Source organism: Streptomyces sp. NPDC051064, from assembly GCF_044455985.1.
Lineage (GTDB): Bacteria > Actinomycetota > Actinomycetes > Streptomycetales > Streptomycetaceae > Streptomyces.
The window spans coordinates 57,672-285,036 of the sequence record NZ_JBITFK010000008.1 but is presented as its reverse complement, the minus strand read 5'-3'; the positions used below and the strand labels follow the sequence as shown (position 1 = coordinate 285,036).

208 protein-coding genes, 8 tRNA genes and 6 pseudogenes (2 of these 222 only partly in view) are annotated in these 227,365 nt (G+C 71.0%); 158 read left to right on the top strand and 64 right to left on the bottom strand.

Annotated features, from left to right (window positions below):
* Both ACIBCU_RS28135 and ACIBCU_RS28130 read right to left on the bottom strand, forming a co-directional pair.
* Positions 1-736, bottom strand: partial view of an RluA family pseudouridine synthase gene (locus ACIBCU_RS28135; protein ID WP_399234817.1) — the 5' portion only. 203 nt of this gene lie to the left of the window's left edge; only the first 736 of its 939 coding nucleotides appear in the window; it begins with the start codon at positions 734-736; its stop codon lies beyond the left edge, outside the window.
* 139 nt (positions 737-875) lie between these two features.
* Positions 876-2,954 carry an alpha-galactosidase gene (locus ACIBCU_RS28130; protein WP_399234815.1) on the bottom strand — a complete coding sequence of 693 codons (2,079 nt, stop codon included), beginning with the start codon at positions 2,952-2,954 and terminating at the stop codon, positions 876-878.
* Positions 2,955-3,057: 103 nt separating this feature from the next.
* Here ACIBCU_RS28130 and ACIBCU_RS28125 point away from each other — a divergent pair, with 103 nt between their 5' ends.
* The 5 genes from ACIBCU_RS28125 (at position 3,058) to ACIBCU_RS28105 (ending at position 9,844) form a co-directional block, all read left to right on the top strand.
* Positions 3,058-4,101: a LacI family DNA-binding transcriptional regulator gene (locus ACIBCU_RS28125; protein WP_362937704.1), complete on the top strand. Its 1,044-nt coding sequence runs from the start codon at positions 3,058-3,060 to the stop codon at positions 4,099-4,101.
* Between the two features lie 59 nt (positions 4,102-4,160).
* A complete protein-coding gene (locus tag ACIBCU_RS28120; RefSeq protein ID WP_399234813.1) occupies positions 4,161-5,480 on the top strand; it encodes an ABC transporter substrate-binding protein in 1,320 nt (439 codons plus the stop codon).
* A gap of 35 nt (positions 5,481-5,515) precedes the next feature.
* Entirely contained in the window at positions 5,516-6,442 is a 927-nt protein-coding gene (locus tag ACIBCU_RS28115; RefSeq protein ID WP_399234811.1) for a carbohydrate ABC transporter permease, read from the top strand.
* Positions 6,439-7,269 carry a carbohydrate ABC transporter permease gene (locus ACIBCU_RS28110; protein WP_399234809.1) on the top strand — a complete coding sequence of 277 codons (831 nt, stop codon included), beginning with the start codon at positions 6,439-6,441 and terminating at the stop codon, positions 7,267-7,269. Before ACIBCU_RS28115 ends, ACIBCU_RS28110 begins: the two co-directional genes overlap by 4 nt.
* A gap of 112 nt (positions 7,270-7,381) precedes the next feature.
* Complete coding sequence (locus ACIBCU_RS28105; protein WP_399234988.1) at positions 7,382-9,844, top strand: CBM35 domain-containing protein; 2,463 nt, start codon at positions 7,382-7,384, stop codon at positions 9,842-9,844.
* A 107-nt stretch (positions 9,845-9,951) separates the two neighbouring features.
* On the opposite strand, the pseudogene ACIBCU_RS28100 reads toward ACIBCU_RS28105, so the two are convergent.
* Positions 9,952-11,163 (bottom strand): annotated as a pseudogene (locus ACIBCU_RS28100) (immunoglobulin-like domain-containing protein); the annotation flags it as partial.
* A 294-nt stretch (positions 11,164-11,457) separates the two neighbouring features.
* On the opposite strand from ACIBCU_RS28100, the gene ACIBCU_RS28095 reads away from it, so the two are divergent.
* The 3 genes from ACIBCU_RS28095 to ACIBCU_RS28085 all read left to right on the top strand — a co-directional run bounded on the left by ACIBCU_RS28095 (position 11,458) and on the right by ACIBCU_RS28085 (position 16,283).
* Positions 11,458-12,510: a rhamnogalacturonan acetylesterase gene (locus tag ACIBCU_RS28095; RefSeq protein WP_399234807.1), complete on the top strand. Its 1,053-nt coding sequence runs from the start codon at positions 11,458-11,460 to the stop codon at positions 12,508-12,510.
* A gap of 67 nt (positions 12,511-12,577) precedes the next feature.
* The gene (locus ACIBCU_RS28090) at positions 12,578-13,615 is read left to right on the top strand and encodes a glycoside hydrolase family 43 protein (protein WP_362937719.1); all 1,038 of its coding nucleotides are present in this window, start codon (positions 12,578-12,580) and stop codon (positions 13,613-13,615) included.
* Between the two features lie 115 nt (positions 13,616-13,730).
* Positions 13,731-16,283, top strand: a complete 2,553-nt coding sequence (locus ACIBCU_RS28085; RefSeq protein WP_399234805.1) for an alpha-L-arabinofuranosidase C-terminal domain-containing protein — start codon at positions 13,731-13,733, stop codon at positions 16,281-16,283.
* A gap of 45 nt (positions 16,284-16,328) precedes the next feature.
* Here ACIBCU_RS28085 and ACIBCU_RS28080 read toward each other — a convergent pair.
* Positions 16,329-16,416, bottom strand: a tRNA-Leu gene (locus ACIBCU_RS28080).
* Between the two features lie 184 nt (positions 16,417-16,600).
* Between ACIBCU_RS28080 and ACIBCU_RS28075 the strand changes: the two genes are divergently transcribed.
* The 3 genes from ACIBCU_RS28075 to ACIBCU_RS28065 all read left to right on the top strand — a co-directional run bounded on the left by ACIBCU_RS28075 (position 16,601) and on the right by ACIBCU_RS28065 (position 19,207).
* Positions 16,601-17,935 carry a M20/M25/M40 family metallo-hydrolase gene (locus ACIBCU_RS28075; protein ID WP_362937725.1) on the top strand — a complete coding sequence of 445 codons (1,335 nt, stop codon included), beginning with the start codon at positions 16,601-16,603 and terminating at the stop codon, positions 17,933-17,935.
* A gap of 146 nt (positions 17,936-18,081) precedes the next feature.
* On the top strand, positions 18,082-18,315 hold the full coding sequence (gene chpH / locus ACIBCU_RS28070) for a chaplin ChpH (RefSeq protein ID WP_362937728.1): 234 nt from the start codon (positions 18,082-18,084) through the stop codon (positions 18,313-18,315).
* Positions 18,316-18,454: 139 nt separating this feature from the next.
* Complete coding sequence (locus ACIBCU_RS28065; RefSeq protein ID WP_362937731.1) at positions 18,455-19,207, top strand: chaplin; 753 nt, start codon at positions 18,455-18,457, stop codon at positions 19,205-19,207.
* 51 nt (positions 19,208-19,258) lie between these two features.
* Here ACIBCU_RS28065 and ACIBCU_RS28060 read toward each other — a convergent pair whose 3' ends face one another.
* Positions 19,259-19,447, bottom strand: a complete 189-nt coding sequence (locus tag ACIBCU_RS28060) for a DUF5703 family protein (RefSeq protein WP_053930948.1) — start codon at positions 19,445-19,447, stop codon at positions 19,259-19,261.
* 47 nt (positions 19,448-19,494) lie between these two features.
* On the opposite strand from ACIBCU_RS28060, the gene ACIBCU_RS28055 reads away from it, so the two are divergent.
* Positions 19,495-20,163 carry a hypothetical protein gene (locus tag ACIBCU_RS28055; protein WP_362937734.1) on the top strand — a complete coding sequence of 223 codons (669 nt, stop codon included), beginning with the start codon at positions 19,495-19,497 and terminating at the stop codon, positions 20,161-20,163.
* Positions 20,164-20,247: 84 nt separating this feature from the next.
* Here the strand turns inward: ACIBCU_RS28055 and ACIBCU_RS28050 are convergent, their stop codons facing one another.
* The gene (locus ACIBCU_RS28050) at positions 20,248-22,488 is read right to left on the bottom strand and encodes a helix-hairpin-helix domain-containing protein (RefSeq protein WP_399234801.1); all 2,241 of its coding nucleotides are present in this window, start codon (positions 22,486-22,488) and stop codon (positions 20,248-20,250) included.
* On the bottom strand, positions 22,485-23,468 hold the full coding sequence (locus ACIBCU_RS28045) for an aldo/keto reductase (RefSeq protein WP_399234798.1): 984 nt from the start codon (positions 23,466-23,468) through the stop codon (positions 22,485-22,487). Before ACIBCU_RS28045 ends, ACIBCU_RS28050 begins: the two co-directional genes overlap by 4 nt.
* 142 nt (positions 23,469-23,610) lie before the next feature.
* Between ACIBCU_RS28045 and ACIBCU_RS28040 the strand changes: the two genes are divergently transcribed.
* Positions 23,611-24,663 (top strand): LLM class F420-dependent oxidoreductase, encoded by a 1,053-nt coding sequence (locus ACIBCU_RS28040; RefSeq protein ID WP_362937742.1) that lies wholly within the window; start codon positions 23,611-23,613, stop codon positions 24,661-24,663.
* A 240-nt stretch (positions 24,664-24,903) separates the two neighbouring features.
* Positions 24,904-25,692: a ferritin-like domain-containing protein gene (locus ACIBCU_RS28035; protein ID WP_362937744.1), complete on the top strand. Its 789-nt coding sequence runs from the start codon at positions 24,904-24,906 to the stop codon at positions 25,690-25,692.
* A 6-nt stretch (positions 25,693-25,698) separates the two neighbouring features.
* On the opposite strand, the gene corA is transcribed toward ACIBCU_RS28035, so the two are convergent.
* Positions 25,699-26,685 (bottom strand): magnesium/cobalt transporter CorA, encoded by a 987-nt coding sequence (corA, locus tag ACIBCU_RS28030; RefSeq protein ID WP_362937747.1) that lies wholly within the window; start codon positions 26,683-26,685, stop codon positions 25,699-25,701.
* A 52-nt stretch (positions 26,686-26,737) separates the two neighbouring features.
* On the opposite strand from corA, the gene ACIBCU_RS28025 reads away from it, so the two are divergent.
* The 4 genes from ACIBCU_RS28025 to mshC all read left to right on the top strand — a co-directional run bounded on the left by ACIBCU_RS28025 (position 26,738) and on the right by mshC (position 30,340).
* Positions 26,738-27,448 (top strand): histidine phosphatase family protein, encoded by a 711-nt coding sequence (locus ACIBCU_RS28025; protein ID WP_362937750.1) that lies wholly within the window; start codon positions 26,738-26,740, stop codon positions 27,446-27,448.
* 105 nt (positions 27,449-27,553) lie between these two features.
* Positions 27,554-28,144: a DUF3090 domain-containing protein gene (locus ACIBCU_RS28020; protein WP_362937753.1), complete on the top strand. Its 591-nt coding sequence runs from the start codon at positions 27,554-27,556 to the stop codon at positions 28,142-28,144.
* Positions 28,108-28,968 (top strand): SCO1664 family protein, encoded by an 861-nt coding sequence (locus ACIBCU_RS28015; RefSeq protein WP_362937756.1) that lies wholly within the window; start codon positions 28,108-28,110, stop codon positions 28,966-28,968. The genes ACIBCU_RS28020 and ACIBCU_RS28015 overlap by 37 nt, the downstream gene beginning before the upstream one ends.
* Positions 28,969-29,110: 142 nt before the next feature.
* On the top strand, positions 29,111-30,340 hold the full coding sequence (gene mshC, locus ACIBCU_RS28010; protein ID WP_399234794.1) for a cysteine--1-D-myo-inosityl 2-amino-2-deoxy-alpha-D-glucopyranoside ligase: 1,230 nt from the start codon (positions 29,111-29,113) through the stop codon (positions 30,338-30,340).
* An 85-nt stretch (positions 30,341-30,425) separates the two neighbouring features.
* Here mshC and ACIBCU_RS28005 read toward each other — a convergent pair whose 3' ends face one another.
* Complete coding sequence (locus ACIBCU_RS28005; RefSeq protein ID WP_362937762.1) at positions 30,426-31,469, bottom strand: PAC2 family protein; 1,044 nt, start codon at positions 31,467-31,469, stop codon at positions 30,426-30,428.
* 229 nt (positions 31,470-31,698) lie between these two features.
* On the opposite strand from ACIBCU_RS28005, the gene ACIBCU_RS28000 reads away from it, so the two are divergent.
* Complete coding sequence (locus tag ACIBCU_RS28000) at positions 31,699-33,021, top strand: L-fuconate dehydratase (RefSeq protein WP_399234792.1); 1,323 nt, start codon at positions 31,699-31,701, stop codon at positions 33,019-33,021.
* On the top strand, positions 33,018-33,806 hold the full coding sequence (locus tag ACIBCU_RS27995; RefSeq protein WP_362937768.1) for an SDR family oxidoreductase: 789 nt from the start codon (positions 33,018-33,020) through the stop codon (positions 33,804-33,806). The genes ACIBCU_RS28000 and ACIBCU_RS27995 overlap by 4 nt, the downstream gene beginning before the upstream one ends.
* Here the strand turns inward: ACIBCU_RS27995 and ACIBCU_RS27990 are convergent.
* From ACIBCU_RS27990 to ACIBCU_RS27970, 5 genes are all read right to left on the bottom strand, one after another.
* A complete protein-coding gene (locus tag ACIBCU_RS27990; RefSeq protein WP_362937771.1) occupies positions 33,795-34,466 on the bottom strand; it encodes a FadR/GntR family transcriptional regulator in 672 nt (223 codons plus the stop codon). The genes ACIBCU_RS27995 and ACIBCU_RS27990 overlap by 12 nt on opposite strands.
* A gap of 165 nt (positions 34,467-34,631) precedes the next feature.
* Positions 34,632-36,242, bottom strand: a complete 1,611-nt coding sequence (locus ACIBCU_RS27985; protein ID WP_362943037.1) for a glycerol-3-phosphate dehydrogenase/oxidase — start codon at positions 36,240-36,242, stop codon at positions 34,632-34,634.
* A 12-nt stretch (positions 36,243-36,254) separates the two neighbouring features.
* Positions 36,255-37,784: a glycerol kinase GlpK gene (gene glpK / locus ACIBCU_RS27980; RefSeq protein ID WP_362943040.1), complete on the bottom strand. Its 1,530-nt coding sequence runs from the start codon at positions 37,782-37,784 to the stop codon at positions 36,255-36,257.
* A 40-nt stretch (positions 37,785-37,824) separates the two neighbouring features.
* Positions 37,825-38,616 carry an MIP/aquaporin family protein gene (locus ACIBCU_RS27975; RefSeq protein WP_362943043.1) on the bottom strand — a complete coding sequence of 264 codons (792 nt, stop codon included), beginning with the start codon at positions 38,614-38,616 and terminating at the stop codon, positions 37,825-37,827.
* Between the two features lie 262 nt (positions 38,617-38,878).
* A complete protein-coding gene (locus tag ACIBCU_RS27970) occupies positions 38,879-39,643 on the bottom strand; it encodes an IclR family transcriptional regulator (protein ID WP_362943046.1) in 765 nt (254 codons plus the stop codon).
* Positions 39,644-39,882: 239 nt separating this feature from the next.
* Between ACIBCU_RS27970 and metH the strand changes: the two genes are divergently transcribed.
* From metH to ACIBCU_RS27955, 3 genes are all read left to right on the top strand, one after another.
* Complete coding sequence (metH, locus tag ACIBCU_RS27965) at positions 39,883-43,395, top strand: methionine synthase (RefSeq protein ID WP_362943049.1); 3,513 nt, start codon at positions 39,883-39,885, stop codon at positions 43,393-43,395.
* A 140-nt stretch (positions 43,396-43,535) separates the two neighbouring features.
* Positions 43,536-44,234: an HAD family phosphatase gene (locus tag ACIBCU_RS27960; protein WP_362943051.1), complete on the top strand. Its 699-nt coding sequence runs from the start codon at positions 43,536-43,538 to the stop codon at positions 44,232-44,234.
* Positions 44,235-44,600: 366 nt separating this feature from the next.
* The gene (locus tag ACIBCU_RS27955) at positions 44,601-46,193 is read left to right on the top strand and encodes an ABC transporter substrate-binding protein (protein ID WP_399234787.1); all 1,593 of its coding nucleotides are present in this window, start codon (positions 44,601-44,603) and stop codon (positions 46,191-46,193) included.
* Between the two features lie 80 nt (positions 46,194-46,273).
* On the opposite strand, the gene ACIBCU_RS27950 is transcribed toward ACIBCU_RS27955, so the two are convergent.
* Positions 46,274-46,945: a response regulator transcription factor gene (locus ACIBCU_RS27950; protein ID WP_362943598.1), complete on the bottom strand. Its 672-nt coding sequence runs from the start codon at positions 46,943-46,945 to the stop codon at positions 46,274-46,276.
* A gap of 24 nt (positions 46,946-46,969) precedes the next feature.
* Complete coding sequence (locus tag ACIBCU_RS27945) at positions 46,970-47,815, bottom strand: PD-(D/E)XK nuclease family protein (RefSeq protein WP_362943604.1); 846 nt, start codon at positions 47,813-47,815, stop codon at positions 46,970-46,972.
* Between the two features lie 170 nt (positions 47,816-47,985).
* On the opposite strand from ACIBCU_RS27945, the gene ACIBCU_RS27940 reads away from it, so the two are divergent.
* The 3 genes from ACIBCU_RS27940 (at position 47,986) to ACIBCU_RS27930 (ending at position 50,981) form a co-directional block, all read left to right on the top strand.
* A complete protein-coding gene (locus ACIBCU_RS27940; RefSeq protein WP_362943601.1) occupies positions 47,986-49,236 on the top strand; it encodes a site-2 protease family protein in 1,251 nt (416 codons plus the stop codon).
* A gap of 41 nt (positions 49,237-49,277) precedes the next feature.
* Positions 49,278-50,186 carry a tRNA (adenine-N1)-methyltransferase gene (locus tag ACIBCU_RS27935; RefSeq protein WP_362943595.1) on the top strand — a complete coding sequence of 303 codons (909 nt, stop codon included), beginning with the start codon at positions 49,278-49,280 and terminating at the stop codon, positions 50,184-50,186.
* Positions 50,187-50,384: 198 nt separating this feature from the next.
* Positions 50,385-50,981, top strand: a complete 597-nt coding sequence (locus tag ACIBCU_RS27930) for a hypothetical protein (protein ID WP_362939728.1) — start codon at positions 50,385-50,387, stop codon at positions 50,979-50,981.
* A 4-nt stretch (positions 50,982-50,985) separates the two neighbouring features.
* On the opposite strand, the gene ACIBCU_RS27925 is transcribed toward ACIBCU_RS27930, so the two are convergent.
* The gene (locus tag ACIBCU_RS27925) at positions 50,986-51,297 is read right to left on the bottom strand and encodes a ferredoxin (RefSeq protein WP_104790263.1); all 312 of its coding nucleotides are present in this window, start codon (positions 51,295-51,297) and stop codon (positions 50,986-50,988) included.
* 241 nt (positions 51,298-51,538) lie between these two features.
* Between ACIBCU_RS27925 and arc the strand changes: the two genes are divergently transcribed.
* The 6 genes and pseudogenes from arc (at position 51,539) to prcA (ending at position 57,402) form a co-directional block, all read left to right on the top strand.
* Positions 51,539-53,305: a proteasome ATPase gene (gene arc / locus ACIBCU_RS27920; protein ID WP_362939732.1), complete on the top strand. Its 1,767-nt coding sequence runs from the start codon at positions 51,539-51,541 to the stop codon at positions 53,303-53,305.
* 227 nt (positions 53,306-53,532) lie between these two features.
* Complete coding sequence (gene dop, locus ACIBCU_RS27915) at positions 53,533-55,044, top strand: depupylase/deamidase Dop (protein ID WP_104790265.1); 1,512 nt, start codon at positions 53,533-53,535, stop codon at positions 55,042-55,044.
* A 120-nt stretch (positions 55,045-55,164) separates the two neighbouring features.
* Positions 55,165-55,383 (top strand): ubiquitin-like protein Pup, encoded by a 219-nt coding sequence (locus ACIBCU_RS27910; protein WP_104791959.1) that lies wholly within the window; start codon positions 55,165-55,167, stop codon positions 55,381-55,383.
* A 125-nt stretch (positions 55,384-55,508) separates the two neighbouring features.
* Positions 55,509-55,686: pseudogene (locus tag ACIBCU_RS27905) on the top strand (endonuclease domain-containing protein); the annotation flags it as partial.
* A complete protein-coding gene (gene prcB / locus ACIBCU_RS27900) occupies positions 55,638-56,483 on the top strand; it encodes a proteasome subunit beta (RefSeq protein WP_362939737.1) in 846 nt (281 codons plus the stop codon). The pseudogene ACIBCU_RS27905 and the gene prcB, both read left to right, overlap by 49 nt.
* A 55-nt stretch (positions 56,484-56,538) precedes the next feature.
* On the top strand, positions 56,539-57,402 hold the full coding sequence (prcA, locus tag ACIBCU_RS27895; RefSeq protein WP_399234782.1) for a proteasome subunit alpha: 864 nt from the start codon (positions 56,539-56,541) through the stop codon (positions 57,400-57,402).
* A 64-nt stretch (positions 57,403-57,466) separates the two neighbouring features.
* Here the strand turns inward: prcA and ACIBCU_RS27890 are convergent, their stop codons facing one another.
* The gene (locus ACIBCU_RS27890) at positions 57,467-58,495 is read right to left on the bottom strand and encodes a LacI family DNA-binding transcriptional regulator (RefSeq protein ID WP_399234780.1); all 1,029 of its coding nucleotides are present in this window, start codon (positions 58,493-58,495) and stop codon (positions 57,467-57,469) included.
* 129 nt (positions 58,496-58,624) lie between these two features.
* Here ACIBCU_RS27890 and ACIBCU_RS27885 point away from each other — a divergent pair, with 129 nt between their 5' ends.
* The 12 genes from ACIBCU_RS27885 to ACIBCU_RS27830 all read left to right on the top strand — a co-directional run bounded on the left by ACIBCU_RS27885 (position 58,625) and on the right by ACIBCU_RS27830 (position 70,623).
* A complete protein-coding gene (locus tag ACIBCU_RS27885) occupies positions 58,625-59,884 on the top strand; it encodes an MFS transporter (RefSeq protein ID WP_362939746.1) in 1,260 nt (419 codons plus the stop codon).
* 9 nt (positions 59,885-59,893) lie between these two features.
* Positions 59,894-61,255 carry a Pup--protein ligase gene (gene pafA / locus ACIBCU_RS27880; protein ID WP_362939749.1) on the top strand — a complete coding sequence of 454 codons (1,362 nt, stop codon included), beginning with the start codon at positions 59,894-59,896 and terminating at the stop codon, positions 61,253-61,255.
* 121 nt (positions 61,256-61,376) lie between these two features.
* Positions 61,377-62,312, top strand: a complete 936-nt coding sequence (locus ACIBCU_RS27875; protein ID WP_362939752.1) for an FKBP-type peptidyl-prolyl cis-trans isomerase — start codon at positions 61,377-61,379, stop codon at positions 62,310-62,312.
* 43 nt (positions 62,313-62,355) lie between these two features.
* Complete coding sequence (locus ACIBCU_RS27870; RefSeq protein ID WP_124279619.1) at positions 62,356-62,730, top strand: FKBP-type peptidyl-prolyl cis-trans isomerase; 375 nt, start codon at positions 62,356-62,358, stop codon at positions 62,728-62,730.
* Between the two features lie 115 nt (positions 62,731-62,845).
* Positions 62,846-63,799, top strand: coding sequence for a YafY family protein (locus tag ACIBCU_RS27865; RefSeq protein WP_104790273.1), 954 nt, complete (start codon positions 62,846-62,848; stop codon positions 63,797-63,799).
* A gap of 15 nt (positions 63,800-63,814) precedes the next feature.
* A complete protein-coding gene (locus tag ACIBCU_RS27860) occupies positions 63,815-64,771 on the top strand; it encodes a YafY family protein (RefSeq protein WP_104790274.1) in 957 nt (318 codons plus the stop codon).
* Positions 64,772-64,808: 37 nt separating this feature from the next.
* Positions 64,809-65,084 carry a hypothetical protein gene (locus ACIBCU_RS27855; RefSeq protein WP_362939756.1) on the top strand — a complete coding sequence of 92 codons (276 nt, stop codon included), beginning with the start codon at positions 64,809-64,811 and terminating at the stop codon, positions 65,082-65,084.
* Between the two features lie 23 nt (positions 65,085-65,107).
* Positions 65,108-65,305, top strand: a complete 198-nt coding sequence (locus ACIBCU_RS27850) for a hypothetical protein (protein WP_129261536.1) — start codon at positions 65,108-65,110, stop codon at positions 65,303-65,305.
* A gap of 214 nt (positions 65,306-65,519) precedes the next feature.
* The gene (gene tatA, locus ACIBCU_RS27845) at positions 65,520-65,813 is read left to right on the top strand and encodes a Sec-independent protein translocase subunit TatA (protein ID WP_356716962.1); all 294 of its coding nucleotides are present in this window, start codon (positions 65,520-65,522) and stop codon (positions 65,811-65,813) included.
* Positions 65,814-65,862: 49 nt separating this feature from the next.
* Complete coding sequence (gene tatC / locus ACIBCU_RS27840) at positions 65,863-66,825, top strand: twin-arginine translocase subunit TatC (RefSeq protein ID WP_399234775.1); 963 nt, start codon at positions 65,863-65,865, stop codon at positions 66,823-66,825.
* An 18-nt stretch (positions 66,826-66,843) separates the two neighbouring features.
* Entirely contained in the window at positions 66,844-67,734 is an 891-nt protein-coding gene (locus ACIBCU_RS27835; protein ID WP_362939765.1) for a diacylglycerol kinase, read from the top strand.
* 60 nt (positions 67,735-67,794) lie between these two features.
* Positions 67,795-70,623 carry a DEAD/DEAH box helicase gene (locus ACIBCU_RS27830; RefSeq protein WP_399234772.1) on the top strand — a complete coding sequence of 943 codons (2,829 nt, stop codon included), beginning with the start codon at positions 67,795-67,797 and terminating at the stop codon, positions 70,621-70,623.
* Positions 70,624-70,710: 87 nt separating this feature from the next.
* Here ACIBCU_RS27830 and ACIBCU_RS27825 read toward each other — a convergent pair whose 3' ends face one another.
* From ACIBCU_RS27825 to ACIBCU_RS27815, 3 genes and pseudogenes are all read right to left on the bottom strand, one after another.
* Positions 70,711-71,199 carry an SPW repeat protein gene (locus tag ACIBCU_RS27825; protein WP_399234770.1) on the bottom strand — a complete coding sequence of 163 codons (489 nt, stop codon included), beginning with the start codon at positions 71,197-71,199 and terminating at the stop codon, positions 70,711-70,713.
* An 89-nt stretch (positions 71,200-71,288) separates the two neighbouring features.
* Positions 71,289-72,100 (bottom strand): annotated as a pseudogene (locus tag ACIBCU_RS27820) (ADP-ribosylglycohydrolase family protein).
* 28 nt (positions 72,101-72,128) lie between these two features.
* Positions 72,129-72,206 (bottom strand): annotated as a pseudogene (locus ACIBCU_RS27815) (fasciclin domain-containing protein); the annotation flags it as partial.
* A gap of 152 nt (positions 72,207-72,358) precedes the next feature.
* On the opposite strand from ACIBCU_RS27815, the gene ACIBCU_RS27810 reads away from it, so the two are divergent.
* Positions 72,359-72,979, top strand: a complete 621-nt coding sequence (locus tag ACIBCU_RS27810) for a MerR family transcriptional regulator (protein ID WP_399234768.1) — start codon at positions 72,359-72,361, stop codon at positions 72,977-72,979.
* A gap of 64 nt (positions 72,980-73,043) precedes the next feature.
* Here ACIBCU_RS27810 and ACIBCU_RS27805 read toward each other — a convergent pair whose 3' ends face one another.
* Positions 73,044-73,886, bottom strand: coding sequence for a siderophore-interacting protein (locus tag ACIBCU_RS27805; RefSeq protein ID WP_362939777.1), 843 nt, complete (start codon positions 73,884-73,886; stop codon positions 73,044-73,046).
* Between the two features lie 83 nt (positions 73,887-73,969).
* The gene (locus ACIBCU_RS27800) at positions 73,970-74,878 is read right to left on the bottom strand and encodes a 5'-3' exonuclease (RefSeq protein WP_362939819.1); all 909 of its coding nucleotides are present in this window, start codon (positions 74,876-74,878) and stop codon (positions 73,970-73,972) included.
* A 265-nt stretch (positions 74,879-75,143) separates the two neighbouring features.
* Between ACIBCU_RS27800 and ACIBCU_RS27795 the strand changes: the two genes are divergently transcribed.
* The 4 genes from ACIBCU_RS27795 (at position 75,144) to ACIBCU_RS27780 (ending at position 80,319) form a co-directional block, all read left to right on the top strand.
* Positions 75,144-76,247 carry a glycine betaine/L-proline ABC transporter ATP-binding protein gene (locus ACIBCU_RS27795; RefSeq protein ID WP_362939780.1) on the top strand — a complete coding sequence of 368 codons (1,104 nt, stop codon included), beginning with the start codon at positions 75,144-75,146 and terminating at the stop codon, positions 76,245-76,247.
* Positions 76,240-78,867 (top strand): ABC transporter permease/substrate binding protein, encoded by a 2,628-nt coding sequence (locus ACIBCU_RS27790; protein WP_362939783.1) that lies wholly within the window; start codon positions 76,240-76,242, stop codon positions 78,865-78,867. Before ACIBCU_RS27795 ends, ACIBCU_RS27790 begins: the two co-directional genes overlap by 8 nt.
* Positions 78,868-79,054: 187 nt before the next feature.
* Complete coding sequence (locus ACIBCU_RS27785; RefSeq protein WP_399234765.1) at positions 79,055-79,600, top strand: helix-turn-helix domain-containing protein; 546 nt, start codon at positions 79,055-79,057, stop codon at positions 79,598-79,600.
* Positions 79,601-79,614: 14 nt separating this feature from the next.
* Entirely contained in the window at positions 79,615-80,319 is a 705-nt protein-coding gene (locus ACIBCU_RS27780; protein ID WP_399234763.1) for a helical backbone metal receptor, read from the top strand.
* Here the strand turns inward: ACIBCU_RS27780 and ACIBCU_RS27775 are convergent.
* A complete protein-coding gene (locus ACIBCU_RS27775) occupies positions 80,258-81,412 on the bottom strand; it encodes a TDT family transporter (RefSeq protein WP_399234761.1) in 1,155 nt (384 codons plus the stop codon). The genes ACIBCU_RS27780 and ACIBCU_RS27775 overlap by 62 nt on opposite strands.
* A gap of 70 nt (positions 81,413-81,482) precedes the next feature.
* On the opposite strand from ACIBCU_RS27775, the gene ACIBCU_RS27770 reads away from it, so the two are divergent.
* Positions 81,483-82,424, top strand: coding sequence for a LysR family transcriptional regulator (locus ACIBCU_RS27770; protein ID WP_399234758.1), 942 nt, complete (start codon positions 81,483-81,485; stop codon positions 82,422-82,424).
* Positions 82,425-82,666: 242 nt separating this feature from the next.
* Here ACIBCU_RS27770 and ACIBCU_RS27765 read toward each other — a convergent pair whose 3' ends face one another.
* Positions 82,667-83,389, bottom strand: a complete 723-nt coding sequence (locus ACIBCU_RS27765) for a gamma-glutamyl-gamma-aminobutyrate hydrolase family protein (protein ID WP_399234756.1) — start codon at positions 83,387-83,389, stop codon at positions 82,667-82,669.
* A gap of 112 nt (positions 83,390-83,501) precedes the next feature.
* Complete coding sequence (locus tag ACIBCU_RS27760; protein ID WP_399234754.1) at positions 83,502-84,275, bottom strand: FadR/GntR family transcriptional regulator; 774 nt, start codon at positions 84,273-84,275, stop codon at positions 83,502-83,504.
* Positions 84,276-84,313: 38 nt separating this feature from the next.
* Here ACIBCU_RS27760 and ACIBCU_RS27755 point away from each other — a divergent pair, with 38 nt between their 5' ends.
* The 4 genes from ACIBCU_RS27755 to ACIBCU_RS27740 are packed head-to-tail and all read left to right on the top strand — an operon-like array spanning position 84,314 to position 88,773.
* Positions 84,314-85,675, top strand: coding sequence for a glutamine synthetase family protein (locus ACIBCU_RS27755; RefSeq protein ID WP_362939804.1), 1,362 nt, complete (start codon positions 84,314-84,316; stop codon positions 85,673-85,675).
* A gap of 8 nt (positions 85,676-85,683) precedes the next feature.
* Positions 85,684-87,048, top strand: coding sequence for an aldehyde dehydrogenase family protein (locus ACIBCU_RS27750; RefSeq protein WP_399234752.1), 1,365 nt, complete (start codon positions 85,684-85,686; stop codon positions 87,046-87,048).
* Positions 87,049-87,054: 6 nt separating this feature from the next.
* Positions 87,055-87,846: a 3-oxoacyl-ACP reductase gene (locus tag ACIBCU_RS27745; protein WP_362939810.1), complete on the top strand. Its 792-nt coding sequence runs from the start codon at positions 87,055-87,057 to the stop codon at positions 87,844-87,846.
* Positions 87,847-87,864: 18 nt separating this feature from the next.
* The gene (locus ACIBCU_RS27740) at positions 87,865-88,773 is read left to right on the top strand and encodes a DUF2510 domain-containing protein (RefSeq protein ID WP_399234750.1); all 909 of its coding nucleotides are present in this window, start codon (positions 87,865-87,867) and stop codon (positions 88,771-88,773) included.
* Between the two features lie 8 nt (positions 88,774-88,781).
* On the opposite strand, the gene ACIBCU_RS27735 is transcribed toward ACIBCU_RS27740, so the two are convergent.
* The gene (locus tag ACIBCU_RS27735) at positions 88,782-89,984 is read right to left on the bottom strand and encodes an amino acid deaminase/aldolase (protein WP_399234748.1); all 1,203 of its coding nucleotides are present in this window, start codon (positions 89,982-89,984) and stop codon (positions 88,782-88,784) included.
* 513 nt (positions 89,985-90,497) lie between these two features.
* Between ACIBCU_RS27735 and ACIBCU_RS27730 the strand changes: the two genes are divergently transcribed.
* Together ACIBCU_RS27730 and mycP are read left to right on the top strand one after the other, a co-directional pair.
* Positions 90,498-91,361 carry a hypothetical protein gene (locus ACIBCU_RS27730; RefSeq protein ID WP_362929460.1) on the top strand — a complete coding sequence of 288 codons (864 nt, stop codon included), beginning with the start codon at positions 90,498-90,500 and terminating at the stop codon, positions 91,359-91,361.
* The gene (gene mycP / locus ACIBCU_RS27725) at positions 91,358-92,584 is read left to right on the top strand and encodes a type VII secretion-associated serine protease mycosin (protein WP_362929444.1); all 1,227 of its coding nucleotides are present in this window, start codon (positions 91,358-91,360) and stop codon (positions 92,582-92,584) included. The genes ACIBCU_RS27730 and mycP overlap by 4 nt, the downstream gene beginning before the upstream one ends.
* Positions 92,585-92,602: 18 nt before the next feature.
* Here mycP and ACIBCU_RS27720 read toward each other — a convergent pair whose 3' ends face one another.
* Positions 92,603-93,508 (bottom strand): serine hydrolase, encoded by a 906-nt coding sequence (locus tag ACIBCU_RS27720; protein WP_399234745.1) that lies wholly within the window; start codon positions 93,506-93,508, stop codon positions 92,603-92,605.
* Between the two features lie 86 nt (positions 93,509-93,594).
* Here ACIBCU_RS27720 and ACIBCU_RS27715 point away from each other — a divergent pair, with 86 nt between their 5' ends.
* On the top strand, positions 93,595-94,323 hold the full coding sequence (locus tag ACIBCU_RS27715; RefSeq protein ID WP_399234742.1) for an SseB family protein: 729 nt from the start codon (positions 93,595-93,597) through the stop codon (positions 94,321-94,323).
* Positions 94,324-94,378: 55 nt separating this feature from the next.
* Here ACIBCU_RS27715 and ACIBCU_RS27710 read toward each other — a convergent pair whose 3' ends face one another.
* The gene (locus ACIBCU_RS27710; protein WP_362889221.1) at positions 94,379-94,744 is read right to left on the bottom strand and encodes a DUF1844 domain-containing protein; all 366 of its coding nucleotides are present in this window, start codon (positions 94,742-94,744) and stop codon (positions 94,379-94,381) included.
* A gap of 328 nt (positions 94,745-95,072) precedes the next feature.
* Here ACIBCU_RS27710 and infC point away from each other — a divergent pair, with 328 nt between their 5' ends.
* The 12 genes from infC to ACIBCU_RS27650 all read left to right on the top strand — a co-directional run bounded on the left by infC (position 95,073) and on the right by ACIBCU_RS27650 (position 107,883).
* Positions 95,073-95,792, top strand: coding sequence for a translation initiation factor IF-3 (gene infC, locus ACIBCU_RS27705; RefSeq protein WP_362929458.1), 720 nt, complete (start codon positions 95,073-95,075; stop codon positions 95,790-95,792).
* 120 nt (positions 95,793-95,912) lie between these two features.
* Positions 95,913-96,107: a 50S ribosomal protein L35 gene (rpmI, locus tag ACIBCU_RS27700; RefSeq protein WP_099176763.1), complete on the top strand. Its 195-nt coding sequence runs from the start codon at positions 95,913-95,915 to the stop codon at positions 96,105-96,107.
* A 115-nt stretch (positions 96,108-96,222) separates the two neighbouring features.
* Positions 96,223-96,606, top strand: coding sequence for a 50S ribosomal protein L20 (rplT, locus tag ACIBCU_RS27695; protein WP_003970214.1), 384 nt, complete (start codon positions 96,223-96,225; stop codon positions 96,604-96,606).
* 162 nt (positions 96,607-96,768) lie between these two features.
* Positions 96,769-97,605: an RNA methyltransferase gene (locus ACIBCU_RS27690; protein WP_362929438.1), complete on the top strand. Its 837-nt coding sequence runs from the start codon at positions 96,769-96,771 to the stop codon at positions 97,603-97,605.
* A gap of 136 nt (positions 97,606-97,741) precedes the next feature.
* A complete protein-coding gene (locus tag ACIBCU_RS27685) occupies positions 97,742-98,896 on the top strand; it encodes a PAS domain-containing sensor histidine kinase (protein ID WP_362929436.1) in 1,155 nt (384 codons plus the stop codon).
* A gap of 114 nt (positions 98,897-99,010) precedes the next feature.
* Positions 99,011-100,138, top strand: a complete 1,128-nt coding sequence (pheS, locus tag ACIBCU_RS27680; protein ID WP_362929434.1) for a phenylalanine--tRNA ligase subunit alpha — start codon at positions 99,011-99,013, stop codon at positions 100,136-100,138.
* Positions 100,138-102,648, top strand: a complete 2,511-nt coding sequence (pheT, locus tag ACIBCU_RS27675) for a phenylalanine--tRNA ligase subunit beta (protein WP_399234737.1) — start codon at positions 100,138-100,140, stop codon at positions 102,646-102,648. Before pheS ends, pheT begins: the two co-directional genes overlap by 1 nt.
* A 361-nt stretch (positions 102,649-103,009) precedes the next feature.
* A complete protein-coding gene (locus tag ACIBCU_RS27670; RefSeq protein WP_362929430.1) occupies positions 103,010-104,350 on the top strand; it encodes a transcriptional regulator in 1,341 nt (446 codons plus the stop codon).
* 87 nt (positions 104,351-104,437) lie between these two features.
* Positions 104,438-104,968: an NUDIX domain-containing protein gene (locus ACIBCU_RS27665; RefSeq protein ID WP_399234735.1), complete on the top strand. Its 531-nt coding sequence runs from the start codon at positions 104,438-104,440 to the stop codon at positions 104,966-104,968.
* A gap of 233 nt (positions 104,969-105,201) precedes the next feature.
* Positions 105,202-106,434, top strand: a complete 1,233-nt coding sequence (locus ACIBCU_RS27660) for a hypothetical protein (protein ID WP_399234733.1) — start codon at positions 105,202-105,204, stop codon at positions 106,432-106,434.
* A gap of 305 nt (positions 106,435-106,739) precedes the next feature.
* A complete protein-coding gene (locus ACIBCU_RS27655; protein WP_362929424.1) occupies positions 106,740-107,135 on the top strand; it encodes a DUF6153 family protein in 396 nt (131 codons plus the stop codon).
* Positions 107,136-107,253: 118 nt separating this feature from the next.
* Complete coding sequence (locus ACIBCU_RS27650; RefSeq protein ID WP_362929422.1) at positions 107,254-107,883, top strand: DUF305 domain-containing protein; 630 nt, start codon at positions 107,254-107,256, stop codon at positions 107,881-107,883.
* Positions 107,884-108,181: 298 nt separating this feature from the next.
* On the opposite strand, the gene ACIBCU_RS27645 is transcribed toward ACIBCU_RS27650, so the two are convergent.
* Together ACIBCU_RS27645 and ACIBCU_RS27640 are read right to left on the bottom strand one after the other, a co-directional pair.
* Complete coding sequence (locus ACIBCU_RS27645) at positions 108,182-108,676, bottom strand: DUF1772 domain-containing protein (protein ID WP_362929420.1); 495 nt, start codon at positions 108,674-108,676, stop codon at positions 108,182-108,184.
* Complete coding sequence (locus ACIBCU_RS27640) at positions 108,673-109,068, bottom strand: nuclear transport factor 2 family protein (RefSeq protein ID WP_362929418.1); 396 nt, start codon at positions 109,066-109,068, stop codon at positions 108,673-108,675. The genes ACIBCU_RS27645 and ACIBCU_RS27640 overlap by 4 nt, the downstream gene beginning before the upstream one ends.
* Positions 109,069-109,106: 38 nt before the next feature.
* Here ACIBCU_RS27640 and ACIBCU_RS27635 point away from each other — a divergent pair, with 38 nt between their 5' ends.
* The 4 genes from ACIBCU_RS27635 (at position 109,107) to ACIBCU_RS27620 (ending at position 111,647) form a co-directional block, all read left to right on the top strand.
* A complete protein-coding gene (locus tag ACIBCU_RS27635; protein WP_362929416.1) occupies positions 109,107-109,697 on the top strand; it encodes a helix-turn-helix domain-containing protein in 591 nt (196 codons plus the stop codon).
* Positions 109,698-109,909: 212 nt separating this feature from the next.
* Positions 109,910-110,422 (top strand): DUF4396 domain-containing protein, encoded by a 513-nt coding sequence (locus ACIBCU_RS27630; protein ID WP_399234730.1) that lies wholly within the window; start codon positions 109,910-109,912, stop codon positions 110,420-110,422.
* Between the two features lie 170 nt (positions 110,423-110,592).
* The gene (locus ACIBCU_RS27625) at positions 110,593-111,000 is read left to right on the top strand and encodes a four-helix bundle copper-binding protein (protein WP_362929412.1); all 408 of its coding nucleotides are present in this window, start codon (positions 110,593-110,595) and stop codon (positions 110,998-111,000) included.
* Between the two features lie 161 nt (positions 111,001-111,161).
* Complete coding sequence (locus ACIBCU_RS27620; RefSeq protein ID WP_362929410.1) at positions 111,162-111,647, top strand: MarR family winged helix-turn-helix transcriptional regulator; 486 nt, start codon at positions 111,162-111,164, stop codon at positions 111,645-111,647.
* A 396-nt stretch (positions 111,648-112,043) separates the two neighbouring features.
* Here the strand turns inward: ACIBCU_RS27620 and ACIBCU_RS27615 are convergent, their stop codons facing one another.
* On the bottom strand, positions 112,044-112,694 hold the full coding sequence (locus ACIBCU_RS27615) for an NAD(P)H-dependent oxidoreductase (protein WP_362929408.1): 651 nt from the start codon (positions 112,692-112,694) through the stop codon (positions 112,044-112,046).
* 142 nt (positions 112,695-112,836) lie between these two features.
* Here ACIBCU_RS27615 and ACIBCU_RS27610 point away from each other — a divergent pair, with 142 nt between their 5' ends.
* Together ACIBCU_RS27610 and ACIBCU_RS27605 are read left to right on the top strand one after the other, a co-directional pair.
* Positions 112,837-113,505, top strand: a complete 669-nt coding sequence (locus tag ACIBCU_RS27610; protein WP_399234727.1) for a nitroreductase — start codon at positions 112,837-112,839, stop codon at positions 113,503-113,505.
* A gap of 98 nt (positions 113,506-113,603) precedes the next feature.
* The gene (locus ACIBCU_RS27605) at positions 113,604-114,332 is read left to right on the top strand and encodes an SDR family oxidoreductase (protein ID WP_399234725.1); all 729 of its coding nucleotides are present in this window, start codon (positions 113,604-113,606) and stop codon (positions 114,330-114,332) included.
* Between the two features lie 614 nt (positions 114,333-114,946).
* On the opposite strand, the gene ACIBCU_RS27600 is transcribed toward ACIBCU_RS27605, so the two are convergent.
* Positions 114,947-115,807, bottom strand: a complete 861-nt coding sequence (locus ACIBCU_RS27600) for a 3-hydroxybutyryl-CoA dehydrogenase (RefSeq protein ID WP_356716362.1) — start codon at positions 115,805-115,807, stop codon at positions 114,947-114,949.
* Between the two features lie 196 nt (positions 115,808-116,003).
* Here ACIBCU_RS27600 and ACIBCU_RS27595 point away from each other — a divergent pair, with 196 nt between their 5' ends.
* Positions 116,004-117,266, top strand: a complete 1,263-nt coding sequence (locus tag ACIBCU_RS27595; protein WP_399234723.1) for a glycoside hydrolase family 10 protein — start codon at positions 116,004-116,006, stop codon at positions 117,264-117,266.
* 80 nt (positions 117,267-117,346) lie between these two features.
* Here the strand turns inward: ACIBCU_RS27595 and ACIBCU_RS27590 are convergent, their stop codons facing one another.
* Together ACIBCU_RS27590 and ACIBCU_RS27585 are read right to left on the bottom strand one after the other, a co-directional pair.
* A complete protein-coding gene (locus ACIBCU_RS27590) occupies positions 117,347-117,550 on the bottom strand; it encodes a DUF1918 domain-containing protein (RefSeq protein WP_205022047.1) in 204 nt (67 codons plus the stop codon).
* 42 nt (positions 117,551-117,592) lie between these two features.
* The gene (locus ACIBCU_RS27585; protein ID WP_399234721.1) at positions 117,593-118,564 is read right to left on the bottom strand and encodes a DMT family transporter; all 972 of its coding nucleotides are present in this window, start codon (positions 118,562-118,564) and stop codon (positions 117,593-117,595) included.
* Here ACIBCU_RS27585 and ACIBCU_RS27580 point away from each other — a divergent pair.
* The 4 genes from ACIBCU_RS27580 to ACIBCU_RS27565 all read left to right on the top strand — a co-directional run bounded on the left by ACIBCU_RS27580 (position 118,563) and on the right by ACIBCU_RS27565 (position 122,349).
* Positions 118,563-120,023 (top strand): PLP-dependent aminotransferase family protein, encoded by a 1,461-nt coding sequence (locus tag ACIBCU_RS27580; RefSeq protein WP_362929404.1) that lies wholly within the window; start codon positions 118,563-118,565, stop codon positions 120,021-120,023. The genes ACIBCU_RS27585 and ACIBCU_RS27580 overlap by 2 nt on opposite strands.
* Entirely contained in the window at positions 120,020-120,457 is a 438-nt protein-coding gene (locus ACIBCU_RS27575) for a GNAT family N-acetyltransferase (protein WP_362929403.1), read from the top strand. Before ACIBCU_RS27580 ends, ACIBCU_RS27575 begins: the two co-directional genes overlap by 4 nt.
* Before the next feature lie 70 nt (positions 120,458-120,527).
* Positions 120,528-121,103: a histidine phosphatase family protein gene (locus ACIBCU_RS27570; RefSeq protein ID WP_399234718.1), complete on the top strand. Its 576-nt coding sequence runs from the start codon at positions 120,528-120,530 to the stop codon at positions 121,101-121,103.
* 94 nt (positions 121,104-121,197) lie between these two features.
* Entirely contained in the window at positions 121,198-122,349 is a 1,152-nt protein-coding gene (locus tag ACIBCU_RS27565; protein ID WP_399234716.1) for a serine hydrolase domain-containing protein, read from the top strand.
* 58 nt (positions 122,350-122,407) lie between these two features.
* Here ACIBCU_RS27565 and ACIBCU_RS27560 read toward each other — a convergent pair.
* From ACIBCU_RS27560 to ACIBCU_RS27550, 3 genes and pseudogenes are all read right to left on the bottom strand, one after another.
* Positions 122,408-122,584: pseudogene (locus tag ACIBCU_RS27560) on the bottom strand (histidine kinase dimerization/phosphoacceptor domain-containing protein); the annotation flags it as partial.
* Between the two features lies 1 nt (position 122,585).
* Positions 122,586-122,792: pseudogene (locus ACIBCU_RS27555) on the bottom strand (acyltransferase); the annotation flags it as partial.
* A 75-nt stretch (positions 122,793-122,867) separates the two neighbouring features.
* Entirely contained in the window at positions 122,868-123,647 is a 780-nt protein-coding gene (locus tag ACIBCU_RS27550) for a LysR family substrate-binding domain-containing protein (protein WP_399234714.1), read from the bottom strand.
* Positions 123,648-123,705: 58 nt separating this feature from the next.
* Between ACIBCU_RS27550 and ACIBCU_RS27545 the strand changes: the two genes are divergently transcribed.
* Positions 123,706-124,104 carry a DUF5997 family protein gene (locus ACIBCU_RS27545; protein ID WP_399234712.1) on the top strand — a complete coding sequence of 133 codons (399 nt, stop codon included), beginning with the start codon at positions 123,706-123,708 and terminating at the stop codon, positions 124,102-124,104.
* A gap of 1 nt (position 124,105) precedes the next feature.
* On the top strand, positions 124,106-125,077 hold the full coding sequence (locus ACIBCU_RS27540; RefSeq protein WP_399234710.1) for a HEAT repeat domain-containing protein: 972 nt from the start codon (positions 124,106-124,108) through the stop codon (positions 125,075-125,077).
* Here ACIBCU_RS27540 and ACIBCU_RS27535 read toward each other — a convergent pair.
* Positions 125,065-125,694 (bottom strand): SRPBCC family protein, encoded by a 630-nt coding sequence (locus ACIBCU_RS27535; protein WP_399234708.1) that lies wholly within the window; start codon positions 125,692-125,694, stop codon positions 125,065-125,067. The genes ACIBCU_RS27540 and ACIBCU_RS27535 overlap by 13 nt on opposite strands.
* Before the next feature lie 153 nt (positions 125,695-125,847).
* On the opposite strand from ACIBCU_RS27535, the gene argC reads away from it, so the two are divergent.
* The 5 genes from argC to ACIBCU_RS27510 are packed head-to-tail and all read left to right on the top strand — an operon-like array spanning position 125,848 to position 130,717.
* Positions 125,848-126,876: an N-acetyl-gamma-glutamyl-phosphate reductase gene (argC, locus tag ACIBCU_RS27530; protein WP_362929388.1), complete on the top strand. Its 1,029-nt coding sequence runs from the start codon at positions 125,848-125,850 to the stop codon at positions 126,874-126,876.
* Complete coding sequence (gene argJ, locus ACIBCU_RS27525) at positions 126,873-128,027, top strand: bifunctional glutamate N-acetyltransferase/amino-acid acetyltransferase ArgJ (protein WP_362929386.1); 1,155 nt, start codon at positions 126,873-126,875, stop codon at positions 128,025-128,027. The genes argC and argJ overlap by 4 nt, the downstream gene beginning before the upstream one ends.
* The gene (gene argB, locus ACIBCU_RS27520) at positions 128,024-128,950 is read left to right on the top strand and encodes an acetylglutamate kinase (protein ID WP_362929384.1); all 927 of its coding nucleotides are present in this window, start codon (positions 128,024-128,026) and stop codon (positions 128,948-128,950) included. The genes argJ and argB overlap by 4 nt, the downstream gene beginning before the upstream one ends.
* Positions 128,947-130,146, top strand: coding sequence for an acetylornithine transaminase (locus ACIBCU_RS27515; RefSeq protein WP_399234703.1), 1,200 nt, complete (start codon positions 128,947-128,949; stop codon positions 130,144-130,146). Before argB ends, ACIBCU_RS27515 begins: the two co-directional genes overlap by 4 nt.
* Positions 130,147-130,171: 25 nt before the next feature.
* A complete protein-coding gene (locus tag ACIBCU_RS27510) occupies positions 130,172-130,717 on the top strand; it encodes an arginine repressor (protein ID WP_362929380.1) in 546 nt (181 codons plus the stop codon).
* On the opposite strand, the gene ACIBCU_RS27505 is transcribed toward ACIBCU_RS27510, so the two are convergent.
* The 3 genes from ACIBCU_RS27505 to ACIBCU_RS27495 all read right to left on the bottom strand — a co-directional run bounded on the left by ACIBCU_RS27505 (position 130,711) and on the right by ACIBCU_RS27495 (position 133,341).
* Positions 130,711-131,412 carry a L,D-transpeptidase family protein gene (locus tag ACIBCU_RS27505; protein WP_362929378.1) on the bottom strand — a complete coding sequence of 234 codons (702 nt, stop codon included), beginning with the start codon at positions 131,410-131,412 and terminating at the stop codon, positions 130,711-130,713. The two genes, ACIBCU_RS27510 and ACIBCU_RS27505, sit on opposite strands and share 7 nt — an antisense overlap.
* Before the next feature lie 64 nt (positions 131,413-131,476).
* Positions 131,477-132,076 carry a pyridoxamine 5'-phosphate oxidase family protein gene (locus tag ACIBCU_RS27500; protein WP_362929376.1) on the bottom strand — a complete coding sequence of 200 codons (600 nt, stop codon included), beginning with the start codon at positions 132,074-132,076 and terminating at the stop codon, positions 131,477-131,479.
* Positions 132,077-132,117: 41 nt separating this feature from the next.
* A complete protein-coding gene (locus tag ACIBCU_RS27495) occupies positions 132,118-133,341 on the bottom strand; it encodes a hypothetical protein (protein WP_399234700.1) in 1,224 nt (407 codons plus the stop codon).
* 208 nt (positions 133,342-133,549) lie between these two features.
* Between ACIBCU_RS27495 and argH the strand changes: the two genes are divergently transcribed.
* Together argH and ACIBCU_RS27485 are read left to right on the top strand one after the other, a co-directional pair.
* Positions 133,550-134,983, top strand: coding sequence for an argininosuccinate lyase (argH, locus tag ACIBCU_RS27490; RefSeq protein ID WP_362929372.1), 1,434 nt, complete (start codon positions 133,550-133,552; stop codon positions 134,981-134,983).
* 63 nt (positions 134,984-135,046) lie between these two features.
* On the top strand, positions 135,047-136,018 hold the full coding sequence (locus ACIBCU_RS27485) for an aldo/keto reductase (protein ID WP_362929370.1): 972 nt from the start codon (positions 135,047-135,049) through the stop codon (positions 136,016-136,018).
* A 50-nt stretch (positions 136,019-136,068) separates the two neighbouring features.
* Here the strand turns inward: ACIBCU_RS27485 and ACIBCU_RS27480 are convergent, their stop codons facing one another.
* Positions 136,069-136,569, bottom strand: a complete 501-nt coding sequence (locus ACIBCU_RS27480; protein WP_362929368.1) for a hypothetical protein — start codon at positions 136,567-136,569, stop codon at positions 136,069-136,071.
* Positions 136,570-136,677: 108 nt separating this feature from the next.
* Between ACIBCU_RS27480 and ACIBCU_RS27475 the strand changes: the two genes are divergently transcribed.
* Positions 136,678-137,229 (top strand): TetR/AcrR family transcriptional regulator, encoded by a 552-nt coding sequence (locus tag ACIBCU_RS27475; protein WP_362929366.1) that lies wholly within the window; start codon positions 136,678-136,680, stop codon positions 137,227-137,229.
* The gene (locus ACIBCU_RS27470; RefSeq protein ID WP_362929364.1) at positions 137,226-138,773 is read left to right on the top strand and encodes an MFS transporter; all 1,548 of its coding nucleotides are present in this window, start codon (positions 137,226-137,228) and stop codon (positions 138,771-138,773) included. The genes ACIBCU_RS27475 and ACIBCU_RS27470 overlap by 4 nt, the downstream gene beginning before the upstream one ends.
* Positions 138,774-138,820: 47 nt before the next feature.
* Here the strand turns inward: ACIBCU_RS27470 and ACIBCU_RS27465 are convergent, their stop codons facing one another.
* A complete protein-coding gene (locus tag ACIBCU_RS27465; protein WP_362929362.1) occupies positions 138,821-139,492 on the bottom strand; it encodes a lysophospholipid acyltransferase family protein in 672 nt (223 codons plus the stop codon).
* 233 nt (positions 139,493-139,725) lie between these two features.
* On the opposite strand from ACIBCU_RS27465, the gene ACIBCU_RS27460 reads away from it, so the two are divergent.
* The 3 genes from ACIBCU_RS27460 (at position 139,726) to ACIBCU_RS27450 (ending at position 142,102) form a co-directional block, all read left to right on the top strand.
* Entirely contained in the window at positions 139,726-140,889 is a 1,164-nt protein-coding gene (locus tag ACIBCU_RS27460) for a glycerophosphodiester phosphodiesterase (RefSeq protein WP_362929360.1), read from the top strand.
* Positions 140,890-140,992: 103 nt separating this feature from the next.
* On the top strand, positions 140,993-141,562 hold the full coding sequence (locus tag ACIBCU_RS27455) for a sigma-70 family RNA polymerase sigma factor (protein ID WP_399234696.1): 570 nt from the start codon (positions 140,993-140,995) through the stop codon (positions 141,560-141,562).
* Positions 141,563-141,598: 36 nt separating this feature from the next.
* Entirely contained in the window at positions 141,599-142,102 is a 504-nt protein-coding gene (locus ACIBCU_RS27450; protein WP_362929356.1) for a GNAT family N-acetyltransferase, read from the top strand.
* A 33-nt stretch (positions 142,103-142,135) separates the two neighbouring features.
* Here ACIBCU_RS27450 and ACIBCU_RS27445 read toward each other — a convergent pair whose 3' ends face one another.
* Both ACIBCU_RS27445 and ACIBCU_RS27440 read right to left on the bottom strand, forming a co-directional pair.
* Entirely contained in the window at positions 142,136-142,591 is a 456-nt protein-coding gene (locus ACIBCU_RS27445) for a hypothetical protein (RefSeq protein WP_362929354.1), read from the bottom strand.
* Positions 142,592-142,593: 2 nt separating this feature from the next.
* The gene (locus tag ACIBCU_RS27440) at positions 142,594-142,953 is read right to left on the bottom strand and encodes a hypothetical protein (protein ID WP_362929352.1); all 360 of its coding nucleotides are present in this window, start codon (positions 142,951-142,953) and stop codon (positions 142,594-142,596) included.
* Between the two features lie 576 nt (positions 142,954-143,529).
* Here ACIBCU_RS27440 and ACIBCU_RS27435 point away from each other — a divergent pair.
* The 8 genes from ACIBCU_RS27435 (at position 143,530) to ACIBCU_RS27400 (ending at position 154,285) form a co-directional block, all read left to right on the top strand.
* Positions 143,530-144,600 (top strand): ATP-binding cassette domain-containing protein, encoded by a 1,071-nt coding sequence (locus tag ACIBCU_RS27435; RefSeq protein ID WP_362929350.1) that lies wholly within the window; start codon positions 143,530-143,532, stop codon positions 144,598-144,600.
* Positions 144,597-145,268, top strand: a complete 672-nt coding sequence (locus tag ACIBCU_RS27430; protein ID WP_362929348.1) for a methionine ABC transporter permease — start codon at positions 144,597-144,599, stop codon at positions 145,266-145,268. Before ACIBCU_RS27435 ends, ACIBCU_RS27430 begins: the two co-directional genes overlap by 4 nt.
* Positions 145,269-145,334: 66 nt before the next feature.
* Positions 145,335-146,201 (top strand): MetQ/NlpA family ABC transporter substrate-binding protein, encoded by an 867-nt coding sequence (locus ACIBCU_RS27425; RefSeq protein WP_362929346.1) that lies wholly within the window; start codon positions 145,335-145,337, stop codon positions 146,199-146,201.
* 142 nt (positions 146,202-146,343) lie between these two features.
* On the top strand, positions 146,344-146,982 hold the full coding sequence (locus ACIBCU_RS27420) for a GNAT family N-acetyltransferase (protein ID WP_362929344.1): 639 nt from the start codon (positions 146,344-146,346) through the stop codon (positions 146,980-146,982).
* 145 nt (positions 146,983-147,127) lie between these two features.
* Positions 147,128-148,342, top strand: a complete 1,215-nt coding sequence (gene cbiE, locus ACIBCU_RS27415; RefSeq protein WP_399234691.1) for a precorrin-6y C5,15-methyltransferase (decarboxylating) subunit CbiE — start codon at positions 147,128-147,130, stop codon at positions 148,340-148,342.
* Between the two features lie 332 nt (positions 148,343-148,674).
* Complete coding sequence (cobT, locus tag ACIBCU_RS27410; protein ID WP_399234689.1) at positions 148,675-151,902, top strand: nicotinate-nucleotide--dimethylbenzimidazole phosphoribosyltransferase; 3,228 nt, start codon at positions 148,675-148,677, stop codon at positions 151,900-151,902.
* Between the two features lie 242 nt (positions 151,903-152,144).
* The gene (gene cobA, locus ACIBCU_RS27405; protein WP_362929340.1) at positions 152,145-153,398 is read left to right on the top strand and encodes a uroporphyrinogen-III C-methyltransferase; all 1,254 of its coding nucleotides are present in this window, start codon (positions 152,145-152,147) and stop codon (positions 153,396-153,398) included.
* A 62-nt stretch (positions 153,399-153,460) separates the two neighbouring features.
* Positions 153,461-154,285, top strand: a complete 825-nt coding sequence (locus ACIBCU_RS27400) for an RNA methyltransferase (RefSeq protein WP_362929338.1) — start codon at positions 153,461-153,463, stop codon at positions 154,283-154,285.
* On the opposite strand, the gene ACIBCU_RS27395 is transcribed toward ACIBCU_RS27400, so the two are convergent.
* Positions 154,258-155,613 carry a protein kinase gene (locus ACIBCU_RS27395; protein ID WP_399234686.1) on the bottom strand — a complete coding sequence of 452 codons (1,356 nt, stop codon included), beginning with the start codon at positions 155,611-155,613 and terminating at the stop codon, positions 154,258-154,260. The two genes, ACIBCU_RS27400 and ACIBCU_RS27395, sit on opposite strands and share 28 nt — an antisense overlap.
* 205 nt (positions 155,614-155,818) lie before the next feature.
* Here ACIBCU_RS27395 and ACIBCU_RS27390 point away from each other — a divergent pair, with 205 nt between their 5' ends.
* From ACIBCU_RS27390 to ACIBCU_RS27370, 5 genes are all read left to right on the top strand, one after another.
* Positions 155,819-156,070, top strand: coding sequence for a hypothetical protein (locus tag ACIBCU_RS27390; protein ID WP_362929334.1), 252 nt, complete (start codon positions 155,819-155,821; stop codon positions 156,068-156,070).
* 233 nt (positions 156,071-156,303) lie between these two features.
* Positions 156,304-156,510 carry a hypothetical protein gene (locus ACIBCU_RS27385; RefSeq protein WP_362929332.1) on the top strand — a complete coding sequence of 69 codons (207 nt, stop codon included), beginning with the start codon at positions 156,304-156,306 and terminating at the stop codon, positions 156,508-156,510.
* A gap of 241 nt (positions 156,511-156,751) precedes the next feature.
* Complete coding sequence (locus ACIBCU_RS27380; RefSeq protein WP_362929330.1) at positions 156,752-157,714, top strand: aminoglycoside phosphotransferase family protein; 963 nt, start codon at positions 156,752-156,754, stop codon at positions 157,712-157,714.
* Positions 157,715-157,777: 63 nt separating this feature from the next.
* Positions 157,778-158,086: a zf-TFIIB domain-containing protein gene (locus ACIBCU_RS27375; protein ID WP_362929328.1), complete on the top strand. Its 309-nt coding sequence runs from the start codon at positions 157,778-157,780 to the stop codon at positions 158,084-158,086.
* A gap of 129 nt (positions 158,087-158,215) precedes the next feature.
* Positions 158,216-159,565 carry an OFA family MFS transporter gene (locus tag ACIBCU_RS27370; protein ID WP_399234683.1) on the top strand — a complete coding sequence of 450 codons (1,350 nt, stop codon included), beginning with the start codon at positions 158,216-158,218 and terminating at the stop codon, positions 159,563-159,565.
* 150 nt (positions 159,566-159,715) lie between these two features.
* Here the strand turns inward: ACIBCU_RS27370 and ACIBCU_RS27365 are convergent.
* The 5 genes from ACIBCU_RS27365 to ACIBCU_RS27345 form a co-directional block, all read right to left on the bottom strand.
* A tRNA-Val gene (locus ACIBCU_RS27365) sits at positions 159,716-159,790 on the bottom strand.
* A 23-nt stretch (positions 159,791-159,813) separates the two neighbouring features.
* Positions 159,814-159,885: transfer RNA gene (locus tag ACIBCU_RS27360), tRNA-Val, on the bottom strand.
* Between the two features lie 19 nt (positions 159,886-159,904).
* Positions 159,905-159,976, bottom strand: a tRNA-Val gene (locus ACIBCU_RS27355).
* 1 nt (position 159,977) lies between these two features.
* Positions 159,978-160,051, bottom strand: a tRNA-Cys gene (locus tag ACIBCU_RS27350).
* Positions 160,052-160,088: 37 nt separating this feature from the next.
* Positions 160,089-160,161, bottom strand: a tRNA-Gly gene (locus ACIBCU_RS27345).
* 144 nt (positions 160,162-160,305) lie between these two features.
* Between ACIBCU_RS27345 and ACIBCU_RS27340 the strand changes: the two genes are divergently transcribed.
* The 3 genes from ACIBCU_RS27340 (at position 160,306) to ACIBCU_RS27330 (ending at position 163,085) form a co-directional block, all read left to right on the top strand.
* Complete coding sequence (locus ACIBCU_RS27340; protein WP_399234681.1) at positions 160,306-161,358, top strand: chorismate-binding protein; 1,053 nt, start codon at positions 160,306-160,308, stop codon at positions 161,356-161,358.
* Positions 161,355-162,176, top strand: coding sequence for an aminotransferase class IV (locus ACIBCU_RS27335; protein ID WP_399234679.1), 822 nt, complete (start codon positions 161,355-161,357; stop codon positions 162,174-162,176). Before ACIBCU_RS27340 ends, ACIBCU_RS27335 begins: the two co-directional genes overlap by 4 nt.
* Positions 162,177-162,248: 72 nt before the next feature.
* Entirely contained in the window at positions 162,249-163,085 is an 837-nt protein-coding gene (locus ACIBCU_RS27330; RefSeq protein ID WP_399234678.1) for a GNAT family N-acetyltransferase, read from the top strand.
* Positions 163,086-163,122: 37 nt separating this feature from the next.
* Here the strand turns inward: ACIBCU_RS27330 and ACIBCU_RS27325 are convergent, their stop codons facing one another.
* Complete coding sequence (locus ACIBCU_RS27325) at positions 163,123-163,638, bottom strand: DsbA family protein (protein WP_362929318.1); 516 nt, start codon at positions 163,636-163,638, stop codon at positions 163,123-163,125.
* A 154-nt stretch (positions 163,639-163,792) separates the two neighbouring features.
* On the opposite strand from ACIBCU_RS27325, the gene ACIBCU_RS27320 reads away from it, so the two are divergent.
* The 3 genes from ACIBCU_RS27320 to ACIBCU_RS27310 all read left to right on the top strand — a co-directional run bounded on the left by ACIBCU_RS27320 (position 163,793) and on the right by ACIBCU_RS27310 (position 165,914).
* Positions 163,793-164,254 (top strand): hypothetical protein, encoded by a 462-nt coding sequence (locus ACIBCU_RS27320; RefSeq protein ID WP_362929316.1) that lies wholly within the window; start codon positions 163,793-163,795, stop codon positions 164,252-164,254.
* A gap of 318 nt (positions 164,255-164,572) precedes the next feature.
* The gene (locus ACIBCU_RS27315; RefSeq protein ID WP_362929314.1) at positions 164,573-165,592 is read left to right on the top strand and encodes a LacI family DNA-binding transcriptional regulator; all 1,020 of its coding nucleotides are present in this window, start codon (positions 164,573-164,575) and stop codon (positions 165,590-165,592) included.
* Positions 165,593-165,758: 166 nt separating this feature from the next.
* Positions 165,759-165,914: a hypothetical protein gene (locus ACIBCU_RS27310; protein ID WP_356712427.1), complete on the top strand. Its 156-nt coding sequence runs from the start codon at positions 165,759-165,761 to the stop codon at positions 165,912-165,914.
* 109 nt (positions 165,915-166,023) lie between these two features.
* On the opposite strand, the gene ACIBCU_RS27305 is transcribed toward ACIBCU_RS27310, so the two are convergent.
* The gene (locus ACIBCU_RS27305; RefSeq protein ID WP_362929312.1) at positions 166,024-166,581 is read right to left on the bottom strand and encodes a CGNR zinc finger domain-containing protein; all 558 of its coding nucleotides are present in this window, start codon (positions 166,579-166,581) and stop codon (positions 166,024-166,026) included.
* A gap of 432 nt (positions 166,582-167,013) precedes the next feature.
* Positions 167,014-167,427, bottom strand: a complete 414-nt coding sequence (locus ACIBCU_RS27300; RefSeq protein WP_003959770.1) for an SsgA family sporulation/cell division regulator — start codon at positions 167,425-167,427, stop codon at positions 167,014-167,016.
* Between the two features lie 190 nt (positions 167,428-167,617).
* Here ACIBCU_RS27300 and ACIBCU_RS27295 point away from each other — a divergent pair, with 190 nt between their 5' ends.
* From ACIBCU_RS27295 to ACIBCU_RS27265, 7 genes are all read left to right on the top strand, one after another.
* Positions 167,618-168,073, top strand: coding sequence for a TIGR02611 family protein (locus ACIBCU_RS27295; RefSeq protein WP_399234675.1), 456 nt, complete (start codon positions 167,618-167,620; stop codon positions 168,071-168,073).
* A 55-nt stretch (positions 168,074-168,128) separates the two neighbouring features.
* Positions 168,129-168,200: transfer RNA gene (locus tag ACIBCU_RS27290), tRNA-Val, on the top strand.
* A gap of 209 nt (positions 168,201-168,409) precedes the next feature.
* A complete protein-coding gene (locus ACIBCU_RS27285) occupies positions 168,410-169,696 on the top strand; it encodes an ABC transporter substrate-binding protein (protein ID WP_399234672.1) in 1,287 nt (428 codons plus the stop codon).
* A gap of 10 nt (positions 169,697-169,706) precedes the next feature.
* A complete protein-coding gene (locus ACIBCU_RS27280; RefSeq protein WP_362929306.1) occupies positions 169,707-170,699 on the top strand; it encodes a sugar ABC transporter permease in 993 nt (330 codons plus the stop codon).
* The gene (locus ACIBCU_RS27275; RefSeq protein ID WP_399234670.1) at positions 170,696-171,556 is read left to right on the top strand and encodes a carbohydrate ABC transporter permease; all 861 of its coding nucleotides are present in this window, start codon (positions 170,696-170,698) and stop codon (positions 171,554-171,556) included. Before ACIBCU_RS27280 ends, ACIBCU_RS27275 begins: the two co-directional genes overlap by 4 nt.
* 6 nt (positions 171,557-171,562) lie before the next feature.
* Positions 171,563-172,153 carry a hypothetical protein gene (locus ACIBCU_RS27270; protein ID WP_399234668.1) on the top strand — a complete coding sequence of 197 codons (591 nt, stop codon included), beginning with the start codon at positions 171,563-171,565 and terminating at the stop codon, positions 172,151-172,153.
* 55 nt (positions 172,154-172,208) lie between these two features.
* Entirely contained in the window at positions 172,209-174,950 is a 2,742-nt protein-coding gene (locus tag ACIBCU_RS27265) for a Tat pathway signal sequence domain protein (protein ID WP_399234666.1), read from the top strand.
* Here ACIBCU_RS27265 and ACIBCU_RS27260 read toward each other — a convergent pair.
* On the bottom strand, positions 174,947-177,367 hold the full coding sequence (locus ACIBCU_RS27260; protein ID WP_399234664.1) for an SCO7613 C-terminal domain-containing membrane protein: 2,421 nt from the start codon (positions 177,365-177,367) through the stop codon (positions 174,947-174,949). The genes ACIBCU_RS27265 and ACIBCU_RS27260 overlap by 4 nt on opposite strands.
* A gap of 91 nt (positions 177,368-177,458) precedes the next feature.
* Between ACIBCU_RS27260 and ACIBCU_RS27255 the strand changes: the two genes are divergently transcribed.
* Both ACIBCU_RS27255 and ACIBCU_RS27250 read left to right on the top strand, forming a co-directional pair.
* Entirely contained in the window at positions 177,459-177,905 is a 447-nt protein-coding gene (locus ACIBCU_RS27255; protein ID WP_362929298.1) for an SRPBCC family protein, read from the top strand.
* 39 nt (positions 177,906-177,944) lie between these two features.
* A tRNA-Val gene (locus tag ACIBCU_RS27250) sits at positions 177,945-178,016 on the top strand.
* A 61-nt stretch (positions 178,017-178,077) separates the two neighbouring features.
* Here ACIBCU_RS27250 and ACIBCU_RS27245 read toward each other — a convergent pair.
* Positions 178,078-178,803, bottom strand: coding sequence for a 3'-5' exonuclease (locus tag ACIBCU_RS27245; RefSeq protein WP_399234662.1), 726 nt, complete (start codon positions 178,801-178,803; stop codon positions 178,078-178,080).
* Between the two features lie 194 nt (positions 178,804-178,997).
* Between ACIBCU_RS27245 and ACIBCU_RS27240 the strand changes: the two genes are divergently transcribed.
* The 3 genes from ACIBCU_RS27240 to thrS all read left to right on the top strand — a co-directional run bounded on the left by ACIBCU_RS27240 (position 178,998) and on the right by thrS (position 182,917).
* On the top strand, positions 178,998-179,597 hold the full coding sequence (locus tag ACIBCU_RS27240) for a DUF4365 domain-containing protein (RefSeq protein WP_362929294.1): 600 nt from the start codon (positions 178,998-179,000) through the stop codon (positions 179,595-179,597).
* On the top strand, positions 179,597-180,838 hold the full coding sequence (locus ACIBCU_RS27235; RefSeq protein ID WP_399234659.1) for a hypothetical protein: 1,242 nt from the start codon (positions 179,597-179,599) through the stop codon (positions 180,836-180,838). The genes ACIBCU_RS27240 and ACIBCU_RS27235 overlap by 1 nt, the downstream gene beginning before the upstream one ends.
* Before the next feature lie 102 nt (positions 180,839-180,940).
* Positions 180,941-182,917: a threonine--tRNA ligase gene (thrS, locus tag ACIBCU_RS27230; protein WP_362929290.1), complete on the top strand. Its 1,977-nt coding sequence runs from the start codon at positions 180,941-180,943 to the stop codon at positions 182,915-182,917.
* 24 nt (positions 182,918-182,941) lie between these two features.
* On the opposite strand, the gene ACIBCU_RS27225 is transcribed toward thrS, so the two are convergent.
* The gene (locus ACIBCU_RS27225; protein ID WP_399234657.1) at positions 182,942-183,619 is read right to left on the bottom strand and encodes a potassium channel family protein; all 678 of its coding nucleotides are present in this window, start codon (positions 183,617-183,619) and stop codon (positions 182,942-182,944) included.
* A 66-nt stretch (positions 183,620-183,685) separates the two neighbouring features.
* On the opposite strand from ACIBCU_RS27225, the gene ACIBCU_RS27220 reads away from it, so the two are divergent.
* The gene (locus ACIBCU_RS27220; RefSeq protein ID WP_399234654.1) at positions 183,686-184,258 is read left to right on the top strand and encodes an HIT family protein; all 573 of its coding nucleotides are present in this window, start codon (positions 183,686-183,688) and stop codon (positions 184,256-184,258) included.
* A gap of 27 nt (positions 184,259-184,285) precedes the next feature.
* Here the strand turns inward: ACIBCU_RS27220 and ACIBCU_RS27215 are convergent, their stop codons facing one another.
* Positions 184,286-185,956, bottom strand: a complete 1,671-nt coding sequence (locus tag ACIBCU_RS27215; RefSeq protein ID WP_362929450.1) for a hypothetical protein — start codon at positions 185,954-185,956, stop codon at positions 184,286-184,288.
* 156 nt (positions 185,957-186,112) lie between these two features.
* Positions 186,113-188,338, bottom strand: coding sequence for an elongation factor G-like protein EF-G2 (locus tag ACIBCU_RS27210; RefSeq protein ID WP_399234651.1), 2,226 nt, complete (start codon positions 188,336-188,338; stop codon positions 186,113-186,115).
* A gap of 276 nt (positions 188,339-188,614) precedes the next feature.
* Here ACIBCU_RS27210 and pgsA point away from each other — a divergent pair, with 276 nt between their 5' ends.
* The 15 genes from pgsA (at position 188,615) to ACIBCU_RS27135 (ending at position 204,007) form a co-directional block, all read left to right on the top strand.
* Positions 188,615-189,301: a phosphatidylinositol phosphate synthase gene (pgsA, locus tag ACIBCU_RS27205; RefSeq protein WP_362929282.1), complete on the top strand. Its 687-nt coding sequence runs from the start codon at positions 188,615-188,617 to the stop codon at positions 189,299-189,301.
* On the top strand, positions 189,298-190,221 hold the full coding sequence (locus tag ACIBCU_RS27200; protein ID WP_362929280.1) for a phosphatidylinositol mannoside acyltransferase: 924 nt from the start codon (positions 189,298-189,300) through the stop codon (positions 190,219-190,221). Before pgsA ends, ACIBCU_RS27200 begins: the two co-directional genes overlap by 4 nt.
* Positions 190,218-191,378, top strand: coding sequence for a glycosyltransferase family 4 protein (locus ACIBCU_RS27195; RefSeq protein ID WP_362929278.1), 1,161 nt, complete (start codon positions 190,218-190,220; stop codon positions 191,376-191,378). Before ACIBCU_RS27200 ends, ACIBCU_RS27195 begins: the two co-directional genes overlap by 4 nt.
* 59 nt (positions 191,379-191,437) lie before the next feature.
* Positions 191,438-191,983, top strand: coding sequence for a hypothetical protein (locus ACIBCU_RS27190; protein WP_104790384.1), 546 nt, complete (start codon positions 191,438-191,440; stop codon positions 191,981-191,983).
* 162 nt (positions 191,984-192,145) lie between these two features.
* Positions 192,146-193,066 carry a pyridoxal 5'-phosphate synthase lyase subunit PdxS gene (gene pdxS, locus ACIBCU_RS27185; RefSeq protein WP_104790385.1) on the top strand — a complete coding sequence of 307 codons (921 nt, stop codon included), beginning with the start codon at positions 192,146-192,148 and terminating at the stop codon, positions 193,064-193,066.
* A 6-nt stretch (positions 193,067-193,072) separates the two neighbouring features.
* Positions 193,073-193,666 (top strand): pyridoxal 5'-phosphate synthase glutaminase subunit PdxT, encoded by a 594-nt coding sequence (gene pdxT / locus ACIBCU_RS27180; protein ID WP_362929274.1) that lies wholly within the window; start codon positions 193,073-193,075, stop codon positions 193,664-193,666.
* Positions 193,667-193,727: 61 nt separating this feature from the next.
* The gene (locus ACIBCU_RS27175) at positions 193,728-194,480 is read left to right on the top strand and encodes a YebC/PmpR family DNA-binding transcriptional regulator (protein WP_099176837.1); all 753 of its coding nucleotides are present in this window, start codon (positions 193,728-193,730) and stop codon (positions 194,478-194,480) included.
* Positions 194,481-194,592: 112 nt separating this feature from the next.
* The gene (gene ruvC, locus ACIBCU_RS27170) at positions 194,593-195,126 is read left to right on the top strand and encodes a crossover junction endodeoxyribonuclease RuvC (RefSeq protein ID WP_033304357.1); all 534 of its coding nucleotides are present in this window, start codon (positions 194,593-194,595) and stop codon (positions 195,124-195,126) included.
* Complete coding sequence (gene ruvA, locus ACIBCU_RS27165; protein ID WP_362929271.1) at positions 195,123-195,749, top strand: Holliday junction branch migration protein RuvA; 627 nt, start codon at positions 195,123-195,125, stop codon at positions 195,747-195,749. The genes ruvC and ruvA overlap by 4 nt, the downstream gene beginning before the upstream one ends.
* A gap of 83 nt (positions 195,750-195,832) precedes the next feature.
* Positions 195,833-196,918 carry a Holliday junction branch migration DNA helicase RuvB gene (gene ruvB, locus ACIBCU_RS27160; RefSeq protein ID WP_104790388.1) on the top strand — a complete coding sequence of 362 codons (1,086 nt, stop codon included), beginning with the start codon at positions 195,833-195,835 and terminating at the stop codon, positions 196,916-196,918.
* Positions 196,919-197,086: 168 nt separating this feature from the next.
* Positions 197,087-197,590, top strand: coding sequence for a preprotein translocase subunit YajC (gene yajC, locus ACIBCU_RS27155; protein WP_362929268.1), 504 nt, complete (start codon positions 197,087-197,089; stop codon positions 197,588-197,590).
* Positions 197,591-197,737: 147 nt separating this feature from the next.
* Positions 197,738-199,492: a protein translocase subunit SecD gene (gene secD, locus ACIBCU_RS27150; RefSeq protein ID WP_362929266.1), complete on the top strand. Its 1,755-nt coding sequence runs from the start codon at positions 197,738-197,740 to the stop codon at positions 199,490-199,492.
* Position 199,493: 1 nt separating this feature from the next.
* Positions 199,494-200,615: a protein translocase subunit SecF gene (secF, locus tag ACIBCU_RS27145; protein ID WP_362929264.1), complete on the top strand. Its 1,122-nt coding sequence runs from the start codon at positions 199,494-199,496 to the stop codon at positions 200,613-200,615.
* The gene (locus tag ACIBCU_RS27140) at positions 200,612-201,166 is read left to right on the top strand and encodes an adenine phosphoribosyltransferase (RefSeq protein WP_362929262.1); all 555 of its coding nucleotides are present in this window, start codon (positions 200,612-200,614) and stop codon (positions 201,164-201,166) included. Before secF ends, ACIBCU_RS27140 begins: the two co-directional genes overlap by 4 nt.
* A 168-nt stretch (positions 201,167-201,334) precedes the next feature.
* Positions 201,335-204,007 (top strand): RelA/SpoT family protein, encoded by a 2,673-nt coding sequence (locus ACIBCU_RS27135; protein ID WP_399234644.1) that lies wholly within the window; start codon positions 201,335-201,337, stop codon positions 204,005-204,007.
* A 171-nt stretch (positions 204,008-204,178) separates the two neighbouring features.
* Here the strand turns inward: ACIBCU_RS27135 and ACIBCU_RS27130 are convergent, their stop codons facing one another.
* Both ACIBCU_RS27130 and ACIBCU_RS27125 read right to left on the bottom strand, forming a co-directional pair.
* Positions 204,179-205,408: a DUF349 domain-containing protein gene (locus ACIBCU_RS27130; protein ID WP_362929258.1), complete on the bottom strand. Its 1,230-nt coding sequence runs from the start codon at positions 205,406-205,408 to the stop codon at positions 204,179-204,181.
* 189 nt (positions 205,409-205,597) lie between these two features.
* Entirely contained in the window at positions 205,598-206,386 is a 789-nt protein-coding gene (locus tag ACIBCU_RS27125) for a peptidylprolyl isomerase (RefSeq protein ID WP_362929254.1), read from the bottom strand.
* A 147-nt stretch (positions 206,387-206,533) separates the two neighbouring features.
* Here ACIBCU_RS27125 and ACIBCU_RS27120 point away from each other — a divergent pair, with 147 nt between their 5' ends.
* The 4 genes from ACIBCU_RS27120 to ACIBCU_RS27105 all read left to right on the top strand — a co-directional run bounded on the left by ACIBCU_RS27120 (position 206,534) and on the right by ACIBCU_RS27105 (position 210,858).
* Positions 206,534-207,220 carry an MBL fold metallo-hydrolase gene (locus ACIBCU_RS27120; RefSeq protein WP_362929252.1) on the top strand — a complete coding sequence of 229 codons (687 nt, stop codon included), beginning with the start codon at positions 206,534-206,536 and terminating at the stop codon, positions 207,218-207,220.
* A 15-nt stretch (positions 207,221-207,235) separates the two neighbouring features.
* Positions 207,236-208,498: a histidine--tRNA ligase gene (hisS, locus tag ACIBCU_RS27115; protein ID WP_399234641.1), complete on the top strand. Its 1,263-nt coding sequence runs from the start codon at positions 207,236-207,238 to the stop codon at positions 208,496-208,498.
* A gap of 306 nt (positions 208,499-208,804) precedes the next feature.
* On the top strand, positions 208,805-209,440 hold the full coding sequence (locus ACIBCU_RS27110; protein WP_104790401.1) for a vitamin K epoxide reductase family protein: 636 nt from the start codon (positions 208,805-208,807) through the stop codon (positions 209,438-209,440).
* Between the two features lie 44 nt (positions 209,441-209,484).
* The gene (locus ACIBCU_RS27105) at positions 209,485-210,858 is read left to right on the top strand and encodes a replication-associated recombination protein A (protein WP_393765799.1); all 1,374 of its coding nucleotides are present in this window, start codon (positions 209,485-209,487) and stop codon (positions 210,856-210,858) included.
* 10 nt (positions 210,859-210,868) lie between these two features.
* Here ACIBCU_RS27105 and ACIBCU_RS27100 read toward each other — a convergent pair whose 3' ends face one another.
* Positions 210,869-211,570 (bottom strand): DUF2470 domain-containing protein, encoded by a 702-nt coding sequence (locus tag ACIBCU_RS27100; protein WP_399234638.1) that lies wholly within the window; start codon positions 211,568-211,570, stop codon positions 210,869-210,871.
* Positions 211,571-211,758: 188 nt separating this feature from the next.
* On the opposite strand from ACIBCU_RS27100, the gene rpsD reads away from it, so the two are divergent.
* Positions 211,759-212,373 carry a 30S ribosomal protein S4 gene (gene rpsD / locus ACIBCU_RS27095; protein WP_031097728.1) on the top strand — a complete coding sequence of 205 codons (615 nt, stop codon included), beginning with the start codon at positions 211,759-211,761 and terminating at the stop codon, positions 212,371-212,373.
* 14 nt (positions 212,374-212,387) lie between these two features.
* Here the strand turns inward: rpsD and ACIBCU_RS27090 are convergent, their stop codons facing one another.
* Positions 212,388-214,649 carry an ATP-binding protein gene (locus tag ACIBCU_RS27090; protein WP_399234635.1) on the bottom strand — a complete coding sequence of 754 codons (2,262 nt, stop codon included), beginning with the start codon at positions 214,647-214,649 and terminating at the stop codon, positions 212,388-212,390.
* Between the two features lie 240 nt (positions 214,650-214,889).
* On the opposite strand from ACIBCU_RS27090, the gene ACIBCU_RS27085 reads away from it, so the two are divergent.
* The 12 genes from ACIBCU_RS27085 to efp all read left to right on the top strand — a co-directional run.
* Positions 214,890-215,339 (top strand): DUF948 domain-containing protein, encoded by a 450-nt coding sequence (locus ACIBCU_RS27085; protein ID WP_399234983.1) that lies wholly within the window; start codon positions 214,890-214,892, stop codon positions 215,337-215,339.
* 7 nt (positions 215,340-215,346) lie between these two features.
* Positions 215,347-215,643 carry a DUF6167 family protein gene (locus ACIBCU_RS27080; protein WP_362929244.1) on the top strand — a complete coding sequence of 99 codons (297 nt, stop codon included), beginning with the start codon at positions 215,347-215,349 and terminating at the stop codon, positions 215,641-215,643.
* Positions 215,643-218,312, top strand: a complete 2,670-nt coding sequence (alaS, locus tag ACIBCU_RS27075) for an alanine--tRNA ligase (protein ID WP_399234632.1) — start codon at positions 215,643-215,645, stop codon at positions 218,310-218,312. The genes ACIBCU_RS27080 and alaS overlap by 1 nt, the downstream gene beginning before the upstream one ends.
* 8 nt (positions 218,313-218,320) lie before the next feature.
* Positions 218,321-218,794, top strand: coding sequence for a Holliday junction resolvase RuvX (gene ruvX, locus ACIBCU_RS27070; RefSeq protein WP_399234981.1), 474 nt, complete (start codon positions 218,321-218,323; stop codon positions 218,792-218,794).
* Positions 218,795-218,894: 100 nt separating this feature from the next.
* On the top strand, positions 218,895-220,616 hold the full coding sequence (mltG, locus tag ACIBCU_RS27065; protein WP_399234630.1) for an endolytic transglycosylase MltG: 1,722 nt from the start codon (positions 218,895-218,897) through the stop codon (positions 220,614-220,616).
* Positions 220,613-221,470: a shikimate dehydrogenase gene (locus ACIBCU_RS27060; protein WP_399234628.1), complete on the top strand. Its 858-nt coding sequence runs from the start codon at positions 220,613-220,615 to the stop codon at positions 221,468-221,470. The genes mltG and ACIBCU_RS27060 overlap by 4 nt, the downstream gene beginning before the upstream one ends.
* Before the next feature lie 125 nt (positions 221,471-221,595).
* Positions 221,596-222,780 (top strand): chorismate synthase, encoded by a 1,185-nt coding sequence (gene aroC / locus ACIBCU_RS27055; protein WP_362929236.1) that lies wholly within the window; start codon positions 221,596-221,598, stop codon positions 222,778-222,780.
* Complete coding sequence (gene aroB / locus ACIBCU_RS27050) at positions 222,777-224,423, top strand: 3-dehydroquinate synthase (RefSeq protein ID WP_362929234.1); 1,647 nt, start codon at positions 222,777-222,779, stop codon at positions 224,421-224,423. Before aroC ends, aroB begins: the two co-directional genes overlap by 4 nt.
* On the top strand, positions 224,420-224,863 hold the full coding sequence (gene aroQ, locus ACIBCU_RS27045) for a type II 3-dehydroquinate dehydratase (protein ID WP_362929232.1): 444 nt from the start codon (positions 224,420-224,422) through the stop codon (positions 224,861-224,863). The genes aroB and aroQ overlap by 4 nt, the downstream gene beginning before the upstream one ends.
* A gap of 108 nt (positions 224,864-224,971) precedes the next feature.
* Positions 224,972-225,787: a Pro-rich N-terminal domain-containing protein gene (locus tag ACIBCU_RS27040; RefSeq protein WP_362929230.1), complete on the top strand. Its 816-nt coding sequence runs from the start codon at positions 224,972-224,974 to the stop codon at positions 225,785-225,787.
* 69 nt (positions 225,788-225,856) lie between these two features.
* On the top strand, positions 225,857-226,963 hold the full coding sequence (locus ACIBCU_RS27035; protein ID WP_362929228.1) for a M24 family metallopeptidase: 1,107 nt from the start codon (positions 225,857-225,859) through the stop codon (positions 226,961-226,963).
* A gap of 76 nt (positions 226,964-227,039) precedes the next feature.
* Positions 227,040-227,365 carry the 5' portion of an elongation factor P gene (gene efp / locus ACIBCU_RS27030; RefSeq protein WP_014044814.1) on the top strand. The gene runs 241 nt beyond the window's last position, so only the first 326 of its 567 coding nucleotides appear in the window; its start codon is at positions 227,040-227,042; its stop codon lies off the right edge, out of view.

The window sequence follows — 227,365 nt, the reverse complement described above, 5'->3', positions numbered from 1 at the left end:
GATGGGTGCGGCCGGTCGCCGGCACCAGCCGGTAGCGGCCGAAGGTGCCCCGGTGCTCGACGAGTCCGATCCGGCTCTCGCTGTTCACGGTCCCCGGCTCCTCGCGCGCGGCGATGACCCCGCGCTCCTTCACGATCCGGCTCCGCACGGTGCGCGGCAGCGTGAGCTCCGGATCGTACGGAGCCACCGCCTCGTACTCCTTGTGCACCAGCCTGTCCCGGAACAGCGTCTGGTACGCGCCCCGGTCCCCGGCCCGTACGACACAGAGCACCAGGCCCGCCGTCAGCCGGTCCAGCCGGTGCGCGGGCTGCAGCTCCGGCAGGTCCAGCTCCCTGCGCAGCCGGGCTATCAGGGTCTCGGTGACATGCCGCCCGCGCGGGGTCGTCGCGAGGAAGTGCGGCTTGTCCGCGATCACGAGGTGCTCGTCCCGGTACACCACACCGACCGGGAACGGCACCGGCTCCTCAGGTGCGAAATCCCGGTGGAACCAGAGGAACCGGCCCGCCCTGTACGGCTCGTCACCCTCCACCGCACCGCCGTCCGCCCCGACGAACCGCCCTTCGGCGAGCATCGCGTCCACCCGCTGCGCACCGATCGCCCCCGCGAACCGGTCCAGCAGGTGGTCCCGGACGCATCCCCAGAGCCCGTCGGGATCCTCCGGCATCCTCACCCGCACCGGACCGATCCCGTCCCGCTGGGGGAGCGGGGCTGCGGGGGGCTTCCCGCGTCCCCTCATCGGCCGCTACGGGGGCTTCGGAGGCGCGCGGGCATGTCGGGGGCGATGCTGATCGACACGATGGTCACTGTTGGATCCTTCTCGATGGCGGAGCTCTCCGGGGGGCGTCCGCTCCTGCCCCCCAACCATCATCGTGCACTCAGCCTCCGGTGAGACGGACGAGCAGGCACACGGGACGGTCGCCGTCCACCTCCACCAGCAGTTCCGTGCTGCCGGGCCGCCAGCTGACCCTGCCCGCCGGAGCCGAGGGGTGCAGGATCTCCGCCGTCACGGCCCGGCCGGCCAGATGCGGGACGGGGAGCAGGCGTTCCCTCTCGCCGGCCCTGCGCCACACCGACAGATACGTCACCCCCCGGCCCCGCATCCCCAGTGCCAGCCACTCGTCCGTCCACGCGGGCAGACCCAGCGGCCACCACGGAACGGCGCGGGGCAGCTCGTGGCGGAGCCCCTTGTAGGTGTCCAGTGCATCGCGTACGAGCGCGAGCTGCCGTGCGGACATGTGGTCCAGATGCCCGGAGAGATGGATCCTGCCGAGCAGTGCGCCCCCCAGGGTGAACGCGATCTCGTCATCCGTGTAACCCGGCTGCGGGTAGGCCCAGACCGCGCCCTGCTCCGGTGGGACGGCTGTGGGCGCGGCAGCGGCGATCGGCGGATAGCGCAGCGGGTCCTGCTGGTCACTGGTGGACTGCAGCTGGGCCAGGGCGAGCGAGGCGCCGTCCATCCGCATACCGCCCGAGGCGCAGTTCTCGATCACGAGGCCGGGATACCGGTCGAGCACCGACCGCAGCCATCCGAGCCACGCGCGGGCATGACCGAGCAGGGGGCCGCCGGGGGAGACGGTGATGTTGTAGTCGAGCTTGAGATAGCCCACTCCCCACTCGCCCACGATGCGGCCGACGGCCGCGTCCAGGTGCGCGCGGGCCGCCGGATGACGCAGATCCAGCTGGTGGCGGCCGTGCTCGGTGATCCGTATGCCGTCCCGGCGTACGAACGCCTCATCGGGCAGGGCGGCGGCCACCGGGCTCCGCACGCCCACGACCTCGGGCTCCAGCCAGAGCCCCGCCACCATGCCGCGCCCGCGGATGTGGTCGATGACGCGGCGGAGCCCGCCGTCCGGGAAACGTCGGGCCGACGGGAGCCAGGCGCCCACACTGTCCCACCAGCCCTCCGCGTCGTCGTCGTACCAGCCGGAGTCGATGCAGAAGTACTCGGCTCCCACCTCTGCGGCGGCGTCGATCAGAGGCAGCAGCTTCGCCGTGGTCGGGTCACCCATCAGCGTGTTCATGTAGTCGTTGAACACGACGGGCAGGGCGGTGAGATCGGGATGCGGCCGACGGGCCGCCCGGCGGTACGCGGTCAACGCGGCCAGCGCTTCCTCGAAACCGCCGCCGAGGGCAAGCGCCACCGGTTCGGTACTGAACTCCGCGCCCGGCAGCAGGTGCTCGCGCCACTGATGGTCCGCGTCGGTCGGCCCGCCGATCGCCAGCCAGGAGCCGCCACGCCACTCGCCCGTGTCCCAGCGCCAGGCGGCGGCCGACTCGATCTGCCACAGCCAGGTCCTGCCGTCCGTGCGGTCCCGCAGAGCGCCCATCGCCAGATGGCCGTCGGTCGGCCAGCTCCCCCTGCTGCTCACCGCCAGGCAGGCGCGGCTGTCGTGCTCATGGGCTCCGCGGCCGATGTCGGCGAGACGGACGCGCAGCGGCTCCACCGACCAGCGGCACTCGGCGAGCCAGTCGTTGCGCGCGCGGTGGACGTCGAGGACGTCGGGGGACGGCAGGCCACCGAGGAGGAGACTCGACACCGACTGGACGACCAGGGGCTCGGGTCCGTCGTTGCGCAGACGGACGAGGGAACGCACCACGGGAACGCCGTCCGGTGAGGAGTAACCGACCTCGGCGGTCAATCCGCTCGCCGGGTCGTGGAGTTCGACGTGCAGCCGGTGCTCGTCGCCCTCGCGGCCGGCCCGGTGCGAGCGGTAGCGCAGCCGTCCGCCCAGCGCCGAGTCGATGAACCGGGGGCCGGACCAGCCGCTGCCGTGCCCGAGTGCCGTGATCTCCACGAGAGGGAGCGGCGGGCCGGCCGGCCCGCCGCTCGTGTCCGGGCCGGCCAGACGCGTGATCCTCACCGTTCCGTCGGCCGCGGTGGCGAAGTGGACCGAAAGGTCCGAATGTCCCCAAGTGAATTGCTCCACGGCGCTGTCGGCTGCCTCACCGGTCACCATGCACTCCTCCCGGATCCGCCTGGCGGCGGTCTGCGTCCCCTGGGTGAATCTGTCGTTACGGTCTCTTGACGAGCCTTGTGTGACCGGTCACAATCCTGGCATGAATGTGACCGGTCACACAAGGAGAACGGCGAGCATCAGAGATGTCGCCGCTGCGGCGAACGTCTCGTACCAGACCGTTTCCCGCGTGATCAACGAGCACCCCAGCGTCAAGCAGGCCACCCGGGAGCGTGTGCTCACGGTCATCGAGGAACTGGGTTTCCGGCGCAGCGCCACCGCGCACGCGCTGGCCAGCGGCCGTGCCAGGTCGGTCACCGTGCTCACCGCCAACACCACCGAATACGGCTACGCGAAGATCCTGCAGGGCGTCGAGGAAGCGGCCCGCTCGGCCACGTACGCCGTGGGCATCGGCGTGCTGGAGGCCTCGGACGAGGCAGCCGTGCGCGCCCAGGTGCAGCAGGCCGCCGACGCCGGCGGCGGACTCATCGTCATCGCGTACGATCCGGCCGGAGTCCTGGCCCTGGGCTCGGTGCCCGCCGGGCTCCCGTTCGTCGGCGTGGTCGAGACACCCGGGCGCCCGCCCGCCGCCGAGAGCCCGTGGGTATGGACCGACGACCGGGCGGCGGCCCACGAAGCCACCTCCCATCTGCTCTCGCTCGGCCACCGGACGGTGCACTACGTCGCCATCCCGTCGAGCACCAGCCGCACCGCCCCCCGGACAGCCGGCTGGCGGGCCGCACTGCGCGAGGCGGGCGCTCCCCAGCCGCGCCCGATGCAGGGCAACTGGGGTCCGGCGGGGGGCTATGCGGCGGGGCGGAAACTGGCCGCCGACCCCTCGGTCACGGCGATCCTCTGCGGCAACGACGACCTCGCGACCGGGGTCATCCGCGCCCTGCACGAGGAGGGCCGGGACATCCCCGGCGAGGTGAGCGTCGCCGGCTTCGACGACGCGCCCCACTCCGCCTACCTCACCCCGTCACTCACCTCGGTACGGCTCGACTTCACCGGTCTCGGACGTGCCGCCTTCGGGCTCCTGCACCGGGCGGTCGAGGAATCCGCTCCGGTGGCGCCGCGCCCCGTCGCCGTACCGGAGCTGCTGGTCAGGGAGAGCTCAGGACCCCCGCCGGCCACCAGGCACCAGTGACCCGCCCACGACCCACTCCTTCGACGTAGTGAGGCAGAGCCCTGATGAGCGCAGCGCCCATGAAGAGAGTTCTCCCGGCCCTGGTGCTGATATGCGCCACCGCCCTGACCGCGACGGCGTGCAGTGATCCGAGTGTGAACGGCGGGACGGACGCCGCTCCAGGCGCAGCGGTCGACCCCACGGCGAGGCTCGACGGGGTGAAGCTGACCATGTGGACCGCCCAGAACACCGTCAACGCCCCCAAGCAGGTCGTCGACGCCTTCGAGAAGGCCACCGGCGCCGAGATCGAGACGCAGGCCATTCCCGACCTGTACGAACAGAACGTGCCGACGAAGCTCGCCTCGGGAGACAAGCCGGACCTGATGTTCTGGCAGCCGTCCATCTCCACGCTGCCGTTCGTGCAGCCCCGGCAGAATCTGCTGCCCCTCGACGGCGAACCCTGGGTGGACAAGCTCGGTGACACCGAGAAGACCCTCGGCGTCGTCGGCGGCAAGCGCTACGCGGCGATCGTCACCAGCCCGGCCATGCTCGGCGTCTACTACAACAAGGACGTCTTCAGGAAGGCCGGCATCAGCGAGGACCATCTCCCGCAGAGCTACGCCGACCTGCTCGCGCTCGGCCACCGGATCAAGGACCGGACGGAGGCGGCCGCCTTCTACGAGTCCGGCGGCGACAAGTGGCCGCTGCAGTGGCAGATGCAGGTCCAGCTCACCGACCTCGGCCCGCAGTGGTGGGCCGATCTCAACCGGAACAAGGAGAAGTGGACCGACCCCGCCGTCGTCGAGGCGGTCACCACGTACAAGGAGAAGTTGCTCGACGCCGGACTGGCCCAGAAGAACTACCGGACGGGAACCTTCACCGGCTCTGCCGATGCCCTGTGGAAGGGCGAGGCCGGCATGGTCCTCAACGTCACCTCCTTCCAGTCGCAACTTCAGGCGAAGTACAGCACCGAGGAGATCAACAGGACGCTGGGCTGGTTCCCGGTCTCCCGCTCCAGCGGGGAAGGGATGTACTCGCCGGACCAGACGAACGGCGTCGTCGCCTTCAAGACCGGTGACCAGAAGCGTCAGAACGCCTCCCGGCAGTTCCTGGCCTTCTGGCTCGACACGGACTACGCCTCCTACATCAAGGCGATGAAGATCCCCTCCGTGCAGCCCTCGGTGCCCTCGCCCGAAGGGCTCCCGGACACCTCGAAGGCCCAGATCGAGGCGCTGCCCACGGCGAACGGCGTCTTCCAGGCCAAGGCGATCGTCGCTCCGGACACACACCTGTACCTCGCCGACATGATCTACGGCAAGAAGACCCCGCGGCAGGTGGCCCAGGCGATCCAGGAGCAGTTCGCGCAGGTGGCCAAGGCCCAGGGCGCGCCCGGCTTCTGATCCCCGCGCCGCCGAGAGCGAAGGAATCCGCAGCCGTGGCCGACACAGCCGTACGCAGCACCCGGGCGGCGCAGACCGCCCGCAACAGTCACAAGAAGGCGGGACGACTGCCGCGCGCCGCCGTCCACCACCCCTGGTGGTTCGCGCTGCCGGCCGTCGTGGTCTTCGCCGTCTTCTTCCTGGTGCCGAACCTGCTCAACTTCTACTACCCGTTCACCGACTGGTCCTCGTACCACGCGAACATCTCCTTCACGGGGCTCGACAACTTCCGGACCATCGCCGGCGACGGGTCCCTGGTCCGGGCGATCAGGACGACTCTCCTGTACGCGGCGCTGGCCGCCCTGTTCCAGAACGGCCTCGGGCTGGGCCTGGCGCTGCTCCTCGAAGAGGACACCCGGTTCAACCGGTGCTTCCGCGCCGTCTTCTTCCTGCCCGTGCTCATCTCGGCCCTCGCCGTCGGGTACGTGTTCCAGGCCCTGCTGGACCAGGACGGTGCCCTCAACTCCGTACTGGGCACGGACATCCCCTGGCTCGGATCCACCGACTGGACCCTCGTCCTGGTCTCCCTCATCCACGGCTGGAAGTGGATGGGCCTGTCGATGCTGATCTATCTGGCCGGGCTCAAGGGGATCCCGGGCGAGATGCTCGAAGCCGCGAAGATCGACGGCGCCGGCCCCTGGCGGACCTTCCGGTCCGTGCGCTGGCCGATGCTCGCGCCCGCCGTCACCTTCAACGCGACCACTGCGCTCATCGGTTCGATGAACACCTTCGACATCGTGCAGGCCACCACGGGCGGCGGCCCTGCCGCGTCCACCGAGGTCTTCAACATCTACATGTTCCGGGTCTTCGGACAGGGCCTGTACGCACAGGCGTCCGCGATGAGCCTCGTCCTCTTCCTGATCGTCGTCGCCGTCGCGATCCCGCTGATCGTCGGACTGCGCCGAAGGGAGCAGCTGCTGTGAATCTCTCCCTCCTGTGGAGACTGGGCCGCCCCGCCCTCGTCGTGACGCTCGCCGCTCTCGCCGTCGGCGTACCGCTGTGGCTGGTCCTGGTCACCTCGGCCAAACCGCAGGGCGAGGCCGTCACCCCCAACCTCCGTCCCCCCGGTCACTGGCAGCCGACCGACAACTACGCGGACGCGGTCGGCCAGGGGGAGATGCTCCGTGGCCTGCTGAACTCCCTCCTGGTGGTCGCCCCCTCGGTGGTCCTCGTGCTGATCCTCGGCGCGGGAGCCGCATGGGTCTTCGCCCGCCGCACATCCCGGCTGGTGTCGGCGGCGTACGCGCTGACCATCAGCGGTCTGCTGCTGCCGCCCGCGGTCATCACCGTCGTCATGGAACTCCGGCAGTTCGGGCTGGCCAACACCCGGCCCGGAATGATCGCCGTCTACACCGGGATGTATCTGTCCACGTCGATCTTCTTCATGACCGGGTTTATCCGCACCATCCCGGCCGAGCTGGAGGAAGCGGCCCGGGTGGACGGTGCCAAGCCGCTGCGGATCTTCCTTCGAATCGTCCTGCCGCTGCTCAGGCCCGTCATCGCCACGGCGACGATCATGGTGATGCTCTACGCCTGGAGCGACGTCTTCTACGCCTTCTTCGTCCTCGGCGGCGGAGACGTGGCGACCCTGCCCATCAACCTCTACCAGGTCGCGAGCGCCCAGCTCTACCTCGACAACTGGCATCTCGTCTTCGCCTACGTGGTGCTGATGAGCCTGCCCATGGTCGCCGTGTTCCTGGTGGCCCAGCGAAAGATCGTGTCCGGCATCACCAGCGGAGCCGTCAAGTGACGCCCACCGACCGGAGGTCCACATGAGCAGCGCCCGCCCACCCCGTACACCCGGCAGGAACCGAGTCCGGGTCACCGTCGCCGCCGCAGCGGCCCTCCTGGGAGCGACCGCCATGATCACCGGACCGCCCGCCACCACACCCGCTGCTGCGGCGGCGGCCGTCGCACAGACCCTCTCCGTCGACCTCGCCGCCTCCGAGGGGCCGGTCATGCACGGGGCCAACGGCGCCCTGTACGGGCTGAGCGACGACGGAGTGCCGAGTGACGCCGTCCTCGAACCGCTGAAGATATCCACCGTCTCGCAGAAGGCTCAGGGCGGCGCCCAGCACCCCAACGGCGACGCGATCACGGTCTCCAAATCCTTCTTCCGCAACGGCGGCGGCGACGTCCTCGTCATGATGCAGGACATCTACGCCAAGTGGCCTTACGAGGACCTGGGCATCGACGACTACCTCACCAAGGTCGACGGCATCGCCGAGGACATCGAGGCCGCCCCGAACAGCGAGCACTTCGTCTACGTCCCGTTCAACGAACCCGACTGGATCTGGTACGGGCTGGGCGTCGAGGACCAGGCGACGTACGAGGACAACCGGGACCGGTTCTTCAAGGACTGGAAGACGGTGTACGAGCGCATCCGCGCCGTCGACCCGGACGCACGGATCGCCGGTCCCAACGAGGCGTCCTACCACTCCCGGCTGCTGACGGACTTCCTGGCCTTCGCCAAGGAGGAGAACGTCCTGCCCGAGGTCATGACCTGGCACGAACTCGGCTCCGGGTCGCTGCGGGACTTCCAGGGCCATTACGACACCTACCGGGCGACCGAGAAGCGGCTCGGCATCGAGCCGCTCGCCGTCAACATCAACGAGTACGCCAACCGCCGCGACCTCTCCGTCCCCGGCCAGCTGGTCCAGTGGGTCTCGATGTTCGAGCGCAACAAGGTCCATGCCGATCAGGCCTACTGGGACGCCGCGGGCAACCTCGACGGCAACGTCGTACACACCAACATCCCCAACGGCGGCTGGTGGTTCTTCCGCTGGTACGCGGGCCTCTCCGGCAGCACCGTGAAGGTCACGCCTCCCCGGCCCGACACCGTCGACACCCTCCAGGGCCTCGCGTCCCTCGACCGCTCCCGCAGGCAGGCGCAGGTCCTGCTCGGCGGAGCATCGGGTGACGCGGACGTGGCCGTGCGCCACGTCGACCCGGCCGTCTTCGGCCGCACGGTCACCGCGACCGTGGCCGAGGCCGCGTGGTCCGGGTACGAGGGCGGACACGCCACGCCGCGTGTCCTGTCACGGACCAAGCTGGACGTCGCCCGCGACGGCAGCGTCACCGTGCCCGTCACGGGCATGGACAGGATGTCCGCGTACCGGGTGGTGCTCACCCCGGCCGGCTCGGGCACGCCGGCGGCCGCCACCGTGCCGTTCACCGCCTCGTACGAGGCCGAGGACGCCGTGATCACGGCGGGTCAGGTACGGACCCAGGGAACGGTGTCCGACCCCAACGGCTACGCGGCCTCAGGCACGAAGGACGTCGGCTCCCTCGACTCGGCGTCGAGCAAGGCCGAGTTCCGCGTCTCGGTCCCGGAGACGGGTGCCTACGACCTCTCCGTCCTGTACGGCAACCAGAGCGGCGCGCCGTCCACGCAACTCCTGTCCGTGGACGGCGGTACACCGGCCGTGGTGACCTACCCGTCGACCGAGAACTGGCTGTACCGGGCGAAGAAGGAGCTCACGGTCGAGCTCACCGCCGGCTCCCACACCCTCACCCTCACCCACGACACCGGGGAGGCGACGCTCGACCGCATCGACCTGACGGCGCACACCACCCCGTCCACCGTGTACGAGGCCACACTCGCCGATGTATCGGGCCGGGTGTCGTACGACTACCGGAGCTCGGCCGGCACCGGTACGGGCGCGCTGGTCCTCGGGCGCGGTGCACAAGCGGTCTTCGACGTGTACGCGCCGCAGGACGGTTACTACACGCTGGTCCCGCACGCCTCGGCCGCCGTGAAGCTCGCCCTGCACGGCGAGACGGTCACCGCGCGCCCGGGCAGGGCGCTGAAGCTCTACCTCGTCGCGGGCAACAACCGCGTCACCGCGACCGGGCACGCAGCCCTGCGCTCCCTCGACGTGACGGGCTCCGGTTCGGATTCCGGCGTCCTGACCTACGAGGGCGCGGAGGCCGAGCTGTCGGGTGGCGCGCGCCTGGTGGCCGGTGCGCATGCCTCCGACGGCAGTTACATCGGGTGGCTGGGGAACAGCGACGCGAACAAGGCGGTGTTCACCGTCGACGCGCCGCAGGACGGTGCCTACGTCCTGGTCATGCGGTACGGGCACAACGACCGGCGCGACAACGGACACGCGTACAACACCGACATCATGTCCCGCACGGCGGACGTCACCGTCGGGGGCCGGACCCAGAAGGTCACCTTCAAGAACACCTGGAGCTGGGACGACTTCTGGACCCTGGGCGTGCCGGTCGAACTGAAGAAGGGCGCCAACACCGTCACCTTCGGCAACGCGTCGGCCTGGGCTCCGAACCTCGACCGTATCCAGCTCGCACCGGTCCGCGGCTGACCCGGTGAAACCCTCCGTGTGCCGCGCCGGGCCGCCGTGGCGCGGCACACGGAGGCGGAAGGACCGGCGGAGAGACGACGATCTGTGCCGTCTCGCCGTCAGGAGCCGAGCAGCCGCTCGTACTCCTCCTGCGTGACCGGGAGCACCGTGCCGTGCCGGGCGCCTGCCGGGAGGGCGTAATCGGTGGACATCGTCCACTTCCCGGAGTCGAGGTCGTCGGTCTCGAACGGTACGTAGCCCCGGCCGCCGAACTCGTCGATGAGGAGATACCACTTCTCCTCGGTGTTGGACCGGAAGACCGCCGGGCCCTCGCCACGGTCGACCGAGCCCTTGCCGACGCAGTCGGCGACGAACCCGTAGGCGCCGGAGGTCAGTTCCCGGGACTTCTCCACGGTGATGAACTTGGAACAGGGGGTGTCCGACGACGGGTTCCGCTCGTCCTTGGTGAAGCGGTAGTAGCTGCCGTCGTGGCGGACCACCGTCGAGTCGATCACCGAGTAGCCGGGATCGTGCCACACGGCCGGTTCGCTGAAGGTGCGGAAGTCGCGCGTGGTCGCGTACAGCATCTTGTTGTACGTGCTGCCGATGTGCTCCGGGTCGTCCGCCGCGTAGATCTTGGAGGCCCAGAAGACGACGTACGAGCCGAGCTCCTCGTCGTAATAGGCCTCGGGGGCCCAGGTGTTGCCCGCGGTCTCCGGCGCCACCTCGACCAGCCGCCGGTCCGTCCAGTGCACCAGGTCCTTGGACTCCCACACCATGACCGACCTGCTGCCGGTGCGCTGCACCTGGTCCCAGCTGCCGCCGCTGCCCCCGTACATCCGGAGGTCGGTGGCGATCTGGTAGAACGTGTCGCCCTCCGGGGAGCGGATGATGAACGGATCGCGGAGCCCCTCGGTGCCGAGATCCGAGGTGAGGACCGGCTCGCCGCCGTTCAGCTCCTGCCAGTGCAGGGCGTCGTCGCCCCGGCTGAGCGACATGCGTATCTGCTCGCCGTCGGCGGTGCCCTCACCGGTGAAGTAGCTCATGGCATAGCCGGTGTACGCCTGCTTCCGGGGCAGTTCGGGCACGGATGCGGAGAACGTGCGGCGCGTGGCGGCCCTCCCGCGTGTGACGACCGCGGTGAGCTTCACCCGCTCCGGCCCCGCTCCGGGCTCCGGGCGGTGCACGATGCCCGTCGCGTCGATGACGCGGGGCTTGCGGGACCTCCAGGTGACGGAGGTGCCGTGGGCGCCGGCGACGGGCAGCGTCAGATTGCCGCGTACGTCGCCGAGTCCGTGGACCGTGAGCGAGGCGGCGGCCCGCGCGGTGGCGGCCCGGTCGCCTGTCGGGACGGGCCCTGCCTGAGCCGTTCCGCCGGGGAACGCGAGCAGGCCGACGACGAGGGACAGCAGGGGCAGCAGAGAGCCGACGGCTCTTCCGGTGAGGTGCGGACGCATGACTCTCCCGACGACTCGTTCGGAATATCGGACAGCGTTCGTGAAATCGGACCGACGTTAGGGCCGCCGGTGACCCCCGTCAAGGGGTGCGGAGAAAGCCGTCCGGGACGTAGAAAGCGCTTGCGGTACCGCGTAGGGTCTGGCTCCGCTGAATCCATTCAACCCAGGAGACCCGCCATGCGCCGAGCTGGATCAGTACTGCTGGCCGCCTGCACCGCCGCTGCGGCCCTGACCACCCTGGCGGCCGCTCCCGCCGGAGCCGAGGACCGCGTCGCGGCCGGGCGGGACCGCTGCACCGGTACAGCCCCCGTCGTCTGCCACTTCGACGTCGCCCCCGGCACCTACCGTGTCCGGGCCGTCCTCGGGGGTGGTGCGGGGGCCGGCTCCACGGCGGTCACCGCGGAGTCCCGCCGATCCGTGCTCGCGGAGACCCCGAACGCCCCCGGTGAGACCGTCCGCCGCACCTTCACCGTGGATGTGCGCGACCCCGAGGGCGAACCCACCGGCGCCACCGGCAGCCCGGGGCTCGACCTCACCTTCGGCGGCACCTCCCCGCAGCTCGCCTCGCTGCATGTCGAGCGCGCCCGGGTGCCCCAGATCCTGCTCGCCGGCGACTCCACCGTCTGCGACCAGCCGGCTGACCCCTACTCGGGCTGGGGCCAGCAGCTCCCGCAGTACCTCACCGACCGGCTGTCCGTCGCCAACTACGCCGACTCCGGCGAGAGCTCACAGTCCTTCCGGGATGACCCCGCGCTCTTTCCCGCCCTCCGGGCCCGTATCCACCACGGCGACCTCGTGCTCATCCAGCTCGCCCACAACGACAAGCGGACCGACCGCGACACGTACCGCGTCAACCTCACCGCGATGATCGAGGGCGTACGGGCCGAGGGCGGGCGCCCCGTGCTCGTCACGCCGATCGTCCGCCGCTGGTTCAACGCCGACGGCACCCTCGACAACGGCACCGCGCTGCTGGTCAACGGTCTGGGCGTCGACCTGCCCGCGGAGGTGCGCGCGCTCGCCGCCGAGCAGGACACCCCGCTCGTCGACCTCACCGCCCTCACCAGGGCCCGGGTCGAGGAGCTCGGCCCCGAGGGGTCCAAGGCGCTCTACCTCTACGACGAGAAGCGCGACAACACCCACACCTCGGCGCGCGGTGCCACCGAGTACGCCGCGCTCGTCGTCGGCGAACTGCGGGCACAGAGGCTGGTCCCGGCGCGCACGGTCCGGTGAATGCCGCTCCAGGCCGAGTCCCCACGCGAAGTATCCGAGTGAGATCCCCACGCGAGAGGCGATACCCATGAGCCGAGCCGAAGTGCCCAGCCGCAGGACCATGCTGAGAGGAGCCCTGGCGGCGGGGGCCCTCGCCGCCGCACCCGGCGTGGCCCAGGCCGCGGAGGCGCGGGCCCCGTACCGCAATCCACTGGTCGAGCAGCGCGCCGACCCGCACATCACGCGGCACACCGACGGCCGCTACTACTTCACCGCCAGCGCCCCCGAGTACGACCGGATCATCCTGCGTTCCTCCCGCACCCTGCGCGGCCTGAGCACCGCCAGGGAAGCGGTGATCTGGACCAGGCACACCACCGGGGACATGGCCGCCCACATCTGGGCGCCGGAACTCCACCGCATCCGCGGCAGGTGGTACGTCTACTTCGCCGCGGCCCCGGCCGACGACGTGTGGAAGATACGGATCTGGGTGCTGGAGAACGCGAACCCCGACCCGTCTCGCGGCACATGGACCGAGAAGGGTCAGCTCACCACCGCCTGGGACACCTTCTCCCTCGACGCCCACACCTTCACCCATCGCGGCGACCGCTACCTCGCCTGGGCGCAGTACGAGCCCGGACTCGACAACAACACCGGGCTCTTCCTCTCGCGGATGGCCGGCCCCCTCACGCTGACCGGACCTCAGATCCGGCTCAGCACACCCGAGTACGACTGGGAATGCGTCGGCTTCAAGGTCAACGAGGGGCCGGCGGTCATCAAGCGGAACGGCCGTGTCTTCATGACGTACTCCGCGAGCGCGACCGACGCCAACTACTGCATGGGCCTGCTCACCGCCGACGCGCGCGGTGACCTGATGGACCCGCGGTCCTGGACCAAGTCCCCGCAGCCCGTCTTCGCGAGCAGCGAGGAATCGGGCCAGTACGGCCCCGGCCACAACTCCTTCACCGTCGCCGAGGACGGCCGCACGGACGTGCTCGTCTACCACGCCCGGCCGTACAAGGAGATCACCGGCGATCCGCTGCACGACCCCAACCGCCACACCCGTGTCCAGCCGTTCGGCTGGCGTGCGGACGGCACTCCCGACTTCGGGGTCCCCGTGCGCTCGTGAGGGTGTGTCCCGGCCAGTTCAGGCGGGGGCGTTGACCCACTGCCGCGCCCTGCCTACTTGCGTTCGAAGTTCTGGGCAATGTCCGATATCTCGAACAATACTCCCTGGAGCGTCCATGCCGCACCCGCACCTGTGGCCGAGACTCACCGTCCCGGTCATCGCCCTCCTGCTCGGCACGCTGGTGGCAGCACCCACCCGCGCCGACGACGGTCCGTCCCCGGCGGAGGCGACCGACTACTCCCTCACCGTCCACCCCGACCGCACGGGCCCCGCCATCAGCGAGTCGATGTACGGCGTCTTCTACGAGGACATCAACCACGCGGCGGACGGCGGTCTCTACGCCGAACTCGTCCAGAACCGGTCCTTCGAGTACGACCGCGCCGACAACGCCGCGTACTCACCCATGACCGCGTGGAGCGAGACCTCGGTCGCCGGCGGCACGGGAACCGCCACGACCGTGGACGACAGCCGGCGGCTCGACGAACGCAACCGGCGCTATCTCCGTCTCGACCTGGACGGCGCGGGAGGCCGCGGAGCAGGCTTCGGAGTCACCAACTCCGGCTACAACCAGGGCCTGACCCTGCGCAAGGGGGAGCGTTACGACTTCTCCGTCTGGGCCCGCACCGAACGCCCCGAGGGCACCTCCCTGACCGTCGGGGCGACCACGGCGGACGGCACCGCCCTCGCCGCGCCCCTGCGCATCACGGCGCGCGGCGACCGCTGGACCAAGTACACCGGAACCCTCGCCGCCCGCACCTCCGCGGCGGACGGCCGGCTCACCGTCACGGCGGGCGGGAGCGGCACCGTACGGCTCGACATGATCTCCCTCTTCCCCCACGACACCTACAAGGGCCGGGTGAACGGCCTGCGCAAGGACCTTGCGGAGAAGACCGCCGCGCTGGACCCCGGCTTCCTGCGCTTCCCCGGAGGCTGCCTCGTCAACACCGGCAGCCACGAGGCCTACGAGGCGCCGGGCTGGGAGCGCAAGCGCTCCTACCAGTGGAAGGAGACCATCGGCCCGGTCGAGCAGCGCCCCGTCAACGCCAACTTCTGGGGCTACAACCAGACCTACGGCCTGGGGTACTACGAGTACTTCCAGTTCGCCGAGGACATCGGGGCGATGGCCCTGCCCGTCGTGCCCGCCCTCGTCACCGGCTGCGGCCAGAACAAGGCGACCGACGACCCCGAACTGCTGGAACGGCACATCCAGGACACCCTCGACCTGATCGAGTTCGCCAACGGCCCGGCCGGCTCCACCTGGGGCGCCAAGCGTGCCGCGATGGGCCATCGGGCGCCGTTCGGCCTCACGCACCTGGAGGTGGGCAACGAGGAGAACCTCCCCGACGAGTTCTTCGCCCGCTTCACCGAGTTCCGCGAGGCGATCGAGGCCGAATACCCCGACATCACCATCATCAGCAACTCCGGCCCCGACGACAGCGGTGCCACCTTCGACCGGGCCTGGCAGCTCAACCGGAACGCGGACGTCGCCATGGTCGACGAGCACTACTACAACAGCCCGCAGTGGTTCCTCGAGAACAACGCGCGTTACGACGCCTACGACCGCCAGGGCCCGAAGGTGTTCCTCGGCGAGTACGCCTCCCTCGACAACCGCTTCTCCAACGCCCTCGCCGAGGCGGCCTACATGACAGGCCTGGAACGCAATGCCGACGTCGTGGAGCTCGCCTCCTACGCCCCGCTGTTCGCGGACACGAACGACTCCCAGTGGCGGCCCGACATGATCTGGTTCGACAACGAGAAGTCATGGGGGTCGGCCAACTACGAGGTGCAGAAGCTCTTCATGAACAACGTCGGTGACCGCGTCGTACCCAGCACCGCCTCCTCGACACCCGGCACCACGGAACCCATCACCGGCGCCGTCGGCCTGTCGACCTGGGCCACCAGCGCCGCGTACGACGACGTCGAGGTCACGGCGGAGGACGGCACCCGGCTGATGGGCGACGACTTCTCCGGCGGCGACGCGCAGTGGACGAAGGCCGCCGGACGCGGCTCCTGGGCCGTCCAGGACGGGGCGTACGTCCAGTCCGACGAGAGCGCCGAGAACACCCTGGTCACGGCGGGGGACACCGGCTGGCAGAACTACGACCTGAAGGTCGAGGCCACCAAGAAGTCCGGCAAGGAGGGCTTCCTCGTCGCCTTCGGGGTCAAGGACACCGGGAACACCTACTGGTGGAACCTCGGCGGCTGGGGCAACACCCGCTCCGCCGTGGAGAAGGCGGTCGACGGCGCCAAACAGACGATGACCGAGGACACCACCACGATCGAGACGGGGCGCGCGTACGACATCCGCATCCAGGTGCGCGGCCGGCAGGTCACCCTCTTCCTCGACGGCGAGCAGTGGGGCACCTTCACCGACGACAAGCCCGCCGAACCCTTCCGGCAGGTGGTCACCCGCGACGACGCCACCGGCGAGCTCGTGGTCAAGGTGGTCAACGCCCAGGCATCGGATGCCAGGACCCGGATCGACCTGGGGGCGGAGCCGGCCTCACGGACCGCCCGGCTCACCACGCTCCAGGCCGCCCCGGACGCGGTGAACACCGCCGACGACCGGCAGGTGGCTCCACGGACATCGACCCTGCGGGTCGACGGACGCGTACTCACCCACACCTTCCCGGCACATTCCGTGACCTTCCTGCGCATCAGGGAGTAGGGCGGGAAAAGCGAAAACCCCCAGGATGACCTGGGGGTTTTCTGCTGGTGTCCGAGGGGGGACTTGAACCCCCACGCCCGATAAAGGGCACTAGCACCTCAAGCTAGCGCGTCTGCCATTCCGCCACCCGGACAAGGTGTCTGTCTCGCGGGCCCTGGCCCGTTCCGACGTGGAAAACCATAGCAAACATTCGAGGGTGCTCGATCACGCCCCTGCCGTGTGAAAGGCGCATGACGGAGGCCGGGCGGTCTTGGGCAGGCGGGGTCGGGCGCGCGAGGATGAGGGGGAGCACCACCGCGACAGTGGAAGGAAGCAGCGTGAGCGAGACCAACACGGCCCGGGCCGGCATCGGCGAGACCGCCGAGAATGAGGTCGTGGACCTCTGTCGTGACCTGATCCGGATCGACACGAGCAATTACGGCGACCACTCCGGCCCCGGAGAACGGGCCGCCGCCGAGTACGTCGCCGAGAAGCTCGCCGAGGTCGGGCTGGAGCCGAAGATCTTCGAGTCCCACAAGGGCCGTGCCTCCACCGTGGCCCGGATCGAGGGCGAGGACCCCTCCAAGCCGGCGCTGCTGATCCACGGACACACCGACGTCGTGCCGGCCAACGCGGCGGACTGGACGCACGACCCGTTCTCCGGCGAGATCGCGGACGGCTGTGTGTGGGGACGCGGCGCGGTCGACATGAAGGACATGGACGCCATGACCCTCGCGGTCGTCCGCGACCGCATGCGCAGCGGCCGCAAGCCCCCGCGCGACATCGTGCTGGCCTTCCTGGCCGACGAGGAGGCGGGCGGCACGTACGGGGCGCGCCACCTCGTCGACAACCACCGGGACCTCTTCGACGGCGTCACCGAGGCGATCGGTGAGGTCGGAGGCTTCTCCTTCACCGTCAACGAGAACCTGCGCCTCTATCTGGTGGAGACGGCGCAGAAGGGCATGCACTGGATGCGGCTCACCGTGGACGGCACCGCCGGTCACGGCTCCATGACCAACAACGACAACGCCATCACCGAGCTCTGCGAGGCCGTCGGCCGACTGGGCCGGCACAAGTGGCCGGTCCGGGTGACCAAGACCGTACGGTCCTTCCTCGACGAGCTGTCCGACGCTCTGGGCACCCCGCTCGACCCGGAGGACATGGAGGCGACGCTCGCCAAGCTCGGCGGGATCGCCAAGATGGTCGGCGCCACCCTGCGGAACTCCGCCGCCCCCACCATGCTCGGCGCCGGCTACAAGGTGAACGTGATCCCCGGCCAGGCAACCGCTCACGTGGACGGGCGCTTCCTGCCCGGTTACGAGGAGGAGTTCCTGGCCGACCTCGACCGGATCCTCGGGCCGCGGGTCAGGCGCGAGGACGTGCACGGCGACAAGGCGCTGGAGACGAGTTTCGACGGGTCCCTGGTGGACGCGATCCAGCTCGCCCTCAAGGCCGAGGACCCGATCGCCCGTGCCGTGCCCTACATGCTGTCCGGCGGCACCGACGCGAAGTCCTTCGACGACCTCGGCATCCGCTGCTTCGGCTTCGCCCCCCTGAAGCTGCCGCCGGAGCTGGACTTCGCGGGCATGTTCCACGGTGTGGACGAGCGGGTGCCGGTGGACGGCCTGAAGTTCGGCGCGCGGGTGCTCGACCGGTTCATCGACCACTCCTGAGCCCGTCGGACGACCGAATTCGCCTGCCTGTACGCACCTCACCGGAAAGGGTGAAAGGCATCCTGCGCTCGTAGCCCCCTCACCCCCTCCTCGTTACAAGTGGTGCGGTCCGCGGCTGGGACCGCCCTTGTCAATCAGGAGGAATAATGATCAAGAAGGTCGTCGCAATCGCGGCTGCTACCGGTGGTCTCGTGCTCGCGGGTGCGGGTATGGCTTCCGCCGACGCCGGCGCCCAGGGTGCCGCCATCGGCAGCCCCGGCGTGCTCTCGGGCAACGTCGTTCAGGTGCCGATCCACGTTCCGGTGAACGTGTGCGGCAACACGATCTCCGCGGCCGGGCTGCTGAACCCCGCCTTCGGCAACACCTGCGTCAACGCGTGACGATGCGCGTCAACCCGTAAGGGTTTGAGTCCGGTCGGCCTCGGGGTGCGCGCCATGCACCCCGAGGCCGCTGGGCATTCGGCCCCCAGCACGGCTGTGCCCGGGGCATTTCGGTAGGCAGAAGGCAGGAAGACATCCTATGCGACAGGTCACACGTAAAGGCCTGATCACCATGGCAGCGGCGGGCGGAGTGCTCGCGCTCGGCGGCGGTTACGCGCACGCCGACGCGGGAGCGGCCGGCGCCGCGTCGGGTTCACCGGGAGTGCTCTCGGGGAACTCGATCCAGGTCCCGATCGATGTACCCGTCAACGTGTGCGGAAACTCCGTGGACGTCGGCGGTCTGCTCAACCCCACGAGCGGAAACGACTGCGGAAACGGAACTTCGGAGTCCGGCCACGCGCACACCTCCGACGGCGGTGCGTCGTCCGGTCACGGCTCCGGGAGCCGGGCGTCCGGGCACGAAGAGGCGGGGGACAGCGGGGCGGGGACGGGCAGGCACCGCGCCTCCGGCACCTCGGCCCAGGCGGAGACGAAGGGGTCCCCCGGGATCCTCTCCGGCAACCAGGTGCAGGCACCGGTGGAGATCCCGCTGAACGTCTGCGGCAACAGCGTCACCGTCGGCGGACTGCTCAACCCGGTCTTCGGCAACGGCTGCGAGAACGACACGGAGACGGCCCCGCCTCCCGTCGTGCCGCAGACGCCGCACACCCCGGAGAAGCCGGTCACGCCGGACGCCCCTCCGGCCCCCGAGACCCAGCTGGTGACGGGCGAGCAGCTCGCGCAGACCGGCGGGGGCGGGCTCGACCTGCTCATTCCGGCGAGCGCGGGCATGCTGCTCGCGGGTGCGGGCACGGTCCTGTACCGGCGTTCGCGCGGCGCCGCACAGCGGTAGCGCGACAGCGGTCCGACGAGCGGGTTCCGCGCACGCGGGACCCGCTCCGTCCTACCAGGTGGGCCGGAGCTGGCGGATGATGCGGCGGCGCAGCCGCACCCGGCGGCTGCCGTCACGGCGCAGCGTCAGCCGGTCCAACTCCCAGTGCCCGTACTCGGCATGGTCGGTCAGCAGGCGGGCCGCCTCCTTGCGGGACACCCCGCGCGGCACGTACACGTCGATGAATTCGTATTCCGGCATCGCATCTATTGTGCGGGCAGACCCCCGGTACGGATAGCGTCTGTCCTATGTCTGATGCTGCGCAGCCCACCGCTGCCGAGGTACGCGCCGCCGCCGATGCCGTCAAAACCGCGCTCGACCGCCACCTCCAGGCAGTCGAACGCCGTACCGGGGACGACGATCCCGCCGTCTACGACGCGTTCAACGCACTGGCCGCTGCGGCCGAGGTCTACGACGAACTGCTCTACGACCGCTACGACGAGGTCACCCCCTTCGAGATCCCGGCCGCGGAGGACTCCCTCCCGCCCTATGCGGGCCCGGAGGAGCCGCACGCCGTCAGCGTGCTGGTCAGGCGCGACTACGCGGTGGCGGAGCCCGCGCGGCTGCTCGCCCAGGCCCAGCGGCTCGCCGACCTCGATCCGGACGGACAGGACGGGGGCGCCGGCGCCGTGGCGGCCGCCGGTGCCGGCGTGCATGCCGCGCTGGGAGTGGTCTTCGGCGAGTACGAGGCGGACGAAATCGCATCCCGGCACAAGGAGTTCGGCCTGGAGGAGGGCGACTCCACCCTCTGGGTCTCCGCCGTGGAGGAGCTTCCCGAGCCGGGGGAGTGGCTCGGGGCGCCGTTCGACGAGGCGGATCCCGCGATGGTGGTCTGCCGCTTCGACGTCAGTTCCGTCTTCGACGAGGAGGACGAGCCGGACGAGGACCTGGACGACATCGTCCCGGACCGCGCCTGATCCGACCGTCCGCCGGCCCCGGGCGCGCAGCGCGCCGGGGCCGGCGTCCGACGTCCTGCGAGGTGTCGGAGCCCAGGGACGGGCCTACGAGGCGTCCGGAGTGGGCAGCGCCTCCAGCAGGGGCCGCAGCCGGGTCGTCCGCTCCTGGGCGGGCACCTCGGCCACCGCGCGCGGCAGGGCCTGGTCCACGCCGTGCACCACGGACAGGTGCCGCTCCCCACGGCTGAACGCCGTGTACACCCAGGGCCTGCTGAGCCCCTGCGCGGCGTCGCCGGGCAGGACGACGACAGCGGCGGGCCAGCGCATCCCGGCCGCCTGGTGGGCGCTGAGCGCCCAGCCGTGGCGTACCGAGGTCTCCACCCGGTCCTGCGGAACGACGACGGGCGTGCCCGCGCAGTCCAGGTGCAGGCCCTCGGCGTCGGCCGAGACGACCGAGCCGGGCACCGCCCTGCCGGGCGAGGGGACGTGGACCACGCGGTCGCCGGGATCGAAGCCGCCGAACCGGCCCGGCCCCGGATTGAGCCGCTGCTTGAGCGCGGCGTTCAGCGCCGTCGTGCCCGCCGAGCCGCCGTGCCCTACCGTGATCACCTGGGTGTCGGAGGAGGGTACGCCGATGGCGCGCGGCACCGAGTCGGCCACCAGCTGCACCGTGCGGTGGACCGCCTCACCCGCGTCCCGCACGGGCACGATCACCACTTCCTTGCCGGGCGCCTCGACCTGGGCGAGCTCCCCGGCCCCGATGCCGGAGACCAGCTCGCCGATCGGCCCGGGGTCGGGCGTGCGCGAGACCACGTGCGGACAGGCCCGAGCCGCGATCACATCGGCGAAGACCCGGCCCGCACCGGCCGACCCGAGCACTCCCGGGTCGCCGCTCAGGATCAGCCGCGTCCCGTCGGCGAGGGACTCCACCAGCATCGCGGCCGTCTCCACGTCGAGCTGCGGGGCGTCCAGCACCACCAGCACGTCGAGGGCGAACGCGCCGTCCGCGTCCCGGCCGGGCCCGCCGTCGCCGGAGAGCAGGGCGGAGAGCGTGACGGCGGAGCCCGGGTCACCGACCGCGGCCGCCAGCCTGCGCCGCCCGTCCTCGCTGTGGGTGGTGCCCAGGGCCCGCAGCCCGAGGCCGTGCGCGGCGGCGACGAGGGCGGCGGGCTCGGCCCGGGCGGTCTCGCCCCCGCTGTGGGCGACCAGGCCCCCCGTCGCGGCAGCCCGGATCAGCTCGCCCGCCGAAGGGGACGGAGCGCCGGCAGCGGCCTCCGCCCAGTCGGCGCCCTTCTCGCAGGTGTTGACGAGGCGTGCCAGCCCGTCGGCGAGGCTCTCCTCGGCCAGGGCGTACCGGTCGAGGCCCAGCAGCACCCTGACCGGCTCCTCGTCCCCCCGCGTGCCGTCCTCGGGCGTCTCCCCGGCCTCCTCGTCGCCCTCCGGCTCCGTGACGCCGTCGTCGGCTTCGTCGTCCTGGAAGACCAGCACGACGCCCTCGGCGGCGGCCTGCTGGACGGCCTCCCCGGGATCGGTCACCGCGAATCCGGCGAGCGCCGTCCGCACCTCGTCGGCGTCCATCGCCGTGTGGCCGCGCAGCGCCGCCCGCTCCAGCAGCCAGCCCACCAGGGCCGCCGTGCGCCGCTCGTCGTCGGGCCCGCACCCGGCGCCCAGCAGCGCCCGCGCGAAGCCGTCCGCCTGCTCGGGCCGCACGCCGGGCACGCCCAGCAGCTGCCACGGATCCTCCCGGAGGACACCCGCGGCCCCTTCGCCGAGTCTGGCGGCGGCAGGGCCTGCCAGGGCCGCGGGGGCCCCGCCCTCGGCGAGCACCTCCGCGACCGAGGCGGCGGCCTCGGGGGACGCGGCCCGGTGAGCCTGCCGCTCCGGGGCAGGGGAGGGACGCACGGGCGCGGCCGGGGCGGCGGGGGCCACCCGGCGGGGTGCGGGCGCCGAGGCGGGTGAGTCGAAGAAGGCGGTGCCCGGCTTCTCGCCGCTCTCCACCGCGCGCACCGCCGCGAGCAGATCCGCCGCCGGCCCGCTCAGTTTCGTACCCGCCGCGATCGGCGCTTCCTTCTCGGCCTTGCGCTGCTCGATCCGCTCGCGCAGCTCGCGCTGCGCGGCCAGCTCCGCCTCGGCCTCCGAGAGAGCGGGCGCGGGGGAAGCGGGCGCCCCGGGAGCCTGCTCCAGGTCCTGTGCGCCCTCCGCGCCGTCGTCCGCCCCCTCCGCGCTCCCCGCGCCGCCCTCGTCGGGCGTGCCGGGCGTGTCGACGGCCTGGGTAACGGCGTCCTCGACGGCCTCGTGGTCCTCGGCCGCGGGATCCGGGGATTCTCCCCGGGGATGCGCAGTCACAGCGTGCTCCAGTCCTGGTCGGGATAGCGGTGCACGGGCGCCGACACATCGTCGAGCGCCTGGCAGATCTCGTCAGGAAGACTAAGCGCCTCCACTGACAACGCCTCGGTCAGCTGCTGCGCGTTGCGCGCGCCGACGACCGGAGCCACCACTCCCGGCCGGTCCCGCACCCAGGCCAGCGCGACCTGGAGGGGTGTCGTGGCGAGGCCGTCGGCGGCCGTGGCCACCGCGTCCACGATCCTGCCCGCCGCCTCGTCGAGGTACGGCTCGACGAAGGGGGCCAGATGCTCGGAGGCCCCGCGCGAGTCGGACGGCGTGCCGGTGCGGTACTTGCCGGTCAGCACACCGCGGCCCAGCGGGGACGACGGCAGCAGCCCCACCCCGAGGTCCAGCGCCGCCGGCAGCACCTCCCGCTCGACGCCCCGCTGGAGCAGCGAGTACTCCATCTGCGTACACGCCAGCCGGGTGCGCAGCCCGGGCGCGGCGAGCTGCCAGGTCGCCGCCTTGGCCAGCTGCCAGCCGCTGAAGTTGGACACTCCGGCGTACCGGACGCGCCCCGAGGACACCGCCAGGTCCAGTGCCTGCAGGGTCTCCTCCAGCGGCGTCACGGGGTCGAAGGCGTGGATCTGCCACAGGTCGACGTAGTCCGTCCCGAGCCGCCGGAGGGACGCGTCGAGCGCGGCGAGGAGATGCCCCCGCGATCCGTCGAAGCGGCGGTGGGGGTCGGGCACGCTGCCCGCCTTGGTCGCGACGACCAGGTCCTGCCGTGGTACCAGAGTGTCCAGAAGGCGCCCCAGCAGGTATTCGGCCTCCCCGCCGCCGTAGACGTCGGCGGTGTCGACGAGGGTGCCGCCCGCGTCCCAGAAGGCCTTGAGCTGGTCCGCTGCGTCGTGTTCGTCGGTGTCCCGGCCCCATGTGAGGGTGCCCAGCCCGATCCGGGACACGCGAAGGCCGGTACGGCCGAGATGCCTCTGCTCCATGGGCGCTGAGATTACTGGCCAAGGCACCACGGGGTGGAGGCCTGTGGACAACCGTCGTCGCCGGCGAGCCTGCCGGATTCCGGCGCCCCGCGCTAGAGTCCGGGACACAGGAACGTTACTGATCAGTAGAGGGAGCGTGGGTATGCGGCTCGGCATCAATCTCGGTTACTGGGGTGCGGGGATGGACGGCGACAACCTCGCCGTCGCCCAGGAGGCCGACCGGCTCGGCTACGACGTCTGCTGGGCGGCCGAGGCGTACGGCTCCGACGTGCCGACGGTGCTCGCCTGGGTCGCCGCCCGGACCGAGTCGATCGACGTGGGCTCCGCCATCATGCAGATCCCGGCCCGCCAGCCCGCCATGACGGCCATGACCGCGGCCACCCTCGACTCGCTCTCCGGGGGCCGTTTCCGTCTCGGTCTCGGCGTCTCCGGACCGCAGGTCTCCGAGGGCTGGTACGGGGTCAAGTTCGACAAGCCGCTGGCCCGCACCCGCGAGTACGTCGAGATCGTGCGTAAGGCGATGTCCCGGGAGCGCCTGTCCTACGAGGGCGAGCACTGGACGCTGCCGCTGCCCGACGGCCCGGGCAAGCCCATCAAGCTGACCGTCCACCCGCAGCGCGAGCACATCCCGCTCTACATCGCAGCGATCGGCCCGAAGAACCTGGAGCAGACCGGTGAGATCGCCGACGGGGCCCTGCTGATCTTCCCCTCCGCCGACCACCTGGAGGAGACCGCGGTGAAGCACCTGCGGGCCGGGCGGGAGAAGGCCGGGAAGACGATGGACGGCTTCGACGTCTGTCCCACCGTGCCGCTCGCCGTCGGCGACGACATCAACGGTCTCGCCGACATGTTCCGCCCGTACACCGCGCTCTACGTCGGCGGCATGGGCAGCCGCAAGCAGAACTTCTACAACCAGCTCGCCCAGCGCATGGGCTACGAGAAGGAAGCCGCCGAGATCCAGGACAAGTACCTGTCCGGCGACAAGGCCGGCGCGGCGGCCGCCGTACCGCACCAGTTGATCGACCAGACCACGCTGCTCGGCTCGGTGGACCGGATCGCCGACCGGATGCAGGCGTACGCGGCCGCCGGCGTCACGACGCTGACCCTCGCCCCGGCGGGCTTCACGCTCGACGAGCGGCTCGCGGCCCTGCGCGCCGGAACCGACGCCCTGGAGCGTTCCGGCCTCGCCGCGTAAGCACCGGCGCCGCACTACGGCCGTGGTGGGGGCTCGGGGGTCCTCCCCGCCACGGCCGTCACACGGAACAACGCCCCGCACGGCTCCCGCGTTACGCCCCGTACTCCTCCCGGGACGCCCGGGCAGGTCCGGCCGCCGCCGGGCGCCCGTTCGGCCCTGCCGGGCCCGTCCCGTGTTGCCTACCGACGCGTACCGAATTTGACTGTGCCTCTGCGGACACCGGTGCGAAAGGTGGCAGTGATGCTCTCGGCTAAGAGTCTGTTCCAGGAGATCCTCGACAACGACGAGTCGTTCCGGTTGTTCTGCTCGATCGCCGCCGGCGGGGAGACGCAGGGCGGCTGGGAGAACGGTCGCATCGCCGCGCTCGTCCCCCCGGGACTGCGCGAGCTGGCGCCCAAGGTCGCCCGGCACGGTGCCGACGAGGACAAGCACGGCCGGATCTTCAACGCCCTGCTGAAGCAGCGCGGGCTCCAGCCGGTGACGGTGCCGTACGAGACCGACTACACCCTCCTGCTGGAGCGCAACGGCATCGGCCTGGCACACGACCGGCTCAGCCGTGAGGAGCCGCTCACCGAACGGGACATCATCGTCTACCTGGCCCACAGCAGGGTCACCGAACAGCGGGCGTCCGAGCAGATGCGGCTCCTGCTCAAGCACTTCGCCGGACACCCCGTCCTCGGCCGCGCCGTGAAGATGATCTCCCAGGACGAGGACAACCACCTCGCGTACTGCCACGAGGAACTCCTGCGCTTCGCCGGGGCCGGGCACGGACGGACGATCCAGTCCGTCCTGCGGGAGTGCGCGCAGGCCGAGATCCGCGTGTACCGCGACGTCAGCATCGCCGTGATGAGGCACATGGGCGCCGTGCTGGGCTGGCCCCGCGCCAAGTCCGCCGTACTCGTCGCGGGCATCCACGCGATGCACGCCTACGAGCGGCTGGTGGGATGGCGGCGCATGGTGAGCCTCGAACAGCCCGCCCTGCGCGACGCGCTCGGCGGCCCGGCCCTGCCCGAGAACGAGTACGCCTGAGACGCTCTACAGCCAGCCCCGGCGCTTGAACAGGCGGTACAGCCCGGCCACGGCGACACCCATCAGCGCGATCACCGCCGGGTAGGTCCAGGGCCAGCCGAGTTCGGGCATGTGCTCGAAGTTCATGCCGTAGATCCCCGCCACCATGGTGGGTACGGCGGCCATGGCGGCCCACGCCGAGATCTTCCGCATGTCGTCGTTCTGCCGGACGCCCACCTGCGCCAGATGCGCCGACAGAATGTCCGAGAGCAGCCGGTCGAGCCCCTCCACATGCTCGACGGCACGTGTCAGATGGTCGTTCACGTCCCGGAAGAACGGCTGCGAACCGGCGTCGACGAACGGCACCCCCGCGCTCGACAGCCGCGCCATCGGCGCGCTCAGCGGATTGGTCGCCCGGCGGAATTCCAGCACCTGCCGCTTGAAGGTGTAGATGCTCGCCGCCGTGTTCGAGGAGTCCCTGGAGCCGGTCGGGGCGAAGACCTGGGCCTCCAGCTCCTCCAGGTCGACCTGGAGCTCCGCCGCGACCTCGATGTAGTGGTCCACCACCGCGTCGCTGACCGCGTAGAGCACCGACGTGGGCCCGTGCTTCAGGACCTCGGGCTCGGCCTCCAGCCGGGTCCGTACGGCCGCGAGCGGGGCGCCCTCGCCGTGGCGCACCGTCACCACGAAGGAGTCGCCTATGAACAGCATCAGCTCACCGGCGCTCACGGTGTCGCTCTCCTGCTCGTAGACCACCGGCTTGATGACGACGAACAGGGAGTCGTCGTAGATCTCCAGCTTCGGCCGCTGATGGGCGCGCAGGGCGTCCTCCACCGCCAGCGGATGCAGTGCGAACTCGCTGCTGACCAGGTCGAACTCCTTCTCCGTCGGCTCGTGCAGCCCGATCCAGACGAAGGCGTCCCCGGTGGCGCGTGCCTCGTCGAGGGCATCGGAGAAGTCGGCGGGACCTTCGGTCCGGCGCCCGTCCCGGTAAATTCCGCAGTCGACGATCACCCGCGCATTCTTCCCTGCCGCGAAGCATTCACGCACCTCTACGCTGGCAGGTATGCCCACGCTCATCCTTGTACGCCACGGACGCTCGACCGCCAACACCTCCGGAGTGCTCGCCGGCCGGACCCCTGGCGTCTCCCTCGACGAACGCGGTGGGGAACAGGCCGCCGCGCTGCCCGGCCGCCTGGCCGCCCTCACGCTCGTGGCGGCCGTCAGCAGCCCGCTGCAGCGCTGCCGCGAGACGCTCCAGCCGCTGCTCGACGCCCGCCCGGACCTCCCGCTCCACACCGAGGACCGGATCAGCGAGTGCGACTACGGGGACTGGTCGGGGCGCAAGCTCGCCGAACTCTCCGACGAACCGCTGATGAGGGTCGTCCAGCAGCACCCCTCGGCCGCCGCCTTCCCCGGCGGTGAGTCCATGCGGGCCATGCAGGCCCGGGCCGTCGACGCCGTGCGGGACTGGAACTCCCGTGTGGAGGCGGAGCACGGCGAGGACGCCACGTATGTGATGTGCTCGCACGGCGACATCATCAAGGCACTCGTCGCCGACGCGCTCGGCATGCACCTCGACCTCTTCCAGCGCCTGCACGCCGACCCGTGTTCCGTCACCGCGATCCGCTACACCTCGCTGCGCCCGTTCCTCCTCCGCCTCGGCGACACCGGCGACTTCGCGTCCCTGGCACCACGTGAACAGGCCATCGGGGCCGACGCGGCAGGGGAGAGGGCAACGGATGCGGCCGTCGGGGGCGGCGCTGGGGCACCGTGATCGCTCCGCGCAGTAGGGTGGACGCGCCGTAGAGGCCTTGCGGGACATCTCGCAGGGCCCCGGGGCCGCCCCCATCCGCCATCACATTCTCAAGGGAGACAGGACGTGTCCCGTCAGGTGTTCCTCTACGACCCTCCGGACCGTTTCGTGGCCGGTACGGTCGGGCTGCCTGGCCGCCGTACGTTTTTCCTGCAGGCATCCTCGCGCGGACGGGTCACCAGCGTGGCCCTGGAGAAGACGCAGGTCGCCGCGTTGGCCGAACGGATCGACGAACTCCTCGACGAGGTCGTGCGGCGGACCGGCGGCAACTCACCGGTGCCCGCAGTGGCACCCATGGACGTCACCGACAGCGCTCCGCTCGACGCCCCCGTCGAGGAGGAGTTCAGGGTCGGCACGATGGCACTCGCCTGGGACGGCGAGGAGCAGCGCATGATCGTCGAGGCGCAGGCCCTCGTCGAACTGGACGCCGACTCCGAGGACGACCTCGCCGAGGCCGAGGAAAAGCTTCTGCAGGACGAGGAGAACGGCCCGCCGATGCTGCGCGTCCGGCTGAGCGGTGCTCAGGCGCGGGCGTTCGCCAAGCGCGCGCTGGACGTCGTGAACGCGGGCCGCCCGCCCTGCCCGCTCTGCAGCCTCCCCCTCGACCCGGAAGGACACGTATGCCCGCGCCAGAACGGATACCGTCGCGGGGCCTGACGGAGGCGGGGCTGCGCACCCTGCTCGCCGAGGGGGAGCTCACGGTCCTCGGCCGGGTCAGGGGCGCGTCGAACGCGGTGCTCCACTGCACCGTCGCGCACGAGGGCGAGGAACGCCTCTGCGTCTACAAGCCGGTCGCCGGCGAGCAGCCGCTCTGGGACTTCCCCGACGGCACGCTCGCCCGGCGTGAGGTCGCCGCGTACGAGATCTCCGAGGCCACCGGCTGGGGACTCGTGCCGCCCACGGTGCTGCGGGAGGGCCCCTACGGCGAGGGGATGTGCCAGCTGTGGATCGAGGCGGAGGCCGGCGACGAGGACGCCGCGGCGTCCGCCCACGGCCTGCCGCCCCTGCTCGCGCTCGTCGAGGCCGAGGAGCCCGGGGACGGCTGGAAGGCGGTCGGCTTCGCCGAGGTGGGGGAGGGGAGGACCGCCCTGCTGGTGCACGCCGACGATCCCCGGCTGCGCCGGCTCGCGGTCCTGGACGCGGTGATCAACAACGGTGACCGCAAGGGAGGGCACCTGCTGTCCGCCCCCGGCGGGCGGCTTTACGGCATCGACCACGGCGTCACCTTCAACGCCGACGACAAGCTGCGCACGCTCCTCTGGGGGTGGGCGGGCGAGCCGCTGACGGCGGAGGCGGCCGAGGTGCTCGACCGGCTCTCCGCCGGCCTGGAACCGGGCGCCGCGCTCGCCACCCGGTTGGGGGACCTGATCACCGCGGCGGAGATCGAGGCCCTGCGCGGCCGGGTGGAGAGCCTCCGCAAGTCCGGCCGCCACCCCCTGCCGAGCGGTGACTGGCCGCCGATCCCGTGGCCGCCCGTGTGACACCGGCCCACCGGGCCCGGAGCGGTGGGCCGCTCCGGGCCCGGTGCGTAGGCGAAAACCGCCCGGCCCGCAAGACCGCCTCTTCGGCCACGATCTGCCATCCGGTTCGTATCCGGAAGCATCGTCCGGTTACGCTCATGACATGCATGCCTGGCCCGCTTCTGAGGTCCCCGCCCTGCCTGGCAAGGGCCGCGACCTTCGGATCCACGACACCGCGACCGGCGGACGGATCACCCTTGACCCCGGTCCCGTCGCCCGCATCTATGTCTGCGGCATCACGCCGTACGACGCGACCCATATGGGTCATGCGGCGACCTACAACGCGTTCGACCTCGTTCAGCGCGTGTGGCTCGACACCAAGCGGCAGGTTCACTACGTCCAGAACGTGACCGACGTGGATGATCCGCTGCTGGAGCGGGCCGTGCGCGACGGCGAGGACTGGACCGAGCTCGCGGAGCGCGAGACGGCCCTCTTCCGGGAGGACATGACCGCCCTGCGCATGCTCCCCCCGAAGCACTACATCGGGGCCGTCGAGGCGATACCCGGCATCGTGCCGCTCGTGGAGCGCCTCCGCGACGCGGGCGCCGCCTACGAACTCGACGGCGACGTGTACTTCTCCGTCGAGTGCGACCGGCACTTCGGCGAGGTCTCCGGCCTCGACGCCGAGGCCATGCGGCTGCTCTCCGCCGAGCGCGGCGGTGACCCGGAGCGCCCCGGCAAGAAGAACCCGCTCGACCCGATGCTCTGGATGGCCGCCCGTGAGGGCGAGCCGAGCTGGGACGGCGGCTCCCTCGGCCGTGGCCGGCCCGGCTGGCACATCGAGTGCGTCGCCATCGCGCTCGACCACCTCGGGATGAGCTTCGACGTGCAGGGGGGCGGCTCCGACCTCGCCTTCCCGCACCACGAGATGGGCGCCTCGCACGCTCAGGTGCTGACGGGTGAGCACCCCTTCGCCCGCGCCTACGTACACGCCGGCATGGTGGCCCTGAACGGCGAGAAGATGTCCAAGTCCAAGGGCAACCTCGTCTTCGTGTCGGCGCTGCGCCGGGACGACGTGGACCCCGCGGCGATCAGGCTCGCCCTGCTCGCCCACCACTACAGGGCCGACTGGGAGTGGACCGACCAGGTACTCGCCGACGCCGTCGAGCGTCTCGCCAAGTGGCGTGCCGCCGTCTCCCGTCCCGACGGACTCCCCGCCGACGCGCTCGTCGAGGAGGTGCGGGAGGCCCTGGCCGACGACCTGGACGCCCCGGCCGCCCTCGCCGCCGTGGACCGCTGGGCCGCGGAGCAGAACTCCGGCGGAGGCACGGACGAGGGTGCGCCCGGGCTCGTCTCACGTACCGTCGACGCCCTGCTGGGCGTCGCGCTCTGACCCTGCCCACAGACCGCCGAACGGCCCCGGACTTCGCGAGAGATCGACGAAGTCCGGGGCCGTTCCCCGTGCGGGGGGCGGGTGGTCAGTCGTCCGAGGCGTCCTCGTCCGGCCCTGCGGGCGGCGGGTCCTCGGGCGTCGTGCCCCCGTCGGCGTCCTTCGGCCGGCCCTTGTCCTTCTCCGGGCGCTGCGGCTTCGGCGGTCTCGTACGACCGCTGGAGGTGTCCCGCAGGTAGGGCACGTCACCGCTCTCCGTGGCGTGACCGCCCGGTGCCTGGCCCGGGCCGCCGATGTCCCTGCGCCGCAGATAGCGCTCGAACTCGCGGGCGATGGCCTCTCCCGACGCCTCGGGCAGCTCGGCGGTGTCCCGCGCCTCCTCCAGCGTCTGCACGTACTCCGCGACCTCGCTGTCCTCGGCGGCCAGCTGATCGACCCCGAGCTGCCAGGCGCGGGCGTCCTCGGGGAGCTCGCCCAGCGGGATCCGCAGTCCGAGCAGATCCTCCAGGCGGTTCAGGAGCGCCAGTGTCGCCTTCGGGTTCGGCGGCTGCGACACATAGTGCGGCACCGCCGCCCACAGGCTCACCGCGGGCACCCCCGCATGCGTGCAGGCCTCCTGGAGGATGCCCACGATGCCGGTCGGCCCCTCGTACCGGGTCTCCTCCAGGTCCATGGTCCTCGCCAGGTCCGGATCCGAGGTGACCCCGCTGACGGGTACCGGCCTGGTGTGCGGGGTGTCGCCGAGCAGCGCCCCCAGGATGACGACCATCTCGACGCCCAGCTCATGGGCGAAGCCCAGGATCTCGTTGCAGTACGAACGCCAGCGCATGGACGGTTCGATGCCGCGGATCAGCACCAGATCACGGGGCTTCTCGCCGCCGACCCGCACCACGGAGAGCCGGGTGGTGGGCCAGGTGATCTTGCGTGTCCCACCGTCCAGCCACACCGTGGGCCGGTTGACCTGGAAGTCGTAGTAGTCCTCGGCGTCGAGCGCCGCGAAGACCTCGCCCTTCCACTCCCGGTCCAGATGCGCGACCGCTGTGGAGGCGGCGTCACCCGCGTCGTTCCAGCCCTCGAACGCGGCCACCATGACCGGGTCGATCAGCTCGGGTACCCCCTCGAGCTCGATCACCCAGGCCTCCTTCCGAAGTTCCCTTGTGTACAGACCAACCTTACGGCTTCCGCACTCCTCCGACGCAGCCGTTTGCGCGCGGAAGTGAAGCGTGCCACCTCTTGATTCATCCGAGCTGTACCGACGGAAAATGATCAAACTTGGTCCGGACCCTGGACTGGGAGGTCCGCAGGAGGTTATACATCGGATGACCACTGAGAGATCCGATGTTATTCCCCTGGGGGCGCACATGAGTCTGACCGTCATGGATTTCGAGGTCGACGACATCCGCTTTCCCACCTCGGAACAGCTGGACGGCTCGGACGCCATGAACCCGGACCCCGACTACTCCGCCGCCTATGTCGTCCTGCGCACGGACGGCGAGGGTGCGGAGGGGCACGGCTTCTGCTTCACCATCGGCCGCGGCAACGATGTCATGGCCGCGGCCATCGAGGCACTCCGCTCCTATGTGGTGGGACGTCCCGCCCCGCGTACGGCCGCGGACCTCGCCGCCCTGTACCGCGATCTCACGCACGACTCCCAGCTGCGCTGGCTCGGCCCCGAGAAGGGCGTGATGCACATGGCGGCCGGAGCCGTCGTCAACGCGGCCTGGGACCTCGCGGCGAAGCTGGCCGGGAAGCCCGTCTGGCAGTTCCTCGCGGAGATGACCCCGGAGGAGCTCGTCTCCCTCGTCGACTTCCGCTACCTCAGCGACGCCCTCACCCCGCAGGAGGCGCTCGCCATCCTCCGCGCCGCGGAGCCGGGCCGCGCCGAGCGCACCGAGCGGCTGCTGGCCGAGGGCTATCCGGCGTACACGACCTCGCCCGGCTGGCTGGGATACGACGACGACAAGCTCGTGCGCCTGGCCGAGGAGGCCGTCGCGGACGGTTTCACCCAGATCAAGCTGAAGGTCGGCGCCGATCTGGACGACGACATCCGCAGACTCACGCTCGCCCGCCGGGCCGTCGGCCCCGGCATCCGGATCGCCGTCGACGCCAACCAGCGCTGGGACGTCGCCGAGGCGTTGGAGTGGATGAACGCGCTCGCCCCGTACGACCCGTACTGGATCGAGGAGCCGACCAGCCCCGACGACGTGCTCGGCCACGCCGCCGTCCGCGCCGGGCAGCCCGTCAAGGTCGCCACCGGCGAACACATCGCCAACCGGGTCGTGTTCAAGCAGCTGCTCCAGGCGGGCGCGGTCGACTTCGTCCAGATCGACGCCGCACGCGTGGCCGGGGTCAGCGAGAACCTCGCGGTCCTGCTGCTCGCAGCCAAGTTCGGCGTCCCGGTCTGCCCCCACGCCGGAGGCGTCGGACTGTGTGAACTCGTCCAGCACCTCTCGATGTTCGACTACGTCGCGGTCTCGGGCAGCCTGGAGGACCGCGTGATCGAGTACGTCGACCATCTCCACGAACACTTCGCCGACCCGGCCGTCGTCGAGAACGGCCGCTACGCCACCCCGCGTGAACCGGGCTTCTCGGCCCGGATGCTCCCCGCCTCCATCGCCGCACACCGCTATCCGCAGGGCCTTGCGTGGCAGGCCCCCCGCACACCCGAGGAGACCGACCGATGACCGGTACGCAGGATTTCGACGGACTGTCCGCCCTGGTGACGGGCGGCGCGTCCGGGATCGGGGCCGCCGTGGCCACCCTGCTGCTCGCCCGTGGGGCGCGAGTCGCGGTCCTCGACCTCGATCCCAAGGGTGCTCCCGAGGGGGCACTCGCCCTGGAGGCCGACGTCTCGGACGACGACGCCGTACGGAACGCCGTCGACCGGGCCGCCGCGGAGCTGGGCGGCCTGCACACCCTGGTGTCCAACGCGGGGATCGGCTCGATCGGCACCGTCGAGGACAACACGGACGCGGAATGGACCCGCGTCATGGACATCAACGTGCTGGGCATGGTCCGCACGGCCCGCCACGCGCTGCCCCATCTGCGCCGGGCCGCCGCCGGGCGGCCCGGGGCCGTGTCGATCACCCAGACCTGCTCCATCGCCGCGACCGCCGGTCTGCCGCAGCGCGCGCTCTACAGCGCCAGCAAGGGGGCCGTGCTCTCCCTCACCCTCGCGATGGCCGCCGACCACGTCCGCGAGGGGATCAGGGTCAACTGCGTCAATCCGGGGACCGCGGACACCCCCTGGATCGGCCGGCTGCTCGGTCAGGCCGAGGACCCGGCAGCCGAGCGCGCCGCGCTCGACGCCCGCCAGCCACTGGGACGCCTGGTCTCCGCCGACGAGGTGGCCGCGGCCGTCGTCTACCTGGCGAGCCCGGCGGCGGCGTCCGTCACCGGCACGGCGCTCGCCGTCGACGGCGGGATGCAGGGCCTGCGGCTGCGTCCCGCCGCCCCCTCACAGGGTTGACCGAAGCCACTGCTCCACGCTCGCCACGTGCACCGTCGCCCAGGACCGGGCCGCCTCGGCGTCCCGGTCCCGCAGCGCGGCCAGAATCGCCCGGTGCTCGCGCAGGGTGCGGCCGACCGCGTCCTCCTGGGTCAGCCCGCGCCACACCCTGGCCCGGGTGGTCGGGCCGGACAGGCCGTCCAGCAGGGAGCACAGCACCGAATTGCCCGAGTGCTGGACGATGCTGCGGTGGAACTCCAGGTCGCCGGCGACCAGCGCCTCCACCGAGGGCTCCGGGCCCAGTGCGTCCAACTGGGCACTCAGCGCGTCCAGCTGTTCCTCGGTCATGCGCAGGGCCGCCATCGCCGTGGCCGCCGGCTCCAGGATCCGGCGGACCGCGAAGAACTCCAGCACCGTGTCGTCGCGGTGGAAGTCCACCACGAAGCTGAGTGCCTCCAGGAGCAGCTGCGGGTCCAGGCTGGTGACGTAGGTGCCGTCGCCCTGACGGACGTCGAGGATCCGCATCAGCGACAGCGCGCGCACCGCCTCCCGCAGGGAGTTGCGCGACAGGCCCAGTTCGGCCGCGAGTTCGGTCTCCTTGGGGAGACGGTCTCCAGGGGCCAGCGCACCTGAGACGATCATTCCCTTGATCTTCTCGATCGCTTCGTCGGTGACGGCCATGCAGGCCTCCTCGCGCGCAAGACATCCGATGTATGGACCTCATTATGCGGTCCCGGGCCGGTACCGTGCGCCCGGGCCGCAGCCCCGCGCGTGGCCCCGAAGGCCCAGGCCGCACAGGAAGGGGCGGCTCTCCTCCGGGAGAGCCGCCCCTTCCTGTGCGGACCGTCAGCGTCCGTCGGCCAGCATGTCCTCGACCCTGGCCCGGATGCCGTCCGTCGCCAGGCCCCGGATCGTCAGCGTCGTCCGGCGGCGCAGCACGTCGTCCGCCGTCTCGGCCCACTCGCGGTCGCGCGCGTACGCCACCTGCGCCCAGATCTCCGGGGCGTCGGGGTGGATGCGCTCGGCCAGTGCGGGGTTCTCGTTCGCCAGCCGTGCGATGTCGAAGGAGAGCGAGCCGTAGTGGGTCGCCAGGTGCCGGGCCGTGTCGGCGGGCATCCGCGGACCCGGCGTACCGCCGTCGACCAGCAGCCGGTGCGCGACCGCGTTCGGGTTGGCGATACCGGGCAGCGGCACCTTCTTCGGCAGCCGTGCCATCGGCTCCATGTCCTCGCCGAGGGGGTGCCCGGGCAGTTCGGCCAGCTTGTTCATCACCGTACGGCCGATGTGGCGGAACGTCGTCCACTTGCCGCCCGCGACCGACAGCATCCCGCCGCGGCCCTCCGTCACGACCGTCTCGCGCTTTGCCTTGGACGTGTCGCCCGGACCGCCGGGCAGCACCCGCAGCCCCGCGAAGGAGTACGTGATCAGATCGCGGGACAGCTGCTGGTCCCGGACGGAGAACGCCGCCTCGTCGAGGATCTGCGCCGTGTCCTTCTCGGTGACCGCGACATCGGCCGGGTCGCCCTCGTACTCCTCGTCGGTCGTGCCGAGCAGCAGCATGTCCTCCCAGGGCAGGGCGAACGTGATCCGGTACTTGTCGATCGGCGTCGCCAGCGCGGCCTTCCACGGGCGGGTGCGCTTGAGGACGAGGTGGGCGCCCTTGGACAGACGTATGGAAGGCGCGGAGGCAGGGTCCTCCAGCTTCCGCAGGTGGTCGACCCACGGGCCGGTGGCGTTCAGCACGAGCCGGGCGTTGACGCCGAACTCCGAGCCGTCCTGGCGGTCCTCCAGCTCGGCCCCCGTGACGCGGCCCTTGGTGAACCGCAGCCCGGTCACCGCGGCGTGGTTGAGGACGACGGCGCCCGCGTCGACGGCCGCGCGGACCGTCATCAGCGCCATCCGGGCGTCGTTCATCTGGTCGTCGCCGTAGACCGCGACGGCCTTCAGGTTGTCCGTACGCAGCTCGGGCACGTCGCGCGCGGCCCGGGACGGGCTGATCACATGGCCGACCCCGTCACCGAACGCGGACAGCGCCGAGTAGGCGAAGACACCCGCGCCGAGCTTGGCGGCGCCGTGCGGCCCGCCCTTGTAGACGGGCAGGTAGAAGGTGAGCGGGTTGGCCAGGTGCGGGGCGACCTGACGGGACACCGCGCGCCGCTCGAAGTGGTTCTCGGCGACCAGCTTCACCGCGCCGGTCTGGAGGTAGCGCAGACCGCCGTGGAGCAGCTTGGAGGAGGCCGAGGAGGTGGCGCCGGCGAAGTCGCCGGCGTCCACCAGGGCCACCCGCAGTCCGGACTGCGCGGCATGCCAGGCGGTGGAGATGCCCAGGATGCCGCCGCCGATCACCAGGAGGTCGTACGTCGCCTTGGAAAGCTGCTCCCGGGTCTCGGCACGGCTCGGGAGGGAGCCGGAGGCCGGATGCGTCCCGAGGGCGGGGACGCTCTGCAGGGTGGTCATGTCGATTGCTCCTCAGATCTCTTCGTCCTCGATCCAGCCCATGGTCCGTTCGACGGCCTTGAGCCAGCTCTTGTACTCGCGGTCACGGGTGGCCGCGTCCATGCGGGGTGTCCACTCGGCGGCACGGCGCCAGTTGGCGCGCAGTGCGTCGGTGTCCGGCCAGAAGCCGACGGCGAGGCCGGCGGCATAGGCGGCGCCGAGGCAGGTGGTCTCGGCGACCATGGGACGCACCACGGGTGCGTCCAGGAAGTCGGAGAGCGTCTGCATCAGCAGGTTGTTGGAGGTCATGCCGCCGTCGACCTTGAGCGCGGTCAGCTCGACGCCGGAGTCCTTGGTCATGGCGTCGCTGATCTCGCGGGTCTGCCAGGCGGTGGCCTCGAGCACCGCCCGGGCGATGTGCGCCTTGGTCACGTAACGGGTGAGACCCGCGATGACACCTCGGGCGTCGGGCCGCCAGTACGGGGCGAACAGACCGGAGAACGCGGGCACGAAGTACGCGCCGCCGTTGTCCTCGACGGAGGAGGCCAGCGTCTCGATCTCGGCCGCGGACTTGATCAGGCCCATCTGGTCGCGCATCCACTGCACCAGCGAACCGGTGACGGCGATGGACCCCTCGAGGGCGTAGACCGGCTTCTGGTCGCCGATGCGGTACCCGACGGTCGTCAGCAGACCGTTGTACGAGTTCACCGGGGTGTGGCCGGTGTTCATCAGCATGAAGGTGCCGGTGCCGTACGTGGACTTGGCCTCGCCCTGGGCGAAACACGTCTGGCCGAACAGTGCGGCCTGCTGGTCGCCCAGCGCGGAGGCCACCGGGACGCCGTCGAGGACGCCGCCCTTGGCGTGGCCGTACACCTCGGCGGAGGAACGGATCTCCGGCAGTACGGAGGCGGGGATCTCCAGCGACGTGACGATCTTGTCGTCCCACTGCATCGTATGGAGGTTCATCAGGAGGGTGCGCGAGGCGTTGGTGACGTCGGTGACGTGGACGCCGCCCTCCGTACCTCCGGTCAGATTCCAGATGACCCAGGAGTCCATCGTCCCGAAGAGGATGTCGCCCCGCTCGGCGCGCTCGCGCAGCCCCTCGACGTTGTCGAGCAGCCAGCGCACCTTCGGGCCGGCGAAGTACGACGCGAGCGGCAGGCCCGTCTCGCGGCGGAAGCGGTCCTGGCCCACGTTGCGGCCGAGCTCCTTGCAGAGCGCGTCGGTGCGGGTGTCCTGCCAGACGAGGGCGTTGTGGACGGGCTCACCGGTGTTCTTGTCCCAGAGCAGGGTGGTCTCGCGCTGGTTGGTGATGCCGATCGCCTTGACGTCGGCGGAGGTGATGCCCGCCTTGACGATCGCCCCGGCGACGACTTCCTGGACGTTCTCCCAGATCTCTTTGGCGTCGTGTTCGACCCAGCCCGGCTTGGGGAAGATCTGCTCGTGCTCCTTCTGGTCGACGGAGACGATCCGGCCGTCCTTGTCGAAGACGATGCAGCGGCTGGACGTGGTGCCCTGGTCGATGGCCGCGATGAACGGGCCGGTGGTGTGTGCGTCGGTCACGGTTGGCTCCCGGAAGTCTGTGCGGTGCGGAGATGAGGGCTCAGGCGAAGGCGAGGTTGTAGAGCCCGCCGGCGAGTGCGCCCCCGATGAGCGGTCCTACCACCGGTACCCAGGCGTAGCCCCAGTCCGACCCGCCCTTGTTGGGCAGAGGCAGCAGCGCGTGCACGATGCGCGGACCGAGGTCGCGCACCGGGTTGATCGCGTAGCCGGTCGGGCCGCCGAGCGACAGACCGATGCCGACGACCACCAGTGCGGTGATCAGGGCACCCAGCGCGCCGAGGCCGTTGCCCTCGTCGTTGAGGCCCTGGGTGAGGATCGCCAGGATCAGTACGAAGGTGGCGATGATCTCCGTGACCACGTTCTGCACCGCGTTCCGGATCTCCGGACCCGTGGAGAAGATGCCGAGCACGGGGCCCGCTTTCGGGGCCGACGTCTGGTCGACCATGCCCTCCTCGGCCGGCTGGTCCTTCACGATCTCGGGATCCGTGAGGTGCGCGTGGAACTGGCCGTAGTACACGGCCCAGACGAGCACGGCGCCGATGATCGCGCCGAGCAGCTCGGAGGCGAGATACAGCGGCACGTCGCTCCACGCGGTGCCACCCTGGATCGCGAGGGCGATCGTGACCGCCGGGTTGAGGTGGGCCCCTGACACGCCGGAGGCTATGTAGGCGCCGGTCAGTACGGCGAAGCCCCACCCGAAGGTGATGGCCAGCCAGCCGGCGTTGTGCGCCTTGGAGCGCTTGAGCGTGACGGCGGCACAGACACCGCCGCCGAGCAGTACGAGTACGGCGGTACCGATGGTCTCGCCGATGAAGATGTCGGAGCTGGACACCCGTGACTCCTTTGTCCTTCGTCCAGGGGAAGGCGAAACACCGGGTCCCTCCGGTGGATCGCACCCCAAGGTGGGTACTCGTTCGGAACGGGCACTTCACCTGTAGGGCTTGACCGGCCCTCGGCACTGTCACACCCTAACGCGTATTGCCGTTAAGCGTTCGACAATGCCGACCGGTGAACGGCAATGTTTCTCCCCGATGGGGGGTGCGTCAAGAGGTGTGTGACGCGCGACTCGATCGTTACCGACGCCGCGGGTGTGCTCAGAAGCGCCCGGCGCCCAGATCCCGGGACACGGCACGGGCGCAGTCCCGTACGGCCGCGACGAGCTCGGGCCGCAGCTCGCCGCCGGCGCAGACGCGCTCCACCGCGCCGGTCACGGCCACGGCGCCGACCGGCATCCTGCGGCGGTCGTGGATGGGGGCGGCCGCGGCCGCCACGCCCTCCCAGGTCTCCTCGACGTCGGCCGCCCAGCCCTGCGCCCGGATCAGGTCGAGCAGCGACTCGAACTCCTCGTCGCCCGTGACGGTGCGCGGCGTGAAGGACCGCCGCTCCACCTCGGTGGCCTCGCTGTGCGCGACCGGGTCGTAGGCGGCCAGGACCTTGCCCAGCGCGGTGGAGTGCAGCGGCTGCATGGCGCCGACCTCGAGCACCTGGCGGCTGTCGTCGGGCCGGAAGACGTGGTGGACGATCAGCACCCCGTGCTGGTGCAGCACGCCCAGGTGGACGCTCTCGCCGCTGGAGCGGGCCAGGTCGTCGGTCCACACCAGCGCGCGGGCCCGCAGCTCGTGCACGTCGAGATAGCTGTTGCCCAGGCGCAGCAGCTCGGCGCCCAGCTGGTAGCGCCCGGACGCGGCGTCCTGCTCGACGAAGCCCTCGTGCTGGAGGGTGCGCAGGATGCCGTGCGCGGTGCCTTTGGCCAGACCCAGGGACGACGAGATGTCGGACAGGCCGAGCCGACGCTCGCCGCCTGCCAGCAGACGCAGCATCGCGGCTGCCCGCTCGAGCGACTGGATGTTCTTCGCCATCGCGCCGTACTCCTCCACCTCGGTTCGACAATGCTGAACACTATCGGTCGATGCCGACCTCTGTCCGGTGGCGCGAAGATTATGCGTCACCCCGTGCGAGGGTCCGTTCACGGGACAGCATGCAGTCCGCCCCGTGGGACGCGATGCCCGCCCCGGGCGCCTCCCCGCTACGCTGGCCGCGTGCCCCTTCCGCAGAAGGACGCAAAGCCGACAGCCGTCGCATCCCAGGGAGAACATCCATGGCCTCGTTGCCGACCCCCTCAGCTGACAGCCGGACCCGAGCCGCAGCGCTCCGTGAGGCGCTCGCCACCCGGGTCGTGGTGGCCGACGGTGCCATGGGCACCATGCTCCAGGCCCAGGACCCCACCCTCGAGGACTTCGAGGACCTCGAAGGCTGCAACGAGATCCTGAACGTCACGCGCCCCGACATCGTCCGCTCGGTGCACGAGGAGTACTTCTCGGTCGGCGTGGACTGCGTCGAGACGAACACCTTCGGGGCCAACGCCTCCGCCCTGGGTGAGTACGACATCCCCGGCAGGATCCAGGAGCTCTCCGAGGCCGGCGCGCGCATCGCCCGCGAGGTCGCCGACCGGTTCACCGAGTCCACCGGGCAGCAGCGCTGGGTGCTCGGCTCCATCGGCCCCGGCACCAAGCTGCCGACCCTGGGCCACGCGCCCTACACGGTCCTGCGCGACGGCTTCCAGCAGAACGCCGAGGGCCTCATCGCCGGCGGCGCCGACGCGCTCATCATCGAGACCACGCAGGACCTCCTGCAGACCAAGGCCGCCGTGCTGGGCGCCCGGCGCGCCCTGGAGGCGATGGGCAGCGACCTCCTCGTGCTCTGCTCACTGGCCTTCGAGACCACCGGCACCATGCTGCTCGGGTCCGAGATCGGTGCCGCGCTGACCGCGCTCGAACCGCTCGGTGTCGACATGATCGGCCTGAACTGCTCGACCGGCCCCGCGGAGATGAGCGAGCACCTGCGCTACCTCACCCGCCACTCCCGCATCCCGCTGCTCTGCATGCCGAACGCCGGGCTGCCGGTGCTCACCAAGGACGGGGCGCACTTCCCGCTCGACGCCGAGGGCCTGGCCGACGCCCAGGAGACCTTCGTCCAGGAGTACGGCCTCTCGCTCGTCGGCGGCTGCTGCGGTACGACGCCGGAGCACCTGCGCCGGCTCGTGGACCGCGTCCGCGGCTCCGAGCTCACCGCCCGTGCCCCGCGCCCCGAGCCCGGTGCGGCCTCGCTCTACCAGACCGTCCCGTTCCGCCAGGACACCTCGTACCTCGCGATCGGCGAGCGTACGAACGCCAACGGATCCAAGAAGTTCCGTGAGGCCATGCTCGACGCGCGCTGGGACGACTGCGTCGAGATGGCCCGCGACCAGATCCGCGAAGGCGCCCACATGCTCGACCTCTGCGTCGACTACGTGGGGCGCGACGGGGTCGCCGACATGGAGGAGCTGGCCGGCCGGTTCGCCACCGCCTCCACCCTGCCGATCGTGCTCGACTCCACCGAGGTGCCCGTCCTGCGCGCCGGACTCGAGAAGCTGGGCGGCCGGGCCGTACTGAACTCCGTCAACTACGAGGACGGCGACGGCCCCGAGTCCCGCTTCGCCAAGGTCAGCGCGCTGGCCGCCGAGCACGGCGCCGCGCTGATCGCGCTGACCATCGACGAGGAGGGCCAGGCCCGCACCGTCGAGCACAAGGTCGCCATCGCCGAACGGCTCATCGAGGACCTCACCACCAACTGGGGCATCCACGAGTCGGACATCCTCATCGACTGCCTGACCTTCACCATCTGCACGGGCCAGGAGGAGTCCCGCAAGGACGGGATCGCCACGATCGGCGCCATCCGCGAGCTGAAGCGCCGCCACCCCGACGTGCAGACCACACTGGGCCTGTCCAACATCTCCTTCGGCCTGAACCCCGCCGCACGCGTCGTCCTGAACTCCGTCTTCCTGGACGAGTGCGTGAAGGCGGGTCTGGACTCCGCGATCGTGCACGCCTCCAAGATCCTGCCGATCGCCCGGCTGGAGGAAGAGCAGGTCAAGGTCGCCCTCGACCTGATCCACGACCGCCGGGAGGAGGGCTACGACCCGCTGCAACGGCTCATGGAGCTCTTCGAGGGCGTCAACATGAAGTCGATGAAGCAGGGCAAGGCCGAGGAACTCCTCGCCCTGCCACTGGACGAGCGGCTCCAGCGCCGCATCATCGACGGCGAGAAGAACGGCCTGGAGGCCGACCTCGACGAGGCGCTGCGGACCCGGCCCGCGCTCGAGATCGTCAACGACACCCTGCTGGCGGGCATGAAGGTCGTGGGCGAGCTCTTCGGCTCCGGCCAGATGCAGCTGCCGTTCGTGCTCCAGTCCGCCGAGGTCATGAAGAGCGCGGTCGCCTACCTCGAACCGCACATGGAGAAGACCGACGACGACGGCAAGGGCACCATCGTGCTGGCCACCGTCCGGGGCGACGTCCACGACATCGGCAAGAACCTCGTCGACATCATCCTGTCCAACAACGGCTTCAACGTGGTCAACCTGGGCATCAAGCAGCCCGTCTCCGCGATCCTGGACGCCGCCGAGGAGCACCGCGCCGACGTCATCGGCATGTCGGGCCTGCTGGTGAAGTCCACCGTGATCATGAAGGAGAACCTGGAGGAGCTGAACCAGCGCAAGATGGCGGCCGACTACCCGGTCATCCTCGGTGGCGCCGCCCTGACCAGGGCCTACGTCGAACAGGACCTGCACGAGATCTACGAGGGCGAGGTCCGCTACGCCCGCGACGCCTTCGAGGGCCTGCGCCTCATGGACGCCCTCATCGCGGTCAAGCGCGGTGTCCCCGGCGCCAGCCTCCCCGAGCTGAAGCAGCGCAGGGTGCCCAAGCGGGACACCCCCGTGGCCGAGGTCGTGGAGCCCGAGGACGGTGTGCGGTCCGACGTGTCCGTCACCAACCCGGTCCCCGAGCCGCCGTTCTGGGGCACCAGGGTCGTCAAGGGCATCCAGCTCAAGGAGTACGCCTCCTGGCTGGACGAGGGCGCGCTCTTCAAGGGCCAGTGGGGCCTCAAGCAGGCCCGCGCCGGTGACGGGCCGACGTACGAGGAGCTCGTGGAGCGCGAGGGGCGGCCGCACCTGCGCGGCTGGCTCGACAAGCTGCACACCGAGAACCTGCTGGAAGCCGCCGTCGTCTACGGCTACTTCCCCTGTGTCTCCAAGGGCGACGACCTGATCCTGCTGCACGAGGACGGCTCGGAGCGCACCCGCTTCACCTTCCCGCGCCAGCGCCGCGGCCGCCGCCTCTGCCTGGCCGACTTCTTCCGCCCCGAGGAGTCGGGGGAGACGGACGTGATCGGCCTCCAGGTCGTCACGGTCGGCTCGAAGATCGGCGGGGCCACCGCCGAGCTCTTCGAGTCGAACTCCTACCGCGACTACCTGGAGCTCCACGGGCTGTCCGTGCAGCTGGCCGAGGCGCTCGCCGAGTACTGGCACGCACGGGTCCGCAGCGAGCTCGGCTTCGCCGGCGAGGACCCCTCCGACGTCGAGGACATGTTCGCGCTGAAGTACCGCGGCGCGCGCTTCTCCCTGGGCTACGGGGCCTGCCCCGACCTGGAGGACCGGGCGAAGATCGCCGAGCTCCTGGAGCCCGAGCGGATCGGTGTGAAGCTCTCCGAGGAGTTCCAGCTCCACCCCGAGCAGTCCACGGACGCGATCGTCATCCACCACCCGGAGGCGAAGTACTTCAACGCACGGTAGAGCACCGTTCGACGCGCGGTAAGGCGCTGCTCCGCGCGCAGGGCGTGCATGAGTCGTAGACTGGTCGGTCCAGTGCAGGCCGGTCGCCGTTCCCACCGGGAAGGCGGCCGGCCTTCTCGTCCCTCTTGGAGGTGTGCCGGATGACCAGTACGGTCCCCGCGTCCCTGACCCGTACGGCCGAAGGTTCGGCGCTGCAAGCCGTCCTGCTCGACATGGACGGCACACTGGTCGACACCGAAGGATTCTGGTGGGACGTGGAGGTCGAGGTCTTCGCCGACCTCGGTCACCGGCTCGAGCCGGCCTGGCGGGAGGTGGTCGTCGGGGGGCCCATGACCCGCAGCGCCGGCTACCTCATCGAGGTCACCGGGGCCGACATCGCCATCGAGGAACTCACCGTGCTGCTCAACGACCGCTTCGAGAAGCGCATCGGACGCGGTGCGCCGCTGATGCCGGGCGCCGCACGGCTGCTCGCCGAGCTCGCCGCGCACGAGGTGCCCACCGCCCTGGTCTCCGCCTCGCACCGGCGCATCATCGACCGGGTCCTGGACTCGGTGGGCCGTCACCACTTCGCGCTCACGGTCGCGGGGGACGAGGTGTCCCGTACGAAGCCCCACCCCGACCCCTACCTCGCGGCGGCGGCGGGTTTCGGGGCGGATCCCTGGCGCTGCGCTGTCATCGAGGACACCGCCACCGGGGTCGCCGCGGCCGAGGCGGCGGGCTGCCGGGTCGTCGCCGTGCCGTCCGTGGCGCCGATCGCCCCCGCCCCCGGGCGGGTGGTCGTGCCCTCCCTGGAGCAGGTGGATCTCGCCTTCCTGCGGGACCTGATCGCCGACGAGTGAGAGCCGGTCCATCGAGAGTGTTTCGTGGACAGGCGACAAGAATTCAGCCGTGAAATCTGTTCGTTCCCCGCTTTCGCGCACCGCCTGAATCAGGTCCATGTCAATACGACCGACGGCGCGGGGGCGTGATGTTCGTCACGCGGCGTAATGTTCGTGGGGCCTGCGGATCGGCCAGGCTGTCCGATTCGGGGCCCCCATACGTCCGTATTGATGAAGTCGTGTACGAAACATTCCCGAGCGCGACATGGACAACCCGTCATCGGTGATCACCGAGTGAATACGCGGCCGATCCGCACCGGTCAAGTCCCCCTGCGGCGCCTACTAATCTCGGTTTTCTCACATGCCGGAATGAGGGAGAACGTCCAGATGAACCGCAAGACGCTGGTGCTGCCGGCCGTAGTGGGCCTGCTCGCACCCGTGCTCGCCGCCTGCGGCGGGTCGGACGACGGGGGCGATGCCATCGTTGTCGGGACAACGGACCAGTTCATCGTCTCGAAGGACAACCCGGCCCCCCTCGACCCCGCCATCGGCTACGAGGCGGGCGTGTGGAACGTCCTGCGCCAGACCGTGCAGACCCTGACCCACATACCCCGCGGCGGCGGCGAGCCGGTGCCCGAGGCGGCGAAGAGCTGCACCTTCACCGACACCGAGAACGAGAGCTACCGCTGCACGCTGCGTGACGGGCTCACCTTCGCGGACGGCACCCCGGTCACGCCGGAGGACGTGAAGTACTCCATCCAGCGCGTGATGGATATCAAGGACGAAAGCGGCCCGGTCGGCCTGCTCGCCAACATCGACACGGTCGAGACCAAGGGCGAGAACCAGGTCATCTTCCACCTGAAGACTCCGGACGCCACCTTTCCCTACAAGCTCGCCACGCCGCCCGCCGGCATCGTCCAGAAGGACAAGTACCCGGCGAAGACTCCCCGTGAGGGCCTCCAGGTCGACGGATCCGGCCCCTACACGATGAAGCCCGAGGTCAAGGGCGGCCAAATCGTCAAGGTGGTCTTCACCAAGAACCCCAAGTACAAGGGGGATCTGAAGGTCAGGAACGAGAAGGTCGAACTGGACCTGTTCCCCGACGCGGCGGCGATGGGGAAGGCGCTCGACGACAAGAAGATCGACATGATGACGCGCACCATGTCGCCCGAGCAGTCCCAGAAGATGCTGGAGGACCCGGAAGACGGCGTGAAGCTCACGGAGATGCCGGGCCTCGCCATCAGCTATCTCGGGTTCAACACCGAGGACCCCGTGGTGAAGAACAAGGCCGTACGCCAGGCCATGGCCCAGGTCATCGACCGCGGGTCCATCGCCAGTCAGGTGTACGGCAGCACCGCCGAGCCGCTCTACTCGCTGATCCCGTCCGGCATCACCAGCCACACCAACTCGTTCTACACCAAGTACGGTGAGCCCGACGTGGCCACGGCCGCCGGGATTCTGGACAAGGCCGGCATCAGCACGCCGGTGAAGTTCACTCTGCACTACACGACGGACCACTACGGTCCCGCCACCAAGGCGGAATTCGAGGCGCTGGCGAAGCAGCTCAACGACACGAAGCTCTTCGAGGTCGACGTCAAGGGCGCCCCCTGGGACAAGTACCGTCCCGCCCAGAAGAAGGGCGAGTACGCCGTGTACGGGATGGGCTGGTTCCCCGACTTCCCCGACCCGGACACCTACATCGCCCCGTTCCTCGACGAGAACAACTTCCTCAACTCCCCGTACACGTCGACCGAGGCGCAGGGCACGCTCATCCCGCAGTCCCGCCGCGAGGCCGACCGAAGTGCCGCGACGCCGACCTTCGAGAAGCTCCAGGACATCGTTGCCAACGACGTCCCCGTGCTCCCGGTCTGGCAGGGCAAGCAGTACGTCGCCTCGCTCGACGAGCTGACCGGGGTGGAGTGGGCCGTCAACTCCTCGGCCGACCTCCAGCTCTGGGAGCTGGCGCGCGGCGAGTCCTGACGCGGCGACCCCTCACACGGACGGGCGCGGTCCGGGGCCTCTGGCCCCGGACGGCGCCCGTTCCCGCGTCCGTGCCCGTCTCACTGGGCGCCGGGCCGCACCAGACCGCTCTCGTAGGCGTAGACGGCGGCCTGCACACGGTCGCGCAGGCCCAGCTTCGTCAGCACATGGCCCACATGCGTCTTGACCGTGGTCTCACTCACGAACAGGTCCGCCGCGATCTCCGCGTTGGACAGCCCGCGTGCCACCAGCTTCAGCACCTCGACCTCGCGCTCGGTCAGGGTGTGCAGGGCGTCCGGGACGGGGTCCTCGCCCGACGGCAGATGGTCGGCGTACTTGTCGAGCAGCCGGCGCGTGATGCTCGGCGCCAGCAGCGCCTCGCCCGCGGCCACCACCCTGATGGCCTGCACCAGCTCGTTGGCCGGCGCGTCCTTCAGCAGGAAGCCGCTGGCGCCGGCGCGCAGCGCCTCCACCACGTACTCGTCGAGGTCGAACGTCGTCAGCACCAGGACCTTCGCCGGGCCGTCCCGCCCGGGGCCCGTGATCTGGCGGGTCGCCTCGACCCCGTCCATCCGCGGCATCCGGATGTCCATGAGCACGACATCGGGCTGCAGCGCCCGCACCTGATCGATGGCCTGCAGGCCGTCGCCGGCCTCACCGACCACAGCCAGATCGCCCTCCGCCTCCAGGATCATCCGGAAACCGGTGCGCAGCAGTGGTTGATCATCGACGAGCAGGACGCGGATAGCCACGTAATCTCCTTAAGGGCCTTCGAGTCAAGGGCCTTCGAGGGCCGCGGGCTGACCGGTCTCGGGCCGGACCGGCTCCATTCTGCCCTGCACAGCCTCCACCGATTCGGCCGGGCGCACGGACAACGGATAGACCGGGGGAGTCCCGCCGAATTCCGGGCAGACCGCCCGGTGGTCGCACCAGCCGCACAGCTTCGTCGGCCTCGGCCGCCACTCGCCCGTCTCGGTGGCGAGCCGGATCGCCTCCCACAGCGCGAGCAGCTTGCGCTCCACCCGCTCGAGGTCCGCCGGAACGGGGTCGTACGTCAGCACGTCACCGCTGCCGAGATAGACCAGCTGGAGCCGGCGCGGGACCACGTTCTTCAGGCGCCACACCACCAGGGCGTAGAACTTCATCTGGAACAGCGCGCCCTCCGCGTACTCCGGCCGGGGAGCCTTGCCCGTCTTGTAGTCGACGATGCGGACGTCACCCGTCGGGGTCACGTCCACGCGGTCGATCACGCCGCGTAGCCTCAGCCCCGAATCCAGCTCCGTCTCGACGAACAGCTCCCGCTCGGCCGGCTCCAGGCGGGTGGGGTCCTCCAGCGAGAACCACCGCTCCACGAGCCGCTCCGCCTCGCCGAGCCACCCCGCGAGCCGCTCTCCCTCCGGATCCCCCTCGAAGAGCTCCGTCAGCTCGGGCTTCGACTCCAGCAGCCGGTCCCACTGGCCCGGGATCAGCGCCTTGGCCCTCGGCGCCGTACGGTCCGCCGCCGGGGCGTCGAACAGACGCTCAAGCACCGCATGCACCAGCGTGCCCCGGGTAGCAGCCTCACTGGGCTTCTCCGGGAGCTTGTCGATGACCCGGAAGCGGTACAGCAGGGGGCACTGCATGAAATCGCTCGCGCGCGACGGCGACAGGGACGAGGGTGGCTGAGGCGGGCGCGGTACGGACGTCATGTCGCAGACCCTACGGCCCGCCACTGACACCCAGCGGCATACCATCGACGACAGAGCTCGCACACAGCATGATCGTGGCAGAAGCCACCGACCGAAGGGACCCCGTGGACGAGAGCGGCGACAGCGGGCGCCCGCAGCCCGGCGCAGGGGACAAGGACCCCGGCACCGGACCTGACAAGGGCAAACCGCGGCGCCCGGCAGACCCGGGAGGCGGCCTCCTGATGGGGCGCCCCTTCGGCGTGCCCGTGTACGTCGCACCCAGCTGGTTCGTCGTCGCGGCGCTGATCACATGGGTCTTCGGAGGACAGCTCGACCGCGTCCTGCCGGAACTCGGCGGGGTCCGCTACCTGGTCGCGCTCTTCTTCGCGATCGCCTTCTACGCGTCCGTGCTCGTCCACGAGCTCGCCCACACCGTCGCCGCCCTGCGCTACAAGCTGCCGGTGCGCCGCATCCAGCTCCAGTTCTTCGGCGGCGTCTCCGAGATCGAGAAGGAGACCGAGACCCCCGGCCGCGAGTTCGTCCTCGCCTTCGTGGGCCCCCTCCTCTCCCTCGTCCTCGGCGCTGTCTTCTACATCCCGCTCCAGTTCGTCGAAGCGGGCACCGTCCCCGGCGTGCTCCTCGCCGGGCTGATGGTCTCCAACCTCATCGTCGCCGCCTTCAACCTGCTGCCCGGCCTGCCCCTGGACGGCGGACGCATGCTCCGCGCCGTCGTCTGGAAGATCACGGGCAAGCCGATGAGCGGCACCATCGCCGCCGCGTGGGTCGGCCGGGGCCTGGCCATCACCGTCTTCGTCGGCCTCCCGCTGCTCACCCACACCGGCGCCCTCGGCAACGCCACCGGTGAGATCAGCGGGTTCGAGACCGTCACCGACGCCCTCCTCGCGGCGATCCTCGCGGCGATCATCTGGACCGGCGCCGGGAACAGCCTGCGGACGGCCCGGCTCCGTGAGCACCTCCCCGAACTCCGCGCCCGTACCCTCACCCGGCGTGCCGTGCCCGTGGAGTCCGCCACCCCGCTCTCCGAGGCACTCCGCCGCGCCAACGAGGCGGGCGCCCGCGCCCTCGTCGTCGTCGACGGCCAGGGCAGCCCCAAGGGCGTCGTCCGGGAGGCGGCCATCGCCGGCGTCCCCGAACACCGCCGGCCCTGGGTGGCCGTCAGCGGCCTCGCCCAGGACCTCACCGACGGTATGAAGGTCCCGGCCGAACTCGCGGGCGAGGCCCTGCTGGACCGGCTGAAGGCCACCCCGGCCACCGAGTACCTGGTGGTCGAGGAGACCGGCGAGATCTACGGCGTCCTCTCCACCGCCGACGTCGAGCGCGCCTTCATCAAGGCCATGGCCCGTCCCTCGGCCTGACGTCCGGAAAGCGGCCACCGAAATACCGGTAGGCTGGTCACATGTCCGAACCGACCGGTGCCGCCCGCCGTCGCGGCCCATTCAAAGTCGGGGACCAGGTCCAGCTCACCGACCCCAAGGGACGCCACTACACCTTCACGCTCGAGGCCGGAAAGAATTTTCACACCCACAAGGGTTCTTTCCCGCACGACGAGCTGATCGGTGCTCCCGAGGGCAGTGTTGTCCGAACCACGGGAAACGTCGCCTATCTCGCGCTGCGTCCCCTGCTCCCCGACTACGTCCTGTCCATGCCCCGCGGTGCCGCCGTGGTCTACCCGAAGGACGCGGGCCAGATCCTCGCCTTCGGTGACATCTTCCCCGGTGCGCGCGTCGTCGAAGCCGGCGTCGGCTCGGGTGCGCTGAGCACCTTCCTGCTGCGCGCCATCGGCGAGCAGGGCATGCTGCACTCCTACGAGCGCCGCGAGGACTTCGCCGAGATCGCCCAGCAGAACGTCGAGCGCTACTTCGGCTCGCCGCACCCGGCCTGGCAGCTCACCGTCGGCGACCTCCAGGACAACCTCTCGGACACCGACGTCGACCGTGTCGTCCTCGACATGCTCGCCCCGTGGGAGTGCCTCGAGGCCGTCTCCAAGGCCCTGGTGCCCGGTGGCATCCTCTGCGCGTACGTCGCGACCACGACCCAGCTCTCGCGGACCGTCGAGTCCATCCGTGAGATCGGCTGCTTCGCGGAACCGCAGCCGTGGGAGTCGATGGTCCGCAACTGGCACGTCGAAGGCCTGGCCGTCCGCCCCGACCACCGGATGATCGGCCACACCGGTTTCCTCGTCACCGCCCGCCGTCTCGCGGACGGCGTCGAGCCGCCGCTGCGCCGCCGCCGCCCGTCCAAGGGCGCCTACGGCGACGACTACGACGGTCCCGGCAGCCGGAGCGGCTCCGCCACCCGCGACTGACCCGTACCACGCGAAGGCGCCGCCGCCGAGTTCCCGGACCGACCCGGGAGCCCGGCGGCGGCGCCTTTTCCGTCGGCCGTGACGACCCCGCCGTTCCCCTCGGGTGTGAGGTGTGGCACGATGCTGGCCACCCCCCGCCCGCCGACATCCGTTCGGCACCGCCTATCCAGGCACCAGGAACCACAGGAGACATACCGCGTGCAGACCTCCGCGCTCCCGGACCTCGCGCACACCGACGCCAAGCCGGTGCACTGGCTCGCCACGGCGACGGCGATGGCCGCGGTCGTCGCCGCCGCGGGCCTGCTCCAGCCGGAGGCGGCCACCGCGACGGCCTCCGCGTCCGAGCACCGCGTCACCACGCAGCACGGGAGTGCGCCCGCCGCGAAGGCGCCCGACCCGGCCCAGGTCACCTTCCCACTCGACTGCGGCGCCGCCGGACACACCGTGGCCGAAAGCGCACCCGGGGACCTCGACGGGGACGGCGGGCCCGAGACCGTGGCCGTCGTGCGCTGCGCCGCGGGGTCGGGCACCCCGCCCAGCGGCATCTACGTCGTGACACAGCCGAACGGGGCCGCACCCCGGGTCGTGGCGACCCTGGTGGACCCCGCTCAGAAACTCAACGTCACCGACTTCACCGTCCGTGACGGCCGGGTGTCGGCGACCCTGCTCGGCTACTCCTCGGCCGACGTGCCCCGCTGCTGCCCCGACGAACTGGAGAGCGCCTCCTGGCAGTGGAAGGGCAACGCGTTCATCAAGTCCGCCGGCCCTGCGGGCTCCACCGCGCGAGGCGTCTGAGCCGTTACTCCGCGTCGGGCCCGAAGACCTCTACATTGTCCGAAACGCGACGTACATGAATACAGTCGCCCGGGCATTCCTTGGCCGAGTCCACGACGTCCTGGAGCAGAGGCAGCGGCACCGGTGTGGTGGCGCCCTTGTCCTGGAGGAGCTCGTCCTCGTCGCTCTTGACGTACGCCAGACCGTCGATGTCCAGCTCGAACACCTCAGGTGCGTACTGCACGCAGATGCCGTCGCCCGTACAGAGATCCTGGTCGATCCAGACCTCGAGGTCCTGTGTGTCGCTGTCGCCCGGAGCGTCCTGCTGCACGGTCATGTGTCCTGCCGTTCCCTGCGTATCTGCACCAATTGAAGCCAGCCCTGACGGGTGTTGAACGCTTCGACGATACAACCGGCTGCTTTCCGGTGCCGAAGGGTGGGTATTCCCTTGGCGTGAGGGAGAGCGCAAGGGTGAAGATCGGACAGACTCCCGGGTCTTTGTGATCTAGGGGTTTCAATCATCACCCACCCAGGTAGGGTCAGGAAGCGTCCAGCTCCCCTTGGAGGAGGTGAGGACCGTGGCAGCCCACGACGACGACATCAACCGCGGCAACCGGCCCGGGCGAGGGTCAGAGGACCCAGCCGGCCAGGTCGCCTATCTCGAGCAGGAAATCGCCGTCCTGCGACGTAAGCTCGCCGACTCTCCGCGTCACTCGAGGATTCTCGAAGAGCGGATCGTCGAGTTGCAGACAAACCTGGCAGGCGTGTCCGCGCAGAACGAGCGGCTCGCCAACACGCTCCGGGAGGCCCGCGACCAGATCGTGGCCCTCAAGGAGGAGGTCGACCGGCTCGCGCAGCCGCCGGCCGGCTTCGGTGTCTTCCTGCAGGCCAACGAGGACGACACCTGCGACATCTTCACCGGGGGCCGCAAGCTCCGGGTGAACGTCAGCCCGAGCGTCGAGCTCGAGGGCCTCCGGCGAGGCCAGGAAGTCATGCTCAACGAGGCGCTCAACGTGGTCGAGGCCATGGAATTCGAGCGGGCCGGGGACATCGTCACCCTCAAGGAGATCCTCGAGGACGGCGAGCGCGCCCTGGTCATCGGGCACACCGACGAGGAACGGGTGGTGAGGCTCGCCGAGCCTCTGCTGGACATCACCATCCGCCCCGGCGACGCCCTCCTGCTCGAACCCAGGTCCGGCTACGTCTACGAAGTGGTCCCCAAGAGCGAGGTCGAGGAGCTCGTTCTCGAAGAGGTCCCGGACATCGACTACAACAAGATCGGCGGTCTGGGCGACCAGATCGAACTGATCCGCGACGCGGTCGAGCTCCCGTACCTCCACCCGGACCTCTTCAAGGAGCACGAACTCCGCCCGCCGAAGGGCATCCTGCTCTACGGCCCCCCTGGCTGCGGCAAGACACTCATCGCCAAGGCCGTCGCCAACTCGCTGGCCAAGAAGGTCGCCGAGGTCACGGGACAGCCCGCGGGGAAGAGCTACTTCCTCAATATCAAGGGCCCCGAGCTCCTCAACAAGTACGTCGGTGAGACCGAGCGGCACATCCGCCTCGTCTTCCAGCGTGCCCGGGAGAAGGCGAGCGAGGGCACCCCCGTCATCGTCTTCTTCGACGAGATGGAATCCCTCTTCCGCACCCGTGGTTCCGGTGTCAGCTCGGACGTGGAGAACACCATCGTCCCCCAGCTGCTCGCCGAGATCGACGGTGTGGAGGGCCTGGAGAACGTCATCGTCATCGGTGCCTCCAACCGTGAGGACATGATCGACCCCGCGATCCTGCGGCCCGGCCGTCTCGATGTGAAGATCAAGATCGAGCGTCCGGACGCGGAGGCGGCGAAGGACATCTTCGCGAAGTACCTCACCCCCTCGCTGCCGCTGCACTCGGACGACCTGTCCGAGCACACCGGGTCGAGGGAGGCCGCCGCCCACGCGATGATCCAGTCCGTCGTGGAGCGGATGTACACGGAATCCGAGGAGAACCGCTTCCTCGAGGTCACCTACGCGAACGGTGACAAGGAAGTCCTGTACTTCAAGGACTTCAACTCCGGAGCGATGATTCAGAACATCGTGGACCGGGCAAAGAAAATGGCCATCAAGGCATTCCTCGAGCAGGGCCAGAAGGGCCTGCGCGTCTCCCACCTCCTCCAGGCATGCGTGGACGAGTTCAAGGAGAACGAGGACCTGCCCAACACGACCAACCCGGACGACTGGGCCAGGATTTCCGGAAAGAAGGGCGAGCGGATCGTGTTCATCCGCACACTGGTCACCGGAAAGCAGGGCGCGGACACCGGTCGTTCCATCGACACGGTGGCAAATACCGGACAGTACCTGTAAAACGCAGACCGGCTGCGGATGCCCGGCAGGGTATCCGCAGCCGGCCGTTTTCCCGGCAGCTCCGGCCACACCCGAACAATGACGTAATTGATCTCCCCACCGGCGCAGAGGCGCTCTAGGCTCTGCCGTACCGCCGAGTCGCGCAGTGCGGGGACGGGCACCGCGGACCAGCAGCGGTACTTGAGCGCCGCTCCCGGACGGGAGCGACGCCGGGCAAGGAGGGCCGCATGACCGTACGGCGAGTGATGGGCATCGAGACGGAGTACGGGATCTCCGTCCCCGGTCAACCCAACGCCAATGCCATGCTCACCTCGTCCCAGATCGTCAACGCCTACGCGGCGGCGATGCACCGGGCGCGCCGCGCCCGCTGGGACTTCGAGGAGGAGAACCCGCTGCGCGACGCGCGAGGCTTCGACCTCGCCCGTGAGACCGCGGACTCCAGCCAGCTCACCGACGAGGACATCGGCCTCGCCAATGTCATCCTCACCAACGGTGCGCGGCTGTACGTCGACCACGCGCACCCCGAATACAGCTCACCGGAGATCACCAATCCGCTGGACGCGGTGCTCTGGGACAAGGCCGGCGAGCGGGTGATGGCGGAGGCGGCCGAACGGGCGGCCGCGATCCCGGGCGCCCAGCCGATCCATCTGTACAAGAACAACACCGACAACAAGGGCGCGTCCTACGGCACGCACGAGAACTACCTGATGAAGCGGGAGACCCCCTTCTCGGACATCGTGCGCCATCTGACCCCGTTCTTCGTCTCCCGCCAGGTCGTCACCGGTGCGGGCCGGGTCGGCATCGGCCAGGACGGCCACGAGCACGGATTCCAGATCAGTCAGCGCGCCGACTACTTCGAGGTCGAGGTCGGCCTGGAGACGACCCTCAAGCGCCCCATCATCAACACCCGCGACGAGCCGCACTCCGACGCCGAGAAGTACCGCAGGCTGCATGTGATCATCGGCGACGCGAACCTTTCCGAGATCTCGACCTATCTGAAGCTCGGTACCACCTCGCTGGTCCTGGCCATGATCGAGGACGGCTTCATCAATGTCGACCTGGCGGTGGACCAGCCGGTCCGCACGCTGCACCAGGTCTCGCACGACCCGACACTGAAGCAGCTGGTCACGCTCCGTAGTGGCCGGACACTCACCGCGGTGCAGCTGCAGATGGAGTACTTCGAGCTGGGCCGCAAGTACGTCGAGGAGCGGTACGGGGCGGACGCGGACGAGCAGACCAAGGATGTCCTGGCCCGCTGGGAGGACACCCTGAACCGCCTGGAGAACGACCCGATGAGCCTCTCGGGCGAGCTGGACTGGATCGCCAAGCGGGAGCTCATGGAGGGCTACCGGCGCCGTGACGGCCTGGACTGGGACGCGCCGCGGCTGCACCTGGTGGACCTCCAGTACGCCGACGTACGGGCTGACAAGGGCCTGTACAACCGTCTGGCGGCCCGGGGGAAGATCAAGCGGCTCCTCGACGAGAACGACGTCGAGAGGGCCCGTACGAAGCCTCCCGAGGACACCAGGGCCTATTTCCGGGGCCGCTGCCTGGAGCAGTACGCGGACGACGTCGCCGCGGCCTCCTGGGACTCGGTCATCTTCGATCTGCCCGATCGTGACTCGCTGCAACGGGTTCCCACGATGGAACCGTTGCGGGGTACACGCGCCCACGTCAAGGACCTCCTGGACCGCTGCCGCACGGCGGAAGAGCTGGTCCGGACGCTGACGGGGGGCTGAAAGGCGTCCCGGCTGGGAATCAATCAGATGACCTCCGGACGTTGAGGAAAGTACCGGGCCAATGTCGGACCCCGTAGGTAGGGTCTGATCAAGTGCTTCGAACCGAGCGGGGTGAGCTACATGGCGACCAAGGACACCGGCGGCGGACAGCAGAAGGCGACGCGTTCCACCGAGGAGACCGAGGAGCAGGCGCAGGACGCGCAGGCATCCGAGGACCTCGCGGAGCGGCAGGAGAAGCTCAGCGAGGACGTGGACGACGTCCTCGACGAGATCGACGACGTACTCGAGTCCAATGCCGAGGACTTCGTTCGATCGTTCGTCCAAAAGGGCGGCGAGTAAAAGCCGGATATCCGGCCGGACCGTTCGCCGGCGGGCTCGCGCCGCCGGCAGGCGATTTCCGTGGGATGCCCTGGCCCGCACCGGGCATCACGGGGCATCCCACGGAAGTGCTCCGCACCCGGGATCATGTTGATCACCGTCACAGGACGGGTAGGGTCCGTGGCGTACTGCTTCAACTGCAATTCGGCCACCGGCAAGTTGGGGGATGATCCTGACACCTTGCGCAGGGCCATCGCATACCTGGAGGGAAACGCGTGGAAGCCAACACTCGTAGCACCGGGCGTCTACCAGCTGCCTTCCTGACGCCGGGTTCGTCCTCGTTCATGGACTTCCTGTCCAACCACTCACCCGAGATCCTTCCCGGCAACCGCAGCCTGCCGCCGCTCCAGGGCGCCGTCGAGGCGCCGCACGGCACGACCATCGTGGCGGCCTCGTTCCCCGGCGGAGTGGTGCTGGCAGGTGACCGGCGGGCGACCATGGGGAACATGATCGCGCAGCGCGACATCGAGAAGGTGTTCCCGGCCGACGAGTACTCGGCGGTGGGGATCGCCGGCACGGCGGGTCTCGCCGTGGAGATGGTCAAGCTGTTCCAGCTGGAGCTGGAGCACTTCGAGAAGGTCGAGGGCGCCACGCTCTCCCTGGAGGGCAAGGCCAACCGGCTCTCCACGATGATCCGCAGCAACCTGGCGATGGCCATGCAGGGCCTGGCGGTCGTCCCGCTGTTCGCCGGATACGACGTCGACCGCGAGAAGGGCCGGATCTTCTCCTACGACGTCACCGGCGGCCGTTCCGAGGAGCGCGGCTACGCGGCCACCGGCTCCGGCTCGGTCTTCGCGCGCGGGTCGATGAAGAAGCTGTTCCGCGACGACCTGACGGAGGAGCAGACACTCACGCTGGTCGTGCAGGCGCTGTACGACGCGGCCGACGACGACTCGGCGACCGGCGGCCCGGACGTGGCCCGCCGGATCTATCCGATCGTCACCGTCATCACCGACGAGGGCTTCCGCAGGCTGGACGACGCGGAATCCTCGGAGATCGCGCGCGCGATCCTGGAGCGCCGGCTCGAGCAGCCCGACGGCCCCCGCGCCGCGCTGCTCTGACCGGCCCGATGCTTCTCCGATGCACTCGTCACTGACAGAAAGGGACGGATAGCCGGTGTCGACGCCGTTCTATGTCTCACCTCAGCAGGCCATGGCCGACCGGGCGGAATACGCCCGGAAGGGCATCGCCCGTGGTCGCAGCCTGGTTGTGCTGCAGTACGCCGACGGCATTGTGTTCGTCGGCGAGAACCCGTCCCGCGCGCTGCACAAGTTCAGCGAGATCTACGACCGGATCGGCTTCGCCGCCGCCGGCAAGTACAACGAGTACGAGAACCTCCGCATCGGCGGAGTGCGCTACGCCGATCTGCGGGGATACACCTACGACCGCGACGACGTGACGGCCCGTGGGCTGGCCAACGTCTACGCGCAGACGCTGGGCACCATCTTCTCCAGCGCCGCCGAGAAGCCGTACGAGGTGGAGCTGGTGGTCGCCGAGGTCGGCGCCGGGCCCGAGGGCGACCAGATCTACCGGCTGCCGCACGACGGCTCGATCGTGGACGAGCACGGTTCCGTCGCGGTCGGCGGGAACGCCGAGCAGATCAGCAGCTTCCTGGACCAGCGCCACCGCGACGGGATGTCGCTCGCCGAGGCGCTGAAGCTGGCCGTGCAGGCGCTGTCCCGCGAGGCCAACGGCAACGAGCGGGAGATCCCCGCCGAGCGGCTCGAGGTCGCGGTCCTGGACCGCACGAGGCCGCAGCAGCGCAAGTTCAAGCGGATCGTCGGCCGGCAGCTGACCAGGCTGCTGGACGCGGACGGCGCGGGGGCGACCCCGACGGACGCCCCGTCCGACACGGAGGAGCCCGAGGGCGGCTCCACGCCGGCCGCCGGGACCGACGGCACCCCCGAGAAGGGCGCCGACACCCCTGGGAAGGGCACCGACGGGCCCGAGAAGGGCACGGGCGAGGCCCCGAAGGAGTAACCGGTACCGGAAGATCTCCGGACGGAGCCCTCCGGCCGTCGTACGCGGCGGCCGGAGGGCTCCGTCATGCGGTGGCCGGGGGTGCGGTGGAGCCCCGTACCACCAGGCGGACGGGGAGGTCGTGGTGGACCGCGGGGCGGCCCTCCAGGACGGCCAGCAGAGCCGTCATGCCGCGCTCACCCACCTGCTCGGCCGGGAGGCGCACGGTGGTGAGCTCCGGCTCCACCGCCGTGGCGAGCGCAAGGTCGTCGAAACCGGTCACGGAGATGTCGTCGGGCACCCGCAGCCCTCGTCTGCGGACCGCCTTGCAGGCACCGGCGGCCAGGATGTCGTCGTCACAGACGATGGCCGTCGGCAGGGGGCCGGGGGAGGCCAGGACCGTCTCGGTGGCCTCGCGCCCGGACCGTACGTCCAGCGGGGCGGTGACGGTGCGCAGGACGGCGCCGGGGACGTCACGCACGGCCTCCCGCAGCGCCCGGGCACGCACCGCGAAGGTCCAGGTGTCCACGGCGGAGGCGAGGTGCGTGATCCGGCGGTGGCCGAGGCCGAGCAGATGGTCCGTCACCTGGCGCATGCCGTCCACGATGTCGAGGTTCACGCGGGCCGCGGCACCCTGGTCCTCGGGGTCGCTGTCCAGCATCACCAGCGGCAGGTCCGCGCCCCTCAGCGCCCCCAGGGCGTCCGCCGCCATCGACGAGGCGATCACCCCGTCGAGCGCCGCGCGAGCCGAGGCGAACGGATCCCTGGCGGGACCGGTGCCGTCGGGGGACGGGTAGAGGACCACGCCGAAGTCGTGCTCGGCGGCGACTGCGGCGGCCCCCGTGTACACCCGGGCGAAGAACTCGTTGGTGAGCGCCGGGACGACGAGGAGGGCGGTACGGGTGCGGCCCAGCCGGAGACTGCGGGCCGCGAGATTCGGCCGGTAGCCGAGGGCCCTGGCGCTGTCGCGGACCCGTTCGGCGGTCGCCGTGGAGACCCGGCCCCGCCATTTGTCACCGAGTACGAGCGAGACCGTCGCCTGCGAGACGCCCGCCGCCCGGGCCACATCACGGCTGGTGGGCCGTGGTGGGGAGGGCTGCTGGGTGCTGCTCACTCGTGCCTCCGTGCTGGGCCGGTCGGATCGTGGCGGGATGGACTCCCGGGCTGCCCACATGGTACGTATGAGCATCGAGGTTATACGTAAAACCCCAGGGTGTGGCACCGCTGGGGGAGAGGGGTGGACATGGCTGCGGGGTATATGGACATCCTCCGGACGCGGCACGCCGCCCGGCTGCTCGCGGGAACGCTGGTCGGGCGGCTGCCGAACGGCACCGCCCACATCGCGATCGTCCTGTTCACCCGCGCGGAGGGGGGCAGCTACACGCTGGCCGGCGCCCTCGCGGCGGCGTACGGACTCGCCACAGCGGTGGGGCAGCCCCTGCTGGGCCGGGCCGTGGACCTGTACGGCCAGCCGCGTGTCCAGCTCCCCGCGGCGGTCGTCTCCGCGCTCGGCATGGCCGTGCTCGCCCTGATCGGCCTGGCCTCGCTCCCGGCCGCCTACGCGGCGGTCGTCGTGGCCGGCGTGTTCACGCCCCCGCTGGAGGGCGGCCTGCGCGCCCTGTGGCCGACGGTCCTGGACCGGGAGGACCGGGTGCACCGCGCGTACGCCATGGACGCGGTGGCCCAGGAGATCATGTTCACCGTGGGGCCGCTCCTCGTGACGGTCCTGGTGTCGCTCTGGTCGCCCGCCGCCGCACTCCTGGTCATCAACGCCATCGGCGTACTGGGCGCGCTGTCCGTCGTCCTGTCCGAGCCCTCCAGGGTGTGGCGCTCGGGGCCCCGCGAGGCGCACTGGCTGGGCGCCCTGCGCTCGCCGGGGCTGCTCGCCCTGCTCGGCGCCTTCTTCTTCGTCGGGCTCGCGCTCGGCTCCATCACGGTGGCCGGTGTCGCCTACGCCGACGACCAGGGCCGGGAGTCCGTGTACGGCTGGCTGATGGCCGCTCTCGGCCTCGGCGCGCTGATCGGCGGAGCGGTCTACGGGGCGCGGCAGTGGGCCGGGGCGCCCGAGCGCAGGCTGCGGATCATCGTCGCGCTGCTGGCGCTGGGCTATCTGCCGCTGATGCTGACGCCCGGCGTGCCCGCCATGACCGCACTGGCGGCCCTCGCCGGAGTGTTCCTCGCCCCGGCGATCGCGTGCTCGTTCATCGTCGTGGACCGGCACGCGCCGCAGGGCACGGTGACCGAGGCGTTCTCCTGGCTCGTGACGACCTTCGGGGTGGGCGCGGCGGCCGGAACGGCGGTGGCGGGCCCGGCCGTCGAGCTCGGCGGGACGGCGTGGAGTTTCGCCGTCGCCGGGGCCGGTGGAGGGGCGGCGCTGCTGGTTCTGCTGGCCACCGGAAGGGTCCTCGCAGCTCCCGGGCGTAAGCCCGCGGTTGTGGCCGGTTCGGAAAATGATCGAAACGGTGCCGCCGAACCCGGTTTCAGCTCAGGCCATAAGGCGTAATGTTCAGTCATGGACCGCCGCATTTTCGGGCTGGAGAACGAGTACGGCGTCACGTGCACGTTCAGGGGACAGCGCCGACTGTCACCTGACGAAGTGGCGCGCTACCTCTTCCGCCGTGTTGTGTCATGGGGCCGCAGCAGCAATGTCTTCCTGCGGAACGGCGCCCGCCTGTACCTCGACGTGGGATCGCATCCGGAATACGCGACACCCGAATGCGACAACGTGACCGAACTGGTCACGCACGACAAGGCGGGCGAGCGCATTCTCGAAGGCCTGCTCGTCGACGCCGAACGCCGCCTGCACGAGGAGGGAATCGCGGGCGACGTCTATCTCTTCAAGAACAACACCGACTCGGCTGGAAACTCCTACGGGTGCCACGAGAACTACCTCGTGGCACGGCACGGAGAATTCTCCCGGCTCGCGGACATCCTCATTCCGTTCCTCGTCACCCGTCAGCTGATCTGTGGTGCCGGCAAGGTGCTGCAGACGCCGCGCGGAGCCGTCTACTGCGTGAGCCAGCGGGCCGAGCACATCTGGGAGGGCGTCAGCTCCGCGACGACGCGCTCCCGTCCCATCATCAACACCCGGGACGAACCGCACGCCGACGCGGAGCGGTACCGCCGCCTCCACGTCATCGTCGGTGACTCCAACATGTCCGAGACGACCATGCTGCTCAAGGTCGGCGCCACCGATCTCGTGCTGCGAATGATCGAGGCGGGCACCGTGATGCGCGACCTCACCCTGGAGAACCCGATCCGGGCGATCCGCGAGGTCAGTCACGACACCACGGGACAGCGCAAGGTGCGCCTGGCCAGCGGCCGCGAGGCATCCGCCATCGAGGTCCAGCGCGAGTACTACGAGAAGGCCGTCGACTTCGTCGAACGCCGTGGCATCCGCACCGGCACCGTCGACCAGGTCCTCGAGCTGTGGGGCCGCACGCTGGACGCCATCGAGGCCGAGGACCTCGACCGGATCGGCACCGAGATCGACTGGGTCATGAAGTACAAGCTCATCGAGCGGTACCGGGCCAAGCACAACATGACCATGTCGAATCCGCGGGTCGCCCAGATAGACCTCGCCTACCACGACATCCACCGGCGTCGCGGGCTCTACTACCTCCTGGAGCGCAAGGGCCAGGCCGCCCGCATCTGCAACGACATGAAGATCTTCGAGGGCAAGTCGGTTCCCCCGCAGACGACCAGGGCGCGGCTGCGCGGCGACTTCATCCGGCGGGCCCAGGAGCAGCGGCGGGACTTCACCGTCGACTGGGTCCACCTCAAGCTCAACGACCAGGCGCAGCGCACCGTGCTGTGCAAGGACCCCTTCCGTTCCGTCGACGACCGGGTGGAGAAGCTGATCGCGGGCATGTGACCCGGACAGGAATGTCCTGTCCCGTATGTGACCGGGCCCCGTACGTTCCTCGTACGGGGCCCTTCCGTCCGCCTAGAGTGTCGGGGGACCATTCACGTGCCGTCTGAGATCTGAGGAACCAGTGCGCCGACTTGCCGGCCTTCTCGTCGTCCCCCTACTGCTGCTGTCCACGGCGGCATGCGGCGACGACAAGGCCTCCGACTCCGCCTCGACCGAGAAGGGCGTTCCCGCGATCACCGCGGGCGCGAAGTTCGGCGAGAAGCCCACTCTGGCGAAGGGTGAGGGGGATCCTCCCAAGGAACTGAAGACCGACGTCATCAGTGAGGGTGACGGCGCGAAGCTCAAGAACGGCGACGCGATCCAGGTCAACTACCTCGGGCAGGCGTGGGACTCCACCAAACCCTTCGACAACAGCTTCGACCGCAAGCAGCCCTTCGACCTGACGCTCGGCGCGGGCATGGTCATCCAGGGCTGGGACAAGGGGCTCGTCGGCCAGAAGGTCGGAAGCCGCGTCCAGTTGGTCATCCCGCCGAGCCTCGGCTACGGCGAGCAGGGCCAGGGCGACATCAAGCCCAACGCCACCCTCGTCTTCGTCATCGACATCGTGAAGGCGACGCAGATCCCGAAGTCCGCCGAGGGCACAGCCGTGGCCCAGGACAACATCGACCTGCCGAAGGTCGGGACCAAGACCGACGGCAAGGCGCCGACCGTCACGATCCCCAAGAGCGACCCGCCGAAGAAGCTGGTCTCCAACTACGTGCTGGAGTCCAAGGGCGACGTCATCAAGGAGACCGACAGCGTCGTCGTGAACTACGTGGGTCTGCTCTGGAAGGGCAGCAAGGCCTTCGACAGCACCTACCAGACCGGCAAGACCCAGACCTTCCCGCTCGCGCAGGTCACCCTCAAGGGTCTCAAGAACGGTCTGGTCGGCAAGAAGGTCGGCAGCCGTGTGCTGCTCGTCATTCCGCCGGACCAGGGCTTCGGCGACAAGGCCCAGCAGTCCATCCCCGGGAAGTCCACTCTCGTCTTCGCCGTGGACATCCTGACAAAGATGTAAGACTGTCCCGGTTGCCCAGTTCATCAGTAAGAGGAGCAGTTCAGTGAGCATCGACAAGCCCGAGATCGACTTCCCGGGTGGCGAGCCGCCGGCCGACCTGGAGATCAAGGAAATCTGGGAGGGTGACGGACCGGTGGCCCAGGCGGGTCAGACCGTCTCCGTGCACTACGTCGGTGTGGCCTTCTCCACCGGCGAGGAGTTCGACGCCTCGTGGAACCGCGGCACCCCGCTGCAGTTCCAGCTCGGCGCCGGCCAGGTCATCGCCGGCTGGGACCAGGGTGTCCAGGGCATGAAGGTCGGCGGCCGTCGCCAGCTGACCATCCCCGCGCACCTCGCCTACGGTGACCGTGGCGCGGGCGGCGGCGCGATCGCCCCGGGCGAGACGCTGATCTTCGTCTGCGACCTCGTCGGCGTCTGATCCGTCCGTCTACAGCAGTCAGGGCCCGTGCCGCAAGGCACGGGCCCTCGCTTTGGTCCGGACACCCCGGGGCGGTACGGTCGACGGTCGGAGAGCACGTCGAGAAAGGGCGTCGATGGCGATTGCCAAGGCCGAACGGCTGATGAACCTGGCACTGTGTCTGCTGGGTACCCGGCGTCCGCTCAGCAAGCGTGAGCTCCGCGGGTCCATCGAGGCCTACCTGGAGGCGGGCTCCGACGAATCCTTCAACCGGATGTTCGAGCGCGACAAGGACGATCTGCGTGAACTCGGCCTGATCATCGAGACCGTGGAGAATCTGGACGGCGACACCGGATATCTCGCGCGCCGCGACAGCAACCGGCTGCCCCCCATCACCCTGGACGCCGAGGAGGCCGCGGCCCTCGGGCTCGCCGCCAAGGTCTGGCAGCAGGCCCGGCTTGCCGGCGCCGCCAGCGGCGCCCTGCAGAAGCTGCGGGCCGCCGGCATGCCGGAGGCCGAGGACGCCTACGAGGTGCACAGCGCCCTCGAACCCCGTATCCCGGTCCACGAGGCCGCGTTCGAGCCGCTGATGCTCGCCTGCCGGGACCGCCGCCCGGTCACCTTCGACTACCGCAAGGGCAACGCCGCCCGCCCGGAGCAGCGCCAGGTCGAGCCCTGGACGCTCGAGTGCTGGCGCGGCCACTGGTACCTGGCCGGCTGGGACCGCGAGCGGGGCGCCGAGCGGGTCTTCCGGCTCTCCCGGATCTCCGGCCGGGTCCGCTCCCGCGCAGGGGCCTTCACGGCCCCCGTGCCCGACGCCGTCACCGTCCGCGAGACGGTGGAGAGCTGGGCGGGGGAGACCGCGACCAGGACCGCCCGCATCAGGCTGCGTACCGGCTCCGGCTACCCGCTGCGCTCCCGCGCGATATCCGTACGGGAACTGGGCGACGGCTGGGACGAGTTGGAGATCCCGTACGGGCACGGGCTGGACGCCTGGCTCGTGGAGTTCGGGCCCGACGTGATCGTGAGCGAACCCGCCGATCTGCGGGCCGACGTGATGGACCGGCTGCGCGCCGTGGCCAAGGACTGAGAGGGACCCGTACTCGTGGCCACGAACGCGATCGACCAGACCCGGCGGATGCTCTCCCTCGTCACGTACCTGCGTGAGCGCCCCGGCGCGCACGTCCAGGACGTGGCCCGGGCCTTCGGGATCACCGAGGACGAGCTGATCTCCGACCTCGACGTGCTGCCCATGTGCGGGACCAGCTTCCGCGGTGGTGACCTGCTGGACATCGACACCGACGGCGACCGGATCTGGTGGCACAACCCGGACGACGTCGCGGAGCCGCTGCGTCTGGCCGCCGACGAGGCGACGGCCCTGCTCGTCGCCGCCCGTGCCGTCGCCACGCTCCCCGGCCTGCGGGAGAGCGACCGGCAGGCGCTGGTGCGCGCGACCGCGAAGCTGGAGACGGCGGCCGGGGAGGTCGGGGCCGCCAGCTCGCGGCTCTCGGTCACCTTCGAGTCCGAGGGCGGTGTCTTCGCCGACGTCGACCGGGCGATCTCCGAGCGGCGCCGCCTCTGGCTGCGCTACTACTCACCCGCGCGCGACGAGCTGACCGAGCGCGAGGTCGACCCGATCCGGCTGTTCGCCGTCGGCCACACCTATATGGAGGGCTGGTGCCGCCTCTCCGAGGCGCGGCGTACGTTCCGGCTCGACCGGGTCGCCGAGATCAGACTCCTCGACGCTCCGTCCGCCCCGCCCGAGCTGGAGCTGCGGGACCTCTCCGAGGGGCTGGTGCAGCCCGCCGCCGAGGACCCGGAGGTCGTGATCGAGGTCGGCCCCGGCGGCCGGTGGGTCGCCGAGTACTACCCGCACGACAGCGCGGAGGAACTCCCCGACGGTGGTCTGCGGATCACGCTCCGCACGCCCGACCCGGCCTCCCTCCGCAGGCTCGCCCTGCGGCTGGGCGGCGAAGGACGCATCACATCGCCCCCGGACCTGGCCGAGAGCGCCCGGCTGGCGGCGCGTGAGGCACTGGCCGCCTACGACGGCGCGCTCTGAGAGGCGGCCGGCGGTGCACCGAGGAGACGAAGGCCATATGACTGCGATATCGAGCACACAGACCGGACCGGTTCCGGTCACGGTGCCCGACACCGTGCGCTTCCGGGCGGCCTGCCCGGACTGCCGTGAGCGGTTCGAGCTCGGTGCGGGCTCACTGCGGCTGGCCATAGGAGCCAGCCGCCGTACGACCTTCTACTCCTTCACGTGTCCCGCCTGCGGGTCCGCGGTCCGCAAGCCGGCCGGGGAGCGCATCATCGAACTCCTCAGCGGCGGCGGGGTACGGACACTGCGCCTGCACACCGCCCTGCGGTAACGAGAGACACCGAGGATCCGCCCATGTTCTGGCCCATGCTCGCCATCGCTCTGGGATTCGCCGGCCTGGCCGTGCTCGGCGTCCTGGCCGTCAAGGTCTTCGTCGAGGCACAGCGGCTCGCCGGACAGGTCGCCGCGACCACGCGCCGCATCAACCGAGCGGCCGAGGATCTCGAACGAGCGGCCACCACTCTCGCCGACACCGGAGAAGCCCTGCGATAGAAGGGCGCGGCCTCCTGATTCACCGGTTCGGGGGGTACGCTGCTGGAGCGGCCCAGGCAGGGAGGTGTGGGCCGCAAGCGGGAGTACGCACAGGCATTGCCTCGCGTTTACCCCTGCGGGTTACGATCGCTGCCAGCGCGAAGGTCGGACGACTGTCCGGTCGAACGGGTGGCGAGCCCACCCTCCAGACGCCTCAGTGAGAAGGAAGTCGCACATGATCGGCAATCTGAAGCCCCTCGAGATCGTTCTGATCATCGCTGTCGTCCTGCTGCTCTTCGGTGCCAAGAAGCTCCCCGACATGGCGCGTTCGCTCGGCAAGTCGGCCCGCATCCTCAAGAGCGAGGCCAAGGCCATGAAGAAGGACGACGCGGAGCCCGCGGCGCCCACCACGGAGAACGTCGCGGACACCACCCCGCCCGCGGCCACCGCGCGCACGATCCAGGCCGCTCCGGGAGATGTCACCAGCTCCCGCCCGGTCAGCGAGGCCAAGCCCACCACCCAGAGCTGACAGCTGATCCGCACCATCTGAAGCTGCCGCACGAGACGAGGGAAGTGGGTTGCTCAAGTCTGCCCGCAAGCAGGAGAAGGACGACGAGGGGCGGATGCCCCTCCTCGATCACCTGCGTGAGCTGCGCAACCGGCTGCTGAAGTCGGTCCTGGCGATCATCGTCGCCGTGATCGTGGCGGCGTTCTTCCAGAAGGAAATCTTCGAGTTCCTGATGAAGCCGATCCTGGACTCGGTCGGCTGCAAGAACGGCGCCGTGACCATGATCAACGGTCGCCCCTGCGCGGAGATGACCACCAACGGTCTGCTGTCGCCGTTCACCATCGCGCTGAAGGTGTCCCTGATGGCGGGCGTGCTGGTGGCCACGCCTGTGTGGCTGTACCAGCTGTGGGCGTTCGTCGCCCCGGGCCTGCACAAGCAGGAGAAGCGCTATTCGATGGCCTTCGTCGCGGCCGGGGTCCCGCTCTTCGTCGCCGGTGCCTACCTGGCCTACGCGATCCTGCCGCAGACCGCCCAGATCATGCTCGGCTTCACGCCCGACAACGTGAAGAACCTGCTGCCGCTCGACGACTTCCTGGACCTGATCACCCGCATGGTGATCGTCTTCGGACTCGCCTTCGAGCTGCCGCTGCTGCTCATCCTTCTCAACATGACCGGCGTGCTCTCCGGCGCCCGCATGCTGCGCTGGTGGCGCGGGATGCTCGTCGGGCTGACCGCCTTCGCGGCCATTGCCACGCCTGGCGGCGAGCCCATCTCGATGCTGCTGCTGGCCGGCCCGCTCGCCGTGCTCTACTTCGTGGCCGTCGGCTTCTCGCTGCTCAACGACAAGCGCAGGCGGCGTGCCAACCCCGACACCGAGCTCGACGACGACGAGGCGTCGAGCCTGGACCTCACCCCCGAGGCGGTCGGCGCCGTCGAACCGGTGTCCTCCCGCCCTGCTCTGCCCGGGCAGGCGAGCGGGGACGCGGACGGGGGTCGGTCGAACCGGCTCAACGGTTACGACGACATCACCTGACCTTGTAAGGTCCCGCGGGTGACCAGCGAGATCACCCTCTTCGTCAATCCCACCGCGGGCAGCGGCCGGGGCGCGCGTGCCGCGCAGCCGGCCGCTTCCGCTCTGCGGGACGCCGGCTTCTCCGTACGGACGGTTCTCGGCGAGGACGCCGACGACGCACTGCGACGGGCCCGGGAGGCGGTGGCCCACGGGACCGGGGCGCTGATAGCCGTGGGCGGGGACGGCATGATGTCCCTCGCGCTGCAGGCCGTCGCCGGTACCACGACGCCGCTCGGCGCCGTGGCCGTGGGTACCGGGAACGACTTCGCCCGTGCCCTCGGGCTGCCGATCCGATCGCCCGCCGCCGCCGGACGACTGGCCGCCGAGATGCTCAAGGCCGGGACGGCGCGCGCGATCGACCTGGGCCGGGTCGGGGAGCGCTGGTTCGGCTCCGTGCTGGCCTCGGGCTTCGACTCGCGGGTCAACGACCGGGGAAACCGGATGCGGTGGGTCGGCGGGCGCTTCAAGTACGACCTGGCGATCCTCGCCGAGCTGGCCTCCTTCAGCCCGGTCCCGTACCGCGTCAGGCTGGACGGCGGACCGGTGACCGAGATCGAGGCGACGCTGATCGCCGTGGGCAACGGGACGACGTACGGCGGCGGCATGCGGATCTGTGCCGACGCGGTCATGGACGACGGGCTCTTCGACGTGACCGTGGTGGGTGACTGCAGCCGGACCGCCCTGCTCAAGGTCTTCCCGAAGGTCTACAAGGGCACGCACCTCGGGCACCCGAAGGTCACCGTGCACCGGGTGTCCTCGATAGAGCTGGCCGCGGGCGGTGTCACGGCGTACGCGGACGGTGAGCCGCTGGGCCCGCTGCCGCTCAGCGCCACGTGCGTGCCCGGCGCGGTCCGGGTCCTTGCACCGTGAAAGCACCGTGAAATAAAGATCGGGCTGACTGTCATACGGGGCGGGTAGGCTCGTATCAAGATGACAGAGGACCTCTCACCAGCTGAGCGATACCAGGCGTCCCGGGTCCGTGCGGCCGAGCAGGCCACCGCCCTCGGGCCCTTCCGCGAGATGTACGAATTCGGGCTGGACCCGTTCCAGATCGAGGCCTGCCAGGCTCTGGAAGCCGGCAAGGGGGTACTGGTCGCGGCCCCGACCGGGTCGGGCAAGACGATCGTCGGTGAATTCGCCGTGCACCTGGCCCTGCAGCAGGGCCGCAAGTGCTTCTACACCACGCCCATCAAGGCGCTGTCCAACCAGAAGTTCACCGATCTCGTACGTCGCTACGGCGCGGACAAGGTCGGTCTGCTGACCGGTGACAACAGCGTCAACGCGGACGCACCCGTGGTCGTCATGACCACCGAGGTCCTGCGCAACATGCTGTACGCGGGCTCCCAGGCCCTCACCGGCCTCGGCCATGTGGTCATGGACGAGGTCCACTACCTCTCCGACCGCTTCCGCGGCGCCGTGTGGGAGGAAGTGATCATCCACCTCCCGGAGTCCGTGACGCTGGTGTCGCTGTCGGCGACCGTGTCCAACGCCGAGGAGTTCGGCGACTGGCTGGACACCGTGCGCGGTGACACCCAGGTGATCGTCTCCGAGCACCGGCCCGTGCCGCTGTGGCAGCACGTCATGGCCGGACGCCGGATGTACGACCTCTTCGAGGAGGAGACCGACCACGGCGGCAGGGGCACCGGCCGGCGCGAGGTCAGTCCGGACCTCGTCCGCCTCGCCCGCATGGAGAACCAGCGCGGATACAACCCGCGCGACCGCAGACGCGGGAAGATGGTGCGCGAGGCGGACCGCGAGCGCGAGCGGCGTCAGCGCAGCCGCATCTGGACGCCGTCCAGGCCCGAGGTCATCGACCGGCTCGACGCCGAGGGTCTGCTGCCCGCCATCACCTTCATCTTCAGCCGTGCCGGCTGCCAGGCGGCCGTCCAGCAGTGCCTGCAGGCCGGTCTTCGGCTGAACGACGAGAACAAGCGCGGGCTGGTGCGGGAGATCGTCGAGGAGCGGACGGCGTCCATTCCACCCGAGGACCTCCATGTCCTCGGGTACTACGAGTGGCTCGAAGGCCTGGAGCGCGGCATCGCGGCGCACCACGCCGGGATGCTGCCGACCTTCAAGGAGGTCGTGGAGGAGCTGTTCGTCCGCGGCCTGGTCAAGGCGGTCTTCGCCACCGAGACGCTGGCGCTCGGCATCAACATGCCCGCGCGCTCCGTGGTGCTGGAGAAGCTCGTCAAGTGGAACGGCGAGCAGCACGCCGACATCACGCCCGGCGAGTACACCCAGCTGACCGGGCGGGCCGGGCGCCGTGGCATCGACGTCGAGGGCCACGCGGTCGTTCTCTGGCAGCGGGGGATGGACCCCGGAGCGCTCGCCGGACTCGCGGGGACGCGTACGTATCCGCTGCGCTCCAGCTTCCGGCCTTCGTACAACATGGCCGTCAACCTCGTCCAGCAGTTCGGGCGGCACCGCTCGCGCGAGCTGCTCGAGACCTCCTTCGCGCAGTTCCAGGCCGACCGGTCCGTCGTCGGGATCTCCCGGCAGGTCCAGCGCAACGAGGAGGGCCTCGCGGGCTACAAGGAGGGCATGACCTGTCACCTCGGGGACTTCGAGGAGTACGCGCGACTGCGCCGCGACCTCAAGGACCGGGAGACGGAGCTGGCCAAACAGGGCGCGGCCCAGCGGCGGGCGGCCGCCGCGTCGTCCCTGGAGAAGCTGAAGCCCGGTGACGTCATCCACGTTCCCACCGGCAAGTTCGCCGGACTCGCCCTGGTCCTCGACCCGGGCCTGCCCGCCGGGCGGACCAACGGCCATCGCGGGCTGGAGTACCACGACGGACCGCGTCCCCTGGTGCTGACCGCCGAGCGGCAGGTCAAGCGGCTGGCCCACATCGACTTCCCGGTGCCGGTCGAGGCGCTGGAGCGGATGCGGGTGCCCAAGTCGTTCAACCCGCGCTCACCGCAGTCCCGCCGCGACCTGGCCTCCGCACTGAGGAGCAAGGCGGGGCACATCGACCCGGGCCGGCACCGCAAGCAGCGGGCCGCCGCGGCAGACGACCACGAGATCGCCCGGCTGCGCCCGGAACTGCGCGCGCACCCCTGCCACGGGTGCGACGAGCGCGAGGACCACGCGCGCTGGGCCGAGCGGTATCACCGGCTGCAGCGCGACACCCGGCAACTGGAGCACCGCATCGAGGGCCGGACGAACACCATCGCGCGGACCTTCGACCGCATCGTCGCGCTCCTGACCGAGCTGGACTACCTGCGGGGCAACGAGGTCACCGACAACGGCCGGCGGCTGGCACGCCTCTACGGAGAGCTCGACCTGCTGGCCAGCGAATGCCTGCGGGACCGTGTCTGGGAGGGGCTCAACCCCGCCGAACTCGCCGCCTGCGTCTCGGCGCTCGTCTACGAGGCGCGCCAGGCCGACGACGCGGTCGCACCCAAGCTGCCCTCAGGACCCGCGAAGGCCGCGATGGGCGAGATGATCCGCATCTGGGGCCGTCTCGACGCCCTGGAGGAGGACTTCAAGATCAGTCAGACGGAAGGGGTCGGACAGCGCGAACCCGACCTCGGCTTCGCCTGGGCGGTCTACATGTGGGCCTCCGGCCGGACGCTGGACGAGGTCCTCCGCGAGGCGGAGATGCCGGCCGGTGACTTCGTACGGTGGTGCAAGCAGGTCATCGACGTGCTCGGCCAGATCGCGGCCGCCGCACCCCGGGACGGCAGTTCGGTCGCGAAGAACGCCCACAAGGCCGTCGACGCGGTGCTGCGGGGCGTGGTGGCGTACAGCTCGGTGGGGTGAGCGGCTTCCCTCCCCACGGGTGAGGAGAACGGACGAGTGGCCACGGGCGGCTGTACGCGCCTGTGGCCACTCGTGTGCGTTCTCCCGTCAGGTCTTCTTGTTCTTCATCGAGAGTCCCGCGCAGGCTGCCCCCAGCACAATCGCCAGACCACCGACGATCACGTTGTTGAGGATGACGCCCATGTCAGGGCTCTGGCCCACGACCCAGGTCGACACGATGAGCCAGGCGCCCAGCGCGACGATGGCGATGCTCATCCCGGTCATCCGCTCGGGCATGGCCGTGAAGCAGAGTGCCAGCACGGCTATCGCGATGCCGATGACGAGGTTGTGCGTCACCAGGGAGGGCTGGCTCGCGGTGAAGTGAAGCACCCACGGCGAGACGGCGCAGTACAGACCGAGGAGGAACACCGGGGCGTCCGCACCGGCTGTGGTGCGGCGGCCGCCGCCCATCACGCGGTCGTGGCGCGCTCGCATTTCTTCGGCGTCAGGGTGTCCGGAGAGGTCCCTTCCGGTGTGTCCGGAAACGTCTCTGGTCTTTCCGGAAACATCCCTTCCGGTGTGCGAGATGTTACTCATGAGGAGGGTCTCCTTCGCACTTGCTGGAGCGACCGCGGCCAAGAGGTGCGGTCATCAGCTGTCGAGACCAGTGTGCTCTTATATGCCCCTTATGTGTAGTTTTCCTGGCGGGCGAATCCTGCGGTTCCGTCGAGGCGGCGTGCCAGTGACACCAGGTCCGCCGTCCGCAGCACACGGGCCCCGTACCCCGGCAGCGGGACGTGCGGGGGGCGGGTCCAGCGTTCCGGCACGGCGTCGATCCCGTACACCGCGCCGGCCAGGCCGCCCGTGACCGCGGCCACCGTGTCGGTGTCCCCGCCCACGTCGACGGCCGCTCCCAGGGCGCGCTCGAAGCCGTTTCATGGAAGACCGCGGTGCCTTCCCATGCCGCCCGGTCGCCGTGCGTCAGGGCGGCGATCCGCCGCGCCGCGTCCATGGTGGCGGTCCGTCCCGCCCGGGCGAAGTGCACAGCCGACGTGGTCGCGCGCATCAGTGAACCGTTGCCCGCCGCACGCCCGTTGACCTGGAAATGGAGCGCTGCGGCCAGGTCCCACGGCGCGTCGCTCGTGAGGACGTCCTCCGTCTGCAGGCCGATGTCCTTCGGCTCACCGGCCGCCCACCGACGGAACCGGCCGAAGATGTCGGGAAGGTCCAGGCCCCCGTTCTCCAGCAGTGATTCACCGACGAGGACGGTCATCTGCGTATCGTCCGTAGCCTCCCCCGGATCCCAGCCGCCGCCCCCGCACATCGCGCCGGCTCCGTCCGGGAACCGGGCGGAGTACACCCCTGGGAGGCCGAACTCGAAGGGGGCGCCCAAGGCGTCACCCACCGCCGAGCCCACGACGGCGCCGACGGCGCGAGCCCCGCGGTCCGCGCCGCTCCGGTCGGGGCGGAGGGTGCGGTCCTCGGGGCTCGGTGTCATGCCGTCAGCCTACTGACGGGCCGTCGGTTCAGGCGGCCGGCATCAGGACGGTGTCCACGATGTAGACCGTCGCGTCGGCGGTCGGGACGTTGCCGCAGACGACCTCGACTGCGTAGGTCCCCCCAGAGGAATTACGGATAGTGGCACTGTCCGCTATCAGATAGGGGGACTATCTATGATGGGGGTCGGCCTGGCAACCTCCTGGAGGGTGAACACACGGTGCGCATCGGCGAATTGAGTCGCAGGTCCGGGGTCCCGGTGCCGACGATCAAGTACTACGTACGCGAGGGGCTGCTGCCCGCCGGCGTTCTGACCAGCCCCAACCAGGCGCGCTACGACGACGGGCACGAGCGCAGGCTGCGGCTGATCCGCGCCCTCCTGGACGTCGGAGGGCTGTCGCTGTCCGCCATCGCGGAGGTCCTGGAGGCCGTCGACGATCCAGGGCAGCCGGTGCACAAGGTGCTCGGTGCGGCGGCCAGGCGCATCACGCCCGAGGAGCCCGATGGATCCGAGGAGGAAGGGCCCGAGTCGGCCGAGGCCCGCGAGGAGGTCGCCGCGCTGCTGGCGCGACGCGGCTGGTTCGTGCGTGCGGACAGCCCGGCGGGACGGTCGCTGGCGGGTGTGCTGGCGGCCCTGCACCGGGCGGGGCACGGCGGATTCGTCGAACTGCTCGACGTCTACGCGGACGCGGCCGAGCCCGTCGCCCACGCGGACCTCGACTACGTCCGGCGACGGGTGGCGCGCGAGGACCTGGTGGAGAGCGTGGTGGTCGGCACGGTGCTCGGCGAGGCCATGTTCGGCGCCCTCAGGCGGCTCGCCCACGTGGACGCCTCCGCCCGCGCCTACGAGGGCGGAGGGGAGCAGGAGGCCGGGGAGTGAGGGCCCATGCGAAACCCGGTCGCCGTCCAGGGCGGCGACCGGGTCACGGGGAGAGCGGGGAGGATTACGCGGCGCTCTCCTGCTCGCGCTCCACCTGCTCGTTCCACTCGCGCTTGACCGCGCGCCACGCGTCGTCGTTCTGGCCGAGGCGCCAGTAGCCCGAGATCGACAGCTGCTGGAGCGGGATGCCGCGCTCCAGGCGGAGGTGGCGCCGGATCTCCTTCACGAAGCCCGCCTCGCCGTGGACGAAGGCCTGCACCTCGCCCTCGGGGAACTCCAGCTCCCTCACCGCCGCGACGAGAGCCTCGCCGACCGGGCGGCCGCCGCGGTGCAGCCAGGTCACCGAGACGCCTTCCGGCTCCACGAGCTTCTGCTCCTCCGAGGCATCGGGCACCTCCACGAAGGCATGCGCCACCGCACCCTCGGGCAGATGCTCCAGGGATGCGGCGATCGCGGGCAGGGCACTCTCGTCGCCCACCAGCAGATGCCAGTCGGCCGCGGCCTCCGGGACGTAACCGCCGCCGGGGCCCAGGAAGGTGACCTGGTCGCCGCGCTGTGCGCGCGCCGCCCAGGGGCCAGCCAGGCCCTCGTCGCCGTGCACCACGAAATCGACGGCGAGCTCACGGGCGTCGGGGTCCCAGGAGCGCACGGTGTACGTCCGGGTGGTGGGCCACAGCTCGCGCGGGTACTCCTCACGGATCCTGGCCATGTCGAAGGGGTGGCTGTAGTCCGCGCCCTCCGGGGCGAAGCACAGCTTGATGTAGTGGTCGGTGTACCCGGCGAGGGTGAAGTCGGCCAGGCCGTCGCCGCCGAGAATCACGCGCACCATGTGCGGGGTGATCTGCTCGGTGCGCAGGACCTGCGCCCCCTGCGCCTTCGGTGTCCGGCGTTGCGGCCGCTCTGCCACGGAGTGCTCCCTAGCTCTGGACCCGGATGTGGGACGGGTCCATATGAGGTTCTACGTACTTAGGCTTACCTAAGCTAGCACTTTCACGCCTGGAGTGTGAGGAGCAGGCGCTGCAGCGCGTTTCCGAGCCCCCATCGGGTCGCGAGGGCCTCCAGGGCCGCGGGATCGCGCGGTTCGCGGGGGAGCGCGGGGGTGAGATCGGGCAGCGGCACGTCATCGGCGACACGGACGACCTTCGGGGCGACCGCCACATAGTCCCGGGCCTCGTCGAGCCGCTTGCGCTGGGACGGGGTGAGCCGGGCCGCGGGATCGTCCACCGCGGCCATGATGCCGGCCAGGTCGCCGAAGGCGTCCAGCAGCTTCGCCGCCGTCTTCTCGCCGATACCGGGGACCCCGGGCAGCCCGTCGCTGGGGTCGCCGCGCAGCAGGGCCAGGTCGACGTATCCGCTGCCGTCCACGCCGTACTTCCCGCGCAGCCAGGCCTCATCCGTCACCTGGAGCGTCCCCACGCCCTTCAGCGGGTAGAGCACCCGCACCCGGCGGGCGTCGTCGACCAGCTGATAGAGGTCGCGGTCCCCGGTCACGATGTCCACGGGGCCGGTGGCCCGTCCGGCCAGCGTGCCGATCACGTCGTCCGCCTCGTACGGCGCGACGCCCACCCGGGCGATCCCGAGCGCGTCCAGCACGGCCTCGATCACCGGGACCTGCGGGGAGAGGGTGTCGGGGACCTCCTCCTCGTCGGGGACGCCCTCGGGGGTCTCGGTGGCCACCCGGTGCGCCTTGTAGGTCGGGATCAGGTCGACCCGCCACTGCGGGCGCCAGTCCGCGTCCATGCAGGCGACCAGGTCGTCGGGCCGGTGGTCCTGGACCAGCCTGGCGATGAAGTCGAGCAGTCCGCGCACGGCGTTGACCGGGGTGCCGTCCGGTGCGCGCACCGAGTCGGGGACGCCGAAATAGGCGCGGAAGTAGAGGGAGGCGGTGTCGAGGAGCATCAGGCGTCGCGTCACACCCCGATGATGCCGCACCCTTCCGGCAGCTGTGCCGGGTGAAGCGCGCGGTTCCCGCGACAGCGGTTTCTTGTGGGTGATCTGAATCACACACGTGTTTGGGTCGCGTAAGCGGGGGCAGGCGCGGCACCGGAGCGGACCACGTCCATTTTTCAACAAAATGCGCGTGCTCTGCGGACCGAATCCGCACCGCTCCACGGTCTGCCGAAGGGGGTGGCAGACCGTTTTCGGTTCAACGCGTGAGGTGTATGTGTCAAGGCTGCAAGCTGAGCACTTGTACAAAGTGTTCGGCAGACGACCCGATCAAGCCGTGCAGAAGCTCGAAGGCGGCACCCACCGCGACGAGCTGCGCGCCGACGGAACGACCGCAGCGGTGATCGACGCCTCGTTCACCGTGGAACCTGGCCAGATCTTCGTCGTCATGGGGCTCTCCGGTTCGGGGAAGTCCACATTGCTGCGGATGCTCAACGGCCTGCTGGAGCCCACCGCCGGCCGTGTGCTGTTCGACGGGCAGGACCTGACCGCCCTGAGCGCCCGTGACCTGCGCACCGTCCGCTCCAGGAAGATCAGCATGGTCTTCCAGCACTTCGCGCTCTTCCCCCACAGGAGCGTGCTCGAGAACGCCGCGTACGGCCTGGAGGTCCAGGGCGTCCCGCGTGCCGCGCGAGAGGCGCGCGCCGCCGAGGCGCTGGAGATGACCGGCCTCGCCGGCTGGGAGAAGTCCTGGCCCGACGAGCTGTCCGGCGGCATGCAGCAGCGCGTGGGTCTGGCCCGCGCGCTCGCCACCGACGCCGACCTGCTCCTGATGGACGAGTCCTTCAGCGCGCTCGACCCGCTGATCCGGCGCGACATGCAGGACCAGCTCCTCGAACTGCAGAAGCGTCTGAAGAAGACCATCGTCTTCATCACGCACGACCTCAACGAGGCCATGCGCCTCGGCGACCGTATCGCCGTGATGCGGGACGGTGAGATCGTCCAGCAGGGCACCGCCGAGGACATCCTCGTCCGGCCGTCCAACGACTACGTCGCGTCCTTCATCCAGGACGTCGACCGCTCCCGGGTGCTCACCGCAGGTTCGATCATGGAGGCGCCCGCAGCGGGCAGCTCCGACGCCGAGCTGAAGGCCGAGGCGCCCGCGACGGTGTCCGCCGAGACGCCCATCGCCGAGCTCTTCACCCCCTGCTCCACCAGCGGGGCGGCCGTCGCCGTCACCGGTGAGGACGGCAAGGTCATAGGCATGGTCCCGCGCTCCAGGCTGCTCGCCGCGCTCGGCGAGGAACCGCAGGTCGAAAGCCAGGCCGACGGCCAGGTCCCGGCCCCGCGTGAGGTCAAGAAGGTGATCGCCGGTGCCTAGGTTCACCTTCGGCGCATGGGTCGAGGACGTGGTCGACTGGCTGCAGTCGAACCTCACCTGGATCTTCGACGCCATCAAGACCGTGCTGGGCGGGATGTACGACGGCGTCAACGCCGTGCTGAGCGGTGGTGAGCCGCTGCTGATGGCGGGGATCTTCGCCGTCCTCGCGTTCTGGCTGCGCGGGGTGGTACCCGCCGTGCTCACCTTCGTAGGGTTCGCGCTCATCGACTCCCTCGCCCTCTGGGACGAGGCGATGGCCACCCTCTCGCTGGTCGTCGTGGCCGCGGTCATCACGATCATCATCGCGGTGCCCATGGGTATCTGGGCGGCGCGCAACAACAGGGTCAGCGCCACGCTGCGGCCGGTGCTCGACGTCATGCAGACGATGCCCGCCTTCGTCTACCTGATCCCCGGCGTCATGTTCTTCGGCGTCGGCGTCACCCCCGGCGTGATCGCCACCATCGTCTTCGCGATGCCGCCCGGCGTCCGGATGACCGAGCTGGGCATCCGCCAGGTCGACGGCGAGCTGGTCGAGGCCGCCGCGGCCTTCGGCACCACGCCCAAGCACACCCTCACCCGGGTGCAGCTGCCGCTCGCCCTGCCGACGATCATGGCCGGGATCAACCAGGTCATCATGCTGTCCCTGTCGATGGTCGTCATCGGCGGCATGGCCGGCGCCGGCGGCCTCGGCGAGAAGGTGTACGCGGCCATCACCCAGCTCCAGGTCGGCCTCGCTGCCGAGAGCGGGATCGCCGTCGTCATCCTCGCCATGTACCTGGACCGGATGACCGGCGCGCTCAACGAGCGGGTCTCCCCGCTCGGCCGCCGCGCCGCCGCCAAGGTCGCCGCCGGTGCGCGTCGGCTCAAGTTCACGCACTACAAGCCGGGAACCGCCGTCGCGATGACGGGTGTCGTCGTCCTCGCGCTCGTCGCGGGCGGCCTCAACATCGCCGGTTCCAGCGACTCGAAGGCCACCACGGCCGACAGCGGCAACGTCGGCCAGGGCCAGAAGATCAACATGGGGTACATCCCCTGGGACGAGGGCATCGCCTCCACCTTCCTGTGGAAGGAGATCCTGGAGCAGCGCGGTTACGAGACCGGGATCACCCAGCTCGACGCCGGTCCGCTCTACTCCGGCGTCGCCCGTGGCGACATCGACTTCCAGACGGACTCCTGGCTGCCGACGACGCACAAGGACTACTGGGACAAGTACAGCGACCAGCTGGACGACCTGGGCTCCTGGTACGGGCCGACCTCGCTGGAGCTGACGGTTCCGTCGTACGTCAAGGGCATCGACTCGCTCGAGGACCTCAAGGGCCAGGGCAAGAAGTTCAACGGCAAGATCATCGGTATCGAGTCGAGCGCCGGCATGATGGGCACCCTGAACAAGAAGGTGCTCAAGGAGTACGGCCTGGAGGGCGAGTACGAGGTCGTCTCCTCCAGCACCTCCTCGATGCTCGCCGAGCTGAACGCCTCCATCAAGAAGAAGGAGCCGGTCGTGGTGACCCTGTGGTCGCCGCACTGGGCCTACGGCAAGCACGACCTGAAGAAGCTCAAGGACCCCAAGGGTGCCTGGGGCAAGGGCGAAGAGGTCCACACCGTCGCCCACAAGGGCTTCGCGGAGAAGGCTCCCGCCGTCTCCAAGTGGCTCAAGGACTTCAAGCTCACCGAGAAGCAGCTCACGAGCCTCGAGAACGAGATCCAGACCGCCGGCCAGGGCCAGGAGCAGGACGGCGTCCGTGCCTGGCTGAAGAAGAACCCCGGCCTGGTCGACAAGCTGGCCCCGGTGCCGGGCGGCGGCGGTGCGCAGCAGGGCAAGGACGCGGGCAAGACCGTCAACATGGGGTACTTCCCGTGGGACGAGGCCATCGCCAGCACCTACCTCTGGCAGAACATGCTGGAGGACCGGGGCTACAGGACGACGGTCAAGCAGCTCGACCCGGGACCGCTCTACACCGGTCTCGCACAGGGCCAGCTCGACGTCCAGTTCGACTCCTGGCTGCCGACGACGCACAAGGACTACTGGGACCGGTACAAGGAGAACCTCGTCGATCTCGGCTCCTGGTACGGGCCGACCTCGCTGGAGCTGACGGTTCCGTCGTACGTCAAGGGCATCGACTCGCTCGAGGACCTCAAGGGCCAGGGCAAGAAGTTCAACGGCAAGATCATCGGTATCGAGTCGAGCGCCGGCATGATGGGCACGCTCAACAAGAAGGTGCTCAAGGAGTACGGCCTCGAAGGTGAGTACGAGGTGGTCTCCTCCAGCACCTCGTCGATGCTGGCCGAGCTGAACCGGTCGATCAAGAAGAAGGAGCCGGTCGTGGTGACCCTGTGGTCGCCGCACTGGGCCTACGGGAAGCACGACCTGAAGAAGCTCAAGGACCCGAAGGGTGCCTGGGGCAAGGGCGAGCAGATCCACACGGTCGCCAAGAAGGACTTCCCCAAGGACTTCCCGGAGCTGACCGGCTGGCTGAAGGACTTCAAGCTCACCGAGGCGCAGCTGGCCTCGCTCGAGGTGGAGCTCCAGAAGGGCGGCGCCGGCAAGGAGAAGGAGTCCGCCCGCCGCTGGATGGACGCCAACCCGGACGTGGTGGAGAAGCTGGCGCCCGTCGGCAGCTGATCCGCTGGTCCACCCACGCGTCACCCTGAAGGGGACGGTCCCGGTCGCGAACCGGGCCCGTCCCCTTCAGGCTGGTCGGAGGGGGTTCCCCGAGGTTCTCCGTCCACCGGTCTCCACTCCGTCGCGCAAACGACATGCGTAGGGTGCTGGCAACCGGGAGGATGGCGATCCGGGGAGGGAGCCGGACATGGACGACAAGGAAGCCCTTCGAGTGGGCGCGGCGGTCCGCCGACGCCGCAGGAGCCTCGGACTCACCCTGGCCGCGGTGGCCGGGCGCAGCGGCCTGTCCGTGCCGTTCCTCAGCCAGATCGAGAACGAACGGGCCAGACCCAGCCCCCGCTCCCTGCACCGGGTGGCGGAGGCGCTGGAGACCACGACCGAAGGGCTGCGGGCCGCGGCGGACTCGGCACGCGCCGTGGACGTCGTACGGGCGGATGACGAGGACGGCGTACGCCGGCTGGTACGCGGAAGGCACCAGCTCAGCGCGCTGGAGTTCATCGGCGAGCAGGACCTGGGGCGTGAGTTCCAGCACCGCAACGACGAGGTGATGTACGTCGTGGAGGGCGCCGTCGAGGTCGAGGCCGAGGGCCGGGCCCACCGGCTGGGCCGGGGCGACACCCTCTTCCTCTCCGGCGGGGTGCGGCACCGGTGGCGGGCGACCGTGCCGGGCACCCGGCTGCTGGTCGTCTCGGTCGCCGAGCACATCGACGCGACGTACGACTCGCGCCGCTGACGGGGGCGGTGCCGATGCGTGTCGTCTCCCTGGTCCCGTCGCTCACCGAGGCCGTCGCCGTCACCGCTCCCGGCCTGCTCGTCGGCGTCACCGACTGGTGCACCCGTCCCGCCGGCCTGACCGCGGTCCGGATCGGCGGCACGAAGAACCCCGGCACCGCCGCCGTGGCAGCCCTGCGTCCCGACCTCGTCGTCGCCAACGAGGAGGAGAACCGGGAAGCGGACCTGGCGGCGCTGCGGGAGGCCGGGCTGAACGTCCTGGTCACCGAGGTCCGCACCCTCGACCAGGCCTTCGCCGAGCTGGAACGGGTCCTCACCGCCTGCGGCCTGCCCCGGCCGCACTGGCTGGAGGAGTCCCGGACCGCCTGGGCGGCGCTGCCGCCCGCCCCCGCCCCGCGCCCCGCGATCGTACCGGTCTGGCGCAGGCCCTGGATGGTGCTGGGCCGCGACACCTTCGCCGGCGACCTGCTGGCCCGCCTCGGGGTACGGAACGTGTACGCCGGCCACCAGGACCGCTACCCCCGCATCCCCCTGTCCGAGCTGAACGCGTCCGGTGCCGAGCTGGTCGTACTGCCCGACGAGCCGTACCGCTTCACCGCCGCCGACGGGCCCGAGGCCTTCCCCGGCCTGCCCGCCGTGCTCGTCGACGGGCGTCACCTCACGTGGTACGGACCGTCACTGGCCGAAGCGGCCGGGGCGCTGCGAGCAGCGCTCCGCTGAAGAGCCCGCCCAGCGTCCGGGCGCCGGCGACCGCCCAGGCGGTCAGCAGCAGCGCGTAGAGCGCCACTGCCAGCCAGGTGAACGCGTCCAGCCCGGTGTGCCGGGCCAGCCCCGCCGCGCCGGTGACACACGTGCCGACCGGGAAGGTGAACCCCCACCACGTCATCGTGAACCGCATGCCGCGCCGCATCGCGCGCACCACCAGCGCGATGGACAGGGCCAGCCACAGCAGGGCGAACCCCATCACCGGCACCCCGTACAGGACGGCGAACGCGCCGAACGCCGAGGCGTACGGCGGCGCGATCGCGCCCGGCGCCACATCGGCCAGCTGGTTGGCGGCGGTCGTGGACTGGCCGAGCGGCCCGAGCACCAGGAACAGCGTCGGGGTCAGCGCGAGGGGCGGCGGGCCATGGTGGACCAGCCGCGCGAAGACCAGCGGAACGACCACCAGGGTCGCCAGCAGGGACAGCCCGAACATCGCGTAACAGGCCAGCAGGAGCGCCTCCCGCGCCTGGCCGGGGGCCAGTTCGGGCACCAGCAGCGGCCCGACCGCGGCCGAGACCATCGGGGCCACCAGAGGCAGCAGCCAGACCGGCGACGCGGTGCCCGGGGCAGGACGGTGGCGTACGACCATGAGGTAAGGGATCGCCACGGCGGCGGCGAGGCCCGCGACCGTGCCCGCCGTGAACAGCAGGACGTCCACGGCGAGGGCGGCGGGATGACCGATGACGTCCCGGCCCACCACGAGGGTGCCCGCGCCGACGGCGAGCAGCGCCATGGACAGACAGCCGTGGAACGGGGCGACGGCGGGATCCAGGAGGTGGGCGCGGGCCTGGTCCCGGTGCAGGATCCAGTGCCCGGCACGGGCGGCCAGCACGACGGCCAGGGCCACCGCGGACAGGGCCCACACCACGACGCAGGCGGTCCGCAGACCCGGCACGTCCACGGGCAGCGCCGCGCCCGCCGTCGCGACGATGGCGGTCCCCATCACCGTCGCGTACCAGTTGGGGCCGAGGTGCCGCAGGGCCGGGAGCCGGGGGGCGACGGTTCGGGAGGAGGGTGTCCCGGTCTTGGTCTGCGGAAAGATGGCCATGCCACGATCCTCACCGGGCCGACCGGTGCCCACCAGGGAGCGCGGGGCTATGAGGTCATAGGCTGGGCTTATGTCCAGTCCTCCGTCCACGCCTTCCTCCCTGCCCCACCGGGTCCCGGACCTGGGAGCCATGGTGCTGCTGCTCGCCGTCGCGCGGCACGGGAGCCTGGGCAGGGCGGCGCGGGACGTCGGCATCAGCCAGCCCGCCGCCTCCGGCCGCATCCGGTCGATGGAGCGGCAGCTGGGCGTCGCGCTCCTGGACCGCTCACCGCGCGGCTCCCGGCTGACCGACGCGGGCGCCCTCGTCACCGACTGGGCGCGCAGGGTCGTCGAGGCTGCCGAGGCGTTCGACGCGGGAGCCCAGGCGCTGCGGGACCGGCGCGACTCCCGGCTGCGGGTGGCCGCGAGCATGACCATCGCGGAGTACCTGCTGCCCGGCTGGCTGATCGCGCTGCGGGCGGAACGCCCGGACACCGCCGTGTCCCTGCTCGCGGGCAACTCCGCGGCGGTCGCCCTGCGCCTGCTGGCCGGCGAGGCGGACCTGGGCTTCGTCGAGGGGCTCTCGATACCGCAAGGGCTCGACGGCACCGTCATCGCGCACGACCGGCTCGTCGTCGTGGTCGCCCCCTCCCACCCCTGGGCGCGCCGGGCCCGGCTGACCCCGGGGGAACTCGCCGAGGCGCCCCTCATCCTGCGGGAACGCGGTTCCGGCACCCGCCAGGTCCTGGACGCCGCACTCGCCGTGCACGGCGGACTGGCGCGCCCCCTGCTGGAGCTCTCCTCGACCACCGCCGTGAAGGGGGCCGCGGAGAGCGGGGCCGGCCCCTGCGTGCTGAGCGAACTCGCGCTGGGCGAGGAGCTCTCCGCACGGCGCCTGGTCAAGGTCCCGGTCGAGGGCGTACGGCTGCGCCGTCAGCTGCGCGCGGTCTGGCCGGCGGGCCACCGGCCCACCGGACCGGCCCGCGATCTGCTGTCCCTGACCGCCCACCCCTCCGGTCCCGCGCGCGGTTGACGCACGGCACGGTGGCGGAGCGGTTCACGGGCCGGACACCTCCGGTTGGTCCCCCGCCCGGACGGCCGTTCCCGGCCGGTTCCGCGTGAGACGCAGATCACCTCCCGATTTCCGGCCGGTGTCCGGATGTCGGTTGAATGAACCCATCTGAGCGGGTGGACTCGGTGATCCTCCCTCCTTACGGTCACTTCGCGGTCGCATGATGTGATCGTTTTCTCCTGTCAGGCGTCCGCAACCGGCCGTCAGGACGGCTGCGCGACCGGCCGCACCGCCGCCGCCCTGGCTGCTTCCACCAGGGCCCGCATGATCCGCAGGTCGTCGCCCATCTCCGGGTGCCACTGGACCCCGAGCACCCACTGGTCGCCCGGCAGTTCGACCGCCTCCACGGTGCCGTCCGTCGCGTGGGCGGAGGCCACCAGGCCCGGCGCGAGCCGGTCCACGGCCTGGTGGTGGTACGTGGGTACGGATGCCTCCTCGGGCACGAGCGAGGCGTACAGCGTCCCCGGGACCGGCGTCACCGGGTGCTCGCCGAGGACCCCGGCCTTACCGAACGGGCCCGCGTGACCGTCCAGATGCTGGGTCAGCGTGCCACCCATCGCCACGTTGAGCAGCTGCATGCCCCGGCAGATCCCGAGCACCGGAGTGCCGGCCTCCCTCGCCGCGCGGAGCAGGGCCATTTCCCAGGTGTCGCGCTCATGGGCCGGCGGACCTGTCCTGAAGTCGCGCTCCGCGCCGTACAGTCCGGGGTCGACGTCGGCGCCGCCCGCGATCACGAGGCCGTCCACCCGGGCCACGACGGCCGCCGCCTTCGACGGGTCGTCCGGCGGCAGCAGTGCGGCGAGTCCGCCGGAGCGCTGGACCAGCGCGGGGTAGGCGGCGGGAAGCACCGCCGCGGGGAGTTCCCAGACGCCCCAGCGAGCCGCCGGCTCCAGATAGGTCGTGACGCCGATGAGCGGTTCGTGCATGGTGCGGTCCCTCCGGCGGCCGGTCTGCCGGCCGGCCCGGTGCAATGGTGTTGCGTCATACCTTTGTTCGTACGGGGCCGTCACGCAAGAGCAGTGATCCGGAAGGGCGGGATCAAGCCAGGAAGCCGCGGAGCAGTGCGGCGGTCCCCGCGCAGTGCTCGCGCATCACCGCCCGCGCGCCCGCCTCGTCGCCGTCGAGCACCGCGGCGACGACGGCCGTGTGCTGATGCTGCGAATGTTCGAGGTTCCGTACCAGCAGGGGGATGCAGTCCAGCAGGTCGTTGACGCTCGCCCTCACGGCCGCGTACCGGGCGGCCAGGGAGGGGGAGCCGGAGAGCTCGGCCAGCGTCAGATGGAAAAGGGTGTCGATCCTGCGGTAGTCGGGCAGAGGTGCCTGGTGTGTCGCCGCCAGAGCCGTACGCAGCCGGTCCGCCCCCTCGTCGTCGAGGCCGCGCGCCGCGCAGAGCCCGGCCGCCCCCGACTCCAGGACCTCGCGGAAGAGCAGGACGTCCTCGAGGTCGACGTCCGCCACCCGGCGGCGCAGCTCGTCACCGTCGGCAGGGCCGGCGCGGGGTAGCACGAACGTACCGCCGTACCGGCCACGCCGGGCCTCGATCAGACCCTGGTCCTGGAGCACCTTCAGGACCTCGCGCAGGGTGACACGGCTGATCCCGAGGAGCCCGGCCAGCTCGCGCTCGGCCGGCAGCCGCCCGCCGCCGGGCACCAGGCCGAGCCGGACCACCTGGAGGATCTGCTCCAGGGCCTCCTCGAAGCCGTTGCCCGCACGGACCGGCCGCAGTGCGGGCAGCAGCCGGCCGGAGGGCCCGGGTTCCCCGGTCTCTTCCGCCACGTCCCGATTCCCTTCCCTCCAATGGTTTTCTCCCATACCTTAAGCCTTCCGGCTGACCGAACGAGGAGCATCCCGTGGCAGACCGAACACCCCCGCTGGGGACCGACGAGCTGCGCGTGCTCGTCGAGCGCGGTGAGATCGACACCGTGGTCCTCGCCTTCACCGACATGCAGGGCAGGCTGCAGGGCAAACGGTTCGCGGCGTCCTTCTTCCTCGACGAGGTGCTGGAGCACGGCACGGAGGGCTGCAACTACCTGCTCGCCGTCGACACGGACATGAACACCGTCGACGGGTTCGCCATGTCCTCCTGGTCCAACGGTTACGGCGACTTCGCCATGCGCCCCGACCTCACGACCCTGCGCCTGATCCCCTGGCACGAGGGGACCGCCCTGGTCATGGCCGACCTCTCCTGGGACGACGGCTCGCCGGTCGCCGCCGCGCCCCGCCAGATCCTCCGGCGGCAGCTGGAGCGGCTCGCCGCACACGGACTGACCGCCCACGTCGGCACGGAACTCGAATTCATCGTCTTCAAGGACACCTACGAGGAGGCCTGGGACCGCGACTACCGCGGCCTCACCCCGGCGAACCAGTACAACATCGACTACTCGGTCCTCGGCACCGGCCGCATCGAACCGCTGCTGCGCCGCATCCGCAACGAGATGGCCGCCGCCGGGCTGAGCGTCGAGTCCGCCAAGGGCGAGTGCAACCCCGGCCAGCACGAGATCGTCTTCCGCTACGACGAGGCCCTCGTCACCTGCGACCAGCACGCCGTCTACAAGACGGGCTCGAAGGAGATCGCCGCCCAGGAAGGCGTCTCGCTCACCTTCATGGCCAAGTTCAACGAGCGCGAGGGCAACTCCTGCCACATCCACCTCTCGCTCCAGGACACCGGAGGACACAGCGTCATGGCGGGCGAGGGCGGCGCGATGTCGCCCGTCATGCGGCACTTCCTCGCCGGCCAGCTCGCCGCCCTGCGCGACTTCTCCCTGCTGTACGCCCCGAACATCAACTCCTACAAGCGGTTCCAGCCCGGCTCCTTCGCCCCGACCGCCGTCGCCTGGGGCCACGACAACCGCACCTGCGCCCTGCGCGTCGTCGGCCACGGCCGCTCGCTGCGCTTCGAGAACCGGCTGCCCGGCGGGGACGTCAACCCGTACCTCGCGGTCGCCGGCCTCGTCGCCGCGGGACTCCACGGCATCGAGAACGAACTGGAACTCCCCGACGCCTGCGAGGGAAACGCCTACACCGCCGGCTACGACCAGGTCCCCGCCACACTCCGCGAGGCCGCGGCCCTCTGGGAGGACAGCGAGGTGGCCCGGGAGGCCTTCGGCGACGACGTCGTCGCGCACTACCGCAACATGGCGCGTGTCGAACTGGAGGCCTTCGACGCAGCGGTGACCGACTGGGAGCTCCGCCGCTCCTTCGAACGTCTGTGAGGCACCCCGTGAACCACGAGCACCGCGTCCTGAACCCGGCGACCGAGGAGCTCGTCGCCACCGTCCCCGCCACCACCGTCGCCGAGGTCGACACCGCCGTCACACGGGCCGCGGCCGCCCAGCGCACCTGGGCCGCCCTGGCACCCGGCGACCGCGCCCGCCTGCTGCGCCGCTTCGCCGTCCTCGTCGACGAACACGCCGAGGAACTGGCCCTCCTGGAGGTCACCGAAGCCGGCCACACCCTGGGCAACGCGCGCTGGGAGGCCGCCAACGTCCGGGACCTGCTGGACTACGCGGCCGGGGGAGTGGAACGCCTGACGGGGCGCCAGATCCCCGTACCCGGCGGCATCGACCTCACGTTCCTCGAACCGCTGGGCGTCGTCGCAGTGATCGCCCCGTGGAACTTCCCCATGCCGATCGCGGCCTGGGGCGCCGCCCCCGCCCTCGCCGCCGGCAACGCCGTCCTCCTCAAACCGGCCGAGACCACCCCGCTCACCGCCCTCCGGCTGGCCCGGCTCGCTCTCGACGCCGGCCTCCCCGAACACCTCCTCCAGGCACTGCCCGGCGCGGGGGACGTGGCGGGCAACGCCCTCGTCGAACACCCGGGCGTGGCCAAGATCGTCTTCACCGGGTCGACCCGCGTCGGCAAGCAGATCATGGCCAGGTGCGCGGACCGGGTGAAGCGGCTGACCCTCGAACTCGGCGGCAAGAGCCCCAACATCGTCTTCGCCGACGCCGACATCGAGGCCGCCGCGGCCGCCGCGCCCATGTCCTTCCTGGACAACGCGGGCCAGGACTGCTGCGCCCGCACCCGCATCCTGGTCCAGCGGTCCGCGTACGACCGCTTCCTGGAACTCCTCGTCCCGGCCGTCGCGTCCGTCGTCGTGGGGGACCCGTCGGACGAGAAGACGGAGATGGGCCCGCTGATCTCCCGGGCCCAGCTGGAGCGCGTCCGCGCGTACGTACCCCCGGACGCGGACGGCATCCGGGGCAGCGCGCCCACCGGCCCCGGATTCTGGTTCCCCCCGACCGTCCTCACCGGGATCGCCCCCGACGCTCCCGTGGCCACCGAGGAGGTCTTCGGCCCGGTCGCTGTCGTCCTCCCCTTCGACGACGAGGACGACGCCGTCCGGCTGGCCGACGCCACGGAACACGGCCTGGCCGGCTCCATCTGGACCCGCGACGTGGGCCGCGCCCTACGGGTCTCCCAGGCCGTCCGGGCCGGGAACCTCTCCGTCAACTCCCACTCCGCCGTCCGCTACTGGACCCCGTTCGGCGGGTACAAACAGTCCGGGCTCGGCCGTGAACTGGGGCCCGACGCCCTCGCGGCCTTCACCGAAACCAAGAACGTCTTCATCGGCACGGAGGCCTGACCACACATGACCACCGACACGGGGAACATCTGCCGCCGCCTGACCGGCCGCACCGCCGTCATCACCGGCGCGGGCAGCGGCATCGGCCTCGCCACCGCCCGCCGGCTGGCGTCGGAGGGGGCGCACGTCGTCTGCGGCGACATCGACGAGAGCGCGGGCAAGGCCGCCGCGAAGGAGGCGGGAGGCATCTTCGTACGCGTCGACGTCACCGACCCCGACCAGGTCGAAGCGCTCTTCGCCGCGGCGGACGACACCTACGGCTCCGTCGACATCGCCTTCAACAACGCGGGCATCTCGCCGCCCGACGACGACTCGATCCTCACCACAGGTCTCGAGGCCTGGAAACGCGTCCAGGACGTCAACCTCACCTCCGTCTACCTCTGCTGCAAGGCCGCCCTCCCCTACATGAGGCGCCAGGGCCGCGGCTCGATCATCAACACCGCGTCCTTCGTGGCCCGGATGGGCGCGGCGACCTCCCAGATCTCGTACACCGCGTCCAAGGGCGGCGTCCTCGCCCTGTCCCGCGAACTCGGGGTGCAGTTCGCCCGCGAGGGGATCCGGGTCAACGCCCTGTGCCCCGGCCCGGTCAACACCCCCCTGCTCCAGGAGCTGTTCGCCACCGACCCGGAGCGTGCCGCCCGCAGGCTCGTCCACATTCCGCTCGGCCGGTTCGCCGAGGCCACGGAGATCGCGGCGGCCGTCGCCTTCCTGGCGAGCGACGACTCCTCGTTCGTCAACGCCACCGACTTCCTCGTCGACGGCGGAATCTCGGGGGCGTACGTGACCCCCCTCGACTGACGCTTCTAGGGTGGCGGTATGAGCAACGCGACTCCGCCCGGCTGGTACCCGGACGTGAACGTGCCCGGCACCGAGCGCTGGTGGGACGGCACGGCCTGGACCGGGTACACCCGCTCGACGGCCGTCACCCGGCCGGTCGGGCTCCAGCCGCAGGCCGCGCCCCGGGGAGCCGGCACCACCCGGGCCGTCGCCATGACCGTGGCAGGCCTGCTCGTCGTCGCGGCAGCCGTCACCGGCTTCCTGGTGCTGGGCGAGGACGGCGGTACGCAGCCGACGTCCTCGCCCCGCACCGGTGCGCCCCCCACCGCCACGGACAGCGCGAGCGCGCCCGGCCCGACGCCCGCCGAGGGCCCCGAGGACGACCCCGCGGTGCTGGTCGACCAGCTCAACGGGGTCACGCTCCCGGTTCCCGACGGCTGGGAGAAGCCGGAGAACACCCTCGACGACGCCTCCACGATGCGTACGGTCGGCTCCTACACCTGCCCCGGCGACTCGGGGAGCTTCTGCTACCACGGCACCGTCACGGTCCGGACGGCCGGCGGCACCGACCTCACGGACATGAAGGCGCTGGCCGAGGAGGACATCGGGACGGCGGCCGACCGCGCCTACGGCAAGGACACCGTCGGCGACCGCATCCACGGGGGCATCAGGTCCCACAAGGACCTGGCGTCCAAGTCCGTGACCGTGGCGGGACGCACCGGATATCTGGTGCGCCGCCAGGTCACCACGGGCAAGGGCCCCGGCGGCTGCGTGCAGTCGCTCGTCTTCCCCTCCGCGGTGGGCAGCGAGACGCCGGTCATCGTGCGCTTCGCGTTCGACGCGGGTCAGGAGGACCTGCCGCTCTCCCTCATGGACACCATCACCCGGGGCATCCGCCCGATCGGCGACGCCACCGGCGGCGGCGTGGGCAGCACCGTCGGCCCCTGAGCGGGGTACTACAGGAACGTCCGGCCCTCACCGCGGTACGTCGGCACGGTGGACGTGATCCGGTCGCCCTCGATCAGCCGCAGTTCGTCGAAGCGCTCGCACAGCTCGCCCGCCTTGGCGTGCCGGAACCACACCTTGTCGCCGATCAGCAGATCGTCCGCCGGGGCGCCGAGCAGCGGAGTCTGGACCTCGCCCGGGCCCTCCTGCGGGTCGTAGCGCAGGCCCTCCGGCAGATACGGCACCGGCAGCCGGTCCGCGCCCGCCGCCCCGGACGCCGGGTAGCCGCCGCCGAGCACCGTCACCACGCCCACGCCCGGCCGCCGCACCACGGGCTGCGCGAACAGCGCCGCCGGACGGCCCCTGAACGACGTGTAGTTGTCGAACAGCCTCGGCACGTAGAGACCGGAACCCGCCGCGATCTCCGTCACCGCGGACTCGGCGGCGGTGTGCTGCACGCTGCCCGTGCCGCCGCCGTTCACGAACTCCAGGCCGGGTGCCACCGCGCGGACCGCCCGCACGACCTCCGCGCGGCGGGCCGCCAGCTCCTTGCGGGCCGCCGCCTGCATCAGCCGGACCGCGCGCGAACGCAGCGGCCGGCCGGCGACCGAGTCGCCCACCCCGGCGACGTGACCCTCGTACGCCATCAGGCCCACCAGGCGGAAGCCGGGCCTGCGGTCCACCGAGCGGGCCAGCTCGGCCAGTTGGGCGGGGGAGCGGAGAGGGGAGCGCAGCGCGCCGATCCTGACCCGGCCGCCGAGCAGCCTCAGCGAGGTGTCCAGCTCCAGGCAGACCCGGATCTCCTCGGTCCCGCCCGCCCGCGCCGCGTCGATCAGCTCCAGCTGCGCGTGATCGTCCACCATCACCGTCACGGCCGCCGCGAGCTTCGGATCGGCCGCCAGTTCGGCGTACGCGGACCGGTCGGCCGATGGATAGGCCAGCAGTACGTCGTCGAATCCGGCGCGGGCCAGCCACAGCGACTCCGCGAGTGTGAACGACATGATCCCCGCGAAGCCGGGACGCGCGAGCACCCGCTCCAGAAGGGCTCGGCAGCGTACCGACTTGCTCGCCACCCGGACGGGCTTGCCGGCCGCCCGGCGCACCAGGTCGTCGGCGTTGGCGTCGAAGGCCTCCAGGTCGACGACGGCCACCGGGGCGTCGAGGTGGGCGGTGGCCCGGTTGTAGCGGCTCCGGTCAGCGGTGCGGGCAGTCATGGCCCGCAGCTTGCCAGACGGCCGTACCACTGGGTAGGGGACGTTCGGTGCAGATCGTCCCGCCCGCTCCGTCCCGTTCCCACGGGGCGCCGTCCACCCCGTAGAGTGACCGTCACACGATCGACCGACGGGCCCGTGCGCAACGGCGGTCCGTGGGCGGTGCGGGGACGTGGACCAGGGGGACGGATGAGTACCGAGGCGCAGCGCGCTCCAGTGCCGCCCCGCCCGACCACCCCTCCGCCCGTACCCGGCACCGCAGCCGTGCCGCCGGTCCCTCCGAAGCCCGCACCGCCGGCCCCCGGCAGCTCCCCCGCGACCCCCGCGCCCCCGGCCTCGCGTGCCGAGCCCGTGCCGCCGGTTCCGCGCGCCGGATCCGCGCCGCCCGTGCCCGGAGGCGCACCCGTACCGCCGGTGGAGACGACCGCCCGGCTGCGCCCCGTCCCGCCCGCGCCGCCCGCCCACCCCGGCCCGCCGCCACCGCCCCCCGCCACCAGGCGCAGGCCCGTCGGCGCCGTGGACCTCACCCCGCGCCCCGGCGCCACCCCGGCCCCGCCCGGCGCCTATTACGCGTACGCCGAGACGCCCGCCGAGACCACCACCCGGCTCCGCCCCGTCAAGGCCAGGAAGCCCGTCAGGACCGCGGCGGCCGCGGTCTGCGCCGTGCTGGGCCTCGGGCTCATCGGCGGCGCGATCACCGGCAGTTGGCTCACCGGCGACTCCGCCGCCGAACCCGGCGCCGGGAGCGCGTACTCCGTGGGCCGCTCGGTCTGGCACAGCGTGCCCGTCGACACCCTCTTCCCGGCCACCCTCAAGGGAGACGGCGCGGGCCCCGGAGCCACCGACCGCGTCTGGACCAGGGTCGCCGTCGCGAGCGACAGCGCCTGCGGGGCGGGCCTGGACCCGCTGCTGCTGCAGACGCTCCGCCCCGTCGGCTGCGAACGCCTGGTGCGCGCCACCTACACCGACGCCACGCGCAGCAGCGTCACCACCGTCGGCATCGTCTTCACCGAGGGCGACACCGACGCCATGAGCGCGCTCGACACCCGGTTCACCACACAGCGCCTCGCCGACCGTGCCGACCTGATGCCCCGCACCTACCCCGTCAGGGGCACCGTCGCCGCGGGTTTCGGCGACCGGCAGCGCGCCAGCTGGACGGTCCACGTCCTGACCGAGCTGCCCGTCGTCGTGTTCGCCGTCTCCGGCTTCGCCGACGGCCGCCCGGTCGCCGAGCCGCAGCCCGCCGCCGCGGCCATGGCCGCCGACGCCACGACCGCCCCGGCCCAGGCAGGGCTCGGCCACGAGGCGGAGGGCGTCGCCGACCGGGTCGAGCGCACCCTGCGCAGGACCGTCACCGACCTCACGGAGCAGCCGGAATGACCCGTCCCCGCGGGCTGCGGGCGCTCGCCGCCGTGGCCACGGCCACCGCTTTCGCGCTGGTGCCCGCCGTGCCCGCGCAGGCGGACGCCATCCGCGACCAGCAGTGGGGCCTGGAGGCCCTCCGCACCCAGACGGCGTGGGAGACCACCAAGGGCAAGGGCATCACGGTCGCGGTCCTGGACACCGGGGTCGACGACGACCACCCGGACCTCGCCGGGCAGGTGCTTCCGGGCAAGGACCTCATCGGCTTCGGGGCCGAACCGGGCGACCGCTCCTGGGCCCTGCACGGCACCGCCATGGCCGGCATCATCGCGGGCCGCGGAAACGGCCCCGGCCGGGGGGACGGCGTGCTCGGCGTCGCCCCGGAAGTGAAGATCCTTCCCGTGCGGGTGATCCTCGAATCCGGCGACCCGTCGCGCGCCAGGGCACGCGAGTCACGCGGAACCGCGCTCGCCGACGGCATCCGCTGGGCGGCCGACCACGGCGCCGACGTCATCAACCTCTCCCTCGGCGACGACAGCGAGTCGGCCCACCCGGAGCCCGGCGAGGACGCCGCCGTGCAGTACGCCCTCGGCAAGGGCGTCTCCGTCGTCGCCTCCGCCGGGAACAGCGGGGAGAAGGGCGACCGGATCTCCTACCCCGCCGCCTACCCCGGTGTGATCGCCGCAGCGGCCGTGGACGAGTACGGCACGCACGCCGCGTTCTCCACCCGCCGCTGGTACGCCACCGTCAGCGCGCCCGGCGTCGACATCGTCGTGGCCAACCCCGACCGGCACTACTACATCGAGTGGGGCACGTCCGCCGCGTCGGCGTTCGTCTCCGGCGCCGTCGCCCTCGTGCGCGCCGCGCACCCGGGCCTCTCGCCGGCACAGATCAAGACCCTGATCACCGACACCGCCGGCGACGCCCCCTCCGGTGGCCGCGACGACGCCAGGGGCTACGGCATGGTCGATCCCGCCGCGGCGATCAAGGCGGGGGCGAAGCTGCGCCCCGACGAGCTCAGCGCCCGGTCCGCGAAGGCCGGCTACCGCAAGGAGTATTTCGGCTCCGGGCCCGCCCCGCAGGGGGGCGACCGGGATCCTGCGGGCTGGCTGGCCCCCGCGGCGGGCGGCCTCGGAGCCGTGCTCCTCGCCCTGGCCGTCGTGCTGTGGCGCGGCAGGGGAGCCGGCGGCGGAGCAGCCTCTCCCGGGCACAACCCGTTCCCCACCCGCCCCCTCCGCTGAGCGACCGGCGAACCGGCCTCACCCCGATCCGGTCCCCGCGCCGGTCACGCCCACCGCCGTCTTCGCGACGGACTCCACGAGGGCGATGCCCGCCTCCTTCGTGGCGTGCCCGCGCGACAGCACCGCCACCAGCACGGTGTGCCCGCCGCTCTCCACCCGCCCGATGCTGTTGACGTCCCACAGCCCGGTCGTCGTCCTGGGCATCCAGCCGTTCTTCAGCACCGCGTCGGTGCCCGCCGCGGACACCCCCCACCGCTGGTCCGCCTCGACCTGGCCCATCAGCTCCGTGATGTACGCCCGTGAGGCCGCCGACAGCTCCGAATCCGTCCCGGACACCGCCTCCAGCAGCCGCACCTGGTCGGCGGCCGTCGTCTGGGTCAGGCCCCACGCGTGGGTCGCCTGCGTCCCGGTCAGCCCCAGACGTCCGTTCGCCGCGTCGAGGGCCTCCTCGCCGCCGATCACCTTGAGCAGTTCGGTGGCCGAGGTGTTGTCGCTGCGCCGGATCATGGCCTCCGCGTACGCCTGTTCGGCGCCGTTCAGCTCCCGGTCCTCGTCCTGCGCCTTGAGCAGCAGCGCCGCCAGGATGTCGACCTTCACGATGCTGGCGGCGTCGTACGCCCCGTCCCCGTAGACGGCACCCGCGCCGCTCTCCGTGTCCAGCACGGCCACCGACACGTCGGCGCCGTCCGCCAGGGGCGCCAGCGCCTCGGCCAGCTCCGCGTCGAGATCCACCTCGGGCTCCTCGCTCGGGCCCGTCGTGGCCGACGGGCTCGACGCGGACGATACGGCGGCCACGGCCGCGTGCGCGTCATCCGGTGAGCGAGCCACGAGATACGCGCCTCCCGCGGCGGAACCGGCCAGCAGCACGGCCGCGGCGGTCAGGAGGCCGGACAGCGCGGGCCTGCGCGTTCTGTGGCGGGGCATGGCCCGGACGCTAGGCAGCCCGGCTGGCAGCAGCCTGTGCCCGACCTGTCGCCCAGGTGGGAGAGCCGACCCACTACGCTCGTCGTGTGGCGCTCAAGAACATCCCGGACCCCGGTTTCTCCGACGACGACGGCACTGCCTCGCCCGAACTGACGGCAGCCCTCGCGGCGTGGGCCGACGACAGGACGGCGGTCGGCCCGGTCCTCGCGGCGCTCCGCGGCGCCCGGCTGCTCGTGCCGGTCGTCGCCGTACTCGGCGAGGTCGAGGAGGACGAGAAGGGCCTGCGCCGCGAGAAGACCAGCGACATGGCCGTGCCGACCCTGCAGGCCGGGGACCGGCGCGCCCTGCCCGCCTTCACCTCCACCGCCTCGCTGGCCCGCTGGGATCCGCAGGCGCGCCCCGTCGCCGTGCCCTTGCACCAGGCGCTGCAGGCGGCCGCGCACGAGAAGGCGGACACGGTGGTGCTCGACCTCGCGGGGCCCGTCGCCTTCGAGCTGACCGGCCCGGCGCTGCTCGCTCTGGCGGAGAACCGCACCAGCACGGACCCGCTCGACGACCCGGCCGTCGTCGCCGCGGTGCGGGACGCGGTCGCCGCCGAGCCCGCGGTGCTGCGCGCCCACCTCGGTCCCGGCCGGGCCGACGGCACCCTCGCCCTCGTCCTCTCCCCGGACGCCGTGGTCGGCGACGCCGCCCGCCGGGTCGCCGACGCGCTGTCGGCCAGCGAGGTGCTGCGCGCCCGGCTGGTGCGCGGAATCGACCTGGCGCTGCTGCCGGCCGACGCCGACGCCCCGGGCGAGCCGCTGTTCAGCCGCTGACGCACGCGAGCCCGCCGCCTGGGACAGGCGACGGGCTCAAGAGGTGCGGGGGCGATTAGCCGTAGACGGGACCCGTGTACTTCTCGCCCGGCCCCTTGCCCGGCTCGTCCGGCACGAGCGAGGCCTCACGGAAGGCCAGCTGGAGCGACTTAAGGCCGTCCCGCAGCGGCGAGGCGTGGAAGGTGCTGATCTCGGTGGCGCTCGCGTCGAGCAGCCCGGCCAGCGCCTGGACCAGCTTGCGTGCCTCGTCCAGGTCCTTGTGCTGCTCGCCCTCCTCGGTCAGGCCGAGCTTCACGGCTGCCGCGCTCATCAGATTGACGGCGACGGTCACGATCACCTCGACCGCGGGAACCTCCGCGATGTCGCGGGCCATGTCGTCGAAGCCGGGGTTCTCGGTGCTGGGAGTGGTCGCGTCGCTCATGCCCACACGATAAGGCCACGTCCGCGCGGCTCCTCCTGCGGGAGCCCTCCCGGCAGCGGGTTCGCCGTAGCCCCGGGGAGCTGCTAACCTTGTGTAACGACCGGCCGGACATCTATGTGCTCGGCCCACAAGTGGAGGCTCCGATCTCCCACCTGACCGTCCTCAGGGACGGCGGGTCACCGGTCAGGTGGCAGCCATCGTTCCGTACGGACGATGGGGCCGCCCGATTGCGCCCCGCGGTAGCACGCGGCGGTGTTCCGGTAGTTCCAGGAGCCCCGCCTGTGTCCCGTCCGGGGCGTTTCTGTTTTCCCGGCTCGGTTGGTCATACATAAGACGTTACGCGGCTGTCCGCCAGGCGGTCGCGTGGTGCTACCGAGGAGGATCCATCAGCGCCGAGCCCCGCATCAACGACCGGATTCGCGTTCCCGAGGTGCGACTTGTCGGTCCCAGCGGCGAGCAGGTCGGGATTGTCCCGCTTGCCAAGGCCCTGGAGCTCGCACAGGAGTACGACCTCGACCTGGTCGAGGTGGCGGCGACAGCCCGTCCCCCCGTGTGCAAGCTCATGGACTACGGGAAGTTCAAGTACGAGTCGGCCATGAAGGCCCGTGAGGCGCGCAAGAACCAGGCGCACACGGTCATCAAGGAAATGAAGCTCCGGCCGAAGATCGACCCGCACGACTACGACACCAAGAAGGGTCACGTCGTCCGGTTCCTCAAGCAGGGGGACAAGGTCAAGATCACGATCATGTTCCGCGGTCGTGAGCAGTCCCGCCCCGAGCTGGGCTTCCGGCTGCTCCAGCGTCTCGCTTCGGACGTCGAGGACCTCGGGTTCATCGAGTCCAACCCGAAGCAGGACGGCCGGAACATGATCATGGTTCTGGGCCCGCACAAGAAGAAGACCGAAGCCATGGCCGAAGCCCGCGAGGCCCAGGCCGCCCGCAAGGCGGAGCGTCAGGGATTCACCCCCGACGCCGAGTCCGAGGACGACACCGCTGAGGCCCCGGCCGCAGCGGCCGAGGCTCCGGCCGAGACACCTTCCGAGGCGTGACCTCCGGGGGTCGCCACCCAGGCGCCCCCGGGTCCCTCGGAAACCACCCAAAGATCTGACGCCCCTGCAGTCCGGTGCCCGCACCGAGAGGGGCGCCACTGACGAGGAGATAACGGCGCGATGCCGAAGAACAAGACGCACAGCGGTGCCAGCAAGCGCTTCAAGATCACGGGCTCCGGCAAGGTGCTGCGCGAGAAGGCCGGCAAGCGCCACCTGCTCGAGCACAAGTCCTCGAAGAAGACCCGCTCGCTGACCGGCACGGTCGTCGTGGCTCCGGCCGACGCCAAGAAGGTCAAGAAGCTTCTCGGCAAGTGAGGCGCCGCCTCCGGTGAACACCGGAGGCGCGACCTCGATCCGACCGGGACCAATTCGTTTCCGGGTCCGGTGAGTCCTCCCTTCGACCACCTGACCCCGCTGCAAGGAGTTAAAAGTGGCACGCGTCAAGCGGGCGGTAAACGCCCACAAGAAGCGCCGGGCGATCCTCGAGGCCGCCAGCGGTTACCGCGGTCAGCGTTCGCGCCTGTACCGCAAGGCCAAGGAGCAGGTCACCCACTCCCTGGTCTACAACTACAACGACCGCAAGAAGCGCAAGGGCGACTTCCGTCAGCTCTGGATCCAGCGCATCAACGCGGCCGCCCGCCAGAACGGCATGACGTACAACCGCCTCATCCAGGGTCTGAAGGCCGCCAACATCGAGGTGGACCGCAAGATCCTGGCCGAGCTCGCGGTCAACGACGCCAACGCGTTCGCCGCCCTCGTCGAGGTCGCCCAGAAGGCCCTCCCGAGCGACGTCAACGCCCCGAAGGCCGCCTGATCCAGGCAGTACTTCCGTCGTTCCAGCGTTTCGAGCCGGACCCGCAGGCGCGCGCCGTCTGCGGGTCCGGTGCGTTGCAGCACGTGTCGCGTACGTAGTCAGCCGTACGCGGAGAAACGTACGCAGAGAAGCTGACTTACGCAGAGAGGCTCGCCGCCGACCATGGGCACCCCCGAACTGATCTCCGCGCGGTCACCGCGAATCGCCGCCGCACGCCGGCTGGCCAGGCGCAACTTCCGCGGCAAGGAGCGCAGGTTCATCGCCGAGGGGCCGCAGGCCGTGCGGGAGGCCGCCGCGCACCGGGGTACCGACGGCGAACCCACGCTGACCGAGCTCTTCGCCACCGTCGAGGCGGCCGACCGGTACGCCGACATCATCGACGCCGCGCGCGGGGCCGGCGCCCGTGTGCACCTCGCGGACGGCGACGTGCTCGCCGACGTCTCGCAGACCGTCACCCCCCAGGGGCTGATCGGCGTCTGCCGGTTCCTGGACTCGCCCCTCGAGGACATCCTGGCGGCGAAGCCCACCCTGGTCGCCGTCCTCGCCCACGTACGCGACCCCGGTAACGCCGGCACGGTGCTGCGCTGCGCGGACGCCGCAGGCGCGGACGCGGTGGTGCTCACCGACGCCTCCGTGGACCTCTACAACCCCAAGTCCGTCCGTGCCTCCGTCGGCTCCCTCTTCCATCTGCCGGTGGCCGTAGGGGTGCCCGTGGAGCAGGCCGTGCAGGGGCTCCGGGACGCCGGTGTGCGCATCCTGGCGGCCGACGGCGCGGGCGACGACCTCGACGACGAGCTCGACGCGGGCACCATGGGCGGGCCCACCGCCTGGGTGTTCGGCAACGAGGCGTGGGGCCTCCCCGAGGAGACCCGCGCCCTGGCCGACGCCGTGGTCCGGGTCCCGATCCACGGAAAGGCCGAGAGCCTCAACCTCGCCACCGCCGCAGCAGTCTGTCTCTACGCCTCCGCGCGGGCCCAGCGCCCGCGGCGGGCCGGCTGACCCCCGGGACCCACCGGCCGATACGGGCCGCACCCCGCCGGTGCCGCCCCGGAGGGTGTCGCCCGGCCGCCGGCGCCTAGTAGGGTGACGAACTCGGGGGCCCACTGCACCGGTTCGAGAGGTGGGGTACGGGAAGATGGCTGTCGGCATGAGCAGGCCGCGAGCGACACACACGGCCGCCGTGCGCGCCCTCTCCGACGGGGCCGGCGAAAGCCAGGCCGTCGGGGACCCCGCGACGGGCATCGACCCGGACGATCTGCCGGACGGTCTCGTCGTCGCCGACGAGAACGGCAAGGTCATCTGCTTCAACGCGGCCGCGGCCCGGATCACCGCCACACCCGCGGCCGAGGCGCTCGGCCGCTCCCTCGACCAGGCGCTGCCCCTCGAGGACCTCAAGGGACGCCGCTGGTGGGCCCTGACCGATCCCTACGGCGGCCTCTCCACCCGGGTCGGCCAGCCCGAGCGGAATCTGCTGCTCCCCGGCGGCCGCGAGGTCCTGGCCTCCGCCCGGTACGTACGCGAGGCCCCGACCGGCCCGGTCCGCCGGCTCGTCGTGTCGCTGCGCGGCACCGAGGCGCGCCGGCGCACCGAGCTCAGCCACGCCGAGCTGATCGCCACCGTCGCCCATGAGCTGCGCTCCCCGCTGACCTCGGTGAAGGGCTTCACCGCGACGCTGCTGGCCAAGTGGGAGCGGTTCACCGACGACCAGAAGCGGCTGATGCTGGAGACCGTCGACGCCGATGCCAACCGGGTCACCCGGCTCATCGCCGAGCTGCTCGACATCTCCCGTATCGACTCCGGCCGGCTCGAGCTGCGCCGCCAGCCCGTCGACATCGCCGCGGCCGTCGAGCGCCACATCCAGGCGCACACCGCGAACGGCCAGGCGCCCGACCGCTTCCTCGTGCACACCCGGCAGCCGCTGCCCGCGCTCTGGGCGGACCCCGACAAGGTCGACCAGGTCCTGGGCAACCTCCTGGAAAACGCCGTGCGGCACGGCGAGGGAACCGTCATCATTGAGATCGCCCCTGCGCCCGCACCGGGCAAGGACGACGAGAGCGGAACGGCAGTCACCGTGAGCGACGAAGGCCCCGGCATCCCCGAGGAGTCGATGGGCCGCGTCTTCACCCGCTTCTGGCGGGGGAGCAAGCGCGGCGGGACCGGCCTGGGCCTGTACATCGTCAAGGGCATCGTCGAGGCGCACGGCGGGACGATCACCGTCGCCCGGGCACCCGGCGGCGGCGCCGAATTCCGATTTATCCTGCCCGTGAGCACGCCGGCCTACCTGGCCTAGGCGGCCCACGGGCTTCTTCGCCTCCCGGCGGCCCGTAGACTCGACTTTTGGCACCTTTGCGTCCTCAGTCGTCGAACCAGGGTCGCCACCAGCCAATCGGAAGCACGGGAAGAGATGTCGGCACCGAACAAGTCGTACGACCCAGTCGAGGTCGAGGCACTGAAACCGGAAGAGATCGAGCGCATGCGGGACGAGGCGTTCGCCGCCTTCGCCGCCGCGGGCGACCTCGACGCGCTCGCCCAGGCGAAGACCGCGCACACCGGTGGTACCTCGCCCCTGTCGCTCGCCAACCGCGAGATCGGCGCCCTGCCGCCGCAGGCCAAGGCCGAGGCGGGCAAGCGCGTGGGCCAGGCCCGCGGCGCCGTCTCCAAGGCGCTGGCCGCCCGCCAGACCGAGCTGGAGGCCGAGCGTGACGCCCGGGTGCTGGTCGAGGAGGCGGTGGACGTCACCCTGCCCTACGACCGCACCCCGGCCGGTGCGCGCCACCCCCTGACGACCATCATGGAGCGCGTCGCCGACGTCTTCGTCGCCATGGGCTACGAGATCGCCGAGGGCCCCGAGGTCGAGGCGGAGTGGTTCAACTTCGACGCCCTGAACTTCGTGCCCGACCACCCGGCGCGGCAGATGCAGGACACCTTCTTCGTCCAGGGCGCCGACGGCGCCAAGGGCGACGAGTCCGGTGTCGTGCTGCGGACGCACACCTCGCCCGTCCAGGCCCGTTCGCTGCTCAGCCGTAAGCCCCCCGTCTACGTGGTCTGCCCCGGCCGGGTCTACCGCACCGACGAGCTCGACGCCACGCACACCCCGGTCTTCCACCAGATCGAGCTGCTCGCCGTCGACGAGGGCCTCACCATGGCCGACCTCAAGGGCACCCTCGACCACATGGTCCAGGCGCTCTTCGGACCGGACATGAAGACCCGGCTGCGGCCGAACTTCTTCCCGTTCACCGAGCCGTCCGCCGAGATGGACATGGTCTGCTACGTCTGCCGCGGCGAGTCCGTCGGCAACCCGGACCGCCCCTGCCGCACCTGCGGCAGCGAGGGCTGGATCGAGCTCGGCGGCTGCGGCATGGTCAACCCCAAGGTGCTCGTCGCCTGTGGCGTCGACCCCGAGAAGTACAGCGGATTCGCCTTCGGGTTCGGCATCGAGCGGATGCTGATGTTCCGCCACAACGTAGAGGACATGCGAGACATGGTCGAGGGTGACGTCCGGTTCACCCGGCCGTTCGGGATGGAGATCTGATGCGCGTCCCGCTTTCCTGGCTGCGGGAATACGTCGACCTGCCGGCGACCGAGACCGGCCGTGACGTACAGGCCAAGCTCGTCTCCGTCGGCCTCGAGGTCGAGACCGTCGAGCAGACCGGCGTCGGCCTCAAGGGTCCCCTGGTCGTCGGACAGGTCCTGACCATCGAGGAGCTGGAGGGCTTCAAGAAGCCCATCCGCTTCTGCACCGTCGACGTCGGCACCGCCAACGGCACCGGGGAACCGCAGGAGATCGTCTGCGGCGCCCGTAACTTCTCCGTCGGTGACAAGGTCGTCGTGGTCCTCCCGGGCGCCGTGCTGCCCGGTGACTTCGCGATCGCCGCGCGCAAGACGTACGGCAAGACCTCGCACGGCATGATCTGCTCCACCGACGAGCTCGGCATGGGCGACGACGGCACGCACGGCATCATCGTGCTGCCGCCGGAGTTCGAGCCCGGCACCGACGCGATCGAGCTCCTGGAGCTCGTCGACGAGGTCCTGGACATCGCCGTCACGCCGGACCGGGGCTACTGCCTCTCGATGCGCGGCGTCGCCCGCGAGACCGCCATCGCGTACGGGCTGCCGCTGCGCGACCCGGCGCTCCTGGACGTGCCCCCGCCCAACGCGCACGGCTACCCGGTGAAGGTGTCCGACCCGTTCGGCTGCAGCAACTTCACCGCGCGTACGGTCACCGGCCTGCGGCCCGAGGCGCGCTCCCCGATCTGGATGCAGCGCAGGCTGCAGAAGGCCGGGATGCGCACCGTCTCGCTGGCCGTCGACATCACCAACTACGTGATGCTGGAGCTCGGCCAGCCGCTGCACGCCTACGACCGCACCCGTGTCGCGGGGACGATCGGGGTGCGCCGCGCGCAGCAGGGCGAGAAGCTCACCACCCTCGACGGCGCCAAGCGTGTCCTGGACGCCCAGGACCTGGTCATCACCGACGACCGCGGGCCGATCGGCCTCGCGGGCGTCATGGGCGGTGCCGACACGGAGATCGCGGACTCGGCCGAGGAGGCCGGGACCACCGAGGTCGTCATCGAGGCGGCGCACTTCGACGCGATCGCCATCGCCCGGACCGCGCGCCGCCACAAGCTGAGCTCCGAGGCGTCCAAGCGCTTCGAGCGCGGTGTCGACCCGCAGGCCGCCGCCGCTGCCGCGCAGCGCACGGTCGACCTGCTGGTCCTCCTCGCGGGCGGCACGGCCGAGGCCGGCGTCACGGAGATCACCGCCCCGTCCGCACCCCGCACCATCGCCATGCCGGCGAACCACCCGGACCGGGTGGCCGGTGTCCCGTACGGCCGCGAGACCGTCGTACGCCGTCTCCAGCAGGTCGGCTGCGACGTCTACGGCCAGGACGAGCTGATCGTCACGGTGCCGTCCTGGCGCCCCGACCTCGCCGAGCCGAACGACCTGGCCGAAGAGGTCATCCGGCTGGAGGGGTACGAGAACCTCCCGTCGACCCTTCCGACGCCGCCCTCCGGACGCGGGCTCACCGACCGCCAGCGGCTGCACCGCCGCGTCGGCCGTGCCCTCGCGGGCGCCGGTTACGTCGAGGCGCTGAGCTACCCGTTCATCGGCGACGCCGTCCTCGACCAGCTCGGCCTGGAGAAGGACGACGCCCGCCGCCGTACGGTCACCCTCGTCAACCCGCTCTCCGACGAGGAGCCCGCCCTGCGCACGACGCTGCTGCCGGGCCTGCTCGGCGCACTGCGGCGCAACGACGGCCGCGGCAGCCACGACCTGGCGCTCTTCGAGACCGGCCTGGTCTTCAGGCCGACCGGCGAGGAGACCAAGGCCATCCGTCTGCCGGTCGACCGCCGTCCCACCGACGAGGAGATCGCCGGACTGGACGCGGCGCTCCCGCGTCAGCCGCGCCGTGCCGCCGTCGTCCTCGCGGGCGCCCGCGAGCAGGCCGGCTGGTGGGGCAAGGGCCGCCCCGCCGACTGGGCGGACTCCGTCGAGGCGGCGCGCTCCATCGCCCGTGAGGCGGGCGTCGAGGTGACCGTCCGCGCCGACCGGCACGCACCGTGGCACCCCGGCCGCTGCGCCGCGCTGTACGTCACGGTCGACGGCGAGGAGACCCTCTTCGGACACGCGGGCGAACTCCACCCGCGTGTCATCAAGGAGCTCCACCTGCCCGAGCGGACCTGCGCCATGGAGGTCGAGCTCGACGTCCTGGAGCAGGCGGTCGACGGTGCGCTCCAGGCGCCCCGCATCTCCACCTTCCCGGTGGCGACCCAGGACGTCGCACTCGTCGTCGCGTCGGACGTGCCCGCCGACGCGGTGGAGAAGGCCCTGCGCGACGGCGCCGGCGGTCTGCTCGAATCGCTTCGGCTGTTCGACGTCTTCACCGGCGAGCAGATCGGTGAGGGCAACAAGTCCCTGGCGTACGCGCTGCGGTTCCGTGCCCCGGACCGCACGCTGACCGTGGAGGAGGCCTCCGCGGCCCGCGACACCGCGGTCGCCCTGGCCACCGAGCGCACCGGCGCGGTGCTGCGCGGCGCGTAGGCGTACCGGCAGTGAGAAGGGGCGTATCCGGCCACCGGATACGCCCCTTCTGTTCTCGCCGGACGGCCCGGGGACCGAACACGGGCCTCCTGTCATCGGGGCAGTGGGCTGTGCGATCCGGCGCCGCCCGCCCTGCCACGGAGTGTCGGGCAGGCCGGCAGAACGAACGGCGCGCGGGGGCGGGTCGTCGAACTGTTACGAGGGGGGAGCCGACGACCCGGCCGCCTCTTGCGAGGAGCTCATTCAACCGAGCGGCGCCCCGGCGCGGCAGAGCGCACAGCAGGATGGTTCGGGCATTCCGTTCACACCCCGTGTGAACCGTGCTCCACTAGGCTCATTGCGACGCGCACATGGGGGGGCAATGGAGCCCAATGTCCTGCTCGAATCCCTGATCGACGAGGCGGGTGTGTCCCGCGCCGGGCTCGCCGGTCATGTCAACCAGGCCGGCCGCGCCCGCGGGCTGTGCCTGCGCTACGAGCACACGGCGGTCGCCCGCTGGCTCAAGGGCCAGCGCCCGCGCGGGCAGGTCCCCGACCTGATCTGCGAAGTGCTGGCCGGCCGGCTGGGCCGGCCCGTCACGCTCGACGACATCGGCATGGGGATCTCCGGCGTCCACACGGCGGCCCGCGGTGCTGGCCTGTCCGGGTTCGTCGAGCACGCGACGGCCCTGTGGCGTTCCGACGAACAGCAGCGTCCCCACCTCACCACCGCCCCCGCCGTCACGGGCACGACAGCCGTGATGCCGGTCTGGGAGTGGGAGAACCCGCCCGAGGACACCGATGTCTCACGCCCCGGGCCGTCCCGCGTGAGCACGGCGGACATAGCGATGCTCCGCGCGGCCCGGGCGCACTACGAACAGATGTACCGAAAGGCGGGCGGCATAGCGACCAGGTCCCGCATCGTCGGCTTCCTCAACGCCGAGACCGCGCCGCTGCTGCGCGGCGGGTACAGCGACGCCATGGGCCGTCAGCTCCACCGCGCGACCGCCGGACTGGTGGCCGTCGCCGGCATCTGCGCCTACGACTCCGACGCCCATGGACTCGCCCAGCGCTACTTCCACCAGGCACTGCGCCTGGCCAAGGCCAGCGGGGACCGGGGGCTCGGCGGCTATGTGATCGCGCTGCTCGTCAACCAGTCGCTGTACCTGGCCGAATTCCGCCGGTCCGTGGCCTTCGCCGAGGCCGCACTGCGCGCGGCGGGCCCGCACATCACCCCGGCGCTCGCCACCGATCTGCACGCGATGCAGGCCAAGGCCTACGCCCAGCTCGGCGACCACTCCAGCGCCCTGGAGTGCATCCGCCGCGCCGAGACCGAGGCCGGCCGTATCCGGAGCGGCGGCGAGCCGGACGAGACGGGATATGTCCAGCCGGGCCTCGTCAACGTCCAGGTGGCGGAGGCACTGCTGTGCCTGGGGGACATCCCCGGTGCCCGGGAGCACGCGGCCGCCGCCGTGCGCTCCCCGGCGCACGACCGGGGGACCGTGCACCGGCTCGCCATACTGACGCATCTCGAACTGCTCCAGGGCGAGGCGGACAAGGCGGCCTGCACCGCCTCGGAAATGGCGGAACGCGCCCGGGGCATGGAGTCCCAACGGCTCCGGGACCGGCTCCGCTCCGTACGGACACATCTGGCCGCGAGCGGCAGCGCCGACGCCGCGGCGGCGGTCGGCCTCATCGACGGGGCGTTGCGCGTGCCCCTGTGAGCCTCGTCCCGGGAGCCTCCGCACGTTCCCCTGCGGGGCGGACCCTGCTCCGATATTGCCATCGACCAGTCGGAAGGTGGCAGAACTGTGCAGTGGACGAATTTAAACGAACAGACTGTGTACGAGAACCGCTGGTTCCGGGTCAATCTGGCGGATGTCGTACTCCCCGACGGCCGCCATCTGGACCACTTCCTCATCCGCCTCCGGGCCGTCGCCGCGGCGACCGTCGTCAACGAGGCCAATGAGGTCCTGCTCCTGTGGCGGCACCGGTTCATCACCGACAGCTGGGGCTGGGAGCTGGCCGCGGGTGTGGTCGAGGAAGGCGAGGACATCGCCGCCGCGGCGGCGCGGGAGATGGAGGAGGAGACCGGATGGCGCCCCGGCGAGCTGCAACCGCTGATGACCGTGGAACCGGCCAACGGCCTCGCCGACGCCCGGCACCACCTCTTCTGGTCCCGGGAGGCGACGTACACCGGTCATCCGGCGGACGACTTCGAGTCCTCGCGCCGCGAATGGGTTCCGCTCAAGCTCGTGCCGGACCTGATCGCCCGCGGTGAGATACCGGCGGCCGGCATGGCGGCCGGACTGCTGATGCTCCATCACATACGGCTGGGCTGAGAGCACACGGAGGGCCGACCGGGGTGTCCCCGGCCGGCCTTGCGCGGACGCCGGTGCGGTTCGACGGGTCCTCGGCCACCCCGAGCGACCCCTCGGCCACCCCCGGCCAGGCATCGGGTGGGAGCGATTCGGGGCGTGCGATCATTCAATAGTTGCAGGTCGGAGGTGGTTTGGTGTCATCCGTCCGACCTGGCTGGACAGCGCGTGCGACAGAGGTGAGGGGGGCGGACGCTGTGGGAATCCACATACGTCGGGCCGGGGAGTACGTCAGGCCTGCCGACCGTATTCTGCTCGACGACTACGGCCGTACAGAAGGGGAGTACTACGCCTCCGGGGCGTACTACCACCAGGAATCGCTGAGCAGATTCCCTGCCGGTCGGAAGGTCGAGGCCGAGCTCGTGCCTGAGCCCTCCAACCCGTGGGACGCGAGGGCGGTGGCCTATGACGTGGACGGGCGGAGGGTCGCCTACCTGCCCGCGACCGCCGCGAAGATGTGGCACGACGTCGTGCGGGCATGGAACGCCGCCGGCTACGCGGTGTACGCCGGAGCGGAGGTGAACCGCTGGGAGGGCGACGGTGGGGTCCGGTTCGGTCTCACCGTACCCAAGTGGGGCTGGCAGAACCTCCTGGCCATGACCGAGGCGGCCGGCCTGAGGGCGGCATCGGAAGCCGCCATGGAGGAGCTGACGGAGGAGCAGCGTCTCCTCATGAGGCAGGACGGCGGCTACACCCCGGACGAGTCCTCCCTGAAGGCTCTGCTGAGGAAGCGCGAGCAGTACCCCATGTTCGCGTGGGGTGGGAAGCGCGACGGCGATCTCAGCGAGCGGATGCCGTTCTGGCACGGATACTTCGTCCGCGAGCAGATGCGTGAGGACGAGGAGCGACTCCGCTACGCCTGGTCCGTGAAGTCGGCCCTGACGCGTGGGTTCGAGCACGAGATCGCGCAGCGGAAGGAACGGGAACGCGAGCAGGAGCGTCTGCGGCGCCGAGCACAGGAGGAGCACGCGCTCCGACTGCACGGCGAGGGCCGGCGGAATCGGGACATCGCCGAGGAGCTGTCGCTGACTCCCAAGCAGGTCGAGAATCTCCTCCACCGTGCCCGTAAGGCGGCGGGAATCACCCCTCCGCGCAACGAGGACCTGCAGACGGAGCGACGCCGTGCGGCGGCGGAAGCTCTTCGGCACAGGAGGTCCGGCATGGCGAGGGCGCAGATCGCACACGCCATGGGCCGATCGCTCGAATCGGTGAAGGACCTGTTGCAGGACGCGGTCTTCTACGACGCACCCGAAGACCATCCCGAGCGGCTGGAGCTGGCACGGCACTGCGCCGAACTGCGAGGTACAGGCCTGGCGAAGGAGGAGGTCCTGGAGAAGCTGGGGGTCACCAGGGCGAAGGGGCTCAGAGCCTTCCGGGACGCTTCCTTCCTCGGCCCGCCGCGCACGAGCGAGGGGGGCTCGCCCCGCTGATCGATCCCGACCAGCACTCCTGCGGCACCGTCTACCCGCACGGCCATCGCGAGCTCTCCCACCCCGAACTGGGCTTCCACCTCGTCGGCATGAAGTCCTACGGCCGAGCCCCGACATCCGGATGCGCAGCTCGGCTTGGTTGGTCACCGCCGAACAGCCGTAAGCAGGCGACGATACTCACACCGGCTCGGGGCACCACGCCGGATGGCAGAAGGCCAGGTCACAGGCTTCAGGGTCGCTTCGGGACGTGAACAGCGGCCGTGAGCCAGCGGACGCTGCGCGGCGGAGCCCGTACGATGGGCCGCATGACCAGGAGTACGCATCCGAGCCACCGCCCGGCAGGGCGGTGGCTTGTGCTGCTGGTGATGGCGGTACTGGTCGGCCTGCTGGGCATGCACGCTCTGGCTCCCGGCGGAGCGCCCGCGGCGCACGCGAATGCCGGGCACGAGATGGCCCGGACGATGGACGCTGCGCACTCGAGTGAGGACTGTTCGCACGCGCACCACGAACCAGGTCACCTCAATCACGCCGACGGGACATGTTCCGCGGCCGGCGTCGGCTCCGCGTACGCTCCGCCGGCGCTGACCGCCGCCGCAGTCGACGCACCCGTCGCGTCCCCGCTATCCGAGACCGCGCCGGTGTCGGCTGAGGCCAGCCGGGCGCCGCCTGGCCTGTCCGAACTGCAACTCCTGCGGATTTAGAGCGCCTCGCACGGCACCGCCTTGTCCCGGCCCCGCCGGGAACCGGTACCGCGCTTCGGCACACCACACTTCCGTGAATGCAGCGCGCCGTCGTCGCGCTCGAAGGAGTTGCACCACCATGAACAGCAAGCGATCCCTCGTCCGCCGTACCGTTGCCGTGGCCACCGCAGGCGCGGCCGCTGTCGTCCTCGCCGCCTGCGGCGGCAACGACGACAGCACCAACTCCGGACACGACGGCCACACCACGAAGTCGCCGTCCGCCTCGGCGTCGGCTTCCCAGGGACAGGACAACGCCGCGGACGTGAAGTTCGCCCAGGGCATGATCCCGCACCACCGCCAGGCGGTGGAGATGGCCGACCTGGCATCTACCCGCGCCCAGTCGGCGCAGGTCAAGACACTCGCCGAAGACATCAAGAAGGCCCAGGACCCGGAGATCAAGACGCTGTCCGGCTGGCTCACCTCCTGGGGTGAGGAAGTGCCCGCCGAGGACGCCATGGACCATTCCATGCACGAGTCGGGTGGGATGATGACCGCCGAAGACATGGACGAGCTGGAGAAGGCCTCAGGCAAGGCGTTCGACACCGCCTTCCTGGAGATGATGATCAAGCACCACGAGGGTGCGGTGGCCATGGCTGAGAGCGAGCAGGCCGACGGCGCCTACGGGCCTGCCAAAAAGATGGCCGATGCCATCGTCACCTCGCAGAGCGCCGAAATCTCCGAGATGAACACCTTGCTCGGCAAGAACTAGCCGGGGGCGGGCGCGGGGGCGTGTGCTGCGCGCCCCCGCACCTGATGCCGGCCTTTTCTCGAGACCTTTGGACCCGACGTAAGGACTCCGGCCCGCAGATTCCGGCGCCGGCGGCGCGCCGTTGTTCTTCTGACGGTCGACGGGCCCCAGCTGTTGGCTGACGCTGGTTCGGGAGGCACGGGGCGGTCGAGGCCGGGTCGAAATGTTCATGAGTTACGTGAACATCGACCCCGGCCTGATCCAACCGACTCCCGAGACGATGAACAACAGCTCGCCGTACGCCTCGAGGTCCCGGCGCTCAGTGCCTGTCGCTTGGATCTCGAGTAGTGCGGCTGTGGTTCAGGGAGAGAAGGATCAGTAGCGCGAAGGCGGCGAATGCGGTGCCTGTGCGTGCGTAGTTGAATGCCTCCCAGCGAGCCAGGATGTCGGCGTGATCGGCGGGTGCCGAGGTGGCCGCCCACTGTTTGATGCGGCCGTTGATGGGGACGTTGCCGAGACGGGTGATCAAGAACGAGGCGACAGTGAGGATCCCGGCTCCTGCGGCCAGTCGCCGTGCGGTGCCACGCGTGAGGGCGGCAAGTGTGAGGGCGCTGAGCGCCGAGATGCCCATGGCGCCTTGCATGGTGATGCCGTTCATCTGCATCAACTGGGTGTGGAAGGACAGCCGCATGTCGAGTGGCACGGCGTTGAATGTGGGGACGAGGTTGGCCGCTCCGTAGCCGAATGCGCCGGCGAGGGCGCCGGTGGACATCAGGGCGAGGCCCTGGACGAGTCGTACGCTCAGGTGGATCACTTCCCCGTCTCCGGTCCGGCAGAGGGTGTACGACCGAACTGATGGATGCTCCGTACCCGTCCGTCCTGGGCGACCTCGCCGATCAGGAGCCACTCGCTCACCACGTGGCCGAGCTTGCGGTGTTGCGCGCTGAGGCAGCAGCGTGCGGCGAAGCGGCGGCCGTCGACGAGGAGATCGTCGATCCGCATGGCGCTGGCGGTGACGTTCTTGCGGGCCGGGGCCGCGTGTGCGATCAGCTGGTCGCGGGTGAGCTCCGTGCCGTCGGTGATCCAGACCGCGTCGTCGGTCAGGGTGCGATCCACGATCTGTGCCGGGTCCTCGTCGGAGAGGGCCATGTCACGGGTGTAGTCGATCAGGAGGCGGCGCGCCGCCAGCTCAGTTATTTCTGACATGCCTGTCAGTCTTGAGGTGTGCCGTATAGTTGTCAATCGTGTCAGAGATAAGGCGTCGCCGTCAGCGGGTAGAGGTCCAACGCAACCGTGCCGCCCTGCTGTCGGCAGCGGTCCGGGTGCTTGCCGAGAGCCCCGAGGCGAGCATGGCGGAGATCGCTTCCGTCGCTGGTGTCACACGGCAGACCGCTTACGTGCACTTCGGTACCCGGGAGGCACTTCTTGCCTCGGTGCGCGATGAGCTGAGCCGCCGGGCGTTCGCCGTGCTGGAGGCTGCTGATCTTGAGGCCGGCACGGCCACCGAGGCCCTCGGGCGATTCCTCGCAGCGGCCGGAACACTGCTGGCCGAGCAGGCGGCATTCGGCCATTCGGACAGCGATTCAGAGGCTGCCGCGTCACGTCACGTGCCGATCGAGCAGCGTCTGGAGGATCTGATCCGCCGTGGGCGCGACAGCGGCGAGTTCACGGCCGGCCTGGAGATCGGTTGGCTGGTCGCCGCCGTAATCGCACTCGGCCACGCCGCCGACCATCAGATCCGCATCGGGCGCATGGATGCGCAGAACGCGGCGAAACAGTTCCGGGCGTCAGTGATGCGCTTGTGCGGCGCCGAGGACCCTGACCGTTCGCCGTGACAGGCGGTTCTTGGTGTGGGCGGCCAGAGTTCAGGATGTCGATTTCCTGGCGCTGCCCGCATGCGTGGTGACCTATGGCCAGCGTGACCAGCGTGCACCGGCCCCCGGACCGAACACCCCTTGAATGATACCCCTAGGGGGTATATTGTTTGCGATGCAGGGAAGACAGGGACGGGATCCGCGTGCACTGAACGGGAACGGGGATGAAGATCATGGACCACACCGCTCACCACTCCAGCAGGAATACGCACGACTGCACCGGCTCTGGTGAACACCATGGCGGACATGCGGGAGCGTCCTGGGGTACGGCGGCGAAGGCCACCCTGCACTGCCTGACCGGGTGCGCCATCGGCGAGATCCTCGGCATGGTCATCGGTACATCCCTGATGTGGGGCAACGTTCAGACGATGATTCTGGCTATCGCCCTGGCATTCGTCTTCGGCTACTCGTTCACGCTGTTCGCCGTCCGACGCGCCGGTCTCGACTTCAGGACCGCGATCAAGGTCGCGCTGGCCGCGGACACGGTCTCGATCGCCGTGATGGAACTGGTCGACAACGGCATCATCGCCGTGGTCCCGGGCGCGATGGACGCCCACCTGAGCGACGGCCTGTTCTGGGCCGCGCTGCTGGGGGGTTTCGCGGTCGCCTTCTTGATCACCACCCCGGTCAACAAGTGGATGATCGGCCGCGGCAAGGGTCACGCCGTCGTCCATGCCTTCCACTGAAGCCCCGAACGGCTCGCCGCCGGCACGGGAAGCGGGGCGCCCCTCTCTCGAGGAGCACCCCGCTTCCTGTTTTGCGGTCCCCTTGCCCCCGGCACACGCTGGAAGTGCGGGGTCGAACAGGCGCACCCGCCCCGGTACGCCGGCCCCGGCACAGCGGGAGGCGCAACGCGATGACCACCGTCAAGGACATGCTCGCCACCTATCCGGCCGACCTCGGAGCCATCGACCAGACCAAGCTGACCCACTGCATCGAGCAGTGCATCGCCTGCGCCCAGGCATGCACGGCGTGTGCGGACGCCTGCCTGTCCGAAGGCATGGTCGGCGACCTGGCCAAGTGCATCCGCACCGACATGGACTGCGCCGACATCTGTAACGCCACCGCCGCCGTCCTGTCCCGCCATACCGGCTACGACGCCAACGTCACCGCTGCCCTGCTGAAGGCGTGCGCGACCGCATGTAAGGCCTGTGCGGACGAATGCGCCTCGCACGCAGACATGCACGAGCACTGCCGCCTGTGCGCCGAAGCCTGCCGCTCCTGCGAACAGGCATGCGACGAACTGCTCAAGGCGCTTGGTTGATCCACCGAGGCCACTGGTCAGGCCAGTTCCACGGCGATGACCGGCGAGGTGAATGGTCTGTGAAGGAGCAGGGCTGAGCCCGGGGCCTTGATCGCAGGCTTTCTGGGTGCGCGCTCATTTAGTTTCAAACGATACTATATCGAATGAAGTAGTCTGGTGTCATGGTCGCCAACGTTCCTCGCCACACCACCGCCTCGCGTGCGACCGACCGTCCCGGGGATCCTTCGCCTTTTGCTCTCGGCCTGCTGCTGCGCCGGGCGCACTGGCGTGCGGCCGCGGTGATGGGGGAGGCGCTTCGGCCGCTTGGCATCGAGTTGCGGCATTTCGCGGTGCTGATCGAGCTGGTCAATCACGGGCCCACGGTGCAGCGGGATCTGGCGGCGGCGACGGGGTCGGACAAGGCCGGGGTCATGCGCATCGTGGACGACCTGGAGCGCAAGGGCCTGGCCGTACGCAAGGCCGTTCCGGGGGACCGGAGGGTCCGGGCAGTGGAGATCACACCTCAGGGGCTGGAGCTCTTCGATGCCGCCCACGGGGCGGCGGAGCCGCTGACTGAGCGTCTGGTTGCCGAACTGGGGCGCGGCGAGCCCGAGCAGCTGACGGATCTCCTGAGCCGGCTTGCCCATCCCGCAGGCGACGAGGCGTAGGCACGCCCGTTTCCGGCCGCGCTCTTGGTTTCATGCGGCTCGGCGGCGAACCCAGCCTTGAGAGCTGTGGCCATCGTCGCTGTGCGTCGGCCCGGCGACTGGTAGCTGGTCAGGGCTTCGCTGTCGACGAGGGCGAGCCATCGGCACGGCTGCCGCGCCGCCTGCCTGGCCGGTGTGCTCTTCACGGCCGCCCGGCATCACCGTCATTTCGATGCGAGCCGCGTCGACAGCCCGAACCTCCGGCCGTTCACATTGCCGGGCCGCCTGCCCCAAACGCAGCTCGTCACTTGCGCCGTCGGAGAGGGCGCAGGCGCCGAGGACGCCGTATGACGCCTCACCCAGGACGTCACACGGCGTCCTGGGTGAGGCGTCACACGGTGCCTCGGGCCGGGAGGGTCACGCGGCGAGACGCTCCGCGAGTTCCTTGGCCTTGGTGGTCGCCTCCTCGAAGGCGCGCTGGCGGGATGCCTCGTACAGGGGGACCAGTTCGGACATGGCCGGGTTGCGGGGGGCCAAGGTGAGTTCCGGGACGATGAAGTCGAGGTCCAGGCCGAGTGTGCCCTTGAGGACGGCCTGAAGGTAGTTCTGTACGAACTCGTAGCCCTCGCGCGGGGTGCCCGGCGCGTAGGAGCCGCCCCGGCTGGCGACGACGACGACCGGGGTGCCCTGGGCGGAGGGGGTCTCCCCCGCGGTGCGGCCGAGCAGGAGCACGCTGTCCAGCCACGCCTTGAGGGTGGAGGGGATCGAGAAGTTGTACATGGGGGCGCCGATCAGGACGGCGTCCGCCTGCTCCAGTTCCTCGATGAGCTTCACGCGCGCGGCGAACGCGGCGGACTGTTCCGGGGTGCGCTCGGACGGGGTGGCGTAACCGGCGGACCAGGCGTCGGCGCTGATGTGGGGGACGGGGGTGGCGGCGAGGTCGCGGTAGATCACTGTGCCCTCCGGGTGCTGCTCCTCCCAGGTCTTGCGGAAGGCGGCCGTGACCGAACGGGACGAGGACGCCTCGCCAGGGAAAACGGACGAGTCGATGTGCAGCAGTGTGGCCATGGACTTCTCCAAGGTGCAGTGCCCGAGGCGGGGAGCCAGGGGCTGAGGATTCGGAGCCGATGTAGTGTCACACGATACAGTATTGAATGATACTGTCGCGAGTGTAATGAAGGCTCTGTTGAGTGGATGGAGGCGGGCGATCATGGACGCCTATGCGGCGGTCACGAGTCGACGGGCGGTGCGCGCATTCACCGACCGCCCTGTTCCGAGGGAGACGCTGGAGCGGGTTCTGTCCGCCGCGGCCTGGGCGCCGTCCGGATCGAACATCCAGCCATGGCACGCGTATGTGGTGACCGGCACGCCATTGGCCGAGATCAAGAAGCGCGCCGGCGAGCGCCTGGCCTCAGGCGACCCCTGGGACGAGCCGGAGTACGAGATGTACCCGCCCGCACTGAAGTCGCCCTACCGTGAGCGGCGGTCCGCCTTCGGTGAGCAGCGCTACGGCGCACTCGGCATCCCGCGCGAGGACCTGGAGGCGCGTCAGCGGGCCGCTGCCGCGAACTGGGACTGTTTCGGAGCGCCCACCTCCCTTTTCTGCTACATCGACCGCGACATGGGCCCGGCCCAATGGGCGGATGCCGGCATGTATCTGCAGACCGTCATGCTGCTGCTGCGCGCCGAAGGGCTGCACAGTTGCCCGCAGATGGCCTGGGCGAAGTTTCACGGGACCGTCACGGAGGTCCTGTCGCCACCGGACGAGCTCGTCCTCTTCTGCGGCATGTCGATCGGGTTCGAGGACATCGCGGCGGGTGACGCCCGCATAGGCCGGGCGCCGCTCGACGAGACGGTCACGTTCATCGATGGTCCCTGACGCCGCCCGCCCTCTTCCGGCTCAGGTGCCGTTATTGCCGCACCCACATAGTGGTTCATATGCCATATTGCACGCATGATCCCGACGAAAGGCATGTCATGAAGTTCGCAGTCATCGGCGGTACCGGGCTGATCGGGTCGCAGGTCGTCAAGAATCTGAACGACGCCGGGCGCCAGGCGGTACCGCACTCGAAATCCACCGGGGTCGACGTCATCACCGGCCAGGGACTGGACGAGGCGGTGGCCGGAGCCGACGTCGTCGTCAACCTGACGAACTCCCCGACCTTCGACGAAGCCTCCCCGGCGTTCTTCCAGACCTCGATGGACAACCTTCTGGCCGCAGCCCACAAGGGCGGCGTCGGCCACTTCGTCATCCTCTCGATCGTCGGCACGGACCAGGTGCCGGAGCTGGACTACTACCGGGCCAAAACGCTCCAGGAGAAAATCCTCGCAGCCGGGCCGATCCCCTACTCGATCGTCCGGGCGACGCAGTTCATGGAGTTCATGGACGCCACCATGTCCTGGACCTCCGACGGCGAAACCGTCCGGCTGCCCGCCACGCCGATTCAGCCGATCGCCGCCAAGGACGTTGCCGGCGCGGTGGCGGAGGTCGCCGCGGGCGCCCCGCTGAACGGCATCCGCAACATCGCCGGGCCCGAGATCTTCACCCTGGACGAACTGGGCAGGATCACCCTGTCCCGCAAGGGCGACAACCGCACCGTCGTCACCGACCCCACCGCGGGCCTGTTTGCCGCCGTCAAGGGCGACGTCCTCACCGACAGGGACGCTCACCTCGCCCCCACCCGGTACACCGACTGGCTCTCCTGACCCGCTCGCGCTCTCTCAGGCGCGCTGACCGCGAAGAGCCAAACCCTGGCCGCTGTGGACGATGACAAGAAGTCGACACGGCGGCCAGGGCTGGTCTATGCCGCTTGATACTCCAATCCCATCCGCCGGGCCCCAAATGGTGGTGGCCGGTGGGCTTCGGCTCGGCCGCTCGTCCGCCTTGCGTGCCGCCGGACACGCCTTGGTCGTCAGCAGTGCGGCGTGGCTCTCGGGTGGGACGGACCCGTGGACGTCGCGAGGGTCGATCGCCGGCGCGCGGCGCTGGACGCGCCGGTGCCGGTGGGCGGAATGGGCTTTCCGGATGCGGCGCCCACGGCGTGGTCACCTGAGGGCGCGTCCCGGTGCACCTCGGTCGTCAGAACGTTGACCGGGCCGGTGATCGCTGTCCCGATGCGATGGGCGGCGACGGATCCGGCCCCTATCGCCTGGAAGGTGAAGTCCGTCACCGCAGGGCCAGCCGACTCTCGTGGCGAACGGTGACGGTCTCAAGACTCCTCGGCCAAGACGAGGCTCTTCGGGGCCGCACACGGTCCTGACCTCGGGGAACGCGCCCCTGCGGGCCCGGCGGCGTGAGCGCCGGGCCCGCAGGCGGGCGGTCAGTCGTACGGGTAGAAGCCCGAACCCGTCTTGCGGCCGAGTCGGCCCGCGTCCACCATCCGCTGGAGCAGCGGGGGAGCGGCGTACAGCGGCTCCTTGTACTCCGCGTACATCGAGTCGGCGACCGAGGCCACGGTGTCCAGGCCGATCAGGTCGGCGAGCTTGAGCGGGCCCATCGGGTGGGCGCAGCCCATCTCCATGCCGTTGTCGATGTCCTCGCGGCTGGCGATGCCCGACTCGAACATGCGGATCGCCGAGAGCAGATACGGGATCAGCAGGGCGTTGACGACGAAGCCCGACCGGTCCTGGGCACGGATCGCGTGCTTGTCCAGCACGGTCTGCACGACGGCTTCCGCACGCTTTATGGTCTCGTCGGACGTCGTCAGCGCGGGGATCAGCTCGACGAGCCGCTGCACCGGGGCCGGGTTGAAGAAGTGGATGCCGATGACCTGGTCCGGCCGGGAGGTCGCCACGGCCAGCTTCACCAGCGGGATGGAGGAGGTGTTCGAGGCGAGGATCGCGTCCGGCCGCGTCACCACCTGGTCGAGCACCTGGAAAATCTCCGTCTTGACCTGTTCGTTCTCCACGACGGCCTCGATCACGAGATCGCGGTCCGCGAATTCGCCGAGGTCCGTGGTGAAGCTGAGGCGGGCGAGGGTCTCGTCGCGCTCCTCCGCGGTGATCTTGCCGCGTTCGGCGGCCTTGGAGAGGGAGTTGTGGAGCCGGGTACGCCCTATCTCCAGTGCCTCACCGGTGGTCTCGGCCACCTTGACCTCGAGGCCGCTGCGAGCGCACACCTCCGCGATGCCTGCGCCCATCTGGCCACAGCCCACCACTCCGACGCGTGCAATATCGGCCATAGAGTCCGTCACCTCGTGCCTTTCGCAGATCTTCGTGCGGCAGTCCCGTTTGATTCCGGTGCCCGCCTCGACCCCACGACGTTACTCCGCGATCCGGCTCCGGTGAGCTGCGGGTCCTGCGGTCCGTGAGCGGGCATGATCTGTGTCACGCACTGCCGACGTGACACACGGGAACCGAGAGACGAAAGGTGCACAGATGCCTCGTATGGGCCGGAGGTCATTGGTGATGGGAGCGGTCGGCACAGCGGCCGCGCTGATGACAGCGGGTGATGCCGCCGCCGTGCGCGGACCCGGATCCCCCCGGCACGGAGGCCGGGGGCGCAGGGCGGGCGAGGGAGAGTTGCGCGGTGTGTGGATCGCCACGGTGGCCAACCTGGACTGGCCCTCGGCGCCGGGCCTGAGCGCCGCGGCCCAGGAGGCCGAGCTGATCGCCCACCTCGACCGAGCGGTCGCCCTGCGGCTGAACGCCGTGGTCCTCCAGGTCCGGCCGAGCGCCGACGCCCTGTGGCCCTCGTCGTACGAGCCGTGGGCCCAGTGCCTCACCGGTGTTCAGGGCAAGGACCCCGGCTGGGACCCGCTGGGCACGGCGGTGCGTGAGGCGCACGCCCGCGGTCTGGAACTGCACGCGTGGTTCAACCCGTACCGGGTCGCGAACCACACGGACCCGTCCCGTCTCGTCGCCTCCCACCCCGCGCGGCTCCACCCGGACTGGGTCCTGCCGTACGGCGGGAAGCTCTACTACAACCCGGGGCTGCCCGAGGTCAGGGAGTTCGTCCAGGACGCGATGCTCGACGCGGTGAGCCGCTACGCCGTCGACGCGGTGCACTGGGACGACTACTTCTACCCGTACCCGGTGGCCGGCCAGGTCTTCGACGACGACGCCGCGTACGAGCGGTACGGCGAGGACTTCGCGGACAAGGCGGCCTGGCGCCGCGACAACACCGACCGGCTGGTGCGCGAGACGTCCGAGCGGATCAAGGAGGTCAGGAGCGGCGTCCGGTTCGGTATCAGCCCCTTCGCGGTGTGGCGCAACGCCGCGACCGATCCGCTGGGCTCCGACACCGCGGCCGGCGTGCAGACGTACGACGACCTGCACGCCGACACCCGGAAGTGGGTGAAGGAGGGCTGGATCGACTACATCTGCCCGCAGATCTACTGGAACATCGGCTTCTCCGCCGCCGACTACGCGAAGCTGCTGCCGTGGTGGGCCGAGACGGTCCGCGGCACCGGCGTCGGCCTGTACATCGGAGAGGCGCTCTACAAGGCCGGCGACCCCGCCCAGCCCGCCGCCTGGCAGGACCCCGCCGAGCTCTCCCGGCACCTCGACTTCGCCGCGGGCCATCCGGAGGTGGGCGGTCATGTCTACTTCTCGGCGCGGCAGGTGAAGTCCGACCCCATCGGGGCCATGGCCCGGGTGGTGGCCGACCACTACCAGGTCCGGGCCCGCACACCCCGCTGACCGGATGCACCGGGGCTCACGCCCCGCGCGGCCCGGACGCGCGGGCCGGGGACCACTCGTGCCCCCGGCCCACGCGCGCTCTAGCGGTCCCGGTCCACCGGGGCGGTGTGCTGGACGACGCTGTCGGGGCCCGGGGACCTGATCGACTCGTGCCCGTCCTCGAAGCGCAGACGGTACGGGGGACTGCCCCCGTCGCCGAGCACCTCGATGATCTCTGCGACCCGGTCGTGCTGTCCCACGGTCCTGCCGTGCGTCAGCAGCCGGTCGCCCGTGTGTGCCTCCATCGGGAGTGACCTCCTCACGGGTGGCGGTCCATGTCGACAAGTCTATGTCTCCACGGGCGCGTCGGCTCTCGTGCGGCCCGCGCGTCGGCTCCCCGCGCGCTGGGTGACGGCGATGCAGACCAGGACGGCCACCGCCGCCACCGGGGCGGCGGCGGACACCCGCTCGCCGAGGGCGAGGAACGACCAGACCAGCGTGAGCAGCGGCTGCGCCAGCTGGAGCTGGCTGGCGCGCGGGACCCCGATCTCCGCCATCCCCCGGTACCAGACGTACAGCCCGAGGAAGGTCGACCCGGCGGCCACCCAGACCAGTCCGACGACCCCGTGCGCCGTGAGGTGCACCGGTTCGAAGGGCAGCGCCACGGCGGCGCCGGCCACAGCGAGCGGCAGGGCGAGGACGAGGGCCCAGCCGACCACCTGCCAGCCCGCCATCACCCCGGCCAGCCTGCCGCCCTCGGCATATCCCGCCGCGCAGACCAGCAGCGCCCCGAACAGGTACAGATCGCTGACGGAGAGCTTCCCGCCGCTCTGCTGGACCGTGAAGACGATCACCACCGCCGCCCCGGCCAGCGCCGCGGCCCAGAAGGCGCGCGGCGGGCGGGAGCCGGTGCGCAGTGCCGAGAGGAGCGCCGTCGTCAGCGGCAGCAGCCCCACCACGACGGCCGCGTGCGAGCTCGTCGAGGTCTGCAGGGCGAGCGTGGTCAGCAGGGGGAAGCCCACCACCACGCCGCCCGCGACGACCGCGAGACCCGCCCAGTGGCGTCGCGCGGGCACCGGGACCCGGCCGACGAGCAGCGCGCATCCCGCGATCAGCGCCGCGAGCACACTGCGCAGCGCGACCAGGGACCAGGGGCCGAAACTCTCCAGGCCCCACACGGTCGAGGGGAAGGTCAGCGAGAAGGCGAGGACGCCGAGTCCGGCGAGCAGGACGCCTCCCCCGGGGGAGCGGTGCACCAGGGGTGGTCCGACAGCGACCGCTATCGTCGCCTGTTCGGTAGCGCTATTCTTTACTGTCATGAATGAGCGTAGCAGTGTGTCCGAACTGGTGAATTCCCTGAAGGGTGAGCTGGACCGCTACTCTCCTGGTGGGAAGCTGCCGTCCAGTCGGGCACTCGTCGAGCGCTTCAAGGTGAGTCCGGTGACCGTCTCCCGGGCCGTCGCGCAACTCGCCGCCGAAGGTCTGGTCGTCACCCGCCCCGGATCCGGAGCCTTCCTGGCCGAGGCCCGCGCGGCCGCACCCGCTCCGGGTGACACCTCCTGGCAGGAGGTCTCGCTCAGCGGGGACAGCGGACCCGAGGTCGTGCCCCGCACCGTCGACGCCTCGGGGGTCCTCGTGACCCTCGCCGCACCGCCGCCCGGCGTCATCGAATTCAACGGTGGCTACCTCCACCCCGGCCTGCAGCCCGAGCGTGCCCTGGCCGCCGCCCTGGCCCGGGCCGGCCGCCGCCCGGGGGCCTGGGGCAGGCCGCCCACCGACGGGCTGCCCGAGCTGCGCGCCTGGTTCGCCCGGGAGATCGGCTCCACGCTCACCGGTGCCGACGTCCTGATCACGGCGGGAGGGCAGAGCGCCCTGGCCACCGCGCTGCGGGCGCTCGCACCGCCGGGAGCCCCCGTCCTCGTCGAATCACCCACCTATCCCGGCATGCTGGCCGCCGCCCGCGCCACCGGCCTGCGACCGGTCCCCGTGCCCATGGACGCCGACGGGGTGCGGCCCGACCTGCTGGAAGCGGCATTCCGGGCCACCGGGGCGAGGGTCTTCGTCTGTCAGCCGCTCTTCCAGAACCCGACGGGTGTGATCCTCGCCCCGGAGCGGCGCGAACGGATCCTGCGCGCCGCCCGGGACGCGGGCGCCTTCGTCGTCGAGGACGACTTCGCACGCCACCTCGTCCACGCGGACGCCGGCCCGCTGCCCGAGCCCCTCGCGGCCCACGACCCGGACGGCGTCGTCGTCCATGTGCGCTCCCTCACCAAGATCACCTCCCCCAGCCTCCGCGTCGGCGCGCTGGCCGCCCGTGGGCCCGTCCTGGAACGGCTGCGCGCCATCCAGGTCGTCGACAGCTTCTTCGTACCCCGCCCGATCCAGGAGGCCGCGCTCGAACTCGTGGGCTCCCCGGCCTGGGAGCGCCATCTCCGTACCGTGGCCGCCGAGCTCGGCAGCCGCCGGACCGCGATGACGGCGGCGGTGCGCACCCGGCTGCCCGAACTCGCCCTGCCGCACGTGCCGTCGGGCGGCGGCATCATCTGGCTCCGGCTCGCAGGCCCTGGTGCCGGCGAGGCTGCCCTGGTCTCCGCCGCTCTGCGGGCCGGCGTGGCGGTCGCGCCCGGCCGCCCGTATCACTGCGCCGAACCCCCCGCCGGGCACGTCAGGCTGAGCTTCGCGGCCGTCTCGGGTCCGGCCGAGATCGCCGAGGGGGTGCGCCGGCTGCGCACCGCCCTCGACGAACTGCCGATGCCCGGCGATAGCCTCCCCGGATGAACGACTTCGACAGCGCCGAGCAGCGCTACGAGATCTCCGACGCCCCCTCGCGGCTCGACGCGGCACGCATCCACCACTGGCTGTCCACGGACGCCTACTGGGCCCTGGGGCGCACCCGCGAACAGCAGGACCGGGCGATAGCGGGCTCGCTCAACTACGGTGCCTACGAACTCGCTTCGGGCGAGCAGGCCGCCTACGCACGCGTGATCACCGACCGCGCCTCCTTCGCGTGGATCTGCGACGTGTACGTCGACCGCGCGGCCCGCGGCCACGGTCTCGGCACCCGGCTCGTCACCGCCGTCCGGGACGAGCTGGCGCCGATGGGTGTGCGCAGGTTCCTGCTCGCCACCAAGGACGCCCACGGGGTGTACGCGAAGCTCGGCTTCGCCCCGCTCGCCGAACCGGACATGTGGATGTCCCTCCAGGTGGGCTGAGGCACAGACGTCCGCCCGGCGCCGCGCCGCCCTCTTGACCGGCACGGCGCCGGGCCCCACGATCGCGCGCATGAGTGTTCGGGTGTCCCTGGTCGCCGCAGCACGCAGCTCCGCCCTCCTCGCCGAGCGTTTCGACGACGACCGGCCGCTCGACCACGACGGCTGGCGCGAGGTCCAGCTCGCCGCCCACACCCTGGTGCGGCTCGGCGCCGCCGAGCTGCGCTACTGCTCACCCACCCCGCGCAGCCGCGCCACCGGGGACGCCCTCGGCTTCGCCCCGCTCGTCCAACTCGCGCTGCGCGACTGCGACATGGGCCGCTGGAGGGGGCTCACCCTGTCCGAGGTCGCCGCCCGCGAGCCGGCCGCCGTGGACGCCTGGCTCGCCGATCCGCGCTCCGCCCCGCACGGCGGCGAATCCCTGCTCGCCTTCATCACCAGGGTGGGGAGCTGGCTCGACACCCGCCCCTTCCAGGAGGGGGCCCTCGTCGCCGTCGCCGAACCCGCCGTCGTCCGCGCGGCCGTGGTGTACGCCCTCAAGGCCCCGCCGTCGACGTACTGGAACGTGGACGTCCGGCCGCTCTCCACCGTGACGATCACCGGGCTGCCCGGCCGCTGGAGCCTCAGCCTCGAAGCGCTTCCACGCTGACCGGATCACCCGGTCGAAGGAACGGCGCGTACGGCATCTTCCCGCCAGTCCGACCAGTCGGTATGGTGCGGGGCACCGAGACGAGGAGAGAGCCGTGACGCAGATCCAAGGCCACTGTGACGACCGGTTCGCCGCGGTGCGCGACGCGTTCGCGGCGAACTTCGCCGAACGCGACGAGCTGGGCGCGGCGGTCACCGTCCTGCTCGACGGACAGCCCGTGGTGGACCTCTGGGGCGGCTGGGCCGACGGCGGGCGGACCCGCCGGTGGGAGCGGGACACCGTGGTCAACGTCTGGTCCACGACGAAGGGCCCGACCGCGCTCTGCGCCCATGTCCTGGCCGACCGCGGTCTCCTGGACCTGGACGCCCCGGTGGCCGAGTACTGGCCCGAATTCGCCGCCGCGGGCAAGGAGTCCGTGCGCGTACGCCACCTCCTCTCGCACCGCTCCGGGGTCGCCGGACTGCGCGACCCGCACACCCTGGCCGAGCTCTACGACTGGGAGCTGACCACGGCCCGCCTCGCGGCCACCGAGCCCTGGTGGGAACCGGGGACCCGCTCCGGCTACCACGCGATCTCGTACGGCTTCCTCGTCGGCGAGGTCGTCCGCCGGATCACCGGACTGCTGCCCGGGGAGTTCCTGCGGAAGGAGATCACCGGCCCGCTCTCCATCGACTTCAGCGTCGGCCTTCCCGAGAAGGACGCCGGCCGGGTCGCCGAGCTCGTCCAGCCGAAGGCCGTATCCCGCGAACAGGCCGCCCTGTTCGCCACGATGGAGCCGCTCGCCATCGCCTCCCTCCTCAACCCCGGCACGGGCACCGCCGCCGCCAACACCCCCGAGTGGCGCGCCGCCGAGATCCCCGCCGCCAACGGCCACGGCACCGCCCGCGCCGTCGCCTCCCTCTACGGCATCCTCGCCGGGCGGGGCAGCCTCGGCGGCCGGCGGATCCTCTCCGAGGAGGCGGCCGAGCGGGTCCGCGAGGGCCAGGGCCCCTGCCGGGACCTGGTGCTGGGAGCGGGCTTCGCCCACGAGACGGAGCTCGGCCTCGGCCTCTGGCTGAGCGGCCCGAACGCGTCGTACGGCCCCAACCCGCGCGCCGTCGGCCACGACGGGGCGGGCGGCTCCTGCGGTCTCGCCGACCCGGAGGCCGGAATCGCGCTCGGTTACGTCATGAACCGCATGGGCCCCCACATCGCCGACGACCCGCGCAAGATGGCGCTGGTCGACGCGGTGTACGGGGCCCTGTGAGCCACGGTCAGTAGCCTGCCGGGCGCACCAGCCCCGACTCGTACGCGAACACCGCGGCCCGGCGCAGCTCCGCAAGCGCCTCCACGGCGTTCTCCCGTATGCCGGCGAGGTTCTCCCGTAGTTCCTCCGACGGATTCTCGACCAGGTGCGGGGCGACCTGCGCCTGGATGGAGATCACGGACATGTGGTGGGCGACCACGTCGTGCAACTCGCGTGCGATCCGGTTGCGTTCCTCCCCCGGGTCCGTCGGGGACCGTGTGGAGACCAGGCAGCGGGCCGCTCGGGAACAGGGCGGTCGAGGTGACCACGATCACCGCGGTCTGGTGCCACAGGAACACGGTCATCGCGGACAGGTTCAGCAGAGCCACCGCCGCCCACAGGGCGGGCCGCGCGAGAGCCCGCCGCAGGCGCCCGAGCAGCAGCAGCGCCGCACCGCACTGCGAGCAGGGCGCGCCGGGCGTCCCGCTCGGGAGCGCACCTGGCGCGTAGCTCCGAAGTACTACGGGTAGGGGGTGCGCCTACGGCCGGCGGCGGGGCTTTCCGCGCTTGGCGCCGCCCTTGGGGTTCTTCGCGCCGCCGGAGCCGCCCCGGGAGGTCTTGCCCGCCGCCGGTTTGCGCGGGGCGCCGCCGCCCTTCCTGTCGGTCTTCTTCTCCGCGCGCTTGGCCTTGGGCTGCGGCGGCGTCGGGGCCCGGCCCCGGGTGCTGTTGACGGTCCGCCCCCGGACGATCCCGATGAACTCCTCCACCAGGTCGGTCGTCTTCTCCTCCGGCCACGACAGGGCGATCCGTGACTCGGGGGCGCCCGTCAGCGGCCGGTAGGTGAGGTCCTTGCGGTGGTGCAACCGCGCCAGGGACTGCGGGACGACCAGCAGCCCCACCCCCGCCGCCACCAGCTCCACGGCGTCCGCGGTCGTGGCGGGCCGCTCGAACGCGGGCCTGCCGGGCGGACGCTCCCAGTCGAGCGGGTCGTCGAGGGGGTGCAGCACGATCTCCTCGGTGAGATCCTCGGCCGACATCTCCTCGACGGCCGTCGCGGCGTGGTCCTTGGGGATCACGACCACGGTCGTCTCGGTGTAGAGGGGGATCGCGCTGAGGTCCGTACGGTCGACGGGCAGCCGCACGAAACCGGCGTCCGCGCCGCCGTCGCGCAGCAGAGCGGCGGCCTCGGCCGCGGGCACGCCGACAAGGGTCAGCGGGGTGTCGGGCAGCCGCTCGTTCCAGATCCGCACCCACTTGGTCGGGGTCACGCCCGGGACGTAGGCGAGCCGGAACGCAGGGGGTACTTCCGAGCCTGTCACCCCGCCAGGTTACCGGCCGTGGTCGGAGGCGGCGCACATGCTCGATACCCTGGACACCATGACGTCGCACCAGACCACCCAGACAATGAAGCCCGCCACCGCGGCGAAGAAGCTGGGTGTGTACCTCGAAGCCACCCCCGCCGAGTTCCAGGAGGGCGTCGTCTCGCGCGCCGAGCTGAACGCGCTGCAGGCCGATCCGCCGGAGTGGCTGCAGGAGCTGCGCCGCACCGGCCCGCACCCCCGGCCGGTGGTCGCCTCGAAGCTGGGCGTCTCCATCGCCGGCCTCGCGCGCGGCGGTGTCACCGAGCCCCTCACCACCGAGCAGATCGACGCCCTGAAGCAGGAAAGCCCCGAGTGGCTGCAGAAGGAGCGCGCCACCCAGGCCGACGTCCGCAAGGAAGCGGCCCGCATCAAGGAGCGCAACGCGGCCCGGGCGGAGCAGGCCGGCCGCGACTGACGTGCCCGCCACGGACTCCCGGCTCGTCGCCGCGGTGCGTGAGCGGGACGCCGCAGCGGTGGGGGAGCTCCTGGCCGCCGGCTCCGACCCGGACGCCCTCGGAGAGGACGGCTGGCCGCTGCTCTGCGCGGCCGTCGCCTCGTACGACGTACCCGTGGCCGAAGCCCTCGTGGCAGGGGGCGCCGACCCGTACCGCCGGCTGCCGGACGGCTCCACCCCCCTGCTGAGGGCCGTGGACGGCGGTTGCGTCGCCGGTGTCGACGCACTGATCGACGGCACGGGCCCCGTCACGGACGCCGCCGTACGCGCGGAACTCCTCGACCGTGCGCGGCAGTGGCACCGGACGGGAACCCTGGCGGAGCTCCGGCGCAGGACCGGGGCCCTCGCCGACGGGAGCCCCTTCTCGCAGACCTGCCCGTACGAGCAGCGGGCGCTGGAGATCTTCCTTCCCTGGGCCACGCAGGAGGAAGACCCTGTGGTCCTCTGCGCCGTACTGAACGGTCTGGGCGACCACAACACCCCGGAGGTGGCGGCTGTGGGGCTCTCCTTCCTCACGCACCCGGCCCCGGGCATCCGCTGCATGGTCCCTCACACCCTTGAGCTGTCCGGGGGGAGACTGCTCACCGCGCCCGAGGCACTGGAGGCGGTGCTCACGCTGGCCCGGGACGCCGACAGCGATGTGCGCGCGGTCGTGTGCGACTGGCTGGCCGGGTACCCGGGCAGGACCCCGGACATCGCCGACGCCCTGGCCTGCCTCCTGGAGCACGAGGACCGGATGACGCGTATCCGGGCCGTGTACGGGCTGGCCGAGCGCGACGATCCGCGCTGTGTGGCCGGATACGACCTGATCGGGCCCGTGGACCGGGAGCTCCATCCCGGCACCTGGGAGCTGGACGCGGTCCAGCGGTACGAGCGGCGCCTGCGGGGCCGTGCCCGCGCGGAACCCCTGACGGCGCCCTGTCACCCCGTGTAGAACTCGATCGTCGCCACGGTCGTCGCGGTCACGGTCTCCGGGTCCGCGCCCGAAGCGGCGAACGCGCGTCCCCATTCCTCGCCGGAGCGGGCCACGAAGGCCTTCGCCTCGGGAGAGGTCTGCCAATCCACGGCGTCCTCCGGGCTGATCCCGTCACCCGCGAGGTGCCACCCGAGCCCCAGAAGAGCCAGGTCCCAGCCGATCCCGACCGCGCCCGGCCCGTACTGGCTCCGGAACTCCTCAGGAACGACGGACACGTGCTCCAGCTCGAACACGGTCCGGCCGGAGCCCTCCGGTGTCAGGCGTACCTCGACCTCGCTGAAGGCGGGGTCGGGACCGAACTGCCAGGACACACGCAGCCGCTCCGGGCGTACGCACTCCAGGATCTCGCCGCCGGCGTTCCCCTCCAGCTGGTAACCGCCGCCGACGCGGAAATCACCGGTCACCGGCAGGAACCACCGGGCGATCCGCTCCGGCGAGGTCACCGCGTCCCAGACCTCGTCGCGGCCGGCGCCGAAGGTGCGCCGCAACAGCACCGCGCCCGCCTCCTCCGACGCCACACGGCGTGTGCCGACCTCCCGGTGCACACGGCTGATCTCGTCGAGGATCTCGTCCATGGCCGTTCACTTCTCTTCCGTGCGTCGTCGTGTTCGTGCTGTACCGATGTTCTGCCGCAACCGCCGTCACCGCGCGCGGGAACGCCCCATGCGGTCTTTGCATAAAACTGCATAGTTGCGTATAGTCATGCCATCGATGAGGAGGAACTTCCGATGGTGGTACGTGCGGCAGTGGCAGGGGCGAGCGGATACGCCGGCGGGGAACTGCTCCGTCTGCTCCTCACCCACCCACAGGTCGAGATCGGGGCCCTCACCGGCCACTCCAACGCCGGCGAGCGGCTCGGCGCACTCCAGCCGCACCTGAGGCCGCTCGCGGACCGTGTTCTCCAGCCGACCACCGCGGAGGTCCTCGGCGGGCACGACGTCGTCTTCCTGGCCCTTCCGCACGGGCAGTCCGCCGCGGTGGCCGAACAGCTCGGTGACGAGGTGCTCGTGGTGGACATGGGCGCCGACTTCCGGCTCGAGAACGCTGCCGACTGGGACAAGTTCTACGGATCGCCGCACGCCGGCACCTGGCCCTACGGCCTGCCCGAGCTGCCCGGGGCCCGAGCGGCGCTGGAGGGCACCAAGCGTATCGCCGTGCCCGGCTGCTACCCGACCGCCGTCTCCCTCGCACTCTTCCCGGCGTACGCGGCCGGCCTCGCCGAACCCGAGGCCGTCGTCGTCGCCGCGTCCGGCACCTCCGGCGCGGGCAAGGCGGCCAAGCCGCACCTGCTCGGCTCCGAGGTCATGGGCAACATGTCCCCGTACGGCGTCGGCGGGGCCCACCGGCACACCCCCGAGATGATCCAGAACCTCGGCGCCGCAGCCGGCGAGCCCGTCTCCGTCTCCTTCACACCGACCCTCGCGCCCATGCCCCGCGGCATCCTCGCCACGTGCAGCGCCAAGGCGAAGCCCGGGGTCAGCGCCGAGTCGCTCCGTACGGTGTACGAGAAGGCCTTCGCCGACGAGCCCTTCGTCGACCTGCTTCCCGAAGGACAGTGGCCCGCCACCGCGGCCGTGTACGGATCCAACGCCGTGCAGATCCAGGTCGCCCACGACGAGGCGGCCGGCCGGATCATCGTGATCAGCGCCATCGACAACCTCGCCAAGGGCACCGCCGGAGGCGCCCTGCAGAGCATGAACATCGCCCTCGGACTTCCCGAGGACACGGGTCTTTCCACGATCGGAGTCGCACCGTGAGCGTCACGGCAGCCAAGGGATTCACGGCGGCGGGCATCGCCGCCGGGATCAAGGACAGCGGTAGTCCCGACCTGGCCCTGGTGGTCAACAACGGTCCCCGCCGCGCCGCCGCGGGCGTCTTCACCTCCAACCGCGTCAAGGCCGCACCCGTCCTCTGGTCGGAACAGGTGCTCAAGGGCGGAGAGGTGACCGCCGTCGTCCTCAACTCCGGTGGCGCCAACGCCTGTACGGGCCCTCAGGGGTTCCAGGACACCCACGCGACCGCGGAGAAGGCCGCCGAGGTCCTCGGCGGCCACAGCGCCGGGGAGATCGCGGTCGCGTCGACCGGGCTGATCGGGCTGCTCCTGCCCATGGACAAGCTTCTGCCCGGCATCGAGACCGCCGCCGCCGCCCTGAGCGAGCACGGCGGCGAGAAGGCCGCCATCGCGATCAAGACCACGGACACGGTCCACAAGACCGCTGTCGCGGGCGGCGAGGGCTGGACCGTCGGCGGCATGGCCAAGGGCGCGGGCATGCTCGCCCCCGGCCTCGCCACCATGCTGGTCGTCCTCACCACCGACGCCGACGTCGAAGCGCCCGCGCTCGACTCCGCGCTGCGCGCCGCCACTCGCACCACCTTCGACCGGGTCGACTCCGACGGCTGCATGTCGACCAACGACACCGTGCTGCTGCTCGCCTCCGGGGCGAGCGGAATCACCCCCGCGCAGGCCGAGTTCGACCAGGCCGTGCAGAGCGTCTGCGCCGATCTCGCCCGGCAGCTGATCGGTGACGCCGAGGGCGCCTCCAAGGACATCCGGATCGAGGTGATCAACGCGGCCACCGAGGACGACGCCGTCGAGGTCGGCCGGTCCATCGCCCGTAACAACCTCCTCAAGTGCGCCATCCACGGCGAGGACCCCAACTGGGGCCGGGTCCTCTCCGCGATCGGCACCACGAAGGCCGCCTTCGAGCCCGACCGGCTGAACGTCGCCATCAACGACGTCTGGGTCTGCAAGAACGGCAGCGTCGGCGCGGACCGCGACCTGGTCGACATGCGCTACCGGGAGGTCAGGATCACCGCGGACCTCGCGGCAGGCGACGAGTCCGCCGTCATCTGGGCCAACGACCTGACCGCCGAGTACGTCCACGAGAACAGCGCGTACAGCTCATGAGCGCCGCGAGGAAGCACACCGCGCTGCCCAAGGCGCAGATCCTCATCGAGGCGCTGCCCTGGCTCACCCGGCACAACGGCAGGACCGTCGTCATCAAGTTCGGCGGCAACGCCATGATCGACGAGGAGCTGAAGGCCGCCTTCGCCCAGGACGTCGTCTTCCTGCGGCACGCCGGCCTCAAGCCGGTCGTGGTGCACGGCGGTGGCCCCCAGATCAGCGCCCAGCTCGACAAGCAGGGCCTGGTCAGCGAGTTCAAGGCCGGTCTCCGTGTCACCACGCCCGAGGCGATGGACGTCGTACGGATGGTGCTGGCCGGACAGGTCCAGCGTGAACTCGTCGGGCTGCTCAACCAGCACGGCCCGCTGGCCGTCGGCATGACCGGCGAGGACGCCCACACGATCACCGCCACCCAGCACCGCCCGATGATCGACGGTGAGGCCGTCGACATCGGCCGGGTCGGTGAGATCACCTCCATCGACACCGGAGCGATCCAGGCGCTGCTGGACGACGGCCGTATCCCGGTCATCTCCTCCATCGCCCGCTCCGCCGAGGACAACCACGTCTACAACGTCAACGCCGACACCGCGGCCGCCGCACTCGCGGCCGCGCTGAACGCCGAGACGCTGATGGTCCTCACCGACGTCGAGGGCCTCTACGAGGACTGGCCGAACAGCGACGACGTCATCAGCCGGCTCACGGCCACCGAGCTGGAGAAGCTGCTGCCCGACCTCTCCAGCGGCATGGTGCCGAAGATGCAGGGGTGCCTCCACGCCGTACGCAACGGTGTCGAGACCGCCCGTGTCATCGACGGCCGGGTCCAGCACTCGATCCTGCTGGAGATCTTCACCGACGAGGGAATCGGCACGATGGTCGTTCCCGACGCAGCACCCGCCACGGAGCACGACGCAGAGGGGGAGTCATGACCGGCAACGAGGAGTTCGCACAGCGCTGGCAGGGCGCGCTGATGGACAACTACGGCACTCCGCAGCTGCCGCTCGTGCGCGGCGCGGGCGCCCGTGTCTGGGACGCGGAGGGCACCGAGTACCTCGACTTCGTCGGCGGTATCGCGGTCAACGCGCTCGGCCACGCCCACCCAGCGGTGGTCGAGGCCGTCTCCACGCAGATCGCCTCCCTCGGCCATGTCTCCAACCTCTACACCGCCGAGCCCCCCATCGCGCTCGCCGAGCGGCTGCTCCAGCTCTTCGGGCGGACGGGCAGGGTCTTCTTCTGCAACTCCGGCGCCGAGGCCAACGAGGCGGCCTTCAAGATCGGCCGGCTGACCGGGCGCACGCACATGGTCGCGACCGACGGCGGCTTCCACGGCCGGACCATGGGCAGCCTCGCCCTGACCGGCCAGCACGCCAAGCGCACCCCGTTCCTGCCGCTGCCCGGCGACGTCACGCACGTGCCGTACGGCGACGTCGAGGCGCTCCGGGCCGCGGTGACGACCGACACGGCACTGCTGATCATCGAGCCGATCCAGGGCGAGATCGGCGTCGTCGTACCGCCCAAGGGCTATCTGGAGGCGGCCAGGGAGATCACGCGCGCCACCGGCACGCTGCTCGTCCTCGACGAGGTGCAGACCGGCATCGGCCGCTGCGGCCACTGGTTCGAGCACCAGGCCCACCAGGGCGTCGAGCCCGACGTGGTCACGCTCGCCAAGGGGCTCGGCGGCGGACTGCCGATCGGCGCCACCGTCGCGTTCGGCGCCGCCGCCGACCTGCTGAAGCCCGGTCAGCACGGCACGACGTTCGGCGGCAACCCCGTCGCCTGCGCCGCCGGTCTCGCCGTGCTGGACACGCTCGCGGCCGACGGGGCCCTGGACACCGTGAAGCGGCTCGGAGAGAAGATCAGGGACGGCGTCGAGGGCCTCGGGCACCCGTTGGTCTCCCACGTCCGCGGCTCCGGACTGCTGCTGGGTATCGTGCTCACCGGGCCCCTCGCACCGAAGGTGCAGCAGGCGGCTCAGGGAGCCGGACTCCTGGTGAACGCGCCCGCCCCCGACGTCGTACGGCTCATGCCGCCGCTGATCATCGGTGACGCCGAGGTGGACGCGTTCCTGCGGATTCTGCCGGGAGCTCTCGACGCGGCTTACGGGGACGGACGATCCGGAGAGTGACCATCCGGAGAATGAGGCGACGACGATGACCGAGGCGCAGGAATCCGACCACGGAGGGCCGTCGGTGCCACAGACCCGCACGGCCCGCCACCGCAGGATCGTGGACATCCTGAACCGTCAGCCGGTGCGCTCGCAGAGCCAGCTGGCCAGGCTGCTGTCCGACGACGGGCTGAGCGTCACCCAGGCGACGCTCTCCCGCGACCTGGACGAGCTCGGCGCGGTGAAGATCCGCAACACCGGCGGCGAGCTGATCTACGCGGTGCCGAGCGAGGGCGGATTCCGCACCCCGCAGGCGCCGCTGGGCGGGTCGGCCAAGGAGGAGCGGATGCGCAGGCTCTCCGCCGAGCTGCTCATCTCCGCGGAGGCCTCGGCCAACCTCGTGGTGCTGCGTACGCCTCCGGGCGCCGCCCAGTTCCTCGCCTCGGCCATCGACCAGGCAGAACTCCAGGCGATCCTCGGCACGATCGCGGGGGACGACACGCTGATGCTGATCAGCCGTGACCCGAACGGCGGCCAGGCGCTGGCCGACCATCTGCTCCGGCTGGCCCAGAACGACCGCGGTCCTCAGTAGCGGGTGATCGCGGTCGGGCCGGACTCCGTCCCGACCGCGATGTGCGGCCGTCGGGCCGGGTCGGCCCAGGCCAGGATCCGGTCCATGGCGGCCGCCGGCACGGACACACAGCCCGCGGTCGCGCCCTTGCCGTCCACGTGGAGGAAGATCCCGGCTCCCCTGCCGCGCACCGGCCGGTCGTAGTTGAAGCCGATGACGAGCGCACGGGCGTACTGGGCGGTGTAGGTGACGAGGTGCTCGGCCTCGTCCGCGCGGCAGTCGGCGGGCCGCGGCTCCACCCAGCGGTTGTAGGCCCGGGACGCGGTGTCCTGGCACCACCACGAGTTCTCGCCGACCCTGCGGTACGGGTAGCGGGTCCCGGGCGGGGCGGCCTTGATCCCGAAGGCGTACGGCAGGCCGTACAGCCCGGTGGGCGTGGTGTTCGTGCCCTGGGTGCGGGTGGCGCCGTCGGCCAGTCCGTTCGCCCCGAAGCGCGCGGGCGCCGAACCCGCCGCCACCCAGCCGCCCCCGCGCCGGTCCCACCAGGTGACCGTGCCCGTGACGGAGTCCGTGCCGGGGGCCTCGGCGGTGATCAGCTGTGTACCGCCGCCCGTGTCGGCCAGCCGCTCCGGAAGGGGCGGCGGACCGGCGGGCCGCGCCGCGAGCGAACCGGCCAGGGCCAGCAGGACCGACGCGGTCACCAGGAGTCTGCGCATGCTCCGGACCGTACGGCGCGCGGCCTCCCGCCCCCACCGCGCCTGCTCCGTACGGCCCAGTGACTCACTCCATGACGGGTGCGGGCATCGCGGGCAGCGGCAGAGGGAGCCCCGGCAGCCCGTCGAGGCTGGTCGCGATGGCGTCCTTCTTCTCGAAATACCTGCTCAGGCTCTCGTCGTCCTCGCGCCGGAAACGGCCGGCGTGCAGGGTGCGGTCCTCCTCGTACGACATGAACGGCACCGCGTAACCGCAGGAGTCCCGGATCAGTTCGGCCGTCACCACGATGATCGCGCGCAGCCCGTGCGCGGTGGGGTCGATGGCCGGGAAGTGGCCGAGCAGCCCGGCGAAGCGCGGGTCGTCACGGAACACCGGCTCACCGCGCCCGTGCACACGGACGATGTTGGGCGGGCCCTGGAAGGCGCACCACATCAACGTGATGCGCCCGTTCTCCCGGAGATGCGCGATGGTCTCGGCGGTGCTGCCGGCGAAGTCGAGGTAGGCCACGGTCCGTTCGTCGACGACGGCGAACGAGCCGCTCATCCCCTTGGGGGAGAGGTTGACCGTGCCGTCGCCGTCCAGGGGCGCGGTCGCGGTGAAGAAGAGGTGCTGTTCCTCGATGAAGGTCCTGAGCCGGCCGTCGATACGTTCGTACGTTTTTCCCATGGGCGCATTCTTGTGCTGCCCACCGGTCGTCGCCGGGAATTTCACAGGACGACCGGCAGGCCCCGGGCCTGGGCGCGGCTGCGGACGTCCATGAGCCGCTGGGCCGCCAGACGTGTGGGGGCGGGAAGCTCCGGTGACAGCCGCGCCAGCAGCCAGTCCGACGGCAGCCCCGTGGCGTACGGCCGCAGAGCCCGGCCGGCGGCGCGGACCACGGGGGCGGCCTGATCGTCGATCAGCGGACGCATGCGTTCGGGATGTACGGCGTCGAGCGCGCACAGACCCGCCACGGCGTGGGCGCGTACGGCGGGTACGGGATGAGTCGTCAGGGCCCACAGCGCTTCGGCGTCCGCACTCGAGCCGCACTCACCGAGCCCCGCGGCCGCCGCCGGGTGCCTCGCCGCGTCGGCGCACATCGACCGGTACAGGGGGAGGGGGTCGCAGCCCGCCTGCCGCAGCACGTACCGGGCGCAGGCCCGAACCACGCCCGCCCGGTCGGCGAGGAACGCGGCCGCCTCGCTGTGCCGTCCGGCGCGCCGCAGCGCGGTCACACCGGTGGAACGGACCTGGGGCGAGCGGGCGGCCAGCAGAGGATCCACCACGTTCCCGTGGTCGTCCTCGCCCATGGCGGCGAGTGCCGCCTCCGCGCAGAGCGTCTGCACGCGTGTGTCGCCGGACGCGGTGGCGGCGGTGCGGGCGAGCTCGGCCGGGGGCAGCAGGCGCCGGTCGACGGCGATGCGGTAGCCGAGTCGGCGTATCGCGCGGTCCTCACTCGTCAGCAAGGACTCGACGTCCGCCGCAGGTCCGTCGCGCAGTGCGCGGTCCAGCAGGTCTCCGGCGAAACCGCCCCGCTCACGCCGGGCCAGAAGCAGGATGAGCCCGGCCAGGGACACCAGTCGCCGTCCGGAGACGTCCGCGAGCAGCTCCCGGGCCCTCAGGCGCACCGGCGCGACCCAGTCGGCGCAGCGCAGCACCAGCAGCGGCCGCAGGGTGGCCACTCCGGACGCCGGCTCCAGGGCTGCTCCACGGACTCTGCCGTCGGGGTGGCACAGGGCCAGGGCGATCCGGGCCTCCTCGGTCGGAGTCGGCTCCCCGGCCGGAAGACCCCGGAGCTCCTGGCGCGTCGGCAGCAGGCTCGCGGCGTGCGGTGCCAGGTTCCGGACCTCGGCATCCAGAGCGACCCAGGCCGCCGGAGAGCCGGTGTCGATCGTCTCGTGCACCGGCGCGCCGAGGGCGATCCGCCCGGCCGCCCCGTATCCGTCGCTCATCCTGCCCCCCAGGAAGGCGCCCGTGCCCGATCATCGGGGGAGGCGCGGTGGATGCCGATCGTACGGGGCGGCCATGGTGCGAGCCCAGCCATTTTCGGGACCCTGACCAGCAGCTTTGACAAAACATACGGACCATTGCATAGTTATGCCATTCGTGATCGCGCGCCATGAGGCGGACGCACACCCTTGCACTTCCGAGGAGCACGCAGTGAGCAACGGCACCGGCAACAGCGACGTACGCCTCTGGGGCGGCCGTTTCGCCGACGGCCCCGCCGAGGCGCTGGCCAAGCTGTCCGCCTCCGTCCACTTCGACTGGCGGCTCGCGCCGTACGACATCGCGGGCTCCCGCGCCCACGCCCGCGTGCTGAACAAGGCGGGGCTGCTCACCGACGACGAGCTGGCTCGCATGACCGAGGGCCTGGACTCGCTCGAGGCCGCGGTCGCCGACGGGTCGTTCACCGGCACCGTCGCCGACGAGGACGTCCACACCGCGCTGGAGCGGGGACTCCTGGAGCGCCTCGGTCCGGACCTCGGCGGGAAGCTGCGCGCCGGCCGGTCCCGTAACGACCAGGTGGCCACGCTCTTCCGCATGTACCTGCGTGACCACGCCCGGATCATCGGCGGACTGGTCGCCGAGCTCCAGGACGCCCTGGTCGGACTGGCCGAGGCGCACCCGGACGTGGCCATGCCCGGCCGTACGCACCTCCAGCACGCGCAGCCCGTCCTCTTCGCCCACCACGTCCTCGCGCACGCGCAGTCCTTGTCCCGGGACGCGGAGCGGCTGCGGCAGTGGGACGAGCGGACCGCGGTGTCGCCGTACGGCTCCGGCGCGCTGGCCGGGTCGTCCCTCGGGCTCGACCCGGAGGCGGTCGCGGCGGACCTCGGCTTCGAGCGCGGGTCGGTGGGCAACTCCATCGACGGCACGGCCTCGCGGGACTTCGTCGCCGAGTTCGCCTTCGTCACCGCGATGATCGGCGTCAACCTTTCCCGCATCGCCGAGGAGATCATCATCTGGAACACGAAGGAGTTCTCCTTCGTGACCCTCCACGACGCCTTCTCCACCGGCTCCTCGATCATGCCGCAGAAGAAGAACCCGGACATCGCCGAGTTGGCCCGCGGCAAGTCCGGCCGCCTCATCGGCAACCTGACCGGTCTGATGGCGACCCTGAAGGCCCTCCCGCTCGCGTACAACCGTGACCTCCAGGAGGACAAGGAGCCGGTCTTCGACTCCTGCGACCAGCTCGAGGTCCTGCTCCCCGCCTTCACCGGCATGATGGCCACGCTCACCGTCAACCGGGAGCGCATGGAGGAGCTGGCCCCGGCCGGCTTCTCGCTCGCCACGGACATCGCCGAGTGGCTGGTCAAGCAGGGCGTCCCGTTCCGGGTGGCGCACGAGGTCGCGGGGGAGTGCGTGAAGGTGTGCGAGCAGCAGGGCATCGAGCTCGACGAGCTGACGGACGAGCAGTTCGCGAAGATCTCCGAGCACCTCACCCCGGAGGTGCGCACCGTCCTGAACGTGCCCGGCGCGCTCGCCTCCCGCAACGGCCGCGGCGGGACCGCTCCCTCGGCCGTCGCCGTCCAGCTGGCCGAGGTGAAGGCCGACCTGGTGACGCAGCACGCCTGGGCGACCGCGCGCGGATGATTCGCAGGCATCGCGGGCTACGTTGACGGGAAGGCGTTCGGAACCGACCCAGAGGAGCCCGCGATGCCCTTCGCCCGCCTGAACCGAGCGACCACCCCGACCTACCGCATCGGGCTCGGCCTGGCCGCCGTCGGAAGGCCCGGCTACATCACCCCGCACCGTGACCGCGACCTGCCCGGCGACCGCGGCGTGGACGCGCTGCGCGCCCGCACCCACGAACTCCTGGACGCGGCGTACGCCCAGGGCGTGCGCTATTTCGACGCCGCCCGCTCCTACGGCCGCGCCGAGGAGTTCCTCGCCGAGTGGCTGACCGCACGCCCCGACGTGACGGACGTGGTCATCGGCAGCAAATGGGGCTACACCTACACCGGCGACTGGCGCGTCGACGCCGAGACGCACGAGGTGAAGGACCACGGCCTGGCCACCTTCGAACGCCAGCACGCCGAGACGGCCGGGCTGCTCGGCGACCGGCTCGACCTGTACCAGATCCACTCGGTGACCGCCGACAGCCCCGCACTGAGTGACAAGAACCTGCACGCGCGTCTGGCCGAGCTGGCCGCCGGAGGCACCACGGTCGGCTTCTCCACGAGCGGGCCCGGCCAGAGCGACGCCATCCGGGCCGCCCTCGCCGTGACCGTGGACGGCGAACCCCTCTTCCGCACCGTCCAGGCCACCTACAACGCCCTGGAGACCTCCGCCGGGGCGGCGCTCGCCGAGGCGCACGAAGCGGGCCTCACGGTCATCGTCAAGGAGACCATGGCCAACGGCCGGCTCGCCGGGACCGAAGCGCCCGCCGTCGTCCGGGAGATCGGCACCGAAGCCGGACTGGGCGCGGACGCCGTCGCCCTGGCGCTGGTGCTCCACCAGCCGTGGGCCGGAGTCGTGCTGTCCGGCGCGGCCACCGTCACCCAGCTGGCGGCGAACCTGCACGCCCCGCTGCTCGATCTGGACGCGGACCGGCTGGACCGGCTGGCCGCCCTGGTGGAGGAGCCGGAGGCCTACTGGCGCCACCGGGCCTCGCTGCCCTGGAGCTGAGCTGCCGGATCACGGCGGCCGGTCCACGCCGGACGCCGGCCGGGGCCCGCTCACGCCCAGTCGGCGAGCGCTTCGAAGTCCGCCCGCACCAGCCCCACCCAGGGGTCGACCCGCCGCAGCAGGGCCCGCCCCGGGTGGTGCGCGGCGACCCAGTCCGTGTCGAGGCCGGAGATCTCGTCGTCGATCCAGGCGAACGGCCTGCCGTCCGCGTAGTCGACGACGTAGCGCGTCTTCCAGTACGTCCCGTCGGCCGTGGCCGCGTGCATCGCGGGCCAGTCGATGTACGGCAGCGGGGGCAGCCCGATGCGCGGGCCGACCCACTCGTTCGCCTCGTCCTTCCAGGTGGTCGCCCAGACGAGTTCGTACCGGTCGGCGAGGGCCAGCAGTTCGTCGCCGTGGCCGGGACTGAGCAGGACGGGCAGCGGTGTCCCCGCCTTCCACCCCGTCGGCCGCATCCGATGGAGCGTATAGCCCTCCGGGACGGCGGGGCGGGACAGCGCCGCATAGGGGTTGAGCGGACCGTCGATGTCGATCAGCAGCAGCGGCTTCATGGCGCCATGGTGCCCCCGGACCGCCCGGCACCGGCGGACCGTTTCCGGCATCGTTCGAAGGCGCGGGCGAATGGGACGTCGATGTCTCATGTGGGCTAATGTTGTCTCATGACTCTTGATCGCGAGCAGGTTCTGCGGAGCGCCGCCGCCCTGCTGACCCGTAAATCCACGGCGACCATGGACGAGGTCGCCCGGACCGCGGGGATCGGCCGCGCCACCCTGCACCGGCACTTCGCCGGGCGGGACGCCCTGGTCGGAGCGCTGGAGGACCTCGGGATCCGGGAGTTCGAGGCCGCCCTGGACTCCGCCGCGCTCGACGAGGGCACCGCGGAGGAGGGGCTCCGGCGGCTGATCGCGGCCGTCGAGCCGAGCGCCGGGCTGCTGTCGTTCCTCGTCACCGAGAACCAGCTCTTCGAGGGCGACGACGTCAACGAGGGCTGGAGCCGTCTGGACGCCCGGGTCTCGGCCTTCTTCCGGCGCGGCCAGGAACGCGGCGAGTTCCGGATCGACCTCACGCCTGCCTGGCTGACCGAGGCACTGTACGGCCTGATCGGGAGCTGCGCGTGGTCCGTGCAGACGGGCCGGGTGGCCGCGCAGGACTTCCCGTACATGATCGTCGAGTTGCTCCTGGGCGGAGCACGCCGGAGCGTGGAGAAATGAGCAGCACCTATTCGAGGGCAGGCGTCACGGGCGACGTGCGTCATCCCGGTCGGTGGATCGCCCTCACCGTCCTCGTCCTGGCCGTGCTCCTCGTCGCCGTCGACGCCACCGTCCTCGGACTGGCGACACCGTTCCTCAGCGAGGACCTCGAACCGACCGGCACCCAGCTGCTCTGGATCGGCGATGTGTACTCCTTCGTCATCGCCGGACTCCTGGTCTCCATGGGCAGCCTCGGTGACCGCATCGGCCGGAAGAAGCTGCTGCTGACCGGCGCCGCCGCCTTCGGCGCGGTCTCCGTCCTGAACGCCTACGCGTCCAGCCCCGAGATGATGATCCTGGCCCGGGCGCTGCTCGGTGTCGCGGGCGCCACCCTGATGCCGTCCACGCTCGCCCTGATCCGCAACCTCTTCCACGACCCGCGCGAACGCAGCCTGGCCGTCGGCATCTGGGGCGCGATGGCCTCGGCGGGCGCCGCCGTCGGGCCGGTCGTGGGCGGACTCCTGCTGGAGCACTTCTGGTGGGGCTCGGTCTTCCTGATCAACCTGCCCGTGATGGCCGTCCTCGTCGTCGTGGGCATCAAGATGATCCCCGAGTCGAAGAACCCGGCGCCGGGGCCCTGGGACCTGCTCAGTGTGGGACTCTCCCTGGTCGGCATGATCGGCGTCGTGTACGCCATCAAGGAGGCCGCCGCACACGGCGTGAGCTGGGAGAACGGCGTGGCGGCCCTCGGCGGTGTGCTGGCACTCACCTGGTTCGTGCGCCGTCAGCTGAAGCTCCCCGCCCCACTGCTGGACATGCGGCTCTTCCACCACCGGGGGTTCTCCGGAGCGGTCCTCGCGGACCTGCTGACCATCCTGGGACTGTCCGGAATCGTCTTCTTCCTCTCCCAGTTCCTGCAACTGGTCCAGGGGCGGGGACCGCTGGAGGCAGGCCTCGCCGAACTGCCCGCGGCCGTCGGCGCGGTGACCGCCGGCCTGCTGGCGGGGAGGGTGGCGCGCCGCTACTCCGTGCGCTCCGTGGTCGCCGTCGGACTCGGTGCCATCGGCGTGTCGCTCGCCGTGGTCACGGTGATCCACAAGGAGACCGGCTATCCCCTGATCGGGGTCCTGCTCCTGGTGGTGGGCGTCGGCGCGGGATTCGCCTTCACCGTCACCTCCGACGTGATCCTCTCCAGCGTCCCGAAGGAACAGGCGGGCTCCGCGTCCGCGGTGTCCGAGACGGCGTACGAGCTCGGTGCGGCCCTCGGCATCGCGCTGCTCGGGTCCATCGTCACAGGCGTCTACAAGGGCTTCGGGACCCCGGCGGGCACCCCGGCCGCCGCCGCGACGGCGGCACACGAGTCGCTGGGCGGGGCCGTGGAGACGGCGGAGCACCTCCCCGCACAGCAGGGGAGCGAGCTCGTCGTGGCGGCTCAGGAGGCCTTCGTCAACGGGCTGCGGGTCTCGGCGGCGGTCGGTGCCGTCGTGCTGCTCGCGACCGCGGTCGCCACGTGGTTCCTGCTGCGCGGCCAGGAGCTGGAAGAGGGGATCATCCCCGACGAGTGAGTGACCCGGCGCGGTCGCGCGGGGTCACCGGAGTGCACCCGTCCGGCTCAGGCGGCCTTGGCCTTCGTGGCGTACATGTCGACGTACTCCTGGCCGGACAGGCGCATCACCTCGGCCATCACGGAGTCCGTCACCGCCCGCAGGACGTAGCGGTCGCGGTCCATGCCCTCGTAGCGCGAGAACTCCAACGGCTCACCGAAGCGGACCGTGACCTTGCCCGGGCGGGGCAGGCCCGCGCCGCCCGGCTGCAGCTTGTCCGTGCCGATCATGGCGAACGGCACGACCGGTGCGCCGGTCATCAGGGTCAGCCTCGCGATACCCGTACGGCCCCGGTAGAGCCGGCCGTCGGGGGAGCGGGTGCCTTCGGGGTAGATGGCGAAGGCGTGGCCCGCCTCCAGCACCCGGCGTCCCGTCATCAGCGCCGCGACTCCTCCGCGGCCGCCGTCCCGGTCCACCGGGATCATGCCGCAGCCGGTGAAGAACCAGGCCATCAGCCGGCCCTTGAAGCCCTTGCCGGTGACGTACTCGTCCTTGCCGATGTAGAAAACCGGCCGGTCGCAGCAGATCGGCATGATCATCGAGTCGATGAACGTCAGATGGTTCCCCGCGAGGATCACCGGGCCGTCACCCGGGATGTTCTCGACGCCCTCCACCTGCGGCCGGAAGAGCAGGCGCAGGATCGGTCCGAGCACTGCCTTGATGACCGTGAGTCGGGACAACGCATCCTCCGGTGTCGTGGCCGGGCGGCCGGGGCGGGAATTCGCGAGGGTCTGTGCAGGTGAGGACGATACTCGCGGGTACGGCCTCTCCGCACATCGGGTTCACCCAGTGGATACACAGTGTTGACGTGTGTTTCCGCCATGTTCGTCCACGGTCCGCCCCGCCGATGGCGTAGCTGCCTACGATCAAGCCTCGCCCGAAGGTGCCGGACATCACATGCGAGGAGCATTTTATGACAGAGCGCGCGCAGACCGGGCCCGGCCGGCGGACACTCCTGGGGGCGGCCGTCCTCGGCGCGACGGCCCTCGGAGCCACCGGAACGGCCGACGCCGCCGGGCGTGGCGCCCCGGACGGGCGAGGCGGCGGCAGAGGCGGCTACCGGGACCTGCCCGTGCCCACCGTCGTCGGCCACCGCGGCGCCAGCGGCTACCGCCCCGAGCACACCCTCGGCTCCTACCAGCTGGCCCTGGACATGGGCGCGCACATCGTCGAGCAGGACCTCGTGCCGACCAAGGACGGCCACCTGGTCTGCCGCCACGAGAACGACATCACCGGCACCACGGACGTCGCCGAGCACCCCGAGTTCGCGAGCCGCAAGGCCACCAAGCGGGTCGACGGCGTGTCTCTCACCGGCTGGTTCACCGAGGACTTCACCCTCGCCGAGCTGAAGACCCTCCGGGCCAAGGAGCGCATCCCCGGCAACCGCCAGGAGAACACGCTGTACGACGGCCGCTGGGAGATCCCCACCTTCGAAGAGGTCCTGCGCTGGGCGGACAAGGAGGGCCGCAGGCGGGGCGAGCCCGTCTGGCTCTACGTCGAGACCAAGCACCCCTCCTACTTCAGGGGCCTCGGCCTGGGCCTGGAGGAGCCCCTCGCCAAGCTGCTGCGCCGCCACGGCCGGCACCGGGCGGACTCCGCGCTGATCCTCCAGTCCTTCGAGCCAAGCTCGATGCAGCGGCTGTCGAAGCTCGTCGCCACCCCCCGTGTCGTCCTGCTGTCCGGTCCGAAGGAACGGCCGTGGGACTTCGTGGAGGCCGGCGACCCCCGGACGGTCGCCGACCTGGTGAAGCCCGCCGGGCTGAAGTGGATCGCGTCCTTCGCCCAGGGCATCGGCCCCACGCTGGACCTCGTCATCCCCAAGGACGGGCAAGGACGGCTGACGTCCCCCACCTCCCTGGTGGCGGACGCGCACGCGCGGGGCCTGGTCCTGCACCCGTACACGCTGCGCAACGAGAACACGTTCCTGCCGGCGGACTTCCGGCGCGGCACCGACCCGAACGCGTACGGCGACGCGTTCGGCGCTCTCCGGGCGTACTTCGAGACAGGGATCGATGGGATCTTCTCCGACAACCCGGACACCGCTCTGCTCGCGGCAGCCGACTTCGCCGAGGGCTGAGTCCGAGGGCCGGGGGCGCGTCAGCCGCCCGGCCCTCATGCCCCGGTCGGGTGGAGCTCCCCGGGTGCGGCAACCCGCCGCCCCTGGGGAGCGTTGACGGGGCATGACACTTCTTGATCATGTTCCGGCGGCCCCGGCCGGGGCGGCGGGCGACGGCGGGCGGGCCCTCGTGCGCGCCCTGCACGCGCTGGTGCGCGCGGAGGCGGGGGCCGAGGCCCAGGCCGCCGGCGTCGAGGCGGCGGACCTGGAGCAGTCGGTGTGGCTGAAGCTGCTGGAACGCCGGCCCGGCCCGGGCGTGCCCGCCGACCCGGCCCGCTGGGTCCGCGCCGTCGTGCGGGCCGAGGCGCGCGTCGCCCGCCGCAGGATCCGGCGCGAACGCGCCTACACCGCCGGTGAGTCCCCGGGCGACTGGGCCGGTTGCCCCGAACGAATCGCGGTGGGAGCCGACGAACGCCGTGCGCTGCGCACCGCGGTGGGCCGGCTGCCCGGCAGGTGCCCACGGTTACTCGAGGCGATGCTGGCTCCCCACGATCCGACGTACCGGGAAATCGCAGGGGAGTTGGGTATGTCACAGGGGAGTTTGGGCCCGATGCGTTCCCGATGCCTTGGATGTCTGCGCAGAATGCTGGCGGCGGAGGTTGTAGCTCCTGAACTGCGGGGAATGGAGCGGTAGACAACCGGCGGACAGGTGAGCGGGAGGCATGCACACATGGGCATGAGTGTGACCATCTCGGCGGCGACAGCACAGGACGTCGAGCAGATCTTCAGACTCCAGTACCTCTGTTTCCAGGGCGAGGCGGAGCTCTACGGCAACTACCGGATCGACCCACTCGTCCAGACGCTCGACTCGGTGCGGGACGAACTCGCCACGGACCTGGTGTTCGTGGCCCGGCTCGGCGACGAAGTCGTCGGTTCGGTACGCGGCTTCACCGACGCCGACGGCACCGGCCGGATCGGCAAGCTCTGCGTCCACCCCCGGCTCCGTAACCACGGCCTCGGCACCCGTCTCCTGCGGGCCGCGGAATCCGGCCTGGCCGACGGGCGTTCGGCCACCCGCTTCCGTCTGCACACGGGGGAGCGCAGCGAAGGCAATCTGCGGCTCTACCGCAAGGCGGGCTATGCCCAGGTGGGCAACGCCACCGGAGGTGACGGTGTCCGGCTGGTCCTGCTGGAGAAGGACGCCACCGCCCCTGCCTATGTGACCAGCGCCTGAACGAGGTGCCTGACGGCTCCCGTGCGCCCCGCGTCAGGCGTTACGCGCGCGGCGCAGCCAGATCATCCCGGTGACCGGCAGGATCACCGGGATGAGCAGGTAGCCCATGCCGAATCCCGACCACACCGTGCTGTCCGGGAAGGCGGACGGCTCCAGGAGCGTCCAGGTGCCGACGATCAGCACACCGGCGAGCTCGGCGGCGCAGCACACCAGCGCCGCCCTGCGCGCCTTCTCCCCGCCCCGCACCAGCGAGTACGTGATGAAGCCGTACACGACGGCGGCGACGGCCGAGAGGACGTACGCCAGCGGCGCCTTGCCGAAGTCCAGGATCATCTCGACGATCGAGCGGGACGCGGCGGCCACGGTGAACACGCCGTAGAACCAGACCAGTACCCGCCCCGGCCCGGTGCCGAGGTCGAACTGCTGCTTCTGCTGCGGGGCGTTCGGCGCCGGGGACGCGGGCTTCCCCGTGCGGTCGGTGTCGCTCAAGGTCAGTTTCCCCAGATGTCGTAGAGCCGTACTTCGAGGACGGCGAGCACGACCGCGCCGGCCGCCACCGTCACCGAGCCCCAGCGGGTCCGCTCCGACAGCGACAGGAAACCCGCCGCGGGCACGGCCGCGAACGCGCCGATCAGATAGGCGATGAAGATCGTCATGCCCTGGTCGGGCCGCTCGCCGCGCGCCAGCTGCACGATTCCCACGAGCAGCTGCGCCAGCGCCAGCACGGAGACGACCGCCATGCCGATGAAGTGCCAGTCCTTCGTGGGCTGGTCCCGGTAGGCGGCGAATCCGCACCAGGCGGCGAGGGCGAGCGCGGTCACGGTGACCGCGACCGTCAGGGCGTCGAGCATGAAGTGAGGGTATTACGGACGGGTGGAGCCGCCGCGTGCGGGCCCGGCCGCCCCGCGGGCGCGGGCGGTCCTGGGGGAAGGGTGGCCTTTGCCACAGGGTGCGCAGAGCATGATCATCCCGCCGGCGGTACGGCACGTGGCGCTGCTCGCGTTTTTGCAGGTCAGGGCGGTGCGTGCGACGGCCCCGACTGCGAGGGACGTGCATCCACGGCTGTCCGCTATGCGGACACGGGGGATCGCCGGAACGTTACGTCTGTTTTACTTGGGCCATGACCACGACGAGCTACCGCAGCCCTGCGACCGAGGCGATCCCGACGCCCGGTGCTCGTTGTATGTGTCGAATGCGCGCCTTCTGAGGGCCCCCGCCCGAGCCTCGCGCCCCGAAGCGAGACCGTGCCCGTGCCGTCCGCACCCAGCGGATCGAGCCGGCCCTCCCCTGCCCCGCGCCCAGCGGCTCCGCCGCGGCCGGGCCACGCAGAGACTCCCACCGGTCGACCACTGAGAACAGTCTCATTCAGATGCATGCCCCGTGCCCGGCGGACACCGCGCCGTGCACTCGACAGTGACGGAAACCCTGTGATCACCACTTCGGGCCTCACGAAGGTCTACCAGTCACGCGGCCGAGAGGTCACCGCCCTGGACGGCGTGGACCTGCACGTCCGCGAAGGCGAGGTCTACGGCGTCATCGGACAGAGCGGCGCCGGCAAGTCCTCCCTCATCCGCTGCGTCAACCTCCTCGAACGCCCCACCTCGGGCACCGTGACGGTCGCCGGACAGGACCTCACCGCCCTCGCCGGCCGCGGCCGCCGCGCCGGCAAGGAGCTCCGCCGGGCGCGCAACCGCATCGGCATGGTCTTCCAGCACTTCAACCTGCTGGACTCGCGTACCGTCCGCGACAACGTCGAGCTCCCCCTGGAGATCCTCGGGATCTCCGGACAGGAACGCACCCGCAAGGCGCTCGAACTCCTCGACCTCGTCGGTCTCGCCGACAAGGCGAAGGCCTACCCCGGTCAGCTGTCCGGAGGCCAGAAGCAGCGCGTCGGCATCGCCCGCGCCCTCGCGGGCGACCCGAAGGTGCTCCTCTCCGACGAGGCGACCTCCGCGCTCGACCCCGAGACCACCCGCTCCATCCTGCAGCTGCTGCGCGACCTCAACCAGGAGCTCGGCCTCACCGTCCTGCTCATCACGCACGAGATGGACGTCGTCAAGACCGTCTGCGACTCCGCCGCGCTGATGAAGCAGGGCCGCATCGTCGAGTCGGGCACCGTCGGTGAGCTGCTGTCCACCCCCGGCTCCGAGCTGGCCCACGAGCTGTTCCCCGTCGGGGGCACCGCCTCCGGCCCCGGCTCCACCGTCGTCGACGTCACCTTCCACGGCGAGGCCGCGGCCCAGCCGGTGATCTCGCAGCTCTCCCGGACGTACAACATCGACATCTCGATCCTCGGTGCCGCGATGGACACCGTCGGCGGCAAGCAGATCGGCCGCATGCGCATCGAGCTGCCCGGCCGCTTCGAGGAGAACGTCGTACCGATCGGCTTCCTGCGCGAGCAGGGCCTCCAGGCCGAGGTCGTGGACGGCGGCCCCGCCGCCGCCACCGACATCCCCTCCCAGACCCCCGCCGCGATCACCAAGGAGGTGGCGAAGTGACCTGGTCCGAAATGCAGCCACTGCTCTCGCAGGGAACCATCGACACCCTCTACATGGTGCTCTGGTCCACGCTCGTCACCGTCGTCGGCGGACTGCCGCTCGGCATTCTGCTCGTCCTCACCGACAAGGGCGGACTGCTGCAGAACATGGTGGTGAACAAGGTCATCGGCGTGATCGTGAACATCGGCCGCTCGCTGCCGTTCATCATCCTGCTGATCGCCCTGATCCCCTTCACCACCTGGGTCGTAGGCACCTTCATCGGCCCGTCCGCGATGATCGTGCCGCTCGCCATCGGCGCCATCCCCTTCTTCGCGCGGCTCGTCGAGACGGCGGTGCGCGAGGTCGACCACGGGCTCGTCGAGGCCGTCCAGTCCATGGGCGGGTCCGTCCCGACGATCGTCCGCAAGGTCCTACTGCCGCAGGCGCTGCCCTCGCTCGTCTCGGGCGTCACCACGACCGTGATCGTGCTCATCGGCTACTCCGCGATGGCGGGAGCGGTGGGCGGCGAAGGGCTCGGCTCCAAGGCCGTCACCTACGGATTCCAGCGCTTCGACAACCAGTTCATGCTCATCACCGTCGTGCTGCTGATCGTCATCGTGACCGTGGTCCAGCTGATCGGTGACGGAGTCGTACGCCTGCTCGCCCGCCGGGGCCGCACCTCCTCCTGACTTTCCTCTCCCCTGAAGCCCGAACTCCTTGTCCGGGCGCACCACCACCAGAAAGAGGCACTCTTCGTGCGTAAGAACATCAAGATCACCGCTGCCGCCGCTGCAGCCGCCGCCCTCGCACTCGGCCTCAGCGCCTGCGGTACGGACTCCGACCCGGCCGCCAAGGGCGAGACCGGTGCCGACGCCGACACCTCCAAGGCCCTCGTCGTCGCCGCGTCCCCGACGCCGCACGCCGACATCCTGAACTACGTCAAGAAGAACCTGGCGGACAAGGCCGGCCTCAAGCTGGAGGTCAAGGAGTTCACGGACTACGTCCTGCCGAACACCGCCACCGAGAACGGCCAGGTCGACGCCAACTTCTTCCAGCACAAGCCCTACCTGGACGACTTCAACAAGAAGAACAAGACCCACATCGTCCCGGTGGTCAACGTCCACCTGGAGCCCCTCGGCCTCTACTCCAAGAAGGCCAAGGACGTGAAGGACATCAAGGCCGGCCAGACCGTCGCCGTCCCGAACGACACCACCAACGAGGGCCGCGCGCTCCAGCTCCTCGCCGAGAACGGGCTGATCACCATCAAGGACGGCGTGGGCACCAACGCCAAGCTCAGCGACATCACGGACAAGAAGGGCCTGGAGTTCAAGGAGATCGAGGCCGCGACCGTGCCCCGTGCGCTGGACGACGTCGACGCCGCCGTCATCAACGGCAACTACGCCATCGAGGCCGACCTGAAGCCGGGGCAGGACTCCCTGGTGCTGGAGAAGGCCGACGGCAACCCGTACGCCAACTTCCTGGCCGTCAAGGACGGCAACGAGGACGACCCCCGGGTCCAGAAGCTCGCGAAGCTCCTGAACTCCGACGAGGTCAAGAAGTTCATCGAGGACACCTACAAGGGCTCCATCGTCCCCGCCTTCGGTGAGCCCGCCAAGTCCTGACACCCAGGCACCACTTGCCCCACGAGCCCCGCACGCCCGCACCAGGGTGTGCGGGGCTCCGCCGTGCGGACCCGGCCATGCACATCCACGCCCCGATGCTGCATGCTGGTGGCTTTACACGGTCTTCGGCATGGAGCTGCGCATGACTACCACCTTCCCGTCCATCTCCATCAGCACGGACAGGTTGGTGCTGCGCCCCTTCGACATGGCGGACGTCCCGGCGTACATCGAGATGATGAACGACGAGCTCGTCACCGCCTGGACCGACGCCCCGTACCCCTACACCCAGGTCGACGCCGAGCGGTGGGTCCGCAGGATCGCCCCGGCCGAGCGCTCCCAAGGCAACGGCATCGTCTTCGCCGTCACCGAGTTCCTCACCCAGCGCCTCGTCGGTTCCGTGCGGCTCCTCAACACCGACCGGCGCACCCTGGCCGCCGAGGTCCGCTACATCACCGCCCCCTGGGCGCGCGGTGAGGGATACGCCACCGAGTCCGTGCTGGCCCTCGCCGAGTGGCTCTTCCGCGACCAGGGCTTCGAACGGATCGAACTGCGCACCCCCGCCGGGAACACGGCCTCCCAGCAGGTCGCCCAGAAGCTGGGCTGCATCAGCGAGGGAGTCCTGCGGAACGCCCGCATAGCCAGGACCGCCACCGAGGACGGAGGCTGGGCCGACATCAGGACCGACCTCATCGTGTGGGGACTCCTGCCCGAGGACCTGGAGGGCGTCGCCGAGCAGCTGGCCGACGCGGGCGGCTACGGCACGTACAACGACTGGAACTGACCTGCGGCCTCATCCGGATGAAAGACCCCGGCTCCCAGGGCGGGAGCCCCCGGCAGGGCGTTGGTACGGACCGGATACGCTCACCCTTGCTCCGCGCATCCCGCGGTGACACCCCGCCTGCTCACACCCCAGGAGAATGACGACGATGGCCGACCGGGTCACGGTGATCGGCTGGGACGGCTCGCCACTGACCGGCGCGGCCACAGCCGCGCTCTCGGCCGCCACGCTCGTCGCCGGCGCCGCGCACCACCTCGCGCTCCCCGAAGTGCCCGGGCGCGCGGAACGGATCCGCCTCGGCAGCGTCGACCTGGCCGCCCGCAGGATCGCCGGGCACCGGGGGAGCGCCGTGGTCCTCGCCGACGGCGACCCCGGCTTCTTCGGCGTCGTACGCACCCTGCGCAAGCCCGAACACGGGCTCGAGGTCGAGGTCGTCCCCGCCGTCTCGTCCGTCGCCACCGCCTTCGCCCGCGCCGGAATGCCGTGGGACGACGCGCAGATCGTCGTCGCCCACCCCCGCACCCTGCGCCGCGCGGTCAACGTCATCCGCGCCCACCACAAGGTCGCCGTACTCACATCCCCCGGAGCCGGCCCGGCCGAGCTCGCGCTGCTGCTCGAAAACGTCCACCGCACCTTCGTGATCTGCGAGGAGCTCGGCACCGTACGCGAGCGGGTCACCGTCCTCACCTCCGACAAGACGGCCGACCACACCTGGCGCGACCCCAATGTCGTCATCGTCATCGGCGGCGGTCCCGAGACCACCGCCAACAGCGCCTGGATCTCCGGCCGCCGCCCCGAGGGCCCCCGCGGCTGGGCCCTGCCGCCCGCGGCGTACGGCGGCGCGGGGGAGACCGGCGAAGGGGAGTTCCCCGGGCTGCGCGCAGCCCAGCTCGCCCGCCTCGGACCGCGCACCGGCGATCTCGTCTGGGACATCGGCTCCGGCAGCGGCGCACTCGCCGTGGAAGCGGCCCGTTTCGGCGCCGCGGTGCTCGCCGTGGACAGCGATCCGGACGCCTGCGCGCGTACGGCGGCCGCCGCCCGCACCTTCCAGGTCGGAGTCCAGGTCGTCATGGGCACCGCCCCGCACGTCCTGGAAAGCCTGCCCGAGCCCGATGTCGTACGGATCGGGGGCGGCGGGGTGCCCGTGGTCACGGCGGTCGCGGACCGGCGGCCGGAACGCATCGTCACCCATGCCTCGAACCGGGACGAGGCGGAGGCGCTGGGCGCGGCGCTCGGTGAGAACGGATACACGGTCGAATGCGCGCTGCTCCAGTCCGTCGAACTGGACACCTCCGTCTGGGCGGAACGTGAACGCTCCGTCGTGTTCATGCTCTCCGCGGTGCGTACCGACCTCGCCCCCTGAGGTGTTCGCGGGGGAGCGCGAGGTAGGCTGACCGATTGTTGTACCGCGCCCGGCTGTTCGACGGTTCGTTCGTCAATGTCCGGAAAAGTGGACCGTTTTGGTCCGCGATGTGGTACGGCGTAACCGGGGGACGCGCAACGTGGCGTAGTCCACAGCGAGCCGAGGCAGAAGTGTCTGTCGCGGCGGCGAACGGCCGCGAGAATGTATACCTCCGCGCGCGTTTCGTGCCGCGCGGGGAGCCCGCTCGTTCTTGTTGACGAGCACCGGCGTGCCGTGGTTCGGGCATCCCGGGCGAAGGGCGAAGGAGCACTGACGATGGGCGAGGGGTACGCATGACTGACACCGGCCAGATCCCGGGCGAGGGACTGCCGGAGAACGCAGGCATGGTGGAGCAGCCGGGCGTCCCCGCCCCGGACGCCTACACCTACCTCGAACCCTCCGAGCACACACCAGAGGACGACGACCTCCTTCTGATGCCCGCACCCCAGGGCGCCTGGAGCGACGCTCCGGCCGCACCGGGGGGCCTGCCCGAGCAGTTCCCGGCGCACGACGGGGCGGTGAACGGCACCCACGGGTCCGGCGCCGCGGACCTCAACGGCGTACGGGTCGCGGCGCACGCACCCGCGCAGGTCCCGGTCGCGGCCGCGCCGGCCCGGCGTCCGCTGCACCGCGGCCCCGCTTCCACCGAGGCGCCCTCCTACGGGGGGCCGCCGACCGGGGGAGTCGTCCGCTCGCTCGCGGACCGGGGGCCGGCCGGCCCGCAGAACCCGATGCCCGTGCGGCACGCGGGACCGCCGACGACAGGGCCCGAGTACTTCGACGTCCCGGCGGACGACGCTTCCATGCTGCCCGGCCCGCAGCTGGGCGAGATCCCGCCCCAGGGCGCGCCCGCGTGGGGCGCGCCGGAGCCGGCCGTGGCGCCCGAGACGGTGGTGGAGCCTCCGGTTGCGGAGCCTGTGGCACCCGACGCGGCTGTCGCGCCTGCCGAACCGGTCGGACCCGACGCGGCTGTCGCGCCTGCCGAACCGGTCGAACCCGTCGTGGCCGCCCCGCCCGTCGCTCCCGTCACTCCCGCAGAAACGGTCGCCCCGGAGCCCGTGGCGGCCGTGATTCCGGAGACTCCCGTCGAGCCGTTGCCCGTGCCGGAGACGTCGGAGGAGCGTCCCGCGGAGGCGCTGGCCGAGGCCCCGGCCCTCGTACCGGTCGACGCTCCCGCCGACGTGCCCGTCGACACTCCCGTCGAACTGCCCGTCGAGGCCGCAGCCCCGGCTGAGCCGGTGGGGCAGTTCGTGCCCGTGGAGGGACCCGTACCGACGGCTCCGCACCTCGCCCCGACTCCCGCGGCCGGGACCGCCGTCCCCGTCACCGAGCCCGAGCCGGCCGCCGAGCCCGCGCCCCCCGTGGCGGAGCCCGCACCGGCCGTGCCCGAGGCCGTGGAGGCGCCGGAGCCGGTCGCCGTCCAGCAGCCCGAGGCCGCGCCCGAGCCCGTCGCGGAGCCCGAGCCCCTCGTCGTACCGCGGGCCGGACCCCAGATCCTGGCCGAGCGGGGGCCGGAGCCGGAGCCCGGAACCGGACCCGAGATCATCGAGACCCCCGACGCCGAGACCCCCGAGGCCGTGACTCCGGAGGCCGTGACCCCGGAGGTCCTGGAGCCCGAGGCCCCGGAAGCCGAGCCCCTGGTGGCCCAGGCCCCGGCGGTCGAGGCCCCGGCCCCTGCCGAGGAAGCCCTCCAGGAGACCCCGGCCCCTGTCGAGGCGCCGGAGGAGACCGAAGAGGCCGAGGCCGAAACAGCCCCCGCCGAGGCCGCCGAGCCCGATGCCCCCGCCTCCCTTCCCGCCCCCGGCTACGACGACGCCGAGCGCGAAGCCGTTCTGCGGGTCATGCGTGAACGCCGCGACATCCGCAACGGCTTCCGCAGCGACCCCATCCCTCACGAGGTCCTCCTCCGCGTCCTGGAGGCGGCGCACACCGCGCCGAGCGTCGGCCACTCGCAGCCCTGGGACTTCGTCGTCATCCGCTCCGCGGAGACGCGCCGTTCCATGCACGAACTGGCCCAGCGTCAGCGTGAGGCGTACGCCAAGTCGCTGCCCAAGGCCCGGGCCAAGCAGTTCAAGGAACTGAAGATCGAGGCCATCCTCGACACGCCCGTGAACATCGTCGTCACCGCCGACCCCACCCGCGGCGGCCGCCACACCCTGGGGCGGCACACCCAGCCGCAGATGGCCCCGTACTCCTCGGCGCTCGCCGTGGAGAACCTCTGGCTGGCGGCCCGCGCGGAAGGCCTCGGTGTCGGCTGGGTCAGCTTCTTCGACGAGCGGGAGATGGTCCGGGCGCTCGGCCTCCCCGAACACCTCGAAGTCGTCGCCTACCTCTGCGTCGGATACGTCGACGAATTCCCCGAGGAGCCCGAACTGATGCAGGCGGGCTGGTCCAAGCGCCGCCCGCTGTCCTGGGTCGTCCACGAGGAGACGTACGGCCGCCGCGCACTGCCGGGCGAGGAGCCGCACAACCTCCTCCAGGAGACCATCGCCGGCATCCGCCCGCTGGACGCCAAGGCGCTCGGCGAGGCGTGGGAACGCCAGAAGCGGATGACGAAGCCCGCCGGCGCGCTGGGCATGCTGGAGATCATCTCCGCGCAGCTCTCCGGGCTCTCCCGGCTCTGCCCGCCGCCGATCCCGGAACCCGCCGCCGTCGCGATCTTCGCCGGTGACCACGGGGTGCACGCCCAGGGCGTCACGGCGTGGCCGCAGGAGGTCACCGGCCAGATGGTCGCCAACTTCCTCGGTGGCGGCGCCGTCTGCAACGCCTTCGCCGCCCAGGTCGGCGCCGAGGTCTGCGTCGTCGACGTCGGTGTGGCGTCCGAACTCCCCGCGACGCCCGGCCTGCTGCCCAGGAAGGTCCGCGCCGGAACGGCCGACTTCACCACGGGTCCGGCCCTCACCCGCGAAGAAGTACTCGCGGCCATCGAGGTGGGCATCGAGACCGCCCGCGACCTGGTGGCCGCAGGCAACAAGGGCCTGCTCACCGGTGAGATGGGCATCGCCAACACCACCGCGTCGGCCGCGCTGATCTGCGTCTACAGCGGCCTGGACCCCTCGGAGGTGACCGGGCGCGGCACCGGGATCAACGACGAGATGCACGCCCGCAAGGTCGATGTGGTGCGCCGCGCCCTGGACCTGCACCAGCCCGACCCGACGGACCCCATCGGCGTACTGGCCGCGGTCGGCGGCCTGGAGCACGCCGCCATGGCGGGCTTCCTGCTGGGCGGCGCCTCGCTCCGTACGCCGGTGATCCTGGACGGTGTGAGTGCCGGCGCCGCCGCGCTGGTCGCCCGGGCGATCGCCCCCGAGGCGCTCGCCGCGTGCATCGCGGGGCACCGCAGCGCGGAACCCGGCCATGTCGCCGCGCTCAACAAGCTGGGCCTGCGCCCGCTGGTCGACCTCGACCTCCGCCTCGGTGAGGGTACGGGCGCGCTGCTCGCGCTCCCCATCGTGCAGAGCGCCGCCCGCGCGATGCACGAGGTGGCGACGTTCGACTCCGCGGGCGTCACGGAGAAGTAGCCGCCACGTGCCCGGACGCGCCCGACCGGCCCGTCCGGGCACCACGCGGGCACATCCGGGCGCGGTCGGCCGCACCCGGGCCTCCGGGCCCGCCGGGGGCGGCCCGCCGCACAGCCCGGGTGCCGTGCCCACCCCGTATCGTGGTCCCACGCGTCACCGCCTCACACCGCCCACGTCACCGCCGCTCCACCGCCGCAGCGGCCCGCAGCACACCGCACCCTGCACGAGGAGCCCGCACGACCATGGCCGAGCATGACGATCACCCTGCCTACCCCGTCGGACTGCGCCTGAACGGGCGCCGCGTCGTCGTCGTCGGCGGTGGCCAGGTCGCGCAGCGCCGGCTGCCCGCCCTCATCGCGGCCGGGGCCGACATCACCCTGGTGTCCCCGTCGGCGACGGCATCCGTCGAGGCGATGGCCGACACCGGTGAGATCCGCTGGGAGCGCCGCAGGTATCAGGACGGCGACCTCGCCGACACCTGGTACGCCCTCGTCGCGTCGTCCGACGCCGCCGCCAACGACGCCGCGTCCGCCGAGGCCGAGCGCACCCGCACCTGGTGCGTCCGGAGCGACGACGCGGAGGCGGCCACCGCCTGGACCCCGGCCACCGGCCGCAGCGAAGGGATCACGGTCGCCGTCCTCACCACCACCTCGCAGGGCCGCGACCCCCGGCACTCCGCCGCGGTCCGCGACGCGATCGTGGAGGGCCTGCGCGACGGCACCCTCGCCGCCCCGCACCACCGCACCCGCGCCCCCGGCGTCGCGCTGGTGGGCGGTGGCCCCGGCGACCCCGACCTGATCACGGTCCGCGGCCGCCGTCTCCTCGCCGAGGCCGACGTGGTCATCGCCGACCGTCTCGGCCCCCGCGACCTGCTCGACGAGCTCCCGCCGCACGTCGAGGTGATCGACGCCGCGAAGATCCCGTACGGCCGGTACATGGCGCAGGAGGCGATCAACCAGGCGCTGATCGACCACGCCAAGGCCGGCAGGTCCGTGGTCCGTCTCAAGGGCGGCGACCCGTTCGTCTTCGGCCGCGGCATGGAGGAGGCACAGGCTCTGGCCGCCGAGGGCATCGCCTGCACGGTCGTCCCCGGCATCTCCAGCTCGATCTCCGTGCCGGGAGCGGCGGGCATCCCCGTCACCCACCGGGGCGTCGCGCACGAGTTCACGGTGGTCAGCGGTCATGTGGCACCCGACGACCCGAGGTCCCTGGTCGACTGGAAGGCCCTTGCTCAGCTGCGCGGCACCCTGGTCCTCCTGATGGCCGTCGACAAGATCGGCGCCATCTCCCAGGCCCTCATCGCCCACGGCAAGGCCCCCGACACCCCGGTGGCCCTGGTCCAGGAGGGCACCACGGCAGCCCAGCGCAGGGTCGACGCGACCCTCGCGGACGTCGGGGAGAGGGCCGTCACGGAAGAGGTACGCCCCCCGGCCGTCATCGTCATCGGCGATGTCGTCGCCGTCGCCACGGACCCGGCCGGCCGGCTCGAAGGCTGAGCGGCCGGACCTCCGCCGCGCTTCCGCACTCCCACACCACCCCGACAAGGCAGTAGCACCCCGTGGCAGAACTCATCACCGTCGACGACCCGGACGACCCTCGCCTGGGCGACTACACAGGCCTGACCGACGTCGAGCTCCGGCGACGGCGTGAACCCGCCGAGGGCCTCTTCATCGCCGAGGGCGAGAAGGTGATCCGGCGTGCCGGGAACGCCGGGTACGAGATGCGGTCCATGATGCTCTCCGCCAAGTGGATCGACGTCATGCGCGATGTGATCGACGAGGCCACCGCACCGGTCTACGCGGTCACACCGGCTCTCGCCGAACGCGTCACCGGCTACCACGTACACCGTGGGGCCCTCGCCTCCATGCAGCGCAAGCCGCTTCCCGACGCCGGCACGCTGCTGTCCCCGGAGCGGGGGGACGTACGGCGGGTCGCCGTGTTCGAGGACATCGTCGACCACGCCAATCTCGGAGCGGCCTTCCGCAACGCCGCCGCACTCGGCGTCGACGCCGTCCTGCTCACCCCGCGCTGCGCCGACCCGCTCTACCGGCGGGCGGTCAAGGTCTCCATGGGGTCCGTCTTCCACGTCCCCTGGACCCGCCTGACGTCATGGCCCGAGGACGTCGCCGTGCTGCGCGAGGCGGGCTTCACCACCGCCGCACTCTGCCTCAGCGACATGTCGATCACCCTGGACGAACTCGTCGCACAGCAGCACGAGAAGCTGGCGCTCGTCTTCGGCACCGAGGGCGACGGCCTCACGCCCGGGGCGCTCGCCGCGGCCGACGCCCATGTACGTATCCCGATGGACGCCGGGGTCGACTCGCTCAACGTCGCCGCGGCCTCCGCCGTCGCCTTCTACGCGACCCGGGCCGGATCCGCCTGAGCCGGAGCCGCCCCGCGCACGTGCGTGGGGCCGGCGGCGGCCCCGTCGTACGTCTGTGACGGCGAGCCCCCCAGCCCGCGCGCCGGGCCCTGGCAGCCCTGGGCGGCCGCGATGCCGAGCGCGACGAGCAGCGTCACCACGACGAAGACGACGAGCCGCTGGCGCAGCAGCCGTGGGTTGGCCGGCCGCCGCTTCCCGCCCTTCCCCGCCGAGGTCGTCCGGACACCGGGCCTCGAGGCCTGCCTGCCGTTCGTGCCCTTGGGCCCGTGGGACTGCTGACCGGAGCGTGGGCCGCCCCGCGCCGCCCGGGACTGCGAACCACCGGTGCGAGGGGCCGCCGGGCGCGACGACGCGGGGCGCCGGCCGCCCGGCGCACGTGACTCCTGCGCGGCCCCCCCGGCCGTGTGCCGGGTGGCCTGTTCGGTGGACGGGCCGTCCATCCGGCCGGTCGGCCGGTCCAGCTCCTGCGCGCTCCGCTGGGCGGGCGGACGGCGCTCCTGCAGCCCCTGTGCCTCCCGGGCGGCGATCTCCTTGAGCCGCATGGAGAGCTGCAGGGTGCTCGGCCGCTCCTCCGGGTCCTTCGCCAGACAGGCCCGTACGAGGGGGGCGAGCGCGTCGTGCACATCGAACAGATGCGGTTCCTCGTGCACCACGCGGTAGAGCATCACCTCGGAACTTCCGTGCCCGAAGGGCGAGTCCGCCATCGCCGCGTAGGCCAGGGTGGCGCCCAGCGAGAACACGTCCGTCGCGGGGGTCACCGCCGCACCGCGCACCTGCTCGGGCGCCAGGAAGCCCGGCGAGCCGACGGCCGTCCCCACATGGGTGAGCGTGCTGGCCCCGGTCGCCCAGGCGATGCCGAAGTCGATGATCCGGGGGCCCTTGGGGGAGAGGAGGATGTTGGACGGCTTCAGGTCACGGTGGACGACACCGGCCTCGTGCACCGCCACCAGACCCTCCGAGAGCGCCGCCCCGATCGAGGCCACCTCGGCCGCCGACAGAGGGCCCTCCTCGACGACCTTGTCGTGCAGCGAGGGACCCGGTACGTACTGCGTCGCGAACCACGGACGGTCCGCCTCCAGGTCGGCGGCCACCAGCCGGGCCGTGCAGCCGCCGCGGATCCTCCGGGCGGCGGACACCTCGCGCGCGAAACGCGAGCGGAACTCCTGGTCCTCCGCCAGATCAGGCCGGATCACCTTCAGCGCCACCCGCTGGCCCCGGCGGTCGGAACCCAGATAGACGACGCCCATGCCGCCCGCGCCCAGTCGCCGGTGCAGCCTGAACGAGCCGACGACACGCGGGTCCTCGCGCCGGAGCCGCATCATCGCCATCGTCTGCCCATCCCCGCTGCCGGTCCGCCTGACGAGGCACAGCTTACGTACCCGTGGCGCGGCGCGCTCAGAGGCCGCGCCCTCACCGGCCCATCGATTGTCAGTGCCCGGTGGGAGAATTGAGGAGTGGTCAGGGAGCCGGGGATCCGGGCTCCGTGGCCCGTGCGAGATCTCAAAGGACCGTCGCATAAGGGGGATTGGATCAATGAAGGGCGATCGTGTGGAAATAGTCGTGGACGCGGGTGACACGACCAGGACGTACGAAGTGGTGGCCTCCAGGGCAGGCCGAAGGGTGGAGACAGCGGTCCGCCGGGGGGTGGTGGAAGTGAGTGAAGTCACCCGAAGTGGATCAGTTGTCCGTACCGCCCGGTTCATGGCGACCAAGGTGCTCGCCCTGGTGGAACAGCCGGTCCCTCGCGAGGAGGCCTCCGAGCGCCCCCCGAACACCTGGGCCTGACCCCGGAAACGACCTCCGGCCCGAGCGAACGGGTGCCGTGGCCCTCACCGTTTCTCCACCCAGAGGAGTACACGGGAGGTGGTCGGCTCATCCTCCGGGAGGCCGGGCATTCGGTACGCGGGCATGACGCCCTGGGCCTTCCGTCTCCCTAATCTTGAAGTCAAGCGGCGGGCGTGGAACTCGTCCCCCGAGGCCAGACGCCCGCCGCTCCGGAACAGGTCAGGAGAGGAACCATGGCGGACACGGCCGCGCGGACGATCATCCGCACGCAAGGACGCAGGGCATACGCCTCGTTCGGCGTACGCGCGTCCGGTACGCGCCACCCGCTGGTGGCGACAGCCATGGTTCTTCCCCTGGCGGCCCTGCTGGTCGTCGTCTTCGGCGGCTGGGACGCAGTGGTCACACAGGCGTCGTCCGTGGGCGTGATGCTGGGGCGCTGAGCGGCGCCCCGGGTCCGGAAGAGCGGTCCGGACCGGGACATCCGGCCAACAGCCCCGTGGGGACGGGGGTGCGGCGGACGGCAGCGTTTGTCCGGCCAGCTGGGGAGCTGGCCGGACATCGCGCTGTCCGGACCCGTTCCGCGCCGCGGCGGCCCGTCGCACGCCGCGGCACCGGCAGCCGCGTACGATCGCCGCCGGGACCGGCCGCGGGCCGGCCGATCACCTCCGCGGGAGCCGTCCGATGACCACCACCCCTGTCGTACGCGCGCTGGGCCGGCTCGCGCACGACAGCGCCCACGCCGGCACCACGGCATGCGTGTGCGCGCCGCCCCAGGTGCTCGCGGACCGGCCCGACGCCACGGTGGTCCGCAGCGGCCCGCACGTCGCCAAGGCGCACGCCCCGGACTCCGACCCCGCCGCCCTGGCGGCCCGCCTTTCCCTGGCCGCCTCGCCCCGGCTGGCGGGGATCCTGCTCCCGCCCCTGCCCGCCCCGGACGGGCCACCGGACAGCGCGCAGGGCCGCACCGTGAGCCTCTGGCCGTACGGCTCGCCCGTCGACCCCTCGGACCCGGGCGCCGCCCCCTGGGAGGAAGCCGCCGCTCTCCTGGCCCGGCTGCACCGCACCCCGCCGCCCCATCCGCTCCCGCCGATGCGCGGACCGGTCAAGGCCGCCCGGGCCGTGGCGCGGATGCGCGCCGCCCGCCCCGGCGACCCGGCTGCCGGCCCCGTGCTGGCCGCCTGGCGCGGGCTGCCCGGCTGGGCCCGCGCCGAGCAGCCGACGCCGGAGCACCGGGACGGCTTCCTCTGCCACGGCGATCTCCACCTCGGCCAGCTCGTGCGGCATCCCGCGCGGCGCGGCCCCTGGCTGCTGATCGACATCGACGACACGGGCCTGGGCGACCCCGCCTGGGACCTGGCGCGGCCCGCGGCCTGGTACGCCGCCGGCCTGCTGTCGCCCGAGATCTGGCTGCGCTTCCTCGACACCTACCGGGCGTCCGGCGGCCCCGCCGTACGTGCCGAAGGGGACCCGTGGCCCGAGCTGGACGTCGCGGCACGAGCGCTCACGGTGCAGACGGCAGCCCTCGCACTCGCCAAGTCCGCGGCGGAGGGCCGCAGTCCGGATGAGGTGGAACAGTTGATGATCGACGCATGTGTCCGAATTGCGTCCCTCCCGCCCGAGTTGGCATCCGAATGCGCGTCGTAGGGTGAAGCGTGCGCCGCCGGGCATGTATCCGGCGACGCCGCCACGACCTGAGGAGTCCACCCGATGATCCAGTGCCCCAAGTGTCATGCGCAGATGAACACGTACAACCGCAACGGTGTGCAGATCGAGCAGTGCAGCGGCTGCCGCGGGATATTCCTCGACTACGGCGAGCTGGAGTCCCTGACCCGCCTGGAGTCGCAGTGGGCGCAGCAGGCCCCGCCCGCGCCGCCCGCCCCGCAGCAGGGCTACCCCGCCGCTCAGCAGCCCTACCCCGCGGCGCCGGCCCCCGCCTGGGGAGCGCCGCACCAGGGCGGTCACTACGGCGGCCACCACCGCCAGAAGAGCTTCGGCCGGATGCTGTTCAGCTCCTGACCGCGGCTTCTGAGCGGGTAGTGCCGCAGGGTGGGCCCGGGCCGACGCCCGGGCCCGCATTGCATACGGTCGACCGACTTCCTCTCATGATCTAGTCATGGCCATGGCTGATGCCTAGAGTGCGGATCCATGAACTTCCTCGACAGGTCCCGGACTGTCGCGCCCCCGGGGTGGAGCCGCTGGCTCGTACCGCCCGCCGCGCTCGCCGTGCACCTCTCCATCGGACAGGCCTACGCCTGGAGCGTGTTCAAGCCCCCGCTCGAGTCCGCTCTCGACCTCTCGGGCACCGCCAGTGCTCTCCCGTTCCAGCTGGGCATCGTCATGCTCGGCCTCTCGGCCGCGTTCGGCGGCACCCTCGTCGAACGCAACGGCCCACGCTGGGCGATGTTCGTCTCCCTCGTCTGCTTCTCCTCCGGCTTCCTCGTCGCCGCGCTCGGCGCCTCCACCGGCCAGTACTGGCTCGTCGTCCTCGGCTATGGATTCATAGGCGGCATAGGGCTCGGCATCGGCTACATCTCGCCGGTGTCCACCCTCATCAAGTGGTTCCCCGACCGGCCCGGCATGGCCACCGGCATCGCCATCATGGGATTCGGCGGCGGCGCCCTCATCGCCTCACCCTGGTCCACCGGGATGCTGGAGAGCTTCGGAACGGACCGCTCCGGCATCGCCACGGCCTTCCTCGTCCACGGTGTCGTCTACGCCGCCTTCATGGCGCTCGGCGTCTTCCTCGTGCGGGTGCCGCCGGACGGCTGGCTCCCCGACGGCTGGGAACCGAAGCAGGAGACCCGCAGGCTCGTCACCAACGCCCAGGTCTCCGCCCGCAACGCCCTGCGCACTCCGCAGTTCTGGTGCCTGTGGGTGGTCCTCTGCATGAACGTCACCGCGGGTATCGGCATCCTCGAGAAGGCCGTGCCCATGATCCAGGACTTCTTCGCGAACACCGCCACCCCGGTCTCGGTCTCCGCGGCGGCGGGCTTCGTCGCCCTGCTCTCGCTGGCCAACATGGGCGGACGCCTCCTGTGGTCCTCCACCTCGGACCTGATCGGCCGTAAGAACATGTACCGGATCTACCTCGGCGTCGGCGCGCTCATGTACGTGGTCATCGCCCAGCTGGGGGACGACTCCAAGCCGCTCTTCATCTGCTGCGCGCTGGTGATCCTCTCCTTCTACGGCGGCGGGTTCTCGACCGCGCCGGCCTATCTGAAGGATCTCTTCGGCACCTACCAGGTGGGAGCCATCCACGGCCGCCTGCTGACCGCCTGGTCCACGGCCGGTGTCCTCGGCCCGCTGATCGTCAACCGGGTCGCGGACGCGGGGGAGCGGGCAGGGCACAGCGGCCCCAGCCTCTACACGACCTCCCTGACGATCATGATCGGGCTGCTGATCGTCGGCTTCGTCGCCAACGAGTGCATACGCCCGGTCAACGCACGCTTCCACGAGGCACCGGAAGGGAGCCCCCGTGTCCACCAGCAGTCGTAAGCCCCTCATGGCGTTCGTCTGGCTCTGGGTCGCCCTGCCGTTCGCCTACGGACTGTACGAGCTCGTCCGCAAGGCCACCCAGCTCTTCACCGGCTGAACCCCCCGCCCACGACGAAACCCCCGGTCGTCGAGACGACCGGGGGTTTCGGCTGGTGCGCGATACTGGGATTGAACCAGTGACCTCTTCCGTGTCAGGGAAGCGCTCTCCCGCTGAGCTAATCGCGCAGGGTGAACCTGCGTGTACTGCGTGCGCGATACTGGGATTGAACCAGTGACCTCTTCCGTGTCAGGGAAGCGCTCTCCCGCTGAGCTAATCGCGCGGGGGCCCTTGCGGACCGGTGGACGATACTGGGATTGAACCAGTGACCCCTTCCGTGTCAGGGAAGTGCTCTCCCGCTGAGCTAATCGTCCTTGGAGGTGGAGACGGGATTTGAACCCGTGTAGACGGCTTTGCAGGCCGTTGCCTCGCCTCTCGGCCACTCCACCAGGGATGGGGGTTCGGGAAGATCCCCCATCTACTGCGAGCGGACGACCAGGTTCGAACTGGCGACCTCAACCTTGGCAAGGTTGCGCTCTACCAACTGAGCTACGTCCGCTTGTCTTTCCCGGACCGCTTGCGCGTCCCGGCGACGTGTTGAACTCTAGCGGATTCCCGGGCCAGCACAAAAACGCGTTTGCGCAGCGTGCTGCGCCACCGTCGCCCGCCGCAGGTCACCGCGTGCCGCCTTAGACTCGGTCACGTGCGCGACCTCACCCCCCTTGCCCGCTTCGGTGGCCTCGTCGCCTCCGGCCTGCTGGATGTCACCAGCGACCCAGCCGCTCTTGAATCGTCCGGTTTCTGGGCGGTATGTGTTGATTTCGAAGGCCGCCCGGTCTGTGCCCGCTTCGCCACCGTGCGGTCCGAAGAGGTCCCGCTCCCCGTGCCCGGGGCATGGCGAGGGCCCTCCCCGGAGGAGTGGACGTCCTCACTCGACGAGCAGGCCTACATGGCCGGCGTACGACGGATCCGTGAACACATCGCGGCCGGCGAGGTCTACCAGGCCAACCTCTGCAGGGTCCTGTCCGCGCCGCTGCCCGGCCCCCGGACCGACGTGGACGCGCTCACGGCGCTGCTCGCCCGCGGCAACCCGGCGCCCTACGCGGGAACGATCCGGCTCCCGGAGCACGGGGTGGAGATCGCCACCGCCTCTCCCGAGCTCTTCCTCGCACGCGACGGCCGGACCGTCCAGTCCGGTCCGATCAAGGGCACCGGGCGCACCGAGGACGATCTGCTGGAGAAGGACCACGCGGAGAACGTCATGATCGTGGATCTGGTCCGCAACGACCTGAGCCGCGTCTGCGTACCCGGCAGCGTGAGCGTCCCCGACCTCTGCGCCGTGGAGAAGCACCCCGGGCTCGTCCACCTCGTCTCCACCGTGCGCGGACGGCTCGCCGACGGCGCCGGGTGGCCGGAGCTGCTCACCGCCGCGTTCCCGCCCGGATCCGTCACCGGCGCGCCCAAGTCCAGCGCGCTGGGGATCATCGAAGCTCTGGAGACAGCCCCCCGTGGCCCGTACTGCGGAGCGGTCGGCTGGGTGGACGCCGACCGGGGCACCGCGGAACTGGCCGTCGGCATACGGACCTTCTGGATCGACCGGACCGGGCCCGCCCCCCTTCTCCGCTTCGGCACCGGAGCCGGCATCACCTGGGGATCCGACCCGGCGCGCGAATGGGCCGAGACCGAGCTCAAGGCCTCCCGGCTGCTCGCTGTAGCGTCAGGCGCCTACGAGGAGACAGGGAGAACCGCGTCATGAGGATCTGGGTCAACGGCGGACTGCACGACGCCGATGACGCACGGCTGTCCGTGTTCGATCACGGGCTGACCGTGGGGGACGGCATCTTCGAGACCGTCAAGGTCGCCGGGGGCCGCCCCTTCGCCCTCACCCGGCACCTCGACCGGCTGACGCGCTCGGCCAGGGGCCTCGGCCTGACGGACCCCGATCACGACGAGGTCCGCCACGCTGTGGCGGCGGTCGTCGAGGCCAACCCCATGGAGCTCGGCCGGCTCCGGATCACCTGCACCGGCGGTCTCTCGCCGCTCGGCTCCGAGCGCGGGGACGCCGGGCCCAGCCTGGTCGTCGCGCTGGGCGGGACGACACGCCGCCCCGACAGCACGGCCGTGGTGACCGTCCCCTGGACGCGCAACGAACGCGGCGCGGTGACGGGCCTCAAGACCACCTCGTACGCCGAGAACGTCGTCGCTCTCGCGCGCGCCCACGAGGACGGCGCCTCGGAGGCGCTCTTCCCCAACACGGTCGGGCAGCTCTGCGAGGGCACCGGCTCCAACGTCTTCGTGGTCCTCGAGGGCCGGATCCACACGCCCCCCGTCGCCTCGGGGTGCCTCGCGGGGATCACCCGCGCACTGGTCGTGGAGTGGACGGGTGCGCAGGAGACCGACCTCCCGCTGGACGTGCTCGAGCGGGCCGACGAGATCTTCCTGACCTCCACACTCCGCGACATCCAGGCCGTCCACCGGGTCGACGCGCGGGAGCTGCCCGGCGTCCCGGGGCCCGTGACGGCGAAGGCGATGAGGGTCTTCGACGAGCGAGCGGCGGACGATCTCGACCCCTGAGGCCGGGCCGGACACCGGAACCGGGACCGAAAAAGGGGTGACGGCTCGCCGCCCAGCGGATAGAACGACCTGATGACCACGACCATCCGGCCGGCCGAGCCGGTCCAGCAAGGCGCCGACGGCGTGCGGACACGGACGTACGACGTGTGCGACAACGGGCGGCCCGTGGGCGCCGTCGCCATCTCCACCGACCCGGCGTTCGGCGCCTCGGCGGGCATACTCCGGTCGCTCGGCATCGACGAGGCGCACCGGAGGCGTGGCCGGGGGACCATCGCCGCGCTCGCCGCCGAGGAGGTGCTCCGCGGCTGGGGCTGTACGCAGGTCCGCCTGGTGGCCCCCGTGGACAACCCTGCCGCCCGGGCCCTGGCGGCCGTACTCGGCTACACCGAGCGCAGCCGCAACATGCTGAAGACCCTCCGGCGGACCGCCCCCGCACTGCCCGGCGGGGTCACCGGACGTCCCATGACGGAGCAGGAGTACGCCGCGTGGGAGGCCACCAGCATCCCCACGTACATCCAGGAGTGGGTGGAGCGCGGCGTCCCGGAGGAGCAGGCGCGGCGCAAGTCCGAGAGGGACCACGCCACCAGTCTGCCGGACGGCCTGGCCACCCCCGGCATGTACTTCCACGTCCTCGTCCACGACGGCGCCGTCGTCGGCCATGTCTGGGTGGCGCGTCGTGACGTGCCGGACGGTGACGACCTCGGATACGTCTTCGACGTGGAGGTGCGCGAGGAGTACCGGGGGCGCGGATACGGCCGGGCGCTGATGCACCTGGCGGAGGACATCACGCTCGACGCCGGCCTCGGCCTCCTCGGCCTGCACGTCTTCGCGAACAACACACCCGCGCTGCGGCTGTACGAGTCGCTCGGTTACGAGGTGACGCAGTACAACCTGGCCAAGGCGCTGTAGCCGGCCTACATGCACGGCCGCCGACAGCGCCGGGCTGTCAGCCCTGCCCGGCGAGCAGACGGTCGGCGATCTCCTCGATACGCGCGAGCAGCCCGTCCTGGCTCTTCCCGCCGTCCAGCCGCTCGTCACCGATCACGTACGTCGGGGTCCCCGTGACGCCGATCGCCTTGCCCTCGGCCTGGTCCGCGTCCACGATCAGCAGATGCCGGCCGTCGATCAAGGCGGTGTCGAACTCCTCGGCGTCCAGCCCCAGTTCGCCCGCCACCTCGAGCAGCAGGGGCTCGCCCGCGCGGGCGAGGTCGGCGGTGCGGGCCAGGACGGCCTCGATGTACGGCCATCCCTTGCCCTGGACGGCGGCCTCCTCGGCGGCCTGCGCCGCGGCGTACGCGTGCTTGTTCTTCTGAAGCGGGAAGTGGCGCAGCCGTACCTCCAGCCGGTCGCCGTAACGGGCGCGCAGGGCGTGGACGTCGGAGAGGGCCCGGTGGCAGTCGGGGCACTGGAGCTCGCACCAGAGGTCGAGGACGACCGGTGCGGCGGAGGGGGAATCGCTCATGAAACCAGTCTTTCAGGCCGGACCCGCGCTTCCCAATCGGGACCTGGGGAGGACCGCGGCCCTGAAATGTCCCTGATGTGGGCCCGCGCCGTGGCCCCTGTGGCAGTGGCCGGTGCAGGATGGAAGGGACGTATCCCGATCGCTGGAGGCACCGATGCTTGCCGAGACCATCTGTTCCGCGGTGTCGGCGGCGGGTTTGGGCATCGCCGCGATCACCGCGTACCGAAAGCGGTTCCTCACGGCGACCCGGATCGCCGCCTACTCGCTCGTGCCCGTCGGGCTGGTGATGACCGGTGTCGTCGAGTGGGTGTCCGGCATCGTCTTCAAGCCGAGCGTCTGGCTCGGCTTCGGGCTGCTGGCCGTGGCCTGGCTGCTCTTCATGACCACGCGCGCGGTGGAGCGCCGAAGCGGCTCGACCCGCAAGGAGCGCAAGGCCGCGCGGGCGGCGGAGCAGGGCGCGGCGGTGGCGCCGGGCGCGTCGTCGCCCTCGCTGACCTCCGGTGCAGGAGCGACGGCCGCGCAGGCGCGGGAGAAGCCGAAGAAGCAGCAGCAGGCTGCCGCGCCCGGTGACGACTTCAGTGACATCGAGGCCATTCTGAAGAAGCACGGGATCTGACAGGCCGCTCGGGCGTCCCGTCCGGAGAGGCCCGGTGACAGGAAGCCGTGGCACGCAAGGGGCGTGAATCGATTCATGGCCGACCCCGGGCAGCGGAATGCCGACGCCCGTCCCGGGTCTGGGTATTCTCGGGGTTGTGCCGCCCCGATCTTGACGGTATCCCGTGGATGCGGTTAGCGTCCCGCACGGATTGAAACAATTCAATCCAGTTGGGCGCGGCCCGGGCGACGGTGCGACGGACCGTGCTGGACGTCCGTCCGAGGACCAGGGACCGGCGCCGACGCGCGGCGGCCGGACGGCATCAGTGGGGCAGGGCAAGTGGGGCGTGTGGCAGGGATCAAGGACGTGGCCCGGCAGGCCGGAGTCTCGGTGGGCACGGTCTCCAACGTGATCAACCGTCCCGAGGCGGTGCTTCCCGACACCCGGGCCCGTGTGCTGGCGGCGATCGAGGAGCTCGGCTACGTACGCAGCGAGTCGGCCAGGCAGCTCAGGGCGGGCCGCAGCCGCATCATGGCCCTGCTCGTGCTGGACATGGGCAACCCGTTCTTCGTCGACGTCGCGCGCGGCGCCGAGCGAGCGGCCCGGGAGGCCGGTCTCGGCGTGATGGTCTGCAACAGCGGCCAGAGCCCGGAGGAGGAGGCCGAATATCTCGGGCTCTTCGCCGAGCAGCGGGTCTGCGGCGTGCTGGTCACCCCGGCCGACGCCACCGGCGGCAACCTCGAAGCCTTCGCCCGCCACCGGATCCCCTACGTGCTGGTCGACCGCGTGGCAGCCTCCACCGACAGCTGTGCCGTCTCCGTGGACGACGTGCGCGGCGGCACGCTCGCCGTGGGGCATCTCGTCTCGGCGGGCCACCGGTCCGTCGCCTATGTGAGCGGACCCGGCGATCTCCATCAGATCAGGGACCGCCGCGAAGGTGCCCTCGCGGCGCTCGCCGAGGCGGGGCTCGGCCCCGAGGCGCTCGTGGAGATCCCCTCCGACCGCCTGGACGTGGCGGCCGGCCGCGACGCGGGGGCCAGACTCCTCGGCCTCGTGCCCAGACCGACCGCCGTGTTCTGCGCCAACGACCTGCTGGCGCTCGGAGTCCTGCAGTCGCTGTACGCCGCAGGGGTGCGGGTGCCGCAGGACGTCGCCATCGTCGGCTACGACGACATCGAGTTCGCCGCGGCCGCCGCCGTGCCTCTCACCTCGGTCCGGCAGCCCGCCGTGGTGATGGGCAGGATGGCGGCGGAGCTCCTCCTGGAGGAGGCGGACGACGGGGACGGCAGCCACCGGCACCGCAGCGTGGTCCTCCAGCCGGAACTCGTCGTACGCGCCTCCAGCGCCGCCCCGCGCTGACACCGCACGGGCCCGGGGGCCCCGGCACGGGGACACGCGGAGCGAACACATGCGGGACCTTCGGACGCGGGAGCGATTCCCGTTCATCCTGGAGTGTGTGAACTCGCCCTGGGAAAAGCTTTGTTGATCGCCAACAGGGCCCGCTCTGCGTCATGATCACTACGAGATGGTGGACACATCCCGGGGCGACGTCCCCGCACCCCCCGCCGAAGAGCCGCGTGGCTGCCTCTTCGCGCTTTCCCAGCCGCCGCTGATGATTTTCCTGACGGTCGTCGGCGGCCTGCTGCTGATGGCAGCACTGCACGATCTCTTCCTGCTGTGAGCGGCCGCCGCGCTCCTTCCGGCGTGGGCGGCCGCCGCACCCGGACGCCCACCGTCCCGCAGGGCCGCCCCCCTCCCGGGGACGGCCGCACGGCCCGTCTGCGGAGGGTTCAGCGGGCGGCTTCCCGGCGCCGGGCCCGGTACGCGGCGACATGGAGCCGGTTGCCGCAGGTGCGGCTGGAGCAGTAGCGGCGGGAGCGGTTGCGCGACAGGTCGACGAAGGCGTCCCGGCAGTCCGGGGCCTCGCAGCGCCGCAGCCGGTCCTGCGCACCCGCCACGACGATGAAGGCCAGGGCCATGCCGCAGTCGGCCGCGAGGTGGTCCGCGATGGAGGCGTCCGGCGCGAAGTAGTGGACGTGCCAGTCGTAGCCGTCGTGATTCGTGAGCTGCGGGGTGGTGCCGGCCGCGGCCACCAGGCTGTTGACGAGGTCCGCGGCCGTGCGGGCGTCGGGCGCGGCGAATATCTCGGCGAACCGGCCCCGGACGTCCCGCACGGCGCGCAGGTCCTTGTCGCCGAGGGTTCCGACGCCGCTGATGTGGTGGCGCTCCGCGAAGGCGTAGAGCGCGGTGAGCTCCGCGAGCCCGTCGCCCGACTCGCTCTCCGGCGCGGTGTTCACCAGATCGACCACCGTTTCGAGGGCGATCCGGGTGTCGTGTGGGATCAGCACGCTTCGCTCCCTGGCCTCCGGCGGACGGGCGTCCACCGATGCGGGCTGACTCTACTGGCTCGCCGAAGGCGCTCAGGGGCCGGTAGGCGCTCGGCGGGGGAGGGCAGCCCCCTTTTCCCGGCCGGGCGGCGCCGCGGAGCGCACGGGCCGCTCTGGTGGCTCCGGAGGCGGTTCCTGTGGCAGAGGTGAGGCGCGTGGTGCGGATGATGCGGGTGTGGCGAGGGCCGCTCCCCGGCGCGCCCGCTCGCCCCCCGCATTCGTCTCGCCCCCGCGCATTCGTCCCGGCCCCGCCGCGTTCGTCCCGCCCCCGCGCACAGCGGCGCCGCCGCCGCGGTGGGTTCCGCGGCGACGGCGCCGGTGCCTGCCCTGTGAGGTTGTCCGCGCGACGCCGTCTCCCCGAGTCGGACGGCGTCCCGCAGCTCTCGGCCTGGCTCAGCTCTCGGCCAGGATGTGCGAGAGCTCCGTATCGAGGTCGAAGTGACGATGCTCGGTGCCGGGCGGGACCGCGGCGTCGGTCCTCTTCAGGAACGACTCCAGGGCCCGTGCCGGGGCTTCCAGCAGGGCTTCTCCCTCAGGGGAGCTCAGTGCGATGCAGACGACGCCTTGGCCGTGACTACGTGATGGCCAGACGCGGACGTCTCCGGTGCCGGTGGGCCGGTGCAGCCCCTCGGCAAGGAGGTCACGGGCGAAAACCCATTCGACCGTCTCCTCCGCTCCGGTGTGGAAGGTGGCGTGCACGGCATAGGGGTCGGCCGTGTCATACCGCAGGCCCGCGGGTACAGGCAGTGAGGACTCGCTCGACACAACGAGGCGCAGGTGCAGCTCGCAGCTGACCGTGGTGTTCATAAGCGCCAGGGCCTTTCGCTCAGTGTGCGCTCGGGGATTCGCACGTCGGCGAAATCGACATGCCACCTACGGTGCCGTTGTAAACCCCTCTGACCTATTTGTGATGCTTCAGGTCGTTCGTGCAGCGGTGTGTAACTTTGGGTCATGCGTCCATTCCGGTGACGATCGAGGTTCCGGTAGGTTGGGCTCCATGAACGCGGAGAGTGACGAGCGGAAAGAGGTCGCCGCGACGGTGGCCGACAGTTCCGCCGTGGGGGACGGACAGACGGCGGAGCGCGAGCTGGGCTCGAGAGCGCCCGGGTTCATCAAGGGATCGAGAGTTCTCCACCTGAGCTGGCAGGTCGGGATCTTCGTCGTCGGTCTCGCCGTGGTCGGTGCGGGCATCGTGATGCTGCCGCTGCCGGGCCCGGGATGGCTGGTGATCTTCGGCGGCATGGCGATCTGGGCGACCGAGTTCGTCTGGGCGCAGCTCGTCCTGCGCTGGACCCGGCGCAAGGTCACGGAGGCCGCGCAGCGCGCCCTCGACCCCAAGGTCCGGCGGCGCAACATCATCCTCACCACGGTGGGGCTCGTGATCATCGCGGTGCTGGTCGGAATCTACGTCTGGAAGTTCGGCGTAGTGATGCCGTGGAAGATCGACCAGTGACCCGGCGGGTGGTCCGGAGGCACCGCTGACATGGGGTAATGTTTGCGGTGCGCCGGGGCGATTAGCTCAGTGGGAGAGCGCTTCGTTCACACCGAAGAGGTCACTGGTTCGAACCCAGTATCGCCCACCCCGGACCGATGGCCCGGAAGCTTCTGAGAAGCTTCCGGGCCATCGGCGTTTCCGGCTGCGCGCGTCGCCGCCGCCCTCGCCATTTGTTCGGCCCGCCGTCCGGTCACCGAAATTTCGTCCTAACCGTTGACGCGCCCCCTGCCGCTCCCTACTTTGACCCAGCAAGCGCTTTCTAAAACGATTCAATGCGAACGGTGGGGGCGAGCTATGTCTCGGAACAACGGCATGGACCGGCGGCAGCTGCTGAAGCTGGCCGGCCTCTCTGCGGCCGGTCTCGGCCTGACCGCGGCCGGCTGCGGCTCGGGCAGCGGCGGTTCCGGTGGTCCGGTCACCATCCGGCACTCGTGGTGGGGCGCGGACGACCGCGCCAAGAAGGTCCAGCAGTGCGTCACCCTCTTCGAGAAGAAGCACCCGAAGATCAAGGTGAAGACGGACTTCCAGCAGTACGCGGACTTCTGGAAGAAGTTCAACACCCAGGCTGCCGGCGGCAACCCCCCGGACGTCATCCAGAACGCCGTGACCTTCCTGCGCAAGTACGAGGCGAAGAACGTCCTCCTCGACCTCGGCCCCCAGGCGGAGAAGGGCAACCTCGACCTCGGCGGCTTCCGCTCCGGGCTGGAGAAGTTCGCCGAGATCGACGGCAAGCTGCTCGGCGTGCCGGTCGGCAGCAACTCGATGGCCCTGGTCATCGACGAGAAGGTCTACGAGAAGGCCGGCATCACCCCCGAGATCGGCTGGACGTGGGACGACTGGCTGGCCGGTCTGGAGAAGATCAAGCGAGGCCAGAAGATCGCCGGTGACGCCGGACCGCACGGCGTGATGTACCTGTACGACCTGATCCTCCGCCAGAACGGCAAGGCCTTCTTCACCGAGGACGGCATGGGCTTCGGCGAGGACGAACTGCTGCCGTACTGGACCGAGGCCCTCGAGCGGGTCAAGTCGGGGCTCTACGCCGACCCCAGCAAGGTCGAGCAGCTCAAGCCCGCGTCGGCCACCGCCAAGGGCCTGTCCGCGGGTGAGTTCACCTGGGACAACTTCTCGGTCCGCTACAGCGCCGAGGGCAAGAGCAGCTACGGCCTCGCGCCCATCCCGAGCACCGACGGCAAGAAGACCGGCCAGTACCTGGGCTCGCTGATGCTGAGCGGCACGGCGCGGACCAAGCACCCCGCCGAGGTGGCCACCTTCATCAGCTTCATGACCCACGACCCCGAGGTCGCCCGGATCATGGGATACGACCGCGGAGTGCCCGCCACCACCGCGCAGTTCGAGGCCTACGAGCCCGCCGACGCCCCCAGCAAGGCCATCGGCGCGTACGAGACCGCGATCGCCGACGCGGGTGTCCTGGAGCCGATCACCCCGCACCCGGCCGGCGCCGACGTCATCGAGGCGGCCTTCCTGCGCATCGGCGCCGACCTGTCCCTGGGCAAGACCTCGCCGAAGGACTCCGTGAAGCAGTTCTTCTCCGAGGCGAAGACCGCCCTCGGCTCGAACTGAGAGGACCGAGGTGACTCACATCCACACCTCCCCGGACGTGCTCGCAGCCGGGGACGACCGCTCCGTCGCCAAGCGGAACGGTCCCGGAGGAAACGCGCCGCCCCCCGCACAGAAGCGGCGGGACCGCGGCGAGAACCTGGCCGGCTATCTGTTCATGTCGCCCTGGATCGCGGGCTTCCTGTTCCTGATCGCCGGGCCGATGGTGTTCTCGCTGTACCTGTCGTTCACCGAGTACAACCTGTTCGAGGCCCCGCGCTGGATCGGCCTCCAGAACTTCACCGACATGTTCGCGGACCCCCGCTGGCGCCAGTCGGTCAAGGTCACCTCCTGGTACGTGCTGATCGGCACCCCGGTCAAGCTGGCCGCGGCACTCGCCGTCGCCATGCTGCTCGCGCAGAAGCGGTGGGGCCAGTCCTTCTACCGTGCGGCCTTCTACGCCCCGTCCCTCATCGGGGCGAGCGTCTCGGCGGCCATCGTCTGGCGCGCGCTGTTCTCGGACGACGCGATCGTCGACCGTACGCAGAAGGTGTTCGGCTTCGAGGTCGGCGGCTGGATCGGCGACCCCTCGATGATCATCTACGCGCTGATCGCCCTCACCGTCTGGCAGTTCGGCGCGCCGATGGTCATCTTCCTGGCCGGCCTCAAGCAGGTCCCGCGCGAACTGTACGAAGCGGCCGAGGTGGACGGAGCCGGCCCCTGGCGCAGGTTCTTCCACATCACGCTGCCGATGATCTCGCCCGTCCTGTTCTTCAACGTCCTGCTGGAGACCATTCACTCGTTCCAGATCTTCGGCTCGGCCTACATCGTCAGCAACGGCAGCTGCGGACCGGCCGACGCGACGCTCGTCTACACCTGTTACCTGTACGAACAAGGCTTCGTGAACAGCCGCATGGGCTTCGCCTCCGCCATGGGATGGCTGCTGCTCGTGGCGGTCGGACTGGTCACCGCCGTGCTGTTCTGGTCCCAGAAGCGCTGGGTGCACTACGAGGAGGGCGGCCGATGAGTCTCCTGACAGCAGCAGTACGCCGCCGGGGACCGGGCGCACTCGCCTGGCACCTCGGTGCGCTCGTCATCCTCGCCGTGGTCCTCTACCCGGTGGTGTGGACGATCGGCGCCTCGTTCAAGCCCAGTGCCGACATCATCGGTGGCCTGGACCTGTTCCCGGCGGACCCGATCGGCGACAACTACGCCCGGCTCACCGAGGGCATCGCCGACATCCCGATCTCGACGTTCTTCCTGAACTCGACGTACATAGCCGTCGGTTCCGTGATCGGTGTGGTGCTGTCCTGCTCGCTGACCGCCTACGCCTTCGCCAAGGTGCGGTTCGCCGGCCGCAACATCATGTTCGCCGTCATGATCGGCACCCTCCTGCTGCCGTACCACGTACTGATCATTCCGCAGTACGTGATGTTCCAGAAGCTGGAGCTGATCAACACCTTCACGCCGCTGCTGATCGGCAAGTACCTGGCCACCGACGCCTTCTTCGTCTTCCTGATGGTGCAGTTCATGCGCGGTCTGCCCAAGGAGCTCGACGAGGCGGCACGTCTGGACGGCTGCGGGCATCTGAGGACCTACTGGTCCATCGTCATGCCGCTGTGCCGGCCCGCGCTCGTCACCAGTGCGATCTTCACCTTCATCAACGCCTGGAACGACTTCATGGGCCCGCTGCTGTACCTCAACGAGCCGGACAAATACACCGTCTCCATGGGTCTGAAGATGTTCATCGACCAGGACGCGGTGGCGGACTACGGCGGCATGATCGCCATGTCCCTGGTGGCCCTGCTGCCGGTGCTGGCCTTCTTCGTGGCCTTCCAGCGCTATCTGATCGACGGCATGGCCACCTCGGGCCTGAAGGGCTGACGCACCATGGCGACGAAGACCCGCACCCAGGCCAGGCGTACGCGCGTCATGGACCGCTTCGCCCTGTTCTCCGAATGTCTGCTCGTCGGCGTGTGGATCGCCGTCGCCGCCCTGCCGCTGTTCACGTTCCCCGCGGCCTTCGCCGCGGGGACCCGGCACCTGCGCCGCTACCTCGACGGTGAGCACGGCGGGCTGCGCGAGTTCGCGGACGACGCCCGGGCGGCCGCCCGCGGCGGATGGCTCGTCGGCGTGGCCGTGTGGGCCGCCGGGGGCGTGCTCTGGCTCGATCTGGCGGCGGTCCGCGCCGGGCTGCCCGGCGGGCCCTTCGTGGGCGCGGTCGGCATCCTCGCCATGATCGGCTTCCTGGTCGCCGTCGTACGCGCCGCCTCCTGCTGGGAGCCCGGCACCCTCTGGCGCCCCCTCCTGGCCGAGGCCGGCCGGGACACGGTCCGGGACCCGGCCGGCTCCCTGCTGCTCGTCTGCGGGATGGCCGTCGTCCTGCTGTCCGGCGCCCTGGTGCTGCCGCTGGCCGTCCCCGTCACCGGGGCCGTCGCCGCCGCGGCCACAGCGGTGCGGGCGCGGCTGCTCCCGCACTGACCCGTACCTGTTCGTCCGTTCCCTGTCCCGAACCCGCACGGAGAGAGGCACACCCATGTCCAGGATGCCCCGCAGAACGCTTCTGAAGGCCGCTGCAGCGGCCGGCGCGGCCGCACAGTTCAGCTGGTCCCTCGGCGCCACTCCCGCGTCGGCGGCGGCCCCGGGTGTGGAGCACACCGGCGAACCCGTCACCCTGACCTGGCTGGAGTCCGGCGGTCTCGGCGCGGCGCCCGGCTCCACGCTCGGCGTGCCCTGGCCCAAGGGGCAGTACCGCAAGGACCAGACCTTCGCGCTGACCACCGAGGACGGCAAGGACGTCCCCGTGCAGTCGTGGACGACCGCCACCTGGCCCGACGGTTCCGCGAAATGGACCGCGCACGCCGTGGGCCCCGAAGCCGCGGGCGCGAAGAAGTTCGTCCTCGGCCCGGGCACGCCCGCGGCTCCCGCCCACAAGGTCGCCGTCAAGAGCACCGGGTCCACCATCACCGTCTCCACCGGCGTCATCACCGCGAAGATCGGGAAGTCCGGCTCCTCGCTCATCACCTCCCTCACCCGTGGCTCCACCGAGATCGCCAAGGACGGACGGCTCGTCCTGATCCGGCAGGGCGAGATCGAGGACGGCGACCAGGGGCGCGAGGCGTACGAACGGTTCGAGAGCGCCGTCACCACCACCGAGGTCGAACAGAGCGGCCCGGTACGCGCCGTCGTCCGGATCGAGGGCAAGCACCGCAGAGGGAAGCGCTCCTGGCTGCCGTTCTCGGTGCGGCTCTACTTCTACGCCGGCGCCGAATCGTTCCGCATGGTGCACACCATCACCTTCGACGGCACCCAGGAACCCGGGAAGGCGAGCGGCGACTTCATCCGCGGCCTCGGCGTCCGCTTCACCGTCCCGATGCGGGACGAGGCCTACGACCGGCACATCCGTATCGGAGGCGAAGGCACCGGCATGCTCCGGGAAGCCGTCAAGGGCATCACCGGCCTGCGCCGCGACCCCGGCGCCGCGGTCCAGGCAGCCCAGTTCGAGGGCACGAAGCTCCCCGACCCCGCCACCTGGGACCAGCGCGTCACGAGCCGCCTCCACCTCATCCCCACCTGGGGTGACTACACCCTCAGCCAGCTGTCCGCCGACGGGTTCTCCCTCCGCAAGCGCACCAAGGAGGGCCACGGCTGGATCGCGGCGGGCGGCGGCCGGCGGGCCTCCGGCTTCGGATACGTCGGCGGGGCGAGCGGCGGACTCGCCTTCGGCCTGCGCGACTTCTGGGAGAAGTTCCCCGCCCAGCTCGACATCCGCGACGCCCACACCGACGCGGCCGAAGTCACCCTGTGGCTCTGGTCGCCGGAGGCCGAGCCTATGGACCTGCGCTTCTACCACGACGGCCTGGGCCAGGACACGTACGCCGAACAGCTCGAGGGCCTCAACATCACCTACGAGGACTACGAACCCGGCTTCGGCACCCCGTACGGCATCGCCCGCACCAGCGAACTCCTCTTCTGGGCCCATGACTCCACCCCGGGCGCCACCGCCCTGGCCCAGCAGACCGAGGCCGTCCGCACTCTCCCGCAGCTGGTCGCGCCGCCGTCCCAGCTGATCGGCGCGAAGGTCTTCGGCGGACTGTTCTCCCCGGTCGACCGCTCGACGCCGGCCAAGGCGAAGATCGAGGACCACCTGGACTTCCTCCTCACGTACTACAAGGACCAGGTCGACATGCGGCGCTGGTACGGCTTCTGGGACTACGGCGACGTCATGCACTCCTACGACCCCGCACGCCATCAGTGGCGCTACGACGTCGGCGGCTACGCCTGGGACAACTCCGAGCTCTCACCCGACCTGTGGCTGTGGTACGCCTACCTGCGTTCCGGCCGCGCCGACATCTTCCGCTTCGCCGAGGCCATGACCCGCCACACCGGCGAGGTCGACGTCTACCACCTCGGCGAGTGGGCCGGCCTCGGGACCCGGCACGGCATCCAGCACTACGCCGACAGCGCCAAGCAGCAGCGCATCGCCAACACCACCTACCGGCGCTTCTACTACTTCCTCACCGCCGACGAACGCGTCGGCGACCTGATGCGCGCCAACGTCGACTCCGACGAGACCTTCCTCGCCCTCGACCCGCTCCGCAAGATCCGTACCGAGCCCTACACACCGGACCGGCACGCCCTGTCCATCGGTTTCGGGACCGACTGGAGCGGGCTGGTCTCCGCCTGGCTCACCGAATGGGAGCGGGGCGGCCCGCAGGCCGCGAAGGCCAAGGCCCGCATCCTCGGAACCATGGAGACCATCGCCGCCCAGCCCAACGGTTTCGTCCAGGGCAGCGGCCTGTACGACCTCGACACCGGCAAGTTCGCCGTCGACACCGAACCGGTCGTCAGCGTCTCGCACCTGTCGGCCGTCTTCGGCCTCAACGAGCTGTGCGCCGAACTCATCGACCTCGTCGACGTACCGAAGTTCGAGGAGGCGTACCTCGACTACTGCCGGTACTTCAACGCGACCAAGGCCGAACAGAAAGCGCGCTACGGCTCCGACTTCGGCAGCCTCATCCTCTTCCAGGGCCACTCACGCCTGGACGCCTACGCCGCGGTCCGTACGGGCGACGAGAAGCTCGCCGCCCGCGCCTGGGAGAAGTTCTACAACAGCGACGGATACAAGGAATCGGCCCCCTGGAAGACCGAGGAGGTGACCGGCCCCGTCACCACGGTCCCCGGGACCGAGGCCAACTGGGTCTACACCAACGACACCGCGCTCTACGGACTCGCCGCCATCGAGAACCTCGCCCTCGTCGGGGACAAGATGCCTTAACGCATCCTGCCGAGGCTCTGCCGCACCCGGCGCGCGTCGCGCAGTCGCTGCTCGTAGGTCGCTCCGACCGCGAGCAGCAGCAGCCCGGCGAGCGCCGGGGGCGCCCAGCGCGGGAGCGCGTCGAGCACCTGCACCACATGCGGGGCCAGCTCGTGCAGGCCGACCAGGGCCAGCACCGAACCGCCCAGCACCAACGGGGCCTGGAGCCGGAGACGGGCGCCCACCAGCGTGGCCACCAGGGCAGCCGCACCCAGCAGCAGGGGCCGCGGCCAGCCGGTATCGGTCCACGCCACCACGAGGCTCGGCACCATCGTCGTCGAGAGGGCCGGGCCGTACGCCACCCAGGACGACACAGCCGGGTCCGTGCGGCCCCGCAGATACCCGACCGCGAACGCGACGACCGACACGGGCAGCGTGTACGCCTCAGGTGCCGTCACCCCCGAAGCGCCCAGCCGCACCCACATCGCCGCCACGAACAACGCCGCCGCCAGATGTCCCGCGGCCGGCCGGCGCTCGGGCCGCACCGCGCTCCCCGCCGCCAGCACCCCGCACAACGCCAGCACCAGCGCGAGGAACGGCGCGTCCGTGACCGAGAGCCCCACCGCCACCAGCGCACCGAACGCCCCGGCGGCCTCCAGCGACAACGCCACCGCCGCCACCCGCAGCCGGGCCCCGAGCAGCACCGTCACCGCCGGGACGACCAGCACCACCGGAGCGGACCGCGGCGCGCTCCACCCCAGCGACGCCCCCGCCGCCGTGGCCACCACGATCGCGCACAGCACCGACCCGACGGCGAGCACCGACCGCACCACCACCGCCTCCGACCGGGCAGCCGCACCCGCGAACAGCACCAGCAGGGCTCCGAAGACCGCGTATGTGGCCGGCTCGGCGGCCAGGGCGAGCAGCCCCACGCTCACCGCGCCCACGAGCGCGCACGCCAGAGCGGTCAGTGGGACGGCTCCGTGCCCCCGCCGCACGGCGAGCGCCAGCAGCCCGCCCACCAGCAGCAGCTCCACGCCCACCGCCACCGCGTACGGCACATCCGCCACCGCGAGCAGCGCCGGCACCGCACCCCAGCCCAGGACCGTCGCCCCGGCCTCCGCGGCGACCAGCCACCCCCGAGGAGGCGCCACGAACGTCCCCCGCGCCCATCCGAGACGCAGCGCCGCGAGCACACCCGCCACCACCACGAGCACCACCGGGGACGCGACCGACGCCGGCCACGGCATCGACGGCCCGAGCGCACCCCGGAACCCCTCCGGCGCCCCGGACCAGACGTCCGCCAGCCCTGACACCGGACCCAGCAGCACCGCCGCCACCACGGGCGACGCCCACACCAGCGCACCCGCCATGACCGCGGCGGACGCCCCCAGGAGACCCCGGCCCACCGGCTGCGGGACCCGGAGCCGCAGCACCGGCGACAACGCGATACCGCAGAGCAGATACACCACGACCGACCAGTTCCACGGCAGACCCGTACGCAGCACGCCGCCCACCGCGGCCACCGAGGCCAGGCCCGCCACCGCACCCGCGGCGACGGCCCACTCCTTCGGCGCGCGCCACGCTCCCGCCAGGGCCACCCCCGCGCCCGCCAGCAGCAGCGCCCCCGGGCCCGCTGCCGCGAGGGGCCCACCGGCCGACACGGACAGCCCGAGACCGATCAGCAGCGCGACCGGCCCGGTGACCCCCGCCCCGACAGCCGCCGTGACCCGCACCGCGAGCCCCCGGCCCCACGACACCACCGCGACATCCGCCGCCGCAGTCACCAGAAGCGCCCAGCCGAAGCCGGCCGCGGGCGCCCCCGCGGCCCAGGCGGTCAGCACCAGCGGCAGCTGCCCCGCCACCACGGCCGCGGGCAGCGGCACCCGCAGCCCGCCGAGCAGCAGCCCGTACAGGGCCCACACCGCCGCCAGCACCGCCGACGCGACTGCCGAGAACACGAGCCCGTCGGTCCCGGGAGCGGCGACCGCGTGCAGGGCGAACGCGTCCAGCACCGTCAGCACCAGCGCCAGAGCGGCCACCGCCTCCGCGGTCGAGGGCAGCTTGCGCGCCAGCAGCAGGGCCGGCGCCACCAGCGCACCCGCAGTCACCGCCGCCAGCACCGCCGAACGGCCCGCGATGCCCATCTCGCCCCAGCTGAACAGGGTGAAGGCGATCGCCGCGACCGTCAGCAGCAGACCACCGAGGACCAGCAGCACATTCTGCGTACCGTGCGCGGGCGCCGACGGGGCGTACGGAACAGCAGGGGCCTGCGGCCGGGCGGCAGGCACCGGAAAGGGTGACGGGGCGGCCGGCGCGCCCAGCACGCCCACCAGCCAGGCACGGCGGTTCAGCAGCTGCAGCCGACGGGTGTCCAGCCAGGCCAGTTCGTGATCGAGGAGCGCCAATTCCTCGGCGGGCGGCGGCACATGTCTCATGTACGGGAGTGTGGCGGCCGCCACATCCTCGTGCATGCGTTCCCCTACTCAGTTCCGCGTCTGAGTAGGGCCGTGCGCACAGACTGGAAGCATGGACTGGAATCACTACCGCTTCACGAGCGTCTGGGAACTGCCCGCGCCGCCCGACACCGTCTACGCCGCCCTGGAGCGCGTCGAGGACTACCCCCTGTGGTGGCCCCAGGTCCGGGGGATCAGCCGCATCGACGACTCCACCGCCAGGGCCCGCTTCCGCTCGTCCCTCCCGTACGACCTCGTCCTGACGCTGCGGCAGCGCCGCAACGACCCCGCCGCACGGACCCTCGAAGCGGCCATGAGCGGCGACCTCGAAGGCTGGGCACGCTGGACCGTCGCCCCGCACAAGGGCGGCAGCCGCGTCGTGTACGAGCAGGAGGCCGAGGTGCGCAGGGCGCTGCTGCGCCGGCTCGCCGTCCCCTGCCGCCTCTTCTTCCGCGCCAACCACACGCTGATGATGCGCGCCGGACGCCGCGGACTGGGGGCATGGCTCCAAGCGGTTTGAACGGAGAGCGCCGAGCCCTGTATGGTTCAACCCGTTCCCGGGCGATTAGCTCAGTGGGAGAGCGCTTCGTTCACACCGAAGAGGTCACTGGTTCGAAACCAGTATCGCCCACCCGGGAAAAGCCGGTCCGTCAGTGTCATCGACGGACCGGCTTTCGCGTACCCGGCGCCGGTCAGGCCGCCGCGGGGAGCTCCGGACGCAACGGCCACGCCGGATCCACGGCCTCCGGCGCGCCGTTCTTCTCGAACCACGCCTGCAGCCCGCGCGCCTGAGCCGCGTGCCACACCGCCTGCAGCGAGTGCACCTCGGCCGGTGACAGCCGCTCCAGCCGGGCGGAGAACCGCCTCCCCACCGCCCGCACCAGTTCGAGCGACGCCGCCGCGTCGGCCGCCGCGTCGTGCGCGCCGTCCAGCGTGACCCCGTACAGCTCGCACAGGTCCGTGAGCGTGCGACGGCCCTTGCGGTAGCGGTCCAGGTGCTTGTCCAGCACCCGCGGGTCCAGCACGCACAGCGGCTTGTTCCGCAGATAGCCGGCCAGCGACGACGCCCGGTGGCGCCTCAGCTCCCGGTCCAGCAGCGTCAGATCGAACGGTGCGTTCATCACGACCAGCGGCCGTCCCGTCGCGCACTGCTCCGCCAGCGCCCGGGCTATCTCCTCGACGACCGGCGCCGGCCAACGGCCGTTGCGCTGCAGATGGTCGTCGGTCAGACCGTGGATCTCGGTGGCGCCGGGCGGCACCGGAATCCCCGGATTGACCAGCCAGCGGGTGACGCGGAGCCGTCCGCCCGCCGCGTCCTGGACGACGAGGGCGGCCGAGACGATCCGGTCCTCCTCGACATCCACGCCTGTTGTCTCGGTGTCAAAAGCCGCCAGCGGCCCCTCGAACCAATGCATCATCCCCGAACTCCTCGCGCCTGCTCGGCAGATGGCGGGATTCCTCTGCCCGGTTCGGTGATACCCGCGCCCTATGCCTGATACGCCGTTTACGGCCCGCCTCCTGCGGTGACAACACAAGGGACGGGCACGGAAGTTGACCAGCCCGCCAGCGGAGACCGGGCAACCGGTCGGCACAGCCCGGAAGGCACGGAGCCATGGCGCTCGCGCAGCCGAACCCAGGGAGTCCCGCCCGCACCGAGGACCACGGGGGAAAGCCGCCGCAACAGCGGAGCACACCACCGCTGCGCGGCACACTCGCCACCACCGCCTGCATGGAGACCCTCCAGGTGGGCTACCTCCACGCGGTCGCGGCCGCGGCGGGCTGCTCGCTCTCGCAGCCCTTTCCCGACAACGGCATCGACTGGCACGTCAGCCACGGCGCCCCCGACCACACCGTCGACGACGAAGTGACCATCAAGGTGCAGCTCAAATGCACCTACCAGATCCCCCCGCACCCACCCGGCGCCGCGTTCTCCTTCACGCTCGACAACGCCCATCTGGTGAAGCTCGCGCGCACCCCGGTGTCGGTGCACAAGATTTTGGTCGTGATGCTCGTGCCCCGCAGCCAGGACGACTGGCTGCGGGCCGGACACGACCGGCTGGACCTGCGGCACTGCTGTTACTGGACGAACCTGGCCGGCCACCCGGTGACGGGCCGGCACCGGACCACCGTGCGGATCCCGACCTCGCGGATCTTCGACGACCGCGCACTCTGCGACATCATGGCCCGGGTCGGGGCGGGAGGGAGACCGTGATGCACCTGTCGATGGACGAGCCCACCGGAGGGACGGTCCCGGCGGGCAGCCGCGCGCACCCGTACGCCGACGGCCCCGGCCCCGGAGGGGCCCCCGACCCCGCACGCGTCGACCCCGCCGTCCTCGGTGCCCTGCTGCGGCGCCACGGCTGGCACCGGCGCGGAGGCGCGAGCGGACGCTACAGCCGCTGGGTCCCGCCCGGCCCCGCCGCCGGCGGCACCAGCCTGCTCGTGCCGGACAGCACCGCCTTCCCCGACGGCGAGGAGCTGCTCGCCGAGGCCCTCACCGCGCTCACCCGCAGCGCCGTCCCCTCGGTCCGCGACATCCTGGTCGCCCTCACCGTGCCCAGTGACGAGATCCGCTGGTGGCGTGACGTCCCCGAAGGCGCCTCGGGAGCCGCAGACTGGACCGGCACCGACCAACTGCGCAGGGCGGCCCGGCAGATCCTCCTCGCCGGATCCCTCGCCGTGCGCGGCCGGGCCGGCTACCACGGCGCCCGGCACCGGGGGAAGGCGCGGAGCGCCCTGGACGGCACCCTCGTCGGACCCGCCGCCGACGGCCGCTGCCTCACCGCGTTCGTCCCTGTCACCTCGGGGCGGGCCGTCGCCGTACAGCTCTACGCCGCGCTGCACGCGGCACGGGAAGCCGTCGACTACCAGCGGGCCACCGGCGGTATGGAAGCCTTCGACACCGCCGTCGCCGCCGGCGTCAGCCGGGAACTGACCGACGCGGTCGTCGCCCTCGTCCGGGGAGCGGAGGGCGCCAGGATCACGCTGGCCTGGGCACCCGCCGCCGGAACACCCGAAGGGTGCCCCGCGAACCCCGAGCCCGTCGAGTTCTCCCCGGGCGATCTGCCCGCCCTCCGCATGGCGGGAGCGCGCTACCTGCAGGACGAGCCCGCCGTTCCCGTACGGATCACCGGAGCCGTCGTGCGGCTGCGCCGCTCCGGGCCGCGCGGCCCCGGCGTCGTGCGGCTGCGGGTGCTGGCGGGAGCCGAGGTGGCGCACGTACGGATCGAGCTCGACGAGGAGGCCTACCGGATCGCGGGCCACGCGCACCTGGTCGGACTCCCGCTGCGGGTGGAGGGCAGACTGGAGAACCGGGGCGGCTTCCGGCGGCTCAGCGGCGCCTCCCAGGTCACACCGGTGCAGGTGGACGAGGGCGAGCGGGACCGGCTCATGAAGTCGCTCCACGAGAACGTCGACTTCTTCGAGGAGGCGTGCACGGGGGACGAGGAGTAGACGGCCCCGGTATCCCTTTCGCGTCGAGGGCCCCCGGCTCGGTACGATTCGCAGTGCGTACGCACGATGCAAGCGGCGCACCCCCTCAGTCAGGAGAGACCGGTGTCAGACGTCCGTGTGATCATCCAACGCGATTCCGAGCGGGAAGAGCACGTGGTGACGACGGGCACGACGGCCGCCGAGCTCTTCCCCGGGCAGCGCACCGTCGTCGCCGCGCGGGTCGGCGGCGAGCTGCGGGACCTCGCGTACGAGCTCAGCGACGGCGAGGTCGTCGAGCCGGTCGAGATCTCCTCCGAGGACGGCCTGAACATCCTGCGGCACTCCACCGCGCACGTGATGGCGCAGGCCGTGCAGGAGCTCCACCCCGAGGCCAAGCTGGGCATCGGCCCGCCGGTCAAGGACGGCTTCTACTACGACTTCGACGTCGAGAAGCCGTTCACGCCCGAGGACCTCAAGGCCATCGAGAAGCGGATGCAGGAGATCCAGAAGCGGGGCCAGAAGTTCTCCCGCCGGGTCGTGACGGACGAGGCGGCCCGCGAGGAGCTCGCCGACGAGCCGTACAAGCTGGAGCTCATCGGCATCAAGGGCTCGGCCTCCTCGGACGACGGCGCGGACGTCGAGGTGGGCGGCGGCGAGCTGACCATCTACGACAACCTGGACGCCAAGACCGGTGAGCTGTGCTGGAAGGACCTCTGCCGGGGCCCGCACCTGCCCAGCACCCGGTTCATCCCCGCGTTCAAGCTGATGCGGAACGCGGCGGCGTACTGGCGGGGCAGCGAGAAGAACCCGATGCTCCAGCGCATCTACGGCACCGCCTGGCCCACCAAGGACGAGCTCAAGGCGCACCTGCTGTTCCTGGAGGAGGCCGCCAAGCGCGACCACCGCAAGCTAGGCAACGAGCTGGACCTCTTCTCCTTCCCGGACGAGATCGGCCCCGGCCTCGCGGTCTTCCACCCCAAGGGCGGCGTCATCCGCCGGGCCATGGAGGACTACTCGCGGCGCCGCCACGAGGAGGAGGGCTACGAGTTCGTCTACAGCCCCCACGCCACCAAGGGCAAGCTCTTCGAGAAGTCCGGCCACCTCGACTGGTACGCCGACGGCATGTACCCGCCCATGCAGCTCGACGACGGGGTGGACTACTACCTCAAGCCGATGAACTGCCCGATGCACAACCTGATCTTCGACGCGCGGGGCCGTTCCTACCGTGAACTGCCGCTTCGCCTCTTCGAGTTCGGCACGGTGTACCGGTACGAGAAGTCGGGTGTCGTCCACGGCCTGACCCGCTCCCGCGGCTTCACGCAGGACGACGCGCACATCTACTGCACCCGCGAGCAGATGGCCGAGGAGCTCGACCGGACGCTCACCTTCGTCCTGAACCTGCTCCGCGACTACGGTCTGACCGACTTCTACCTGGAGCTGTCCACCAAGGACCCCGAGAAGTTCGTCGGCTCGGACGAGGCATGGGAAGAGGCCACCGAGACGCTGCGTCAGGTCGCCGAGAAGCAGGGCCTCCCGCTGGTCCCGGACCCGGGCGGCGCCGCGTTCTACGGCCCGAAGATCTCGGTGCAGTGCAAGGACGCCATCGGCCGTACGTGGCAGATGTCGACCGTGCAGCTCGACTTCAACCTGCCGGAGCGCTTCGACCTGGAGTACACGGGCCCGGACGGCACCAAGCAGCGCCCGGTCATGATCCACCGTGCGCTGTTCGGCTCCATCGAGCGCTTCTTCGCGGTGCTGCTGGAGCACTACGCGGGCGCGTTCCCGGTCTGGCTGGCCCCGGTCCAGGCGGTCGGCATCCCGATCGGCGACACCCACATCCCGTACCTCCAGGAGTTCGCCGCCGAGGCGCGCAAGAAGGGGCTGCGGGTCGAGGTGGACGCCTCGTCCGACCGGATGCAGAAGAAGATCCGCAACCACCAGAAGGCCAAGGTCCCGTTCATGATCATCGTCGGGGACGACGACATGAACGCGGGCACGGTGTCCTTCCGCTACCGCGACGGTTCGCAGGAGAACGGCATCGCCCGTGACGAGGCGATCGCCAAGCTCGTCGACGTGGTGGAGCGTCGCGTACAGGTGTGATCCGCCCGAGGAGGCCCCCGGGAGCTACGCGCTCCCCGGGGGCCTCTTCTCGTCCTCCCGGGCGAACACCTGCAGCAGCCACGACGAGAACGACCCCGTCACCGCCCCCAGCAACGCCAGCCCGCAGGCCATCAGCCCCGTCGCCACGATCCGTCCCCCCAGCGTGACCGGCACCGCGTCCCCGTACCCCACCGTCGTGAGCGTCGCGCACGCCCACCACGCCGCGTCCCCGAACGTACGGATCGTGGAGTCCGGCGCCCCCTTCTCCTGGTGGTACACCGCGAGGGCGGCGGAGAAGCCGAGGAGCACGGCCGTGAGGCCCGCGTACGTCATCACCCGGGCGTACAGGCTCATCCGGGGCCGCTCCCGGCGCTGCTGGACCGCCGTGTAGATCTGCACGACGCGCAGCGGGCGCAGCAGCGGCAGGAGCAGGACCGCCGTGTCCAGCCAATGGCGGTGCACGAATCGGAGACCCAGGCCGCTGAGCCGGAGCCGTACGCCGTAGTCCACGACGAAGAGCAGCCAGGTGGCGGCGACGAGCGCGAGGGCGATGTCGCGCCAGGGCTGGGCGCCGACGGGGGCGAGGACGCGGACCGCGTAACCGGTGAGGAAGACCAGTGCCGCGGCGAAGAGCGGTACCTCGGTGTGCTGCTCCCATTCCTTGAGCCGGACGGGGTCGGGGGCCGTGGGGTGGTCGCTCATGGCGTCAGCATCGCGGTGCCCCGGCGGGGTCGCCCCCGGCGACACGCGCGGCGGGGGCCACGCAATATGCTGATCGGCATGACGAGTGAGCCGGAACAGCAGATCGGAGTGGGGACGCCCGACGCGTTCCAGCGCCTGTGGACGCCCCACCGGATGGCCTACATCCAGGGTGAGAGCAAGCCGAGCGGCCCGGGGGCCGGCGACGGCTGTCCGTTCTGCGAGATTCCGTCGAAGTCGGACGAGGACGGGCTGATCATCGCGCGCGGCGAGAAGGTCTACGCCGTGCTCAACCTCTACCCGTACAACGGCGGGCACCTGATGGTGGTGCCGTACCGGCACGTGGCCGACTACACCGAGCTCGACGGCCCGGAGACCACGGAGCTGGCCGACTTCACCAAGCGGGCCATGGTCGCGCTGCGGGCAGCCTCCGGGGCGCATGGCTTCAACATCGGGATGAACCAGGGCGCCGAGGCCGGCGCGGGCATCGCCGCGCACCTCCACCAGCACGTGGTGCCCCGCTGGGGAGGGGACACCAACTTCATGCCGGTCGTCGGCCACACGAAGGTGCTCCCTCAGCTGCTGGGGGACACCCGGACGATGCTGGCCGGTGTGTGGCCGGCCGCACAGCCGTCCGTCTGAGCTGCGGGGTTCCCGTCCCGGGCGGGGTCAGGCGTCGTAGACGTCGGCCTTCCTCGGGGCGGGGTCCTGGACCAGTCCGCTGAGGATCATGGAGCGGTTGTCGAAGCGCTCGGTGTCGACGCCGTGTTCCTTGAGGACCCGCATCGTCGCGGAGTGGACGACGCGCAGGACCGGGGTGGCCGTCCGCATGGCGTCGTCGGCCATGAAGCGGTGGCCCCACGGCTTGGCGGCCCAGGCGTGCCGCAGGCCGAAGGGCTCGGGCAGGACGATCTTGCCGCCCAGGTAGTCGAGGAGCGGCGGGTACCAGGTGAAGGGGGCGCGCAGGGCGAGCCTGACGACCTCGCTCGCCTTGATGAGGGGGAGCGTCACCTTGCGGGTCTCCCAGAACCTGACCGCCTTCTTGACCGTCTTGGTCGCCGCTTCCGGCTTGGTGAGGAAGAGTCCGTGGACGGGGCCCAGCGCGTGCCCGGTGACCTCGATGCGCAGGGTCTCGTGGAGCACGGTGACGGTGATCAGCATCGTGATCACGAGCTGGCCGTCCCAGAGGGTGAACTGCACGCCCAGATAATGCCGGTTGCCGCTGCCGAACTGCTGGTGGTTGCAGATGCGCTGTATCTCGTGGGGCTTGATCTGGAAGGTGGCGACGTCCTCGCCCTCGGGGCGGGAGACCGAGTCCGCGTTCTCGCCGACGGGGGAGACGATCCAGTGCTTGACCGACGGCGTGGGGAAGCCGCCGGTGTTCAGCGGGCCGCGCTCCAGCATCTTCAGCTGGTCGTGGATCGCCCGCACGACGTCCCAGCTCCGGAACTGGTGGATCTCCTTGGCGGGGTCCTCCGGGGTGAGTTCCTCGGCGAGCTGCCAGCTGCCCCAGCGGGTCCCCATGCCGAGGATGCCTTTGGGGCCCGCGTAGAAGACGGCGTTGGACTGCTGCTCGGCGGAGAGCTTCTCCAGGCCCTGGCGCAACGCCTCGCGGGCCGTCTCGTTGGGGTTCTTGGGCACGGCCTCGGGGATCTTGGCGCTGACGCCGCTGCCGGAGAGGAGCCCTTCCCAGCGGGCGCGCAGGTCCTTGACCGAGGTCTCCGCGATCCGCTTGGCGAGCAGCCAGCCGATCAGCGGGGCGACGGCGGCCGCCCGCAGGTAGAGGGCCAGGAAGCCGGTGAGCGGCATGGTGATCAGGAAGAACGCGGCGGCGCCGCCGAGCGCGATGAGCAGGATGCCGCCCAGCGCCTGGAAGAACTTGTCCTTGGACTTGTTGAGGAAGTCGCGCAGCCGGAAGGCGAGGACCCAGAGGATCAGGCCGGGCAGGAAGGCGAAGCCGAAGACGGCGGTGACCAGGGTCAGCTGCCTGTCGCGCGCCTTGCGCAGCCGGGTCGCGGAGAGGCAGTGTTCGACGACGGTCTGCGGGTCGGTGCCGAAGGACTGGATGAGGGCTTTGCGGTCGCCGCCGAGCATGCGTTCCTGGACGGCCCGGGAGAATGCCTCGCCCAGATTCGGCTTGAAATAGTCGGACTTGAACAGCTTGGACTCGCCCGGTTTCACCTCGGACTTGTGCCATTCGCTGTTGGCCTTGAGGATCTCCGTCACATCGCTGTCGCGGTACGCGGCGGAGGCGAGGGCGTTGGTCGCCACCGCCTGCCCTCCCGAACCCTGGAGCGGGATCTGCGCTCCGGGAGAGAAATCGAATCCGTCGTTGGCCACTGTCGCCCCCACTCGCCCGCACGGTCTGCTCCTGCGGCTGTTCCCAACTACCGTACGTCGCACACCTTCTGAGCTGGGCCCACAGAGTATCGTCCGGGCGCGCCGCCCGCCCGCCGATGTGGCCGGGGGCGGGCGGAAGGCGCCAGATCCAGTCAACTAGCTCACGTTTGTGCTGTTTTCCGGCGCTTCGCGGATGCGGTCGGCGAGTTGGGGAGGCATCGGTTCGTGCCGGGCGTACGCCCGGTCGAACCGTCCGGTGCCGTGCGTCAGGGAGCGGAGGTCGAGGGTGTACCTGCCGATCTCGATCTCCGGCACCTCGGCCCGTACGAGCGTGCGATCACCGGTCGCCTGTTCGGTACCGATGACCCGCCCGCGCCGCCCCGCGAGATCGCTCATGACGGCCCCCACGTAGTCGTCCGGGACGAGGACACCGACCTCCGCGACGGGTTCGAGGAGCTGGATGCGGGTGTCGGCCGCGGCCTCGCGCAGCGCCAGGGCGCCCGCGGTCTGGAAGGCGGCGTCGGAGGAGTCCACCGAGTGCGACTTCCCGTCGAGCAGGGTGACGCGTACGTCGACGAGCGGATGGCCGGCCGCGACACCGTGGGCCGCCTGGGCGCGTACGCCCTTCTCCACGGACGCGATGAACTGCCGCGGCACCGAACCGCCGACCACCTTGTCGACGAACTCGATGCCGGTGCCGGGCGGCAGCGGCTCGACCTCGATCTCGCAGACGGCGTACTGGCCGTGACCGCCGGACTGTTTGACGTGCCGGCCTCGCCCCAGGGTCCGCGCGGCGAACGTCTCGCGCAGCGGCACGCGGTGGGGTTCGGCGTCGACCTGTACGCCGTACCTGCTGCGCAGGCGTTCCAGCGCCAGCTCCGCGTGCGCCTCGCCCATGCACCACAGGACGACCTGGTGGGTGTCCTGGTTCTGCTCCAGACGCATGGTCGGATCCTCGGCGACCAGGCGCGCCAGCCCCTGGGAGAGCTTGTCCTCGTCGGCCTTGCCATGGGCCCGGACCGCCAGCGGGAGCAGCGGGTCGGGCGGGGCCCACGGCTCCATCAGCAGCGGTTCACCGCTGCCGGAGAGGGTGTCCCCGGTCTCCGCCCCGCCGAGCTTGGAGACGCCGGCCAGGTCTCCGGCGATGCAGCTGTCCAGGGGGCGCTGCTGTCTGCCGAAGGGCGCGGAGAGGGCCCCGACGCGTACGTCGGCCTCGTGGCAGGGACGGGCGCCGCCCCCGGGTTCGGTGAGGCCTTGGCCGCAGACGTGCACGGTGTCGTCGGGGCGCAGGGTGCCGGAGAAGACGCGGACGAGGGAGACCCGTCCCACGTAGGGGTCGGACGCGGTCTTCACGACCTCGGCCACCAGGGGCGCCGCCGGATCGCAGACCGGGGCGGGGCGCGGGGCGCCGTCAGGAGTGGTGACGGCGGGCAGGGTGCGTTCCTCGGGTGAGGGGAAGCCGCGGGTGATCAGATCGAGGAGCTCCACGGTGCCGATGCCCTGACGGGCGCCGTCGGCGGCGGGCGCGGCGGTGAGGACGGGGTGGAAGGAGCCGCGCGCGACCGCGCGTTCCAGATCGGCGACGAGGGTCGTGACGCCCACCTCGCCGCCCCCGAGGTAGTGGTCCATCAGGGTTTCGTCCTCGCTCTCGGCGATGATCCCCTCGATGAGCCGGTTACGGGCCTCCTGGAGCGGTTCCCGCTGGTCACCGGCGGGCGGTGCCTCCTGCCGTTCCCCCGAGGAGTAGTCGAAGATCCGCTGGGTGAGGAGTCCGGTGAGCCCCGTCAGCGGCGCGTGTCCGTCCGGGCCCTCCGGACCCTGTACGGGCAGGTAGAGGGGGAGCACGGCGTCGGGGTCGTCGTGCCCGAAGATCCGGCCGCAGACTCGGGTCATCTCCTCGAAGGACGTACGCGCGGTGTCCAGGTGCGTGACGACGATCGCCCGGGGCATCCCGACGGCCGCGCACTCCTCCCAGACCGCGCGGGTGGCGCCTGCCACGGCGTCGGCCTCCTGGGCGGCCGAGACGACGAAGAGGGCCGCGTCCGCCGCGCGCAGACCGGCCCTGAGTTCCCCGACGAAATCCGTGTAGCCGGGGGTGTCCAGCAGATTGATCTTGTAGCCGCCCCATTCGACGGGGACCAGCGAGAGCTGTACGGAACGCCGTCGGCGCTGTTCGATCTCGTCGTGGTCGGAGACGGTGGTGCCGTCCTCGACCCGGCCGGCCCGGTTCAGCGCCCCGGCCGTCAGCGCGAGTGCCTCGACCAGAGTGGTCTTGCCCGAGCCGCTGTGGCCGACCAGCACCACGTTCCGTACGGAAGCGGGCCGGTCGGCCGTCGCTGCCCTGCCGGCGGCTCCGGTGTGCGTGTGAGTCCTGTCGCTCATGATGCGTGCCTCCCGATCGGTTGGCGCAGTGCCGCAAGAGCTGGGGAGTGGATGCACGGGCAGGGCGGAGCCGCCGCGGCGGCTTCGGCGACGCCCGCGGTCCTTCGAGCTTTTCACTCGTGCCGGAAGCCGTCCATACGTCGCACACGGCGGAGCATGACTTCCGGGACATCCGGCGGGACGGGGTGCCCCGCCGTTGCGCGGCACGGCTCGTGACTACGATGGGCCAGCCGATGGCCGAAAGGGCCGCGGCGCCCACCGAACCTCGGGAAGGCCATGCTGAACAAGTACGCGCGTGCATTTTTTACGCGTGTCCTCACACCGTTCGCCGCTCTGCTGCTCCGCCTCGGGGTCAGTCCCGACGCGGTCACTCTCGTCGGTACGGCCGGAGTGATGGCAGGTGCGCTGGTCTTCTTCCCGATGGGGGAGTTCTTCTGGGGAACGATCGTGATCACGGTATTCGTCTTCTCGGACCTGGTCGACGGCAACATGGCCCGGCAGGCCGGGATCTCCAGCCGGTGGGGCGCGTTCCTGGACTCGACGCTCGACCGGGTGGCGGACGGGGCGATCTTCGCCGGGTTCGCGCTCTGGTACGCGGGCAGCGGTGACGACAACGTGCTGTGCGCGGTCGCGATCTTCTGCCTGGCCAGCGGCCAGGTGGTCTCGTACACGAAGGCGCGCGGCGAGTCGATCGGCCTGCCGGTCGCGGTGAACGGACTGGTGGAGCGCGCCGAGCGCCTCGTCATCTCGCTGGTCGCGGCGGGCCTCGCAGGCCTGCACGGCTTCGGGGTGCCGGGAATCCAGGTCCTGCTGCCGATCGCGCTGTGGATCGTCGCCGTCGGCAGCCTGGTGACGCTGATCCAGCGGGTGGTGACCGTGCGCAGGGAGTCGGCCGAGGCCGATGCCGCCGCGGCCGCCGCCCAGGGCGGGACGGCGGAACAGGGGAGCGAGGCCGCGCAGTGAGCGGCACCGGATCCGATCTCAGGGGCCGGCTGACCGACGGGCTCTACGGCCTGGGCTGGGGCGCGGTCAAGAAGCTCCCCGAGCCGGCCGCCACCGCGCTCTTCCGCACCCTGGCCGATCAGGTGTGGAAGCGGCGCGGGAAGTCCGTGCTGCGGCTGGAGTCGAACCTCGCCCGGGTGGTGCCCGACGCGGACGCCGCCCGGCTCGCCGAGCTGTCGAAGGCCGGCATGCGTTCGTACATGCGCTACTGGATGGAGTCCTTCCGGCTCCCGACCTGGACCCCGGAGCGGATCAAGGCATCCATAGAGGTCCGCGACGTCCACCGGCTCACCGAGGGCCTGGAAGCGGGCCGGGGCGTCGTCCTCGCGTTGCCGCACCTCGGCAACTGGGATCTGGCGGGCGCGTGGGTCACCACGGAACTGAAGGTGCCGTTCACGACGGTCGCCGAGCGGCTCAAGCCCGAAACCCTCTACGACCGGTTCGTGGCCTACCGCCAGGGCCTGGGCATGGAGGTCCTGCCGCACAACGGGGGCGCCGCGTTCGGGACCCTGGCACGGCGGCTGCGCGCCGGCGGGCTGGTGTGCCTCGTGGCCGACCGCGATCTGTCCGCCTCCGGCGTCGAGGTGAACTTCTTCGGCGACACCGCGCGCATGCCCGCCGGCCCGGCTCTGCTGGCCCAGCAGACCGGTGCGCTGCTGCTGCCCGTGACCCTCTGGTACGACGGCACGCCCGTGATGCGGGCGCAGGTGCACCCGCCCGTCGCGGAACCGGAGACAGGTACCCGGGCCGAGAAGACGTCCTCCATGACACAGGCGCTGGCCGATGCCTTCGCCACCGGGATCGCCGAGCATCCGGAGGACTGGCACATGCTGCAGCGGCTCTGGCTCTCCGATCTGGAACCCCAGGGGGAAGCTCCGTGAAGATCGGCATCGTCTGCCCGTACTCCTGGGACGTTCCGGGCGGGGTGCAGTTCCACATCCGCGACCTGGCGGAGCACCTGATCCGCCTCGGCCACGACGTCTCCGTGCTCGCGCCCGCCGACGACGAGACACCGCTCCCGCCGTACGTCGTCTCCGCGGGCCGGGCGGTGCCCGTCCCGTACAACGGCTCGGTCGCCCGGCTGAACTTCGGGTTCCTGTCGGCGGCGCGCGTCCGGCGCTGGCTCAACGACGGCACCTTCGACGTCATCCACATCCACGAGCCCACCTCGCCCTCGCTCGGCCTGCTCACCTGCTGGGCGGCGCAGGGGCCGATCGTGGCCACGTTCCACACGTCCAACCCCCGCTCCAGGGCCATGATCGCGGCGTACCCGATCCTCCAGCCCGCGCTGGAGAAGATCAGCGCGCGGATCGCGGTGAGTGAGTACGCCCGGCGGACCCTGGTCGAGCACCTCGGCGGCGACGCCGTGGTCATCCCGAACGGCGTCGACGTGGACTTCTTCGCCCGGGCCGAGCCGAAGACCGAGTGGCAGGGCGGCACGCTCGGCTTCATAGGACGCATCGACGAGCCGCGCAAGGGGCTGCCCGTCCTGATGAAGGCGCTGCCCACGATCCTCGCCGCCCGCCCGGAGACCCGGCTGCTTGTCGCGGGGCGCGGCGACGAGGAGGAGGCGGTCGCCTCGCTGCCCGAGGAGATGCGCTCGCGCGTCGAGTTCCTCGGCATGGTGAGCGACGAGGACAAGGCCCGGCTGCTGCGCAGCGTCGACGTGTACGTCGCGCCGAACACCGGCGGGGAGAGCTTCGGCATCATCCTGGTCGAGGCCCTGTCGGCCGGCGCGCCCGTCCTCGCCAGTGACCTGGACGCGTTCGCGCAGGTGCTCGACCAGGGAGCCGCCGGCGACCTGTTCGCCAACGAGGACGCGGACGCCCTGGCCTCGGCCGCGCTCCGGCTCCTGGGCGACCCGGAGCGGCGCGCGGGGCTGCGGGAACGGGGCAGCGCGCACGTGCGCCGCTTCGACTGGACGACGGTCGGCGCGGACATCCTGGCGGTGTACGAGACGGTGACGGACGGGGCGGCGGCCGTGGACACCGACGAACGGACGGGGCTCCGCGCGCGCTTCGGCCTCGCCCGGGACTAGAGGCCCGGGGGCGCACCGGCGGGGCAGGGCGGTCCCCTCCGACGGTAGCCTTGCCGCCCGTGATCGAAATCCTCATCTGGACCGTCGTCGCGCTCTTCGCGATCGGCCTGTATCTCAGCTGGACCGCCGGGCGGCTCGACCGGCTCCACGCCCGTATCGACGCGGCCCGGGCGGCGCTCGACGCCCAGCTGCTGCGCCGCGCCTCGGTCACCCAGGAACTGGCCACCGCCGGGGTCCTGGACCCGGCCGCGTCGATCGTGCTCTACGAGGCCGCGCACGCCGCACGGCAGGCCGAGGAGGAGCAGCGCGAGGTCGCCGAGAGCGAGCTGAGCACCGCCCTGCGGGCCGTGTTCGGCGAGGCGGCGCAGGTCGAGGCCGTGAAGGAGTTCCCGGGCGGCGAGGACGCGGCGAAGGAACTGGCCGCCGCCGTACGCCGCGTACCGATGGCGCGCCGCTTCCACAACGACTCGGTGCGCGCCGCCCGCGCGCTGCGCAGACACCGGACGGTCCGGCTGTTCCGGCTCGCGGGGCACGCCCCGTTCCCGCTCGCGTTCGAGATGGACGACGAGCCGCCGGTGGCCCTGGCGGACCGTCCCGGCAGCTGAGTGCGGACCGCCCCGGCCGCTGAGCGGCGACCGGCCGGAGTGCCCCGGAGGCGTGCAGAACGATCCACGGGGTGTTCATTGGCCCTTGCTGTGGAGTGCTCCCGGAGCGTTTGCTCGGATCTGCACCGTCCAGCGTCTCTCCACCCCCAGTGAGGTCGATCCGTGTCCACGCTCCCCACCACCCCGCAGTCCGCCGAGACCCCGGCCACCGGCACCGCCCGCGTCAAGCGCGGCATGGCCGAGCAGCTCAAGGGCGGCGTGATCATGGACGTCGTCAACGCCGAGCAGGCGAAGATCGCCGAGGACGCGGGCGCCGTGGCCGTCATGGCGCTGGAGCGGGTGCCGGCCGACATCCGCAAGGACGGCGGCGTGGCCCGGATGTCGGACCCCAACATGATCGAGGAGATCATCGAGGCCGTCTCCATCCCCGTCATGGCCAAGTCCCGCATCGGCCACTTCGTCGAGGCCCAGGTGCTCCAGTCCCTGGGCGTCGACTACATCGACGAGTCCGAGGTCCTCACCCCGGCCGACGAGGTCAACCACAGCGACAAGTTCGCCTTCACCACCCCGTTCGTCTGCGGCGCCACCAACCTGGGGGAGGCCTTGCGCCGTATCGCCGAGGGCGCCGCGATGATTCGCTCGAAGGGCGAGGCGGGCACGGGCAACGTCGTCGAGGCGGTCCGTCATCTGCGCCAGATCAAGAACGAGATCGCCCGCCTGCGCGGCTTCGACAACAACGAGCTGTACGCCGCCGCCAAGGACCTCCGCGCCCCCTACGAGCTGGTCAAGGAGGTCTCCGAGCTCGGCCGGCTGCCCGTCGTCCTGTTCTCGGCCGGCGGCGTGGCGACCCCCGCGGACGCGGCCCTGATGCGTCAGCTCGGCGCCGAGGGCGTCTTCGTGGGCTCCGGCATCTTCAAGTCCGGCGACCCGGCCAAGCGCGCCGCCGCCATCGTGAAGGCCACCACCTTCTACGACGACCCGAAGATCATCGCGGACGCCTCCCGCAACCTCGGCGAGGCCATGGTCGGCATCAACTGCGACACGCTGCCCGAGGGCGAGCGCTACGCAAACCGCGGCTGGTAAGCACCGATGACCGACACCCCTGTCATCGGAGTCCTGGCTCTGCAGGGCGACGTACGGGAACACCTGATCGCCCTGGCATCGGCGGACGCCGTGGCCAGGCCGGTCAGGCGGCCCGAGGAGCTCGCCGAGGTCGACGGGCTCGTCATACCCGGTGGCGAGTCCACCACGATGTCCAAGCTGGCCGTCCTCTTCGGCATGCTGGAACCGGTGCGTGAGCGGGTGGCCGCCGGGATGCCGGTCTACGGCACCTGCGCCGGCATGATCCTGCTCGCCGACAAGATCCTCGACCCGCGCTCCGGCCAGGAGACGGTCGGCGGCATCGACATGATCGTGCGCCGTAACGCTTTCGGGCGGCAGAACGAGTCCTTCGAGGCGGCCGTGGAGGTCGACGGCGTGCCCGGCGGACCCGTCGACGGCGTCTTCATCCGGGCCCCCTGGGTGGAATCGGTCGGCGCCCGCGCGGAGGTCATCGCGGTGCACGGCGGGCATATCGTGGCCGTACGCCAGGGAAACGCCCTCGCCACGTCTTTCCACCCGGAACTGACCGGCGACCACCGGGTGCACGCTCTCTTCACCGACATGGTGCGCGCCGTGGGCTGATCCGACCCCGGTAGGATCTCTCGGGTTCGGATCGATTTTGGTGACGCGAAGGAGAAGGCAGATGTCCGGCCACTCTAAATGGGCTACGACGAAGCACAAGAAGGCCGTGATCGACGCCAAGCGCGGCAAGCTCTTCGCGAAGATGATCAAGAACATCGAGGTCGCGGCCCGCACCGGCGGCGCCGATGTGTCCGGCAACCCGACCCTCTTCGACGCCATCCAGAAGGCCAAGAAGAGCTCGGTCCCGAACAAGAACATCGACTCGGCGGTCAAGCGCGGTGCCGGTCTCGAGGCCGGTGGCGCCGACTACGAGACGATCATGTACGAGGGCTACGGGCCGAACGGCGTCGCGGTGCTCATCGAGTGCCTCACCGACAACCGCAACCGTGCAGCGTCCGACGTCCGTGTCGCCATGACCCGCAACGGCGGTTCGATGGCGGACCCGGGCTCGGTCTCGTACCTGTTCAACCGCAAGGGTGTCGTGATCGTCCCCAAGGGCGAGCTGGGCGAGGACGACGTGCTCGGTGCGGTGCTCGACGCCGGTGCCGAGGAGGTCAACGACCTCGGTGACACCTTCGAGGTGCTCAGCGAGGCCACCGACATGGTCGCGGTCCGCACCGCGCTGCAGGAGGCCGGCATCGATTACGACTCGGCCGAGGCCAACTTCGTCCCGACCATGCAGGTCGAGCTCGACGAAGAGGGCGCGCGCAAGATCTTCAAGCTGATCGACGCGCTGGAGGACAGCGACGACGTGCAGAACGTCTTCGCCAACTTCGACGTCTCGGACGAGGTCATGGAGAAGGTCGACGCCTGAGGCGGCGCAACCGGGACGGGCCGACGGGACACACCCCGTCGGCCCGTCGCATTGTCAGCGGGAGCCGATAGCCTGCGGGAACAGATGACCGAGCGGCGGAGGGGGCCCATACATGCGGGTGTTGGGCGTGGACCCGGGGCTGACCCGGTGCGGTGTCGGAGTCGTCGAGGGCGTCGCCGGGCGGCCGCTCACCATGGTCGGCGTCGGCGTGGTGCGGACCCCGCCCGATGCGGAGCTCGGTCACCGGCTCGTCGCCATCGAGCAGGGCATCGAGCGGTGGCTCGACGAGCACCGGCCCGAATTCGTCGCCGTGGAGCGGGTGTTCAGCCAGCACAACGTGCGTACGGTCATGGGCACCGCACAGGCCAGCGCCGTCGCCATGCTCTGCGCGTCGCGCCGCGGCATCCCGGTCGCCCTGCACACCCCGAGCGAGGTCAAGGCCGCCGTCACCGGATCGGGACGCGCCGACAAGGCGCAGGTCGGCGCCATGGTGACCCGGCTGCTGCGGCTCGACGCGCCGCCGAAACCCGCCGACGCCGCCGACGCCCTCGCCCTCGCCATCTGCCACATCTGGCGCGCGCCCGCGCAGAACCGACTGCAGCAGGCCGTCGCCGCCCACCGCACGCTGAAAGGCCGTACCGCATGATCGCCTTCGTCTCAGGCCCGGTGGCCGCCCTCGCCCCGGCCACGGCCGTGATCGAGGTCGGCGGCATCGGCATGGCCGTCCAGTGCACCCCCGAGACCCTCGCCGGTCTGCGGATCGGCAAGGAGGCCAGACTGGCGACGTCCCTGGTCGTCCGGGAGGACTCGCTCACCCTCTACGGCTTCGCGGACGACGACGAGCGGCAGATCTTCGAGCTGCTCCAGACCGCCAGCGGTGTGGGTCCCCGGCTCGCCCAGGCCATGCTCGCCACCCACAGCCCGGACGCCCTGCGCATCGCCGTCGCCACCGGTGACGAGAAGGCGCTCACCGCCGTGTCCGGCATCGGCAAGAAGGGCGCCCAGAAGCTTCTCCTCGAGCTCAAGGACCGGCTCGGCGAACCGGTCGGCGCGCACATCGGGCAGCAGGGCATCGGCACCGCCGTCAGCAGCTCCTGGCGCGACCAGCTGCAGGCCGCCCTGATCGGCCTCGGCTACGCCACCCGCGAGGCCGACGAGGCGGTGACCGCGGTGGCTCCGCAGGCCGAGGCCGCGATCGCCGACAGCGGCCAGGCCCCCGTGCCGCAGCTGCTGCGCGCCGCCCTCCAGACACTCAACCGCGCACGCTGACCCCAGGGGCCGCCACGCGCCCCGTACGCCGGCCGGAACACCGCACGGACCGGCACCGAAACACCCGAGGCGGGACTGACGAGATGAACTGGGACGAGACCGGGCCCGACACCGGCGACCTCACGGACGAGCGGCTGGACGACCGACTGGTGGACGCCGGGGCGGACGGCGAGGACACCGCCGTCGAGGCAGCCCTGCGCCCGAAGGACCTCCACGAATTCGTCGGCCAGGAGACGGTGCGGGAACAGCTCGACCTGGTTCTCAAGGCGGCCCGCGCCCGGGGCGCCACCGCCGACCACGTCCTGCTCTCCGGCGCCCCCGGCCTGGGCAAGACCACCCTCTCCATGATCATCGCGGCCGAGATGGGCGCGCCGATCCGGATCACCTCCGGCCCCGCCATCCAGCACGCCGGCGATCTCGCCGCGATCCTGTCCTCGCTCCAGGAGGGCGAGGTCCTCTTCCTCGACGAGATCCACCGCATGTCGCGGCCGGCCGAGGAGATGCTCTACATGGCGATGGAGGACTTCCGGGTCGACGTCATCGTCGGCAAGGGCCCGGGCGCCACCGCCATTCCGCTGGAGCTGCCGCCGTTCACCCTCGTCGGCGCCACCACCAGGGCGGGACTGCTGCCGCCCCCGCTGCGCGACCGCTTCGGCTTCACCGGCCACATGGAGTTCTACGCCCCCACCGAGCTGGAGCGGGTCATCCACCGCTCAGCCGGCCTGCTCGACGTCGCCATAGACACGGCGGGCGCCGCCGAGATCGCCGGACGCTCCAGGGGCACGCCCCGTATCGCCAACCGGCTGCTGCGCCGTGTCCGGGACTACGCCCAGGTCAAGGCCGAAGGACGGATCGACCGGGACATCGCCGCCGCGGCCCTGCGGGTGTACGAGGTCGACGCCCGGGGGCTCGACCGGCTGGACCGCGCGGTGCTCGGCGCCCTGCTGAAGCTCTTCGGGGGAGGCCCCGTCGGGCTCTCCACCCTCGCCGTGGCCGTCGGCGAGGAGCGCGAGACCGTCGAGGAGGTCGCCGAGCCCTTCCTCGTACGGGAAGGACTGCTCGCGAGGACCCCGCGGGGCAGGGTCGCGACCCCCGCGGCGTGGGCGCACCTCGGACTCGTGCCTCCGCAGCACGGCGCAAAGGGACAACAGGGCCTGTTCGGGGCGTGACACAGGACGGGTTGGCCAGCAGGGGAACCACGGTGCCATGCTGGACGTTGTTCCAATGATGCGGACTCGCTTAGACTCCGCCGATGCCGCCCGTTCAGGTCGGTGTACCCACCCCCGTAGACCAGGCCGCGTGAATCCAGCGTGGTCGTGCGAAGGAAGTTCCGTCCCGTGAGTCTCGTGACCCTCCTCCCCTTCATCGTGCTCATCGGGGCCATGTTCCTGATGACCCGGTCCGCCAAGAAGAAGCAGCAGGCGGCTGCGCAGATGCGCAACGACATGCAGCCCGGTACCGGCGTCCGGACGATCGGGGGCATGTACGCCACCGTCAAGGAGATCCAGGACGACACGGTTCTCCTCGAGGTCGCGCCCGGCGTGCACGCCATCTTCGCGAAGAACGCCATCGGCGCCGTCCTCGACGACGCGGAGTACAACCGCATCGTCCACGGCGACGACGACGAGCTGGACGCCGACGGCACGGTCGTGCCCGACGACGCCTCCTCGCTCACCGGCGGCGAGTCCACGGACGAGGACGCGGCCGACGACGCCGCGAAGATCGACCTGGGCAAGAAGGCCGAGGACGCCGCGCCGGAGGACGCCGGGACGAAGGGCTCCGAGGTCAAGAGCTCCGATGTCAAGGACGCCAAGGCCGACGGCGAGGGCGACGCGAAGTAGTTCCACGACCCAGAGACGCCGGACACCCGAGGGTGTCCGGCGTCTCACGGGCCGTGCGGTCTTCTGCGGGGGCGGGTCCCCACAACACTTCGTGGCCGCTCGGGCGCGTACCCGGCGCGGGGCGGTTGGACAGGGAGAAACGAAAAGGTGGCAGCACCGAAGAAAGGCCGGGGTTCAACCGGTGGACAGGGCAAGCCGGGCCGTGCCCTGGCTCTGATCCTGATCGCCATGGTCGCCCTGACCGGCGGGATGTTCCTGTCCGGTCACACCACGCCCCGGCTCGGCATCGACCTGGCCGGCGGCACATCGATCACGCTCAAGGCGAAGAGCCAGCCCGGCAAGCCTGACGCGATCAACGAGACCAACATGAACACCGCGGTCAGCATCATCGAACGCCGTGTCAATGGTCTGGGTGTCTCCGAGGCCGAGGTTCAGACCCAGGGCCCCTCGAACATCATCGTCAACATCCCCAAGGGGACGAATTCGAAGCAGGCCCGGGAGCAGGTCGGCACGACCGCCCAGCTGTACTTCCGGCCCGTGCTCACGGTCACCGGCGGCGCACCGACCCCCGAGGGTTCCGCGAGCCCGTCCGCGAGCGGTTCCGGGAAGCCGAGCGCCACGCCCAGTGCGAAGGCGAGCGACCCGGAAACAGCCTCCGATTCGAAGACGACGCCCTCGGCGAGCGCCACCACCCAGGGCCGCGCGGTCACCGGCGCCCTGAAGAAGGACGCGACGCCGACCCCGGCCGCGAGCACCTCCGGTGGATCAAAGACCCCCGCGGCGACCGGGACGCCCGACCCCGCCACCGCGGCGCTCGAGAAGAAGTTCACCGCGCTGGACTGCACCGACGCGGCCGCCCGCGCAAAGGCCGGCGACGGCGTCAAGCCCGAGGACCCCACGGTCGCGTGCAGCTCCGAGGGTGACGCCAAGTACCTCCTCGGCCCCGCCGAGGTCTCCGGTACGGACGTCGACGACGCGAAGGCCCAGTTCGACCAGCAGCGCGGCATCTGGCTCGTCTCGATGGAGTTCACCGACAAGGGCTCCAAGAAGTTCCAGACGATCACCAAGAAGCTGTCGACGCAGCAGTCCCCGCAGAACCAGTTCGCGATCTCCCTCGACGGTGAGGTCGTCTCCGCGCCGCAGGTGAACGAGGCGCTCAGCGGCAGCGCCGAGATCTCCGGCAGCTTCACGCAGCAGTCGGCGGAGGACCTGGCCAACGTCCTGTCCTACGGCGCGCTCCCGCTGTCCTTCAGCGAGGACACCGTCACCACCGTCACCGCCGCCCTCGGCGGCGAGCAGCTGGAGGCCGGTCTCATCGCCGGCGCCATCGGGCTGGCCCTGGTCGTCATCTACCTGGTGGCCTACTACCGCGGCCTGGCGCTCATCGCCCTTCTCAGCCTGCTGGTCTCCGGCATCCTGACGTACACGATCATGGCCCTGCTCGGCCCGGCCATCGGCTTCGCGCTGAACCTCCCGGCCGTCTGCGGTGCCATCGTGGCGATCGGAATCACAGCGGACTCGTTCATCGTCTACTTCGAGCGCATCCGCGACGAGATCCGTGAGGGCCGCACGCTCCGTCCGGCCGTCGAGCGTGCCTGGCCCAGGGCCCGCCGCACCATCCTCGTGTCCGACTTCGTGTCGTTCCTCGCGGCGGCCGTGCTCTTCCTCGTCACCGTCGGCAAGGTCCAGGGCTTCGCGTTCACGCTCGGGCTCACGACCCTGCTCGACGTCGTCGTGGTGTTCCTCTTCACCAAGCCCGTCATGACGCTCATGGCCCGCACGAAGTTCTTCGCCAGCGGTCACCCGTGGTCCGGCCTGGACCCGAAGAGGCTCGGCGCCAAGCCGCCGCTGCGCCGCTCCCGCCGCGTCAACGCCCGCACCGACCACCCGAAGGAGGCGTGAGATGTCGCGACTCGGCAATCTCGGCGCCCGGCTCTACCGTGGCGAGGTCGGTTACGACTTCATCGGCAAGCGCAAGATCTGGTACGGCGTCTCGATCCTGATCACCATCACGGCCATCCTCGGCCTGGCGGTCAGCGGCCTGAACATGGGCATCGAGTTCAAGGGCGGTGCCGTCTTCACGACCGACACCAAGGCCAAGGTGTCCGTCTCCCAGGCCCACGAGGACGCGGTCGCGGCCTCCGGCCACGAGGCGATCGTCCAGGAGCTCGGCAACGGCGGACTCCGGATCCAGATCACCGAGGTCGACACCCAGAAGGCCGACCAGATCAAGGCCCAGCTCTCCGAGGACCTCGGTGTGCCCGAGGCGAAGATCAACGCGGACCTCGTCGGCCCCAGCTGGGGTGAGCAGATCGCCAACAAGGCCTGGACCGGCCTCGGCATCTTCATGGTCCTCGTCGTGGTCTACCTGGCCATCGCGTTCGAGTGGCGGATGGCCGTCGCCGCGCTCGTCGCGCTGATCCACGACATCACCATCACCGTCGGCGTCTACGCCCTCGTCGGCTTCGAGGTCACCCCCGGCACCGTGATCGGTCTGCTGACCATCCTCGGTTACTCCCTCTACGACACGGTCGTCGTCTTCGACAGCCTCAAGGAGGGCACGAAGGGGATCACCAAGCAGACCCGCTGGACCTACAGCGAGATCGCCAACCGCTCCATCAACGGCACGCTGGTGCGCTCCATCAACACCACCGTTGTCGCCCTGCTGCCGGTCGCCGGTCTGCTGTTCATCGGTGGCGGCGTCCTCGGCGCGGGCATGCTGAACGACATCTCGCTGTCGCTCTTCGTCGGCCTCGCCGCCGGTGCGTACTCCTCGATCTTCATCGCCACCCCGCTGGTCGCCGACCTCAAGGAACGCGAGCCGCAGATAAAGGCACTGAAGAAGCGGATCCTCGCCAAGCGTGCCGCCGCTGCGGCCAAGGGCGAGTCCGTCGAGGACGAGCGCGACGACCGGGCCGAGGAGTTCGACGACGGGCCCGACGAGGACTCCCGGACCGCCGGGGCCGTCGTCGGCCCGCGCCGGCAGGCCGGTGGCCACGGCAGGACCCCGAGGAACCGCCGATGACCACGAACGTCACCGACGCCACCCGGGAGCTCCTGCTCAGCCGGATCCGTGACGTGCAGGACTATCCGAAGCCCGGAGTGCTGTTCAAGGACATCACCCCGCTGCTCGCGGACCCGGTCGCCTTCTCCGCGCTGACCGACTTCTTCGTGGAGCTGTGCGTCCGGCACGGTGCCACCAAGATCGTCGGCCTCGAGGCCCGCGGCTTCATCCTGGCCGCGCCGGTCGCGGTCCGGGCCGGAATCGGGTTCGTACCTGTGCGGAAGGCCGGGAAGCTGCCCGGGGCCACGCTGGGGCAGGCGTACGAGCTGGAGTACGGCGCGGCGGAGATCGAGATCCACGCCGAGGACCTGGCCGCCGACGACCGGGTCATGGTCATCGACGACGTCCTGGCCACCGGCGGCACCGCCGAGGCCTCGCTGGAGCTCATCCGGCGGGCCGGTGCACAGGTCGCGGGGGTGGCGGTCCTCATGGAACTCGGCTTCCTCGCCGGCCGCGCACGGCTGGAGGCAGGACTGCGGGACGCCCCGCTGGAGGCCCTGATCACCCTCTGACCTGCACCGCGCCGTCGCAGCGCGCGTAGGGACGTACAGGACGGGTACCCGGGAACACCCGGGTGCCCGTTCCGCGTTGTGAGGGGTTCCACACTCCCCGGGCGAGGACCCGCCCGGAGGTCGATACCATGGGCTTTCCGGTAGCCCGGATCCGCACGAGGAGCGCTCTTGCCAGACGAGGCCCAGCCAGCCGCCGCCCCGCAGCCCGAAAGGCCCGCGGCGGCCTCCGCCGTGCCCGGGAAGGCGCAGCCCGAAGGATCAGGCAAGCCCGGGCCCGCAGGAGGGCACACGCAGGGCCCCGCCGAGGCACCGGGCGACCGGACGCCCGCAGCACCGGCGAAGCCGGCCCCGCCGCCCGGGACGAAGCCGGCGCCCCCGCCCGGCACGAAGGCCGCGCCCTCCTCGCCCTCCTCCGGGACGAAGCCCCCGGCGACGCCTGCCTCCGGACCCGCGGCGCCGAAGCCCCCGGCACCGGCTCCCGCCGCGAAGCCCCCGGCCCGGTCCGCCACCACCCCGGCCGCCGTACCCGCGCGCTCCGGCGGCTCCTCCAACCGCGTCCGGGCCCGCCTCGCCCGTCTGGGCGTACAGCGCTCCAGTCCGTACAACCCGGTCCTCGAGCCCCTCCTGCGTACGGTCCGCGGCAACGATCCCAAGATCGAGTCCGCCACCCTGCGGCAGATCGAGAAGGCATACCAGGTCGCCGAGCGCTGGCACCGGGGCCAGAAGCGCAAGAGCGGCGACCCGTACATCACGCACCCGCTCGCCGTCACCACGATCCTCGCCGAGCTCGGCATGGACCCGGCGACACTGATGGCCGGGCTGCTGCACGACACGGTCGAGGACACCGAGTACGGCCTGGACACCCTGCGCAAGGACTTCGGCGACCAGGTGGCGCTGCTCGTCGACGGCGTCACCAAGCTCGACAAGGTCAAGTTCGGCGAGGCCGCCCAGGCGGAGACCGTGCGCAAGATGGTCGTCGCCATGGCCAAGGACCCCCGGGTCCTCGTCATCAAGCTCGCCGACCGGCTGCACAACATGCGCACCATGCGCTACCTCAAGCGGGAGAAGCAGGAGAAGAAGGCCCGCGAGACCCTAGAGATCTACGCGCCGCTGGCTCACCGCCTGGGCATGAACACCATCAAGTGGGAGCTGGAGGACCTCGCCTTCGCGATCCTCTACCCCAAGATGTACGACGAGATCGTCCGCCTCGTCGCCGAGCGCGCGCCCAAGCGCGACGAGTACCTCGCCATAGTGACCGACGAGGTCCAGGCCGACCTGCGCGCCGCCCGGATCAAGGCCACCGTCACCGGCCGGCCGAAGCACTACTACAGCGTCTACCAGAAGATGATCGTGCGAGGCCGCGACTTCGCCGAGATCTACGACCTGGTGGGCATCCGCGTCCTCGTCGACACGGTCCGCGACTGCTATGCGGCGCTCGGCACCGTCCACGCCCGGTGGAATCCGGTGCCCGGGCGGTTCAAGGACTACATCGCGATGCCCAAGTTCAACATGTACCAGTCGCTGCACACCACGGTGATCGGTCCCAGCGGCAAGCCCGTCGAGCTCCAGATCCGCACGTTCGACATGCACCGCCGCGCGGAGTACGGCATTGCGGCGCACTGGAAGTACAAGCAGGAGGCCGTCGCGGGCGCCTCCAAGGTCCGCACCGACATCCCGAAGAACACGGGCGGCGGCCGCGGCCAGGACACCGTCAACGACATGGCGTGGCTGCGCCAGCTCCTGGACTGGCAGAAGGAGACCGAGGACCCCAGCGAGTTCCTGGAGTCCCTGCGCTTCGACCTGTCGCGCAACGAGGTCTTCGTCTTCACGCCGAAGGGCGACGTGATAGCGCTGCCCGCCGGCGCGACGCCGGTCGACTTCGCGTACGCCGTCCACACGGAGGTCGGCCACCGGACCATAGGGGCACGGGTCAACGGACGGCTCGTACCGCTGGAGTCGACGCTCGACAACGGCGACCTGGTGGAGGTCTTCACCTCCAAGGCGGCCGGCGCGGGGCCCTCCCGTGACTGGCTCCAGTTCGTCAAGTCGCCCCGGGCGCGCAACAAGATCCGCGCCTGGTTCTCCAAGGAGCGGCGCGACGAGGCGATCGAGCAGGGCAAGGACGCCATCGCGCGGGCCATGCGCAAGCAGAACCTGCCGATCCAGCGGATCCTGACGGGCGACTCCCTGGTCACGCTGGCGCACGAGATGCGCTACCCCGACATCTCGTCGCTGTACGCGGCGATCGGCGAGGGCCATGTCGCCGCGGCCGGCGTCGTCCAGAAGCTCGTGCAGGCGCTCGGCGGCGAGGACGCGGCCAACGAGGACCTGGCGGAGAGTTCGCCGCCCTCGCACGGCCGTAACAAGCGCCGGGCCAAGGCGGATCCGGGTGTGGTCGTCAAGGGCGTCGAGGACGTCTGGGTCAAGCTGGCCCGCTGCTGTACGCCCGTGCCCGGCGACCCGATCATCGGATTCGTCACCCGGGGCAGCGGGGTCTCCGTGCACCGCGCGGACTGCGTCAACGTCGACTCGCTCTCGCAGCAGCCGGAGCGGATCCTCGACGTCGAGTGGGCACCCACCCAGTCGTCGGTCTTCCTCGTCGCCATCCAGGTCGAGGCGCTGGACCGCTCGCGGCTCCTCTCGGACGTCACCCGGGTCCTGTCCGACCAGCACGTGAACATCCTGTCGGCGGCCGTGCAGACCTCCCGCGACCGGGTGGCCACCTCACGCTTCACCTTCGAGATGGGCGACCCGAAGCACCTGGGCCACGTCCTGAAGGCCGTACGCGGCGTGGAGGGCGTCTACGACGTCTACCGGGTCACCTCGGCCCGCCGCCCCTAGGAACGGCCCGGAGCCTCTACGCGGGCGGCCGGAGCCGGTCGCCCGCCCGGGGGCGCCGCGCGGTCCCGGCCGTGCTCACCGGCCCCCCGGCTGCCGCCCGGCACGCGAAAGGGGCTCCCGTACACGTCGCGTACGAAAGCCCCTCCCGTGGATCGGGAACGCCGGCTCGGCTCAGCCGCCGAACTCCTCCAGGCCCTTCAGCGCCTGGTCCAGCAGTGCCTGCCTGCCCTCGAGCTCGCGCGAGAGCTTGTCCGCCCTGGCGTTGTTGCCCGAGGCGCGTGCCGTGTCGATCTGCGTGCGCAGCTTGTCGACGGCCGCCTGGAGCTGACCGGTCAGACCCGCGGCGCGTGCCCGCGCCTCCGGGTTCGTCCGGCGCCACTCGGACTCCTCGGCCTCCTGGAGCGCCCGCTCCACCGCCTGCACCCGGCCCTCGACCTTCGGGCGCGCGTCACGCGGGACGTGGCCGATGGCCTCCCAGCGCTCGTTGATGGACCGGAACGCGGCCCTGGCCGCCTTCAGATCCCTCACCGGGACCAGCTTCTCGGCCTCGGCGGCGAGCTCCTCCTTGAGCTTGAGGTTCTCGCCCTGCTCCGCGTCCCGCTCGGCGAAGACCCCGCTGCGGGCGGCGAAGAAGACGTCCTGGGCCCCGCGGAAGCGGTTCCACAGCTCGTCCTCGGCCTCGCGCTGGGCGCGGCCCGCCGCCTTCCACTCGGTCATCAGGTCGCGGTAACGCGCGGCCGTCGCACCCCAGTCGGTCGAGTTGGAGAGCGACTCGGCCTCGGCGACCAGCCTCTCCTTGACCTTGCGGGCGTCCTCGCGCTGCGCGTCCAGCGCCGCGAAGTGGGCCTTGCGGCGCTTGGAGAAGGCGGAACGGGCATGCGAGAAGCGGTGCCACAGCTCGTCGTCGGACTTGCGGTCCAGACGGGGCAGCCCCTTCCACGTGTCGACGAGCGCCCTCAGACGCTCACCCGCCGACCGCCACTGCTCGCTCTGCGCCAGCTCCTCGGCCTCGACGACGAGCGCCTCCTTGGCCTGACGGGCCTCGTCGGTCTGCTTCGCCTTCTGGGCCTTGCGCTCCTCGCGGCGCGAGTCGACCGTCGCGACGAGCGCGTCCAGCCGCTTGCCGAGCGCGGCGAGGTCGCCGACGGCGTGGTGCTCGTCGACCTGCTGACGCAGGTGTTCGATCGCCGCCGTGGCGTCCTTCGCCGAGAGGTCGGTGGTCTTCACCCGCCGCTCGAGGAGGCCGATCTCGACCACCAGGCCCTCGTACTTGCGCTCGAAATAGGCCAGAGCCTCCTCGGGGGAACCGGCCTGCCACGATCCGACGACCTGCTCGCCCTCGGCTGTACGCACGTACACGGTGCCCGTCTCGTCGACACGGCCCCACGGGTCGCTGCTCACAGCGCCTCCTCCACCTGATGCATCGAGAGGGTTCGCCCCCCGTGCATCGTCCACAGTTTCCTGGGGCGGGCAGCGCCCGCCCTGCACAACGCCAATCTAGGCGACCGGCCGCCCGGCTGTCCGCACTCAGCGCGGCTGAAATTCTCCGGTGCGCTCCAAGGACCTCGTGCCGGGCGGCCACACAAACGGTCAGGCCTTGTCGACCGTCGCCTTCTCGACCGTGACGGTCTTCTTCGGGGCACCGTCGCCCGCCCCACCGGCGACGCCTGCCTCGGCGACCTTCTTGACGGCCTTCAGACCCGCGTCGTCCATGGTGCCGAACGGCGTGTAGCTGGGCGGCAGTTCGGTGTCCTTGTAGACCAGGAAGAACTGGCTGCCGCCGGTGCCCGGCTGGCCGGTGTTCGCCATCGCGACGGTGCCCGCCGGGTACGTCACCGAGCCTTTGTCGTTCGCCTTGCCGAGCGCGGTCAGATTCTCGTCCGGGATGGTGTAGCCGGGGCCGCCCGTCCCGTCACCCTTGGGGTCACCGCACTGGAGGACGAAGATGCCCTCCGTGGTCAGGCGGTGACACTTCGTGTCGTCGAAGTAGCCCTTGTCCGCGAGGGCCTTGAACGAATTGACGGTGTGCGGGGTCTTCGCCGCGTCCATCGCGATGCCGATGTCGCCCTGGCTCGTCCTGAGCGACATCGAGTACTCGGCCTTCTTGTCGATTTTCATCGCCGGCTCGGGAGCGCTGCTCTCGCTCGCCGAGGGCGATGCCGACGGGCTCTCGCTCGCCGCCGCGTCCGCCGAGGTCTTCGAGTCGTCGCCGTCGAGCGAGACGTACGCGCCCACACCGATGACCGCCACCACGGCCACCGACGAAGCGATGATCACCGTGAGACGCCTCGTCCTCCGGCGCGCTTCCTCCCGGCGCTGCTGCTGCCGCTCGAACTTCTCCCGGGCGAGCTGCCGCCGCCGCTGATCGCTGCTGACCACCGGATGGTCTCCTTGTACGTCGTGTGATCGGTCCTGGAATGCCCGTACGGTATATGGGTTAGCTGTGGAATGAGGAGCGCCGGTAGTCTCTGATCTGCCGCATTCCCCTCAGCGGCCCTCCTCGTCGGACGAACACTAAGGACGAACGTGCTCATTGCCGGGTTCCCCGCCGGGGCCTGGGGGACCAATTGCTACCTGGTCGCCCCCGCCGCCGGTGAGGAGTGCGTGATCATCGACCCGGGCCACAAGGCCGCCCAGGGCGTCGAGGAAGCACTGAAGAAGCATCGGCTCAAGCCCGTCGCCGTCGTCCTCACCCACGGCCACATCGATCACGTCGCCTCGGTCGTCCCCGTGTGCGGTGCCCATGACGTCCCCGCCTGGATCCACCCGGAGGACCGCTACATGATGAGCGATCCCGAGAAGGCCCTGGGCCGCTCCATCGGGATGCCGCTGATGGGCGAGCTGACCGTGGGTGAGCCGGACGACGTCAAGGAGCTGACCGACGGAGCCCGGCTGGAGCTGGCGGGTCTGGAGTTCGGCGTGGCCCACGCGCCCGGCCATACCAAGGGGTCGGTGACGTTCAGGATGCCCGAGGCCGCGGATGTGCCGCAGGTCCTCTTCTCGGGCGACCTGCTCTTCGCCGGCTCCGTCGGACGTACCGACCTGCCCGGCGGCGACCACGCCGAGCTGCTCGAGTCGCTGGCCCGCGTGTGCCTGCCGCTCGACGACTCGACCGTGGTGCTGTCCGGCCACGGCCCCCAGACGACCATCGGCCGCGAGCGCGCCTCCAACCCGTACATGAACGGTCTGGCCGCGCCCCGCCGAGGAATGTGACGAGAGAGAACAACCGTGAGTACCTTCCAGGCCCCCAAGGGCACGTACGACCTCATCCCGCCGGACTCCGCGAAGTACCTCGCGGTGCGCACAGCACTCTCCGCACCCCTCAAGAACTCCGGCTACGGCTACATCGAGACGCCCGGCTTCGAGGACGTCGCCCTGTTCGCGCGCGGAGTCGGTGAGTCCACCGACATCGTGTCCAAGGAGATGTACGCCTTCGAGACCAAGGGCGGCGACAAGCTCGCGCTGCGCCCCGAGGGCACCGCGTCCGTGCTGCGCGCCGCGCTGGAGGCCAACCTCCACAAGGGCGGCAACCTCCCCGTCAAGCTCTGGTACTCCGGCTCGTACTACCGCTACGAGCGCCCGCAGAAGGGCCGTTACAGGCACTTCTCGCAGATCGGCGCGGAAGCCATCGGCACCGAGGACCCGGCGCTGGACGCCGAGTTGATCATCCTCGCCGACCAGGCGTACCGCTCGCTCGGCCTCAGTCAGTTCCGCATCCTGCTGAACTCGCTGGGCGACAAGGAGTGCCGCCCCGTCTACAGGGAGGCGCTCCAGACGTTCCTGCGCGACCTCGATCTCGACGAGGAGACCCGCCGGCGCATCGAGATCAACCCGCTCCGGGTGCTCGACGACAAGCGGGCCGACGTGCAGAAGCAGCTGACCGGTGCCCCGATGCTGCGCGACTTCCTCTGCGACGCCTGCAAGGCGTACCACGAGGAGGTCCGCGACCTGCTGACGGCGGCGGGGGTGGTGTACGAGGACGACGAGAAGCTGGTCCGCGGCCTCGACTACTACACGCGCACCACCTTCGAGTTCGTCCACGACGGTCTGGGCTCCCAGTCCGCGGTGGGCGGCGGTGGCCGTTACGACGGGCTGTCCGAGATGATCGGCGGCCCCGCGCTGCCGTCCGTCGGCTGGGCGCTCGGTGTGGACCGTACGGTGCTCGCCCTGGAGGCGGAGGGCGTCGAGCTCGACGTCCCCGCCACCACCAGCGTGTACGCGGTACCGCTGGGCGAGGAGGCCCGGCGAGTGCTCTTCGGCCTGGTCACCGAGTTGCGCAAGGCCGGTGTCGCCACCGACTTCGCGTTCGGCGGCCGGGGCCTCAAGGGCGCGATGAAGAGCGCGAACCGCTCCGGTGCCCGCTTCACGATCGTGGCCGGCGAGCGTGATCTCGCCGAGGGCGCGGTCCAGCTCAAGGACATGGAGTCGGGCGACCAGGAGCCGGTCGCGCTCGACGCACTCGTGGCCACGGTGCGGGCCAAGCTGGTCTGAGCCACACGTCCCACCGCTGTGCCCGCCCCGGTCCGCCCGGGCGGGCACAGCGCGTTCAGGGGGCCTTCGTCAACTCCGCGTGCGTGGATTCACCTTGCCGGACATTCCCTTACGGGGGCAGGACGCCCGGCGCGCTCGCCCGGGCCTCTGACGTCCGCCGCGTGCCCGGCCAGGGATGCGGGGTCCCCGGCACCTCCGGGCGCAGGGCCGTCCTCGCGCACTTTTATGCCGATCGAACAGCTGGCCACAACGGTGGTGCGGCACAATGACCGTGCCCAGCCGGCTACTCAGTGATGGAACGGCGATATGACGATGGCAGCGGTAGACCACCCCTCCTCCCGGCAGGACGAGGACAACGGCGCGAAGACCTTCGGCGCGAGCCGCGCGCTCGCACTGCTGCTGGTGATCACAGGTGCGGCCGGACTGCTCGCCGCCTGGGTGATCACCATCGACAAGTTCAAGCTGCTCGAGGACCCGAGCTTCACCCCGGGCTGCAGCCTGAACCCGGTGGTCGCGTGCGGCAACATCATGAAGAGCGAGCAGGCGTCCGCCTTCGGCTTCCCCAACCCGATGCTCGGCATCGCCACCTACTCGGTCGTCATCGGCATCGGCATGGCACTCCTCGCCGGTGCCCGCTTCCGCGCCTGGTACTGGCTCGGCCTCAACGCGGGCACGCTCTTCGGCGTCGGCTTCTGCACCTGGCTGCAGTACCAGTCGCTGTACAACATCAACTCGCTCTGCCTGTGGTGCTGCCTGGCCTGGGTCGCCACGATCTTCATGTTCTGCTACGTCACGACGCACAACATCAAGCACGGCATCCTGCCCGCCCCCGCCTGGCTGCGGAACACCCTCACCGAGTTCCACTGGGTGCCGCCGGTCCTCTGGATCGGGATCATCGGCATGCTGATCCTGACCCGCTGGTGGGACTTCTGGACCAGCTGACGCGCCAGGCGGTCCTGTCGGTGGGGTGACATAGGCTTCGTGACGTGGAGCCCGACCTCTTTACCGCAGCAGCCGAAGACCGCCAGGAGAAGGACCCGTCCAGCAGCCCCCTCGCTGTCCGGATGCGTCCTCGTACGCTGGACGAGGTGGTCGGCCAGCAGCACCTGCTCAAGCCGGGCTCGCCGCTGCGGCGACTCGTCGGTGAGGGGAGCGGAGGGCCCGCGGGCCCCTCGTCGGTGATCCTCTGGGGCCCACCCGGCACGGGAAAGACGACCCTGGCGTACGTGGTCAGCAAGGCCACCAACAAGCGCTTCGTCGAGCTCTCCGCGATCACCGCCGGCGTCAAGGAGGTCCGGGCCGTCATCGAGGGCGCGCGCCGCGCCACCGGCGGCTTCGGCAAGGAGACCGTCCTCTTCCTCGACGAGATCCACCGCTTCTCCAAAGCCCAGCAGGACTCCCTGCTCCCCGCCGTGGAGAACCGCTGGGTCACGCTGATCGCAGCCACCACGGAGAATCCGTACTTCTCGATCATCTCCCCGCTGCTGTCGCGCTCCCTGCTCCTCACCCTGGAGCCGCTCACGGACGAGGATCTGCGCGCGCTCCTGCGCCGGGCACTGACCGACGAGCGGGGGCTGGGGGGCGCCGTCACCCTGCCCGAGGACGCCGAGGCGCACCTGCTGCGCATCGCCGGTGGCGACGCCCGGCGCGCGCTGACCGCGCTGGAGGCGGCGGCCGGAGCGGCCCTCACCACGCACGAGCGGGAGATCACGCTCACGACGCTCGAGGAGACCGTCGACCGCGCCGCCGTGAAGTACGACCGCGACGGCGACCAGCACTACGACGTGGCGAGCGCCCTGATCAAGTCGATCCGCGGCTCCGACGTGGACGCCGCCCTGCACTATCTGGCCCGGATGATCGAGGCGGGGGAGGACCCGCGCTTCATCGCCCGACGGCTGATGATCTCCGCCAGCGAGGACATCGGGCTAGCCGATCCGACGGCACTGCCCACAGCGGTGGCGGCGGCCCAGGCCGTCGCCATGATCGGCTTCCCCGAGGCGGCGCTCACCCTCAGCCATGCCACGATCGCACTGGCGCTCGCCCCCAAGTCGAACGCGGCGACACTGGCGATCTCCGCGGCGCAGGAGGACGTGCGCCGGGGCCTCGCCGGCCCGGTCCCGGCCCATCTGCGCGACGGCCACTACAAGGGCGCGGCCAAGCTGGGCCACGCCCAGGGCTACGTCTACCCGCACGACGTCCCCGGCGGTATCGCCGCCCAGGAGTACGCCCCGGACGCCGTCCGCGGCAGGCGCTACTACGAACCCACGCGGTACGGCGCGGAGGCGCGCTACGCCGACGTGGCGGACCGGGTGCGCGAGCGGCTCGGCCGCGGGGAGCAGGGCGGTCCGGCGTCCTCGTGACGGCCGCCGCTCAGCAGGCCGCCGCTTCGAAGAGGGTGTGCATCGCGCGGCGCAGCCCGGTGATGTCGCCTACGGGCTCGGGAAATTCGAACCGGGCGTCGAAGCAGGCGTCGCGGCCGTCGACGAACCGGACCCGGAGCCCGAAGCGGTCGAGTGCGACCGGGACGGCGCCGAGCCGGTGCTCCGCGCAGCCGCACTCGGCCCGGTCACCGAGCAGCGCGGCCAGCGTGGCCATCCGCTCGCTGTGCGCGGCATGCAGATGCTGGAGCAGCTCGGCCTCATGGGCGACCAGCGGATCGGCGACGGCGTCCCGGAAAGCCTCCGGCTCCACCTCCTCGAACCCCCACAGGTCGTCGACCGACGCCTCCCCGGTCTCCAGCCGGAGCATCATCCGGCCGGGCTCCGCGAGCCCCGGCACGGCGGTGAGCCGACCGGCGATCCGGGCGCGGCCGCGGATCCGGTGCGGGACCGAGACCGGAGCGACGTCGGTGATCTCCAGCACAGCGGTCAGCTCGTCGTCCTGGGCGCGCGTCGCGGCCCGTACGACCGGGGAATCCATGGGGAAGCCGAGGAAGAGATCCCCCTCGGGACCGATGCTCCTGCCGGCGGGCATCAGCTGGTCCGGGTGGATCACCGACAGCCCCGGTACGAGCAGCACCGCGGAGCAGGTACTCTGTACGAGAGTTCGTGTGCGCTCGGCTGCTGACGGCATCCGAGTGTTTTCAAGCCCGCTGGGACGCGGCTGACCACGATCAGATCGGCCTTCCGTCGTAGCAGCACCTTCTGGTGTGCTGCCGCTGTCTGTGCTGTCCGTGACGTGTGTGGTGTTCCCAGGGCGAGACATGCGATCTCCTTGAGTAAGGTAAGCCTAACCTAACCTACAACGGAGGTCTGGAGAACGTGCCTAACCAGTCGCGTCCCAAGGTCAAGAAGTCGCGTGCCCTCGGCATCGCCCTGACGCCGAAGGCTGTCAAGTACTTCGAAGCCCGCCCCTACCCGCCGGGCGAGCACGGCCGTGGCCGCAAGCAGAACTCGGACTACAAGGTCCGTCTGCTCGAGAAGCAGCGTCTGCGTGCGCAGTACGACATCAGCGAGCGCCAGATGGCGCGCGCCTACGACCGCGCCCGTAAGGCCGAGGGCAAGACGGGCGAGGCGCTGGTCGTCGAGCTCGAGCGCCGCCTCGACGCCCTGGTCCTGCGTTCGGGCATCGCCCGCACCATCTACCAGGCCCGTCAGATGGTCGTCCACGGCCACATCGAGGTCAACGGTGGCAAGGTCGACAAGCCGTCCTTCCGCGTGCGCCCCGACGACGTCGTGCAGGTCCGCGAGCGCAGCCGCACCAAGGTCCCCTTCCAGGTGGCCCGTGAGGGTGGCTACGACACGGACGGCGAGACCCCGCGCTACCTCCAGGTGAACCTGAAGGCCCTGGCCTTCCGCCTGGACCGGGACCCGAACCGCAAGGAAATCCCGGTCATCTGCGACGAGCAGCTCGTCGTCGAGTACTACGCCCGCTGACGCAGGCGTAGCTCTCAACCGAGCTCGGGCCCGCCCCTCCTTGTTGTCCGGGAGGCGGCGGGCCTTCGCGTTTCCCCGGCCGCCCCGGCACCGGACGTCCCCTCCGGGGCCGCGCCGTCGCCCTCCGGGGCCATGCCGGGCTCGTCCGGAACCGCACAGACGCCGTCCGGGCCCGGGTCCTCGACCGCACCGGCCCCGACGAGTGCCCGTGCCACCGCCGCAGAGGCGTCCAGACGGCGGCCCGAGAGCCGTTCCGCCTCGTAGCGCTCGTCGCCGAGCTCGCCCCGCGCCCGCTCCTCGCACTCGACCCGGGGCCTTCCGTAGTGGACGGAGCCGAACAGCGGCAGGCCCACCGACGCCCAGATCCGGTCCGCCGCGCCCTGGAGCACCGCCGCCTCCGCCGCGTCCCCCTCGACCACCGTGATGAGGGCCAGCAGCTCCAGCGAGAGGACCGAGCCGAGCAGATCGTGGAAGGCGTGCGCGATGGACAGGGACTCCCCGAGCATCCGGCGCGCCCGCCCGCTCGCCCCGGACCGCAGCGCGGCGAAGCCCAGGACGTACAGCGCGTAGGCCAGAGCCCACCGCTCACCGTGGTCCTCGCAGATCTCGCGGACCTCGTCACAGATCGCCGCGGCCGTGTCCAGGTCCCCGCGGAACGCCACGGCCATGCCCAGCTCGACCTGGGCCATCAGCACATTGCTGTTCAGCTCGCCGATCTCCCGGTAGCGCCCGAGCGCCTCGCGCAACAGCTCCTCCGCGCGGACCGGGTCGTCCGTGACGATCGAGAGGCAGCCCGTGCGGTGCACGGCGTAGGCCACGGCGGTGGCGTCCCCCGAGTGCTCGCCCTCCTCTCGGCACTCCTGCAGCGCCGACACCGCGCCGACCGGGTCCCCCTGCAGCACGGAGACGTACCCGAGCACCCAGAGGGCCTTCAGCCGCGAGTGGTCGTACGGGGACTCCGCCTCCAGGACGTGGTCCAGCCAGTGGCGGCCCTCCGAGAGGCGTCCGCAGCCCACCCAGTAGAACCAGAGCGTGCCCGCCAGATACTGCGCGAGATGGACCTCCTCCGGGCTCTCCATCGAGCACTCCATCGCGCGGCGGAGGTTGGGCAGCTCGCTGTCGACCCGGGCGGCGGCCTCCGCCTGCCGGGGGCTGAACCAGTCGAGCTCGCACCAGGTGGCGAGCCCCAGATACCAGTCCCGGTGCCGACGGCGCAGCCGCTCGGCGTCCCCGGTCGCGCGCAGCCACTCGGCGCCGTACTCCCGCACGGTGTTCAGCAGCCGGTAGCGGCTGCCGACGGCCGAGTCCTCGCGCAGCACCACGGACTGCGCCAGCAGCTCGTCCAGCACATCCAGGACGGAGTCGACCGGCAGGCCGGGGCCGCTGCAGATGTACTCGACGGCCTCCAGGTCGAACTGTCCCGCGAACACGGAGAGCCGCGCCCACAGCAGCCGCTGCTCGGGAGTGCACAGCTCATGGCTCCAGCCGATGGCCGTACGCAGTGTCCGGTGGCGGGGGAGTGCGCTCGGACTGCCGCCGGTCAGCAGCCGGAAACGGTCGTCGAGGCGGTGCAGCACCTGGTCCATCGTCAGGGCCCGCAGCCGCCCCGCGGCGAGCTCCAGAGCCAGCGGGATGCCGTCGAGGCGGCTGCAGAGCTCCCGCGCGGTGTCCAGGTCGCCGCCGGCCGGCCGGAACCCGGGGCGCACCGCGGCGGCGCGCAGAGTGAAGAGTTCCAGGGCGTCGTCGTCCGTCATCGGCAGCAGCGGGAACGCGAGTTCGCCGTCCACCCGCAGGGGACGGCGCCCGGCGGCGAGCACCTGGAGCCGTGGAGCCCGGCGCAGCAGCTCCCGTACGAGTCCGGCGCAGGTGTCGGCGAGATGCTCGAAGCCGTCGATCACGAGCAGGAGCCGGCGCTCCGCGCAGTGCTCGACCAGCACGGTGCGGGGCGGCTTGCCGGTGTGGTCGGTGAGACCCAACGCCTCGACCAGCGCGTGTTCGAGCAGCGCGGGGTCCTGGACGGCCGACAGCTCGGCGAGCCAGACCCCATCGCAGTACCGTTTCTCCATCAGGGCGGCCGCCCTGGTCACGAAGCGGGTCTTGCCGACCCCGGCCACCCCCGCCACGGTGACGAGCCTCGACTGCCGCAGGAGCGGCTCGAGTTCGGCGAGTTCGTCATCGCGTCCCACGAAGGTGTTCAGCTCGGCCGGGAGATTTCCGCGTACGGGGGCGGGCTCCGCGTCGTCGGGCGTAGGGCGGGGGCGCTGAGGGCGTCGCATGAAACACGCAGAGTACTGGCACATAAGCTCTCCGTACAATCTCCCCGCGTCCGGACCGGCGCCGCCCGCCCGTAATGCGGTACGGCGTGCGACGCCCGGCGCGATAGGCTCGGGGGACGACGATCGGCCGTGGTGGCAGCACGCCGCCGGCCGAGCAGTGACAGGCAGATACCGGCCGGGAGAGAGTTCCGGCCGATGCGGGCGACGAGCAGAGAGCGGTGCACTGTGTCCGGTGGAGAGGTGGCCGGCATCCTGGTGGCTGTCTTCTGGGCGATCCTGGTTTCCTTCCTCGCCGTGGTACTGGTGAGACTGGCCCAGACGCTCAGGGCGACCACCGCGCTGGTGGCGGACGTGACGGAGCAGGCGGTTCCGCTGCTCGCCGACGCCTCGGCCACGCTGCGTTCGGCGCAGACCCAGCTGGACAAGGTCGACGCCATCGCGAGCGACGTCCAGGAGGTCACCTCCAACGCCTCGGCGCTCTCCACCACCGTCGCGTCGACCTTCGGCGGCCCGCTCGTGAAGGTCGCCGCTTTCGGCTACGGCGTGCGGCAGGCGATCGGCCGCCGCACCGCCGCCGAGCCCGACCAGGCCCGCCGGACCTCCCGCCGCACCGTGATTGTCGGCCGTACCGTGCCGTCCGCCCGTGACAGGAAGCGGAACGGCCGAAGCTCCCGCAGACAGAAGGACTGACCCAGCGATGTTCCGCCGTACGTTCTGGTTCACCGCCGGCGCAGCCGCCGGTGTCTGGGCCACCACCAAGGTCAACCGCAAGATCCGGCAGCTGACCCCCGAGAGCCTCGCGGCGCAGGCCGCCGACAAGGCGCTCGAGGCAGGTCACAGGCTGAAGGACTTCGCCCTCGACGTGCGTGAGGGCATGGTCAGGCGCGAGGCCGAACTGGGCGGGGCGCTCGGCATCGAGGCGCCGGCCGACCCCGAACCCGCCCTCCACCGAACACTCCCCTACAACTCGAACAACCGGAATGAGGACCACTAATGGAGTCGGCTGAAATTCGCCGCCGCTGGCTGAGCTTCTTCGAGGAGCGCGGTCACACCGTCGTGCCTTCGGCGTCGCTCATCGCGGACGACCCGACTCTGCTGCTGGTCCCCGCGGGCATGGTTCCCTTCAAGCCCTACTTCCTCGGCGAGGTCAAGCCGCCGGCCCCGCGCGTCACCAGTGTGCAGAAGTGCGTGCGTACGCCGGACATCGAAGAGGTCGGCAAGACCACCCGGCACGGCACGTTCTTCCAGATGTGCGGCAACTTCTCCTTCGGTGACTACTTCAAGGAAGGTGCCATCGAGTTCGCCTGGGCGGCGCTCACGAACTCCGTGGAGGACGGCGGCTTCGGGCTCGACCCCGAGCGGCTGTGGATCACCGTCTACCTCGACGACGACGAGGCCGAGCAGATCTGGCGCGAGAAGATCGGCGTCCCGGCCGAGCGCATCCAGCGCCTGGGCAAGAAGGACAACTTCTGGTCCATGGGCGTCCCCGGCCCCTGCGGCCCGTGCTCCGAGATCAACTACGACCGCGGCCCGGAGTTCGGCGTCGAGGGCGGCCCCGCCGTCAACGACGAGCGCTACGTGGAGATCTGGAACCTCGTCTTCATGCAGTACGAGCGGGGTGCCGGCGACGGCAAGGAGGACTTCCCGATCCTCGGCGACCTCCCGTCGCAGAACATCGACACGGGGCTCGGCCTCGAACGCCTCGCCATGATCCTGCAGGGCGTACAGAACATGTACGAGACCGACACCCTGCGCGTCGTCATGGACAAGGCCACCGAGCTCACCGGCGTGCGCTACGGCGCCGAGCAGGGCTCCGACGTCTCCCTCCGGGTCGTCGCCGACCACATCCGTACGTCGGTGATGCTCATCGGCGACGGCGTCACCCCGGGCAACGAGGGCCGTGGCTACGTCCTGCGCCGCATCATGCGCCGTGCCATCCGCAACATGCGGCTCATGGGCGCCACCGGCCCGGTCGTCCGTGAGCTCGTCGACGTCGTCGTCGACACCATGGGGCAGCAGTACCCGGAGCTGATCACCGACCGCAAGCGCATCGAGACCGTCGCCCTCGCCGAGGAGGCCGCCTTCCTCAAGGCCCTCAAGGGCGGCACGAACATCCTCGACACCGCCGTCACCGAGACCAAGGCCTCCGGTGGCAAGGTCCTGGCCGGCGACAAGGCGTTCCTGCTCCACGACACCTGGGGCTTCCCGATCGACCTCACGCTGGAGATGGCCGCCGAGCAGGGCCTCTCGGTCGACGAGGAAGGCTTCCGCCGCCTGATGAAGGAGCAGCGGGAGCGCGCCAAGGCCGACGCCAAGGCCAAGAAGACCGGGCACGCCGACCTGTCCGCCTACCGCGAGGTCGCCGACAACTCCGGCGTCACCGAATTCACCGGCTACACCTCGACCCAGGGCGAGTCGACCGTCGTCGGTCTGCTCGTCGACGGCGTTCCCTCGCCCGCCGCCACCGAAGGCGACGAGGTCGAGGTCGTCCTCGACCGCACCCCCTTCTACGCCGAGGGCGGCGGCCAGCTCGCCGACCAGGGCCGCATCCGGCTCGACAGCGGCGCCGTCATCCAGGTCCGCGACGTCCAGCAGCCCGTCCCGGGCGTCTCGGTCCACAAGGGCGCCGTGCAGGTGGGCGAGGTGACGGTCGGTTCCTCCGCCCTCGCCGTCATCGACACCACCCGCCGCCGCGCCATCGCACGCGCCCACAGCGCCACGCACCTCACGCACCAGGCGCTGCGCGACGCGCTCGGCCCGACCGCCGCCCAGGCCGGCTCGGAGAACTCGCCCGGCCGCTTCCGCTTCGACTTCGGCTCGCCCGCCGCCGTACCCGGCACGGTCCTCACCGACGTCGAGCAGAAGATCAATGAGGTCCTCTCGCGGGAGCTCGACGTCCAGGCCGAGGTCATGTCGATCGACGACGCCAAGAAGCAGGGCGCCATCGCGGAGTTCGGCGAGAAGTACGGCGAGCGGGTCCGGGTCGTCACCATCGGCGACTTCTCCAAGGAGCTGTGCGGCGGTACGCACGTCCACAACACCTCCCAGCTGGGCCTGGTGAAGCTGCTCGGCGAGTCGTCCATCGGTTCGGGTGTGCGCCGCATCGAGGCCCTGGTCGGCGTCGACGCGTACAACTTCCTCGCCAAGGAGCACACGGTCGTCGCCCAGCTCCAGGAGCTGCTCAAGGGCCGCCCCGAGGAGCTCCCCGAGAAGATCTCCGGCATGCTCGGCAAGCTGAAGGACGCGGAGAAGGAGATCGAGAAGTTCCGCGCGGAGAAGGTCCTGGCGGCCGCCGCCGGCCTCGTGGAGTCGGCCAAGGACGTGCGCGGCGTCGCCCTGGTCACCGGGCAGGTGCCGGACGGCACCACGGCCGACGACCTGCGCAGGCTGGTCCTCGACGTGCGCGGGCGTATCCAGGGCGGCCGGCCGGCCGTCGTGGCCCTGTTCACCACGGCCAACGGCCGCCCGCTGACGGTCATCGCCACCAACGAGGCGGCCCGTGAGCGTGGCCTCAAGGCCGGTGAGCTGGTGCGCACCGCCGCCAAGACCCTCGGTGGCGGTGGCGGCGGCAAGCCGGACGTCGCCCAGGGCGGCGGCCAGAACCCGGACGCCATCGGCGACGCCGTCGCCGCTGTCGAACGCCTCGTCACCGAGACGGCGTGACGCCGGACATGTCGCAGATGCGCCGTGGACGCCGACTCGCCGTCGACGTCGGTGACGCCCGTATCGGGGTCGCCTCGTGTGACCCCGACGGGATCCTGGCCACGCCGGTGGAGACCGTGCCGGGACGCGACGTCTCGGCCGCCCACCGGCGGCTCGGGCAGATCGTCGCGGAGTACGAGCCGATCGAGGTCATCGTCGGGCTGCCCCGCTCCCTGGGTGGCGGGGAGGGCCCGGCTGCCGCCAAGGTCCGCGCTTTCGCGCAGGTGTTCGCCCAGGCGATCGCACCTATTCCTGTACGTCTTCTGGACGAGAGGATGACCACAGTGACGGCCACTCAAGGGCTACGTGCTTCGGGCGTGAAGTCCAAGAAGGGCCGGTCTGTCATCGACCAAGCTGCCGCTGTGGTGATCCTTCAGAACGCTCTGGAGTCCGAACGGGCGTCAGGCACAGCACCCGGCGAGGGCGTCGAAGTGGTTGTCTGATCGCGATACGGTAACGTTCCGCGCGATGCGCCGGTGTTCGAACAGACACCGCACAGCAAAGCGAAGAGACGGAGCGTCGTCTCGCGGCTCAAGGGGATCGATGACTGAGTATGGCCGGGGCCCCGGCTCTGAACCGTGGCATCCCGAGGACCCCTTGTACGGGGACCAGGGATGGGGAGGCCGGCAGGCCGCCCACGGCCAGGGCCAGTACGAAGGCCAGCAGCAGCCCTACGCGCAGGACCCTTCCGCCCAGCAGGGCTACCAGCAGGATTCGTACGCACAGCAGCCGCAGCACCAGCACGACCCGTACGCACAGCAGCCGCAGCACCAGCACGACCCGTACGCGCAGCAGAACCAGCAGTCGTACGGCGCGCCGCAGGACCCGTACGCCCAGTCCCAGCCGCCGTACGACGGCGGCTGGGACACCGGCCAGCAGGCGGCGATGCCGTACGGGGCGCAGCAGCCCCTGTACGGCAACAACCCCGGCTACGGCGAGCAGGGCGACTACTACGGAACCCCCGAGGCCTACCCTCCGCCGCAGCCCCCGGGGCGTCGCGAGGAGCCCGCACAGCAGCAGGGTCCGGACTGGGATCCGGAGGTGCCGCAGGAGGAGACGCATCCCTTCTTCACAGGCGTGGACGCACCGGCCGAGGCGCGCGGTTCCCGGGATGACGACGAGTACGACGACGACCCGCGCGAGTCCCGCAGGGGCGGCGGCGAGCGCCGCGGCAAGGGCAAGAAGAAGAGCCGTAACGGCTGCGCGTGCCTGGGCGTCGCGGCGGTCCTCGTCGGCGGCCTCGGGGGAGTGGGCTACTTCGGCTACTCGTACTACCAGGGTCAGTTCGGGGAGGCCCCGGACTACGCGGGCTCCGGCACGGGCACGGTCGAGGTGGAGATCCCCGAAGGCGCCCTGGGCAACGAGATCGCGAACATCCTGAAGAAGGCGGGCGTCGTCAAATCCGTCGATGCCTTCGTCTCGGCGCAGAACGGGAATCCCAAGGGGGGCTCCCTGCAGGCAGGCGTCTATCTCCTGAAGAAGGAGATGTCCGCCGACAGCGCCATCGAACTGATGCTGGACCCGAAGAGCCAGAACGCCCTGGTCATTCCCGAGGGTACGGGCACCATGAAAATCTACGCGGAGATCGACAAGAGGCTCGAGCTGAAGGCGGGCACCACGGCCAAGGTCGCGAAGACGAAGGCCGAGAGCCTCGGACTGCCTGAATGGGCGGATGACGATCCCGAGATCAAGGACCCGCTGGAAGGGTTCCTCTTCCCGGCCGCATACGCGGTTCCCAAGGACTCGAAGCCCGAGGACGCCCTGAAGAAGATGGTGACCCGGGCCAACAAGGAGTACGGGAAGCTCGATCTCGAGCAGAACGCGAAAAAGCTGAACCTGGACTCGCCGCTCGACGTCATCACCGTAGCGAGCCTCGTCCAGAAAGAGGGTAAGTACAAGCACGACTTCGACAAGGTCGCGAGGGTTGTGTACAACCGACTCAAGCCGGACAACCTCGAAACCGTCGGCAGGCTCGAATTCGACTCCACGGTCAATTACATCCGGGACGAGAGCACGCTGGACGTGGGAGCCGTCGACGACCTGCGGCAGATCGACGATCCGTACAACACGTACAGCATCAAGGGGCTCCCGCTCGGCCCGATCACCAATCCGGGCGCGGATGCGCTGCAGTCGGCGATCAGCCCCGCGTCCGGCCCCTGGTACTACTTCGTCTCCGTCACCGAGGACAAGACGCTGTTCGCGGTGACGAACGAGGAGCACGAGCGCAACCGCGAGAAGTACGAAGAGAACAAGGCGGACCAGTGAGTACGACCCGCCGGGCAGCCGTCCTCGGCTCGCCCATCGCCCACTCCCTCTCGCCCGTCCTGCACCGCGCCGCGTACGCGGAGCTCGGCCTGGGCAACTGGACGTACGAGCGCTTCGATGTGGACGAGGCGGCGCTCCCCGGGTTCGTCGAGGGGCTGGACTCCTCCTGGGCTGGGCTCTCCCTGACCATGCCGCTCAAGCGGGCGGTCATCCCGCTCCTGGACGGCATCAGCGACACGGCGGCTTCGGTCGAGACCGTCAACACGGTCGTCTTCACCGAAGACGGCCGCCGGACCGGCGACAACACGGACATCCCCGGCATGGTCGCCGCCCTGCACGAACGCGGGGTCGACAAGGTCGAGTCCGCCGCGGTCCTCGGTGCGGGAGCCACGGCGTCCTCGGCGCTGGCCGCCCTCTCCGTGATCTGTACGGGCCCGGTCACCGCGTACGTGCGCAGTGCGGCACGGGCCGACGAGATGCGTGGCTGGGGCGAGCGCCTCGGTGTCGACGTCCGGATCGCGGACTGGGCCAGGGCCGACGAGGCCCTGCGCGCACCCCTGGCGATCGCCACCACGCCGGCCGGCACGACGGACGCCCTGGCGGACGCCGTCCCGACCGCACCCGGCACCTTGTTCGACGTGCTGTACGAACCCTGGCCGACGGTCCTCGCCTCACGCTGGTCGGCGGCCGGGGGGACGGTCGTCGGAGGGCTCGACCTCCTCGTCCACCAGGCGGTTCTCCAGGTCGAGCAGATGACCGGACGGACCCCCGGCCCGCTCGGTGTCATGCGGACGGCCGGCGAGCAGGCACTCGCGGCACGGGAACGCCGGCAGGCCGTCCGAAACGGCCCGTGAAACGTCCGTCTGCTGGACCGGCGGCCGGTCGGCCCTCCCGATCGTGGGAGGATCGGAGGCGGCGGGCCAGGGCCGCGCACCCGGTCGCGCCGTTGCAGTTACAGGCGCGAGCATGAGGAGCACCGTTGAGCAGGTTGCGCTGGCTGACCGCCGGAGAGTCGCACGGCCCCGCACTGGTGGCGACGCTGGAGGGTCTTCCCGCCGGTATCCCCGTCACCACGGAGATGGTGGCGGACGCGCTCGCCAGGCGACGGCTCGGTTACGGGCGCGGCGCCCGGATGAAGTTCGAGCGGGACGAGGTCACCTTCCTCGGAGGTGTCCGGCACGGCCTGACCATGGGATCGCCGGTCGCCGTCATGGTGGGCAACACCGAGTGGCCCAAGTGGGAGCAGGTCATGTCGGCCGACCCGGTCGACCCCGACGTGCTGGCCGCGCAGGCCCGTAACGCCCCGCTGACCCGCCCCAGGCCCGGCCACGCCGACCTGGCGGGGATGCAGAAGTACGGCTTCGACGAGGCCCGCCCGATCCTGGAGCGCGCGAGCGCCCGTGAGACCGCGGCCCGTGTCGCCCTCGGCGCCGTCGCCCGCTCCTACCTCAAGGAGACCGCGGGCATCGAGATCGTCTCCCACGTCGTCGAGCTGGCCGCGGCCAAGGCGCCCTACGGCGTCTACCCCAAGCCCTCCGACGTCGAGCGGCTCGACGCCGACCCCGTGCGCTGCCTGGACGCCGGCGCGTCGAAGGCGATGGTCGCGGAGATCGACCAGGCCCACAAGGACGGCGACACCCTCGGGGGAGTCGTCGAGGTGCTCGCCTACGGTGTGCCCGTCGGCCTCGGCTCGCACGTCCACTGGGACCGCAGGCTCGACGCCCGTCTCGCCGCCGCGCTGATGGGCATCCAGGCCATCAAGGGCGTCGAGGTCGGCGACGGCTTCGACCTCGCCCGGGTGCCGGGCTCCAAGGCGCACGACGAGATCGTGGCCACCGCGGACGGGATCAGGCGCACCTCCGGCCGCTCCGGCGGCACCGAGGGCGGGCTGACGACCGGTGAGCTGCTGCGGGTCCGCGCGGCGATGAAGCCCATCGCCACCGTGCCCCGGGCGCTCGCCACGGTCGACGTCGTCACCGGCGAGGCGGCAAAGGCCCACCACCAGCGTTCCGACGTGTGCGCGGTACCGGCCGCCGGGATCGTCGCCGAGGCGATGGTCGCCCTGGTGCTGGCCGACGCGGTGGCGGAGAAGTTCGGCGGCGACAGCGTCGCCGAGACCCACCGCAACGTGCAGTCGTACCTCTCCCACCTCCAGATCCGGTGAGCGGCCCGCTGATCGTCCTGGTGGGCCCGATGGGGGTGGGCAAGTCCACGGTGGGCGAACTGCTCGCCGACCGGCTGGGCAGCTCCTACCGCGACACCGACGCGGACGTCGTGGCCACGGCGGGCAAGGCCATCCCGGAGATCTTCTTCGACGAGGGCGAGGAGCATTTCCGCGCTCTCGAACAGCAGGCGGTGCGGGACGCGATCGAGCGGCACACCGGCGTGCTCGCCCTCGGCGGCGGCGCGGTGCTCGACGCGGAGACCCGTGCCCTGCTCGCCGGCCGCCGGGTCGTCTATCTCTCCATGGATGTGGACGAGGCCGTCCGGAGGGTAGGGCTGAACACCGCTCGCCCCCTGCTGGCCGTCAACCCGCGACGGCAGTGGCGCGAGCTCATGGACGCCCGGCGCCCTCTCTACGAAGAGGTGGCGGCCGTCACCGTCGCCACCGACGAACGCGCTCCCGAAGAGGTCGCCCAGGCGGTCCTCGACGCACTGGAACTGCCGGAGCGGACAGGCGGGCCCGTACCGTCCGACCAGGAGAAGACACGCATGACCGAGCAGGGCACCACACGTATCCAGATCGCCGGCACGGCGGGCACCGACCCGTACGAGGTGCTCGTCGGCCGTCAGCTCCTCGGCGAGCTGCCGAACCTCATCGGTGACCGTGCCAAGCGGGTCGCCGTCCTGCACCCCGAGGCGCTCGCCGAGACCGGCGAGGCGGTCCGTGAGGACCTCGCCTCCCAGGGCTACGAGGCCATCGCGATCCAGCTGCCGAACGCCGAGGAGGCCAAGACCGTCGAGGTCGCCGCCTACTGCTGGAAGGCGCTCGGCCAGACGGGCTTCACCCGCACCGACGTCATCGTCGGCATCGGCGGCGGCGCCACCACCGACGTCGCGGGCTTCGTCGCCGCCTCCTGGCTGCGCGGGGTGCGCTGGATCGCCGTACCGACGACCGTGCTCGGCATGGTCGACGCGGCGGTCGGCGGCAAGACCGGCATCAACACCGCCGAGGGCAAGAACCTCGTGGGCGCCTTCCACCCGCCGGCCGGTGTGCTCTGCGACCTCGCCGCGCTGGACTCGCTGCCGGTCAACGACTACGTCTCCGGCATGGCCGAGATCATCAAGGCCGGCTTCATCGCCGACCCGGTCATCCTCGACCTCGTCGAGGCCGACCCCCAGGGCGCCCGTACGCCCGCCGGGCCGCACACCGCCGAGCTGATCGAGCGTTCCATCCGGGTCAAGGCCGAGGTCGTCTCCAGCGACCTCAAGGAGTCCGGCCTGAGGGAGATCCTCAACTACGGCCACACCCTCGCCCACGCCATCGAGAAGAACGAGCGCTACAAGTGGCGCCACGGCGCGGCCGTCTCGGTCGGCATGGTCTTCGCCGCGGAGCTGGGCCGGCTCGCGGGACGCCTCGACGACGCCACCGCCGACCGGCACCGCGCCGTCCTGGAGTCCGTCGGGCTGCCGCTCACCTACCGCGGTGACCAGTGGCCCAAGCTCCTGGAGAACATGAAGGTCGACAAGAAGTCCCGCGGCGACCTGCTGCGCTTCATCGTCCTGGACGGCATCGGCAAGCCCACCGTGCTGGAGGGCCCCGACCCGGCCGTCCTGCTCGCCGCCTACGGGGAGGTCTCCGCATGACGACCCGCAGGGTCTTCGTGCTCAACGGCCCGAACCTCGGACGTCTCGGCTCCCGCGAGCCCGACGTGTACGGGGCCACGTCCTACGCCGGTCTGGTCGACACCTGCCAGGCCCTCGGCAAGGAACTCGGGTTCGACGTCGACGTCCGCGAGACCAACGACGAGGGCGAACTGATCCGCTGGCTCCACGAGGCGGCGGACGGTTCGGTCCCGGTCGTCCTCAACCCCGGCGCCTTCACGCACTATTCGTACGGAATGCGGGACGCGGCCGCCCAGCGCACCGCCCCGCTGATCGAGGTGCACATCTCGAATCCGTACGCGCGCGAGGAGTTCCGCCACACCTCGGTGGTCGCCCCGGTGGCCACCGGGACCGTGGCCGGCTTCGGGATCGGCTCCTACCGGCTGGCCCTGCGGGCCCTGGCCGACGAACTGACGGACTGACACCGGGCACTTCGTACCTCCCCCGCCCGTTTCACCGAGTGGCGGCCGGGGGAGGTACGGTTGCCGTCGACCAGCGCCAGTTGCCTGCACGAGACGGAGTGGCACCGGATGCAGCACGCAGTGGGGGCTCCGCTGCCGCCGCCCCAGGGTCCCGGGACCGGGCCGTGGACGCACCAGGCCCAGCACTCGGGCCACCCCGGCCAGGCGGGGCCGCCTCCTCCTCCCATGGCTCCCGGGCCCCAGCCGCAGGCACCTGCGCCCCAGCACGCCCCGGTGCCGCCCTCCCGGGAGACCACCGGGCACGTCCAGCTGCCGCCCGGCGGTCCCGTCCCGCTGCCCGCGCCGCCCGCCGATGCGGGCACGGGCGCCGCGACCCTGGCCGTGCTGCTGATCGGGCCCGCGGGAGCGGGAAAGACCACGGTCGCCAAGCTCTGGGCGGGCCGCCGCCGGGTCCCCACCGCGCACGTCTCGCTGGACGACGTCCGCGAATGGGTCTGCTCCGGCTTCGCCGACCCGCAGGCCGGATGGAACGACCACTCCGAGGCCCAGTACCGCCTGGCCCGGCGCACCTGTGGCTTCGCCGCCCGTAATTTCCTGGCCAACGGCATCTCCTGCATCCTCGACGACGCCGTCTTCCCCGACCGGCCCGTCGTGGGCCTCGGCGGCTGGAAGCGCCACGTGGGCCCGGGGCTGCTGCCCGTGGTCCTCCTGCCCGGCCTGGAGGTCGTCCTGGAGCGCAACGCGGCACGCAGCGGGAACCGCAGGCTCTCCGACGAGGAAGTCGCCAGGATCCACGGCCGCATGGCCGGCTGGTACGGCTCCGGCCTGCCGATCATCGACAACTCCACCTACGACGTCGAGACGACCGCGCGGGTCCTCGACGACGTCCTGGCCCGCTCCATAGCCAGCCCTCCGGCCTGGTAGCGGCCGCGCGGTCCCCGGTCGGGTGCGCTGACCGGGCAGGGCCCGGCCCGCGCTCGTAGGCTCGGGAACATGTCAGAGGTGTACGCCGTCCGACGCGGGCAGCTGCGTGACCGGTACGCCGCCGCCGGATCCGCGGCCGCCCTGGTCTCCCGCCCCGCCAACGTCCGCTATCTCGCGGGCGGGGCTCCGCCCGGCGCCGTGCTGCTGCTCGGCCCCGGGGAGGATGTCCTGCTCTCCCCCCGCGCGCCGACCGGGGACCCCGCCCACGGGCGCCCCGACGAGGGACTGCGACTGACCGTCCTCCCCGACGCCGACAGCGACCCGGTGGTCGCGGCGGCCGAGCTGGCCGGCCGTCTGCAGGCCGAGTCCCTGTCGGTCGAGGAACACGATCTGACGGTCTCCCGCCACCGCGCCATGAGTTCCGTCGCGCCCCGCCTGCGCCTCGGCGACCTGGGCAGCACGGTGGAGCAGCTTCGTCTCGTGAAGGACGAGGAGGAGATCGCCTGCCTGCGGATCGCCGCGGAGATCACCGACCAGGCGCTGGGCGAGCTCCTCGAATCCATCCTGGTGGGACGGACGGAACGCCACCTCGCCCTGGAGCTGGAGCGCCGGCTGGTGGATCATGGTGCCGACGGCCCGGCCTTCGCCACCTCGGTGGGGACAGGCCCCCACTCCGGTCTGGGGCGCCACCGGCCCACCGACCGCAGGGTCGAGGAGGGTGATTTCCTCTCCGTCTGCCTGGGAGCGAACTATCGCGGCTACCGCTGCGAGATCGGCCGGACCTTCGTCATCGGGACCAGTCCCGCGGACTGGCAGATCGAGCTCTACGACCTTGTTTTCGCCGCTCAGAGGGCCGGCAGGGAGGCTCTCGCCCCCGGCGCCGCCTACCGCGACGTGGACCGCGCGGCCCGCCATCTCCTGGACTCCGCGGGTCACGCGGACTGCCTCCAGCCCACCACAGGGCACGGGGTCGGACTCGAAATCGACGAGGACCCGCAGTTGGCACCGACAGCCATGGGTAAACTGGACGCTTGTGTGCCGGTCACCGTCGAACCGGGGGTCCACCTCCCGGGCCGGGGCGGTGTCCGGATCGATGACACGCTCGTCGTGCGCCCCGAGGCGGACGGCGGACCCGAGCTACTCACCATTACGACCAAGGAGCTGCTCGCGCTCTAGGGGGAACTCCTCGCGGAGGACTCCGGGCGCGCATCCTTTGTCGTCCACCAGCTTCAGTCCAGGAGATTCCGCAACCGTGGCTTCCACGAACGACCTCAAGAACGGCCTGGTGCTCAAGCTCGACGGAGGCCAGCTCTGGTCCGTCGTCGAGTTCCAGCACGTCAAGCCCGGCAAGGGCCCCGCCTTCGTGCGCACCAAGCTCAAGAACGTGCTCTCCGGCAAGGTCGTCGACAAGACGTTCAACGCCGGCGTGAAGGTCGAAACGGCCACCATCGACCGCCGCGACATGCAGTTCTCGTACATGGACGGCGAGTACTTCGTCTTCATGGACATGGACACGTACGACCAGCTCATGGTCGACCGCAAGGCCGTCGGCGACGCCGCCAACTTCCTGATCGAGGG

Bases quoted from the DNA above. Each gene is read 5' to 3' on its own strand.
- ACIBCU_RS28125 (WP_362937704.1), top strand. From the start codon at position 3,058: ATGAATGTGACCGGTCACACAAGGAGAACGGCGAGCATCAGAGATGTC.
- ACIBCU_RS28120 (WP_399234813.1), top strand. From the start codon at position 4,161: ATGAAGAGAGTTCTCCCGGCCCTGGTGCTGATATGCGCCACCGCCCTG.
- ACIBCU_RS28105 (WP_399234988.1), top strand. From the start codon at position 7,382: ATGATCACCGGACCGCCCGCCACCACACCCGCTGCTGCGGCGGCGGCC.
- ACIBCU_RS28095 (WP_399234807.1), top strand. From the start codon at position 11,458: ATGCGCCGAGCTGGATCAGTACTGCTGGCCGCCTGCACCGCCGCTGCG.
- ACIBCU_RS28090 (WP_362937719.1), top strand. From the start codon at position 12,578: ATGAGCCGAGCCGAAGTGCCCAGCCGCAGGACCATGCTGAGAGGAGCC.
- ACIBCU_RS28085 (WP_399234805.1), top strand. From the start codon at position 13,731: ATGCCGCACCCGCACCTGTGGCCGAGACTCACCGTCCCGGTCATCGCC.
- chpH (WP_362937728.1), top strand. From the start codon at position 18,082: ATGATCAAGAAGGTCGTCGCAATCGCGGCTGCTACCGGTGGTCTCGTG.
- ACIBCU_RS28065 (WP_362937731.1), top strand. From the start codon at position 18,455: ATGCGACAGGTCACACGTAAAGGCCTGATCACCATGGCAGCGGCGGGC.
- ACIBCU_RS28060 (WP_053930948.1), bottom strand. From the start codon at position 19,447: ATGCCGGAATACGAATTCATCGACGTGTACGTGCCGCGCGGGGTGTCC.
- ACIBCU_RS28055 (WP_362937734.1), top strand. From the start codon at position 19,495: ATGTCTGATGCTGCGCAGCCCACCGCTGCCGAGGTACGCGCCGCCGCC.
- ACIBCU_RS28045 (WP_399234798.1), bottom strand. From the start codon at position 23,468: ATGGAGCAGAGGCATCTCGGCCGTACCGGCCTTCGCGTGTCCCGGATC.
- ACIBCU_RS28040 (WP_362937742.1), top strand. From the start codon at position 23,611: ATGCGGCTCGGCATCAATCTCGGTTACTGGGGTGCGGGGATGGACGGC.
- ACIBCU_RS28035 (WP_362937744.1), top strand. From the start codon at position 24,904: ATGCTCTCGGCTAAGAGTCTGTTCCAGGAGATCCTCGACAACGACGAG.
- ACIBCU_RS28025 (WP_362937750.1), top strand. From the start codon at position 26,738: ATGCCCACGCTCATCCTTGTACGCCACGGACGCTCGACCGCCAACACC.
- ACIBCU_RS28015 (WP_362937756.1), top strand. From the start codon at position 28,108: ATGCCCGCGCCAGAACGGATACCGTCGCGGGGCCTGACGGAGGCGGGG.
- mshC (WP_399234794.1), top strand. From the start codon at position 29,111: ATGCATGCCTGGCCCGCTTCTGAGGTCCCCGCCCTGCCTGGCAAGGGC.
- ACIBCU_RS28000 (WP_399234792.1), top strand. From the start codon at position 31,699: ATGAGTCTGACCGTCATGGATTTCGAGGTCGACGACATCCGCTTTCCC.
- ACIBCU_RS27995 (WP_362937768.1), top strand. From the start codon at position 33,018: ATGACCGGTACGCAGGATTTCGACGGACTGTCCGCCCTGGTGACGGGC.
- ACIBCU_RS27990 (WP_362937771.1), bottom strand. From the start codon at position 34,466: ATGGCCGTCACCGACGAAGCGATCGAGAAGATCAAGGGAATGATCGTC.
- ACIBCU_RS27985 (WP_362943037.1), bottom strand. From the start codon at position 36,242: ATGACCACCCTGCAGAGCGTCCCCGCCCTCGGGACGCATCCGGCCTCC.
- ACIBCU_RS27970 (WP_362943046.1), bottom strand. From the start codon at position 39,643: ATGGCGAAGAACATCCAGTCGCTCGAGCGGGCAGCCGCGATGCTGCGT.
- metH (WP_362943049.1), top strand. From the start codon at position 39,883: ATGGCCTCGTTGCCGACCCCCTCAGCTGACAGCCGGACCCGAGCCGCA.
- ACIBCU_RS27960 (WP_362943051.1), top strand. From the start codon at position 43,536: ATGACCAGTACGGTCCCCGCGTCCCTGACCCGTACGGCCGAAGGTTCG.
- ACIBCU_RS27955 (WP_399234787.1), top strand. From the start codon at position 44,601: ATGAACCGCAAGACGCTGGTGCTGCCGGCCGTAGTGGGCCTGCTCGCA.
- ACIBCU_RS27945 (WP_362943604.1), bottom strand. From the start codon at position 47,815: ATGCAGTGCCCCCTGCTGTACCGCTTCCGGGTCATCGACAAGCTCCCG.
- ACIBCU_RS27935 (WP_362943595.1), top strand. From the start codon at position 49,278: ATGTCCGAACCGACCGGTGCCGCCCGCCGTCGCGGCCCATTCAAAGTC.
- ACIBCU_RS27925 (WP_104790263.1), bottom strand. From the start codon at position 51,297: ATGACCGTGCAGCAGGACGCTCCGGGCGACAGCGACACACAGGACCTC.
- dop (WP_104790265.1), top strand. From the start codon at position 53,533: ATGACCGTACGGCGAGTGATGGGCATCGAGACGGAGTACGGGATCTCC.
- ACIBCU_RS27910 (WP_104791959.1), top strand. From the start codon at position 55,165: ATGGCGACCAAGGACACCGGCGGCGGACAGCAGAAGGCGACGCGTTCC.
- ACIBCU_RS27885 (WP_362939746.1), top strand. From the start codon at position 58,625: ATGGCTGCGGGGTATATGGACATCCTCCGGACGCGGCACGCCGCCCGG.
- pafA (WP_362939749.1), top strand. From the start codon at position 59,894: ATGGACCGCCGCATTTTCGGGCTGGAGAACGAGTACGGCGTCACGTGC.
- ACIBCU_RS27865 (WP_104790273.1), top strand. From the start codon at position 62,846: ATGGCGATTGCCAAGGCCGAACGGCTGATGAACCTGGCACTGTGTCTG.
- ACIBCU_RS27855 (WP_362939756.1), top strand. From the start codon at position 64,809: ATGACTGCGATATCGAGCACACAGACCGGACCGGTTCCGGTCACGGTG.
- ACIBCU_RS27850 (WP_129261536.1), top strand. From the start codon at position 65,108: ATGTTCTGGCCCATGCTCGCCATCGCTCTGGGATTCGCCGGCCTGGCC.
- tatA (WP_356716962.1), top strand. From the start codon at position 65,520: ATGATCGGCAATCTGAAGCCCCTCGAGATCGTTCTGATCATCGCTGTC.
- ACIBCU_RS27830 (WP_399234772.1), top strand. From the start codon at position 67,795: ATGACAGAGGACCTCTCACCAGCTGAGCGATACCAGGCGTCCCGGGTC.
- ACIBCU_RS27825 (WP_399234770.1), bottom strand. From the start codon at position 71,199: ATGAGTAACATCTCGCACACCGGAAGGGATGTTTCCGGAAAGACCAGA.
- ACIBCU_RS27800 (WP_362939819.1), bottom strand. From the start codon at position 74,878: ATGCTCCTCGACACCGCCTCCCTCTACTTCCGCGCCTATTTCGGCGTC.
- ACIBCU_RS27785 (WP_399234765.1), top strand. From the start codon at position 79,055: ATGGACGACAAGGAAGCCCTTCGAGTGGGCGCGGCGGTCCGCCGACGC.
- ACIBCU_RS27780 (WP_399234763.1), top strand. From the start codon at position 79,615: ATGCGTGTCGTCTCCCTGGTCCCGTCGCTCACCGAGGCCGTCGCCGTC.
- ACIBCU_RS27775 (WP_399234761.1), bottom strand. From the start codon at position 81,412: ATGGCCATCTTTCCGCAGACCAAGACCGGGACACCCTCCTCCCGAACC.
- ACIBCU_RS27770 (WP_399234758.1), top strand. From the start codon at position 81,483: ATGTCCAGTCCTCCGTCCACGCCTTCCTCCCTGCCCCACCGGGTCCCG.
- ACIBCU_RS27765 (WP_399234756.1), bottom strand. From the start codon at position 83,389: ATGCACGAACCGCTCATCGGCGTCACGACCTATCTGGAGCCGGCGGCT.
- ACIBCU_RS27760 (WP_399234754.1), bottom strand. From the start codon at position 84,275: ATGGGAGAAAACCATTGGAGGGAAGGGAATCGGGACGTGGCGGAAGAG.
- ACIBCU_RS27745 (WP_362939810.1), top strand. From the start codon at position 87,055: ATGACCACCGACACGGGGAACATCTGCCGCCGCCTGACCGGCCGCACC.
- ACIBCU_RS27740 (WP_399234750.1), top strand. From the start codon at position 87,865: ATGAGCAACGCGACTCCGCCCGGCTGGTACCCGGACGTGAACGTGCCC.
- ACIBCU_RS27735 (WP_399234748.1), bottom strand. From the start codon at position 89,984: ATGACTGCCCGCACCGCTGACCGGAGCCGCTACAACCGGGCCACCGCC.
- mycP (WP_362929444.1), top strand. From the start codon at position 91,358: ATGACCCGTCCCCGCGGGCTGCGGGCGCTCGCCGCCGTGGCCACGGCC.
- ACIBCU_RS27720 (WP_399234745.1), bottom strand. From the start codon at position 93,508: ATGCCCCGCCACAGAACGCGCAGGCCCGCGCTGTCCGGCCTCCTGACC.
- ACIBCU_RS27710 (WP_362889221.1), bottom strand. From the start codon at position 94,744: ATGAGCGACGCGACCACTCCCAGCACCGAGAACCCCGGCTTCGACGAC.
- rpmI (WP_099176763.1), top strand. From the start codon at position 95,913: ATGCCGAAGAACAAGACGCACAGCGGTGCCAGCAAGCGCTTCAAGATC.
- ACIBCU_RS27690 (WP_362929438.1), top strand. From the start codon at position 96,769: ATGGGCACCCCCGAACTGATCTCCGCGCGGTCACCGCGAATCGCCGCC.
- ACIBCU_RS27685 (WP_362929436.1), top strand. From the start codon at position 97,742: ATGGCTGTCGGCATGAGCAGGCCGCGAGCGACACACACGGCCGCCGTG.
- pheS (WP_362929434.1), top strand. From the start codon at position 99,011: ATGTCGGCACCGAACAAGTCGTACGACCCAGTCGAGGTCGAGGCACTG.
- pheT (WP_399234737.1), top strand. From the start codon at position 100,138: ATGCGCGTCCCGCTTTCCTGGCTGCGGGAATACGTCGACCTGCCGGCG.
- ACIBCU_RS27670 (WP_362929430.1), top strand. From the start codon at position 103,010: ATGGAGCCCAATGTCCTGCTCGAATCCCTGATCGACGAGGCGGGTGTG.
- ACIBCU_RS27655 (WP_362929424.1), top strand. From the start codon at position 106,740: ATGACCAGGAGTACGCATCCGAGCCACCGCCCGGCAGGGCGGTGGCTT.
- ACIBCU_RS27650 (WP_362929422.1), top strand. From the start codon at position 107,254: ATGAACAGCAAGCGATCCCTCGTCCGCCGTACCGTTGCCGTGGCCACC.
- ACIBCU_RS27640 (WP_362929418.1), bottom strand. From the start codon at position 109,068: ATGTCAGAAATAACTGAGCTGGCGGCGCGCCGCCTCCTGATCGACTAC.
- ACIBCU_RS27630 (WP_399234730.1), top strand. From the start codon at position 109,910: ATGGACCACACCGCTCACCACTCCAGCAGGAATACGCACGACTGCACC.
- ACIBCU_RS27625 (WP_362929412.1), top strand. From the start codon at position 110,593: ATGACCACCGTCAAGGACATGCTCGCCACCTATCCGGCCGACCTCGGA.
- ACIBCU_RS27620 (WP_362929410.1), top strand. From the start codon at position 111,162: ATGGTCGCCAACGTTCCTCGCCACACCACCGCCTCGCGTGCGACCGAC.
- ACIBCU_RS27615 (WP_362929408.1), bottom strand. From the start codon at position 112,694: ATGGCCACACTGCTGCACATCGACTCGTCCGTTTTCCCTGGCGAGGCG.
- ACIBCU_RS27610 (WP_399234727.1), top strand. From the start codon at position 112,837: ATGGACGCCTATGCGGCGGTCACGAGTCGACGGGCGGTGCGCGCATTC.
- ACIBCU_RS27605 (WP_399234725.1), top strand. From the start codon at position 113,604: ATGAAGTTCGCAGTCATCGGCGGTACCGGGCTGATCGGGTCGCAGGTC.
- ACIBCU_RS27600 (WP_356716362.1), bottom strand. From the start codon at position 115,807: ATGGCCGATATTGCACGCGTCGGAGTGGTGGGCTGTGGCCAGATGGGC.
- ACIBCU_RS27595 (WP_399234723.1), top strand. From the start codon at position 116,004: ATGCCTCGTATGGGCCGGAGGTCATTGGTGATGGGAGCGGTCGGCACA.
- ACIBCU_RS27590 (WP_205022047.1), bottom strand. From the start codon at position 117,550: ATGGAGGCACACACGGGCGACCGGCTGCTGACGCACGGCAGGACCGTG.
- ACIBCU_RS27580 (WP_362929404.1), top strand. From the start codon at position 118,563: ATGAATGAGCGTAGCAGTGTGTCCGAACTGGTGAATTCCCTGAAGGGT.
- ACIBCU_RS27585 (WP_399234721.1), bottom strand. From the start codon at position 118,564: ATGACAGTAAAGAATAGCGCTACCGAACAGGCGACGATAGCGGTCGCT.
- ACIBCU_RS27575 (WP_362929403.1), top strand. From the start codon at position 120,020: ATGAACGACTTCGACAGCGCCGAGCAGCGCTACGAGATCTCCGACGCC.
- ACIBCU_RS27570 (WP_399234718.1), top strand. From the start codon at position 120,528: ATGAGTGTTCGGGTGTCCCTGGTCGCCGCAGCACGCAGCTCCGCCCTC.
- ACIBCU_RS27545 (WP_399234712.1), top strand. From the start codon at position 123,706: ATGACGTCGCACCAGACCACCCAGACAATGAAGCCCGCCACCGCGGCG.
- ACIBCU_RS27535 (WP_399234708.1), bottom strand. From the start codon at position 125,694: ATGGACGAGATCCTCGACGAGATCAGCCGTGTGCACCGGGAGGTCGGC.
- argC (WP_362929388.1), top strand. From the start codon at position 125,848: ATGGTGGTACGTGCGGCAGTGGCAGGGGCGAGCGGATACGCCGGCGGG.
- argB (WP_362929384.1), top strand. From the start codon at position 128,024: ATGAGCGCCGCGAGGAAGCACACCGCGCTGCCCAAGGCGCAGATCCTC.
- ACIBCU_RS27515 (WP_399234703.1), top strand. From the start codon at position 128,947: ATGACCGGCAACGAGGAGTTCGCACAGCGCTGGCAGGGCGCGCTGATG.
- ACIBCU_RS27510 (WP_362929380.1), top strand. From the start codon at position 130,172: ATGACCGAGGCGCAGGAATCCGACCACGGAGGGCCGTCGGTGCCACAG.
- ACIBCU_RS27505 (WP_362929378.1), bottom strand. From the start codon at position 131,412: ATGCGCAGACTCCTGGTGACCGCGTCGGTCCTGCTGGCCCTGGCCGGT.
- ACIBCU_RS27500 (WP_362929376.1), bottom strand. From the start codon at position 132,076: ATGGGAAAAACGTACGAACGTATCGACGGCCGGCTCAGGACCTTCATC.
- ACIBCU_RS27495 (WP_399234700.1), bottom strand. From the start codon at position 133,341: ATGAGCGACGGATACGGGGCGGCCGGGCGGATCGCCCTCGGCGCGCCG.
- ACIBCU_RS27485 (WP_362929370.1), top strand. From the start codon at position 135,047: ATGCCCTTCGCCCGCCTGAACCGAGCGACCACCCCGACCTACCGCATC.
- ACIBCU_RS27480 (WP_362929368.1), bottom strand. From the start codon at position 136,569: ATGAAGCCGCTGCTGCTGATCGACATCGACGGTCCGCTCAACCCCTAT.
- ACIBCU_RS27475 (WP_362929366.1), top strand. From the start codon at position 136,678: ATGACTCTTGATCGCGAGCAGGTTCTGCGGAGCGCCGCCGCCCTGCTG.
- ACIBCU_RS27470 (WP_362929364.1), top strand. From the start codon at position 137,226: ATGAGCAGCACCTATTCGAGGGCAGGCGTCACGGGCGACGTGCGTCAT.
- ACIBCU_RS27460 (WP_362929360.1), top strand. From the start codon at position 139,726: ATGACAGAGCGCGCGCAGACCGGGCCCGGCCGGCGGACACTCCTGGGG.
- ACIBCU_RS27455 (WP_399234696.1), top strand. From the start codon at position 140,993: ATGACACTTCTTGATCATGTTCCGGCGGCCCCGGCCGGGGCGGCGGGC.
- ACIBCU_RS27450 (WP_362929356.1), top strand. From the start codon at position 141,599: ATGGGCATGAGTGTGACCATCTCGGCGGCGACAGCACAGGACGTCGAG.
- ACIBCU_RS27440 (WP_362929352.1), bottom strand. From the start codon at position 142,953: ATGCTCGACGCCCTGACGGTCGCGGTCACCGTGACCGCGCTCGCCCTC.
- ACIBCU_RS27420 (WP_362929344.1), top strand. From the start codon at position 146,344: ATGACTACCACCTTCCCGTCCATCTCCATCAGCACGGACAGGTTGGTG.
- cbiE (WP_399234691.1), top strand. From the start codon at position 147,128: ATGGCCGACCGGGTCACGGTGATCGGCTGGGACGGCTCGCCACTGACC.
- cobT (WP_399234689.1), top strand. From the start codon at position 148,675: ATGACTGACACCGGCCAGATCCCGGGCGAGGGACTGCCGGAGAACGCA.
- cobA (WP_362929340.1), top strand. From the start codon at position 152,145: ATGGCCGAGCATGACGATCACCCTGCCTACCCCGTCGGACTGCGCCTG.
- ACIBCU_RS27395 (WP_399234686.1), bottom strand. From the start codon at position 155,613: ATGGCGATGATGCGGCTCCGGCGCGAGGACCCGCGTGTCGTCGGCTCG.
- ACIBCU_RS27390 (WP_362929334.1), top strand. From the start codon at position 155,819: ATGAAGGGCGATCGTGTGGAAATAGTCGTGGACGCGGGTGACACGACC.
- ACIBCU_RS27385 (WP_362929332.1), top strand. From the start codon at position 156,304: ATGGCGGACACGGCCGCGCGGACGATCATCCGCACGCAAGGACGCAGG.
- ACIBCU_RS27380 (WP_362929330.1), top strand. From the start codon at position 156,752: ATGACCACCACCCCTGTCGTACGCGCGCTGGGCCGGCTCGCGCACGAC.
- ACIBCU_RS27375 (WP_362929328.1), top strand. From the start codon at position 157,778: ATGATCCAGTGCCCCAAGTGTCATGCGCAGATGAACACGTACAACCGC.
- ACIBCU_RS27370 (WP_399234683.1), top strand. From the start codon at position 158,216: ATGAACTTCCTCGACAGGTCCCGGACTGTCGCGCCCCCGGGGTGGAGC.
- ACIBCU_RS27335 (WP_399234679.1), top strand. From the start codon at position 161,355: ATGAGGATCTGGGTCAACGGCGGACTGCACGACGCCGATGACGCACGG.
- ACIBCU_RS27330 (WP_399234678.1), top strand. From the start codon at position 162,249: ATGACCACGACCATCCGGCCGGCCGAGCCGGTCCAGCAAGGCGCCGAC.
- ACIBCU_RS27325 (WP_362929318.1), bottom strand. From the start codon at position 163,638: ATGAGCGATTCCCCCTCCGCCGCACCGGTCGTCCTCGACCTCTGGTGC.
- ACIBCU_RS27320 (WP_362929316.1), top strand. From the start codon at position 163,793: ATGCTTGCCGAGACCATCTGTTCCGCGGTGTCGGCGGCGGGTTTGGGC.
- ACIBCU_RS27310 (WP_356712427.1), top strand. From the start codon at position 165,759: ATGGTGGACACATCCCGGGGCGACGTCCCCGCACCCCCCGCCGAAGAG.
- ACIBCU_RS27300 (WP_003959770.1), bottom strand. From the start codon at position 167,427: ATGAACACCACGGTCAGCTGCGAGCTGCACCTGCGCCTCGTTGTGTCG.
- ACIBCU_RS27295 (WP_399234675.1), top strand. From the start codon at position 167,618: ATGAACGCGGAGAGTGACGAGCGGAAAGAGGTCGCCGCGACGGTGGCC.
- ACIBCU_RS27285 (WP_399234672.1), top strand. From the start codon at position 168,410: ATGTCTCGGAACAACGGCATGGACCGGCGGCAGCTGCTGAAGCTGGCC.
- ACIBCU_RS27275 (WP_399234670.1), top strand. From the start codon at position 170,696: ATGAGTCTCCTGACAGCAGCAGTACGCCGCCGGGGACCGGGCGCACTC.
- ACIBCU_RS27270 (WP_399234668.1), top strand. From the start codon at position 171,563: ATGGCGACGAAGACCCGCACCCAGGCCAGGCGTACGCGCGTCATGGAC.
- ACIBCU_RS27265 (WP_399234666.1), top strand. From the start codon at position 172,209: ATGTCCAGGATGCCCCGCAGAACGCTTCTGAAGGCCGCTGCAGCGGCC.
- ACIBCU_RS27260 (WP_399234664.1), bottom strand. From the start codon at position 177,367: ATGAGACATGTGCCGCCGCCCGCCGAGGAATTGGCGCTCCTCGATCAC.
- ACIBCU_RS27255 (WP_362929298.1), top strand. From the start codon at position 177,459: ATGGACTGGAATCACTACCGCTTCACGAGCGTCTGGGAACTGCCCGCG.
- ACIBCU_RS27245 (WP_399234662.1), bottom strand. From the start codon at position 178,803: ATGATGCATTGGTTCGAGGGGCCGCTGGCGGCTTTTGACACCGAGACA.
- ACIBCU_RS27240 (WP_362929294.1), top strand. From the start codon at position 178,998: ATGGCGCTCGCGCAGCCGAACCCAGGGAGTCCCGCCCGCACCGAGGAC.
- ACIBCU_RS27235 (WP_399234659.1), top strand. From the start codon at position 179,597: ATGCACCTGTCGATGGACGAGCCCACCGGAGGGACGGTCCCGGCGGGC.
- ACIBCU_RS27225 (WP_399234657.1), bottom strand. From the start codon at position 183,619: ATGAGCGACCACCCCACGGCCCCCGACCCCGTCCGGCTCAAGGAATGG.
- ACIBCU_RS27220 (WP_399234654.1), top strand. From the start codon at position 183,686: ATGCTGATCGGCATGACGAGTGAGCCGGAACAGCAGATCGGAGTGGGG.
- ACIBCU_RS27210 (WP_399234651.1), bottom strand. From the start codon at position 188,338: ATGAGCGACAGGACTCACACGCACACCGGAGCCGCCGGCAGGGCAGCG.
- pgsA (WP_362929282.1), top strand. From the start codon at position 188,615: ATGCTGAACAAGTACGCGCGTGCATTTTTTACGCGTGTCCTCACACCG.
- pdxT (WP_362929274.1), top strand. From the start codon at position 193,073: ATGACCGACACCCCTGTCATCGGAGTCCTGGCTCTGCAGGGCGACGTA.
- ACIBCU_RS27175 (WP_099176837.1), top strand. From the start codon at position 193,728: ATGTCCGGCCACTCTAAATGGGCTACGACGAAGCACAAGAAGGCCGTG.
- ruvC (WP_033304357.1), top strand. From the start codon at position 194,593: ATGCGGGTGTTGGGCGTGGACCCGGGGCTGACCCGGTGCGGTGTCGGA.
- ruvA (WP_362929271.1), top strand. From the start codon at position 195,123: ATGATCGCCTTCGTCTCAGGCCCGGTGGCCGCCCTCGCCCCGGCCACG.
- ruvB (WP_104790388.1), top strand. From the start codon at position 195,833: ATGAACTGGGACGAGACCGGGCCCGACACCGGCGACCTCACGGACGAG.
- secF (WP_362929264.1), top strand. From the start codon at position 199,494: ATGTCGCGACTCGGCAATCTCGGCGCCCGGCTCTACCGTGGCGAGGTC.
- ACIBCU_RS27140 (WP_362929262.1), top strand. From the start codon at position 200,612: ATGACCACGAACGTCACCGACGCCACCCGGGAGCTCCTGCTCAGCCGG.
- ACIBCU_RS27110 (WP_104790401.1), top strand. From the start codon at position 208,805: ATGACGATGGCAGCGGTAGACCACCCCTCCTCCCGGCAGGACGAGGAC.
- ACIBCU_RS27100 (WP_399234638.1), bottom strand. From the start codon at position 211,570: ATGCCGTCAGCAGCCGAGCGCACACGAACTCTCGTACAGAGTACCTGC.
- ACIBCU_RS27090 (WP_399234635.1), bottom strand. From the start codon at position 214,649: ATGCGACGCCCTCAGCGCCCCCGCCCTACGCCCGACGACGCGGAGCCC.
- ACIBCU_RS27080 (WP_362929244.1), top strand. From the start codon at position 215,347: ATGTTCCGCCGTACGTTCTGGTTCACCGCCGGCGCAGCCGCCGGTGTC.
- alaS (WP_399234632.1), top strand. From the start codon at position 215,643: ATGGAGTCGGCTGAAATTCGCCGCCGCTGGCTGAGCTTCTTCGAGGAG.
- ruvX (WP_399234981.1), top strand. From the start codon at position 218,321: ATGTCGCAGATGCGCCGTGGACGCCGACTCGCCGTCGACGTCGGTGAC.
- mltG (WP_399234630.1), top strand. From the start codon at position 218,895: ATGACTGAGTATGGCCGGGGCCCCGGCTCTGAACCGTGGCATCCCGAG.
- aroQ (WP_362929232.1), top strand. From the start codon at position 224,420: ATGACGACCCGCAGGGTCTTCGTGCTCAACGGCCCGAACCTCGGACGT.
- ACIBCU_RS27040 (WP_362929230.1), top strand. From the start codon at position 224,972: ATGCAGCACGCAGTGGGGGCTCCGCTGCCGCCGCCCCAGGGTCCCGGG.
- ACIBCU_RS27035 (WP_362929228.1), top strand. From the start codon at position 225,857: ATGTCAGAGGTGTACGCCGTCCGACGCGGGCAGCTGCGTGACCGGTAC.